This is a genomic window from Altererythrobacter aquiaggeris (assembly GCF_037154015.1).
GTDB classification, from domain to species: domain Bacteria; phylum Pseudomonadota; class Alphaproteobacteria; order Sphingomonadales; family Sphingomonadaceae; genus Aestuarierythrobacter; species Aestuarierythrobacter aquiaggeris.
The window spans coordinates 570185-800870 of record NZ_JBANRL010000001.1; the positions used below are offsets into that span (position 1 = coordinate 570185).

Genomic DNA, 230686 nt, shown 5'->3' on the forward strand with positions numbered 1-230686 from the left:
TTGTTCTGCGCAGCACGGTGACAAAAGGTGCCGCGAGCGGGTTTATTATGGAATTGCCGCGCTACCAGATGCCGCGGCTGCGTGATCTGCTGATCGGCCTGTGGCAGCGCGCATGGGTATTCCTTCGGCGTGCGGGCACGATCATTTTTGCCGCTACAGTCATTTTGTGGGTCCTGCTCACTTTTCCCAAAGCGGACGCAGGTGAAAGCCAGCTTGACGCTTCGATTGCCGGCAAGGTCGCGACCGGACTGGCTGTGGTCGTGGAACCCATCGGATTCAACCGGGAGATCGCGTTGGCGCTCATCCCGGCGATGGCTGCACGCGAGGTGGCCGTATCCGCGCTGGCCACGACTTATGCGGTCGATGCCGATGATGAGGAGGAGGAAGCGTTGGCCCTGTCCGAAAGGCTGGGTGCCCGCTGGAGTTTGCCAACCGCGCTCGCATTTCTCGCATGGTTTGTATTTGCACCGCAGTGCCTTTCGACAATTGCTGTGACACGGCGCGAGACGAACGGTTGGAAATGGCCGATCTTCATGCTGGGTTATCTGTTCGCGATGGCCTATGTATTTGCCGGCATCACTTTCTGGACGGCGACATCACTGGGGCTTTAGCCACAGCAAAACGGGCGGGTCATCTGGCTTCGCAGCGGGTGATTGGCTAGCTTACCGATCAACAGATTCGAGAGGAAATTCCAATGGCGGGCAGCCTGAATAAAGTGATGATTATCGGCAATCTGGGGGCAGACCCGGAAGTGCGCAGCTTTCAGAACGGCGGCAAGGTCTGCAATCTTCGCATCGCGACCAGCGAACAGTGGAAAGACAAGAACAGCGGTGAACGGCAGGAACGCACCGAATGGCACACTGTCGCTATTTTCAGCGAAGGGTTGGTCTCGGTTGCCGAACGTTTTTTGCGGAAGGGCAGCAAAGTCTATGTCGAAGGCCAGTTGCAAACCCGCAAATGGCAGGACCAGTCGGGCAATGACCGTTATTCGACCGAAATCGTTTTGCGCGGCTTCAATGGCACGCTGACGATGCTTGACGGGCCCGGCGGACAAGGCGGTGGCCAGGGCGCCGGGCAAGGTGGAGCCGGCTATCAGAGCGGCGGCGGTTCTGGTGGAGGCCCGGGTGGAGGACAAGGTGGAGGCTGGAACCAGGGCGGCGACAATGCCGGCGGATTGGGCGGAAACGGCGGCGGCAGCAGCATCGGCGACGATCTGGACGATGATATTCCGTTTTAACCGACCACGGGCGGGCTTTGCCTTCTTTGATATGGCCCATGGACAAACGGGACCTGATGACAGGGGGTGGGCGCGGCGCCCACCCCGCGCGCCCTACATTCCGTCAAGACCCTTGCTGACGAGAATATTAACCGAAACCCTGCGGTTTTGCGCTTTGCCCGCCGCAGTATTGTTGTCAGCCAGCGGGTCGGCCTCGGCCATGCCGGTCGGGGTCAGCATACGCCATGGTTTCCAGCGACATTCCTGCTGAAGGAAGTTTACCACCCGGCCGGCGCGCCTTTCGCTGAGAACCTGATTATATTCCTGGCTACCAACCGAATCGGTATAGCCGACGACCAGCAGAAGGGCGTTGTCCATCGCATCGGCCTGTGCTGCCGCGGCACACAGTTCGGTTTCGGCTTGCGGTGATAGTTTCCACTTTCCGGTGTCATAATAAACGTTGGTGGTGCCTTTGATATTGTACTTGTCGATATCACCCACACGGCCGCGTAACGCTTCGGTTGCTGCTGCATTCTGTTCGATCGCAGCACCCTGTTCGGCGAAGCGTTGCGAAGTCCCGTTGCGGATCATTGCAGCGGTTTGGAAATCATCGTTCTTGAACCTGATCTGGCTAGCTACTAATCCGCCACCCCACCGAACGGTTTCGACCGTGACAGGCAAACCGTTTAGCAGCGCATCAGCGTTCAGCACGTCACGCCCAAGCCCGAACAGCCCCTTTTTGGCTCTGATCTGGGTACCCTCGCTGATGCTCACCACAGTGTTGGACCCATCGCTGGTGGTAACCTGCATGGCCTCGCCAGTGCGGGCGGTAATTATGCCTTCGATTTCCGGGCCTGCGGCCAGACCGCTCAGGTCAGCAGGCGGGGTGCCGTACACTGTTGTCATGACTTCGTCGCCGGCAATATTCTGGTCCTGCGCAGCAAGACTGCCCGATACCGGCAAAGCCAGCATCGCCAGCACGATCAGGCCTTTTGACCCTTTGGAAGCGTTGTGCATTATCCTACTCCTTCGTAATTGTCTCGACAGGCCAAGCGCGCCCGAGGTATATACCGGATCGCCGGGTTTGCGGGGTGTCCGGCAGGCAAAAGCCCTGTCTTGTCGTCCGGCAATATACACCAATGGGCGGCATACGTGAACACGGCGGAGCCCCTGCGTGCGCAGTGCCGCCTTGCTCGCAGGTGAACATTCGGCAGGGTTTAGCCGGTTGTGCGGGCGATTTGCGCGAGACTTGCGGTGAACGGTTCAGGCCGCATAGCTCGCCGCCACATCAGTTCGGTTTCAGCGCCGCCAATGCTTCGGCAAATGCTCCGCCGGGCATGGTTTCGTCTTTTATGCCGGCTTTCTTGCGGGCCGTTTCTGCATCGGGGCCGCGTGCAAAAGGATCGATTGCCAGACCCAAACTCTGCGCAACCGCTTCGCCGATATCGACAGTTTCGCCGTCGAAATCCACAACATCGAGGTCGTCTTCGGTGAGCTCGATTTCCTCGTCGGGTGCTACATCGTCAGCCACGCCCTGAACGAAGCGAAGCTCGAGCTTTTCGGATATATGCAAGCGAAAATCCTCGCCCGAAACCGCACAGGGCTGGACAATTTCCGCCTCCACCCGCCCCGAGGCCAGCACTTCACCGTCTTTCGGTGTAAGGGTGAGTGACGCCACAAGACGGTCTATCGCAGTTATTCCGAACCGCTCGGCCAACGCCTGACGTTCTCGCTCGTTTGCAGTTATAGTCTCTGCTCCGTCGCGGATTTTCTGGACCCGGATTGTCCGGCTGAATTCTCCGCCGCTCATTGCCCGGATTTTCCATACTCAATCCGGCCCGCCAGGATTTCTTCGTCGCTGGCCGCATCCAGCGCATGCCACAGCCCGGTAAGTGCTGCGGCCATTCGGCCAGGGTCGGCACCCTCCAGCAAAGTCAGATTGCGTTCCACTGCGCTTGTCATAAGGCTTATTTCACCCGGTTTCAGCGCCGCGCGAAATGCACCCAGCCTTCCGCCGAGCACTGCCATTTGCTTGCCGACATGTTTCCCCACAACAACATCGCCCACGCCGGCTTCACGCATTTGCCCGTCCATATCCTGGACAAACAATTCGGTGAGGTGAACACAAGGCGTGACAAGGTCGGGCGACTTCTCCATTCTCAGCAATGTCAGCGAGTGGACCGCGGTAATCATGTCGAATCGGCCTGCCAGCGTGTCCGCGGCGCCAAACTGCGCGTACCATTTTTCCTTGCGCGCAATTTCGATGACCCGGTGCCAAAGCGGGCGCAAACCCTCGCGCGGGTCGGGTTGCAGGCCAAGAATGCGGGCAATGAAAGACATTGGTCGGAAAATTCCTTTTCATTCGGTAACGCGCGTTCATGCACAATTCAAACCGCGATCCACATCGCAGTGCGTCAGCTGTAGTTGCAAGGGGCCGTGATGCCCCTTAAGGCTTGGCCAATATAGGACGCCAGATGCCGGCCCGCAATTCGGACGGTGCGCGCAAGTTTCGGAGTAGATCAGACCATGCGGTCAATTGGACGGAATTCTGGACATTTTCTTGTCGTCGGTGCGGTTGCGCTCGCGCTGCTAGCCGGCGGTTGCAGTTCGATCAACGATCGGCGCGGTTATATCGTCAGCCCGGCGCTGGTTGATGCCATTCAGCCTGGTATCGATAACCGGCTATCGGTTTCGCAGACGCTTGGCCGGCCCACCTTTACCAGCCAGTACGGAACACAAACCTGGTATTACGTATCCAGCCAGACCGGGCAGAAGCCGTTTACCGCACCAAGTATTATCGGACATTCGGTCCTCAAGGTAGAATTCGACGCTTCAGGCAATGTAACATCTACCGATCGCACCGGAATGGATCTCGTCGCCAAAATCAACCCCGATGGCACCGAAACGCCAACGCTTGGCAGGGAACGTGGTTTTCTGGAAGATCTGTTTGGAAACATCGGTTCGGTCGGCGGGCTTCCTGGTCAGGGCGCCCCTGCTCCCTGACGGTCCCGGCCGTGTAGAGGATGGTTGAAGCAGGAAATCAAACACCCATATCCCGTTTCATGAGCGCATCAGACAATTCGCACGGGCTGGCACCGTGGCACGGCACCACCATCATCGGCGTTAGCAAAGGCGGCAAGACCGTTATTGCGGGTGACGGTCAGGTATCGATGGGCAACACGGTTATGAAACCCAATGCCCGCAAGGTTCGCCGGATCGGCGAAGGCGGTAAAGTTGTTGCCGGTTTTGCAGGTGCGACCGCAGATGCTTTCACACTGTTCGAACGGCTTGAGAAAAAACTGGAACAGCACCGCGGCCAGCTGATGCGCGCCGCTGTCGAAATGGCCAAGGATTGGCGGACCGACAAGTATCTCCGCAATCTTGAGGCGCTGATGATTGTGGCAGACGCTGAAACGCTTCTGGTGCTGACCGGGAACGGTGACGTTCTGGAGCCTGAAGGGGGCGTGGCTGCAATTGGCTCGGGCGGAAATTATGCCCTTTCCGCTGCACGCGCGCTCGATCCGTACGAGGATGATGCCGAAAAGATCGCCCGCCGCGCAATGGCTGTCGCAGCAGAAGTCTGTGTTTTCACAAATGACCGTGTGACGGTCGAGACCGTTTGAGCCCTACATCATGATCGACAATCTAACTCCCAAAGCCATTGTGGCCGCGCTGGATGAACATATCATCGGCCAGCAGGATGCAAAACGCGCTGTCGCGGTTGCGATGCGCAACCGGTGGCGCCGCCAACGCCTTTCCCCTGAATTGCGCGACGAGGTTACGCCCAAAAACATTCTGATGATCGGGCCCACCGGCTGCGGGAAAACCGAGATCAGCCGCCGTCTGGCCAAACTCGCCGAGGCGCCCTTTATCAAGATCGAAGCGACCAAGTTCACCGAGGTCGGCTATGTCGGGCGGGATGTCGAACAGATTGCCCGCGATCTGGCCGAAGAGGCGATCCGCCTGGAGAAAGACCGCCGCCGCGAAGCGGTGCGCGAAGCGGCTTCCGAGGCGGCAATGGACCGGCTGCTGATCGCGCTGGTGGGTGACAATGCGTCGGAGGCGACCCGCGAAAGTTTCCGGCAGCGGATTGTCCAGAACGCCATGAACGACACAGAGGTTGAAATCGAAGTGCAGGACAGCCCTGCAATGTCGATGGATATTCCCGGAATGGGCGGCGCAATGGGCATGATCGACTTGTCCGATATGATGGGCAAGGCGCTGGGCAGGAACAATGCAAAACGCCGCAAGATGAAAGTTCCCGATGCGTGGGACAAGCTGGTTGACGAAGAAGCGGAAAAGCGGATGGACCAGGATGATGTCGCCCGCGTCGCGCTTGCAAATGCCGAGACTAACGGAATTGTATTCCTCGATGAAATTGACAAGATCGCGGTCAGCGATGTGCGCGGCGGATCGGTTAGCCGCGAGGGTGTGCAGCGCGATCTGCTTCCGCTTATCGAAGGCACCACCGTAGCCACCAAATACGGTCCGATGAAGACCGACCACATTCTATTTATCGCAAGCGGCGCGTTTCACGTTGCCAAGCCTTCGGACATGTTACCTGAATTGCAGGGCCGTTTGCCGATCCGGGTGGAATTGCGCGCTCTGACAGAAGCGGACTTCGTTCGCATATTATCCGAAACACGGGCCAATCTTGTGTCGCAATATACCTCGCTGATTGCGACCGAAGACGTCACTCTGACCATTACCGAGGACGCGATTGCGGAAGTTGCCAAGATCGCTGCACAAGTGAACGAAAGTGTCGAGAATATCGGTGCCCGCCGTCTGCAGACCGTGATGGAGAAGCTGCTTGAAGAAATCAGCTTCGAAGCCGAGGAGCATGCTGGCGAGACGATCATCGTCGATGCGGCTTATGTGAAGGAACGCCTGACCGATCTGGCGCAGGACAGCGACCTCAGCAAATACATACTTTGACTTGCGGGCGCGCCGCACGCCGCCCGCTGCCTGTCGAAAATCATCGTTGTTTCATAGAGCTGACAGCAGCACCCCTTGCACACCGCGACAAGGCTTGGTCTAATCCCGCCCATATCAAACCGGAGGGATACCATGCTCAGAACCGTTCTTGCAGCAGGCGCTGCCGCTATCGCGCTGGCCGTGGCCGCGCCGCTGGGCGCTCAGAACAGCGCCAGCCAACCAGCGATTACCCCGCCAGAGATCGAATTTACCGAATGGATGCTGGATAACGGACTGCGCGTCGTCGCGGTTGAGGATGATTCCACCAGTATGGTCACAACTTCGCTGTGGTATGAGATCGGCTCTAAACTTGATCCCGAGGGCCGGTCCGGCTTTGCGCATTTGTTTGAGCATATCGGCAGCCGCAAAACCGAAAATATGCCGTATAACATGATTTACGGGCTGACCGCAGATATCGGCGGGACGCGCAATGCATCCAACAGCGCGGATCGTACCAATTATTTCGAGACTGTTCCCGCGCAATATCTTGAACGGATGTTGTGGACGCATAAGGAACGCATGGCGCTTACGGTTGTCGATGATGACGTTTTCGAAACAGAGCGCGGCGTGGTTAAAGAAGAGCTGCGCCAGCGCGTTCTTGCACCGCCATATGGCAGGTTCCTGCGCTTTGTGCTGCCTGAAAACAGCTACGATGTTCTGCCGCAGCGGCGCCCGGGTATCGGCAGCATTGAAGAACTGGATTCAGCGACACTGGATGATGCCCGGGCGTTCTATCAGGCTTATTACGGTCCCGACACAGCCACGCTGATTGTTGCCGGCAATTTCGATCTGGCAGAATTGCGAATGTTGGTAGACGAATATTTTGCCGATATTCCGCGTCGTCCCGATCCGGTCGAGTTGACAATCAGCACCCGCGAACCGGAGCGGTCCGCCCCGCGTTTCGTAAACGCGACGGCGCCGAATGTACCCTTGCCGTTGGTTGGCGCGTCGTGGAAGCTCCCCGAAGCCGGCCATCCCGATATGGCTGCGCTTGAAATGATGGATACCATCATGTCGCAGGGCGACAACAGCCGTTTGCACGAGGCGTTGATCCGCACGGGCAAAGCGGTCCAGGCACAGCAATATATCAATGAAAGCGAGGAGGGCGGGTTCTTCGCGCAATTCGCTTACATCAATCCCGCTTCCGATCGGGACGAAGTCAGCGCCATTATGGCGGCCGTGCGCGAGGATATGCGGACAAAGCTGGTGAGCGATGCCGAACTTGCCGAAGCGCGCAATGAACTTTTTGCGATGTCTCTTCGCCAGCGGGAAACCGCGCGGGGCCGTGCATTTGAGCTGGGCGAGGCACTGGTTTTAACCGGCGACCCCAAGGCCGCAGACAAGCGGCTTGCCGCGCTTGCGGCTGTCACTGCCGAAGATATCCGCCGCGCCGCGCACAAATATCTGCGGCCCGATGGCCGTGTCGAATTTACTTATCTTCAGGGCGCGGATGATAAGGCTGCCTATGCCAATCCCGCACCGGTTCCTACCTTCCGCAGTTTGCCTGCTGCCACGGGCGAGCCGCGCAAGGTAAATCCCCCCGAAACGCGCGAAGCCCCTCCCGGCCCGGGCGAAACACCATTTGTCGCAACCTCGGACATTACCGAGACGACATTGGCAAACGGCATTCAGGTCGTCGCCGCGCAGACGGGTGATGTCCCGATTGCCACGATGACCGTATTGTTGCCCGGCGGCAGCGCCAGCGATCCGCGCGCCAAAGCCGGGATCGCCGAATTTGCTGCAGCGCTTGCCGACAAAGGCACCAACACGTTGGGCGCGAGAGAGATCGCAGCACGGTTGGAAAGTCTGGGCGCTTCCATGTCCGGCAGGGCCGGGACCGATGGCACCGTTTTCAGCCTGACCGCACCTGTCGCAACGATGGAGGCAGCGGGCGAGGTGCTGGCAGATGTCATCCGGAACGCTGCCTATCCCCAGGACGAATTTCAGCGCGAGCGCACGCGGGCGATCGACAGTTTGCAGGTTTCGCTCAAAGATCCAGGCGCCCTCGCGCGGTATGTCATGCAGCCGGTAATGTACGGCGGCGCGGCTTACGGCACATTGGCTGGGGGCACGCCGGACAGCCTTGCAGAACTGACCGCTGCCGATCTTTTAAAGCACCGCGAAACCTATTGGCATCCGGCACGGACAAAAGTGATCGTGAGCGGAGGAATATCTGCGGGTGATGCAACTGCGCTTGCCAACCGCCTGCTGGGCGGCTGGACGAAGGGCAGCGAACCGGCAGCCGAAATCGCCGATCCTGATGGCGCGGCGCAGCGTGTGCGGACAATTGTCGTCGATATGCCCGAAGCGGGGCAAGCAGCTGTGATCGCTGCAGTGCGCTCCGTCTCGCGCGCAGATGATCGGTATTATCCTCTGATGCTGGCCAATTCGGTGCTGGGGGGAGGATCGAGCGGGCGGTTGTTCGAAGAGGTCCGCACCAAACGCAGCCTGAGCTACGGCGCTTACAGCGCAATGCCTTCGCTGGCGGGTGAAGCTGTCTTGTCGGCTAGCGCGCAGACCAAAAACGAAAGCGCTGCGGATGTCGCAAAGATATTTCTCGATGAATTTGCCCGGCTGGGCGCGCAGCCGCTCGAGGAAGATGCGCTGGAAACGCGGCGCCTGTTCCTTGCCGGTGCTTATGCGCGGTCGCTTGAAACCAGCGCGGGCTTTAACAGCATTGTCGCAGATCTGCTCCAACAAGGGATCGAGCCTGCCGAAGCGGCGCGGCTGGCGCAGCGGCTTTCCGCAGTGAATGCACAAGCTGCGTCTGATGCGGCGACGGCGGTGGTCGATCCGGCGCAGGCAACGCTTATTATTGTCGGCGATTCGAAGCAATTCATCGAAGGCATTCGGAAATTGCGCCCCGGCGTCGAAGTGATTTCGGCCGCTGATCTCGACTTGTCGAACGAGACGCTGCGGCGCGCAATCCAATAGCCGGGTCAGGCGGCTTGCGGGCTTTCGGTCTTTGCCGGAATGCCAGCCCCCGCACGGTCAGCGGCGCCGGTGACACGGTTGAATGTCGCCACATAATCGGGATGCTCGGTCCCCATCAGCTTGTCCCAAAAGGTGAAATAGAAACCGAAATTATGCTTGAAGCTGCCCCCGTGGTGCATGTCGTGATGGGTGGTGGTCGATATCCATTCCAGGACGGGATGGTTCGCCCATCCGCGCGGGTGCAGTTCCAGCCCGGCGTGCGCCATCGCATTACGGGTTATCATGACCGCCAGAAATGTAAAAATCACGCCGCCGGGTGTCGGCACGAGGATCAGCCAGATCGGCATGAATGCGACCATCACAAACGCTTCGCCTATGTCAAAACTGTATGATGTCCACGCAGTCGGAGTAATCGTTTTGTGGTGATGCAAGTGAAATGCCTTGAACAGGCGCGGATGATGCATCGTGCGGTGGGTCCAATAGAAATACGCATCGTGGGCCAGGATGATGGCGGTCAGATAGGCCGCATAGGTGCCCCAGCCATATTCGCCTTGATAGGTCGGCAGATAACCTGCCGTGAACAACCAGATGACAGGCAACATCGCGATGACATAAATCACTACCGTCCGGATTGATGAAGTGAACTCACGTTTGAAATCTGCCCGTGTGGCATCGCGCGTCTGGATTTTCCGGCTCGCCCAGCTGGTCCGGGACAGCAGCCATACCGCACAGGCGACCAGTGATGCCGCAATCATGTAGCGTGAAAAATCCAGCACGAAGATGTGCGGGATTTTCTCTGCCAGAAATGTACCGAGGTCAGGATTATGGTTCAAAGTCGGATCCTCTTGCGCGAATGATATGAACCAAACCGGCAAAACATGGAAGGGCCGCTGATGTATAGCGATTGCTGGCGGGTAGTGATGCGATCCGGTCGGTCAAATCGACAGATCCTCGCTTTCGCTTTGCTGACGGGACCACATTTCCGCGTAAAGTCCGTCTGCGCGAAGGAGTTCGCTGTGGCTGCCCGTTTCTGCCAGCCGCCCGCCTTCAAGCACAAGAATGCGGTCCGCATCGGCAATTGTCGATAGGCGATGCGCGATGCTGAGTGTCGTCCGGTTCGCTGAAACCTTGTGCAAGGTTGCAAGGATGTCCTGCTCGGTTCGGCTGTCGAGCGCACTGGTGGCTTCATCGAGCAGCAGGATGGGGGGGTTCTTCACCAGCGTTCGCGCGATAGCCACCCGCTGTTTTTCGCCGCCGGAAAGTTTCAGCCCTCGCTCGCCCACCTCTGTCTCGAGCCCTTGAGGCAACAGATCGATGAACGGTTGGATGGCCGCGTCGCGGGCTGCCGCCATCACGTCGCTGTCGGTTGAACCGCCGCGGCCATACGCGATGTTGTAACCGATTGAATCGTTGAACAGCACCGTATCCTGCGGAACGATGCCGATCGCCTGACGGACGGTTTCCTGCTGGACCCCGGCCAAGTCCTGACCGTCAATCAATATGCGTCCCGACCACGGATCATAAAACCTGAACAACAGCCGCGCGATGGTGGACTTGCCCGCGCCTGACGGACCGACCAGGGCAATGTGGCCGCCGGCCGGCACTTCGAAAGAAAGGCCGTGAAGAATGGTCCGTTCGGGATCGTATCCAAACACCACATTGTCGAACGTGATTGATGGACGTTTGACAATCAGCGCGGGCGCACCCGGCACGTCTTTGACTTCAATTTCGGTGTCTATAAGCCGGAACATTTCCGCCATGTCGATCAGCCCTTGGCGGATAGTCCGATAGACCCAGCCAAGCATATCGAGCGGGCGAAACAGCTGCATGAGATAGGTATTTACAAACACCAGATCGCCGACTGTCAATTCGCCTTTGCTCCAGCCCCAGACCGTGTACGCCATTGCCCCTGCCATCAGGAGATTGGTGACCAGCGCCTGGACAATATTGAGCAGGCCCAGCGAGTTTTCCGATTTTATCGCAGCTTTAGCATAGGCTTGTGTGGAAGCAGAATACCGATGCTGTTCCCGCGCTTCGGCATTGAAGTATTTCACGGTTTCATAATTCAACAGCGAATCTACCGCGCGAGAATGGGTTTTGCCATCCAGATCGTTCATCTCGGCGCGCAGCTTGGTTCTCCATTCGGTGATCCAGCGTGTCAGCGCGATATAGGACACGACGGTTACAGCAGTTGCAGCAACCAGTTCCCAGCCGAAATTCAGATAGAAAATAATCGCGACCGCAACCAGTTCGAGCAATGTCGGAGCGATATTGAAAAGCAGGAAATACAGCATCGAATCGATGCTTTTCGTGCCCCGTTCTATCGTTCTGGTTACTTCACCCGTCCGGCGGGACAAGTGAAACCGGAGCGACAGATTGTGCAGTTTGCCGAAGACGTCTTCAGCCAGATTGCGCGTCGCTTCCTGACCGACACGTTCGAAAATGACGTTGCGCAGATTATCGAATACGACACCCGAAAACCGGCCCAGTCCGTAAGCGAGCACCAGCGCCAGTGCCACCATGGTCGCTTCGTTGCTGGGTGTGGCCATTGCATCGACCGCGTTCTTGTATGCGAAGGGCAGGGCCAGAATGGTGGCCTTGGTCAGGACCACGAAAAACATCGCAATGATGATCCGCATTCTCAGGTCCGGGCGGTCATCTGGCCAGAGATATGGCAGGAACCGCTTCAAAGTTACCCAGCTTTCGGGATCGGCCAGTTTGGCGGAGGAGATTTGCGAAGGTGTTACAGTGTCAGGGGGCATCGCCACTCCAACTGGGGAGCGGATGGCGGATTGGCAATGATCGGGCTGCAGCCTGCGTCTGGATCAGCGTCCTGCAAGGAACATCAATCGAGAAAGCCCTGGCGTACGGTGCGCGCACCGCGCGGCAAATCAAACAGGATTTGGCGCGATGCAAAATCAATCGCCACCCGGTCAAACAGGCGCAGATCGCGCATGCCCAAAATAAGCGCAGGTTTCTTGGAAAAACCAAGCGAGGCGAAGGGGGGCGCATCGGCGAAAGTGATGGAGACGCCGCGCATATGGACATTACCCATGCTGATCAGTTCCGTCGTGCTGATCCGGCCGGTCATCGTTGCGCCGGTAACATCAGTCATTACCGAATCGGGACCGCGCCTTTGCCGCAACCTGCTTTGCAGCGACAGATTGCCGACGGTCGCCTGCGATCCGGTATCGACGATGACAGCGGTGCGAATACCGTCGATGACCGCATCGGTGATAACCAACTGCCCCAATTTCCGGCGCGCTTTGACGATAATCTCGAACCCGCGGTTCCCACCCAGGGATTTTGCGTCCGATACAGTGAGGGTATTGGTCTTGAAATCCAGTAGCACGCGTTGGTCCTGCAAGCTGTCGAGACCGATAATCCCGTCAGCGCCAACATGCCGAGCGTCGAGTACCGGCGAGGTCAGATTGTCGAAAATGCGGCTGCCTAACACAAGGCCATCGACTTCGACGGTATCGACCACCCGCCGGCTGGCCATGCCAACCAACATTGCCCGCCCGCGCTCTAAAGGACCGAGGCGATCAACCACTCCGCCGGTCACAACGGTCGCTTGCGCGCCGGTATCCACCAGAAAATCGAACGGACCATGCCCCGCGATGCTCACCGGTACAGTCAGGCGCTGGTCGCGACCTTGGGTGGCCTTGATAATGTCTTCGTTGGCGGGAGGGTCGATCGCCTCTGCCGCGTCACCAACCGCGCCTGGTGCCCCGGCAAGAAGCAAAGCAACCGGGGGCCATAATGAGGAAAGAAGCATGAAATACCTTTCCGCACCGGCGGTGACAAAGGTATCCGGCGCTGACGATCAAGGTAACACGGAAGCGTATCAAAACCAAGCTGACGCACGCAATACTGTTATAACGAAGGACGCTTCAGCGCAATTCCATGTCTTCGTTCAACAATATGTCGGGTTGGCGTCGGACAATAAGCGACCATGCTTCGCGCACATAGGCGGGCCAACCGGACCATAAAGACGCCGCGTAACTCACCGCGCCGACACAAACCAGGAATACCAGTTCCAGCGCTGGATGGATAGCTAGTCCGGCATGTTTTGCTAAATAGACGCAAATCGCCATCACCAGGCAGGAAGCGGCCACGGGCCCCAACGCCCCGAGCAAATCGCGTTTGCGAACGCCGATCGCCGGCAATGTCAGCGCCAGAGTGAACAACAGCAGCAAAGGGGCACACACCCACCATGCGTGAACCAACCCCGCCGGCCCGAATTTAACCCCGATGAGGAATGCGGCGGGAAAAAGTAACGCCCCCGCGATGCTGTTAGCTACGTATATACCCGGTCTGCCCAATGCATTTGTCGCTGGCGAACACATAATTTGCAGCGCCATGGCGGGCATGGCGATTGCCAGCCCAGCCGCTATCGGTGCCATCTCCAGCCATTTCTGCCCGAACACTGTGGCTACAAAAGGTTCTGCCGTCAGACTGAATCCGACATAAACCGGGGCAGCGACCAGCATCACGGCCCTGACTGTGCGCAAGAATGCCTGGCCGATCGGCTGTCCCGACTGATGCAATTCCGAATAAGCCGGAAAGGCAACTTCGTTAAGCGGCGGCAGAAAGCGGCCCACAAAAATCAATGTCAGGAACAGTGCTTCGGAATACAGCCCCAGATCATGCGGGCTGAACGCCCGACCGGCGATGAAAATGTCGCTCTGGCTTTGGACTATCCAGAACAATTGGCAAAGAGTCAGCGCGCCGCCAAACGAAATGATGTCCCTCGCACCGCGAAAATCGAACACGGGCCAAACCAGCAACCGCGCCGCAATCGTCATTCCGATGCCGCGTACGGCAAACATCACGATAGGTGCATAGACCAGCGCCCAGACCCCGTAATCATACCATGCCAATGCAAGCGCGGTGATGCCGCCCGCGGCTGCGCAGACGAGATTGACCAGTGCCTGACTGCGGAATTCGATCCTTCTGGCAAGCAGCGCTGTCGGCAAGGCAATGAAAGGCGTCGTCAGGAAAATCGCCGCCTGGATCTGCAGCATATCCTTCACGAGCGGTTGTCCATAATATTCGGCAGCCACGGGCGCCAGAAGGTACTGGCTAACCGCAAGCAATATTGCCGACAGGATCAGCAGGCCAAACACCTGACCGATACGGCGCTCGTTCACCTCTCTTGTTTGGATGAGCGAGGTGGCAAAGCTATAACCGTTGAGGAAATTAAGCGCGACCACGACAACCTGCGTCATTGCAAATAGGCCGTAATCACCTGGCTCCAGCAGGCGGACGACGATCAGCGTGCTGGTCCAGGTGATTATCTGCGCAGCAATTTGGCTACCGAGACGCCAAGCAATCGCGCTGCGTACCCTTCCGCCCAGATCGGCGACAACCCCGGCGTTGATTGTTTCTGCGATGGGCGACATTTTCATAAAGGGCGCGTTAACCGCAAAAGGTTGCTGTTTTCGCAATACGCCTTTGGATTTCTTTCGTTACCTTCCAGGCAATACCTTGTGCCGATGCGAGCCCGACACCGTTTTGGCTTTCAAGCGACGAATCAATAACCCGCCTTTCAGCCAATACGGCGCGGAAAACGGTGACTCGGACTGATTTGAGCGAGAACCGGAAAGCGCGACCACGAAAGACCGCCCGCAAATTCACTCTGAAGCCAACGATTGACGCGGAAGTTTCCCAGAAATCCGCCGATTTTCACATTTTTTGTAATAAAGTTGCAAAAACCCGTTGACCGAATCCGAAGCGCCCCATATATGCCCTCTCACCGAAGCGGAGCAGACGGTTTCAACCGCCCACCTCGCAACGGTCGCCAATATAAACGGACAGCCAGTCCCCCGGAAATTTTTCGGGGAACCCTAGTTGTCCGCTTCTTATGTTGGTCGGCTCTTTGACATTGTTAGTTTAGATGAAGGGACATGTGGGCGACGGCGCCCGGTCCGCGGGCTTTTGGGCTGCGGTAACCGGTTAAATAAGTCGATGCCTTAATGTTTCATATTTGCTCACGCAAGTATGTTTCAGACATGTCCTAATGTATCCATTACATTGACAAGTGCAGGTATCGGCTCCCGAAATTCGGGCTGCCTGGTTTGCGATCTTTCGGCCTTCGGGCAGGAAAATTGTGCCAGTTGGCTCGTGACACAAACTTGAGAGTTTGATCCTGGCTCAGAATGAACGCTGGCGGCATGCCTAACACATGCAAGTCGAACGAAGCCTTCGGGCTTAGTGGCGCACGGGTGCGTAACGCGTGGGAATCTACCTTTAGGTTCGGAATAACAGTTGGAAACGACTGCTAATACCGGATAATGTCTTCGGACCAAAGATTTATCGCCTTTAGATGAGCCCGCGTTAGATTAGCTAGTTGGTAAGGTAAAAGCTTACCAAGGCGACGATCTATAGCTGGTCTGAGAGGATGATCAGCCACACTGGGACTGAGACACGGCCCAGACTCCTACGGGAGGCAGCAGTGGGGAATATTGGACAATGGGCGAAAGCCTGATCCAGCAATGCCGCGTGAGTGATGAAGGCCTTAGGGTTGTAAAGCTCTTTTACCAGGGATGATAATGACAGTACCTGGAGAATAAGCTCCGGCTAACTCCGTGCCAGCAGCCGCGGTAATACGGAGGGAGCTAGCGTTATTCGGAATTACTGGGCGTAAAGCGCGCGTAGGCGGTCTATTAAGTCAGAGGTGAAATCCCGGGGCTCAACCCCGGAACTGCCTTTGAAACTGCTAGACTAGAATATTGGAGAGGTCAGTGGAATTCCGAGTGTAGAGGTGAAATTCGTAGATATTCGGAAGAACACCAGTGGCGAAGGCGACTGACTGGACAATTATTGACGCTGAGGTGCGAAAGCGTGGGGAGCAAACAGGATTAGATACCCTGGTAGTCCACGCCGTAAACGATGATAACTAGCTGCTTGGGCACTTGGTGCTTGGGTGGCGCAGCTAACGCATTAAGTTATCCGCCTGGGGAGTACGGTCGCAAGATTAAAACTCAAAGGAATTGACGGGGGCCTGCACAAGCGGTGGAGCATGTGGTTTAATTCGAAGCAACGCGCAGAACCTTACCAGCGTTTGACATCCTAATCGCGGTTTAGAGAGATCTTTACCTTCAGTTCGGCTGGATTAGTGACAGGTGCTGCATGGCTGTCGTCAGCTCGTGTCGTGAGATGTTGGGTTAAGTCCCGCAACGAGCGCAACCCTCATCCTTAGTTGCCATCATTTAGTTGGGCACTTTAAGGAAACTGCCGGTGATAAGCCGGAGGAAGGTGGGGATGACGTCAAGTCCTCATGGCCCTTACACGCTGGGCTACACACGTGCTACAATGGCGGCTACAGTGGGCAGCTAGTTCGCAAGAACATGCTAATCTCAAAAAGCCGTCTCAGTTCGGATTGTTCTCTGCAACTCGAGAGCATGAAGGCGGAATCGCTAGTAATCGCGGATCAGCATGCCGCGGTGAATACGTTCCCAGGCCTTGTACACACCGCCCGTCACACCATGGGAGTTGGATTCACTCGAAGGCGTTGAGCTAACCTAGTAATAGGAGGCAGGCGACCACAGTGGGTTTAGCGACTGGGGTGAAGTCGTAACAAGGTAGCCGTAGGGGAACCTGCGGCTGGATCACCTCCTTTCTAAGGATTGGTACGAAAGCGTCCGGCTTTGGTCGGAAATGCTTCGCACTTTTTCAAAGAACATTGCCGTCGTCCTCATGTCCCTTCATCACTGGAGATTAACACAGCACTGCTGTGTTATACGCCTGAGCTGGCCCTTCGCCCTGTGCGTCACGCCGTTTCTTAATCGGATCGGTTGGCTAGCACGGTTAATGAGGGCCGGTAGCTCAGTTGGTTAGAGCGCACCCCTGATAAGGGTGAGGTCGCAAGTTCGAATCTTGCTCGGCCCACCATTGCCAATCAGCGTTCAAAACCAATCTGAAGGGGCCTTAGCTCAGCTGGGAGAGCACCTGCTTTGCAAGCAGGGGGTCATCGGTTCGATCCCGATAGGCTCCACCAGATATCGCGCCGGCTTAACAGCCTGGCTGCACGACGTATTACTCCAGAGATGAAGACAACAGATCCGGTCCGGACTTTCAGTTCAGGATTGGTAGTGGGGGATTGCCCCTGCGACTTTGACATTGTGAATGGGTTTTTAAATCGATGCCGTGGAGCATTGTATGGAAATGTGAAAGCTTTCGGGCCTTCGCGTCGATATGCATTGCGACACAAACAAATTACAAATGTAATCTGGCTGAGATTATCGTCCGCATTATTGCTGCAGGTTAGTAGCATGGGTGAGGATCGCCGCTGTCTTATGCAAGCAGTGGGTGGTTTTCGTTCCAGGCCTGTCGTTGATGGTGTGGATTCTCAAGCGTGAGGTAAGAGCATTTGGTGGATGCCTTGGCACATACAGGCGATGAAGGACGTGGCACGCTGCGATAAGCGTCGGGGAGTTGTGAGCAAACTTTGATCCGGCGATTTCCGAATGGGGAAACCCACCTTCACCATTTCTCTCGATTTGCAGTTTACTGTGAATTGAGCGAGGTGGATAAGGTATTACCAAGTTGAATATATAGACTTGGTGAAGCGAACCCGGGGAACTGAAACATCTCAGTACCCGGAGGAAAAGACATCAACCGAGATTCCGTTAGTAGTGGCGAGCGAACGCGGACCAGGCCAATGCCTTTTATTCAACTAGCAAAACACTCTGGAAAGTGTGGCCATAGCGGGTGACAGCCCCGTATGCGAAAGTGATATAAAAGGATTCGAGTAGGGCGGAACACGTGAAATTCTGTCTGAACATGGGGGGACCACCCTCCAAGCCTAAATACTCGTATGTGACCGATAGCGAACAAGTACCGTGAGGGAAAGGTGAAAAGCACCCCGATTAGGGGAGTGAAATAGTACCTGAAACCGAATGCTTACAAGCAGTTGGAGCTCCTTTGGGGAGTGACAGCGTACCTCTTGCATAATGGGTCAGTGACTTAATCTACCATGCAAGCTTAAGCCGTTAGGTGTAGGCGCAGCGAAAGCGAGTCTGAATAGGGCGACTGAGTATGATGGATTAGACCCGAAACCCGGCGATCTAGGCATGACCAGGTTGAAGGTGCAGTAACATGCACTGGAGGACCGAACCGTTTAATGTTGAAAAATTATCGGATGAGTTGTGTTTAGGGGTGAAAGGCCAATCAAGCCGGGAAATAGCTGGTTCTCCGCGAAATCTATTGAGGTAGAGCGTCAGATGATTGCCGTTGGGGGTAGAGCACTGGATGGGCTAGGGCTGCGCGAGTGGTACCAAACCTAACCAAACTCCGAATACCAACGAGACTAGTCTGGCAGACAGACGGCGGGTGCTAAGGTCCGTCGTCAAAAGGGAAACAGCCCTAACCTACAGCTAAGGTCCCCAAGTCATATCTAAGTGGGAAAGCATGTGGGAATCCCAAAACAACCAGGAGGTTGGCTTAGAAGCAGCCATCCTTTAAAGAAAGCGTAACAGCTCACTGGTCTAAATAAGGGTTCCTGCGGCGAAGATGTAACGGGGCTAAAGATATGCACCGAAGCTTAGGGTTCAGAATTTATTCTGAGCGGTAGCGGAGCGTTCCGTAAGCGGATGAAGCCGAAGGGTAACCGACGGTGGACGTATCGGAAGTGCGAATGCTGACATGAGTAGCGATAAAAAGGGTGAGATACCCTTTCGCCGAAAGACCAAGGGTTCCTACGCAATGCTAATCAGCGTAGGGTGAGCCGGCCCCTAAGACGAGCCCGAAGGGGGTAGTCGATGGGAACCACGTTAATATTCGTGGGCCTGCAGATGTGTGACGGATCGTGGAAGTTGTGTGTCCTTATTGGATTGAACATGCAGCCAAGCGGTTCCAGGAAATAGCCTCTGCATATAGACCGTACCCGAAACCGACACAGGTGGTCAGGTAGAGTATACCAAGGCGCTTGAGAGAAGTATCCTGAAGGAACTCGGCAAATTGCCTCCGTACCTTCGGAAGAAGGAGGCCCTCTCACTGGGCAACCAGTGTGGAGGGGGCACAGGCCAGGGGGTAGCGACTGTTTATCAAAAACACAGGACTCTGCTAAGTCGGCTTCAAGACGACGTATAGGGTCTGACGCCTGCCCGGTGCTGGAAGGTTAAGAGGAGGAGTGCAAGCTCCGAATTGAAGCCCCAGTAAACGGCGGCCGTAACTATAACGGTCCTAAGGTAGCGAAATTCCTTGTCGGGTAAGTTCCGACCTGCACGAATGGCGTAACGACTTCCCCACTGTCTCCAGGATATGCTCAGCGAAATTGAATTCTCCGTGAAGATGCGGAGTACCCGCGGTTAGACGGAAAGACCCCGTGCACCTTTACTGCAGCTTCAGAGTGGCATTAGGAAAGAACTGTGTAGAATAGGTGGGAGGCTTTGAAACTTGGGCGCCAGTCCGAGTGGAGCCAACCTGTGAAATACCACCCTGTTCGTTTCTGATGTCTAACTAACTACCGTTATCCGGTAGTAGGACCCTCTGTGGCGGGTAGTTTGACTGGGGCGGTCGCCTCCTAAAGAGTAACGGAGGCGCGCGATGGTAGGCTCAGGACGGTTGGAAACCGTCTGCAAGAGTGCAATGGCATAAGCCTGCCTGACTGCGAGACTGACGAGTCGAGCAGAGACGAAAGTCGGTCATAGTGATCCGGTGGTCCCTCGTGGAAGGGCCATCGCTCAACGGATAAAAGGTACGCCGGGGATAACAGGCTGATGATTCCCAAGAGCTCATATCGACGGAATCGTTTGGCACCTCGATGTCGGCTCATCACATCCTGGGGCTGGAGCAGGTCCCAAGGGTTTGGCTGTTCGCCAATTAAAGTGGTACGTGAGCTGGGTTCAGAACGTCGCGAGACAGTTTGGTCCCTATCTGCCGTGGGCGTCGATATTTGAGAGGAGTTGCCCCTAGTACGAGAGGACCGGGGTGAACATACCTCTGGTGTACCTGTCATTGCGCCAGCAGTGCCGCAGGGTAGCTATGTATGGACGGGATAACCGCTGAAAGCATCTAAGCGGGAAGCCTCCCTCAAGATTAGATATCATCGAACCGTAGTAGACCACTACGTTGATAGGCCGGGTGTGGAAGCGCAGTAATGCGTGTAGCTAACCGGTCCTAATAGTTCTGTTCGCGCTTGTAGAATTCGCATCATCAATGTCAGTCCTGGGCTTCGGTCCTAGATCTGCTGCGATGTCGGACGATACCAGCCAGACGCCCTTTGAATATTGTATCGATTTAAAACCCTTACACGCTGGCCCCATTGCTTGGTGGCTATAGCGTCTGTGACCCACCCGATCCCATCTCGAACTCGGCCGTGAAACCAGACTGCGCCGATGGTACTAACGCTCAAGCGTTGGAAGAGTAGGTCGTCGCCAGGCATTGAAGCCAGCGGGTAAGAGTTATTATAAAACCCATTCATTATGCGAAGGGCCGACCGTAACAGGTCGGCCCTTTTCGCGTCTTTACGGACTTGTTCCCGATAGGCGTGGTAATTTGAGCCGGCGGATCTATGGGATCCGCAACGCTGACCGGCTGGCCGAGCTAACGCGAGGAAAGCCAAGGGTGCGAATGCACCGGTTGGCGCTTGAGGCACAAACGGTGACGCGGGGTGGAGCAGTCCGGTAGCTCGTCAGGCTCATAACCTGAAGGTCGTTGGTTCAAATCCAACCCCCGCAACCAGTTTTCTTCAAAAACCTTCGATTTTTCGCTCTTTGGCTACCGATGGGGTTACTGTGCTTTGTGCTGTCTGCCCTTTAGTCGGATATTTATGGCACGTTATGCCCTTCGGTTTTTTGGCGACCTCACCGAAAAGCTAGATTTATAAGCGCGAAAGTAGCTTTTAATCATGTTCGGCCGGATGCCGCCGGCAACCCGGTTTGCGACGTCTCATTTCTTTGCGAGTTTTGTCAAACTGAACTGCGTCAAGCCAGAGGGGCGGCCCACCTTAAATGGGTCTGGCGTTTTTGGCTTGGTGAACTGGCTACCTGTATAATTCGCTCTTGGGGTTTCGGCTTAGTCCATCTTCCCGCTTGGTTCCGATGCGGCCTGTTTCACCGCGTCCTTCAAAGCGACGTTTCGCGCCACATCAAGATAGGGCAGCCAATCGATGAATTCGGGCTTGAAGTGCGGCTGCACCGCTATCAGCTCACGATAGGCATCGGCGGCTTCATCGGGTCGATCAAGCCCCATAAGTGCGCTGATCTTGGCGACATGCGCCAACCAATAGGCAGAGCGGCGTGACAGGGCGGCATCGGCATGATCCACAGCTTCGCTCAACTGCCGTGCACCAAGATGCGCCATCGCCAGGTCGCCTTCAATATAAAACAGATCGAAGTCGTTGGGGCTAAGCGTTCTTGCGGTTTCAAGCGAATCTATACTCTCGGACCACGCTCCCTTGTGAAGCAATGCGCTGCCTAACTGCGCGTGTGCCATCACCAGGCTCGGATCAAGATCGACTGCGCGGCGCAGCAGGCTTTCAGCCCTCAGCGGCTGTCTGAGCCAGAATTCGGCGATCCCGGCAAGCATATGCCCCCGCGCGTCTTCGTGATCGGCCAGAATGGCCTTTTGTGCGGCCCTGCGTGCTGTCCGGATATCAGCGTCCGAACCCCTTTCCAGCCACAATTGCCTGATTAATAGCCAAGCCTTCTCAATCAGGACATCCGGCGAATTTGGCGCAATAGCCGCTGCCTGATCCAGAAGTTGCGCGGCTTCCTCGATCCCTTCGCTACTGAGCTGTCCGAAATGCCATTTGGCGCGCCACACCAATTCAGCGACGTCGAGATCACCGGCCCGCTTCTGCATCGCTCGGCGCTGTTCATTCTGGTCAATCTGGTGTCCCAGACTTGCGGTTATCGCGGACAAAATCCGCTGCATCGTGTCGGCGTTGCCAAGATCGTCTATTGCGAAATTGTCAGTCCACAGGATTTGTCCGTTTTCTGCATCCGTCATCGTGACAGTCAGAATGTACGGTCCGGAATTGCCCTGAACCTGCCCCTCTACAATGTATCGTGCGCCAAGCGCCGCCCCTATTTCGCGCAGGTCTTTCAGCGAACTGTCGACAGCGAAGCTCGAGTTTTTTGCGATAACCGACATCCACCTGAGCCGTGAGAGGCTGTTGATCAAGCTTTCTGCCAATCCGTGAATTAGAAATTCATTGTCGCCATCGCCCGGGTGGAGCGCCAGAGGCAGCACTGCAATTGCCGGCCTCAGCGCAAAAGGCTCTCGTCCGCTAGCAGATGCTGCCATGCGCTGATCGGATAAATAATCGCCGGGGGGTGCTGCCAGTTTCATGCGCTGTTCGCGCAACCAATCTTCGAACGCCTCCTCGCCAGGAATATCCAGCCCCTCGAGAAAATCCTGACCTGACCGCGGGCCGGGTAGGCGAAGATCGATCTTTACAAGGTCAAGATCCAGCCAGACGCGGTCGCTATCAGCGAAAAGAAGCTCCCAGCTGCCCGCGTTGACCTGCTTGCGCAAATTGGAAAGCTCCCGCCTGAGGCTGGGCCTGGCTTGTTCTGGCGCACGGTCGCACCATAACATCTGCTGCAGCCAGTTGCGGGCTCGTTCACCTTTGCCGGAGGTTGCCAGCATGGCGAGCAAGGCTTGCCCGCGCCTGCTTGTAACGGGAATCCGGACACCGTCTGCGTCGATCAGCGAAAATGGCCCATAAAGCGACATTTCTACTGCAGGCCGCTTTCCAGCAGTTCGGAATCCATCCCCCATCAGCCCTGCTTACCATCACGAATGAAATTGTCTCATGTTTTTCACGATTTCCGGACTCTGGCGGGACGGTCATGCGACTCCCCGTGCCTATCAGACGGGTGTAATGAATATTCCGGCTCATACAACGTCGCTGTTTGATCACGTCTTACTCGAAGTCGAGTCTGGCAGAATTCACGAGGCGACTTTTTTGCTGGCCGGAACTCTTGACGGGATCGTTGCGGCAGGGGGGGATGCCGCAGAGTGGCGAGAGGGTCTGTTACAGCACCCGCTTGCCACTCTCCTGGGCGATTTCGCAAAGGGCGGCGATGCCGTGTCCGAAAACCCGCTTTGCAGGTCAGGCGATGGGACCGATGTGCTTTGTGCATCAATCGCCGACCTAGGGTTTTCGCGTGCGCTCGCCGCCCGACACGATCTGGCGGTCGATGCCATGTGCAAAGCATGGGCGACCGGAAAATCGATCTGGCTGGCTGACGATGCTTCGGAACGGCTGCTTGACCGGATGGGGTGGAGGAATACCGATAATATCGCCTGCAGTTCGGACTTGCTGGCCGTATCGGACCGTGTTTCCTATGACCTCATCGTTGCAATTGGCACCGCACCAGCGCTTGGGTGTGCGGCGCTAGAGGCGCGGCTCCGAGCTCTTTTTTTCTCAACAGCGGCAGGCGGCACTGTGCTTATGGCGAGTTTTGTGCCCGGGCATTCGGGCCATGGCTGGCAAATGATTTGCAATGGCTTGCCACTGCATTGCCAGGACGAACTTACCCTTCGGCGATCGGCAATGACCGCCGGCTTTGAAATCACGCATTTCAGGGATGCCAGCAACAGCCTGGTGTGGGCAATCCTTCGCCGTCCGCTTGATGGTGGCTGTGATGAGTGAAATTCAAGTGCTTCTGGGCAGCGTTGCCGAAGGAAACAGAGGCGCGTTTTCGGTTCTTTACAGGCGGTTGCGGATGCCGATGCTGGCGCACGCGGCCGCGGTGCTTGCCGGCGACATGACTGATGCGGAAGACGCCGTAGAAGAAGCCTTTATCGACATCTGGCAGCAGGCCGGAAAATTTGTCGGTACCGGCAGCGCAATCGGTTGGATACGCCGAATAGTCCGCAACAAGGCGATCAATATTCTGCGCAAGAATAGTGGCCGCGAGATAATCCGGCCCGGGACTTTCTTCAACGCCATCATGGATGAGCGGCGCGATCCGGAGGAGGCGATTTTGCTAAGCGATGAAAGTCGCTGGTTGAAAGCGGTTCTAACCGTCCTCAGTCCCGAGCAACGCGAGGCAGTAAATCTGTGCTATTTCGAGGGGCTTTCTCTTCAGGAAATTTCCGATGTCGTCGACTGCCCGGTGAACACGGTCAAGACGAGGCTGCACTACGCCCGTTCCAAGCTGCAGCGGTGGATGCTCGACACAGCGGACGTATCTCGGTTCGAACATCTGGGAACGCCCCTGAAATGGGAGCGTATGGCCGCCTGCTGAGTTGATCTGCTGCGTTGTGCAAGCGCGCAAACCCGTGCATGGACGGGGCATCACCGTCCGATAACAACCCAAGTGCGACCCCGATGCCCAAGCAAGAATTGCCAGTCTGTGTGGCAGCCCTCTACAAATTCGTACCTGTTCCCGCGCCTGCAGACCTGCGCGATACATTGGCCGCGATATGCAGCCGCGCCAGCGTCAAGGGGACGCTTCTGGTGGCTCCTGAGGGGATCAACGGGACAATCGCCGGCTTTGATCCGGCCATCGCCGATGTGCTCGCGCAAATCCGCTCATTACCGGGTTTAACAGAACTGGAAGCCAAAACCTCGCGCGCTCCTGCGATGCCGTTTTTCCGTATGAAAGTCCGCATCAAACGCGAGATAGTAACGATGGGCCAGCCTGGCATCGACCCCACTGCAAGCGTTGGACGTTACGTTGCGCCGGCAGACTGGAATGCCCTGATATCCGATCCAAACACGATAACCATCGATACGAGGAACGATTACGAGACGGGTGTGGGCACATTCCTGGGTGCGGTTGATCCGGGGCTGAAGACGTTCCGCGATTTCCCGGCATGGTTCCGCAATGAACGCCGCCGGCTGCTGGGTGAAGGAAAGCAGCCAAAGGTTGCAATGTTCTGCACCGGCGGAATTCGCTGCGAGAAATCGACTGCTTTTCTGAAATCCGAAGGTGTCGAGGACGTTTACCACTTGCAAGGCGGCATATTGAAATATCTGGAGCAGATTCCCGAAGCGGAAAGCCTGTGGGAGGGCGAATGCTTCGTTTTTGATCAACGTGTCACTGTGGCGCATGGTCTTAAGCCTGGATCATACGATCTCTGCCATGCCTGCCGCAGACCGCTGAGCGAAAATGACATACTATCACCGCTGTTTGAGACAGGCGTGCAATGCGCCCGTTGCCATGACGAGCGCAGCGAAGAACAGCGTTCGAGGTACCGCGAACGGCAAATGCAGGAGACGCGTGCCGCCGCATTCGGCAAAGATCATATCGGGGCAGTACAGCGCAGCGGAAAATGAGCGAGCGTCCGATCCTGTATAGTTTCCGCCGCTGTCCATATGCGATGCGCGCAAGACTGGCTCTGGCGGTCAGCGGGCAAATTTGCGAATTGCGCGAGGTCAAACTGGCAAACAAGCCGTCTGAAATGATTGAAGCATCGGCCAAGGCAACGGTGCCGGTATTGGTTTTACCTGACGGTGATGTCAAAGACGAAAGCCTTGATATCATGTACTGGGCGCTAAACCGCTGCGATCCGGGGGGCTGGCTCACCCGCGATCTCCCCGAACTGGTCGAAACCAATGACGGCCCGTTCAAACATCATCTCGACCGTTACAAATACGCGCCGCGTCACGATAATGATCCGATTGCTCACCGTTCTGCCTGTCTTGGCTTGCTCCGGCCGCTCGACACGCGGCTCGCAGCGACACCCCATCTGGCTGGAGATGCGATGGGAATTGTCGATGCTGCGATAATGCCGTTCGTCCGGCAGTTTGCCTTCACCGACCGAGACTGGTTCGACAGCGCGCCGATACCGGCTGTCCGCCGCTGGCTCGATCACCATATCTCGTCACAATTGTTCCGTTCGATTATGGAAAAGCGCGTGCCCTGGGTTGCCGGCGGCCCCGTCAGCGTTTTTCCGAAAGCATGAAAAAATCCTGACGCGCTCCGTTCAGACTGCGGCCAACGACCGGTTCCCGTAACGGGGCGATGCAGCGAATCTAGCTGCTTGTGAAAGCGCCCTATTTTCGGGTAGGCACGCTTCACATCCAGGCAGCATCGCAGAAGATAATTGGCGGCCTGCCCACAATTTACGGACCAAATATTTGACCGACGCCGAAAATACACCCGACAGGCTGAACATTGCCGAACGCAAACAGATATTTGCACCCTGGCTGATGGAACCCTTGCGCGAAAACAAGCCGATCTATTTGCGTGTTGCGCTGGCAGCTGTTTTCGTGAACATTTTTGCGCTCGCAACCAGCCTGTTCACCATGGTCGTTTATGACCGGGTGATCCCCAATAACGCGACGGAATCGCTGATCGCCCTGTCTATCGGGCTGGGGATCGTGATTGTTTTCGATTTTCTGCTCAAGCTACTGCGGGCCTATTTCACCGACGTCGCAGGCGCGCGGATCGACCGCGATGTTGGCGGCAATGTCTTTACACAGCTCCTGGAGATACGGCTCGACAAGCGCAAGGGATCGACCGGTGCACTCGCTGGTCTGATGCGCGAGCTTGAGGCTCTGCGCGATTTCTTTGCCAGCGCGACAGTTACGGCAATCGTCGATGTGCCTTTCATCGTTTTGATACTGGTAGTCATCGGATTGATCGGCGGACCCGTCGTGTATGTTCCCATGGCAATGATTCCGCTGGTCTTGTTGGCGGGTTGGCTCACCCATCCGGCGATGGACCGGCTGAGCGCGCGCTCGTTGGGGCAAGGCCTTCAAAAGCAATCCGTGCTGGTCGAAACGATCGGCGGCCTCGAGACGGTAAAAGCGTCGGCGGCAGGCCCAATGCTGGCCCGCCGCTGGCAAGCAGCGATGATGGATCACGCTGGCACGGCGCTGAAACAGCGGCTTACTGCCAATATTGCGCTCACCTTCGCACAAAGCGCGCAGATGATATCCTATGCCGGCGTGGTGATTGTCGGGGTTGGTCTGATCGCCGAGCAGGCGATGTCGTTTGGCGGTTTGATTGCCTGTTCGATATTGGCCGGCCGCGCGGTTGCACCGCTTACGCAGATCGCCTCGCTCTTGTCGCGCCTGAACTCCACGCGCTCAGCATACCGCCAGATCGATAGTTTGATGCAGACCGAAAACGAAACGTCGAACGGCGAGCCGCTGCGGATCAAGGACCTGCGCGGCGAGATCGAATTTGCCAATGTCTCGTTTCGGTATCCCGGTACCGAAGCGCGCGCTCTGGCAGGCGTGTCGTTCAAAATCGAACCGGGTGAGCGGGTCGCGATTATCGGCCGCGTGGGATCCGGCAAGTCGACCATCGCACGCCTGATCATGGGGCTGTACCCGCCTGATGAGGGTAGCGTTATGGCTGATGGTGTGGACATCCGCCAGCTTGACAAGTTGCAGCTGCGGTCTTCCATCGGAGCATCGCTTCAGGAAAGCGTCCTGTTCTCTGGCACGGTGCGTGAAAATATCGTTCTGGGACGTGAAAACGTTGATGACCCCGAATTGTTACGCGTCGCCGAATTGTCCGGCGCCCACACGTTCATGAAACAGCTCGCCAATGGCTATGACCGCCGTCTGGCTGACCGCGGTGAAGGCCTTTCGGGCGGTCAGCGGCAGTCGATTGCGCTGGCCCGGGCACTGGCAGGAAAGCCGCAAATTCTGGTTCTTGACGAACCCAGCAGCCAGATGGACACCGATACAGAAAACTCCGTCCTCAATAATCTGCAGGACGAGGTCGAAGGCAGGACATTGGTCGTCATCACCCACCGCACGCCGTTTCTGCGATTGGTAGACCGGATCGTCGTGATCGATCAGGGCAAAATCGTGGCTGACGGGCAGCGCGAAGATGTGCTGGCCAAAATGCAGCGTGATCCCAAGCAGGTAAATTCCGCAACAGCCGGATTGGTTACTACCGGAGGAAAAAAATGAGCGCGGCTCTCGAAGATCGCCGGTTTGAAGACCGGATGGCGGATATTTCGCCGTCAAAAGCTGCCAATCTGCTGCTGTATGTTATCGCCGCGATCGTCGTCATCTTCATCATTTGGGCAGCCTTTGCCAAGCTTGATGTTGTAGTGCGCGGTCAGGGGCGGGTTGTGCCGTCAGCGCAGTTGCAAGTGGTGTCGAACCTTCAAGGCGGGGTGATCGAACGGATTTTCGTCAAACCGGGGCAAGAGGTTAAGGCCAATGCCCCGCTGATCGAACTCGATGGTACTGAAACTGGCGGCAACCTGTCTGTAAACCAGTCCGAAGCCGGTGCGTTGCGCGCCAAGGTGGCGCGGCTTCAGGCCGAAATTACCGGTCGCAGCCCGGTCTTTCCGGCAGGCGGAAGTGCAGCGTTGCAACAGCAGGTAGCCATCGAGCGGGCATTATATAACAGCCGGCGTTCCACCTTTGCGAGCCAGATGGCAGCCTACCAATCGCGCGTTCAGGGCGCCGAGCGCGCTGTCGCCGAATCGCGCGCCGAGCTGGAGGCGCGTTTGAGCGCAGCGGCAGCAGCGAAGGAGGAGCTTGATCTGATCCGTCCGCTGGTGGCCAAGAAAATCGAACCCGAGATCGAACTTATCCAGGCCCAGAACCGCGCAGATGTTTCGCGTTCGCAAGTGGCCGCGGCGCGCGCAAACATTACCCGCGCGCAAGCCGGTGTGGCCGAAGCCCGCGCCAGTCTGGCGCAGGCCCGGCAAGATTTTCGTAGCGAAGCTGCAGCAGAGTTGGCCGCCGCGCAAAGCGAACTTGTGACCAACCGCCAGTCCACGCCCGCGCTCGAAGAACGTGCGGACCGCACGATGCTGCGCTCGCCAATGGACGGCAAGGTCAACCGCGTACTCAAGACGACAGTCGGCGGAAGCGTTTCACCGGGCGAACCTTTGATCGAGATTGTCCCGAGCGAGGACGCGCTGGTGGTAAAGGCACGGATAAAGCCCGCAGATATCGGCTGGATTGCCATCGGACAGAAGGCCAAGGTGAACATCACTGCTTATGATCCGACCGTTTACGGCGGGCTGCAAGGGCGGGTGTCGGCGATCAGTCCCGACAGTCAACTGGATGAGCGGACCGGAGAGCCTTATTACGAGGTTCAGGTTACGACAAACCGCAATTCGATCGTCGATAATAGCGGCGCGAACCTGCCGATTGGTGCGGGCATGACCGCCGAGGTCAATCTGATTGGCGATAAGCGAACTGTGCTCGACTACATCCTGAGGCCGATTACGCGCCTATCGCAGCGCGCATTCCGCGAGTAATTGCTTAACGCCGCGGCCTGGGCCGCGGGTGGTTGGATGTGTTGCATTGTTGCGCAAATGCCGGCTCGAAGTGGTGCTGGAGCGCCGCCTCTTTGCTGATCACGCGAGGCCGCAATCCATGAGCCGCAAGCTCCAGCGCCCGCGATCAGCGCCATATTGAAAACGGCCAGCACAGCACGCCCCCAACTAAAGAAAGGGCCGCTTCGACATATGTCGAAGCGGCCCTGCCTGTGTTCGGATTGGTTTTGGCGATTAGCCGTAGAATACATCCGTTGCCGCAAGTTCGGCACCGTTGGTGAAAGTTATGCTGAGATCGGCAACGCCGTCCGCATTGAAATCTGCTTCAAGCAGACCTTCACTGATGCTGACGTCGGCGTCCGTAATTCCGAATGCCGAAAGGTCGATCATATCGCTTCCGCTTTCGAAATCGGTGATCGTGTCGTCGCCCCCGTGAAGGAAGATGAAGACATCGTCGCCGCCGTTGCCGGTCAGTGTGTTGTCGACTTCATTGGCGATGATAAGGTCACGATAGTCGGTGCCAATAGCATTCTCGATTGTTGTGCCATAGGCGATCGAGATGTTGTCATACTGTGTCGTGCGCGCACCGGTGTGGCCCCAGTCAGCGTTATTACGAGCCGCGTTGCCGGTCATATAGCTACCCATGACCGCATCGATCGTGCCCTGAGCGACCGGGCTGTAGAAGTTTTCGATGCCATAAGTGTATTCGATTGCATCGTTGCGCGCTTCACGGCCAATCGCGGTGTCTTCAGAGGTAATGTTGCCCTGTCCGGCAGACGAGAAGCCGCCCGCGTTGAGGTTGATCACAACACTTGCTTCGAAACCGGAGAAGTCCAAAGTGTCTATCCCGCCGGCATCATAAATCGACAGATAGGGGTGCTCGTTCGACGTGAAGTCGAACACTTCGCGGCCTGCATTCGAGTTGAAGCCATACGTCGTATCGCCGGTACGCGTCGTCGGATCAGCGCCGTATTTTTGCTGGGCGACATAGATGTCATGCAGCAAAGGTGTTTGCGGGTTGCTGAAGAAGAACGTGCCCCAGTCAACGATACGCGCACCCGTTTCCGACGCATCCCAATAGGACATGATCGAATATTGCTCCGAATCCTGGGCATATTCGGCGCCATTGGCGTAATTAACGCTGAAACCCGGGCCAAAATTATATGCACCCGGATGGCTCAGGCCAATCGCGTGACCCAGTTCATGCGTGATCGTGGTCGCACCATAACCGCCAAAGCTGAGGTCGGCATTGGTGAAGTTACCTTCATAAATAAGGCCTTCGATGTCACCATCATAACCGATGCCGCCCGTCGGGGTGACAAAGAACGTGCCGTCATACTCGCTCTTGGCATCCGCGACGAACACATCACCAAGGTACTTATAGCCGCCCTTTTCGTTAGGGTAATAGGCATAGGCCTGAGCCGGGTCGCGCGAGTTGGCAAACTGGATATCAGCACCGCGCCCGTTCTGTTCACGGAATTCCGGCGCGATAAGGTCGTCCCACAGTCCGATCGATTCGCGCGCGTAAGCCTTCTGCGCTTCGGTAAATGCGGCAACGCCGTTGCCGGCTGAGAAACCGTAATTCGGATTGTTGTAAATGCTGATCAGATCCTGGCCTTCTTTCAGGAAGGTGAAAGTGATCGTATTGTTTCCGGAAATCGAGTGGGCGCGGCCGGAATCAATTTGCTGTTCGACGCGGTCCAGATCGGCAATTTCCTTACCGCGATAGGTGAAACCCAGCCCCGCGAAATCATCAAGGTTGAAGCCGAGCGGTTCGCTGACAGCGTCAACCTCGACAGCAAGAGCCTTGTTGTTTGCGGCCGGTTCACCCGGGCGTTTGGCGTGATCTTCAAACTGCCCGTCATCTTCCAGCAGCGCATCAATCTTACGGGACATATATTTTTCTCCAAAAGTTCCAAGCACGGGATTTCGCGTATTCTTACGCGCAAATTCATGAGTGCATGAGCGGACCTTACGGGAAAATTAACCCATCTCAAGGGCTTGACCGACAAAAAGCGCAAAAAAACTAATTTGCCGTGAATTTGTTCCAAGATTGTGCCGTTGAGGGACACTTTAATGCCGAATCTCCGCAGAACCGCCTGGCCACAGTCTGGCTGATGCGGTCTGACGCGCGATTCGGATTGGTTGCTTGCCCGTTAGCTGCGGTGCCCGTCAGTTGCGGTGCCCGTCAGTTTGGTTTTGGTCCCCGCGCAGGCTTGCTGCCGGGTTTGCCTTTGTAGGGCGGCTTGGTCGGGTTTTTCCGGTTTGGTTTCGATTTGTATTTGCCGCCACCATCTGCACGGGGGCCTCCCCCGGCGGGACCTCCCGCACCGGGACCGCCGCGATATCCGCCGCCGTTGCCCTTGCGGTGATGCGCACCGCCATTCCCTTTGCGATTGGCGCGTGCTTCCACGCGCGGGCCGTCGGCAGACGGCTCGATATTCACGCTGTCTTCGCCGTCTTCCGCGCCTGCAGTGCGCTTCAGCGCGTCAGCGAACTTGTCGGAAATGTTGCGCGGGATCTGGAAAAAAGTTTCTGCCTGTCCAATCCTGATCGCGCCCACTTCGTTGCGGGTGATGTGGCCGCGGCGACATAACAGCGGCAACAGCCAGCGCGGATCGGCGTTTTGTTTTCGGCCAATGTCCATACGGAACCAGACGGTGTCTTCAAAACCGGGGCGGTGGCGGCCTTTTTGCGCATCGCTACGCGCCTCGGGTGTGTTCGCCAGCATTTCTTCGGGCTGCGGCATTTTGGCGCGGTGCGCGCTGACCAGCGCAGCCGCGATATCTTCGGGCGAACGCTCGGCCATCAGACGTTCGGCCAGCTTGCGATCCTCGTCTTCGAATTCGGCTGGTTCAAGCAAGGCCGCCAGCAGCCGCTCACGATCCTGTACGTTGATCTGTTCGCGTGTCGGCGCATCAATCCAGTCGGCATTGATCTTTGCCCCGCGCAGCATGCTTTCGACCCGGCGGCGACGCGGGTAAGGCACGATGATCACGGCGGTGCCCTTCTTGCCGGCGCGGCCTGTCCGGCCCGAACGGTGCTGCAAGGCTTCCGCATCGCGGGGCACTTCTACGTGTATTACAAGGCTCAGAGTGGGCAAGTCGATCCCGCGGGCAGCCACATCGGTTGCCACACACACGCGCGCGCGTCGGTCGCGCATGGCCTGCATGGCCTGGTTGCGTTCCTGCTGCGAATGTTCGCCCGACAAGGCGACGACAGCAAAGCCGCGTTCCTGCAAGGTCGCATGAAGGCGGCGCACATTGTCGCGGGTCGCGCAGAACAGCATCGCTGTTTCGGCCTCGTGAAACCGTAGAAGATTCACCACCGCATTTTCGATTTCGGAAGGCGAGACTGTCACTGCCTGATAGGAAATATCGCCATGCCCGCGGTCGTCACCGACAGTGGAAATACGCAGCGCATTGTTCTGATAGCGCTTCGCCAGCGAAACGATCGATTTGGGCATTGTCGCCGAAAACAGCAATGTACGGCGGACATCACCGGTGGCGTCGAGGATTTCTTCGAGGTCCTCGCGGAAGCCCATGTCGAGCATTTCGTCCGCTTCATCCAGAACGGCTGCTTTCAGTTCGGACAATTCGAGCGCGCCGCGTTCGAGGTGGTCGCGCAAACGGCCCGGCGTCCCGACAACGATATGCGCACCATGGCGCAGGTTGCGGCGTTCCTTGCTGGCATCCATCCCGCCAACGCAGGTAGCGATCCGTGCACCCGCCTTGGCATAAAGCCACGTGAGTTCGCGGCTGACTTGCAGCGCAAGTTCGCGCGTCGGTGCGATAACCAATGCCAGCGGCTTGTCAGCAAACGGCATTTGCCCGTCAGCCTTAAGCAGTTCTGCAGCCATCGCCAGGCCGAATGCCACAGTCTTGCCCGAACCGGTCTGCGCCGATACGACAAGGTCGCGTCCTGCAGCATCTTCCTTCGTCACGGCAGATTGCACTGGTGTCAGCGCTTCATATCCGCGGTTGGTCAGGGCTTCGCCAAGAATCGGCGGTACATTTTCGAAAGTCATCATATTCTCAGGGGTCAGCGATACCGCAGGCGCGATAAGGCGAGGAAAAATCAGAGGTTTTGTGCGGCGGCCCAGCCACTGGCCCAGGCCCATTGGAAATTATATCCGCCCAACCAGCCGGTCACGTCGACGGCTTCGCCGATCACATACATGTTTTGTACCCGTTTGGCTTCCATTGTTTTCGATGAAAGTTCAGCCGTGCTTATTCCGCCTACCGTCACCTCGGCCTTGGCGAAGCCTTCGGTGCCGTTCGGGGTGAATTTCCAGCTGCCCAGCCGTGCGGCTGCATGGTTCAGCGCATCATCGGACAGCCCCTGTATCTGTCCGTCAAGCCCGATCCGTTCCGCCAGAGTGGTTGCCAAACGGTCGGGCAAATATTCCCTCAGCAGCCCGGCAATAGTCGCCCGCGGATGGTCGCGCTTCATTGCAGGCAGCCAATCGCGGCCCAGCGTGGGAAGAAAGTTCAGCCGGACAGCCTCGCCATGCTGCCAATAGGACGACACCTGCAGTATCGCCGGTCCTGACAAACCGCGATGGGTCAGCAGAGCAGCCTCTTTGAACGATGTTGTGCCGGCGCTTGCTATGACCTGCGTGGCAACACCCGAAAGCTCGCGGAACAGCACGTCGTCTCCGCCGAGCGTGAGCGGAACCAGCGCGGGGCGGGGCTCGACCACTTTCAGACCAAACTGCCGCGCAAGATCGTAGGCGTAGCCGGTTGCTCCCATTTTCGGAATAGAAGGTCCGCCGCACGCAATGACGAACGAGCCGGCTGTAAATGTCTCGTCCCCGGTCTTGACGGTGAACGTTTCGTCATCAGCCTGGATAACAGTGTCAATTTCAATGTCGCAGGCTATCGTAACATCACCCTTGGCGCATTCGGCCAGCAACATGTCCACGATTTGCTTTGACGAACCATCACAGAAAAGCTGGCCCAGCGTCTTTTCATGCCATGCTATGTCATAACTTTCGACCAGCGCGAGGAAATCCTGCGCGGTGTACCGGCTCAGCGCCGATTTGGCGAAATGGGGGTTGGCAGAAATATAACGGTCAGGCGAGACATCGAGATTTGTGAAATTGCAGCGCCCGCCGCCCGAGATCAGGATTTTCTTGCCGGGCTTTTCCGCCCGCTCCAGCACCAGAACTTTCTTGCCACGCTGCCCTGCAACCGCTGCGCACATCAGTCCGCCAGCACCGCCGCCCAAGATAATCGCATCATATCTTGCGTTCATGCGGCGACCTTCGCGGCTACATTTTGCTTACTGCCAAACAGATACCAGGCGAGTGCAGCAGCCACGATCCCGCCTGCGACATTTGCAGCAAGTTCTGCCGAATAGATGCCATCGGCGCCCCACGCGGCACGCCCAATCCATGCGATGGGCAGCATGATCAGGAACACCCGTGCGAAACTCTGGCCCAAAGCGAAAACCGAACGGTCCACCGCATTGAACGCGCCGTTGACGACAATCAGCACGCCAAATCCGGCATATCCCCATGCGCTGATTTCGAGATAGCGGGCAAATTGGCGCACTACTGCTGGATCATCCGAGAAAAAGCCCGCAAACCATTCTGCTGTTGTAAACAACAGCAAGGCGACCGCCAGGCCATAGACAAGACAGAAGGCCCCTGCCTGCACCAGAGCGGATCTTGCCCGGCCATACTCCCCGGCGCCCCAGTTCTGGCCAACAATACCGCCAATTGCTGCCGACAATGCAAGCAGCGGCACGACAGCAAAGCTTTGTAGCCGGCCTCCCGCGCCAAACCCTGCGACAGCCGCTTGCCCTTCTGCTGCGACCAATGCGGTCAAAACGGCCAAGCCCATCGGGTTGATCGAATTTGAAAATGCGGCCGGACCCGCAACCCGGCCGATCGCGCGCAAGGATTTGAGCCAGTCAGCCTCTTTCAACTTGGCAGGTTCGAACTGGATTTGTGTTCCGCGAAGCAAATAGAATGCGACAGCGCAGCCCAAGGCCCAGCCCAGCACCGATGCATATGCAGCTCCGGCAATTCCGAACCCATTAAATCCGAAGGCTCCGGTGATCAGCAGCGGATCCAGAATCCAGTTCGCGACCGAATAAGTCAGCGCAATTGCCGATGTCCGCTTTGCTGCGCCCTGACCCCGCAGCACGCCGTTCACGCCCTGGATCGCCAACAACAAAGGCATACCAAATGCAAACGAACGTATATAAGTCAGGATCAGCGGCATCAGTCCATCGTCCGCCTGCATCAGGCGGAACAAGGGTTCGCTCAGCAGAAACAGCAGGAGCCCGGTGAGCAGACCGATCGCTATGGCCAGCGCAATGCCGAAATTGCCGCGCCTTGCCGCTTCGTCCGCATCACCCGAACCAAGGGCTCTGGCGACAACCGAGTTGATCCCGACCGATATTCCCACGCCGAGGCTGATGAGCGCGACGGTTACCGGGAAGATAAATGCAATCGCCGCAAGTGGCATGGCTCCAAGTTGACCGATAAAGTACGCATCGACCAGCCCGACCGACATCATCGCTGCAATGCCGATTATCATCGGTGATGTCTGGGAAATCAGATGGCTGCGGATCGATCCGCGAATTAGCTTTGCGCTGTCGCTCATTGCCGGTTTGCGTAGAGACGCGACGACGGCGGGGCAAAGCAAATCTCGCGCTTCTGCCGGCAAGCGCGCTTGCGGCGGGGCTCAGGCTCGTCCATATCGCCAGCCGACTTGACGGAAAGGCACCCGCAATGCCGGGAATGACAGTAAACCGCCGCCCGGTGCGGTTTGACATCGATCCGGACACGCCCTTGCTTCACGCATTGCGCGATGCAGCCAATCTGACCGGTACGAAATATGGTTGCGGCGACGGCGACTGCGGTTCCTGCATGGTGCTTGTCGATGGCGAGGCACTGCGCAGCTGTCTGATTACCGTCAGCGAGGCTGAGGGGCGTTTCATTACGACAATCGAAGGGCTCAGCCTCGACCGGTCGCATCCGGTCCAGCAGGCTTTGGTCGCAGAACAGGCGATACAGTGCGGATTTTGCACACCCGGCATCGTGATAGCTGCCGCCGCGCTACTGCGGAAAAATTCGTCTCCGTCGAAAGTCGATATCGAGCAGGCCATACCGAATTTGTGCCGCTGCGGCGTGTATCCGCGGCTGGTAGAAGCCATTCAGCGTGCCGGCCGGGTAGCGGCGCGGAGCGAGACAATCAGTGCTGCTCCTGCCCCGGGCATAGACGCCCGCGATGCCGCCCGCGCAGTACCGGCCATGGCGCCGCCGGAAGCTATCGAAGCCAAGTAATCATAAAGACATGCGAAAGCCGACACTTGCGCTGAGCGGCGCGGCTGGCTGGATGTTGTCATCACCATGCGCGCTGGGATAATAATCCGTGTCGAACACATTTTCGACGTTTAATTGGACTGCGATACGGTCAGATATTTCGTAATATGCGGCCAGATCGGCGCGCACATAGCTGGGTAATGTGACGGCGTTGCTGAATGACGTGAATTGCTCTGACTGGTAAACCACGCCTGCCCCGACACCCAATTTGTCGGTGATCGCATATCGGCCCCAGGCCGTGATCTGGTGTTCGGGCAATTGCTGAAGCCGCGAGCCTGCGGCAGCAAAGTCCGTGTCACTGGTTATCGATCCGTCCATATATGCATAACCCAGATTGACTTGCAGCGCTTCGGTGACGCGTCCCGCAAGCTGCAGTTCGGCGCCCTTTGTCCGGCTTGCGCCGGTCAGCAATGTCAGGCCGGTGTTATTGGGATCACTGGCAGTGGTATTGCTGCGATCCAACTGGAAAACCGACGCTGTGAACAACAGGTCTGGCTTGATCGCCCATTTGACGCCGGCTTCGAGCGTTTCGAATTTTTCAGGTGCAAGGTCCCGCGCGGTATTGCTCAAAACCAGGAATTGATCCCCTGACTGCGGCAGGAAACTGGTGGCGAAGCTGCCATAGATCGAAAAGTTTACCGAAGGTTTGAAGACCGCGCCGAAACGGGGGCTCCAGATGCCGTCGTCTCGTGCGGCGTCTGCATTGTTGATGAAATTGCGGGTTTCCAGGTCAAACCTGTCATATCTGACCCCGCCGATCAGCTCCAGCTTGTCGCCGAATTCTAGCTGTTCCTGAAAATATACCGATGTCGTGGACAGCCGGGACCGGGTGTCACGCACCGGTGCGGACAACGAAATAGGCGGGACAAAAATCACATCGTCCAATGCCGCGGTGACGCGGGTGGAGGTCCCGCCAAACACGGCATTTGACCTCCCGTTGAAGGTTTCCTGCGAGGATGCTTCGATACCGGCCATAAATGTGTGCCGGACATTGCCGGACGTTTCGCTCCAGACGAGATTTGCTTGCCCGATCGTATTCTCGCGCCGGGTGAAATCGCGGTAGCCGGACAGTTCGACTGTCGTGCCATCAGTTCCGCGCGGCAGGATGTTGGCGTAAACCTTGTCGTAATCCGCGTATTGTCCGGTCAGATTGATGCTGACAGCATCGTTGAAACGGTGTTCGATCCGCGCGCGCGCTATATGGACCTTGGCACTGGCGGTGTTGAAATCCTGATCGCCGAAAAATGTTTCGTCAAACCCTTCCAGCGGACGGCCATCGAGCGATGGAACGCCGCGATCGGTAACCCGGCTGTCATCGTCATAGGAATAGGTTGCGATAAGCCGGGTATCCGGACTGAGGTCGAAAGCCAAAGTGGGACTGATGCCGAAAAAACGTCCGGAATAAAAATCGCGATGGTTGTCAAATTCCTCGTATGCGGCGTTGACGCGCGCAGCCACATTGGTCCCGATAGGCGCATTGAGATCTGCGGCCAGATCGAAAGCGCCAAATGTGTCAACCGAGGCGGAAAGATCCGCGATTGTATCACCGATCTTGGCAATTTTGCTCACCCGGTTAATCGCTCCGCCGCCGCCGCCGCGACCAAAAATCAGCGCATTGGGCCCTTTCAGGATTTCGATCCGCTCAATATTATAAAGCGACCGGTAATATTGCGCATCATCACGCAGGCCATCCAGATAGAAATCGGCGGTAGTTTCCTGTCCGCGAATAAACACTTCGTCGCGGTGACCCTCGCCGGTTTCCAGACTGATACCGGGAACATATCTCAATGCATCGTTCAACTGGGTGACGCCCTGGTCGTGCAGTTGATCCTGCGTAATAACCGAAATGGATTGAGGAACGTCGATGAGCGGAGTCGGCGTTTTGGTGCCCGATGAACCGTCTTCAATTGTATAGCCGTCGATCCGGCCCACAACCACAATACTTTCGCCGAGATAGTCCCGGTCCCCTTCGCCAACAACAGGCGCGGCATCCGCTGCCAACGCAGGGACGGCATAGAGCAGACTTGCACTGACGAGCAGGGCACTGCGGTGAAGTTTATTTGAAAGCATGAAAATCCCAGTTGCGAGTCGTTATCAACAGTCAGCGCCTGCTATTGCGAAGTATTCGCAATTGCAACACGAAAGGTTGGAAATGCGGCGAGCCGAGGTTAGACAATCACTGGTTAGCCAAAATAGGTCGGTCGCCATCGGAACACCCGCAACCACGCCGCCCGCAAACAGGCCGCAAACAGGCCGCAAACACGCCGCACGCAGACCGGCAAGGTCGGTATAGGACAGAAAATGAAAGCTACGATCTGGCACAATCCCAACTGCAGCAAGTCGAGGCAGGCCTTGACCACTCTCGAGGCGAGGCCGGATATTGACTTGACCGTCGTCCATTACCTGAAACAGCCGCCCACTGCCGAAAAGCTGATCCAGCTATACCGCGATTCCGGTATGTCACCAGCCGGCGGCCTGAGGCTGGCAGGCACCAGGGCGAAGGAAAGCGGCCTGACCGATGCTGACGACGCCGTGATCATCGCTGCGATGGCGGCCGATCCCAAGCTGATCGAGCGGCCTCTGGTCGAAACCGAAAAAGGCGTTCGCCTGTGCCGGCCACCCGAACTGATCCAGCAGATAATGTGATCACGCTAATCCCGGCTTGTCTCCAGCGCAGAATCACGGTCCATACCGTTCCAGCCAAGGATGAACACCAGCGCGCAGAGTCCGATGATTATGCCAAAGCCGACTATGGGATCATGGCCGTATAGCCATACCCCCAACGCGGGTGCCACGATGTAAGCTGCACCGTTCAAAGACGCCACAATCCCGCCAATCTGACCCTGCTCTGCGCGGGTCACGGCAAGCGACGACCCTGCCGTAAAGCCTGGCCGGTAAAGTCCGAACCCCATCGATGCGATCGCAAAACCCAAAGTGATCGTGTGCAGTTCTGCTGCGGTTGCCAGCATGAATACACCAACCATCGACATTGCCATGCCCCAGAGCACCGATGAACGCGGCCCCAATTTCATGACGGGTATCATTCCCCATTGGGCCATCAGAGTTGCCAGTGCGCCGGACATCAGCACCAAACCTATTGGCCCCGTCCCCGCGTCAGGATCGCTGCGCAACCCAAGTCTGTCGAGCACGAGGAAACCGGAAATACCCAGAACCATCGCCTGCGCATGACCGCCCAGCAATCCCGAAATCAGCCAAGGGCGGAGCCTTTTGTCACGCCATGACAGATTGGGAATATCGCCTGGCAAAGCTCCGTCGTCTGGTGCGGGACGTTCAAGAGTGGGCTCGTCATCATCAGTATCGCTACTGTAGCTTTCGCCGCTGTCGCTGCTGCGTGAATTCGAGCTTGCGCTGAAAGGCGCCGCCACAATGTCGCCCCGCGCGGCATAGGTGGGTGTGTCATCTGGCAGCCGAAGCCTGAGCGCAGCCAGAACCAATGCCCCGAACAAGGCAAAAATTATGAACGGCCCTACCAGACCCATCGGGCGAAAGACCAGCAGCGGCGCAAGTGCAGGACCGATTACTGTCCCCAGACCAAAGCTGGAAGCAATCAGGGCCATCGCCTGCGTTCTTTGCGAGCGCGGCGTACGGCTTGCGACATAAGCCTGAACAGCGGGCGGGGCAGCAGACCCGAACCCACCGTAAAGGCTGCGCGCCGCTGCGAACAACAGCAACGTTGCGGTCACGGACAGGTAACCGGAAAGCCCGAGCCACAACAGGAAGCCGCACAGCGCGAGTGAGATGATGAACCCGATCAGGCCCAGCGCCATCATGGATTTACGGCCGCGCCTGTCGCTCCGTTTGGCCCAGATCGGCGCCATAATCACCCACAGCAGTGCCGACCACGTATAGGCGAGCGAAATCCAGACATCGTCCACTTGCAACGCTGTACCGATTGACGGCATCACCGATTGCATCGCGGTGTTACCGGCGGCTGTAACCAGCATAACCATAAACAGCAGCACCATGCGCTCGCGCGAAATCGGTTTGGGTCCGCCGGGCGGCGGCGGCGACGGACTGGTGCCGACTTGGGCGGACGGGGTCGTATTAGCCATAGGCGAAATGCGCTACGCGGCGCTGCTGACGGTTGCAATGGTCAGCCATATTTGCGAACGGCTGCGCTTCCAAGTCGTGACCGGTTTTTCGGAATGCGACGCCAGGGCGCATAAATATTGACATGAATGCAACAGACACGACCAAACCGGTCAGAACCGGAACCTTTCGTCAGCGCGTTTTGGAGGCGCTGGGGCCTTTTGGCGTCTTCTTCGAAGGATTTCTCGAACAACCCAAAATGGTCGGGTCGATCATTCCGTCGTCACGCTTCACAATCCGGAAGATGCTGGCGCCGGTCAAATGGCGCGAATGCAAATTATTTGTCGAATACGGCCCCGGCGTGGGCACCTTCTGCCGCCCGGTGCTTGAACGGCTGCCGCACGATGGCGCTCTGATCGTGATCGATACCAACCCGCTCTATATCGATTACCTCCGCCGGACCATCAGCGACAGTCGGTTCACAGCGGTTTTAGGCTCTGCCGCAGATGTTGAAAAAATTGTCCGTGATCATGGTCACGATTATGCGGATTATGTCTTGTCAGGCTTGCCGTTCTCAACCCTGCCGGACGGTGTAGGCCCCGCAATTGCGGAGGCGACTTACACTATACTGCGACCCGGCGGCGCGTTTCTGGTTTATCAGTTTTCGGCCAGGGCGCGTGATTTCATGGCGCGGCATTTCACGCATATCGAGTCCGGTTTCGAGGTTCTGAATATTCTTCCGTGCCAATTGTTCTGGGGCTGGAAAGACGGCGCTGCCTGATCGACTGCCCCGCCTGATCAACTGCCGCGCCTGAACCATCAAACCTGAGCCTATTCGAAAGTTTCGCTGATCTCTGCCGCTGTTTCGCCCGAAACCTGGCGGTGCATCGAAACCAGAATTCCGCTGAAAAGCATCGCTACAATTGCACCGATTATGCTGTTGGCCAGCGCAAGTCCGAAGGTAGCAGTGCTGCCGGCCGGCATTACCGCGAATATGGCCCCGACAAGCATCATGATAACCATCGAAAGCACCAGATAGGCGATGACGATAAGCATATAAAACCCGAAAATCGCCCACTTGTTCGCCCGTGTCCGTTTCCAGGATTCCGATAATGCGGTGAAGGGATTCATGGTGTTTTCAAGCACAATGATCGGCATTGTCAGCGAGAGGCGTGTCATGACGAATACGATCAGGAAAAATATCGCGAAAACCACGATGATTGCGAAAAACCCTACACCGCCAGTCACTCCGCCACCTGCAGCGCCGAGCGCGGCCAATGTTCCGCCCAGGACAAGCATGACCAACAGCGAGACGACAAGATAGACGATAACAAAAACCAGAAACGCTGCGATGAGGGGCAGCAGTGACTTTACGCCTGCCCCGATTGCCTCGCCAACCGTCGGCCGATGACGGCCCATCAGCGCAATCATCGCCATATAACCCACCGATTGCGCCAAAAATGCAATCAGGCCGACACCGATAAATGTCCCCGCCATACCTTCGAACATAGCAGCCATCTGCTCCGGATCAGTGCCCGGTACCATCAGTTCGCTCAACCCCGGTGTCGTTGACATGAAGATCACCCCCGGGATGATCATGAACACACCGGCAAGCAGTGCGAGCAGCTGGAAATTCGCCTTCACCAGCGAAACCGCCTCTTGCCATGTCCGGCCCATGTCGAAATTCATATTGCCCCTCCGATTGCTTAGTGACTTGATTAGCCAGCATTGCGCGGGCAGGCAATCGCAATGGATATGGATTTGGCAAGTGACATCGAAATCCGGCGCGAAAGCCGGCCGATGGACTATCGCCGCACATTGGACGAGATGATTGCGCGCAACGCCGCCATCCACACCGGCGAGGCGCGCGAGTTGTTGTGGTTGCTTGAACATCCACCGGTTTACACGGCAGGCACCAGTGCAGCACCGGGCGAACTGCTCGATCCCCGGTTCGAAGTGGTCGAGACGGGGCGCGGCGGGCGCTATACCTATCACGGGCCCGGACAGCGCATCGGCTATGTGTTACTTGATTTGTCCCGCCGCTCGAAAGACGTACGCGGTTTCGTTCATGCGCTCGAGGGATGGGTAATCGATACCCTGGCCAGCTTCAGTGTCGATAGCTGGCGCGCAGCGGGCAGGGTGGGGATATGGACCCGCGATGCGGACGGCAGCGAAGCCAAAGTGGGCGCAATCGGTGTGCGGGTCCGCCGATGGGTGACCATGCACGGGTTTTCCGTGAATCTGGCACCGGATTTGTCGCACTTCGGGGGGATTGTCCCCTGCGGTATTGCGCAATACGGGGTTACCAGCCTCGCCAGACTGGGCATCGATGTCGGGCCGGAGGCGTGGGACGAAGCATTGCTTGCAAACGCCCCGCATTTCCTCAAGGCGCTGGAAGGTTCATCGCTTGAAGCAGGATAGATCATGATGCGGAATAAATTATGTGTCGCCGCCTTGCCGGTGATTTTGTTGTCTGCTTGCGGAGACGATCCGGGCGCGGGGGCTGCAGAAGGCGGGACCGCATCGGGCAAAGTCGAAGGCGGCACAATCAGCGATGACATGTTGCCGCTGGGTTCGCTCAAGTCGCGTGCTCCTGCGGTTGAGCCGGTGGCAACCGCTGCAGACGAAGATCCAAATGACGAAGCGGAAACTTCCGGCGATGGTGCAACCGGTGCAACCGGTGCGAGCGGCAGCGCGGAAGATGCTACCGGTGGTGAAGAAGGTGACGCCGAATAGCAACCAGTCACCGGTCAAGGCGCGAAATCTGACACTACATAAGGCGATGGCTGGTGCCTGTGCGGCCCCCTGGCGGGCCAGATCGCTGCATGATGCGTTCTGCTCTGGCCAGATCGCTTCGATCTATTATCCGGCCGCTAACTTCTGCAGTCTCGCCTCCCGAATTTTCGCTGAACGCCGCCACAATCGAACGCGCTTCGCCGCGTTCGTGCTCTGTGACCGAAAAAATCTCGTTCAGGATCGGTATCTGATCGGGATGTGTGGCAATCATGCCTTCAAACCCGTCCTGCCTCGCTGCCTGTGCTTGCGCGGCAAATGTTTCCTCACCGGCATCCTGCGCCAGAGGGCTTTCTATAGGCATGACACCTCTTGCCCTCGCAGCCATCAGCACTTGAGCCCTCACCAGACGCAGCGGTGTCGCCAGGCTACCGGTTTCGTCCGTAACGCGCGTCGCACCAAGCGATTTGGCCAAACTCGCAGCATTCCACCCGAAGCCCGCCAGGCGAGGGTTGGCCCCCGTTGCAAACTCCGCCGTCGTAAAAGCGCTGGCGGCTGTGGAGCCAAGCAATGGCAAAATCCGCACGGCATTATGGGATAGCCCCTCACGCTGCTCGTTTTCGTACAGTTCCGCAGTCAGCGCCTGCAACTGGTCCGGCGCAGAACACCGCGGCAACACGATACCATCGGGGGCGGAATGAAGGACCGCCTGCAGATCATCGCGCCACCAGCGTGATCCAAGCGGACTTATCTGCACCCAGCGTGATTGCTGCTGCTGCGCGATGACCTGTGTGCGGTGCGCTTCCAGCCATTCGCGTGCCCGCGCCCTTGCCCGCGACCGGGTGTCGGGCAAAATCCCCGCGAGGTCGAGGATAACAGCATCGGTCGCCAGCCCCGCAATTTGCGCAAGGCGGTCCTCATCATCCGCAGACACCTGTAACCAAGAACGCATAGGCTGGCATCAAGCGGCCGTAACCGCTTCCTCCTGTTCCAAAGTCGGGTAGTCGATATAACCGGCTGGTCCCGGGAAATACCATGTCTGCGGGACGTTAACATTGGGTGCAAATTCTGCCCCGACTGCAATCCGCCGAGGGAGATCGGGGTTTGAAATAAACGGCCGGCCAAACGATACGGCATCGCACCGGCCATTTTTGACATCGCCTGCCGCGTCTTCGGCCCCGTAATCACTGTTCAGGACCAGCGGACCCGAATAGATCGAACGGATATGTTCATCCTGCTGCGGCACGTCAGTGGCCCCGAACGTTCCGTCGGGACCGGGTTGGCGCAATTCAAGGAAGCCGATCTTGTGCTTCTCAGCCACTTTTGCAGCTTCGCCGAAGATCTCTGCCGGGTTTGGATCGTCTGCCCCCTGCGTGTCTCCATTGGGTGACAATCGTAGCGAAACCCGGTCCGCGCCCCAAACGTCGACCAACTCTGTCAGGACTTCATCGAGAAAACGGGTGCGGTTTTCGGCACTGCCACCATATTCATCGGTCCGCAAATTGGTCGTGCTGCGCAGAAACTGGTCAACCAGATAACCATTGGCGCCGTGCAACTGGACGCCGTCGAATCCGGCGGTTTTGGCGTTGATCGCTGCTGTGCGGTAATCCTGCACGACCCTGGCAATATCAGCGACCGTCAGCGCGCGCGCCTGCTGATGGTCCTGGCGCCCTTGCGGTGTGTGGGCATGGCCCGGCGCAGTCGTTGCGGATGCTGAAACACCCGGTTCACCGTCCAGAAAAACAGGATGCACGATCCGGCCCATATGCCACATTTGCAGGATAATCCGGCCACCTGCGTCATGCACAGCCTTGGTGACACCCTTCCAACCCTGCACCTGCGCTTCGTTCCAGATCCCTGGGGCTGATGGCCAGCCCAGGCCTTCTTTGCTAATGCCTGTCGCCTCGCTGATAATCAGTCCGGCGCTTGCCCGCTGGGCGTAATATTCGGCCATCATGGCATTTGGCACGAAGCCGTCATCCGCACGGCCGCGCGTAAGCGGCGCCATCAGGATGCGGTTGGGTGCTGTGATTGCGCCGAGTTCGAGCGGCTGGAAAAGTGAATCGTGCAAAGTTGGCCCTTTCGGAGATTGGCATTTGTGCAGTCCGAGCTAATGACGGTGCATGGCGAAAGCAACCGGGCCAAAACTTGAAGGCGGCCAACAATCCGTTGTGCGTAATGCTCCACAATGGATGGCGCTTGCCGCGCTGCTTGGCGGAAATGCAGCTTTGGCATTGGGCCCATGGTTTGTCCGGCTGGCAGATACCGGTCCGGTATCGGCGGGGTTCTGGCGGCTGGCGCTGGCAATTCCATTCCTGTTTCTGCTGGCCCGCAGGGAACAGGGCGGTTCGATCCGGATACCGAAAGCGTTTTGGGCAATCACCTTCGGCGCCGGTGCGTTCTTCGCGCTGGATATCGGCAGTTGGCATATCGGGATCGAACAAACGCGGCTGGGAAATGCAACCTTGTTCGGTAATTCGGGTAGTTTGCTGATTATGGCCTGGGGACTGATCGTCCTCCGGCGTCGGCCAACCCTGGCGGAATTCATCGCGGTCGGCGCGGCAATCGCCGGGGCTGCAATACTATTGGGGCGCAGTCTCGATATCGATCCGGCCTATCTGATTGGCGACCTGTTCTGCATTCTCGCCGGATTTCTGTACACGTTCTATATCCTGCTTTTGCAAGGCGCCCGGTCGAAAATGGGCAATTGGACCCTGCTAAGCTGGTCGAGTTTTATTGGCGCGCCGATATTGCTGGCAATGGCAATATTTCTGGGTGAACCGGTGATGCCGACGGTGTGGTGGCCGGTTATTGTGCTGGCTTTGACCAGTCAGATAATCGGTCAGGGGCTTTTGGTGTGGTCGCTAGGTCATTTTCCGCCGCTGATCATAGGGATGGCCTTGTTAACGCAGCCCGCCATCGCCGCATTGGTGGGCTGGCTTCGCTTCGGCGAGGTGCTGGGGCCATTGGACATCATGGGGATGGCACTGGTTGCCGCCGCATTGGCGATTGCGCGAAGCAAGCCGGGCACTGTAATCAGCCCGGCATCGCCTGGACAAAGCTGAGATAGCGCGCTTCGACCATTTCCAGATCCGGGCCGGACAAATGTTCGCGGACCTGCTTGATAAGTTGTTCCCCCTCGCGGGCCAGCAGGATGGAGCGCGACTCGTCATTGATCGGGGCCGCAGCGTTGCGCAACGTATCAAGCATAACCAGCGCCGCATTCGGGCTGGTCGCTACCGCAGTGCGGATATTGCCAAAGCCGCGAGCCAGATAATGTTCAAAATCATCAGGTAGGGGAACGACTGGCGACAATTCGTCCGCGTCCGCACCGGGCACGTGTTTGCGCAAATCCTTTGTGCCGAGGTAGGCGGTTGCCGAGCCAAGCCAGTGCATGGCGGTAATTGCCGTGAACGGATCATTGATCCCCGGCGATAAAGCGCGAAGGGCAATCTCGACCAGCTCGTCGATCAGGAATTGCGGATCCTGTTCGGGTGTCCGCGTTGCGCCCAAGGTGAGCTCGGAACGGATTGCTTCAGCCAGATCGTCGGTGATTTCACCCTCGCACAGTTGGGCCAAGGCCATGCCGGGATGTACGAAATCGCCCGTTCGTACTCCCAGAGCAATCCGGGTCTCGGCAGTTCGCGCACGGTCAGCCAGACCCTTGAAATCGATAATCTGGATATAACCGCTTTCAACCGCGAGCACCGGCTGCCCGGTCGGCGGGGTTTCGGGTTCGGCGCCCTTGTTGGGGTGCGGATAGATTTCGCCGATATCTTCGATCAGCCGGCGTCCAATCCCTTCCAGCACTGTGTTGATCCGGATGCTGGCGGGAATATGATTGAGGAAAAATACCAACACAGCGACCGACAGCGCCATCAGGCCCATGCCCACAAGAAGCGAGAGCTGCGGAACAAATCCCGGCAGCGTCGTCGCCGCTGCATCAGCCGCGCTGGCCGCAACTTCATCCTCTGCACGCACGCTGCGTAAAACCACCAGCGCATAAACAAAGGTGCCGATGAAGGTCGCCAGGCTGAACTGGTTGCCTTTATCCTGCATGAAATTGGTCAATAGCCTGGGGCCATAAGTCCCGCTTGCATAAGCGACTGCGGCGATCGTGATGGAAAAAACCGTAGAAGCAACTCCGATCATCGATCCGGCAATCACTGTCAGGAGGTTGCTGGCCCCGCTGGGGCGCGCCGGGATGAGCCATGCGACATCGTTCAGGAATTCCGCAAAGCCGTTACGGTCGAGCCAGACCATCCATAATGCGAGGGCGGCGGCAATGGCCGAAAACAACGCTGGGTAGAACCAGTAATTGGAATTCAGTTTGGCCCATAGCCAATCGATATGTGCGGTCATGAAAACCTGTCGCGCGCGATGGCCAATGTTTCCCGTTGCCGCACCTCAAGCCCTTCCAAGATCACCCTGACCAACGGTTCCGCCAGCCATTTCCAGCATCTTGTCGAGGCTCTTTTTGGCTCTGAGACGCAGGCTTTCCTCGATTTCGATACGCGGCTCCAGATCGCGCAAGGCGGTGTAGAGTTTTTCCATCGTATTGAGCGCCATATACGGGCAAATATTGCAGTTGCAGTTGCCATCGGCACCAGGTGCACCGATAAAGTTTTTGTTTGGCAGTGCCTTCTCCATCTGGTGGATGATGTGCGGCTCCGTCGCGACGATTAATGTGTCACCGGGGAAGTCTTGTGCAAATTTGAGAATGCCGCTGGTCGAACCGACAAAATCCGCATGATCTACAATATTGGCAGGACATTCGGGATGCGCCGCAACCGGCGCCTCGGGATGCTGCTGCTTCAGTTTGATCAGCTCGGTTTCGCTGAAAGCCTCATGGACGATACAAACGCCAGGCCACAGCAGCATATCGCGGTTGAACTTGCGATTGAGATACCCACCAAGATGCCGGTCCGGGCCAAAAATGATCGGTTGGCTTTCCGGAATTTGCTGAAGGATTGTTTCCGCGCTGGAGCTGGTCACGATGACGTCGCTCAGAGCTTTCACCTCGGTGGAGCAATTGATATACGTGAGCGCAATATGATCGGGCTGAGCCTCGCGGAAGGCGCGGAATTTGTCCGGCGGGCAACTGTCTTCAAGGCTGCAGCCGGCATCCATATCCGGCAACACCACGATTTTTTCCGGGCTGAGTATTTTAGCGGTGTCGGCCATGAATTTCACGCCGCAAAACGCAATGACGTCGGCATCGGTTGCGGCTGCCATCTGGCTCAATTGCAGGCTGTCGCCCACGTAATCGGCAATGTCCTGAATTTCGGGCTTTTGATAATAATGCGCCAGAATTACCGCATTGCGCTCCTTGCGAAGGCGGTCGATCTCGGCGCGCAAATCGGTGCCGGCGGGAAATCTGGTTACAACACTCATTCGGATTCTCTCTCGCCATCAAAGCGGACATTCACGGTAACATCGCCATATCCGGCGATTTGCAAAGGTATAGCAAGATTTTGCCGGATAGCATCTTTCGCTGCCGCACGTGCCAGCGCCAGAACCTCGGGGTTCTTGGCAAATTCGGCAGCCTTGCTTTCGGCTTGGAGCGAATTGTTGCGGCTTAGATCAGTAGAGGCATCGCGCGTCACATATGTGCCCTCGGTATAGACCTTTGACTGCGCTTCATCGAGGTTGGGCTTCGAAATTTTCAACACGGGCAGCGTGACATCGAGCGTTTCTGTATCGGCGGTCCATTTCAGGCGGTCCTCGCCGATGCGGGACAGATCCAGCCGGTATTCCACTGTTGCCGGAATTATCGCAGCCTGGCGGCTCTTCAGGATGTCGATGCCCATCACCCCGCGCGCATCCTCGCTTTCGGCCACCACTTCAAATCGCGAACTGAAGACGGTAAGCGAATTCTGCTTTTCGAATGCCAGCATCGCGCTACCAACCGGGTCACCTTCTTCCTGATAGAAGAATGCGCGCCAGGTCAGCCACGCTACGGCGGCGAGCAGCACGATCACGACCAGCCACGGAACGCCCTGCAGGCGTGCTAGCGACTTTTCTCGGGTAATGGTTGGCTCCGCAGGTTTCGAACCCGCGCCGCCGCCGTGTACTTTCAGATTGTCTGCCATATCTCTCCAGAACGTGTGACTATGCCCCTGCGTTCCAAATCCAGCAAATGGGCCTTTACGCTCATACCGGCGGCAGGGATCAGCCTTTTATCAAGCCCCTTGTACATCAAGGGCACCATTGCAGCGATTGCCCGGGCATCTTCGCCCAGAAGCCGCAAAATCTGGTTTTCGCGCTGGCGGCGATGTCCGATCATGCCGCGCACCAATTGTCGTGGATTTGCAACCGCCGGCCCGTGCGCTGGATAATACACCCGGTCATCGCGGCGGTAAAGTTTGTCGAGGCTCTTCATATAGTCCCCCATATCGCCATCGGGCGGAACGATCACACTGGTCGACCAGCCCATCACATGATCACCCGTGAACAGCGCCCCGCTTTCCTCGACCGAAAAACACAAATGATTGGATGTGTGTCCGGGTGTGTGTACCGCCGTCAGTGTCCAGCCGGTTCCCGTCATACTCTCACCATCCTGCAGGACCCGGTCCGGGGCGTAAGTGGCGTCAAAAGGCGCATCCGAGCGTGGGCCATCGTCCGCGATTACCAGCGGCGCGCACCCCACAACGGGTGCGCCTGTACGCGCCGCCAGAGGCGCAGCAGCAGGTGAATGATCGCGGTGCGTATGGGTGCAGCAGATCGCGGCAATTCGTGACTTGCCCACCGCTGACACGATTGCGTCTATATGCCGGGGGTCGTCCGGTCCCGGATCGATCACTGCCACATCTCCAGCATTGCCCACCAGATAGGTCTGAGTCCCTGTATATGTATAGGGCGATGGATTGGGAGCGAGTACGCGGCGGACCAATGGTTCCGGCGTTTCGACCAGACCTGTGGGCCAAGGTTGGGGCGGGGCCTTCATAGGCCTGATATGGGGATAATGCGCTGCCTTGTCGAGGCAGGCTGCACGCCCTCGCGTCACTGAACCTTGCGATAAGCTGCGGTCCTCGGCATTGTCGCGGGATGAGCAAAGATCTGATCCTCGTCCTTGACGCCGGAACCACCTCGACCCGTGCCATGCTGTTCGGGTTTGACGGAAGCCTGCATAGCGCAAAGCAGGCTGAGCTGGAGCAATTCTACCCAAAGCCCGGCTGGGTAGAACATGATGCGGCCGAAATCTGGGCAGCGACCCTGTCTTGCGCCCAATCGATTGTTGCGGACGCAGGCCACGGAAATATCGCCGCGATAGGAATCACTAACCAGCGCGAGACCGTGGTGGCATGGAGCCGGACGACAGGACAGCCGCTGACCAAAGCCATTGTCTGGCAGGATCGCCGGACTGCACCATTTTGCGAACAATTACGAAATGCCGGGCACGAGGCCGCAGTGCAGAGCAAAACCGGCCTTCGGCTCGACCCCTATTTCAGCGGCACAAAAATGCGCTGGATGCTCGACAACGACGCGGCGGTTCGCGCGGCTGCGGATAGTGGAGATCTGGCATTCGGAACAGTCGAAAGCTGGCTGGTATTCAAGCTGACGGGCGGAAAAAAACACATCACCGATGCCAGCAACGCTAGCCGCACGCTGCTGCTTTCGCTTGATGAGGCAGACTGGAGCAAGCCGCTCTGTGATATTTTGGGAGTGCCGCGCGCCGCTTTGCCGGAAATAGTCGATAATTGCGGTGACTTCGGATCGACCGATAGCGAATTGTTCGGTGCCCCCATCGTCATCACCGGCCTGGCGGGCGACCAGCAATCCGCCACTATCGGTCAGGGCTGCCTGTCGGTGGGTGATTGCAAAGCGACCTTTGGTACGGGCGCTTTCGTTCTTGCCAACAAGGGCACGCAAATCCCGCATTCGAAGCACCGATTGCTCGGTACGGTGCTTTATCAGTTGGACGGGCGGCGCCATTACGCATTGGAAGGGTCGGTTTTTGTTGCCGGCAGCCTGGTGAAGTGGCTGCGCGATTCACTCGGGATAATCGGCAGTGCCGCGGAAACCGAGAAGCTGGCGCGATCGGTAACAAACAGCGGCGAGGTCGTGATTGTCCCCGCCTTGTCCGGTTTGGGAGCGCCGCATTGGCGATCAGAGGCGCGCGGTGTGATCGCGGGGCTCAGTTTCAACAGCGGCAAGGCGCAGATTGCGCGCGCTGCGCTCGAAGCGATGGCGCATCAGACGCATGATCTTGCAAGTGCGTTTGATGCGGATGGTGCGGCATGGACCAGCCTGAAGATCGACGGCGGGATGAGCGCAAACGACTGGATGGCGCAGGATATCGCCGACATCATGAACCTGCCGGTCGAGCGTCCCGATTTTGTCGAAACGACCGCCTTGGGTGCGGCAATGTTAGCCGGGGTCGGCGCGGGAATTTACAGCTCACTCGAAGAAGCGTCCGTCAGAATGCGCGGCGCAGTTAAAGCCTTCAAACCCGTTATGCCCGAACCGGAAAGACGCGACCGTCTTTCGAGATGGGCCAAGGCGTTGGCTGCGGCCTGAATTCAACCGATAGCATGTCCGATCCGTTCATGCAGACGGTGAATGGCTGGCGGGTCCATGATGAATTTCGTGCGCCAAGCTTCGTCCAGTCTGGCAATTCTGGCGTGAAACCGTTCGGTCTTTTCGACCAGCTTGCGAATTTCAGGCGCCAGCCTGACGAGATGTTCGTTTTCCGAAGAGTTATCCGATGGCAATCTGCCATGACGGCGAAGCTGAAACTCGCTAAGATCTCCGGCGAAATATGCCCGCCGGTTCAATAGCCAAGCCAGTACGTGCATCATTCTGGTGGTGGTCCGCAATCCTTCGCATGAATGCGCCACACGGAGCATGTCTTCGGAATCGCCGCCTCCAGCCAGGTTGCCGGATAACTGGAACGACGCGCGCACATCGTCAGCCAAGAGCAGCGCTTCACTGTAAAGCAATTCCACAATCCGTGGATTTATGTCGGTAGGTGAAATCATTTACGCTCTTCGCTACGCCGATCGACCTGACGCTGCCAATACCGCGACCGGATTATTCACAAACCGTTTTATGCCTGTCCCGATTAGGCACGCTTTCAGGCAATTATATCCGGAATCAGATAGTCTTCAAAAACCGAGATCTGATCTTTGATTCCCAACTTCCGTTTTTTCAGGCGCGCAATTTGTAACTGGTCGGTCGATCCCGCCGCCGTCAGTGCATCGATTGCTGCATCCAGATCGCGGTGCTCGCTTCGAAGTGCAGCGAGGCGCTTGCGCATTTCTTCTTCACTCACCGCATGCTCCAGAACCAGATTCGCCAACACTCTATCGCGTAAAACTTCTTATTTGTCGCTTAGCGCAAGCGAGGGGGTTCGCAAGACGGCTTGTTTGTGATTGATTGCAACTTGCCCGGCTCAGCCGTTCAGGCCGAGTCGGTGCGTATCGCCGCAACAGCACAGGAGCATTTGATGGAAACGTCTCACGCAGCCGCCCTTCAGACCAAACATGCCGGTTTGGAAGCCCGCATCCGAGAAGAACAAAAACGGCCGCAACCTAACGAGACAGAAATTCACGCTCTTAAGAAAAAGAAGCTGCGGATCAAGGAAGAGCTCGCCCATATTTAAGCGCTCTCTGCCAGACCTTATTCCTGCATGGCCGCAAATTAACGCTGCCAAGTCATTCCCTTGCAGGGTGATCTGTTCTAGTCGTTTCGCATGACCGCAGCCACCTCCGCACGGACGATCCTCAGCCGCCTTCACGAGGTAATGGCATCGCGCCACCACGCCCAGGGCAAACTAGACCAGGTTGTACAGATTATCGGTGAGGAGCTGGATAGTGAGGTCTGCTCAATCTATCTGCTTCGCGAAGGTGTGCTGGAACTATATGCGACGCGAGGGCTGAACCAGAGCGCCGTGCACGTCACCCGATTGGCAATTGGCGAAGGGCTTACCGGCCAGATAGCTGACCATGTCGAAACGCTCAATCTGGCGGAGGCTGCGGCCCATCCCGACTTTGCGCACCGGCCGGAGACGGGCGAAGATATGTATCATTCCTTTGCCGGCGTGCCGATCGTCAGACGCCAGCGTGCAATCGGTGTGCTCAACGTGCAGCACGCCGACCCGAGAAAGTACGAAGACGTCGAAATAGAAGCTTTGCAGACTGTGGCCATGGTGCTTGCCGAGCTGATTGATAATGCCGGCCTCGTCGATGACGAGGGTAGCGATGCAGCGTCCGGAAAGATGGTGGAATCGCAGAAGCTCGAGGGGTTGGCGCTGGTCAAAGGCCTTGCCAGCGGAACCGCCGTCTATCACCAGCCGCGGATAACCATCGAACATACCGTTGCGGAAGATACCGAAGCGGAACGCCAGCGCGTCTATCTCGCTTTCGACCGGATGCGAGCCCAGATCGAACATATGACCGCACAGGCCGAATTCGGTGTTGGCGGCGAGCATGTCGAGGTTCTCGAAACCTACAAGATGTTCGCTTATGACGAGGGCTGGGGGCGGCGGATCAATGAGGCGATCGACAGCGGTCTGACAGCCGAAGCAGCGATCGAAAGAGTGCAGCAGCATACACGGATGCGGATGCGTGAAATCGGCGATCCGCTCCTGCGTGACAGAATGCATGATCTCGAAGATCTCGCCAACCGTCTGCTACGGATCGTCTCAGGTCAGTTGGGCACGGCAGCGACGAAGGGTCTGCGCGGTGACACTATTCTCATTGCCCGCAATTTAGGGCCGGCTGAACTGCTCGAATATGACAAGCGCCGTTTGAAAGGCGTCATTCTGGAGGAAGGTTCGCTTACCGCACATGTGGTGATCGTGGCTCGGGCAATGGGGATTCCGGTGCTAGGGCAAGTGGGCGGACTGCGCAGCAGTCTGCGTGAGGGCGATCACGTGTTGCTTGATGCGGAACGCGCTTCTGTCACCCTACGTCCCAATCAGACCGTTATCGACACATTCGAAACGCGGTTTGCGAAAAACCGTGAACGGCAGGCAGCATATGCCGCACTTCGCGATGTAGAACCCTTCAGCCGTGATGGTACGCGCATTCACGTGATGATGAATGCCGGTTTGCGCGATGACATGGCGGCTCTCAGCCTGTCGGGTGCTGATGGGATTGGCCTGTTCCGCACCGAATTCCAGTTTCTGGTATCTGCCACGATGCCTTCGCGCGACCGCCAGACACGATTATACCGTGATGTGCTGGACGGGGCTGGATCAAAGCCGGTCATTTTCCGCACGGTGGATATTGGCGGCGATAAGGCGGTGCCGTATCTCAACAGCGAATACACAGCGCGGGAAGAAAATCCGGCGATGGGGTGGCGTGCTTTGCGGCTGTCGCTCGAACGCAGGGGACTGCTGAAGGCACAAGCTCGATCTTTGCTCGAAGCGGCCGCAGGCCGCCAACTCAACGTCATGTTTCCGATGATTTCGGAACCGTGGGAGTTCGATGCCGCCAAAGAAGTCTTCGAAGAACAGATCGCGCATTTGCAGACACAAAGAAAAATGCTGCCGGATTCCATCCGGTACGGTGCGATGCTCGAAGTGCCGTCACTCGCCGAAGTGCTCGATATTCTGATCCCGAAGTTGTCGTTCATCTCGATCGGGACGAATGATCTGACCCAGTTTTTATTCGCCGCCGATCGGGCAAATCCGAAGCTGGCAGAGCGTTATGACTGGCTGAGCCCGGCTATTTTGCGGTTTTTGCGCCGGATCGTCCAGTCCACCATCGGCAGTCAGATCGATGTAACCGTTTGCGGCGAAATGGGCGGTAGGCGGCTTGAAGCACTTGCACTTCTTGGGCTGGGTATTCGCAGGCTATCCATCAGCCCCGCTGCAGTCGGACCGATCAAGGAACTGGTTCGCAAGGTCGATTTGACAGAAATCGGCGATGCGATGAACGGCTGGCTGTTATCGCCGCCGGAAAATATGCGGACAGCGATGCTGGAATGGGCTGAAGAACGCGGGATCGAAACCGACTGACCCGGCGATTTGCACATCTCTCCGCGTGGCGCATGCTTCGTCCCGACTAGCTCTCGGTCCGCCGCACTGTTATCGGCTCATTCAATTGCCTGCTTGACTTAACCTCCCCGCGCATTTCTCATGTACCTCCCTGTGCATGTATCTGACTTTGGAACCGAGATGGCCGATGAAGACGATTTTCGCGAAGAACAGCTGCCCTTGGGCGGAGTAGGCGAGCGTCTGCGCCTCGCCCGAGAGGCCAAAGGCTTAACTGCCGAACAAGTCGCTGCCGAAACCCGCATAAACTCCAGCCATATAGACCTGATTGAAAACGGAAAATTCAAGAAGCTGCCGGGCCGGACATACGCCATCGGATTTTCGCGTAGCTATGCCCGGCTTGTCGGGTTGAACGAGAACGAGATTGCTACCGAGGTCCGCGCGGAACTGGATAATGCGGCGGACGAGGACGGAGGGTCACGTGGCGGCACTTTCGAGCCCGGCGATCCGGGGCGTTCGCCGAGCGCCAAACTCGCATTGTTTTCTGTCTTTGCACTAATCCTGCTGCTTGCGGGCATTTATACATTCTACCGGAGCTACATCAGCCCGGCCGCCGATCTCCCCGCGTTGCAAGACGAGCAGTTGGCTTTGCAGAAAACCCGGCCTGCCAAAGCCGAGCAAGTGCCGGCCGATGGTCTCGCCGTTGGACCGGTGGTGTTCACCTCACTGGAAGATGGGGTCTGGGTTAAATTCTATGATGCCAATGGCAGCCAACTTATGCAAAAACAGATGGCATTGAATGAAACATACACGGTTCCTGCAGACGCCGAAGGCCCGCTTCTATGGACGGGCCGGCCAGACGCGCTGAGCATAACTGTCGGTGGCAAATCCGTGCCCAAACTTGCGGACGACGATGGCATCATGAAGGACATCCCGATAACAGCGGCGGCACTGATCGCGCGCGAAAAAGCCCCAGTGGCAGAGCCTGCCGGAACGCCCGTTGCGGAAGAAAGCCAATAGACTATCCCCCTGCGGGGCATCGCCGATGCTCGACAAGGCGGGAATGCTGCGGCACAAACGCGTTTACCATATTCAGCGAAGGTTCGGTATTTGCCGTTCATCAGCGCAAGCGTAATCTCGGGATGGGAGCTAGAATGAATGCTTAGGTTTGTCGGACGGGCGGGTTTCGGATCATTGGCGGCGCTGGCGGTATTGGCCGGGTCCCCCGCCGTAAGCGCGCAGGATAGCGAGCAGCTTCGCATCCAGAAACTGGAGGCGGAAGTCCGCGCTTTGCAGCGCAAAGTTTTTCCTGGCGGGGCAGGACGATATTTCGAGCCCGAGATCGGCAATTCGCAGAGCGTGCAAGTGCCAATACCAGGCTCGACCAATGCCGTGACGGATATTCTGGTGCGACTTGACGCACTGGAGACACAGCTACAGCGATTGACCTCCCAAACCGAAGAGAACACAAACGGTTTGGGATTGCTTACGGCCCGCCTGACAGCCCTTGAAAGTCCGTCCACCGGCGCGGTAGCGGTGCCCCAAACGGCCCCGCAATCAACCACTCAGGATCCGGTCGTAGCCGCAACGCAGCCGATTCCCGCATCCTCCAGCGAAAATCTGGCAGCCATGACGGGCGGGGCGTCACGCCCCGCGACGGCGGCTGCCACGCCTGTGACAACCGGCCCGACCAGCGCAAGGTTGGCCGCTGTCAGCCAGATAGCCAAGCCTGCAACAGGCGACGCTGCAGATGACGAATATTCTTACGGTTTCCGCCTGTGGGAGGCCGGGTTTTATCCTGAAGCACAGCAGCAATTAAGGCTGTTCCTCGACAAATATCCCAGCCACTGGCGTACAACCTACGGGCGTAACCTGTTGGGCCGTGCGTATCTTGACGACGGGAAGGCGCGCGACGCTGCGCCTTGGTTCCTTCAGAATTATCAATCGGACAAGACAGGCGCGCGCGCCGGAGACAGTCTGCTTTTCCTGGCGCAAACCATGATCGAACTCAAAGACACCAGCCGCGCTTGCATCGCATTATCGGAGTTTGGCGAGACCTATCCAGCGCTTGCCAGCGGCCGCTTGGCCAGTAGCTATCAGGCTAACATCGGCAAAGTTTCCTGCAATTGATACGGCGTTAGAATCCGGTTTGATCGCCCGCTTTCGCTCCGCATTGGAGCGTTGCTGGGACGGTGAGGGGCGCATCGGGCTTGCCGTATCCGGCGGCCCCGACAGCATGGCGATGCTTTGGCTGGCCCATGCGTATATGCCGGACCGGATCGAGGTGGCGACGGTCGATCACGGGTTACGTGCCGAAGCGGCGCAAGAGGCCGCAATGGTCGCACTGTATTGTAAGACGATTGGGATCCCGCACCAAACACTCGCTGTGAAGGTTGCGGGCGGTAATTTGCAAAAAGCCGCGAGGGATGTCCGTTATGCCGCGTTGGACGGCTGGATGGCTGATCGCGGGTTGGCTGTGTTGGCGACAGCACATCATGCCGACGATCAGGCGGAGACATTGTTAATGCGTCTAAACCGGGGCAGCGGTGTCGCGGGGCTGGCCGGTGTACGCGAAGTGGGCAACGTACCGGAAAGCAGCCGGCCGTTGATCCGTCCGCTGCTCGGCTGGCGGCGGGAAGAGTTGGCCTCTGTGTGCAACGCTGCCGGGATCTGCACGACCGATGACCCGTCAAACCGTGATGGTACATTCGACCGTGTGAAAATACGCAATGCTTTGTCAGGCGCAACCTGGCTTGACGTCGAGGCAATTGCAGCAAGTGCAAGCCATTTGGCCGATGCAGATCACGCACTCGATTGGGCGGCGGATATCGAATGGCAGGATTGCATCGAGCGAGGCGGAGAAACGCATATTTACCGACCGACCGCGCCGCGCGCGATCAGACTAAGGGTACTTGGGCGGATTTTTGCGGAATTCGGCAAGACGCCGCGCGGTGCCAGCATCGCGCGTCTGATGGCCGCACTGGAAAATGGTAAGGGCGCCAGCCTGGCCGGTGTGGTCGCCACGTCAAGTCGGGGATTGTGGAATTTCCGCGCCGAGAGCGGGCGACGCAGCGAAGATAACTAAAGGATCGATTCACCGATCGACATCGTTTCGCCCCGTGTAATGATGACTTTGTCACCCCTTTTGGCTGCTGCAAAAACCTTTGCGGCGAATGCATTTGGCGTTCCCACGCAGCCATGGCTGGCATAGCCGTTTTCTACTTGCGAACCATGAATCGCAATCCCGTCCGATGTAAGCCGCAAAGTGTACGGCATCGGGGCGTTATCGTATTTCTCCGAAACGTTATGACGTTCCTTAGAAAGGATCGGGAATGTGCCGAGCGGTGTGGGGTGGTCCTGGGTACCAAGCAGGACCGCCGCCGCACCAATCTCATATCCGCCGCGGAAGACTGAAATAACGCGGGCGTCGAGGTCGACTGTCATCACCAACGGGCCATCAGGCACGCCTTTTTCATCCCAGTGCCACTCGCCATATTTGATCGGGCCGTTGATCGGCAGGATTCGCTTAATGACAAACCGTTCGTCCTTTTCCGGGGAACGGACAGCAGCACCGGGACTGGAGCCGGGTTTCGCCTGGACGACGGGGTCGGATACCATTCCGGGCTGCGGAGACTGTGCAGCGCCCGAACCGGTACCCTCGGCGGGGATCGCTTCGTCCATCGTCAAAACTGGTGCAGCTTTGTTTGCGGTCGGCACATCGCCGGCCACCAAACGTTCCGCTAGGCTTGCGCCGCCAAAAATGATGGCAATCGCGGCGGTCGTTCCACCAATCCATTTGATCATCGGGTCCATGAACTGGATGATGCGCCCAAAGCGCCAAATTTGCCAGCCATCGAAAAACGCCGTCCCTTTGTGGAACGGCGTTATTTCTAAATGTTAACAGGGCCGGATTTTCATCGAGTCCGGCCTAACCGTGCGCGCCGAACTGGTTTGCGATTGCTGCGCTAATTCTCAATGCCAGCTGGTTCGCCTGATCGATGGGATCGATGTATTCGCGGTGCAATGCTGCATATCCTTCTCCGTCGCCATCAGGATAGTCGCTGGGGGCATCCATCGCGAAATCTTCCACGCCCGAAAATCTGGTCGGGAATGCCCGGCGCATCTGGGCCAAGGCATCGTCAATCCGCAAGCTGAAGACCATTTCCAGCACATCTTCGCGGCTGATATCATTGGCCCGGCTAAACGCAGGCATCCCGACAGCTCGCAGGAACATATGCTGGAACAATGCCAGACGCAGCGCCTGCAGCACGCCGATGGCGCGGCGGACATGCTCGCGGTCGTCGAGCGGTTTTTCATCGGGGACCAGAGCAAAAAGGCGGTGCAGCTTTAATGCATCAACACGCAGCCGTGACGCGAGACGGCGAAACACCCCGGTGCGGTCGTCCTTGGTAAGATATTCCGCCAATGCCTCGCACGCATCGGACAAATGGCTTTCGGTCCCGCGATAGGGACGGCTGGCCCAATAGGCGGAATTGAACAATTCGCCATAGGCCGCAACGGTCTTGATACTGGCCAAAGCATTGGATGCGCGGACGAGCCGCATAAGCTGGCGGCCACGCGGCGATTCCTTGAGCAATGCTGCAATATCTTCGTAGTTGCCTTCTGCAGCACTGCCCACACCGGCAATGACATTCACCGGATAGCCAAGCTGCTGGAGCACGGCGTTATGCGGAATTGCCCGAATTTGTCTTAGCGTCATTGCCCGGTCGGCAGCCAGATCGGATTGCCGCCTGGATACCCGGCTGCCTGTTCCATTCAGCATGCCCAGCCCGAAGGCGGTAACTGCCCGCGAATAGGTTCTTGACCGCAAATGCCTGTGCTGGTGCGTCCGAATTGCGCGATAAAAGTCGAGGCTGAGATCGGTGCGGCGGTAAAATTCGTCAACTGGAGCGTCAGTGTCGGTTTCGGCAGGCTTGAGCTGGACTATCCTCGAGAGAGTCGCGAGCGCCAGTTCAGGTGTTGCGAAGAACTGATAACCATCGCCGCCTTGAAAGCTGACCTCGGGTTCGAGATCGATTTCTGCCCGTGCGAACCGGCGGCGCGTCCAGGGCGATAATGGCCATTCGAGGCGGTCGGCAAAGCTGGCGGGATGCGCGCCGCGGCCCATGCTTTCCCCGTGCGTGTTGAATATGAGCGCCGCAACACCGGTCAGGCCGTTGGCCTTCATCGCATCGGCCAAGCGGCCTTGCAGGCGCTCGATAGCGAGGCTGGCGGGGATTTGACCGACAAACCGCCCGGCATCGGAAAAGCCGGTCTGGATGCACACGCGCCCGCGTTTTTCTGCGTATTCGCGGTACGATGGTTCGGCCAATAGCGCATCAAGGAAGCGTCCGCCATGTTCGAGAGCGCTTTCGGTTTCGAACAATGGCGAAACATCGACCTTGTCCTCGATTCCGAATAGTTTGGCAAAATACAGCGATGCCAGGATCGTGGCGGGCTGCTCGCATTCCGCAATCAACATCCGGATCGGTGCATCGGCGTCAATATGTTGCAATATTTGCGCCATCGCCAGAAACTGGCGAATTGCCGTGCTGCTTTCGATCGCCAGCGCGGCGAAATTGGTACGCAGCGGTTGCACCTCATCAAGCATGTGCCTGAGCGTTGCCATTGCGCCGCGGCTGCCAAGATCAAGCGATGCATCGTCATCAATCCGGCGGCGGATACCGTTATGCAGCTGTTTCGCATTGACGCGAAAATGAACCCAGCCAGCGCCGAGCCCGTCTGCGCGCATCGCCGATGTCAGTGTTTTGAGTCCAACCGCCGTGTCCGCGTCACCGCCACGTGCCTCGCTATCAAGTTGGTCAATAATCGGCAAAAGGCTGATCAGCTTGTCCGGATTATCCGCAGTAAGCCGGTTGGCCGCTGCGCTCAGTGCGGCAGGATCGGTCAGGTCTGTCCGAAAGGTTGCGGAATGGCCTGCGGCCTGTTCGCCGGCCGCCCGCAGTTTTTCTATCAGCGGATGATCTGCAATTATCGCTTCCAGACTGTCGGCGTAGCGTTCAACCCGCGCGGCCTTTTCCGCCAGCCTGAAGGCCAGCGACGTGTACCATGCGATGTCTGTTCGCCCGTCCATGTCATATCCGACCCAACTGGCAAATCGTACCGGGGCTGGCGCAAGCGTGTGCCAATCGTCAGGATATTTAGTGCGGGCTGTCCGAAGCACTTCGGTCACGATGGCATCACGGGCGCTGGCTGCATTAGCGATGGCCGACATGGCGCGCTCATGTTCATACTCAAGCGTGATGGCCGGCCTGTCTCCGGGAGCCGCGCAGGACGTATCGTCAATCTCGGCAGCTCGTGATGCCGATGCTGCCACGGCTTGCGACTGAGCATCGGTCATCAGGAAAGTGGGGTGCGCGGTAAAGACGGCGTGTAGCTGCGGGCGCGCCCACTTTTCGCGAAACGCCGCGAAATCACTAGTGTCGCTATTCAGTTCGCCGCGCGACAGGTCTATATTGCTTTGAATCTCAACCGGTTCGACAAGCCGCCTGAGGCGCGTCGCGCGAGATTTCAGCCCGTCGCATTCCAGTTCGGCGACCAAATTCGCCATGTCGGACAAGTCCAGACGCCCTCCTTCAAGTTCTCTGGATAGCTCGAGGCTGAGTTGGAATACGGGGTTGAATATCGGGGTCTCCGCAGTTTGCAGGTGCATTTCCTGCAGGCGGCTGGTCAGGTTTGCCACGGTTTTCATGTTGCGAACGCCGCGGCTTTTCTGGCCGTTTCTGCAACCCCGACATAATCGGATGTCCCGCGCGGTGCGATCCAGCTGCCGCCAACACACAGCACATGGTCCATGCCGAGCCAGTCGGGCGCGGTTTCTGCCGAAATACCACCGGTTGGGCAAAATCGGACCTGACCGAATGGTGCAGCCAGCGCTGCGAGCGCAGGAATCCCGCCGGCGGCGGTCGCAGGGAAAAATTTGAAGTGGGTCAGCCCCAAATCAAGTCCGCGCATGATATCTCCGGCGTTCGCGATGCCCGGCAGAAACGGAACGCCCGTTGCGATAGCAGCCTGGCCCAGCTTGTCGGTCAGACCCGGCGAGACGATAAATTCGCTGCCAGCCTCCAGTGCCTGATCCAATTCGCGCGGATTGGTGACTGTACCGGCACCGACAATCGCACCCTCCACCTCGCGCATCGCCCTGATCACTTCGAGCGCGGCGGGTGTGCGCAAAGTCACTTCGAGAACCCGGAGCCCGCCGCTGACAAGGGCGTGGGCCAGCGGCCGGGCCTGACCGATGTCGTCCACCACCAGAACAGGGATAACCGGTGCTGTGGTCATGATGGCAGCGATATCGGTCATGCGAAGTGTTCCTTGGCGAAAGCAGCGGCGGCGCCGAAGAGGCCCGGCTGGGGATGGATGATCAGTTTGACGGGGATGTCGGACATGAGCCTTTCGAACCGTCCCTTGGCACGGAAACGTTCTGCAAATCCCGATGACAACAGCGTATCACGAATTCGGTAACCTAGCCCTCCGGCGATAACGACCCCGCCAAAGCCGCCTTGGGCCAGCGCAATATCGCCCGCTATGCTACCGAGCGACAGGCAGAACCGGTCAACCGCCGCGCCGGCCAAAGTATCCTGCGAAGACATTCCTCTGGTCCAGATTTCAAGATCGTCTTGGTCGGCGATGGCCCTGCCTTCCATGGCGGCAAGCGTCTGGTAAATGGAGACGATTGCCGGGCCTGCGACAACCCGTTCGACCGATACCCTGTCGTGCCGCTTGCGAAGGCGCGCCAATATGGCATCTTCGATGGAATCCAGCGGGGCGAAATCCATATGGCCTCCTTCGGTGGCCTGAACGCGGTAAGCGCCATTGGGCCCGCGCCAGACATGTGCGACGCCCAGCCCGGTGCCTGGGCCAAGCACAGAGATTGTGCCATCGTCGGTTAGCGGAATGTCTGGACCTGCAAGGTGCATGAAGTGCTGCGGCTCTGCCCGGGCGACCGCGTGACCCACGGCGCCAAAATCATTCACCAGCGCATATCGCGAAACACCGAGCTTTTCCCTGATGCGTGCAGGCCTCAGAATCCACGGGTTGTTGGTGAAGCGGATTACATCGCCGCCGATATGTCCGGCAATTGCAATTGCGACCGCATCGGGCAATTTACCGCCCTGCCGAGACTTGAAATGCTCCCACGCAGTCTGGAAACTGGCATGGTCTTTGGTGTGCAGGGTGTCCGGTTCGCCCAAAGATATTTGGCCATTATCGCCGATCTCAGCGATGGCAAACCGAGCGTGCGTCCCCCCGATATCGACGGTGACAATCTGGGTCACAAACCCGCTCCCGCAAGCACAGCTGAGCCGCCGCGTTCTGCATCATCGGCCCCAGCGCGGAACATCGCGAACAATTCGCGTCCCATACCGGTCGTTTCTTCGGCAGCCGATGCAGGAGAGCGGCCGGTAAGGTCAGCGGTCGTGGCAAGCGTGCCGTCCACCGCGCAAAGCCGCACGATGTCGCCGTCCTGCAAAAAGGACAGCGGGCCGCCGCCAAGCGCTTCGGGCGAACAATGGATCGCCGCGGGTACCCGCCCGCTCGCGCCGGACATACGGCCATCTGTTACAAGCGCAACCTTGTAGCCGCGATCCTGTAAAACGCCCAGCGGTGGGGTTAGCGCGTGGAGTTCGGGCATTCCGTTGGCGCGTGGCCCCTGAAACCGCACCACGACGACCACATCACGGTCAAGTTCGCCCTTTTTGAACGCCTCGGCCACAGCCTGCTGGGTAGAGAACACACGGCACGGTGCCTCCACCGTGTAACGTTCGCGGCCGATCGCACTGGTTTTGAAACAGGCACGACCGAGATTGCCCTGCACCAGCCGCATCCCGCCATCAGCATGAAAAGGATTTGCAACCGTTCGTAGCATGGCGTCGTCAGCACTTGCGCCGATATCGCGCCAAACCAGGCTGTCGCCATCGAGGCCCGGCTCCTTGGCATAGTCGGCCAGACTGCTGCCACCGACGGTCAGTATGTCAGCGTGCGCGAGCCCGTTTTCCAGCAATTCGCCGATGATATATCCAATCCCGCCCGCATTGTGGAAATGGTTCACATCGCCCGGGCCATTAGGATAAACGCTGGCGAGCAGCGGCACTGCACCGGACAGCTCGGAAATATCCGTCCAGTCGATCTGGACACCCGCTGCCCGCGCCATCGCGGGAATGTGGATCGCATGGTTCGTCGAACCGCCGGTGGCGAGCAGGCCAACCGCGGCATTGATGATCGCTTTTTCGTCGACGCAGCGGCCCAGCGGGCGATAATCGCTGCCGCCGTGACCGATAGCCACCACGCGGTGGACAGCTTCCCGGTCCAGAGCCTGACGCAGCTTCGTGCCCGGCTGGATGAAGGCGGCACCGGGCAGGTGCAGCCCCATCAATTCCATCATCATCTGGTTCGAGTTGGCCGTACCGTAAAATGTGCAAGTTCCGGGCGAATGGTAACTTGCGCTTTCACTTTCCAGCAAATCGGCCCGCGTTGCCTTGCCTTCTGCATATAGCTGCCGAACCTGCTGCTTTTGTTTATTGGGAAGGCCGGACGGCATCGGCCCGCTTGGCACAAAGATCGCCGGCAGATGGCCAAACCTTAGCGCACCGATCAGAAGGCCGGGGACGATTTTGTCACAAATACCCAGCATCAACATGCCGTCATACATCGCATGGCTCAGTGCGATACCGGTACTTAGCGCAATAACATCGCGGCTGAACAGCGACAGTTCCATACCATCTTCGCCCTGGGTGACCCCGTCGCACATCGCCGGCGTTGCCCCGGCGACCTGCGCTGTCGCACCAATTTCGCGCGCGTAAACTTTAAGGCGTTCGGGGTATCGGCCGTAGGGCTGATGGGCGGAAAGCATATCGTTGTAGGCAGAGACAATCCCGATGTTTGGTCCGGCCAAGGTTTTCAAAGCCAGCTGGTCAACCTGCGCACCAGCGAAAGCATGGGCCAGATTGCTGCAGCTGACCGAGGAGCGGTCCGGCTGATTTTGCAGTCCGCGTTCAACCGTTTCGATATAGCGCCTTCGCGAATCCCGCGATTTGTCGATGATCCTCTGCGTGACCTTGACAAGAGTTGGGTGCAGTTCATTCATTCCAGGTCACCCCGTCACGTTCAGCCAGTGCGATTGCCGAACTCGGGCCCCAGCTCCCGGCAGTATAGGTTTTTGGCTCCTGCGATTGGTCCGACCATACGGAACGGATAGCGTCGATCCATTCCCACTGCGCCTCCACCTCGTCGCGGCGGACGAATAACGTCTGGTCACCGACCACCAGATCCAGCAACAGCCGCTCATAAGCGATCCGGCGGTGCTTGCCGGAAAAGGCATCAGGCATGGTTATATCGAGCGGAATGCTGCGCAAGCGGATGCCATCACGGTCCAGCCCGGGCACCTTGGCCATCAGGGAAAGGCTGACATTTTCCTCAGGCTGGATGCCGATTACCAGTCTGTTTGGCCTCATCTTCGCGCCTTTTTCGGCAAATATCGAATGCGGGACGCAGCGGAACTGTACAACAATCTCGGTCACACGGCGGGGCAGGCGCTTGCCCGTGCGCAGGTAAAACGGAACACCTTTCCAGCGCCAATTATCGACATGCGCCTTGATCGCGACAAATGTTTCGGTGTCCGAATTCTTGCCAAGTTCATCGTCATACCCCGGCACCGCGCTGCCATTAACCGCGCCGGCGCGATATTGCCCGGTCACAGTTTGTGCGTCTTCGACGGGGCGCAGTGCGCGCAATACCTTCACCTTTTCATCGCGGACGGCAGTTGCATCGAAATTGCCTGGAGGTTCCATTGCAACCAGCGCAAGCAATTGCAGCATATGGTTCTGGACCATATCGCGCAGCGCGCCCGCATCGTCATAAAATGCCACGCGTCCTTCAAGGCCGACAGTTTCAGCAACGGTGATCTGGACATGATCGATATGTGCCGCGTTCCACAACGGTTCGAACATGATGTTCGCAAACCGTAGCGCGAGCAGGTTCTGGACCGTTTCCTTGCCCAGATAGTGATCGATCCGGAAAATGCGGTCCTCGGTGAAGGCCGCAGCGACCGCGTTATTTATTTCGCAGCTTGAAGCCAGATCGGTGCCAAGCGGCTTTTCGAGGCCGATGCGAACCTTGTCACCGGTGAGCCCGCTTTGCTGCAATCCTTCGATCGTGGGTTTGAACAGGCCGGGTGCAGTAGAAAGAAAGATTGCCAAGCCTTCACCTGGCTTGCCGACCTTGTCCGCAAGTTCTTCAAATCCATCGAGCGTGGTGGCGTCGAGTGGCTGGTATCTCAGGCGATTGAGAAATTGCGCCACGCTGCCGCGGCGGTCTGCGGGCATGTATTTCTCGAGCGCTTCCCGGGCTAGATTACGATACCCGGCGTCATCAAATTCGGACCGGGCGGTACCGATAATTCGCAATTCCGGATGGAGAAGTCCGTCTGCTTCGAGTGCGCAAAGCGATGGCAGCAGCATACGCTGAGCCAGGTCACCTGTCGCCCCGAACAGAAGCAAGCGGTCGGCCGTGAAATTCATGCGCGAAACCTTTCAGTCAGACGGGTCTGATTGGAGCGGCTTCAAGGCTATGCGACAGCGCGGCGAATGTCACGGATTGCCGCTCTTAATACGAATGCACAAGTTGTGCGTCAGCTTGTTACAGAAACTTCCTTGTAGATAAGCTCTGCCATTCCGAAGGTTGTCATGAAGCTGACGTCAGCCGCATCTCTCCCGACCCCGATTTTTACCGTTTCATCCGCATCAGCCATTCCGGTCGCATCGACCAATTGCCATGTCCCGCCAACGCCGTCTGAATCGGCGAGAAACACCTCAGCCACCGCATGGAAATCCGGGGGTTCTACACCAGGGGCAAAAACGCTGCAATAGCGTGCTGGAAAACCTGCCGCACGCGCCAGCGTAACCATCACATGGGTGTAGTCGCGGCAGACGCCGCGCCGTTCCACAAAACTGTCAAGTGCTGTGGTTTCAGGGCTTGAACTACCCGGCACATAGGTAAAATGGCTTTCGATCCAGTCGCGCATTGCGGCAATCTTTGCGCCGCCTTCCACGCCGCCAAATTCCGCTTGGACAAAGGGTTGGAACTTGTCGGCCTGACAATAGCGGGAATCGAGCAGATACTGGATCGTTTCACCGGGCAATTCGTGCGGTGCCATGCGTGCCAGAGTGGCGAGATCGGGAATTTTGCGTTCGACCTGCACTTCGGCATCGTAATCAATCGCATATTTGCCATTAATTCTCAGCATCAGGCGATTGCCGATATCGTCCTGCGCCGGAACGCGCACGCAGTGGTCCGACCTGCCCAGTTTTGTTTCGCTGGAAATAATCCGCTGTTCGGGAATTGCCGCAGCTTCAAACTGCAGCATGGTGTCAGTAGGTTCTGACAATTCAAGCGATAATCGGACGGATATTTTTACTGTCATGAGCGGGCAACGGGCGGCGGGCCGCATCGTTTCACGAAATTACGCCGAATAAATCATGGGCATCGGAATCTTCGATGTGGACGTCGACGAAATCTCCAGCCGAAAGCGTTGCAGGCACATTCCGCAGAAAGACATTGCCGTCGATTTCGGGAGCATCGGCCTGGCTACGCCCGGTGGCGCCAACGTCTCCGTCCTCGTCTGCCTCTCCTACGTCATCTATGATAACCGGCAGGATCTTACCGATTTTTGCCGTCAATTTGGCCGCGCTGATCCGTGCAGTAACTTCCATCAGCCGGGCGTAGCGTTCTTCCTTGATGTCTTCGGCGACCGGATTGGGGAGAGCATTGGCCTGTGCGCCTGCAACAGGTTCAAAACGGAACGCGCCCACTCTGTCGAGCTGCGCTTCTTCCAGCCAGTCGATCAGATATTTGAAATCATCTTCGGTTTCGCCGGGGAAGCCGACGACGAAACTGGATCGCACAGCAATTTCAGGACAGATTTCACGCCAGCTTTTCAGTCGTTCCAGCACCTTGGCTTCGTTCGCCGGACGTTTCATTGCCCTGAGGACAGACGGAGATGCGTGTTGGAACGGTATGTCCAGATAGGGGGTCAACAATCCTTCAGCCATCAGCGGGATGACCGCATCGACGTGCGGGTACGGGTAAACATAGTGCAGACGCGTCCACGGGGTCTGGCCTTCAGGTGTCTGCAATTGTCCGAGTTCGCGCGCCAGGTCGGTCATGTGCGCGCGAACTTGGCGGCCCTTCCACGGTTTTGGCTCGTGGCGCGTGTCGACCCCGTAAGCGGAAGTGTCCTGCGAAATGACCAGCAATTCTCTGGTGCCCGCAGCGACGAGCTTTTCTGCCTCGCGCAGCACCGCATCAATCCGCCGACTGGCGAGTTTGCCGCGCAGGTCGGGGATGATGCAGAACGCGCAAGAATGGTTGCAGCCTTCGGAAATTTTCAGATAACTGTAATGGCGCGGTGTCAGTTTGATATCGGGCTGCGGGATCAGATCGACATACGGACCCTGCGAGGGCGGTGCAACCTCGTGGACAGCCTCGACCACATCTTCATATTGGTGGGCGCCGGTTATAGCCAGAACTTGCGGATGCGCAGCGCGAATGGCGTCTGCATCATCACCCATGCACCCGGTGACGATTACCCGGCCGTTTTCAGCAATTGCTTCACCGATTGCTGCAAGGCTTTCTTCCTTGGCGCTATCAAGAAATCCGCAAGTGTTCACCAGAACTACATCGGCACCGGCGTAATCCGGGCTCATCGCATAGCCGTCAGCGCGCAGCCGCGTCAGGATCCGCTCGCTATCAACCAATGCCTTGGGGCAGCCGAGCGAGACCAGGCCGATCTTTTTCTGATCGGGAAGGGTGGTTGTAATATCCGTCATTATGCGGCGCGCCCTACACCCGTTGGCAGCTTTGCGCTATACCGCAGTCGGGCCTGGGTAGTTCGGGGAGAAAATCGGGTGTTCGATGTAAATTGGTTGACGATCGTACTGGGCGCTGCAGCAGGCTTCCTCGTAGGCGGCCTTTGGTACGGCCCGGTCATGGGAAAAAAATGGATGGGCGCGGTCGGGCTGACGGAAGAACAAATCAAACAAGGTAATGTAGGCCTGATTTACGGTCTGACTTTCGCATTTTCGCTGCTCGCAAGCTGGACGCTCGCCCATACCTACGCAAGTTACGCTTATGAAATCGGCTTTTCCGGCAAGGTAATGCTATCCTGGGGTGTTGCTGCGGGGTTCGTCATACCGGCACTGGGAACCAATTATCTGTTTTCCCAGAAGAGCAAAACACTGTTTTTCATCGACGCCGGCTACTGGATGTTGTTTTATCTCGCGATGGGCGCTGTCCACGCCTGGCTAGGCTGAAAATTCAGTCTTGCCCCTCTCCGTCACCGTGTGAATTGCCGTTTGGCGTCGGGACGATTTCAACGATGATATCGCCTGCCTGAAGATTTGTGCAGGCATCTTCCCAGAAGCCGAGTGCTTTTCCCTGGCGGTAAACCCGCAGACCACGCCCGCCGGACTTGAGCTCGGTTATCGAGCCGCCAAACTCTTCTTCGGTAATTTCGCGTTCGACCAGTTGGACGCGGCCCGTGACAGAAGCGAGGTCGGCGAGATATTCGGCAATATGCGCCCCTTTTGCGGAACCGGCGAGCAGTAGGCCGGTAAACCGAACAGGATTGATTACATTGTTTGCGCCGGCTTGGCGGGCAAGCAGTTCATTATCATTAGCGCGTACGACTACGCTGATCGGAACGTCAGGCGCCATGTGGCGCACCGTTAGCACCAGCAGAATCGAAGTATCGTCCCGGCCCGCACTGACCAGCACATTCTTGGCTTTGTCGATACGCACCGCTCTCAGTGTCTGGTCACGTGTGGCGTCTCCCACCATCACGTTGCAGCCCAGCGATTCCGCTTCTGCCAATCGCTCTTCGCTAGGGTCAATCACGACGATGTCGCTGGGGTCTGTGCCGCGTTCTATCAGTTCGCCGACCGCTTCCGACCCGCTGACACCGAAGCCAAGGACGACCAGATGTCCCTCGAGCTGTTCCTGAATGCGGGACATGCGATATTTCTCCCAACTGTGCTTGATAATGAAATTATAGGCGGTGCCCACGAAAATGAAGAACACAGCGAAGCGGATAGGCGTCACGATGACCGCTTCGACCAGCCTGGCGCGGTCACTGATGGGGGCGATATCGCCAAACCCGGTCGTGGTGATAGAAATCATCGTGAAATAGACGACATCGAGAAAGCTGATTTCGCCATCGAGATTGTCGACAAGTCCGCTGCGGTCCCACCAGTGGATCATCACAACGACCGTGATCAGGAAAAGCGCCAGCCCGAGGCGGATGCCCAGATCAGCCCATACCGGGACTTTCAGCCCCCGTCTGAGCGGCTGGAAACCAGAGCCGCGATATGCGCGCGGCACTTTTCGTTTAGGCAACATTCCTTTCGGAGTAGGCATCAAACCCATCAGCCTTCGGTCCGTTTTGGCAATTTGGGAGCCGGATTCACCGGCTTGCCGTGCTTGCGGATTTCAAAGTGCAGTTCGGGCCTCGTGGCAACTCCAGCGTTGCCGGCCAGCCCCAGCCGTTCGCCCGCACGGATCGTCTCGCCTTTTGTTACTGTGATTCTCGACAAATGCCCGTAAGCGGTGTGCCAGCCGCGCCCATGATCGATCACCACCAGGCGGCCAAAGCGGGCCGGTTCAGCGCCGGCGAATATGACAGTGCCGGTCGCTGCCGCGCGAACCATGTCACCCGTCTTAGCTTCGAAATCGATCCCATCGTGCCCCCCGCCTGCGGCCTTTCGTTGGAAACCAGACATAACCCGGCCATCGTGCGGACGCCGGAAATAGGGTTCTTCCGGTGTATCCGGGATCGGAATCGAAGCCATGCGTTCGGCCGAAATGACCGCCGGGATAATCAACTTCTGCCCTGTCCGGATTGCTCCGGTTTCCTTCAATCCATTTGCAATCGATAGCTGGGAAAACGGGACGTGATACTTGCGAGCAATCCCCATCGCAGTCTCGCCGGATCTGACCGTGTGTGTTCGTTGGCGCGGTATGAAAAGTTTCTGGCCCTTTTTCACCGAATAAGGTTCGGTCAGGCCGTTTGCCGCAGCTATCGCCGCCAATGAAACGCCGCTGCGGTTGGCTATCCCGCCGAGCGTTTCACCCGCCTTCACAACGTGTTCGGTTTCCGTCGCCGGATCACCCGCAGCGACCAGCAGAAGCGCAGCCATGGCAATGGCGAGGCGTTTCATGAGGCGTACCTTTCGCTGAGCGAGGCCAGCGATGCCTCGTGCGTCAATTCAGGCCTTAGCGGCGTGACCGCAATGTAACCATCTGCAATCGCTTCCAGATCAGTGCCGTGGTCCGGCGTATGCTCAATCGCGTGGAGCCCGAACCAGTAATATTTCAGCCCGCGCGGATCGCGCCCTTCGACAACCGAACCACGCGAATAATCATGGAAGCCCTGTTTGACTACGCGGACGCCCTTTACGTCCATTGCCGCCCGCGGCGGGAAATTGATATTGACCAGCGAGCGTTCTGCAAAATTCATGTCAAGCAGCGGACGAAGCACTTTCTCGCCCCAAGCGCGGGCTGCGGCAAAATCATCCGGCCCTCCATCGCGGCTGAGAACCTGGCTTAATGCGATCGACCGAATACCCGCAAGCGCGCCTTCCATTGCCGCCGATACTGTGCCCGAATAAGTGATGTCATCGCCCAGATTGGCGCCGCGATTGACGCCCGACAGGATCAGGTCGGGCGGCGCATCGAACACAGTCCTCAACCCCAGCATGACCGCGTCAGTCGGAGTGCCTGTGACAGCAAAGCGTTTTTCGCCTTGCTTGCGCAGCCTGACAGGCTCGTTCAGCGTTAGCGAGTGACCGGCACCCGACTGTTCTTCAGCGGGCGCACAGATCCACACATCGTCGCTGATTGTGCGGGCAATTTCCTCGAGCACTGCGAAGCCCGGCGCATTTATCCCGTCGTCATTGGTGAGCAGAACGCGCATTATACGGCAGGCTCCAGTCTGGTTATTCCGCCCATATAGGGCGCGAGCACATCCGGCACTGTGACGGAACCGTCAGCCTGTTGGTAGTTTTCAATTACTGCAACCAAAGTGCGGCCTACCGCAAGCCCCGATCCATTCAGCGTATGCGGGAAGACAGTCTTTTTTTCGCCCTCGGGCTTGAAGCGCGTATTCATGCGTCGCGCCTGAAAATCGCCAGTGTTGGAGCATGACGAAATCTCTCGGAAGGCATTCTGACCGGGTAGCCACACCTCCAGATCATAGGTCTTGCGAGCGCCAAACCCCATATCGCCCGTGCAAAGCAGCACTTTACGATAGGGCAGGGCCAACGCTACCAGAACACCTTCGGCCGCTCTGGTCATACGCTCATGTTCGGCTTCGCTGTCCTCCGGTTTTACGATGCTGACCAGTTCGACTTTCTCGAACTGGTGTTGCCGGATGAAACCGCGTGTGTCCTTGCCCGCTGAACCGGCTTCGCTGCGAAAGCATTGTGTGAGTGCAGTCATGCGGATGGGTAGCGTGGTCGTGTCCAGAATCTGGTTTTGCGAAGAAGCTGTCAAACTCACTTCGGCGGTCGGGATGAGCCAATGACCGTCGGTTGTCTGAAAGGAATCCTCTGAGAACTTGGGTAATTTGTCGGTGCCATACATGGCCCGGTCCAGCACCAGCACGGGCGGGGCGCATTCGGTATATCCGTTCACGCCCGATTGGCGGTCGAGCATAAATTGTCCGATTGCCCTGTGCAATCGCGCCATCTGGCCACGCAGAAATGTAAATCGGGCACCCGAAAGGCTTGCCCCGGTTTCGAAATCCATACCCAGCGCGGGCCCGATATCTGCGTGCTCCATGGGCGCAAAGTCAAAATTGCGCTTGTCGCCCCAGATCGAGACTTCGACATTGTCAGCCTCATCTTCGCCATCCGGCACGTCATCAGCTGGCAGGTTGGGTAATCGGGCAAGCAAATCGAACAGCCTGGCGCCGATTTCTTTTTCTTCAGCCTCCAGCGCGGGCATCGTCTGCTTTAATTCTGCAACCTCGGCTTTCAGTCTGTCTGCCGTCGCTTTGTCGCCTTTACCCATTGCTGCGCCGATGGCCTTGCTGGCTTCGTTCCGGCGGGCTTGCCCCTCTTGCACCTTCGTAGATAGCGCGCGGTGCGCTGCGTCCAATTCGATGATAGTGGCTGAAATCGGCTCCGTTCCGCGGCGGGAAAGGGCGGCGTCGAACGTTTCGGGGTTGTCCCGGATATATTTGAGGTCGTGCATTGCGCCGAGGCTATGGAATAGTTCGCGCGCAACCTCAAGCAGATGCATCCTTGCCGCCGCAATCAAGCCGTGTTCAAATGCGCCAGTGGCAAATGGCACCGATCCTCCGGCAATCCGCCCCGCAGTGCATTTCGTCAGCTTTCGTGATGATCGTTATTGGAACGCAGTGCTGGTTTGGGGGCGGCCAGATTTTATCCACCCGACATGGGATCGCTACGCTGCCGCGGAGGTTGCTGGCTGCGATACCGTCATTTTCGCAACGGGCGAACATGACCGCAAGCCGCGCAGCTTTTCGACTAACGGACGGCGCGACCGGCGCCAGCGAAATTTCGAGGAACCATCATGACGCCAAGCCGTTCTATCCGCCAAAGGAGATTGAAATGATTGGTAAATTAATCGGCGCTATCGCCGGATCGAAGCTGGCGGAAACGACCAAGGGCCTTGGTGGGCCGTCGGGTGCGGCATTGGGTGTCGGTGCGGCCATGATCGCCAAACGGCTTAGCTTGCCTACGCTCATCGCAGTTACGGCAGGCGGCTATTTCTTCAAGAAGCATCTTGATAAGAAGGATGAGATTTCCAAAACCCCCGACATGCTCGCAACCCGTCAACCACCGGTTGTCGAGCCAAACGCAATTTAAGCTACCGGGTTTGATAATTTGCATAAAAGGCGCGAGCGGCACTTGCCGCTCGCGCCTTTTTTCATCGCTACCAAGTCAGATTAGTTGGAAACCATTCTCATGAACCGTCCGATCAATCCGGCGTCCGACTGGTCGATTGCCACCGGTTCTGCCGGACATTCAAGGCAATAGGCCTGCATACCCCGACCTCCAAGCAACCGTTCAAGATCACTTGCTAAAGTATTCGTCAACGCCTGCTGACGCTTGGCGATCAGGCCGAATATATCATTTCCGACCCGCGCTTCGGCATCATCTCCGGTCATCATCTGACGCAGCAGAGAATCGAACATAGGCACATCGCCGCCCAAAAATCTGGCGTGCCAGTCTCCCTCTGCCAGATTGGCCTGTGATGCTGCCCAGACTAGCGCATCATTCAGCCCGCCATATTGATCGACCAAGCCAAGCTGGCGCGCAGTTCCGCCGTCCCAGACACGGCCCTGCGCAACTGCATCGACTTGTGCGGTTGTCATATTGCGGCTTTTTGAAACTCGCGTGAGGAAATCATTGTATCCGTCCTCGACCGTGCTTTGCAGGATGGCGTCAACTTCGGGCGTAAAGCCGGTCAGCAAATCAGGCTGTCCGGACAATGGCGTGGTGCGAACGCCGTCACCATTTACGCCCCATTCTGCCAAGGCATCCTCGAAAGTCGGGATGACTGCAAAAATGCCGATCGATCCGGTAACCGTTTCGGGCTCGGCGAATATCCGGTCGGCAGGTGTCGCCACCCAGTAGCCGCCGCTTGCTGCGACATTGGCCATCGAGACGACAACCGGGATTTTTTTGTCTTTGTGACGCATGATCGCCCGGCGGATTTCTTCGCTTGCAAACACCGATCCGCCCGGCGAATTGACCCGGACCACCAATGCAGCCAGATCATCGCCTAGCGCATCGTCGAGCAATTCGGCTATCCGGTCGCCCCCTGCAGTGCCGGGTCCGGCGTCACCGTCAACGATTTCGCCGTCGATGGTGATAACTCCGATCGCTTTGCCTGGTGTGACCGGTACATTGTCAGCCAGCCAGGTATCCAGTTCGGTATTTGCATAGGCACCCGGCGTATCATCCCAGCTATCCTTGCCCGCAAGTTCGGTTACCCGGTCTCCAAATTCGATGCGCGTGCCAAGCTTGTCCACCAGGCCAGCTGCCAGCGCAGCAGTCCCCAGATCGCCCTTGCTTGCCGCGACCCAGTCTGCCGGTGTTTTTGTCACGAGATCCAGCTTGGCTGCAGGGCGGGCTTTCTTCACGTTGGCCTGCCACTCTTCCCACAATGCACCATAAAGAGCCTCGTAATTTTCCCGCGCAGGCTGCGACATGTCGTTGCGGCCATAAGGTTCGACCGCAGATTTGTAAGTGCCGACCTTATAGACGCGGGCATTGATCTTCAGGCGATCAAGCAAAGCCCCGTAATACAAGCGTTCCCCGCCTGGCCCCGCGATGATCACCCCACCTAGCGGGTCGGCCCAGACTTCGGTCGCATGTGCGGCGAGCATCATTGAATCGTCGGTATAAGCCGTGGCCCATACCAGCACAGGTTTATCGGCTTTGCGCACCCGGTCGAGCGCCTCGCCTATTTCCGTGAGATGCACCTGGCCGCCGCCAAGGAACAGGTTGAGGTCGAGCACCACCGCTTTGATCCGGTCATCGGTAGCCGCACGCTCGAGCGCATGGACCAGATCTCGCGCCTGAAATTCACCCGGTGGGACAGTTCCTGAAAGCAACGCTCCAAGTGCATCGATCTGCGATTTTTCCTCGACAACAGAACCTTTCAGTTCGAGCAGAAGCGCGCCGTCGCGAACCTGGCCGGGATTAGGTCGGGACGTAAGGATACCGAACAGAAGCGTGAAAAAAAGCAGCAGGAATATCAGGCTCAGCCCGTCTTTTATGCCGACCAGAAGCCGCCATACCTTGCCCGCAAACGCCATGCCTAGTTTCCTTGCCCGAAAATGCCTGTTTCAACCTAGTTAGGGATGCGGGCGCCCTAGCGCCAGATGAATCCGCTTGAGCCGCCGACATCACTCGACTAAGGGCATCGCTTTAATGACATCGACGCAAACTCCATCGCAATCCGGCCGTTATCCAGCGGGGGGAGAGGCCTTCCCGCACCGCGACTTGCTGGGAATTGCCCAGTTGGAGCGTCATGAAATCCTGTTCCTGCTCGATGAAGCTGAACAATGGGTCGAGCTTAACCGCCAGCCATCCAAACACGCCGACGAACTGGCTGGGCTCACAATCATCAATGCGTTCTTTGAAAATTCGACCCGCACACTGCTTAGTTTTGAGATCGCGGGCAAGCGATTGGGCGCGGATGTCGTCAATATGCATGCCGCGCAGTCGTCAGTCAAAAAAGGTGAAACGCTGATCGACACTGCCATCACGCTCAATGCAATGCGGGCCGATGCAATCGTAATCCGGCATGGCAGTTCCGGGGCGGTAGCGCTGATTGCAGACAAGGTCGATTGTCCGGTGCTCAATGCCGGTGACGGGCAGCATGAACACCCGACGCAAGGTTTGCTCGATGCCTTGGCGCTCCGTCACGCGCTGAGGCAGCGCGGGGAGTCCGCAGAGGACTTCACCGGTCTCAAGATTACGATTTGCGGCGACATTCTGCATAGCCGTGTGGCGCGGTCCAACATCCTGTGCCTGACAGCGCTGGGCGCACAGGTGACTTGCTGCGCGCCTCCCGGCCTGATGCCGCAAGGGATCGACGCGATGGGCGTTGTGGCCACACACACATTCGCAGCTGCCATTGCGGGCGCGGAAGTTGTCATGATGCTACGGCTTCAGACCGAACGGATGGAGGGCCAATTCATTCCGTCTGCCCGCGAATACCATCATCTTTACGGCCTGACACAGAAGCGACTGGCTTTGGCATCTGATGATGCGCTGGTTATGCACCCCGGGCCGATGAATCGCGGGGTGGAAATCGATAGCGAAGTGGCCGACATGATCGGGCGTTCGATCATTACGCGGCAAGTGGAGATGGGCGTTGCGCTGCGGATGGCGTGTCTTGATGTGCTCACCAGACGCGGACGCGGCATAGCCGGTTGGTCCAGTGCAGGACCAAAGGGGAAGTGAGCATGAGGCAGGCGTCCCCGCTGATTATTACCGGAGGCAGGCTGATAACCCCTGACGGGGTCAAGGAAGGCGCGCTGCGGTTGGATGGCGGACTGATCGCTGCGCTCGGCGATGTGGCACCGCAAGCAGACGACGAAATTTTCGATGCGAAGGGCGCTTTTATCGCGCCGGGCATCGTCGATGTCGGTGTGTTCAGCATCGATAAGGCTGCTTGCCATTTCGGCGGGATTACACGCGCCGCGCTGATGCCCGACCAGTCGCCGCCACTCGATTACCGGGCGCGCATCCAATATGCAGCCTATAGCGGTAAACCCGATCTATGGGTCCATCCGCTGGCTGCGGCAACGCGCGGTCTTAAGGGGCGCGAACTGGCCGAAATCGCGATGATGAAGGATGCAGGAGCGCGCGCCGTTGCGACCGGCCGCAAATGGGTCGGCGATAGCGGCCTGATGCTGCGTCTGCTGCGCTATGCCGCCATGCTGGATATGGTCGTGATTACGCACGCAGAAGACGCCGCAATCGTTGGTGATGCAGCAGCCACTGCGGGTGAAATGGCAACCCGGCTGGGATTGCCTGCGGCTCCTGCGGAAGCCGAGGCGCTGGCGGTCAGCCGCGATATAGCACTGGCAGAGATGACTGGCGCGCGGGTGCATTTCCGGCAGATAACCACGGCTGCGGCACTTGATTTGGTCCGGGCAGGAAAGCTGCGGGGGATCAATATTACCGCTGGTGTCACGCCCGCCCATTTCATGTTATCCGATCTTGCGACCGCAAATTTCCGCACTTTTGCGCGCCTATCGCCTCCGCTCAGGAATGATGGCGACCGTAAGGCAGTGATCGAAGCCATCGGAGACGGGACAATTGACGTGATTGCATCGGGGCACGATCCGCGCGGCCCCGAAGACAAACGCCTGCCCTTCGGCGATGCTGAACCCGGTATGGCGGGCGCTGAAACTTTGCTGACAATGACGCTGACGCTGGTGCGCGACGGTGTGATCGATATTGGCCGCGCATTCGAGCTGTTGGCGACCAACCCTGCCACGCTGCTTGGCGTTCCGGCCGGAGCATTGGCTCCGGGTTTCGAAGCCGACATCGCCTTGGTCGATCCTGAAAAACCGTGGATCGTGGATTCGCGCAAAATGACTGCCAGCGCGGGAAACACACCGTTCGATGGCCAACCCGTACAGGGCAGGGCCACCGCGCTGTTCAAGGGCGGGGTCAGGATCTCGATCTGATCTCTAAGGCAAAAACCTCCAACCGGTTTGCGGAAGGAGCCTTTTTTCGTTCGAACAGCTTGCGGCTTAGCGCCGCGCCATCCGGATGCCGCTGTCGACAGCGCCCGCCATCGGACGCCCTTCTGCCCAGGCGTAGCAGCCATGACCCTGACCTTTAACGGTCGAACACATCGAATTTGCAGCGCGCTTGCCAAAACCGGCTGCGGACACGCGCCAATAGGTCTTGCCGCGGACGATGGCTTTGCTGATGACCATATCGTGCTGCGATAATTGGGGATAGCGCTTGGCATAAATACCCCAAGCGCGTTTTGCACCGCGCTCGCTGGCGAATGAGCCAAGCTGGACCAGATGATCACCGCTTGCGGTGGTATCTGAACCATCTGCGACACGGCTTCGCTCTGCCGCTACGGTAGCACCAAGGCGTGCCGGCGCGGTCTGGACGGCTGCACTGTTGACGAATCTGACAGTGTCCATCAACACAGCTGCAGGACTGGCTCCCGATGGCGCAGGGGTATCAAACGCATCTTCGAACGTTTCGGGCGTGGCAATTGCCTGAGCCGGATATTCGCTTACCGCTGCTACAGGGACGGGCACTTCACGTACGGGTATAGCCGCGTCAGCGACAAAGCCGACATCACTTGTCGGCGGCAATTCACCGGCAGGCTGTGCGAAGGCATAGCTACCGCCTGTTACCGGTGCGGCGCCAGCGACCTGCGGCTGGGAGTATGCAGCCGCTTCGACCGCCATCTGTTCTGCCGAAGGTGTATTGACGAGCGCCAATTGCAAGGGTTGCCCGCTATCGGTGATGATCGGCGCGCTGAGCAATCCTGCTACGCGTTTTTGAAAATCCTCCGGCTTGGCCATCTGTGCCCACTGGCTGATTCGCGCATCGAGCTGGTCGGCCGGAACGTCTTCAGCGGCCATAAGCCTGGCGGCCCGCCAATTTCCTTGGAGCGCATAGGCATACGCCAGATTCTGACGAACTTTGGGAGTATTTTCGCCGCCACGAAGGGCGTTGGCGAGCACCTGGACACCGCGATCCGGCTCACCCGACAGAGCAAGAGCCAGCCCGAGATCGGCAGCGGCAATATCAGCCTGCCAATCGTCGAGCACTGCAATTGATTTTGCGTAATCGCCGGTAGCGGCTTTGGCGAGGGCAAAGCTGAGAGCGGTGCGGGCACCAGTATCGCCCAGCGACATCGCATCATCGAAACTTGTTGCAGCAGATTCGAACCTGCCAGCTTCCAGATAGGCAGCTCCCAGCATGGCGCGGAACGCTGCGTTGCGCGGATCGCCCAGAACAGCAGCCTCGGCATGCTGGATTGCTTGCGATGTCGCGCCCTTGGCAAGCGCATGTTCTGCCTTGCTGGCTGAAGCAGCCGACTGCGGTGCAGCATTAGTCGTGCAGCCGCTCAAGGCCGAAGTGGCCAGAGCGGTGGTGAGCGCAAGGCCCATCAATTTCGAACGTTTAGCGGTCTGGGTCATTTAATTTTCCCCTTCGAAAAATCCATTTCAACTGCGTCTCATTTGATCGGCCAGAGCCGACAGGTCAGGTATTTCGCCTAACAACCTGTCGAGCGCTTCGGTCACCAGCTGCTGCGCGCTTTTGCCCTTGATCGTGCTTGCCAGCTTGAGTTTCAGGTGCCGATCGGCGTCGAGCCGCAATGTGAATGCAGCCCGTCTGCCCCGCGACAGTGCAGAGCGGCGCGGCCGCTGCGGTGCCGGTGCATTATCTTCGTTGGCTGCAAACGTGGTCATCTCGGCGAACCTTCGCGCAATAACGTCCTGTTGCTTTAATATTTCGGGCCGCAGAGCCTTCGCCGTTTCCTCGTCCTGAATGCGGACCAGTTCTTCGACTTGGGGATTGGCTGGTTCGGGCGTCAGGGCCAGCACCCCGGCGACCGGCTGATGCTCCTCTTCCCCCATGTCGTTCCAGCCGAGATCTTCGAGGTTGGCGGCGTTATCGCGCGTAGCCGGGCCGTCGAATGCAGCCAGCGAGCTGGCCAGTTGTGGGCGCATCGCCGGTTTGGCTCCGCCCTTGCGGGCGAGCAGCGTCGGGCTGAGCGACGCGAAGGCATTATTATCGCTCATGGTGGTGTCCCGCGTCCCTGTGTTCACTGTGCTACCCGGCGGCCAAAGCCACCGACGGGACGCTGATGCGTGCCCTGGATTTGCTGGACGCTGCCGGGCGCAGCGAAGACTGTGCGGCGGAAATTCTTTTCAAGCCGGTCGGAAACGTAATTCCACAGTGCAGTCACCTCCTGCGCGCTACGGCCATCAGGATCGACTTCCATGACAGTTCGCCCGTCAATCATCGAAGCAGCAAAGTCGGTGCGGTGGTGCAGCGTAATCGGCGCCACTGTACCATGCTGGGAAAGTGCAACAGCAGCTTCCGATGTGATCTTTGCTTTGGGGGTCGCCGCATTGACTACGAAAATCAGTGGTTTGCCGGCCCGGTCACACAGATCGACTGTCGCACCCACGGCACGAAGATCGTGCGGGCTGGGACGCGTCGGAACGACAATAAGTTCAGCGACTGCAATTACCGACTGGATTGCCAGGGTGATAGCGGGCGGCGTATCGATGACTGCAAGTTTGAAACCCTGCTGCCGCAAGGTTGCCAGATCATGGGCGAGACGAGCTACGGTGGTTTGGGCAAATGCAGGATATTCCGCTTCGCGTTCATTCCACCAGTCGGCCAGCGACCCTTGTGGATCGATATCGATTAGTACGACCGGTCCGGCGCCAGCGCGCTGTGCCTGTACTGCGAGGTGTCCGGACAAGGTCGTTTTGCCCGATCCACCCTTCTGTGATGCCATTGCCAGAACCCGCAAGGTCTGATCCCCCTGATTAATTCCGCCGATCTCATCAAACGGCAGTTCAAAAGGTGAAATCGCAGAACGCCCCTAATTTTAAGTTAACGTCCAAATAGGGTAAGGGTGGTTTGATGAGGTTGTTCAGTGCGCGGGAAGGCGGAATTTCACACGGAAACCCTTTCCTAACGGCTTGTTCACTATAGGCATACGGGACAATGCGACCGGATAGCAGGGACCGCGAAATGATGAATTCAACACGACACCGTATAAGCAAAGTATTTCTGGCATCAGCGGCGCTGGCATTTTCGGCGCCAGCAATGGCTGATGTGAAAGCGGGCGTGCAGGCCTGGAGCGCGGGCAATTATCCAGCGGCAGTTGCTGAATGGCAGGGCCCGGCAGCACAGGGTGACGCTGATGCGCAGTTCAATATGGCGCAGGCTTACCGGCTTGGACGCGGCGTATCCCCCGATCCCGCCAAGGCAGAAGAATATTATGCTAAGGCTGCTGCCCAGGGGCACATCAAGGCTGCCGACAGTTACGGACTTCTGCTGTTTCAGGACGGACGACGCGGGCAGGCGCTGCCATACGTGCAAGCAGCGGCACTGCGCGGTGATCCCCGCGCGCAGTATCTTGTAGGTGTCGCACATTTCAACGGCGATCTGGTGGAAAAGGATTGGGTAAGGGCATACGCATTGCTGAGTGCTGCCAACGCAACCGGACTGGCGCAGGCTGTGCCGGCTCTGAAACAAATGGACGAATATATTCCGCTGGACCAGCGCCAACAGGGCGTTGCCTTGGCAGCGGTTCTACGTACGCAAGCCGATGCGACGCGCGCCCGGCAGCTTGCGGCAGCTGATCTTGGCAGCAGTCCGCCTGGCGCGGCTCCGGTCGCGGTGACTGCCTCAACGGCTCCGGCTGTGACCGCGCCGTTGCCAAATTCCGCCGCGCGGGTGCCGACACCCATTGTGGCTGCAAACGTAGCCCCTTCGGAAACGGTATCTTCGTCGATCGCAGAAGCGCGGGCAGCTGTTGCAGAGGCTGCGCGGGTAACCGGCACCCATAGCCCCGCTACCGCAGGTGCGGATTTCGCCCGGCCGCAAGCGGCTGGCGCAACACATCCGGACCAGTTCCCTGCTATCACCCCGTCAGCGCGCGTAGTTGCCAAACCAGCGGAGGGCCCATGGCGTGTCCAGCTGGGGGCATTCGGTGTGAAATCAAACGCCACAACGCTGTGGGAGCGGTTATCGCTGCACCCGGAATTGGCGGGCAAAACGCGTCTGCTCGTACCAGCCGGGCGCGTGACCAAATTGCTGGCCGGTGGTTTCGCCTCGCGCGCAGAGGCGGCCGGTGCGTGTTCTGCACTGAAGCGTTCCGGACAGGAATGTATCGTAACCCGCTAATATCCAGTGCGGTGACGACTAACGGTGGAGATCCCTCGACCGGCGTACTTGCCGTTCAGGCTGTCTTGCTTCACTAAGACAGCCTATTGATGGGGGAATTCGATGGTTGATGCGACACAGGAACAGGTTGCTGCATTGGAGAATGCCGAACTGGCAGCGACACCTGACCAGCCGGTCAAGAGCGATCACCGCATCGTCAGTCTGGATTTCATCCGCGGTATCGCGGTTCTGGGGATCCTGTTTGCGAATATCACTGCATTCGGTCAGCCGTTCATGGCCTATTTCTGGCCGCAAGCCCTGACGGGCGGATATACGCAAACTGACAGCGCCGTCTGGGTATTCCAGATGATCTTCATCGATTACAAATTCCGGATCATGTTCACGCTTCTGTTCGGCGCAGGAATTTACCTATTCATGGAGCGGGCGTGGTCACGGGGTTCCTCGCGGTGGTTGCAATTCAGGCGGCTTGTGGCTCTCGCAGTTTTTGGCCTGATCCATTATTTTCTTATCTGGCGCGGCGATATTTTGACCGTCTATGCGCTATGGGGCATCATCGCGCTGTCGATGATGAAATGGAAAGCCAAGACACAACTCATCACGGGGATCGCTGTGTACATCATCGGTTCGCTACTGATGCTTGGTATGATGGGGGGTAATTACCTCGCCGCAGTCAATCCGGATGTAGCCGCCCAGTTGCCGCCCGAGGCGCGAGAGCAGATTGCTGCCGCACCAGCTGAAATTCTGGAGGATTCGAGGGCAGATACGGCATTGTTCACTGGCGATAGTTATTCCGCGATCGTTGCGGACACGATCGAAAACGAAACCGGGCAATTGGTTCAGGAACTGATCTTTGTCGGTTTGACCGAAACACTCGCGCTAATTCTGATGGGTATGGCGCTGTATCGCTACGGGTTCTTCAACGGCACGCTCGATCCGGTAAAAATGAAACGTTGGGGCTGGACCGGTGTGATCGGCGGAATGCTGTTTACTGCCCCGATCGCATTATGGACTGCCGCCTCCGGTTTCCCGTTTTTTCAGGTCATGTTCGCTTTCCAGGGCCTGTTGGGCCTGCCAGCCATATTCATGTCGATCGGCCTGATGGCGCTGTTTGCTTTATGGGCGCCAACTGCGACACAAACGGCTTTGGGACAGCGATTTGTTGCGGCCGGCCGAATGGCATTTACCAATTACCTTGGCACTTCGATTATTCTGCTGCCCGTCTTTCATGGATGGGGCCTTGGCCTGTTTGGCGAGTTGCACCGTCTCGAACTGTTCGGCGTTGTTTTGGCAGTCTGGGTCCTGATGCTGCTGTGGTCCAAATGGTGGCTCGACCGCTTCCGTTATGGTCCGCTGGAATGGCTATGGCGGTGCATGACTTATCTCAAGGTCTTTCCGCTGAAACGCTGAACCAGAGTTACTTTCTGGTCGGGGCGTACGGGTTCTTTGCGCTCTTGAGCACGACGCGGACAGGGACACTATCGAAGCCTAGCTGCTTGCGAATCCCGTTTACCAGATATCGTTCATAGCTTGTGGGAAGCATATCGAGCCGCGATCCGAACACGACGAAGCGTGGCGGCCTGGTGCTCGACTGGGTAATATAGCGCAGCTTTATACGCTTGCCCTTGGGGGCAGGCGGCGGGTTGGCTTCCAGCGCATCATCGAACCACCGATTGAGCGCCGCAGTGGGAACACGTTTTGACCAGCTTTCGCGCAATTTGAACGCGGCGGACAGCATCGGGTCGAGCCCTTTGCCGGTTTTGGCCGAGACAGCAAACAGCGGAACGCCGCGAACCTGTGCCAGCCCGTCCTCCAATGCGGCACGGACACCGTTGAACAGGCCGCTCGGGTCTTCGGCGATGTCCCATTTGTTGATCGCGATCATCAACGCACGACCTTCTTCGAGCGCGTGGGCAGCGATCTTGAGATCCTGCGATTCCAGACCTTGCGTCGCATCCAGCAGCAGCACGACAACCTCGGCAAAATCCACTGCATGACGCGCATCGGCTACAGCCAACCGTTCGAGCTTTTCCGTGACCTTTGCCTTTTTACGCATACCTGCCGTGTCGATCAGCCGGATTTCGCGTAATTCTCCATTGTCCGGATCTGTCCACAACCAGTCCACGGCAATCGAATCGCGCGTGATCCCCGCTTCGGGACCTGTAAGCAAACGGTCCTCGCCGAGCAGTCGGTTGATCAGCGTCGATTTTCCGGCATTCGGGCGGCCAACGATGGCCAGCTTCAGCGGACCGGAGGCGACGACATCGCCATGCTCGTCACGGTCAATGAATTCGGGCGGGGCTTCGACCGGACCATCCGGCTCGAGAATAGGACGCAGTGCCTCGAACAGTTCAACTGTCCCTTCTCCATGCTCTGCCGAAAATGGCACCGGCTCTCCCAAGCCGAGAGAATAGCTTTCCAGAATACCGCTTTCGCCGGCTTTGCCTTCAGCCTTGTTGGCGACAACGATCACCGGAACGCTCTGTTCGCGCAGCCAGCGGGCAATTTCTTCATCAAGTGGGGTAAGCCCGAGCCGCGAATCGAAAACGAACAGAGCGGCAGCGGCGCCGATAATCGACACTTCGGTTTGTTTGCGCATCCGTCCGGGCAGCGTCTCGGCATCTTCGTCTTCCCACCCGGCAGTATCAACCAGAGTGAACTCCATGCCGAGTATATCCGCATCGCCCATCCGGCGGTCACGTGTTACGCCGGGCTGATCGTCCACGAGAGCAAGTTTTTTGCCAACGAGACGGTTGAACATCGTGCTCTTGCCGACGTTGGGGCGCCCGACAATGACGACTTCTGGTTTGCTATAGGTGGCCATATCGCGTCGCAGTTGGGCTCTGGCGGTCAAATTGGCAAGTCTGGCATGATGGACGCCCTGTTTTCGCGGCCAACCATTTTACCGTTAATAACCATTAACCATAATTCGCAGCCGCGTGTGAACCGTCCTGCTTCATACCCCCTGAACCATGATCAAGACATTGGCCAACATCTCGTTTCTGGGCGCTATCGCAATGATACCGTCTGTCGCCGCCGCAGAACAGCCCGCCGACCTGCAAGACGACACGAACATTCGGCAGGGCGCGGAATTGCCGGCATATCTGCAGTGCGTTCCTTATGCCCGCCAGGTTTCTGGAATTCGGATATTTGGTGATGCACATACCTGGTGGGATCAGGCAGACGGGCGGTTTGCACGCGGAAATAAACCCAAGGTAGGCGCGGTAATGTCTTTTCGTCCCAACCGCGCAATGGAGCTTGGCCACGTGGCAGCTGTAAGCCAAATCGTCGATCAGCGGACGGTTCTGCTGCGACACTCCAACTGGTCGCCAATAAACGGGCGCCGCGGTCAGATAGAAGACGATGTTCGTGCAGTCGATGTATCTGCCGATAATGATTGGAGCGCGGTACGCGTGTGGTATCATCCGCTGCAGGCACTGGGCCGGACGGCGTGGCCGGTAAACGGCTTTATCTATGCACAGAATCCCCGGCAGATGTCTGTAAGCCCGGTGCAGCTAGCGATAGCTACGCCCGCGAAGGCACAAAGCTCGCAGGCTTTTTTGATCGCCTTTTCCGGGATGGCAAAGCCAGCAGGTATTCAGCGTACTGCGGCAGTCCGGCAAACTACGCGAGCCAAACCTGATAGCCGCCGTGATCCGATAGCCGAAGCTATCGCGCGGTATTAGGCAGGATTATTTTTTGGCGACGGGCGGACTGTCACCCAGATCTTCGAACCAGGCTTCGACCGGGCCGCTGAGCTTGAGCGTTAGCGGGCGGCCCTTGCGGTCCAGCGTCTTTCCTGCCTGAACGCGGATCCACCCTTCGGAGATGCAATATTCCTCGATATCGGTGCGCTGGCGCTCCTTGAACCTGATCGCGACACCGCGCTGCAAGACTTCCTGATCGAAGTGCGGGCTGCGCGGGTCTATCGCCAAATGGTCAGGCGGTGTATCGGCAGAGACATCAGCCTGTACCGTTTCGTTGGTTTGTTCGGTTTCGTCGCTCATAACGCTGCCAGTAGGGCTGCTTGCACTGCATCGCAAGACGGCATCGGTGCGATTTGATAGTTCGCCGCGCTTGCCCTTTGCCGCCACCCCCGATAAAGGCGCGCGACTGTTCGCGAAGGCGCTGAGCATGCGGGCGTGGCGGAATTGGTAGACGCGCTGGTTTTAGGTACCAGTATCTTACGATGTGGGGGTTCGAGTCCCTTCGCCCGCACCATTCAGCACATGTCAAATGTTTGTGCTGCTATCCAGTAGCCACGCAGCGCAAGTTAGGTTTTTGAAGAAGGCAATTAGTTCGAACCATGAAGCACACCGAGACCACAAACGAGGGCCTCAAGCGCGCCTATAAACTGGCGATCCCGGCAACGGAGATTGACGCTCGTATCGAAAGCGAAATCAAGAAGGTTGCGCCGCGGATGAACATGCCCGGCTTCCGTCCGGGCAAGGTTCCTGCCAATCTGGTTCGCAAGATGCATGGCGAACAGATGCATGCACAGGCCTTGAATGATACGATTCGCGAATCGGTTGATCATGTAATGGCTACCGAAAAATTGCGTCCTGCGATGCAGCCCAAGATCGAACTTGGTGAAGATTACGAGCAAGGCAAGGATGCCGAAGTCTCGCTGGAGCTCGAAATCCTTCCTGAAATCAGCACGCCGGACACCAAGGGACTGAAGCTGGAAAAGCTGGTTGTTCCGGTAACCGACAAGCAGGTCGATGAAGCGGTTGAAAATTTTGCCAAAAATCAGAAGAACTTCAGCGACGCGCCGAAAGGCCGCAAGGCGAAAGACGGTGACCAGCTGATTATCGACTTTCTTGGCAAGCTGGATGGCACACCTTTCGAAGGCGGCAAGGCAGAGGGCGCACCGCTCGAATTGGGGAGCGGGCAATTCATTCCCGGTTTCGAAGAACAGCTTGTCGGCGCGAAATCCGGTGATGAAAAAGTCATCAACGTGACTTTCCCTGCCGATTATCAGGCCAAACATCTGGCCGGCAAAGACGTCACTTTCGACATCACCGTCCAGGCTGTGAAAGTTGCGGGTGACGTCAAGATCGATGACGAATTTGCCAAGGGTCTGGGCCTCGACAGTCTGGACAAGTTGAAAGAATTACTGCGCGGTCAGCTGGAGCAGGAAACTGCCGGCATGACCCGCACAGCGATGAAGCGTTCGCTGCTTGATCATCTGGCCGGAAGTCACGACTTTGAAGTGCCGGAAGGCATGGTTGACGCCGAATTTGACCAGATTTGGCAGCAGCTGCAACAGGAAGCCTCGCGCGAGGAAGATCCGGCCGCTGCTCTGAAGGAAGTCGAAGCTGAAAAGGACGATTATCGCAACATCGCCGAACGCCGCGTGCGCCTCGGCCTGTTGTTATCGGAAATTGGTCAACAGGCCGGTGTGGAAGTGTCGCAGCAGGAAATGCAGATGCTTATGCAGCAGGCGGCCCAGCAATATCCCGCAGATCAACGCGAGCAGTTTTTCCAGTTCGTGCAGAACGAGCCGATGGCCGCTGCGCAGATCCGCGCACCGCTTTACGAGGATAAGGTCGTCGATCATCTGTTCGAAACGGCCGACGTAAAAGAACGCGAGGTTACCCGCGACGAACTGCAAGCGGCGATCGAGGCTGAAGACACCGCGCCCGCCCAGAAGAAAAAGGCTCCGGCCACGAAGAAAGCTCCCGCAAAGAAAGCCACTTCGACAAAAGCTGACGAAAAGCCTGTTGCCAAAAAAGCGCCCGGCAAGAAAGCGGCTGCAACCAAGGCGGATGAAGCTTCGGCCATGAAGCCTCCAGCCAAGAAGTCTGCAGCCAAGAAGCCTGCAGCCAAGAAGGCTTCGCCAAAAAAGGCTTCGGAAAAGAAAAAATAAGCGGGAATTTTCGATAGCTGCTGGCGGCCTGTTTCTCCACCGGGAGACAGGCCGTCAGCTGTTTGTGGCGCGATCTTCAGGTCTGTGGGGCGCCAATTCCGCGCTCTCGCCCTTGTGAATGTGGGCACCGACGTGTTCGACGCTGTTCATGACGCGGACGGTGGTTACTCCGTGGATGACAATCGAAGCCACGATCGCAAAACTTACTACGACCCAAAGCGTGTCGATATCGCTGAAAGCCCCGTGGTTCTGCGCGTAAGCGAGATAGTAAAGCGACCCCATTCCGCGAATTCCCAGAAATGCGATCGCTGCTTTCCCGTGCCATGGCAAATTGCAATTCAGTTCAGCGAGAATGCCGCCAAGCGGCCGGATGGCGACGATAAGCAGCATTCCCACCGCTGCTTCGCGCCAACCCAGGCCATCCAGAATACCGCCCGCCAAAAGTCCCCCGAATGCAAACAGGACAGCAACAAGAACGATTTTTTCGATCTGGTCGATAAAGTGGTGCGCCATCTTGTGATAGCGGTTGCGGTTTTCCTGCTGCCGGGCCGTGACCGCTCCAACAAATACAGCGATAAATCCGTATCCTTCGATGAGCTCGGTCAATCCGTAGGCGAGTAACAGGGTACCCAGCACGATGAGTCCTTCGCTTGTGGAATACAGCTGCTGCTGACTATTGTCCCGATCTGCTTTTTTACCCTCTGCCATTCTTTCGAACACGTACCAGGCACCGATTCGCCCGATCACAACGCCCATGAATATCCCTGCGGAAATGCGCCAGATGACATCCACCGCGAACCATTCAAGCGTCCATACACCAAGTCCGCTCATGCCGGCGGCTGCGATCGCCAGATAAGTGAAGGGGAAGGCCAGACCATCGTTCAGCCCTGCTTCCACCGTCAGGCTGAAGCGGACATCGTGACGCTCATTATCCCCTGGCGGCCCTACCTGAACGCTTCGGGCCAAGACCGGATCGGTGGGTGCCAGCGCCGCGCCCAGCAGCAATGCACTGGCAGGTGCAAGGCCAAGCACCCACCAGCCAAGCAGGCCGACCAGTACAATGGTTAAGGGCATTGTAATGGCCAGCAGCGGCCAGATCTGGCGCCAATTGGCCCAGGTCACTGGGCGATCGATCGCGATGCCTGCTGCGGCCAGCGAAACGATAACGATGAATTCGGTAATATACTCGAAAGCAACAGTGTCTGCTCCGTCAGACACCGGGTTCAGGACAGGCAGCCCCAGGGGCAATGAAAAAAGCGCCCACCCCGCAGCGACATAGACGATCGGCAGGGAAAGGAAGCTCTTGCGCGAAAGCCAGCTTTCCAGCCCGACAGCAGCGACCAAGCCAAGACCGAAAATCACAAAAAGTACGATACGTGGATCCATCAGAGGTGGTTAAACACCGCATCCGAAGGGGGTCAATGACTGCGCCCCTAATTCGTGCCGCTAGAAACTTCCGGACACGCTGAACCTGACGATCCTGCCGAATTTCAAACCTCCTTTTTCCGTGAAGGCTATGGAAGATGTATCGCGCAGGCCGGCGAACACCACTCGGCGATAATCTAGATCTGCATTCAGCAGATTGCTCGCGTTGATATTCACCTTCATGCCGAAAATATTCTTGTGCTCCACAAATAACGAGGCAAAAAGCGGGCCTTCGTTCTCCTGCGCGAACTCGGTCAATCGATAACCAGGCCCGCGTTTCGAATGATACAAATCCCCGCCGTAAGCCCAGCTGCTTTTCGGAATATCGTGCCGGTAGCCAAGAAATAACTCGCGGTGCTGGATATTGCTGAGCGGGCGCTGGACACCGTCCAGCGGATCGGCAACTGACGACTCCTGAAATTCGATCGACAGATCCACCCTGGCCCCTTTCATTCCCAGCGGCCCTAGTTCGATGGTGGTGTCGAATTCTACGCCATGCCGCCAGGCGCTGTCGATATTGCCCGGTGATTGGCCGCCGCCCGCAATGGGAATGATTTCGACCAGGTCCGATATTTGCCTGTCAAACAGGCGCAGGGTGGCCGAACCCCATTTGCCTACCGCTTTTTTGATTTCCAGATCGGTATTCCAGCTCTGTTCCGGGACGAGATCGGAATTGCCGGCATCGGCGATATCATCGTTCACTTGCACGCTTGCCAGAAAACTGCCGAAGCCGAGTTGGCCCACCGCACGCTCGACCTGAAATGACACATCCAGCCCCTTTTTGGCCGCCCATGCGAGATTCGCCGACCCTTTGGGACGCCAGAAACTCCTTTCCACATCAGACTGGCCGGACTGTTTCAATGTAGAGTATTCTGCCCCGGCAATCAGCTGCAAGGTTAAATTCTTCGCAAGCGGACGGCCATAACTTATCGCACCATTGTAGCGGTCTTCAGTCACTCCGGCAGTGTTGTCCGCAAATTCGATCTCGGAAAAGTCGCCCGCCGTACCGAGTTCGAAGAGCGCAGCTACCCGATCTAACCGGTTAAATGCGGCTTCACCCGATATTTGCCAGTCTGCAACGCCCCAAGCCCAATTAAACTCCGCCCGGGCAATGCGTTCGATCTCCTCGCTGTTAGCGGAAAATCTGCTTCCGGACGGTTCATCTGCGCCGAAATAGCTTTCATTGACCGTATCTACAAAATCGTCTTTATCGCCCCGCTGAAGCGCGACAAGTTTCAACCTGCCCGGTCCTGCGCCAAACTCGATATCCCCGCCCAGTTCATACTCCGGATCGCTGTTTTCAAATGTACGGATGCGGTCCCGGTCGAGCGTAGCGACCCCGCCGGTAAGTTCGCGTGACCGCTGTGTGGATTTCCCGCTTTGGTAGCTCGCGTTGAGATTGCCCGCCAATTCGCCCCGGGTCCACTTCAGACTGCCTGTCATCTTGGGAGAATCGCGGTTTGCCCGATTGCTGAAATCCTGAAGCTCGATCGGCTGCCCTGCGCCGTCGGTGACTCTAATCAGACCGTCTGCACCACCGCGAAAGCCGCGGTGCGCTATCGAAGCAGTATATTCCAGATTTCCTGTTGCACCGGAGACTGACGCTTCTGCGCGGCCAAAATAGTTCGCATTTGTCAGCGGGCGCACTTCACCGGACCATTCGAACTGGCCAGACACATTGCTGACGTCCACGATCAGGTTGGCCACTTGCCCCGTGAGCCCGGGAATTTTTAGGGTCGCGCCGTCAACCAACTCGATTCGAATGACATCGCCGGCAGAAATGCGCGAAACCTGCGCGCTCGTGCTTTCGCTCTTCCCAGACAGCCGCTTGCTATTCACCAGTACATTGGTGGAAGCCTGACCAAGACCGCGCCCCTCACTGTCGCCACGCACCTCGAATCCCGGAATACGGCGAAGCATGTCGAGCGCGTTGCGGGGCGCGAACTGCGCGAAATAATCAGGCTGGAAAACGCGAGAATCGGCAGGGGGCCCTGCTGGAATTGCCGCATCGCCTGCGAATCCGGCGGGTCCGGCTGCTGGCGTCTCTGACGATACGCCTTGCGCAAATGCAGCACCAGATGACGCACCAAGCAAGACCAGAATCGTAGCGGTGCCAATTTCAATCCCGGATCTGCGCAAAGTTACTCTCCCAATGCCACAAGGCAGGATTGGGGACCCGCGCCGGACAAGCGGGAATGTCTAAATCCGTCCGCAGATGTCGCCGATACTGTTAATCGACCAAGCGCAATATCTGGAGGTTGGGTGACAGCAACTGCGCGGATCGGGCACGTTCGTAAGCCGCACCGGCCTGCAAGATGCTATGATCTTTCCATTTTGCACCCAAGAACGAAAGCCCGACCGGTAACCCTTCTACAGATCCCATCGGGACTGTCAGATGCGGGTAGCCCGCAATTGCCGCCAGATTGCCCGCACCGATGCTGCCTGGGTAGTTGTCGCCGTAAACCAGGTCGATCGGCCATGCAGGGCCAGTTGTGGGCGCAACCAGAAAATCTACCCTATTTTCGGCAAGGAGCTTGTCGATCCCGTCTGTTCCGGCCAATCGGAGGCTGTTACTTCGCGCCGCGAGATAAGCCTCGCGGTCCGTGGTCTGTTCGGAAAGCAGAAAAATTTCCTGCCCGAAGAAGCGCATTTCCTCGCCGGGATTGGCCGCGTTGAACTCAATAACGTCGGCGAGCGACCTGACAGGTATATCGGCGGGCGAAGCGGCAAGATATTTGCCAAGATCTTCGCGCAATTCATATAGCAGGACGGTGTATTCGTCGCGGCCCATTGCTTCGCTCGGTTCATATTCGACCTCGACGATTTTCGCGCCCGCAGCGCGCATATCTGCGATCGCCTGCTCAAAAATACGAATGACATCAGCGCGCTCGCCGGCCTGCTTGCGCAATACCCCAATTCGCTTGCCGCCGAGTGAGGCGGAGGCCAATCCGGTCGTAAAATCGGTCATGCGCGTGTCCGCTTCGGCAGTTGCCGGATCCAACGGGTCGCTGCCTGCAATGGCATTCAGGAGCATGGCCGCATCTCTTACGCTGCGGGTCATCGGACCGGCAGTGTCCTGACTATGACTGATCGGGACAACATGCGTCCGGCTGACCATGCCAACCGTTGGTTTAAACCCGACAATTCCGTTTACGGAAGCTGGGCAAGTGATCGAGCCATCCGTTTCGGTGCCGATTGCCGCCCAGGACAGACCAGCCGCGACGGCCGCCCCGCTTCCTGATGAAGAGCCACAGGGATTGCGGTCCAATGCGTGCGGATTCTTCGTTTGCCCGCCAACGGCGCTCCAGCCGCTGGTTGAATTGGTGGAGCGGATATTGGCCCATTCGCTGAGGTTGGTTTTCCCCAGAACAACCCCGCCGTTCGCGCGCATCCGCTCAATCAGCGGGGCATCGCGGCGCGTGTTGTTACCGGCCAGAGAAAGGCTTCCGGCAGTTGTGGGCAGTTCGCGCGTTTCAATATTATCCTTCACCAGAACAGTGCGGCCGGCAAGCGGCAAGCCGGACGCCGCAGCTGCACGTGTCTGGGCCGCCACCTGAGGGTTTAATGAAATTACAGCGTTCAGACGCGGACCGGCATCGTCAATTTCCGCAATCCGCTGGCGATAGTACAGCGCGCGCGCTTCACCGCCGATATCTTCATCGCCTATTGCGATTCCCGGGTTGGTGGTTTGCAGATCCTGTTGCACGCAAGCAGAGGTCGAAATCGCGATTATAACGAGCGAGGCAAGGACCGGTTTTTTCATTATTCATGTCTGGCGCGCCCGGACCGGCAGCGCAACCCGGTTACCAATTTAAACCCATCCTATGGCGCCCGCCTGTAAATGCCGTCAACCAGGAACGCTGTGAATAGCCGGCACGGCCGTGCGCAGGGATTGAAACGGATAAGGGGGTTAATGCACTTGAACATCACCGGGTGAGAGCCGACATAGCGTCTCGACACATCAAACGAGGTTTTTCATGATCAATCTGTTCGGCTCTGACGGCCCAGAAGCATATGGCTCGCAGGGCCAGTTCACAACTGATGCTGCCACTGGCGCATTAGTCCCCATGGTGGTTGAGCAAACAAGCCGCGGAGAACGCAGCTTCGATATTTTCAGCCGCCTGCTTCGCGAACGCATTGTTTTTGTAACCGGGCAGGTGGAAGACGGGATGGCTTCGCTAATCACCGCACAGCTGTTGTTTCTTGAAAGCGAAAATCCTTCCAAGCCGATCAGCATGTATATCAATTCACCCGGCGGCGTTGTGACGGCTGGCATGGCAATCCACGATACGATGCAATATATCAAACCGAGGGTTTCGACGGTTTGCATGGGTCAGGCCGCTTCGATGGGCAGTTTCCTGCTGGCTGCCGGCGAACCAGGCATGCGAGTCGCGTTGCCCAACTCGCGGATCATGATCCACCAGCCATCTGGCGGAGCGCGCGGGATGGCTTCCGATATTGAAATTCAGGCCCGCGAGATATTGCGGATAAAGAAAAGCATGAACGATCTGTATGTCAAATATACCGGCAAGAGCCTGAAAGACATTGAAAAGGCTATGGACCGGGACACATTCCTGGAAGCCGACGAAGCCATGAAATTCGGGATTGTCGACAAAGTGTTTGAAACACGGCCGGAAAATGAAGTCACCGAACAGGACGAAGAGAAAGGCTCGGGCGGCGCGCCAGAGTGATTTGTTTCTAGACACATGGATTGGGCGGGGCGGTGCATTTTGGTAACCACCCCGCTTCAGCGGGTATCAATCGAACAGGGGCTACGCATGGCTGGATGGCAGCCAAAATAGTTAGCGCCGTTGATTAATCATTAGGCTGGGTTACAGTCGACCAATCCGCGCGGTAAATTTCCAGCGGATTCGGGATATACGGGATATGACGAAGTTGAGCGGAACCGATTCTAAAAGCACATTATACTGCAGCTTCTGCGGTAAGTCTCAGCATGAGGTGCGCAAACTCATTGCCGGGCCAACCGTGTTCATCTGTGATGAATGCGTAGAATTGTGCAACGATATCATTCGCGAGGAAACCAAGGCCGGTATCGCGGGCAAGAAGGAAGGCGACGTGCCTTCGCCGCGCGATATTTTCGCGACGCTGAACGATTATGTCATCGGTCAGGACCGCGCCAAACGCGTCCTGTCTGTTGCGGTTCACAATCATTACAAACGCCTGAAGCACGCCGGTAAATCGGGTGATGTCGAACTGGCCAAATCGAATATCCTGCTCGTCGGCCCGACCGGCTGCGGCAAGACACTGCTGGCCCAGACGCTGGCGCGCACTTTCGATGTACCGTTCACGATGGCTGATGCCACAACGCTGACCGAAGCGGGTTACGTGGGTGAAGATGTCGAGAATATCATTCTCAAGCTGCTTCAGTCGAGCGACTATAATGTCGACAAGGCGCAGCACGGCATCGTCTATATCGATGAGATCGACAAGATCACCCGCAAGTCCGAAAATCCGTCAATCACACGCGATGTATCGGGCGAAGGCGTACAGCAGGCTCTGCTTAAACTTATGGAAGGCACGACCGCCTCCGTACCGCCGCAAGGCGGGCGCAAACATCCGCAACAGGAATTTCTGCAAGTCGATACGACGAATATCCTGTTCATATGCGGCGGCGCCTTTGCCGGGCTTGAGAAAATCATTGCTGACCGCCTGCAAAAACGCAGCATCGGTTTTGGCGCACATGTCGCTGATCCAACCAAGGCCCGCATCGGCGAACTGCTGGAAAAGTGCGAGCCTGAAGATCTGCTCAAATTCGGTCTGATTCCTGAGTTTGTCGGCCGGTTGCCGGTTATCGCCACACTTCGCGATCTCGATATCGATGCGCTGGTCGAGATTTTGTCCGAACCTAAAAATGCATTGGCAAAACAGTATCAGAAGCTGTTCGAACTGGAAGATGTCGAACTGACTTTCACGCAGGACGCGCTTGAAACGATCGCTCAAAAGGCGATCGCCCGCAAAACCGGTGCTCGCGGCCTGCGCTCGATCGTGGAAGGTATCTTGCTCGACACCATGTTCGATCTGCCGACCATGGAAGGCGTGACGGAGGTCGTCGTTGACAAGGATGTTGTGGAGGGCCGCAAGGAACCTGTCCGCGTGATGGAATCCAAGAAGAAGAAGAAAGACAAGGCCGCCTAGCCGGTCGGGCGTAAGCTTTAGCTGCCATCGGCTGCGAGTCGTTCGGACACACTCCCAACGCGATAGCCGCGCTGTTTCAACCCCGTCGGGAGTATTGGCAATGCGTCGCGCGACGTCTGGCTGCGGCCGTACATGGGATGGTGCAGTATGATCGCGCCGGGATGCACACGCCTTGGGATGTCATCGGTGTAAGCCTTTGGGTCGGTGAATCGCTCCGGCTGGTCTTCCACGTCCCACATGATCGTCTGGTATCACTTCTAGTGGCAGTCCGATGAGCTGCCTTCCAAAAAGGGCCGGAACAGTCTGCTTTCGCTTCCAGCATTGACACCTTCTGGGGTGGGCCCTTCATCAAATGAAAGTGCAATAATTTTCTCTTGCGTGGCGACACTGCACGTAACGTTGCCAATCATTTGAAGACAGCGGGCCTTGAAATTTGGTTCGCTGCTACAGCGAGAACGACACCGCCGACGCAGATTACGGTAGCTTGTATCGTCAACTTTTTGAGCATCTGGAGCTCCGCAATTTTTATTTCGTGTTTGCCCTTGGTAGCTATGAATTGGAAATAAAAACCCGCCCGGCATTTCTGCCGAACGGGTTCTGTCCGCTCCCGCAAATGGGGGAAAACCGGGAGCGCGGAACCAGACCCTCTTTGAGCGGTCCGGAAACAGTTAAGGTACGCAATCAACCGGGAAGAAACACACCGTCCGTGACGTGAATTACGCCGTTTGAAACGCGCACGTCGGCTTGCGTTACAGCAGCAGTGCCGCCGGACGCATCGGTGATAACGATGGTGTCACCCGATATGCGCGCGGTCAGCTTTTCGCCCGCAATGGTATCGATAGTTGCGCTGCCACCGCCCTTGCGGATCAGCTGCGTCAGCCTTTGCGAACCGATATTTCCGGCAACTGCGTGATACGTCAGGATTGTGGTGAGTGCGCCTTTGTTCTCGTCGCGCAACAAAGTTTCGACCGTACCTTCAGGCAATTTGGCGAATGCTGTGTCTGTAGGAGCGAATACTGTGAATGGCCCCGGGCTCGAAAGCGTATCCGCCAGGCCCGCAGCGACAACTGCGGCGACCAGCGTATTGTGGACACCTGTACCTTGAGCAGCGGTTACGATCGTTGGCGCATTGCGGGTGTGATTGTGATCATGATGGTCAGCCAGAGCAGGGCTACCGGAAATCAGTGCGCCGCTCCCAATTGTTGCAGCGGCAACGAGGATAAGTGCTTTGAACTTTGGCATCGTAATCTCCTTTGACTGCAAGATGTCTCGGCTTGCATGGAGAGTTACGGAGCGTACCGGGTAAAAGACGCAAAAAAATTCAGATTTTTTGCAAAGTACCAGAAGCGACCACCGGACCGGCGTTGCCGCTGCTTGGCGCACCGCCCAATGGTTCCCGTGTCAGGACAAGGCCCGAGCCATCGGCAAGAGTTTTTGCAAGTGCAGGTTCGACCGTTATCCTGCGTTCGAAGCCTGCCTCTACTACACCGAGCGACCGTGTCCCCCCTTCGTCATCGACTACCCACAGTTCATGATCATGCACACCGTCGGCGGTCAGACCGCTGGCTGAAATGAGCAGTTGCGATTGGTCGGGCAGAAATGTCACCCCAAGGCGCAGAGGGGTGTCGCCAATTGCAATTGACGCCACCAGTGGCGCTTCTACGCCAGAAGAGGCAGATGGTGTCGGCGCCGTTACGGGAAATGCGAACAGGGCTATCGCGATTGCGGCGGCTGCAGCCAGGCTGCTTGCCAGCTGCCACGTGCGGACCCGCTTGCGCAGGGCCACAATTTCGGCACTTTCGCGCGGCTTGGCCATCGCGCTCTCGATACGGGGCCATAAGTCCGGCCCCGGCTCAAGTTCGGAAATTTCGTCGAGCAAGGGCGCGAGACGCATTTCCCAAAGCGCGACTTGGTCTGCGAAAGACTGATCGCTGGCAAGCAATCGGCGTGCTTCCATTGCTTCCTCGGCGACAAGAAGGCCAAGTGCCTGTTCAGCGGCGAGGCGGCTGCGATCATTCATTGTGCGTCTGATCCTAAACACTTTGCCAGTGCGGCAAGACCCCGGCGAACCCAGCTCTTCATCGTGCCTAGCGGCACTCCGCGAGCCTCGGCCAGTTCTTTGTAAGTGACACCGTCAAAGAAAGCGCTTCGGATTGCTGCTTGCTGGCGTTCCTCGAGCTTGCCCAGGCACAAATGGATTTGGCCCTCCGTTTGCTTTTGCTCGATGACATTGTCCGCCAGCGGTGTGTCGTCCTCCACACCGAGTGCTGCATCCGCGGGAAGCGCGCCGCGAACCGGCTTGCGTTTGCGTAACCGATCAATAGCCCGGTTGCGGGCAAAGGTGGCGAGCCAGCTAATCGGGCTCGCTCGCGCGGGGTCATACCGATCTGCCCGCTCCCAAAGACCGAGATAGACATCTTGCAAAGCATCCTCCGCTTCCCCCCTGTCGTTCAAGATACGGAAACAGATGCCGAATAGTTTCGCCGATGTAGCCGAATAAATATCCTTCAGCGCTTTACGGTCACCGCCAGCCAAGCGCGCCATATCAGCGCTCAGTTGCGCTCGTGCTTGTGTAGCGGCACTATCTCTTGGTGGTTTGGAGACCATTGCGCCAACCTTACCGAATTGCGTTCAGCCCGTCACCTACAGTTGCGCAAATGGTGCCAAGCAAGCATGATTGGACGATGAGGTTTACACCGGTCCAGTCATCACTGAACGTATTGCAGGGCATTCCCGGAGCGAAGTCACTGGCCCGCATATTGCGGCTGGCAGCCAACGCCGATTTTCGCGCAGTGGAGCAACTGCGACGCGACCGTGATCAGCGATTGCTGCAACCTTTCCCGACTACAGCAGAAAACCGGTATCCCGCGCTGTTTGATGCTGTCGCACAGCTTCTGGCGGACAATCCTGAGCCCCGAGTGTTATCGTTCGGCTGCTCGTCCGGCGAGGAAGTTCGCGCGGTTCGAAACCGTTTGCCGTCTGCCAGAATAATTGGCGTCGATATAAACCCGCGCATGATCAAAATGGCCCGCCGCCGCGATCCTGAGGGAGACTACCGCTTGTCAGCGCGGCCGCCCAGTCACGGCGCATTCGATGCCATTTTCGCCATGGCGGTGTTCAGGCACGGCGATCTCGAGGCGTCCAGGCCCCAGAACTGTGCGTCGATCCTTTCATTCAAGCAATTTTCCGAAGGGGTTTCTGCGTTGGATGATGTGATGGTCAGTGGGGGCTATCTGGCTATCGGCAACGCGCATTTTCGGTTTGCAGATACTGCGACCGCCAGATTGTACGATGTGGTTCCCCTCGAATCCGCGCAACCCGCGCCTGACCTTGTTTATGGACCCGATAACGAACGATTGACGGAAGTTGCCGACAACCAGTTATTGTTTCGCAAGGTTCGCGCCTAAACCTTTGCTGCATCTTCCAGCACACAGTTTTCGCAGTCCTGTTCGATCTGGATCGTCGCATGACCGATATGGTGGCTATGCTCCAGTTCGTGGGCCACCTCGTGCAAAAATTTGTCGCCCGGATGTCCCTGCGGCATCACCAGATGGGCCGTAAATGCAGTTTCGGTCGTGCTCATAGGCCAGATATGAAGATCATGCACCCGCTCTACGCCGGGCAGATTTGTCAGATAGGTACGAACCGCGCTCTCATCGATATTATCCGGTACACCAAGCAGGCCCATTTTAATGCTGTCTTTGGCAAGCCCCCAAGTGCCCCAGGCGATCAGCGCGACAATGATGAGGCTGGTAACGGGGTCGATCCACAGCGCTCCTGTTAACAAAATCAAGGCGCCCGCCACAACTACGCCGAGCGATACGAGCGCATCGGCAGCCATATGCAGAAATGCACCGCGGATGTTGAGATCATCCTTGCGTCCCTTCAGGAAAAGTAGCGCAGTCGCCGTGTTGATCACGATGCCAATTCCGGCAACCAGCATCACTGTGCCTCCTTCCACCGGCTGCGGGTCGGAAAGCCTGCGAATAGTCTCGACCAGGATTACCCCCAAGGCGATGAGTAGCGTCGCAGCGTTGGCGATCGCCGCGAGAATGGTGGAGCTTTTGAGACCGTAGGTGAATCGTTCGCTTGGTTTGCGCCTGGCCAGAATGCTTGCGCCCCATGCAAGCAGCAGACTCAATACGTCCGAAAGATTGTGCCCCGCGTCCGCGACCAGCGCCATCGACCCGGATAAAAATCCGTAGGTGGCCTCGACAATGACAAATGCAATGTTCAACAGCACGCCGATCGCAAAGGCGCGGCTGAAATCAGCCGGTGCGTGCGAATGGTCGTGTGAATGTGCGCCGCTCATGATCTAATCGTACACGCACATATCCAGGCCGTCTCGCCTGACAACACTGATACGGGCGGCGATGGAATTGCCGTGACGGCGCAGCCAGCCCGTGGGATTGGCAACCGAGCGCTTTTTGGGGAGCGGCAAAGCGGCAGCCATCCGGCCTGCTTCGGTCGGCGTCAGTTTGCCGGCAGAATGCTGGAAGTAACGCTGCGCCCCGGCTTCGGCGCCATAGGTACCGATGCCGGTTTCAGCGACGTTCAGATAAACCTCCATGATCCGGCGCTTTGTCCAGAGGTTTTCGATCAGAAAGGTGAACCAGGCCTCCAGGCCTTTACGGAAATAACCGCCGCCTTGCCACAGGAATACGTTTTTGGCTGTCTGCTGGCTGATGGTCGAGCCCCCACGGATTCGGCCACCCTTGGCATTTTTTTCCATCGCTTTGAGGATTGCCTCACGGTCAAAACCGTCATGGGTACAGAACTTGGAATCCTCTGCCGCGATCACGGCGCGAACCAGATTACGATCGATATCGGAGAGCGGCTCCCAATCCTTGGTGATACTCTCGCCGTCCATCAGCATCGTCGCGGTTACCGGCACGGGTACAAACCGGAATGCGATGACCAGCGCTATGCTGAGGAGCACGAACCAGATTACGATTTTTGCAGCAAACCAAAGGATACGGATCATGCGCGGCTCATATCCTGTGTTCAACCAAAAGAGAAACCCTCCCCGCTCGATTGAGCGGGGAGGGATATATTCTCAAATCCTAGCTTTTAAACAGCAGAGGGCGTGAACCGTTCGCCGGCGATTGTTTTCATCGCCTTTTGGAGTTTTTCAAACGCGCGCACTTCGATCTGGCGAATACGCTCGCGACTTACATCGTAAACTTGCGACAACTGCTCAAGTGTTTGCGGATTTTCTGTCAGCCGGCGTTCGGTGAGGATGTGCTGTTCCCGCTCGTTAAGCGATTCCATTGCTTCACCCAGCATTTCGTGGCGAACCGATGCCTCCTCGGCATCCGCGACGGTTTTGTCCTGAAGCGGACGATCGTCAGTCAGCCAATCCTGCCACTGCCCGGCCCCATCTTCATCGCCGCGCATCTGCACGTTGAGCGACGCATCGCCGCCCATCATCATACGGCGGTTCATGTTGATAACTTCCTGCTCGGGCACACCGAGGTCGGTCGCGATCCGTGTCACATCGTCAGGATGCAGGTCGGAATCTTCATAAGCCTCAAGCTGTTTTTTCATCCGTCTAAGGTTGAAGAACAGTTTCTTCTGCGCCGCGGTCGTACCCATTTTAACGAGCGACCAGCTACGGAGGATAAATTCCTGCATGCTCGCCTTGATCCACCACATCGCGTAAGTGGCAAGGCGGAAGCCCCGATCAGGTTCGAATTTCTTCACGCCCTGCATCAGCCCTACATTTCCTTCGGAAATCAGATCGCTGACAGGCAGGCCATAGCCGCGATAGCCCATCGCAATCTTTGCCACGAGCCGCAAATGCGACGTGACAAGCTGCGCAGCGGCTTCCGGATCTTCGTGTTCGGCATACCGTTTGGCGAGCATGTATTCCTGCTCGGGCTTCAGCATCGGATATTTTTTGATTTCGGTCAGATAGCGGTTGAGGCTCTGCTCTCCGCTAAGGGCGGGGACCGAAAGTTTCTTCTTCGTAGTCATGTTTTCCCAAACCTTTCATTGTCTGCCAAGCGGCGCGGACCCCTGATGGGCATCCGTCATTGCTGGCCACGGCTTCATTATAGGGGCGTTGGCCTCGCGCACCAAGTGCATTTCATCGATTCAAACCATCGGTTTGGTCGATGAGTTCCTGCATATCTGCGGGTAATTCGGCGGATAGTTCGATCCGGTTACCAAATACCGGGTGATCAAAGCCGAGATCAGCAGCATGGAGGGCCTGGCGATGAAAGCCAATCCGGTCGAGAATCGGTTTCAATGCTGATTGGTTACGCCCGTACATCTGGTCCCCTACTAGGGGATGACCGATTGACGACATATGAACCCTGATCTGGTGCGTTCTGCCCGTTTCCAGACGGCATTCGATAAGTGAAGAATTTTCGAGCCTTTTTAACGTCTTATAATGTGTGATAGCATGTTTGCCGCGCGCAGAACTTTCATCGAGCACGGCCATCTTCTTACGGTTGCGATCAGAGCGCCCTATTCGCGCGTCGATCGTCGCTGCGGGGGGTATCGGATATCCGCTTGCGACGGCCAGATACCGCCGCGAAATCGAGTGGTCAGCAAACTGCGACGCAAGCCCTTCATGCGCGGCAGTAGTTTTTGCTGCCACCAGTAAACCGGAAGTATCCTTATCAATCCGGTGCACTATTCCGGGACGGGCAACCCCGCCAATGCCCGATAGCTGACCCTTGCAATGATACAGCAAAGCATTGACCAACGTGCCGGTGTAATTTCCGGCGGCTGGGTGGACGACCATTCCGGCAGGTTTATTGACGACGATAAGATGACCGTCCTCAAATACGACATCCAGCGGGATGTCTTCGGGTTGCGCCTCGGCAGGCGTGGGGGCGGGCAGCGTAATGACGAAGCCTGCGCCAGCTTGCACCTTTGCGGAAGGGCTGGATATGGTGGTTTTACCGACCGTTATCGCGCCTTGGGCGATTAGTGCCTTGATCCGCTCACGGGACAGATTTGTCGCCTCGGCCAGCGCTTTGTCCATGCGGCCCGAGACAGATACCGTTCCGTGAATGACATCGGCTGTTCGCATGTTATGGGAATGGGCGATGCAATTGGCGGTTACAAGAGAAGTTCTCGAATTCATCGAGCGAGAAGCGGGTCTGGCCCTACCTGATGAATGCTGCGGAATTCTCACAGGAAACGGCCGTTCCGTAACCGGCGCAATAGCCGCGCGTAATGTGCACGCGAGCCCTGCCAACCATTTCGAGCTGGAACCGCAAGCGCTTATAGACGCGCACCGTGCTGCACGCTCCGGTGGCCCCGCCGTTCTCGGTTATTATCACTCTCATCCCAATGGCTTGGCAAGGCCGTCAAAGATCGATCAGGCAGAAGCATTTGGTGACGGAAAAATATGGGCGGTAATCGCCAAGAGCGAGGTAACATTCTGGCTCGATGATCCTGTCGGGTTTTCCGCGCTTTCATACTCCGCCACAGACGGGTAGGGACAATCAGACATTTCTAATCACGACCGGATGAAATCGCATGAATACTGCATCTCACGAACTTGCCAGCATGCTCTGTTCGCGGCTTTGCCATGATCTGCTTAGCCCGGTCGGGGCGCTCAACAACGGGCTGGAATTGTTGGCGGACGAGCAGGACCCTGAAATGCGCAAGCGCTGGTTCGAGCTTCTCGAGCAGAGCGCGAAGGCATCGGCGGACAAGCTCAAGTTCTTCCGCCTGGCCTTCGGTGCCGCCGGCGGATTTGGCGAAATGGTACCGGTCGAAGAAGCCCAGAGCGTGGTCAATGCGCTGGTAGGCGCAAACGAGCGGGTCGAAGTGCGATGGGCGCTTACTGCAGCCAAATTGCCGAAGCCGGCAATCAAGACGATGCTCAATCTTGCCTCGATTGCGCTTGATTCTCTACTGCGGGGCGGCACACTCGATATCGGTGCCGAATTGCTCGACCAATCGAGCGAGATTGTCGTTCGCGCCACGGGCGACCGTATCGCGTTTGACGATTCTATCGGGAAGGCCCTGCAAGGAACGCTTCCGAAAGATGAATTGAGCAGCCGGACCGCGCCTGCACATATGCTTTATCTCGTGGCGGAAGATCTGGGCGGTGGTTTGCAGTACAAGCTGGATGATAATTCGCTCGTTTTGGGCGCCGTGCTGCCTCGCGATTCCACAGGGATGATCGGCTAAGCAATATGGATGACGAACTGGTCCACCGCTACGAAGCATCACCCAATTATAATGACCGCGCACTGCCGATTTCGATGGTGGTGCTGCATTATACCGACATGGAAAGCGCCGACGACGCGCTGGCGCGGATGTGCGACGAACAATCGCAAGTCAGCGCGCATTATCTGATCAGCCGAACCGGCGAGGTCATCCAAATGGTCGATGAAAGCAAACGCGCCTGGCATGCAGGGATGAGTTTCTGGCGCGGCCACAAGGATATCAATTCGGCGAGCATCGGTATCGAGCTTGATAATGACGGCGTGCAATTCGGCTACAAACCTTTCCCGCGTGAACAGATGGAAGCGCTGATCCCGCTGCTCGCGCGGATCGTGCAGGAGCACGACATTCCGCGCACCAATGTTGTCGGCCATTCCGACGTTGCGCCGGCGCGCAAGGTCGATCCTGGTGAACTGTTCGATTGGGAATGGCTGGCAAAGCTCGGGCTGGCGATCAAGCGGCCCGACATTCCCTTGGGTGATCCGTTCGAGAATGACGGCGCTTTTTATCTCGCTCTTGAACGGTACGGTTATGACATCACCGATGGTCACAAGGCGGTAGAAGCGTTCCAGCGGCGCTGGAGGCCGTCGCTGATCAATGGCCAGATCGACGGACAAATTCGTGCAATGCTGTTCCATCTGCTCTTGGAACGTGACCGCGGAGACGCTAGGTAAGAACTGCACCGGGAGGCTGGGCAGCCGCGTCAGGGTTTACCCTGCCGAGGAAAGTCCGGGCTCCATGAAACGAGGGTGGCGGGTAACGCCCGCCGGCATCCGCGCCCCCCGGGATACGGAAGCAAGGGAAAGTGCCACAGAGAGCAAACCGCCTGCTTTATGCAGGTAAGGGTGAAAGGGTGCGGTAAGAGCGCACCGCGCGGCCGGCAACGGCAGCGGCATGGCAAACCCCACCCGGAGCAAGGCCGAATAGGGGCGGCGTGCTGATGGCTCAGGCCTGATGCAGGGTGTTTCACCCGTGACCGCCCGGGTTGGCTGCTTGAGCGCGGGAGCAATCCCGCGCCTAGATGAATGGCTGCCTCCGCACGGCAGGTGCCGTAAGGCATACCGCGGGCGGTACAGAACCCGGCTTACAGGCTTCCCGGTGCAAAATTGGAACGAAGTATGTGCCGCTCCATTGGGCTGGTATGGAAAGCGCCCTCAGACACCCTCGTAGCGATGCGCAGCGCATTGCAATCATCATTGCGGTATTTATCCAGATCGGTGCGACATTCCTTCCGGCAATGGGATTTGGCGAACAGATCGGCGAACGCTCGGACGCGGTGCGAACCCTAATTACACCGGCGGGCTGGGCATTTTCGATCTGGGGTCCGTTGTTTATCGGCACGATCCTGTTCGCGATTTATCAATTTCTGCCTCATCAGAGGAAAAATGCTCTGCTTGACCGGATCGGGTGGTTTGCAGCGGGCGCATTTCTGGGTAATGGCCTGTGGGCGGTATGGACGCAGTTCAACGATCTGAACGCTGTTTCCGCCATCATTATCGCTGCTTCATTAGTTTGCCTGCTGACAATACTGCGCCGGCTGGTCGCACTCGACCGCCCCTTTACCAGCGGCGAACGCTGGTTGATCGTTTTGCCATTGAGTGCGCTGGCTGCGTGGCTGACTGCAGCCACCATCGTGAATATTGCCGCAACCTTGACCTACTACGGGGTCGGCGGGGGGGCAACGCACCCAGCGCTTGCCGCCGGCATCATTGTAGTTGGCGGTGCGATTGCTGCGCTGGCTGTTGCGCGCAGCAAAGGTAATCCCTGGTATGCCGCGGTCTTTTTATGGGCGCTGCTGGCGATCTATTTCCAAGGCGGCCAGCGGGCGGTATTTGTCGCATATGCAGCCATTTTTTCAGGGGTATTGGTCGGCTCGATAACCATTGCCCGGCTGGCGTTGGTGGAAAATCGCAAGAAGTGGTTTGGCTGATGCCGATTTATGCGCGCCCGATACTCGTATATTCGAACCCTGCTGCTTGAAGCTCTTCCGGATCATACACATTGCGCAGATCGACAAGGACGGGTGACCGGGCCAGTTGCTTGACCCGTTTAAGGTCGAGCGCGCGAAATTCGTTCCATTCGGTGACCAGCACAATTGCATCAGCGCCGGTGACTGCCGTGTAGGGATCGCCTGCCATTTTCACCTCCGGCAACAACGGGCGCGCCTGCTCCATCCCCTCCGGGTCAAATGCGACGACTTTCACCCCGGCATCCTGCAATGTCTGCGCCACCCCTAATGCCGGACTGTCCCGCATATCGTCCGTACCCGGCTTGAAGGTCAGGCCGAGCATTCCCACCGTCTTGCCGCGCGCCGCGTCTGGGCCGCCAAGCGCGTCGATAACTTTGCGCCCCATAGCCGGTTTGCGGCTGTCGTTAACTTTTACAACCGCTTCCACGATGCGAACCGGGCTGCCGTAATCCTCGGCTGTTTTGAGCAGAGCCAGTGTATCTTTGGGAAAGCAGCTGCCGCCGTAGCCGGGCCCGGCGTGAAGGAATTTTGGACCGATGCGAGCATCCATCCCGATGCCGCGCGAAACGTCCTGGACATTGGCGCCCACCTTTTCGCACAGATCAGCCATTTCGTTGATGAAGGTAATCTTCGTCGCCAGAAAAGCGTTCGCGGCATATTTTATCAGTTCCGCGCTACGGCGGCTGGTAAACAGTATCGGGCTCTCGTTCAAATACAACGGTCGGTACACTTCACGCATGATATCTTTGCCAAAATCGTCGTCAGTCCCGATCACGATCCGGTCTGGCCGCTTGAAGTCGTCAATCGCTGCACCTTCGCGCAAAAATTCGGGGTTGGAGACGACAACGAACCGCGCATTGGTTGCGCTATCCTGAATAATGCGTTCGACTTCGTCACCGGTTCCGACCGGAACTGTCGATTTCGTCACAATCACAGCGTCATTCGATAAATTTGCACCGATCTCGCGTGCGACGGCATAAACGAATGACAAGTCGGCATGGCCATCACCGCGGCGCGACGGGGTGCCTACAGCAATAAAAATAGCGCTCGCCCCTGCTGTTGCTGAAGCAAGATCGGTTGAAAACGAGAGGCGCCCGGCCTTTACATTGCTCGATACCAAAGCCTCCAGGCCGGGTTCGTAGATTGGCATGATACCGCTATGCAGTGCATCAATCTTGGATTGATCCTTGTCGATACAGACAACGTCATGTCCAAAGTCGGCAAAGCAAGCTCCCGAAACCAGACCAACGTAGCCAGAGCCGACCATTGCGATTTTCACTAGCCGAATGCCTTTTGTTTGATTTTGATGCCCGCAACATCATCGCGCGCCGTCAGATACCGCCTGGTGGAGCCTTCCAGAACCAAAGCGGTGAGGCGGCCATTACAATATGCGCCGGTATCGATCCCGATCCGGTTGCCGCAATCTTCGACCTTATCGGATATCGTATGTCCATGGACGACCACATGGGAATGCGGCTCCCTGTATGACAAAAACGGTTCACGAATCCATAACATATCTTTGCGCTTCTGCGCATTTGGCGCCACGTCGGGAGCGATTCCGGCATGCACAAACAGATAGTCGCCGATGACGATAAGTTCCTCAAACCCTTTCAGGAATGCGATATCCGCTTCGGGTACGGCGTCCCGGTAAATCGTGAGCAGTTCTTCCATCGAGGCGCTGTTATAATCCTTCTTTTTGACACCGTAAGAAAGGATGGTTTCACGGCCGCCATGACGGATAAATTGCCTAAGTGTCTCTTTCTTCTCGAGCGCACCGAGGAACATCTCTTCATGATTGCCGGCTAGAATCCGGACATTGCGCTGCTGTTGCCAATCGCGCGCACGGGCAATCACCCCGGCGCTGTCCGGGCCGCGATCAACCAGATCACCCAAAAGAATCACGGTCGAAATTGCCTTGCCTGCGCTGGCATCATCATCTTCGACAGCGTCGATCAGCGCATCGAGCAGATCCAGACGTCCATGAATATCGCCGATTGCATAGACCCGATGACCTTCGGGTATTGATGCAACCGGACGGCGTTTCTTACGCAACATATCTTTGACAGGTTTGAACATGAGTTTTTGCGGATATCCTTGGTATGCGCACTGCGCGCATAGTCGGCGCCGCGTTAGCCGACAAGTTTTTACGGTGGGATGAACAGCGCTGTGGTGCAAATAATCCACACATTGTTCTCCATCGGACACAGACGAGATTAGAGTCTTGTGCAATGCAGCATGATAGTGCAATATTCTTTCAGATTCGGATAGGTTCACACATTAAAACGATGTGATCACCGGGTTTGCAGGTGGGACGAAGCGCCAATCCTAAACAAGGAATTCTCATGCTTACGTCCACTCGCAGCTTTTCAGCTGCATCCGCATTTTCTTTGGCTTCGGCTTTCGCTGTGCTGGCAACGCCAGCTTTGGCTCAAGATACAGATATTCCAAGCGACATCGAAGTGTCCGGCAACGTAGCAGTTGTCACTGATTACCGTTTTCGCGGTGTTTCGCTGTCAGCAGGTGACCCGGCAGTTCAGGGCGGCATCGATGTTGTTCACTCCAGCGGCTTTTATGTCGGAACCTGGGGCTCATCGATCGACGGGGGCCCGCTTTACGGCGAGTTGGAGCTGGATTTGTACGGCGGTTGGAGCGGTGATGTTGCAGAGGGCGTGACGCTCGACGTCGGTGTCCTTTACTACGCCTATCCTGCGAATGACTTCGGTCCTGCCGAATATTATGAACCCTATGCTTCGATTGCTACGCAATTCGGTCCACTCGCGGCAAAACTTGGCGTGGCATATGCGCCTGACCAGCAATCGCTCGGCGACCAGGACAATCTGTACGTTTACACCGATTTTGAAGTCGGGCTTCCAACCACACCGATAACCCTCAGCGCGCATGTCGGGTACACCGATGGCGTGCTGGCACCCGATCTTCTGGGCGGCGGCACGGATGATAGCGGATTTGATTATTCGATTGGTGCAAGTGCGACAGTTCTGGGGGGGCTTGGAATTGGTGTACAGTACATTGCCACCGATGGGGTGAGCGTCAACGGCCTCACCGATGATGCTGTTGTCGGGACACTGTCCTTCAGTTTCTGATCGCTGACATCAAGCTGAAGGGGGCTGCGCTATCATGGTAGCGCAGCCCCCTTTTTTATGGTCAACGGGATAAAAATAATTCCGGCCAGAGGATGCCAACGATGACAAAGTTTCTTCATGCGATGATCCGGGTTTCTGACCCCGAGGCAACTGTCGCCTTTTTCAACCTGATCGGTCTGGAAGAAGTCCGCCGGTCCGAAGTGCAACAGGGTCGTTTCACGCTGATCTTCCTGGCTGCTCCCGGCCAAGCGGATATTGCCGAAGTGGAGTTGACGTATAACTGGCCGCCCGAAGACGGCAGTGAACCGGAAAAGTACACCTTCGGGCGGAATTTTGGCCATCTCGCTTATCGGGTCGATAATATTTACGAAACCTGCCGACGGTTAATGGATGCCGGGGTGATTATTAACAGACCTCCTCGTGACGGGCACATGGCATTTATACGTTCGCCTGACGGCATTTCCGTTGAACTGCTGCAAGACGGCAACTTGCCGCCTCAAGAACCTTGGGCAAGCATGGAAAATACCGGAGAATGGTGAAGCGGGGTAACCGCCTGTAATGCCTCAGGCGTCGCTGGCATCCTTGAATTCTTCAGGGTGCGTGGTTGTCATCCTCAAGATTGCATAACCCAAAACCGCCGATACAAAAGATCCCATCAGAATGCCGATCTTCGCCTCGTCGATCAACTCTCGGTAATCCGGGAAGGCCAGTTCGCCAATAAATAGCGACATGGTGAAACCGATCCCGCAAAGGACGGAAATACCCCATATTTCAGGCCAACTGGCGTTTTCGGGGCGTTTTGCAAATCCGATTTTATCGGCAATCCAGATACAGGAGAAAATCCCGATTTGTTTGCCAAATACGAGACCGGCAGCGATAGCCATCGGTAGCGAAGCGAACACCCCTGCCATGCCCAACCCGCCGAGTTCGACACCGGCATTCGCGAAACCGAATACGGGAACGATCAAATAGGCACTCCACGGAGCAAGACCGTGCTCGAGCTTTTCCAGCATCCGTGTGCCGTCACGCCGTTTGAGTGGAATTGTAAAGGCGGCCACCACGCCCGCGATCGTTGCATGCACGCCGGAGTTGAGCACCGCAAACCACAGACAAATAGCAAACAGGATATAAATCCAGATATTGTCCACTTTCATCCGGTTCAGTCCGATCAGAACCCCAAGAATGACAAGCGATACGACAAGCCACATCAGTTTGATGTTCGCGGTGTAAAATACCGCAATTATCATTACCGCACCGATATCATCAACTATTGCAACGGTAAGCAGGAACAGCCGCAAAGATCTGGGTACGCGGTCACCCAGCAGGCCCAGCACGCCCATCGCGAAGGCGATATCTGTGGCCGCGGGTATCGCCCAGCCGCGAACCGCCGGATATTCGGTTCCGGCAACCATGAGAAACACCAGAGCCGGTGCTGCCATGCCCGCAATGGCCGCGATTGCCGGCAACCGGCGCTGTTCGGGCGTCGATAGCTGGCCCACCATCAATTCACGTTTTACTTCCAATCCAACGACGAAGAAAAATATCGCCATCAACCCGTCATTGATCCAGAGATGGAGTGTATCAAGCTTGAAATCCCAGCCGAATTTTCCGTGAAACAATTCATGGTATTCGTAAGCCAGCGGTGAATTTGCGGCCACCATTGCGGCCGCCGCCACTAAAATCAGCAGGATGCCAGCCGAAGCGTCACCAACGAAAAGGGCACGGACGGGCGCTATCGCAACACGAAGAATTTTTGGAGTAGCCATATTCTATTCCTTTTTCGCAATTGTCTGCCCGTTGCAAGTGTTCATCCGGTTCGATACACCGCCAATAAGTCGCAAGAGGAATTTCAAAGGTGTCGCTAGGCGGATTCTCGCCATTGGAGATGCTGGGTCTGGTCCAGCACGAGTTGCTTCTGTTTGCGGCGGTGTTTTTTGTTATCGGCGCGGTCGACGAATTTGCGGTCGATTTATGCTGGATTTGGCTCAAGTTGACCGGCCGCGTCAGAACCACGCGTCTCCCCGCCGATTTTGCCGAAAATACACAGCTGATGGGCGTATGCGCCGTGTTCATTCCCGCTTGGCAAGAACACGGGGTAATCGGCACGACAGTGTCCCATGCGCTGGCCGTTTGGGCCCAGCCCGAACTCCGACTTTATGTCGGGTGTTATCGTAACGATACACAGACGATTGCTGCCGTTATCAAGGCTGGCGGCGGCGATACGAGGCTGCGGATCGTTATTCATGACAAGGCCGGTCCGACTACCAAGGCAGATTGCCTCAATCGGCTTTATCGCGCCTTATGTGATGACGAGGCCCGATCCGGCGAGCGCGCGCATATGGTGGTAATGCATGATGCCGAAGATATGGTCGATCCGGTTGGCCTGCCGTTACTTGACAGGGCGACACGGGTTGCAGACCTCGTCCAGCTACCCGTATTGCCGATCCCGCAGGGCCGCTCAAGGTGGATTGGCAGCCATTACTGCGAGGAATTTGCCGAAGCGCACGCCAAAGGGATGGTCGTAAGGGACGCTATCGGTGCTGCGATCCCTTCAGCCGGAGTTGGCTGCGCTATGGCAAGATCGATATTGGATCGTCTTGCAGCCGACGGCGCAGGGGACATGCCATTTGCTGCTGAGTGTCTTACGGAAGATTACGAGCTTGGCCTCCGCATTGCAGAACTTGGCGGGACGACGCGGTTCATTCGGGTGCGTTCGGCAGATGGCCGCCTGATCGCAACGCGCGCCTGTTTCCCCCATCAGTTGGGCGCAGCGGTGCGCCAGAAGACCCGCTGGGTGCTGGGCATCGCGTTTCAGGGTTGGGACCGGCTGGGGTGGAAAGGGGGCGTGGCCGACTTCTGGATGCGGGTGCGTGACCGGCGTGGACCGTTTACCGCTATTGTTTTGGCATCCGCCTATTTGCTGCTGGTGCTCAGCACAGTTGGGTGGGCGGCTAATCTCGCGGGGATGGGACAACCGATTGCGATTTCACCGCTCCTCGAAATGTTGTTGATCATCAATTTTGCCAGCTTTGCATGGCGCGCCGCCGCGCGCTTCTCGTTTGCCGCAAACGAATATGGGCTGGTAGAGGGGCTTCGCGCGGTCTTCCGGATACCGATAACAAATATCATTGCAATTATGGCCGGGCGGCGCGCGCTCGTGGCCTATTTCCTGTCACTTCGCGGGGCAGTGCAAGTTTGGGACAAGACTACCCATGACGCCCACCCCGCACTCGAATACTTGGACAAGCCTGTTTTAGCCGAGGCTTCCGCATGAGGGCGGCAGCGGTTCAATCGAGGCGACGAGGGCAGCCGCTGCTAATCCTGATGTTGCTGGTCGCCGGTTGGAGTGCGGCGAGGATAGCGATGTGGGAATCCCCCTTTCCGGCCATTCGAGCGCTTGCCGAAACGGCAATTCCCGATCTGGTTGCCGCAGCGCCCGCTGACGCCGCAGCCGGCTTGCGCACAGAGGTCGAGCCGGAGCCGACCCTTGTATCTCGCCGGAAAGCTGCCGGATCATATGCACTGCCCGCGGGCACTGAGCACACTGATCGTAACAATCTGATCAGCCCGCCCGGACGCGTCGATGTGTTTCGCGTGGGCACGTCGCCTACGTTGGCGGCCGGCAACCAGCTACTTTGGCTGGCTGCCATGACGACCCTGCCGATGGCTCCAGAAACCGCCGCTTTGATTGGTCGGAAATCTGATCCGCAAATTGATGCAAATCTGAACAGCAGCGTTCCGACCGGAACGGTGTCGCGGTGGGGTATGGACGGATGGATATTTTTCCGGGCCAACCACGTCGCCAGCCCTTTGCTGGGGGCAAGTCCAGCGGCATACGGGTCAAGCCAATTTGGTGCGGTTGTGCGTTACCGGATTGCCCAAAACAGTCCCCGCGCACCGCAAGCGTATGTGCGCACCACATCGGCAATCAATATCAGACAACGCGAAGTTGCTGCCGGGCTATCGGCAAGGCCTGTCGCTTCGGTGCCGTTGCGCCTTGCAGGTGAAATCCGGCTCTCTGATAATGGGGCGGGTACGGAAACCCGACCAGCGGTCTTTGCACATAGTGAACTGCCGGCGATAAATCTGCCGTTAGGTTTGCGCGCGGAAGGATACGCCCAGGGTGGTTATGTCGGCGGACGTTTCGCCACTGCATTCATAGATGGCCAAGCAGTGGCAACGCGCCAATTGGCCGACTTCGATCTCGGCTCCATCCGGGCCGGAGCCGGAGTGTGGGCAGGCGCCCAGCGAGGGGCCGCTCGTATCGATGCCGGACCAACTGCCGGCATGGATGTTAGGGTTGGAGCGGCAACTGCGCGAATTTCAGTCGACTACCGTGTAAAGATAGCCGGCAACGCCGAACCCGAATCCGGCGTGGCAGTCACTCTTGCCACCGGATATTGATCGGTCTGCGCATTACCATGCCGCTTTGATGTAGCGCGCTGCTCGGCTAGGCGTGACGTGATGGACGTCTATCTCCCAATCGCGAATCTGTCAGTCAACGGGCTGGTCATTGTCGCGTTGGGCGGGATCACCGGGATTTTGTCCGGACTGTTCGGGGTAGGCGGCGGTTTCTTGACCACGCCGTTGCTTATATTTTACGGCATTCCGCCGACAGTCGCCGCTGCCTCAGCCACTACGCAGGTAACCGGAGCGAGCGTATCTGGCGCTATCGCGCATCACAAACGTAACGGTGTCGATGCGAAGATCGGGCTCGTCATGGTTGCAGGGGGGACGATTGGCGCATTGATCGGAGCGGTACTTTTCCGGTTCTTCCAGTCGCTGGGCCAGATCGATGTGATGATCAGCATACTTTATGTCGTGATGCTGGGCACGATCGGTACACTGATGGGCCGTGAAGCGTTGCAATCGATCAATGCCGTCAAAAGCGGCGGCAAGCCCCGCGCGATGCGACGCCGCCATCACCCGCTGGTTGCCGCCCTTCCGTATCGCTGGCGGTTTTACAGCTCGGGCCTTTACATCAGTCCGATTGCGCCGCTCTTGCTGGGTGTTGTCGTCGGAATTCTGACCATGTTAATGGGCGTGGGCGGAGGTTTTATCCTGGTACCTGCGATGCTGTACATTCTTGGCATGAGCGCCAATGTGGTTGTGGGCACATCGCTGTTTCAAATTCTGTTTGTGACCATGGTTACGACCATGATGCATGCGCTGACAACCAAGGCAGTCGATATCGTACTGGCGGGCCTGTTGCTGCTGGGTTCCGTCATGGGGGCACAGGTCGGTTCGAAACTGGCGCTCAAAGCGAAGCCCGAAATGCTCCGGCTGGTGCTGGCGGCGATTGTGCTGGCCGTTGCGCTGCGGATGGCATTCGGGCTTGGAGTGCAGCCGAGCGAGATTTTTACGGTGAGCCCGATATGATCCGGCTTTTCGCCCTGATGGCCCTGGCTTTTGCGTTGATTGGCGCGCGCGATCCGATTTTGGTGCCCGAAGTGTCGCAGCACGAAGTGCAGGTCAGGCAGGGGTTCACAGGAACCGAACTATTGCTGTTCGGCGCAGTGCTCGATCCCGATGGCCGGGCTGGCCGGGATTATGACATTGTCGTGGTTCTAAAGGGACCCGCAGAACCGATACGGGTACGAGAGAAGAAAAAAGTTGCCGGAATGTGGATTAACGCAGACAGCACCGCATTCCGTTCCGCACCATCATTTTTTGCAGTGGTTTCTTCGCGTCCGGTACCCGAAATTGTTGATGAGAAAACAGCTGCAATTTACGAATTGGGCCTCGACTTCGTCCAATTGTCGCCGACAGGCGAAATAGACCCGGAAGAACAGCTGAAATTCTCCGAAGGTTTGACCGGGATGCGCGCGCGTGCAGGCCTTTACAAAGAGGAATTTGGCGGGGTTCAGATCAGCGAGCAGGTGCTCTATCAGGCCCGCATTTCGCTGCCGTCCAATGTGCAGACCGGAACCTACACCGCTGAAACATTTGCCATTACCCGCGGCCGCGTCATCGCATCAGCGGTATCCGAAATAGAAGTGCGTAAAGTCGGCTTTGACGCTTTGGTGGAAGTCTTCGCAGAAAAACAGAGCCTGTTTTACGGATTGCTCGCGGTCGCCCTCTCGGTTCTGATGGGCTGGATGGCGGGCCGCCTGTTCGCGATGGTCTAGCGGTCCGATCCGTTGACCCGATCTTAACCCTACCGCGGCTAGTAGTCGAAGTAAGGATTTTGCGAGGTTTAAGCGAACATATGACCGATATGGGAAAACAGTCTTTCCAGACATTCGACCCTGCTCAGGAACCCGGGGCCATTTCGCTCAACGAAGAAAGCGCGTTTGCGGAATCCGCCGGCAGCATCAACGGAAAGCAGCCGATCGGTGTGGTGCTGGAAATTTCAGGTTCGGGATCGCAAATCGCACTCGATCTTCAACGTCTCAACGAATGTATGGAGGATGCTGATCCGTCGATAGCTTTGGCCGGTCAGGTCGGTAGCCAGATCAAGATCCGGGTAGGCAACAACTGGCTGCTGGCAAACGTCCGCAATCAGAAGCAGGACCGCCGCGAGGGCGGCGGCGTGCTCGCCAATATTGATTTCCTTGGCGAAGGACAGGAAGAAAAGCTCACCGGAAAAATCCACAGTTTCCGGCGCGGTGTAACCCGTTACCCCGTCCCCGGTGCGATGATTTTTCCTGCCACGACCGAAGACCTCAAGCAGATCTATGCCAGCGACGGGCGGGCGAACGTGCAAATCGGCACGGTCTATCCCACCAAAGATATTCGGGCAGGCCTGTACATTGATGCCATGCTCGGCAAACACTTCGCGCTGCTGGGTTCGACCGGTACCGGTAAATCAACCAGTGCCGCATTGATTTTGCACAGGATCTGTCAGGCAGCGCCCGAAGGCCACATTGTGATGATCGACCCGCACGGGGAATATTCGGCGGCCTTCAAAACCACCGGAATGATTTTTGACGTCGGCAATCTTGCGATGCCCTATTGGCTGATGAACTTCGAAGAACATTGTGAAATTATGCTGACATCTTCGGGTAATGACCGTCAGGAAGACTCAGAAATTCTTTCCCGCTGTCTGTTGGCTGCACGCTTCAAGAACCGTCTGGCGGAAGGCATGGGTAAGATTACCGTCGATTCGCCGATCCCCTATCTGTTGTCTGATCTCACGACCGAAATCATGAATCAGATGGGGAAGCTGGACAAGGCAACCAGCAGTGCACCATTCATGCGGATCCGTAGTAAGATCGAGGAGCTGAAAAGTGATCCGCGCTATCAATTCATGTTCTCGGGAATGCTGGTTGGCGACACCATGTCCGAGTTCATTTCAAAGATTTTCCGGCTGCCAAGTGCCGGAAAACCAATTTCGATAATCGACGTGTCCGGCGTTCCGTCGGATATTACTTCGACTGTCGTTGCTGTGCTGAGCCGATTGGTTTTCGATTATGCCATCTGGAGCCGTGAAGAAAAAACGCGCCCGATCCTGCTCGTTTGCGAGGAGGCGCACCGCTATGTCCCGAACGAGAAAAACTCCGACGATTCTTCCGTCGGCCGAATTCTCAGCCGTATCGCCAAGGAAGGCCGCAAATACGGGATTTCGCTCGGATTGATCACGCAGAGGCCCTCGGACCTCGCCGAAGGTGTGTTGTCGCAGTGCGGCACAATCCTTTCGATGCGGCTCAACAACGACCGTGACCAGGCATTTGTCCGCAGCGCCATGCCGGAGGGTGCCCGCGGGTTCCTCGATTCAATTCCGGCGCTTCGTAACCGCGAGGTTATAATCTGCGGCGAGGGTGTCTCGATACCCATCAGGGTAAGTTTCGACACTCTGGAAGAATCCAAGCGTCCGGCATCGGAAGATCCCAGCTTCACCGAATTGTGGAGAGAGAGCGGCGGTGAAGAAGAGGCCGTTGCGCGAACCGTTCAAAGGTGGCGCGCGCAAGGGCGTTGATTACGTGCCCCGCGTGTCCCCGAACAAGTGGATATGCAAGCGATCGCTAAGTTGGAAACCGTGCTGCAAGCACTCACCAACCAGCCATTTTTCCCTGGCGCGCAGAGCTTCGCTGTCGGTGCCCTCGGGCATCAGGAACACCTGCGATCTGGGTATAGCGTGTTCTGACACCAGGTCCGCGACTTCAGCCACATCCGCCGGTCGAGCGACTACGAATTTGAAAAAGGCGCGCGGTTCGGCAGCGTAATGCTCCAGCCGTTCGGCGATCAGCGCCAATTCGGCCGGGTTGCCGCTATGGGCCAGTTTCGGGCTGACATTATATTGGTCAATCCGGATATCGAGGCGGGATGGAGCGCTGGTGGTCCCGTTGGTTTCGACTTCCACCGTCATGTCGGGCAGCAACTCCAGCAGCGCGGCGAGGCCGGGGGCCTGCAATAGCGGTTCCCCTCCGGTTATGATTAGTCGCCGTTGGCCCAGATCGGTGATCCGGCGGGCCACATCTGCTTCGTCCAACGTTACCTGATTGGCTTTTCGGTCAAATGTTTCGGTGCTGCGATGCGGGCGATTGTCGCCTTCAAAGTGCCACGTATAGGCAGTGTCACACCACACGCAGGCCAGGTTGCAGCGCGACAGGCGGATGAAGGTGCAGGGCGCCCCAGCCGAGGGGCCTTCGCCCTGTACCGAGGCGAAGATTTCCGGCTCACCGGGCGTGGTGGTGGCGAGGGTCAAAGCCATCAGCCGCCGGTCCCGACATCTTCTATGCCGGCCTCGATGGTCCCTACCGCCAGAGCGACGCCTCGACCGAATGCTTCGGGGGCAGAAAGTTCGATCTCGAAATAACCGCCCACATAGGCTGAAATCGCCTCGAATTCCGTCGCGCTAGCGGTTAAATCCTTGGCCGCCATCGCCTCGACAATGCGCGCTGCCCATTTCGGCCAGTCACGGTAAAGGTTGGCCAACACAGCTACCGCGCCTTGCTGATCTTCTTCGCAAGCAGACACGGACACCAGATGGCCGTGCCAGTCCCCCTCGGCGACCAATCCGGACATACCGGGCTTGGCCATCAGGTTGAACCCGGGAGGTCCCTTGGCGTCAGCCATGCATCACCCGAGCCGTTGCAATGCCGCCATCAGCCGCTCCGCTTCAGCAGAATGATGCGCAAAATCAGTCTTTGCCTTTTCGACCGCCTCGGGCTTGGCCCGTTCGACGAAATTCGCATTGCCGAGCCGCCCTTCGAGCGATTTGGCTTCCTTCGATGAGGCCTCCAAGGCTTTGGCCAGCCGGGACTTTTCGGCTTCGATATCGACCAAGCCGCCGAGCGGCACTACGAAAATATCTGCGCCCACGCCGATCTGCATCGCTGCGCCGCCGGGGGCCGGGTTGAAGTGAACCGCGCTGATCCGGGCGATCCGTTCGATAGCTGGCTGGCTGCCCGCGATCACCGTTTTTGCGGCGGCCGATGGCGCGGCCAGATAGGCTTCCAGCTTCGCTCCGGGCGGAATGCCCAATTCGTTCTTTGCTCCGCGCATGGCTCTGGTCAGCGCGATCAGCCATTCGACTTCGGCCTTGGCCTCGGCATCCACCGATGCGCCCGGTTCGGGCCATTTGGCAGTGATTAGCGGGTAATGCGCGCGGTCGCCCCCGATTTGACCTTGGGCGTGCCACAATTCTTCGGTGATGAACGGCATGAAGGGGTGGAGCATGACCAGAATCTGGTCGAGCACCCATCCGGCCACCGCCTTGGTTTCCTCGTCAAAGTTGCCTTTGATCAGTTCGATGTACCAGTCGCAGAAATTGTCCCACACGAAGTGATAGATCGCGTTTGCCGCCGCATCGAAGCGCAGATCGGCCAGCGCCTTGTCCAGTGCCGCCAGCGTTTCGACGACCTCACCGATGATCCAGCGATTAACCGCGCCGGTGGCCACGGGGGCCTCCAGCGTGGTCGATGCGCCGATGCCGTTGGACTGGCAGAACCGCGCCGCATTCCACAGCTTGGTCGCAAAGTTGCGGTAACCCTCGACGCGGCTGTTATCCATTTTGATGTCGCGGCCCTGGCTTTCCATCGCGGCCATGAAGAACCGCAGCGCGTCCGCACCATACTGGTCGATCAGGCCTAGCGGATCGACGACGTTGCCCTTGGACTTGGACATTTTCGCGCCGTCTGCCGCACGCACCAGCCCGTGCAGATACAGCCGCGGCCACGGGTTCCGACCGGTCAGATGGCTACCCATCATCATCATCCGGGCATCCCAGAAGAACAGGATATCGAACCCGGAAATCAGCAGGTTGTTGGGATAATGCTGCTTGAACAGTTCGGCGTTTTCGTCCGGCCAACCGAGTGTCGCAAAAGGCCATAGTGCGGAGGAAAACCAGGTGTCGAGAACGTCTTCATCTCGATAGATCGGAATCGAGCCAGAAAGTCCGATCCCTTCTGATATAAGATACTTGGGAACATCTGATCTAGGAGGAAATCCGGCCGCGTCGCTTGCGTTCGCAGAAACATAAATTTTGTCGCGGTTAACGCCGTAATATGTAGCCGCGAGTGCCTTCGCTTCTTCTTCGGTTTCGGCTACAAAGCTAGGCTTTTCAATTCCTGAAATTTCCTGATGAACAACTTCTAATCCATCTTCAGTTTTCCTCGGCCCATACCAGGCCGGTATCTGGTGCCCCCACCAAAGCTGGCGCGATACACACCACGGCTGGATATTCTCCATCCAGTTGAAAAAGGTCTTCTCCCAGCTTTTCGGGACGATTTCGACTCCGCCACTACGAACAGCTTCAATCGGCTTTTTCGCCAAAGTCTCGGCATCGACATACCATTGATCGGTCAGCCACGGTTCGATCACCACGCCGCCGCGGTCGCCGAATGGCGTGGCGATTGTGCGCGGTTCGGCGTCCAGTTCGACCTCTTCGCCTTTTTTCGTTTTGGTTAAGTGCGGGATCAGCAAGCCTGCTTCCTTCAGCCGCCGGATTACCAGTTCGCGCGCGCCATCCACGCCGTCACGTTTGAAACGGTGCAGGCCGAGAAATTCTTCAGGCACCAGCTTGTCTGCGGTCTGGCAAACATTTGCCTCACCATCGAGCACATTGAGCATGTCGCCCGGCGCAAAGCCCGCGCGTTTTCCGACATCGAAATCGTTAAAATCATGACCCGGGGTAATCTTGACCGCGCCGCTGCCCAATTCAGGATCGGCGTGTTCGTCGGCCACAATAGGCACGCGGCGACCCGTAAGCGGCAGCACCACATATTTTCCGACAACGCTGGCATAACGCGCATCGTCCGGATGCACGGCAACCGCCATATCGGCGAGCATGGTCTCGGGCCGCGTGGTCGCAACCTGGATGAAATCGCGCCCGTCGCCGAGCTTGACGCCGTCTTCCAGCGGATATTTGAAGTGCCAGAAACTGCCTTTCAGGTCCTGCGTTTCAACCTCCAGATCGCTGATCGCGGTTTTCAGTTTCGGATCCCAGTTTACCAGCCGTTTGTCACGGTAGATCAGGCCCTGTTCGTGCAGTTTCACGAAAACCTTTGACACAGCATCGCTGAAATGCGGGTCCATAGTGAACTGCTCGCGGCTCCAGTCCATCGAACAGCCGAGGCGGCGCAGCTGGTTGGTTATCTCCCCGCCGCTTTCCTCTTTCCATTCCCAGACTTTCTCGATGAAATCCTCGCGCGAATAATTGGTGCGTTTGTCCTGCCGTGCCTCCATCTGACGCTCGACCACCATCTGTGTGGCAATCCCGGCATGATCTGTACCTACGACCCACAGCGCATCCTTGCCACGCATGCGTTCGTATCGGATCATGATATCCTGAAGCGTGTTATCCAGCGCATGGCCGATGTGCAGGCTGCCCGTTACATTCGGCGGCGGATTGACGATAGTGAACGGCTCCGCATCGGGGCGGACGGGACGATAAAGCCCTTCCGTCTCCCAGTGAAGGCGCCATTTTGCTTCGATTGAAGCGGGATCGAATGTGGTATCAAGATTGCCTGTCATATCGTCTGCGCCTTTGCCAGCGAGGCGGTGCGCGTGCAAGCGCCGCCACGTAAGGCCTCATGCAATTTGTCGGTAAGTGCTTGTAGCGTGCCGGATTTGCCCGCATAGACGACTGATGCATCCGGGGGCCGAATATTCACTGGACGAAACCGCCGACGGCGGACCCAGGCTGGTATTCTCCGGTCCCCTGCTGCTGTCTACGGTTGGCGAAATTGCGCATGATATCCGCAATTTGGCTGGGCCATTGTCGCAAATCGACATCAGCGGCGTAACCGACATCGATACGGTCGGCGCATGGACAGCCTCCGATATCGCGGCCCGGCATGATGCCGTGATAATTGGCGCAGACAGCCGTGCCGAACGATTGATCGAAGCGGTCAAATCGTCGCGTAACGAGGCGCCAATCCGGCCCGCGCGAACGCCCGTGATCGAACGCGTTCCCCTGGCCGTGGGCGAACGGCTTACAAACTGGTGGTGGGGCTTTCGCAATCTTCTGGGATTCCTCGGCAGCATCATAGTCGCGATTGGCGTGACATTCCGTCATCCCCGGCGGTTCCGCGGGAAGGCATTTGTGCGCCAGATGGAACTGGTGGGCGTATCGTCGCTGGGCATTATCGGGCTGATGAGTTTTCTTATCGGGATTGTGATATCGCAGCAGGGCGCGGTGCAACTTGCCGCTTTCGGGGCAGAGGCGCTGACGGTGAATTTGACCGGGCGCATCTCGCTGCGCGAACTTGGCGTCCTGATGACTGCGATCATGGTGGCGGGCCGGTCCGGTTCTGCATTCGCCGCACAGATCGGCACGATGAAACTGACCGAAGAAGTTGATGCGATGAGAACCATCGGCATTTCTCCGATCGAGGCGCTGGTCCTGCCGCGGATTTTTGCATCGACGGTGATGATGGTCTTGCTCGGGGCATATTCTGCGGGGATGGCGATCGTTGGCGGCGCGTTCATTTCCGACTTGATGTTGGGCATCCCGTTTTTCACTTTTCTAGCCAGAATTCAGGAAGTTGTTCCGACCTATGATTTATGGGTCGGGCTGCTGAAAGCGCCGGTTTTCGGCCTTATCGTGGGTATTGCCGGTTGTTACCAGGGGATGCAGGTGAAGGATAATTCCGAACAGGTCGGCAAACGCACCACAGCAGCCGTGGTGCAGGCGATCTTCATGGTTATCGTGCTCGACGCCTTCTTTGCAGTTTTTTTCACGGAGCTTGGCTGGGCATGACCGAAGAAGGGCACGTCAGGCACACAAAAGGGCAGCGGTTCCGTGACGAACATCCTATTGTCGTACGCGGACTGACCAATCGTTTTGGCTCGCAGGTAGTGCATGAGGACCTTTCACTTGATGTGAAGCGCGGCGAAATTTTGGGCGTAGTTGGCGGGTCGGGGACAGGAAAATCTGTCCTGATGCGCTCGATAATCGGTCTTCAGCAGCCGACCGCCGGCGATATCGATGTTTTCGGAAGGTCGATGACCGATGCGGAACCTGACGAAGAAATCGGTGTTCGCAACCGCTGGGGCGTGCTTTTTCAGGGCGGCGCACTTTTTTCGACTCTTACGGTCGGCGAGAATGTCGAGGTGCCGATACGCCAGTTCTTTCCCGAAATTGACGATGACTTGCGGCGCGAGATTGCCAAATACAAAGTCATCATGTCCGGCCTGCCGGAAGAAGCCACAGCGAAGTTTCCGTCCGAACTGTCGGGCGGGATGCGCAAACGCGCCGGTTTGGCACGGGCGTTGGCGCTGGACCCGGAATTGCTGTTTCTTGATGAGCCGACCGCCGGGCTCGACCCGGTCGGTGCTGCCAAATTTGATCAGCTGACGCGTGAATTGCAGGAAACGCTCGGCCTGACCGTATTTTTGATCACGCATGATCTCGATACATTGTATGAAATTTGTGACCGGGTGGCAGTCCTCGCTGACAGACAGGTAATCGCGGTTGGCACGATCCCGGAACTTCTGGCGCTCGATCACCCGTGGATCCAGGAATATTTCAACGGCCCGCGCGGCCGCGCAGCGAAGGCAAGTCAGGACCGCGACGAGGTTCGCAAGGCAGGGATCCGGGCCGCTGATGCGAGCAAGACATTGGACAAGCCCCCCAAGGCGGGGGCATAAGGACGTAAGTCATGGAAACACGTGCAAATCATGTTTGGGTGGGGGCGGTCACATTGGTGCTGCTTGCGGGGCTGGCCGCCTTTATCATCTGGCTCGCCCGCCTGAACGAGGGCGAGCAGAACGAATATGACGTGTTCTTCAAACAATCTGTCGATGGGCTGGCAACCGGTTCGCAGGTAACCTTTGCCGGTGTTCCCGCGGGTCAGGTCAAGCAGATTGCGCTCTGGCCGACTGATCCCGATTTTGTTCGGGTGCGTCTGAAAATCAACGAAGATATTCCGATCCTTGTCGGTACGACTGCAACTATCCAGGGCAGCTTTACCGGCGTCTCCACCATCCAGCTCGACGGTGCGGTCAAAGGCGCCCAGCCCATTACGTGCGGGTCCGGCGATATTCGCAGAAGTTGCCCGGAGGGTGTGCCCGTCATCCCGCCAAAGCCAGGCGGGCTTGGGGAAATATTGTCCAACGCGCCGCTTTTGCTCGAACGGCTGGCTACGCTGACAGAGCGGTTGTCGCTGGTATTGTCAGACGATAACCAGAATTCGATCGCGGGCATCTTGCGCAATACCAATGCGATGAGCGCAAATCTGGCCGAAGCGACGCCGCAAGTTAAGAATACCATGGCCGAGTTGCAGCTGACTTTGCGCGAATCCGCCGAAGCGCTTGATGCGTTTGAAAAAGTGATGGGCTCCACCGACCAGTTGCTTAACAAGGAAGGTGCATCGCTGGCCACGGAACTCAGGGGAACGCTGAAATCGGCTGATGCGGCCGCCAGGGCGCTGGAAACCACCCTGACTGATGTGCGTCCCGCCACGCGCCAACTTGCGGAAAGCACATTGCCGGCAGCGGAAGCCACTTTGCGCGATTTGCGTGCGACGAGCAAGGCGTTGCGCAGCGTCACGGAAAGTATCGAATCGCAGGGCGCCGGCTCCCTGATTAGCGGGCAGAAGTTGCCCGATTACAAGCCTTGAGGTCCCAGATCATGAACCGCACCCTATCCCGTATTTCTGCCATCGCACTGCTGACCGCACTTGGCGGATGTGTAAGCCTTGGCGGCGCTGATGTGCCGGAAAATCTGCTGACGTTGACCCCTACAAACGCGCTTCCGGCCGGCGCAACCGCTTCGGGAACGATGGCCAACGCCATCGCAATCATCGAACCCAATGCGCCCCAGCGTCTGGATGTAACGCGGGTGCCGGTTCAGGTGACAGATGCAAAAATCGCATATCTGGAAGATGCGGTCTGGGTCGAAAAACCTGCGAAACTGTTCCGGCGTTTGCTGTCAGAAACAATCGCGGCACGGGGCAACCGGCTGGTGATCGACGGTGCCGACCCCGATCTGCCGGCGCAGACGAGGCTTTATGGCACCATGCTCGACATGGGCTACGACGTGCAGACTTCGTCGGTTGTGGTGCGGTATGAAGCCATTCGCGAATTTACCACTGGCGAGATCCAGACGCGGCGCTTTGAAAGCATTGTTCCAGGCATCCCCGCAACCGCAGCGGGGGTGGGACCGGCGCTTAATCAGGCGGCCAATGACGTCGCTGGCCAGATTGCCGACTGGGTGGGGTAGCGCCGATCAGACCCGGGCTTTAGCCAGCGCTGCAAAGCGCACCGCGGCGGTGAAATTGCTTAGCCGTTCGGCCCTGAGTTTCGCGGCCTGTTCATCTTTGCCCCATTGTTCGACCTGCCAATCTTCCTCCAGATTGGCGAGCGCCCATAACGCTTCCGCATCGGCACCATCATCAAGTGCGGCCAGTCCTATGCAAAGTGATGCAGCTAATGATGCGGCAGTCGTCAGTGCAGCCAACGCAAAGTCATCCAGACCTGACAAATGGCGCTTCAGGTTCGCGATAGCGGCTTCGGGCTGCGGCCTGTGCATGAGCCCACTGGTTCGCTCCATCCTGAGACCGTAACTCTCCTCAAACGCGGCCAATACCGGATCCCAGCGCTCAGTCTGCCGCCGGTAAAGCGCGTCGTCGGGGTCCGCACGGTAGCACAGCGTGTCGGTCTCGGCATATTCGAGCAATTTCGCGATTGCCGTTTCGCGGTCTGCTGCGACGATATCGATTGCATAGTCGGATGCATCTCGCAGGGTCAGTCCTCGCGGATCAATTTCGTCACCCTGAATATTCCATTCGGCGGCCATCGCTTCTGCCAGAGCGCGAGCGACGACAATCTGGGCAGCACCGTTGGCGGTTTTGACCGCGCGGCCATCAAGTTCAACCTGCCACCCACCATTTGCATTGCAGACTGCCGCGGATTTGTAGAACCGTTTCATTCCGGCGGGCTCCGCCATCGGCGCGACAGAAATACAGGTAGGATCAGAAATGCGAACAATCCGAGAAACAGCAAACCGTATCCAAGCCCAGGAGGCCAACCGAGACTTCCTGCTACCGTGGCCAGGCCCAAAGCAGCCATCACAGCGCCCGCTATTCTCGCAAAAATTATCACGAAAAATCGGCGCTTTGCGGGGCCGTCATCTGCCGGATTGTTCATCGGGAATCCTTTGTCATGGCCGATAGCTGACTGCCAATCTGGGCGGCATCATCAACGACACAGGTCGCGCCTGCATCGAGCAGTTCATGGGGCGGATGGTAGCCCCACGAAACACCTATCGATCTGACGCGCGCAGCAACGCCGGCCATGATGTCGAAGCTGGTATCGCCAATCATGATGGTATCGCGCCGCTCCGCCTGCGCATCTGCCATGGCTTTATTCAGCATGGCGGGATGAGGTTTCGAGGGGTGCCGGTCTGCCGTTTGTAGGCTGCAAAATAGGTCTGATATCCCGTGTCCGGCAAGGCAGGCTTGCAACCCGCGATCCGATTTGCCCGTCGCAACGGCCAGCGCCCAGCCATCGGCGTGCAAAGCGCGCAGAACCTGTTCGATCCCTTCAAACAGCGGCTCGTGCAAGCGCCCCGCCATGCGGCTGTCGCGGAAGGATTGCTTGTAAGCGTCCACGATCGCTTCCTGAACGGCTGCAGTGAAGTGCGGCGACAGATGACGCACCGCTTGCGGCAGGCTGAGACCGACGATGCGCCGGATTTCGGTGCGCGAAGGGGCTTGTTCGTTTACCTCGGCAAAGGCTGCTTCCATTGCATCGCACACTGCGGCTTGCCCATCGACAAGTGTCCCGTCGCAATCGAATATGGCCAGCCGTACCGTCACGGCGCCAATGTTCGCATCATTTGTGCTATACCGGGGCTGCCTGACGCCTCAAGACCCTTGATAACGTTGGCGCGGTCTGTCGCCGACTGTTTCTGATTGAGCTTGAAGGTCGGTCGCCATGCCTGAATCTCCAGTTCGAAACCGATTATCGCAGACAGCATTTTCCGAAACACGCCTTCATCCATCTTTTCGCGGGACCATGGTATGCCGCCCTGAATCCGGGCTTCCTGTCGTGATGAAAGGTTGTCGAGCAAAGCGATTAGCCCCTCCTGATCCATTCTTCGTACCCGGCCTTCGAGTTCCAGCGCCACATAATTCCACGTCGGAGCCTGGCTCTGGTCCGAATACCAGCGTGGGCTCACATAACCATCGGGTCCGTTTACCGTAACAAGCGCAGTGGCGCCCGTCAGATGTTTGGCCAACGCATTTCCGCGCGCAATATGGAATCGCACAGTCCCGTCACCGGTGGAAATCAGCGGCGTGTGCGCGACACGGGGCCCGTCCGGAGTAGCGGCAAATACCATGCCAAAGCCCACTTCCCCGATCAGCGCCTCGTGCAGTGCGCGGTCATCGTTCCAGTACGCTGGATTGGGATGCATTAAGCGCGGGCTCCCTTGCCTTTGCCTCCGCGCGGGTTGGTTCCGCCGGGCCCGCTTTTCTTGGGGCGTGGTCGGGGCTTGGCCCCTTTTCGGGGAGTTTTGGGAGCGTTATGTGCGGGGCGCGGTCCGGTTTCGGACTTCGTATCGCCGCCGCGGCGCTTGCGTTCGCCGCGCTTGTCTTTGCGAACCTGCTTGGCATGCTGTTTGCCCGCCTGCTTTTGTTCGGTTTTGGTCGGCGGGGGCGGCGTGTCATCGACAAACACCCCGTCCGCCTCGTTAAAGCCCAACTGTTCCATGCTTTGCGCAAAATGTTCGGGTAAAGGTGCTTGAATATCCAGCGGCGTGCCGTCGGGATGTTCAATAATCAACTGGCGGGCATGAAGGTGCATCTTGCGACTGATAGTGCCGGTCAGAAAAGCGTCTTTTCCGCCATATTTTCCATCTCCTACGATCGGATGGCCGATCGCCGCCATATGCACCCGCAACTGATGGGTGCGGCCGGTGAGCGGCTGCAATTCGACCCAGCTGGTGCTGTTTCCCGCACGTTCGATTACGCGGTACCGTGTCTTGGCACTCTGGCCGCCCTTTTCATCGACGTGCATTTTCTCACCGCCGGTGCCCGGCTGTTTTGAAAGCGGGAGATCGATCAAGCCATCATGGATATCGGGAACCCCGACAACCAGCGCCCAATAGATCTTGCGTGCCGTACGACCGGAAAATCGCCGCGAAAAAAACGCGGCGCTTCCCGGTGTAGCCGCAACCAGAAGCACGCCGCTGGTATCCTTATCGAGCCGGTGGACCAGCCGAGGGCGAGGGCCCTTGCCGGTGACGTAGGCGTCCAGTAGACCGTCCACATGATGCTTGGTACCGGTGCCGCCCTGTGTCGCAAGACCCGGGGGTTTGTTAATTACAATCGCGGCCCGATCCCGGTGGATCGCCATTGCGTCGGCTTCGTCCAGTTGTGCGTCAGTCAGTTCCGGCCGGTCTATCGGACCGCTTTTGCTTTCCAACCCGCCCGGCGGGACGCGCAGCACCTGACCCGCGGCCAGCCTGTCTTCCGGCTTTGCGCGGCTGCCATCGATCCGCAGCTGACCGGTGCGTGCCCAGCGTGATACGGTTGCAAAACCGATCTGGGGTAGATTGCGTTTGAACCAGCGGTCCAGCCTAATGCCATCGTCATCGGGGCCGACAGTGAATTGGCGAACTGAATCGGTCATGCGAGGGGGCTCATGCGAAAATCCTCATGGCGATCAGGCCAAGGTAAAGGGCGGTCAACCCGGCGAAAAGTGAAATGCCGACGTAAGTGACCGCAAGAGCGGGTTGTCCGCGTTCAATCAGCAGCATCATTTCCAGGCTGAATGCCGCAAATGTGGTGAAGCCCCCTAGCAGGCCGACACCGATGAGCAAGCGAAGATGCTCGTTCGCTGCTGCGCCGTGTTTGGCCAACCAGCCTGCCAGCATCCCCATGGCCAGACTTCCCAGCACATTGACGGCCAGTGTGGCCCAGGGAAATGCGACCATCGTCGCCGGGCCGAACCAATGCGCCATCGCGCGTCCCAGCTGGTGACGAAGAACTGCACCCGTGCCGCCTCCAAGGCCGACAATCAGGGCAGCTGTGAAAGTGGGCGTTAAGGATGGGGCGGCGCTCATGATTTGCCGGTCTATACATCGGGACGCTATCAGGGAAGCACAGAGCGTACCAACCGGCCATGCATTCGTTAGACACCATCGCGAAACCCTTGCCATTCTCGGCCGATTCGCATATGTGGGTCGCAATTCGTGTCGTCTCCCTCGGGTTTCGACGCGCTTTTCTTTTGTATTTCAGGGTATTTTGCCCGCATTTTCGCGGCAAGTTCTCGTTTGGATTTGAGGTATTCGACTTTATGCAGATCATGGTTCGCGATAACAATGTTGATCAGGCTCTCCGTGCGCTCAAGAAGAAGTTGCAGCGTGAAGGCGTGTACCGCGAGATGAAACTGCGTCGTCATTACGAAAAGCCCAGCGAGAAGCGCGCACGTGAAAAGGCCGCTGCTGTGCGCCGCGCTCGGAAAATGGAACGCAAACGGATGGAACGCGACGGCATTTAAGCCCCGCATCACTGCGCAGCGGGGTTATCTCATGCTTGCGCAGACCAGTTTCATAAGCCATCAGGGCGCGGAGAAATCTGCGCCCTTTTGTTTACTGTCCATGAGCGCAGCATCAATTGCAGGATATGCCTAAATGACCGAAGTTACCCGCGTTCCGTTACACCCGATTACTAAAGGCTCGCTCACCAAATTATGGTTGGGCGTTATTGTGGCGATCTTACTCGGTGCGGGCATTGCCTGGGCTTCGGCGCCGAAAGGCGTTTCGCTGGACACGATCCGCGAAGGCAGCGGGTCAGCCGCCAAGGAAGGCGATGTGCTGTTCATCAATTATGTCGGCAAACTGACCGACGGGACCGAATTCGACCGTTCGCAGCCATTGCCCATACCGCCCGGTATTTTGCCTGATGGAACCCCGTTCGTGCTTGAAGAGGGGCAAACTATCCCCGGCTTCTACGAGGGTTTGAAACAGGTTAGAAAAGGCGGGAAATACGAACTCTATATCCCTTCGGATATGGGATACGGGGCTGAACCACAGCCCGGTTCGCCAATTCCGCCCAATGCAGATCTGATTTTCGAGATCGAGGTGAACGATATTCTTGCGCGCGGAGATGCCGATCGCCGGATGGCTGCGCTGCAGCAAATGATGGCCCAACAACAAGGTGCGGCAGGCGCTGCGGAGCCGGCTGCACCACAAGGCCAGTAGCCGGACATTCGTAGCGGATAAAACCGATGGCAGAATCCGCTGACAGTCCGTTGAACAGTAACCGCGATGCGGGTGACTGGCTGTCGAGGCCATGGTTGCTTGCTGTGGGTTTCGCGTTTGTCGGATTCGCGATACATCTGCTGACGGACAATGGCGGCGACGCTGTGCCCTGGCGCATGGCACTGGTCGCATTTGCGTTGTTCGGGGGATTGTCAGCCGCGCTCACGACCAAGCGCGACTGGCTGGTGGAACCGGCTATCTTTGCAGTCATGGTCGGCGCGATCATGGGCGGACTGACATGGCGGGCGGTGCGCTACGCAGAAGTTTTGCCGGATGAGCAATTCGGCCTCGCCGCAGGCCTCCTCGCCACGATCATCGCGGTGCCATTGTTCCAGGCGGGCTTCCACCGCCGCCGCATGGCGACTGATTATAGCGACACGCATTACCATGTCTGGACTAACGCCATCAGCGGGGCTGGCGCTCTAGCGTTTGTCGGACTGTCATGGCTAGTCGCGACATTGCTGGCCGAGTTGTTCCAGCTCATCGAAATCAATCTGCCAAGAGATCTGCTGGACGAAGAATGGTTCGGCTGGATGTTTAGCGGCGCGGCGTTCGGCGCAGGACTTGGCGTGCTACGCAACCAGTCGAAGATACTCGGCACGCTGCAATCGGTCGTGATGCTGGTCTTTTCGATCCTCGCGGTCCCGCTCGCGGCGGCTTTGGTGCTGTTCCTGTTCGCCGTGCTGATTTCCGGTCCCGAGGTTTTGTGGCGCGCGACCGATAGTGCAACGCCGTTCCTGCTGACCTTTGCGGCGGGATCATTTGTCCTGGTGAATGCGGTCGTTCGCAACAATGATAATGAAGCATCGCAGTCTCGCCTGCTGCAGATTGCCGCGGCGGCGCTGGCCGCAATTATCCTGCCTTTGTCAATACTTGCCGCAGCATCCATGGGGACCCGCATCGCGCAGCACGGCCTTTCGCCTGAACGCATTTGGGCGCTGGTCGCCATCGCGCTCGCGTGTTTTTACGGAGTGGCCTATCTCGCCGCGCTGATCCGTGGCCGCAAGGCAGGCTGGCGGACACAAATTCGCAAGTCGAACATGATCACTGCGGTTGCGACTTGCCTGGTGGCGCTGCTGCTGGCGCTACCCATTTTTGACTTCTCTGCTATCTCTGCGCGTGATCAGGTTGCGCGGCTGAAAACCGGCGACGTTGCGGCGCAGGATTTTGATTTTCATGCATTGCGCTGGGATTTTGGCGAGCCGGGACGAAACGCGCTGGCGGATCTGATCAAAAACGGCAAGCCCGAGGTCGTGAAGCTCGCAAAGGAAGCAAACGAACGGGATTCCCGCCCTTCACAGCGAAATCCGGAAGAGGTGGAGCAAAGCAGAGCTAACCTCCGGATGGTCACGGACGATGCGGAGGTTCGTACCAAGTTTGAAAGTTATTTGCTTTCCAATCCTTGGCTTTGCGACAGCCCCTGCATCTTGATCGAGGTCGACGATAACCGCGACGATCTACGTCTTTTCAAGCTGGTTTCCACCAATCGGGTCGATCCGCTATTTATCGATAAACAGGGCAAGTTTGACATTGATCGGCGACGTGACTGGACCGAAGGTAAGGTCACGGTCGAAGCAGGTTCGAAAATTGAGACGCGCCCATACACCGGCCGCCGGATCTACGTGGACGGCAAGCCGGTTGGCGCACCGTTCGATTAGGGGTTCGATTAAGCGGCTTTTCACTAGCAAACCCGCTTGAAGGCCCCGGCATTGGCGGCTAACGCAACGCCATGTCTGTCGATAAAGAAACCGTCACCAGAATCGCCTCGCTGGCGCGCATTTCGATGAGCGAAGCCGAGGTTGAGGCGCTTGTGCCAGAACTCAACAATATCCTTGGCTGGGTGGAGCAATTGGGCGAGGTGGATGTCACCGGCGTCGAAGCGACGACTTCGGTCATTCCCAACAAACAGCGCCTGCGCGATGATGTGGTGGATGCCGATCCGCTGACGGGCGGCGGCGTGCGCGACAAGGTTCTGGCCAACGCGCCCAATGCCGAACACGGCTTCTTCGCTGTGCCCAAGGTGATTGAATAATGATCGAAGTTACCAGCGATCTCACAACGTTAGGCGTTGCTGCAATCCGTGACGGGGTAAAAGCGGGCGATTTCACGTCGCGCGAAGTGACCGAGGCTTTCAATGCCAATGTTGCCGCCGCAACGCAGCTTAACGCTTTTATTGTCGAGACACCCGAAATCGCGCTGAAAGCAGCTGATTTGGTCGATGCGGCACGCGCGGCGGGCAAGGATCTGGGCAAAATGGGCGGCGTGCCCATCGGAATGAAGGATTTGTTCTGCACGCGCGGTGTGCAGACAACCGCTGGCAGCCACATCCTCGAAGGTTTCGTGCCCGAATATGAAAGCACCGTGAGCCACAATTTGTGGTCCGCTGGTGCAGTGATGCTCGGCAAGCTGAACCTTGACCAGTTCGCCATGGGATCGAGCAACGAAACCAGCTATTTCGGCAATGTCATCAATCCGTGGCGGCGCACTGATGCCAAAGAATTGGGGCTCAACGCTGCGCTTGCACCCGGCGGTTCTTCGGGTGGTTCGTCAACTGCGGTTGCGGCGCGGCTCGCACCAGCCGCCACCGGCACTGACACAGGAGGCTCGATCCGCCAGCCTGCAGCCTTCACCGGCATTACAGGCGTAAAACCGACTTATGGCCGTTGTAGCCGCTGGGGTGTAGTCGCCTTTGCCAGCTCGCTCGATCAGGCAGGACCGATGGCCCGCGACACGCGCGACTGCGCGATCATGCTTGAGGCGATGGCGGGTTTCGATCCGAAGGATTCGACCAGCCTCGATATGCCTGTGCCCGATTGGGAGGCTGCGCTCAGCGGCGATCTGAAGGGCAAGAAAGTCGGCATCCCGCGTGAATACCGCATGGATGGTATGGATGCGGAGATCGAAGCCAGTTGGGCGCAGGGCAAGGCGTGGCTGCGCGATGCGGGCGCTGAAATCATCGATATCAGCCTGCCGCACACCAAATATGCGCTGCCCGCTTATTACATCATCGCCCCGGCAGAAGCCTCGAGCAACCTCGCCCGCTATGACGGGCTGCGTTACGGCCTGCGCGAACTGCCAGAAGGCGCTGGCTTGCAGGACATGTATGCCGCCAGCCGCGCCGCTGGTTTCGGTCCCGAAGTAAAACGCCGCATCATGATCGGCACCTATGTGCTCAGTGCGGGCTTCTACGATGCCTATTACACGCAGGCGCAAAAGGTTCGCACGCTGATCAGCCGCGATTTCGAAAATGCATTTCAGGAATGCGACGTGATCCTCGCCCCGACCTGCCCCAGCGCAGCTTTCGGGCTTGGCGACAAGTCGAGCGATCCGCTGGCGATGTATCTGAACGATGTGTTCGCCGTGCCAGCGAGTATGGCGGGGCTGCCAGCAATGTCAGTGCCCGCTGGCCTGAACTCGCAAGGGTTGCCGCTCGGCCTGCAGATCATCGGCAAGGCCTTTGACGAGCAGGGCGTAATGAACGCTGGTCTGGCGATTGAAGAGCGGGCGGGCTTTGACGCTACGCCGGAGAAGTGGTGGGCATGAGCAATTACCGTATTCGAGGCGCAACGGGCGAGTGGGAGGTCGTGATCGGCCTTGAGGTCCATGCGCAGGTCACTTCGCAGGCCAAGCTGTTTTCCGGCGCCAGCACCGAATTCGGGGCCGAGCCGAATACGCAGGTCAGCCTCGTCGATGCGGCGATGCCGGGTATGCTGCCGGTGCCGAACCGCGAGTGCATCCGTCAGGCGGTGCGCACGGGCATGGCGATCGAAGCGCAGATCAACAAATGGTCGCGCTTCGACCGCAAGAACTACTTCTACGCCGATTTGCCGCAGGGCTACCAGATTTCGCAGCTGTACCATCCGATTGTGGGCGAAGGTAAACTGCTGATTGAACAGGATGAAAAGGGCGGTATTCCCGAAGACAAGATCATCGGGATCGAGCGGATTCATGTTGAACAGGACGCGGGCAAGCTGATGCATGACCAGCACCCGACGATGTCCTATGTCGATCTGAACCGCAGCGGTGTTGCGCTGATGGAAATCGTTTCCATGCCCGATATGACCTCGCCCGCGGAAGCAGGCGCTTATGTCCGCAAGTTGCGCTCGATCCTGCGCTATGTCGGATCGTGCGACGGCAATATGGAGCAAGGCTCCATGCGCGCGGACGTCAACGTATCGGTCCGCAAGGTCGGAGATACTGAACTTGGCACACGAACAGAGACGAAGAACGTCAATTCCGTCCGCTTTGTGATGGCGGTGATCGAGGGTGAGGCGCGCCGTCAGGTCGATTTGATCGAAGAAGGCGGTACGGTGGTCCAGGAAACGCGCCTCTACGATCCCGACAAAAATGAAACACGGTCCATGCGCTCCAAGGAAGATGCGCATGATTATCGTTACTTCCCAGATCCGGATTTGCTGCCGCTCGACCTCGACGATGAGTTTCTGGAGGAATGCCGCGCGAGCCTGCCCGAACTGCCCGATGCCAAGCGTGCGCGCTATACGGGCAAGCTGGGCATGAATGATTACAACGCGGCGCAACTGACGCTGGAGGTTGAAACTTTCGCGCGGTTTGAAATGCTGCTGGCTGAAACTGCCAGGCTGCTGGGCAAAAGCGAAGCCGATGTTGCCACGCAGGTTGCCAACTGGACACTGTCGGTCGCGCCGGGCGTGATTAAATCGCTCGGCGACGAAGCCAAGCTGGAATATGCCACCGCCGGAGCACAGGCAGTGATCCTGAAGCTGGTTGAAAGCGGCGAAGTTTCCGGCAGCCAGTCCAAGGAAATCTACGAAATCGTTCTGAAAACTGGCCGCGCGCCGGACGAAATTGCCGAAACCGAAGGGCTGAAACAGCAAAGCGACACCGGCGCCATTGAAGCCGAGATCGACAAGGTCATCGCCGCCAATCAGGACAAGGTCGCCGAGTATCAGGGCGGCAAGGACAAGCTCTTCGGCTTCTTTGTGGGGCAGACCATGAAGGCGATGCAGGGCAAGGCCAATCCGCAAGTGGTAAACGAGCTACTGAAGTCCAAGCTGGGCTGAATAAACCTAGTTGATGACTGGCGCCGGCTGGCGGGCAACTTCCGGATCTGCAGCTTTGATCAGATCTTCGACCACGGGCGCCTGGGCAGGGAAGCGGACGAACATCATGATCAGCGCAAAGACTGCAAACACGACTGCCACCGCGAAATACATCAGCTCCGGGCTTCCTGCCGCGTCCGTTGCCGCGGCAATCGAATTTCCCACCGGACGTCCGACATTGGAAGCCGCCATATACAGGGTGAATTGGGTCGCAGCAACGCGCGGGTCGCACAACCGCATGGCGATAGGAATGAACGCAACGGCTAACATTGTAACAAAGAATTCCAATTGCCAAAAATAGGCAGTGAGCAGCGCGGCATTGTCCCAATATTCGCGGGAAAGGCCAAAACCGAGCGCGAGCAAACCAACCAGAACACACATTATCAATGCGGCGCGCTGTGCGCCGATTTTGGCAACAGCCCATCCTCCCACGACCAATGCAAACACGCCGACGAACAGTTGGGCAGTAGATATGGTGTTGGTATATTCCGTCTGTGACCAACCGCCGATGCCTGTAGCAAGCCCGGGGTGATACGCTTCACCGACACCGGCCGGCAAAGAGCGAAACAGAAAGATCACCATCGCCGCCAGACTTAGCGGAGCAACCATCGCCTTGAAACTACCTGCCAGAAGCGGCTTCCAGGCTTCAACCTGCAGGGCAACATTGTGCGGGTGTGCCTTGCCTTTGCTCCATGGAAAACGGCCTTCGCCCTCGCGCTCCCGCATGGCGATACCGTAGATCAGCACACAGGTTACTGCGGCCGCAGCGGCCAGATAGCCCGCGACAGTACCATACGCTGCGATCAGTTGCCCTGCGGCAAAAGTGGTTGCAGATATGCCCAACACTTGTCCGCCGAACATGATGCCGGATGCCTTTGCACGCTCGTCTTCAGGCATGATGTCCACAGCCAGCCCGTCGATCGACACATCCTGGAATGCCGTCCCCGAATTGGCGAGAAACCCGAGGATCGATAATAGCCAGATCTCACTCGGTCCTGGTGACAGGACCGCCGCAAACAGAAGCATGGCGACAATCGTGGCTTGCGCGCCGATGATCCAGATACGCCTGCGTCCCATTGGCAAATAGGTGTACCGATCCATCACGAAACCGACGAAGAATTTGAGTGTCCATGGCAAAATCGAAGCGCCCACCACGCCCGCAACAGCGGTGGTAGAGGCACCGTTCGCCGCCAACCATGCCGGGATCGCGTAGAAGAACAGCCCGATAGGTAAACCTTGCGTAAAATAGAATAAAAACACCGTCAGCAGTCGCAGTTTGCTGCTCTTTTCCAGTACTAACATCGCTTGCCCCCACAGCCACCTTGGCCGTTGATGGACGTTAAGACCTATAAAGGCAAATGTTTGTCGGTTAAGCGGAGTATTTATTGTTTACCCACCGACAAATACACCGTGTGTAAGTGGCCGGTCGAAGCCGACCACAAACAAGACTTAACTTGCTGCCACCGAATTATTTTCTCACAAAAAAGGGGCGCCGGAATCGCTCCCAGCGCCCCATACTGTTTCGATTTTAATGCTTAGCTCGCGCGGTGTCCGGTCATTGCCATCTTGCCGAAAGCACCAGCATTTACTTCGCCCGTCAGCGCGTCGCCATCAACGGTGGCTTCGCCTTCGAGTTTCATTGGCATCGGCACCGTCATGTTCATGGTCCAAGTCAGCTTGTTGCCGTCAATCTTGCCATCTTCCAGTTCCATGGAGCCCATGGCGCCCTGATTGGTGCCGGTGAAAGTCGTGCCGTCATCGCTGGGTACGATGGTGACGGTGCTCTTCTGGTCGCCCATCGGGCTTTTGGTTACGCAATCATAAGTTCCTGCTACGGACATTTCTTTCTCCTTTGCAAATTCGCGGCCCTTCTAAGCCGCCAGCTATTCGCTGTCACCTGAACTAACGTATTCGACCGGGAGGTTGATCCCGGAAAGTTGCGGTTCGATGACCGATCGGTCGCCGACAATGACATACGTCAACTGGTCTGGACGTAGGAACCGGGTCGCATTGGTGTTGAGCGCCGTAGCGTCGAGGCCCCGATATACTGCCGCCAGTGTGGTATAATAATTATCCGGCCGCCCCAGATTCCAGTTGTCGATGATAGCGCGTAAAACCTGTGCATTTGTTTCGAACCGGTTTGGCAGACCGCGGATATTGCCATCAGTCACGCGCTGGAGCTCTTCCTGACCGACCGGGCGGGAGGCCGGGAACGCGGTCATTTCTTCCTGCAACAGTTTGATGGCGTCTCCCGTTCTGTCCGACTGGACGGGCGCGGCCAACGTAAAGCTGCGCCGACCGGCAGGTGCGGTGATCCCGCTATATACGCCGTAACTCCAACCTTTTTCTTCACGCAGATTGGAGTTGAGCCGCGACAGGAAGCCGCCGCCAAGCACTTCGTTGGCCAATTCCAGCGCTTCGTAACCGGCCGCGCCGCCTGTCAGCGGCAAGACCCGTCCCGCGACAATAACCGATTGTGGTGAATTGGGACGATCAAGCACCACAATCCGCGGTTCGGGTGCGGGAATTGCGGCATCGAGCGGTTTAACGGGCACCGCCATCCGGTTATCAGCCCATTTGCCAAACGCCTGTTCGAGCAGTGGCAGCAGATCATCCATCGCGGCATCGCCCACAACTGTAAGACGCGCGGTGCTGGGCCGCAGCCACTTCCGGTGTGTTGCGGCAAGGTTTTCTGGCGTCATGGCCGACAATGCCGCCTGATTGCCGAGGCCATCGGCCGGCTGACCATAGGGCGTGCCTTCACCGAACAAGATCGGCGCCAGCGAGCGAGTGGCAAGCGCCTGCGGTGATGCAAGCACTTGGCTCAGCCGCGCTAGGCGTTGACCTTTGACCCGTTCAACATCTTCGGCTGCAAAGCGCGGATTGCGCGTAATGTCAGCCATTAATGCCAGAGACGGCGCCAGATTGGCTGACAGTGCGGATAGCTGGATGCTTGTGCTATCGAGCGAAGCACCAGTCGTTACAGACGCCCCAAGTCTTTCCTGCTCTTCGGCAATCTGGATTGCACCGCGCGTGGTGGTGCCTTCTTCCAATAATGCCAACATGAATGCCTGCGTACCGGGTGTGTCCAGAGCATCCGCCGCGATCCCGGCATCGAACTGCAAATTCACGAGAACCGTGGGAACTGCTGTCCGCCGCGCCAGCGCGACCTCAATGCCATTCGACAACGTGGCCCGCTCGATTGCGGGAAATTCCAGATCGGCCACATCAGCCACGGGCGGGAAATCACGCTTTGGTCCGGTCGCCAATTCAGGTGCTGGGGCTTTGGTATCGGGGGCCGGTGGTGCCATTGCGGCCTCGTCGCCCCAGCCGCCCATCACATCCCCGTTTTCGGTTCGTTCGCCTGGCACAATCGCAAGGCTGAATGCCGGACGCGAGAGCCAGCGTTGCATGGCGGCCTGGACACCCGCAGGAGTAACAGCGGCATAGCGCTGCAAATCTGTCTTATACTGGTCGGCGCTGCCAGTGTAGAGCAGCCCTTCGGCCAGCTGCATACCTTTGCCGCCAAACCCGCCAACCCGTTCAAGCTGGCCAATTTGATTGGAAACAGCCTGCGTCGCTGCGCGGCGGACCTCGTCCTGTGTCGGCCCCTCGGCAAGCATTTGGGCTATAAGCGCATCCAGCCGCGCTTCGGCCTGCGCGCGGTCGACGCCCGGTTTGATGTCCATTTGCGCAAACAAGATGGAGTTTTGCTCTTCCTGAAAGGTCGCTGCACTGACCGCGACTGCCAATTGCTCGTCGCGGACAAGGACATTGTCCAGCCGGGACGAAGCAAGGCCGCCCAGAACGCTCATACCAGCCGCGAGCGGCACTGCATCGGCGTGAGTCATTTCAGGGCCCGTCCAGGCGCGGAAAATCCGCGTAACCGGCACCTGATCGGTCATTTCGCGGCTGACAGGCGCAGCAAGTGTCACCGGCGGAGCGGGTTGCTGCTCCACTTTCGGGCCGCGCGGGATTGCCCCGAACCAGCGTTCAACCATGGGGCGTGCGGTTGCCGCATCGATATCGCCCGCAAGTGCCAGAACAACATTGTTCGGGGCGTAATTGTCGCGAAACCAATTGCGGACATCGGGGATACTTGCTGCATCGAGATCTGCCATCGAGCCGATTGTCGAGTGCCGATAGGGATGCCCGACCGGGAATAACCCATCCTGCAACGCGTAAAATGTAAGACCATAAGGCTGATTATCGCCCTGGCGTTTCTCGTTCTGCACAACGCCGCGCTGCTTATCGAGCTTTTCCTGCGTAACCGCACCCAGCAAATGACCCATCCGGTCACTTTCCATGAACAAGGCCAGATCAAGCGCGCCGGTAGGCACCGTCTCGACATAATTCGTCCGGTCGGCGCTGGTACTGCCGTTGGTGCTGGTCGAACCCGCAGCTTCCAGCGGCTTGTCGAAATTCGGCACATTCTCGCTGCCCCCGAACATCAGATGTTCGAACAAATGGGCAAATCCCGTCTTGCCGCGCGGTTCGTGCTTCGCACCGACGCGGTAATAAACCGTAACGCCCACGATCGGGGATTTACGGTCGGTATGCACGATTGTCGTCAGGCCGTTATCAAGCGTGAAGGTTTCGTAGGGGATGTCCACTTCGCTTATCAGATCGGTTAGCGGTGCAGGCTGTGCCGTGGCGGTGACGGGTTCGCCCACCGCCGATGACACGGGTTCGACCTGGCTGACCGAACACGCAGCGAGCATTAGCGACAAAGCGGATGTAGCAATCAGTCGGCGCATCGATTTCCCCGTAAATTGGCGTTTGGCAGGTTTGATTGTAGCAGAATTCAGTTGCTTGACACCGTGTATCGTCGAACTGCATTTTTTAGCGCATCAGCACGCGTAAAATGGACAGGTTTCAATTTGTGCTGCGCGAAAAGCGCCGCCTGGTCAGAGTAATGCCTGCTACCCGGTCTGGTAATGGCCTGGCCATATGGCTGAATCGATTCCGAGCTTACCGGCTTTCCCGGTGTCCATTCGACAAACTGGATGAAACTGTCGCCGTGCCGGACAGCCAGCCGCCCGTCCTCCTGTATATCCCAGAGCGTTGACGCGCGCAGAGTATCGCTACCACCATCCAGCGGCAAATCGACATCACCCTGTTGCAGACGCAGAATTTCACCTTGCGGAATGTCAAGCCGGCCAAAGTTATCCATCAGATGATCGACAGAATTTTGCAGCAGTTCGCGCATGTCGGGATCGGGCTGGTTGGAATAGCGCGTACCCATCATTTCGCGGATAGTAAGCAGTGCCAGCGCATCGCCGCGTCCGATTCCGTCAGCAGAGTAATCCCAAGACCCCAATAACTGCTGGGCCAGCTTCAGCTCGGGATCGTCATCAACATCAAGCGCGGCAATACCAGCGAATAGATCAGCGATATAATCAATCCGTTCGTAACCGGTATCATATTTGATCCGTTCCAGTTCTTCGCGGCCGATCGGATTTGTTGCCGACATCAGCTTGTGCGCGCGCCATGCGCGGTTGGTCATCGTCAGTTCAACGCCCAGCTCAGGCTCCACGCTATCGGGCGACAAGTCGCTTTCACCCGCCGCGTAAAACGGCATATTATTGGCATTGTACAGAAAGCCGGACGACGGGTTGATGTATTTCGGCTTCTTTTCGAATGGCGCGAGACCTTGCCAGATATTGGCCGAAATATTGCCTTTGAGCACGCCGCGCCAGTCGTAGCCTTTGGGCCGGTCCGGTATCGACGCATTGTAAACATAGGCAATGTTGCCATCCTTGTCGGCATAAATGAAATTGGTCGACGGGATTTCCTGGCGTTCCATTACTTCCAGCCATTCTTCCAGATTTTGCGTTTTGCCGATCCGGTAATAGGCATCCAGTTGGCCAAGCGATTCCATTCCGCCATAGCGAAATGCGAAATAGCCATTATCGTTTTTGATAACCGGCCCATGTTCGCTGCGATACACTGTGCGGGGCACCGGTACGACCAGCGGACCGAATCGAACCTTCAGCCAGAAACGTTTTTTCTCCAATGGCTTCCACTTGCCGTCCATCTGGTAACGGGTGCCGTCAGCATTCACGGTCAACTCGTAAACATCGACCATGTCGGGACGGTTGACGGTGTTGGTCCAGCCCAGATTGGCATTATGGCCAAGGAAAATATACGGGCTGCCAGGGAAAGTCGCGCCGGTAAAATGCCAACCTTCGCCGCTCTCGACGGTTGCTTCGTACCACGCCACGCCGCCGCGCCATGGCTGGTGACTGTTGGATACCAGCCGGGTCACTCCATCGCCCGACCGTTCGGGCGCGATTGCGAAAGCGTTCGAGCCCGACATCGCCCCGTCATCACCCATCGCAAGCGGAGCGGGTTTTTCGGGCGACAGATCAAGTTTCGGGCCAAATTCCGGATTACGCTCTGTACCCTCGACCAACGGGCCCAAGGTGTTGTTAAGACCAAAAAAGAACGGTTGGCGCAGGACAAAGCCGGTGGCGATATCCTCGCCATTAACGGGAAACAGGCTAGCTAGGGTAAGCTCTCCAGGATTAGCTTCGGCATAATCATTCAGCCCGGCAGCATAGGCTTCCAACACGGCGCGCGTGTCGGCTGGCAATTTGGGGTATTCGCGGCGGGCTGTCTCGCGCGACCCCAGCAGAACCAGCGCGAAATCGATAGCGGCGCCATCCTGGCCCGCGATGACTCCGTACCGCCCGCGGGTCATCGACACGACTTCCTGCAGCGTATCGAAATCATCTTCGGCATGAGCGCGGGCCAGACCGTAAGCAACATCGACGTCACGCTGGCCCGAGATATGCGGCACACCGAATTGATCCCGCAAAATTTCCGCCTTGTAGGCTAGTGCAGGCGCTGGCTGGGCGTTTGCTGCGGTGGCGGTGAAAGGTTCCCATACCATCAAGGCGATCAAGACCGCGGCAATCAGGCCCAGGAATCCTAGCCCGATAATCTTCAACACGCCCATCGACAATTCTCCCGAGCCCGTCCAGCATTCTGCGGATCGGGTTGCACAAGGCAACTTTTCTACACAGTTTGTTCGCAATTTGAAGGGGTTCGAAGTGTCTTCGGCGATTTTATGCCCGCGGTACTATGGTTTGGCGAACCCGACCCCTATATGTTGGTAACACACCCGGGGATGTGCCAAGCTGGCAGGCACTTGTGTTGCAGACGCGCAACACTATCTGGATCGGGTAACAGCTTGAGGGAAACCCCATGAATCTCGAAAAATTTACTGATCGCGCGAAAGGATTCCTCCAGTCGGCGCAGACAGTTGCAATCCGCAATTCACATCAGCGGATCGGGCCCGAACATCTGTTGAAGGCGCTGCTCGAGGATGAAGAAGGTATGGCGGCCGGACTGGTGGCGCGCGCAGGCGGTGATCCAAAACAGGCCGAGAGTGGCGCGGATACCGCGCTGGCCAAGATCGCATCGGTGACAGGCGGGGGTGCGCAAGCCACACCGGGGCTCGACAATGATGCGGTCCGGGTGCTTGATCAGGCAGAACAAATTGCCGAAAAAGCGGGCGACAGCTTTGTCACCGTAGAACGTTTATTGGTTGCGTTGGCACTCGCGACTACGACTGCTGCAGGGCAGGCGCTGAAATCTGCCGGTGTTGATCCCAAGGCACTTAACGCCGCGATCAACGAACTTCGCAATGGCCGTACCGCCGACAGTGCCAGTGCCGAAAATGCCTATGATGCGATGAAGAAATATGCGCGAGACCTGACCGAGGCCGCGCGAGAGGGCAAACTCGACCCGGTCATTGGCAGGGACGAGGAAATTCGCCGGACAATTCAGATTCTTGCCCGGCGCACGAAAAATAATCCCGCGCTGATCGGTGAACCGGGCGTGGGCAAGACCGCCATCGCCGAAGGCTTGGCCTTGCGCATTGCAAACGGCGATGTGCCTGACAGCCTGAAGGGCCGTACTCTCATGTCGCTCGACATGGGGTCATTGATAGCAGGTGCAAAATACCGCGGTGAATTCGAGGAACGGCTCAAGGCGGTGCTTGATGAAGTCAAAGGCAGCGATGGCCAGATTATCCTGTTCATTGACGAAATGCACACGCTCATCGGCGCGGGCGCATCAGAGGGTTCGATGGATGCGAGCAATTTGCTCAAGCCCGCATTGTCGCGCGGCGAGTTGCATACGATCGGTGCCACCACGCTCGACGAATATCAGAAATATGTTGAAAAAGACCCCGCGCTGCAGCGGCGTTTCCAACCGGTACTAATCGAAGAACCGACGGTTGAAGATACAATTTCGATTCTGCGCGGCCTGAAAGAGAAATACGAGTTGCATCACGGCGTACGGATTACCGACGGTGCAATTGTATCGGCCGCGACGCTGTCCAATCGTTACATCGCCAACCGCTTTCTACCCGATAAGGCGATTGACCTGATGGACGAGGCTGCCAGCCGAATTCGGATGGAGGTGGAATCGAAGCCCGAGGAGATCGAGGGCCTTGATCGCCGGATCATCCAGCTCAAGATCGAAGAGTCCGCATTGGCAAAGGAGACCGATCAGGCATCGAGAGACCGATTGAAAACGCTGCGGGAAGAACTCGCCAATCTAGAGGAGCAATCTTCTGCGCTGACTACGCGTTGGCAGGGCGAGCGCGACAAGATCGCCGCCGAAAGCAAGATCAAGGAACAGCTCGACCATGCCCGGTTGGAACTTGAGCAGGCGGAGCGCGCGGGCGACCTCGCGAAAGCCGGGGAACTTTCTTACGGAACGATCCCCGCGCTCGAGAAAAAACTTGTCGAAGCAGAAGGTCATAATGAAAACGCTTTGTTGCGCGAAGAAGTGACCGAAGACGATATCGCCGGCGTTGTCAGCCGCTGGACCGGCGTGCCGGTTGACCGGATGTTGGCTGGCGAACGCGAGAAACTGCTTAAGATGGAGCAGGTAATCGGCAAACGGGTCATCGGTCAGGCAGAAGCTGTGAACGCGGTTTCGAAGGCTGTCAGGCGCGCGCGAGCCGGTTTGCAGGACCCCAACCGTCCGCTTGGCAGTTTCCTGTTCCTGGGCCCCACCGGTGTCGGCAAGACGGAGCTGACCAAGGCGCTCGCCGAATTTCTGTTCGACGATGATAGCGCAATGGTGCGTATCGACATGAGCGAATTCATGGAAAAGCATGCCGTCGCACGCCTGATCGGTGCGCCTCCGGGCTATGTTGGCTATGACGAAGGTGGAGTGCTGACCGAAGCCGTACGCCGCCGTCCCTATCAGGTTGTCCTGTTTGACGAGGTGGAGAAAGCGCACAGCGACGTCTTCAACGTCTTATTGCAGGTTCTCGACGATGGACGTCTGACCGACGGGCAGGGCAGAGTGGTCGATTTTGCGAACACGCTGATCATCCTGACGTCAAATCTTGGCAGTCAATTTCTGAGCCAGCTTGAGGATGGGCAGAAGGTTGCTGATGTCGAACCGCAGGTCATGGATGTTGTCCGCGGACATTTCCGTCCTGAATTCCTTAACCGGCTGGATGAGATCATCCTGTTCCACCGGCTGGCGCAGGAACATATGGCACCGATTGTCGAGATACAGGTCACACGCGTCCAGAAATTGCTCAAGGATCGGAAGATCAAACTCGACCTGACCGATGCTGCAAAGCGATGGTTGGGCAGGGTTGGCTACGACCCGGTTTATGGGGCGAGGCCGCTCAAGCGCGCAGTACAACGCTACGTACAGGATCCCCTTGCTGAAAAATTGCTTGCCGGAGAAGTCCCTGACGGATCAAGCGTGGCGATCGATGAAGGTGACGGCGCCTTGAAATTTGAGGTCAGCACCAAGAACTAATGATGCGCTAAGCTGGATAAAGCGTTTCGACAGGATCGGCAAATTGGCGAAATCATGTCGCTGCTGATGCCGACGGCAATCCATCAACACCTACCACTGGTTGACAGGGAGCCGGACGGGAATTTGCGCTCGCTCCGCCCGCGGCTGTCCGGGATAGCGATCTGTAAATTTTCTAACGCCAATTGGCGGGACGGAAACCGACCCACGTTTACGAAGGACACAAAAAAGGGAGGCGGCCCGAAGGTCGCCTCCCGATTTTTGTACCAGTTCTAATCGAGGATTAGAAGCTGACGTCGATGCCCAAGCGTACCGAACGTGGTGCCTGGAAGCCTGAAGGAAGACCGTAGTCTGGATCAGGATTGACACTTGTTGGTTCGCCGGCCGCGTTCTGACCGGTGATGTCGAGATCACCAGTTTCAATACGCTGCGAGATTGCCTGCGAATTGAACAGATTGAAGACATCGGCCCGGAACGTGATCGTCTGGCCTGTGCCAGTTTCGATGTTGTAACGTGCGGATACGTCAAACCGCGTTTCCCAATCGGTCCGGAAGCCGGTGCCGCGCTGGAATGGCTGAAGGCCACAATAACGCGATGCCGCACCGTAAAGGTTACCGGTGATGTCGGTTGGGTGGAAACCGAAGCAGCTGAGTGGACGTGGTGAGGAAACAGATGCGTTACCACCAAGCGTTAGCTTGTCGCCCAGTGCAACAGCACCAAACAGTTTCATCCGGTGACGACGGTGGTTTGGCAGCAGACCATCGGCAAAATCGGTAAATCCGATAACGTCGAAATCCTGCGTGATACCGGCATCTGCCTGACCGAAGTCTGACTGGACGTAACCTTCGGTGTTACCCTTGGATTCGGACCATGTGTACGAACCACCAAGGCGCCAGTTACCATCCCACTTGCGGTCGAACGTGAATTCAACAGCGTCATAGGTCCGGGTAACTTCTGGCAAACCAAGGTCTTCAGCAGTGAACGAAACAACCTGACCGTCGAGTGCGTCGGCAGGGTTACCTGCACGGCCGCCACCAAGAAGTGCAACAGTCATCGGGCCGCCAACGTTGAACGTTACGTACTGATGGAAGCCATTCCAGATGTTATCGCAATCTGCGCGGCTGAAGCCCTGAGCGACACAGTAGTTGCCTGCTGCAAAGTCGATCGAGGCATCTTCTGCTGTCCGGTCAAGAACGCGGTGGATGTAGGAAAGACCCACTGTCCAGTCGCCGAGATTCTGCTCGTAGCCGATGATGTATTCAGACTGCTTGGTAGCCTTCAGATCGGAAGCGAAGAACTGCTCCGAACCAGGAACCGTGCCGTCACCCGTCACACGGCAGGTGTTACCACCGGCACCGCGAGGCGAGAGAGCGAACGGGCAGGCAAGTCCATAACGACTATCTTGTGCCGCTGTGATCTGCGCACCGGTTGTCGCCGGCAGGCCATTCGCATCGAAACCGTCGAAGGTATAACGCTCACGGAAGAAGACTTCTGCACCAGCGCCGCGGAAGGCGGTATTACTGGCAACGGGCAGGAAGTACTGACCGAAGAAGCCGTAGATGCGAGCGGACTGATCATCGAACAACTTGTATTCAATGCCGACACGCGGTGCATAGTTTTCGTCGAGACGCAGGAACGGCGAACCGTCAGCCTTGTCCACGCCGAAGTCATCACGACGAACGCCAAGGTTCAGCGTCAGACGGTCTGTAACATTCCATTCGTCCTGAATGTAGAACGCTTTGTTCTTTGATTCGAATGAACCACCGCTGTTGAAGTAGATCAGATCGACCACGGTGCCGGGGCCAGCTGCAGTGTTACCCGGGAAGATAATGAATTCATAACCGGCGCCGCCGGTTCCGAAGTCATACGCAGCTTGCGTGATCTGGCCGTTTCCGAGAAGGAAGTCGCCACCATTACGGATCGTGGTACGAGACAAGGTGTTGATTTCCTGGTCATAACCGAAACGAATGTGGTGTTCGCCAAATGCCGTGAAATACAGATCGGCATCAGCACGGAAGAACTCACGCTCCGTCTCGTACGGGAAGGTCAGGCTGCTGGAGCGCTGAGGACCGTAGTTACCACCATCCGAAACGCCGCCAATTGTACGACCCGAAAAGTTGCGTGCAAGTGGAAGGTTCGAACCGAGGATAGTCGTGTCGAAGCGATCTTTCATCTTACCGTAAGCTGCCGAAACAGTCAGGAAGTCGGTCAAGGTACCGGTGTACTTGCCAACGTAGCTTATGCCGCCGAAGTTTGCGTCGCGAAGCGGCGTGAAGGTGCCGATCTGAACGCCGGTTGGTGTTTCGGTGTAGGAAGCTTCGGAGATGTTGCTCTGACGTTCGGTGTCGAAGATCGTGAATTCGAAGTGGTGATTGTCGAGCGGATACGCGTCAACCTTCACACCCCAGAATGGATCGTCGCCAATCGATTGGGTGACCGTGTTGTTTGCACGGTTAACTGTCGTGAACTTGTCTTCGCGGAACTCGACGAGACCGTAAACGAACAGACGGTCGCGAATGATTGGTCCGCCAAGCTCGACGATAGCCGAGTAGCTGTCTGATTCTTCGGCTGCACGGTTCGTGATCGGGCCGCCAAGGCCGTTACGGATTTGGTCTTCGCCGTATGACTGAAGGAAATCAGGTTGCCAGTTCAGGTGAACGGCGCCGCCCCAGTCGTTCGTACCGGCTTTGGTAACCGAGTTAACGACACCGCCGGTTGCGCGACCGAATTCAGCCGGATATCCGCCAGTTTTCGCCTCGACACTGCGAAGAAATTCAAACGGCACACGTGCCGAACCGAGGTAGTTATCGAAGTTGGTCAGGTTGAGGCCGTTTACGTAGTAAGCGTTCTCGGCAACCGACGAACCGCCGATCGAAGCAAGATTACCGAAAGCCGAGTCGCCCTGGGTTGTACCAGGAGCAAGCAGAACGACCGATGTAAGGTCGCGGCTGATTGGAACGGTTTTAACCAGATCTTCCAGATCGACGGTCAGGCCCTGCGTGCTGCCTTCGAAGTCATTGGCGATTTGCGCGCCGGTAACAACGATGACATCTGCGCCGACCGAAGCGAGTTCGATGTTGAGCGAGTTGGTCGAACCGGCCAGGACGGTAACGCCTTCAGCGCGGTAGCCGACTTCGCCGCCATTGGCGATTTCAACATTGTAGTCGCCGGTCGGCAGCGAGCTGAAACGGAAGTTGCCGTTCGCGCCGGTTGTCGCGGTGCGGGTAAAGCCCTGCGATTGCGATACGACGGTTACGGTTGCGCCGGAAACGGCAGCGCCGCTGGCGTCGGTTACGGTGCCGGTGATGGCGCCCGATGTGTAGTCCTGCGCAGCGGCAGGTGTGATCGCTACGGTTGAAGCGGCGACGCCGGCTCCGACCATGGCCAACACACGAAGCGCACTACCAGCTCCAAGCATTTGCTTGCGGAAGTTGTTGCTATTCATTGCAGTCCCTTTTTTCCAAAGAATTCGGATCGGCGAACCGACCCGCGCATGCCCCGCTTGCCCAAAGGCACCGGCCACCTTTACGGACGGACGGGGAATAGCACCCGATTAGCGATGGCAGTTCACGATGCAAAGGATTTGACCGCGCCAGACAGATTCGGATTGTCTGTGTGACAATTTGGTAACAACAAATTGCGGCGCCCTCATTCCGGTTTCATCGATGACCGGATGGTGTGTAAAAACGGCTGATTTCAGCAGCGTTTTCCATTTCACAGAACTTTGCGGCAAATTGGAAGGCAGTCTTCGACGGCAAATTTACAGGAGATTCCTTGACCCGGAACCAGCCCGACTTTAATCGCACGGTTAAATTCGATCTTGCGTTCGGAGAACATTTTTATGGTTCATGCCTATATTGTCGATTCAGTCAGGACAGCAGGGGGCCGCCGCGGCGGAAGGCTTTCGGGTGTGCATCCGGTCGATCTCGCGGCCGCGACGCTTGATGCTGTTGTGGAACGGACGGGCATAGACCCGGGCAAAATCGACGATGTGATCATGGGCTGCGTCACGCAGGCTGGCGAACAATCGATGCAGGTAGGGCGCAACGCCGTGCTGGCTTCGAGGCATCTGCCGCAGTCGACACCTGCAGTTACCATCGACCGCCAATGCGGATCATCCCAGCAGGCGATCCAGTTCGCCGCGCAGGCGATTATGTCGGGGACGCAGGACGCGGTAATCGCAGCGGGAATCGAGAGCATGTCGCGCGTCCCGATGGGAACCAGCGCCACCTTCCATATGAAGGAAGGCATGGGGAATTATAAATCGCCCGGCCTGGAACAGAAATATCCCGGGATCATGTGGTCGCAATTTATGGGCGCAGAGATGATTGTCGGTAAGCATGGCTTTACCAAGGACGATCTGGACCGCTTTGCGCTGGGTAGCCATGAAAAAGCCATTGCCGCGACCAAAGCGGGGGCGTTCGACAAGGAAATTGTCCCGATCCGCATTGAAACTGCCGATGGCGATGAACTGCATCTGGTCGATGAAGGTATTCGTTTCGACGCCACGCTGGAAAGTATCTCCAGCGTAAAGCTGCTCAGCGAGCAGGGTACGATTACGGCCGCCAGCGCCAGTCAGATCTGCGATGGTTCCAGCGCTGCCCTGATTGTGTCGGAAGCGGTTTTAAAAGAACAAAACCTTACCCCTCTGGCCCGCATCCATAATCTGACGGTTACAGCAGGCGATCCGGTAATCATGCTGGAAGAACCGTTGTTTGCCACGAACCGCGCTCTGAAGCGCGCAGGCTTGTCGATCGAAGACATCGACCTGTACGAAGTGAACGAGGCGTTTGCACCTGTGCCATTGGCCTGGCTCAAGCACACAGGTGCTGATCCGGATAAACTCAACGTGAACGGCGGAGCGATTGCTCTGGGCCATCCACTTGGCGCATCAGGCACCAAACTGATGTCCACGCTAATCTACGCGCTTCACGCGCGCGGAAAGAAATATGGCCTACAAACGATGTGTGAGGGCGGCGGCGTTGCCAACGTCACCATCATCGAGGCGCTCTGATTTAAACAGCATTCAAACAAGGAAATAGTTATGAAACTCGACAGTTCAGTATCCGCTGTTGTCACCGGCGGGGCCTCCGGCCTTGGCGAAGCCACTGCCCGCGCGCTTGCAGCTTACGGCGTAAAGGTCGCGATTTTCGACCTCCAGGAAGAAAAGGGTGAAGCGGTCGCCAAAGACATCGGCGGAATATTCTGCGAAGTGAACGTGACCGAAGACGCCAGCGTCGATGCCGGTTTTGCAAAGGCGCGCGAGGCGCATGGTCAGGAAAGCGTCCTGGTGAATTGTGCGGGCGTGGGTAACGCGATGAAAACCGCCAGCCGGTCCAAGACCGATGGCTCGATCAAGCACTTCCCGCTCGATGCGTTCAATTTCATCATCCAGATCAATCTGGTCGGCACTTTCCGGTGCATCGCCAAGTCAGCGGCCGGGATGTTGACTTTGGATGCCGGTGAAGACGGTTTGCGTGGCGCTATCGTCAACACAGCGTCGGTCGCGGCAGAAGACGGCCAGATGGGACAAGCGGCCTATTCGGCATCGAAAGGCGGCATCGTCGGTATGACTCTTCCGATTGCCCGCGATTTGATGAGCGAAGGCATCCGGGTCAACACGATCCTTCCAGGCATCTTCAATACCCCGCTGATGAATGCAGCGCCGCCGCAGGTCAAAGAGGCGCTTGCTGCGTCGGTTCCGTTCCCGAAACGTCTCGGCAATCCAGACGAATACGCCCATCTTGCCATGACCATGATCCAGAACGATTATTTCAACGGCGAGGATGTGCGGCTTGATGGCGCGATCCGGATGGCGCCGCGCTAGGTAAAAAATCAGGGACAGGAGAGCGTGATGGCGGCATTCGAGCAGATCAAATATGAAGTGACCGGCAAGGTCGCGACCATCACGCTCGACCGGCCTGAGAAGATGAACGCGTATACCCGTTACATGATGGGTGAGATGATCCGGGCGATGGATGAAGCCGACGCGGACGATAATGTTCGGGCGATCATATTCACCGGTTCGGGCGACCGGGCATTTTGTGCGGGGGCTGACCTTACGCCGGAAACCGGGGACCGTCCGTTTGCCAGCACGGTAGAAGTGGATGACCTGTCCGACGACGTCGTCAGGGACGGCGGCGGCAGATTGACGTTGCGCTTGTTCCAGTCCCCAAAGCCGTTGATTTCAGCCTGTAACGGCGTGGCGGTGGGGGTTGGCGCAACCATGCAGCTGGCAATGGATATGCGGTTGGCATCGGACAATGCGCGATACGGCTTCGTGTTTGCCAGACGAGGGATAGTGCCAGAGGCTTGCTCCAGCTGGTTCCTGCCAAAGATCGTCGGTATTTCGCAGGCGCTGGAATGGTGCATGACGGGGCGGATTTTCGACGCGCAGGAGGCGTTTGACGGCGGGTTGGTACGCTCGGTGCATCCTCAGAGCGAGTTGATGGATGCAGCCATGGCTCTGGCGCATGAAATTTCCGAAAACACGTCAGCGGTTTCGGTGGCGATGACGCGCGCGATGCTATGGCGGCTCTCGCCCGCGGATCATCCCATGAAAGCGCACCGGATAGACAGCCGGTCGATCTATCGGCTGTCGCGCGGTGCCGATGCGAAGGAAGGTGTGCAGAGTTTTCTTGAAAAGCGCACACCGCAGTTCCCCGGCAAGGTCAGTCAGGATATGCCCGATTTCTATCCCTGGTGGGACGAGCCCGATTTTGAGTAAAGCGAAGTTTCAATGAGCAAAGCTGCACCAGATGCACCGCCCGGTGCCCGCGAGGCGCTGCTCGACACCGCATCAAAGATTATGCGCGACGGCGACACGGTCGATATTTCGCTATCCGAACTTTCGTTGCGATCGGGCCTGAACTCCGCGCTGGTAAAGTATTACTTCGGCAACAAGGCCGGGCTCATGACCGCACTGCTCGACCGCGATATGGAAGCAATCATCCAGTCGGTTGGCGCATTGATGCGCAAGGATATGGACCCCGAGCAACGGCTCAGGCGGCATATTGGCGCAGTTGTCGATACGTATTACGCAACGCCGTATCTCAACCGGCTGTTGATGCGGCTGGTGCGCGAAAGCGACCATAACGAAGCCGAAAGGATCGCGGAAAATTATCTTGTTCCCCTTAACAGGGCTTACGAACAGCTCATCAAGGAAGGGCTGGAAGCAGGCGTTTTTCGCGAAGTCGATCCGCAGCTTTTTTACTTTACGGTTACCGGCGCGGCCGACAGGTTTTTTAGCGCGAGGCTGGTTTTGAAACACTGTTTCGGGCGCGATACGCTCACAGAAAAATTGCGTGATCGTTATCGTGAACATGTGACGGAATTTGTGATGGCTGGATTAAAGGCAGATCAATGACGGATGGTTGGCATATCGGAGTAATTGGCGGGTCTGGCCTGTATGATGTGGGCCAGTTGGACGATATGCAGCAGATCGACGTCGAATCGTCGTTCGGCAAGCCATCCGGCCGGGTCACAACCGGCAGCCTCAACGGTGTGCGGTTCACCTTCCTGCCGCGGCACGGGGAAGGGCACGTAACCGGCCCTGCACAAATAAATTACCGCGCCAATATCGATGTGCTGAAACGCTGCGGTGTCACGGATGTGCTCGCGGTGTCGGCAATCGGTTCGCTGATCGAAGCGCTGGAACCAGGCCATTTCGCTGCGGTTACTCAGTTTATCGACCAGACCAAAAGCCGCCCGGCCAGTTTTTTCGGTGATGGGGTTGTTGCTCATGTCTCCATGGCTGATCCGACTTGCGAACGGCTGACTGCACTGGTGTCGGCTGCTGCGGCGAAGGCCGGTGCACAGGTTCACGCGGGGGGATGTTACGTGGCGATCGAAGGCCCACAATTTTCAACCCGTGCAGAAAGCCAGCTGTACCGCGAATTTGGCGGCCATGTTATCGGGATGACGGGGATGCCTGAAGCGCGTTTGGCGCGCGAGGCTGAACTTCCCTATGCCCTGCTGGGGATGATCACCGATTACGACTGCTGGCGCTATAACGAACCGGGCGCCTCGATGGAGGAAGTGTTCAGGGTAATGCGGTCGAGCGCCGATCTGGCGCGGGCCATGCTGGTCAAACTGGCGGAAAGTTTGCCCGAAACGCGCGAGGCATCGCCGATTGACACTACATTGGACGGGGCCATAGCAACCGCCCGGGATTTGCGTGATCCGGAACTGGTTGCGCGGCTTGATGCGGTGGCCGGACGCGCGCTTTCTCAATCCTGAAGGTGTGCAAAGATGCTTGCCAAGCCCGGTCGGCAAGTTAGGGATTGCCAATGCCAATGCCAATGTCAAAACCTGACAACCAGACCCGTCTGGATGATTTCCTGCCCTATTTGCTTTCGGTAACTTCGAACGCGGTCAGCAACCGTATAGCAGCGGAATATTTCTCCCGCTTTGGCCTGAAGATCACCGAATGGCGGATCATGGCCGTGTTGGGCGATAAAGACAGCGCGACGCAGCGCGAATTGACCGACCTGACCCTGATGGACAAGGTCGCCGTTAACCGCGCTTGCAAATCGTTGGAAGACCAATCGCTGGCCAGCCGCATTCCAAATGAAAACGACGGTCGTTCGCATCACCTCGAACTGACCGGGGAAGGCCGCGCGATGCACAGCGAAATCATGCCGCTGGCACTGGACATGGAAAGCCGGCTTTTCTCTGCGCTCAGCGATACTGAACAGACGCAGTTCAAAGCGCTTCTGGCGCGCATAAAAAAACAGGCGGGCGAATTCACCAGCAACAGCTGACAGAACTCGCCCACCTTGTTTCAGGCGGAACCTGCGTTCGCTTTTTTACTGGCCCGGTTTGGCCGCGAAAGCATCGCTGATCGAACAGGCCGCGGGACCCAGGATCACGATAAAGAGCACCGGCAGGATAAACAGGATCAATGGAATGGTCATAATGGCCGGAAGGCGTGCGGCCTTTTCTTCGGCGCGCATCATCCGTTCGTTACGGAATTCGGCCGATAATACGCGCAACGCAGATGCCAGCGGCGTACCATACCGCTCTGTCTGGATCATGGTTGTCACCACACCTTTTACAGCGTCGAGATTGACGCGGTACGCAAGGTTGGAAAAGGCGATCTTGCGCTCTGTCAGAAATGACAATTCAATCGCGGTTAGCGCAAATTCGTCGCCCAGTTCGGGATATGCCCGGCCCAGTTCCTTTGCCACGCGGTTGAATGCGGCATCAACGGTCAGACCGGCCTCTGCGCAGATGACGAGCAGGTCGAGTGCGTCAGGCAAACCTTTGCGAATTTCATTGGTTCGTTTGGTTGCCTTGTTTTTAAGGTAGATTTCCGGGCCCTTGTAACCCAGTCCGACCATGACGGCGAAGCCCATGAACCGTTTGAAATTGCCCCATTCGGGGAAGAAGTCAGAAACATAGAATACCAGAAAGCCCAGAAGTCCGAGGACAATTGGCAGAACCAGCCGCGCAAAAATGACCAGCACGGCCAGTTCCCTGTTGCGATAGCCGGCCCATGCGACCTTTTGCTGGATCAGGTCGATCTGGCTCTGTTGCAGAACTTTGAGGCCTGACAGCGTGTCCTTCACCTTGTCGGTCGTGCGCGTTTTGCGAACCAGACTGGCACGTTTTTTCGCGCTGGATGTCACAATACCTGCCTTCAGCTCGTCGCGCCGCTCGTTCAGAGCTTTCACGCGGCTTGCCATAGGGTCGCGAACCGTGATCGCAGCGTAAATGGCAGCGAGTACTGCAAGCGCGGCGATGCCAACCAGAATTGTGCCGATAAAGACGACGTCGAATCCGAGCAGCGTGGGGCCGGGCGGTTGATTAATCATGATAAGTGCCTGTCCTCGCTTAAATTTCGAAACTGACCATTTTGGCCATGATGAATGCGCCGAGCGACATCCACACCATCCCGCCCAAGCCCGTGACAATCAGGCGATCATCTTCAAAGAAGCCGCCGACATATTCGGGGTTGATCCACCAGATCATGCCAAAAACAATGAATGGAAGCGAACCGACGATGTAGGCAGATGCCTTCGATTCCGAACTCATGGCGCGGATCTTCAGCTTCATTTGCGACCGTTTCCGCAACACATCCGCCAGGTTGGACAACGTCTCAGCCAGGTTGCCGCCCGTCTCGCGTTGTATGGCCAGCGTGATTACGAAGAAGTTGAATTCGGGAATCCCAAGCCTGTCCGCCGTTTCCTGAAGCGATTCGTCCATGGTCCGACCGATTTTGATACGCTGGACGATGCCTTTGAATTCTTCGCCAACCGGCCCGTCGATTTCGGTCGAAACAATTCCGAGCGTCTCGGTCACGGGAAGGCCGGAGCGGAGTCCGCGCACGAGCAGTTCGATGGCATCGGGAAATTTCGCGTTGAATTTGTTTGTCCGCCGATTCATTGCCATGTTGACGACAAAGTGGGGAATACCGGCGCCAAATACGGCGCCAACGCCGAGGGACAGCAATGCCGCGCCAGAACGCATGTACATAATGATGGTGAAGGCCAGCATTATGCCAAGCGAAGCGTAGAGATACTGTGTCAGCGTCCAGCCTTTTCCTGTACGGTCCAGCCGTATGGCAAGCGCTTCGGCGCGCGATCCCGACCCGGCAACCGCACGCATTTTGGGTTTGCGCGATGCGATGGCTTTCTTCAGCTGCGATTCAACCTTCGTATCCGTGCTTTCGGAATGGCGATAGCGCATCTGCTGCAGCCTGCGCTGGCCTTCCTTGCCGGCAGATGGACCCGCGAACGCAGTGTAACCAAGGACCATGATGGCCATCAGTCCGCCTGCGATCAGCAATAGCTGTAAAATCGTCATGCCTTGGGTCTCGCTCTTTCTGGCCTGGCTGAACGCTGGGATGAATGGGCAGGGTGCCGGCCATCATGCCGGCACCCTGCCAAGTTCATCAGGCGTCAGCAGGTGCCTTTTCCTTCTTCGCAAGCAGCGACTTCAGATCGAAGCTGCCAAGCAGCGACTTCTTCTGTGGCTGGTTGCCCTCGTCATCTTCGACCGAAACACCGATGACAGCTTGGGCAATTTTCTTGATTTCACCACCGGCCTTGGATGACCGGTTGGCATCGGCGAATGTCTGACCCAGCTTTGCAGCATTGGATGCAGCCTTGACGTCATAAGGGACGGTGAAGTCGATCTTGCGCTCGATCGAAGCCTCGAAATCGGACTTGCTGATTTCGGTGCTGCCGGATTGAACCTTGTTCGCAACGATCACCGGTTTTGCATGCGGAGCATTTGTCCTGAGCCATGCAAGAATGCGGATCGTGTCACGGGCAGAAGCCAGCGTCATTTCCGTGGCCAGTATCACGACATTCACATCGTTGAGCAGATGCGGGAAATTGATCAGCATATTGCGCGGCATATCGATAACGGTCATTTCGAATGCCTGGCGAAATTCCTCCTCAAGTTGGAGAAATGCGGAACCATCGGTCATTAGTGGTGCATTGATGGGCGCCTCTGCCGACAGAATGGCCAGATTGTCATTCGCACGGATCATCGCACGTTCGATAAACAGGCCGTCAATCCGGCTTGGGTTGTCGATTGCATCGGTCAGGCCCCGGCCCGGCTCCAGATCAAGCGACAATGCGCCCGTTCCGAAGTGGACGTCGAGATCCAGCAATGCGGTCGGCATCGCGTGGTCAGTGCTGAACAGCCATGCCAGCGAAGTGGCGAGCGTGGATGCACCCACGCCTCCGCGGGTTCCCACGACTGCTGTCGATATGTGTTTCTTGACAGTCGATTGATCGCTCGACTTAGGAGCGGCAAATACTGCCTGCGCCTGCGTCAAAGCGTCACGAATCTGACCGGCCGCGAGCGGTTTGAGCAGATAATCGTGAATGCCGCTCGACAACAGATCGCGGTACAGGCGTACGTCATTCACCTGGCCGACGGCAATAACCACCGTTCCGGGTTCGCAGACTTCTGCCAGCGCGTTGATGTCGTTCAACGGATCGCCGCTTTCGGACAGATCAACCATCAGAATATTCGGGCTCGCGCTGACTGACAAGGATTGCACGGCGTTGCGCAGGCCGCCTTTGTTGCATTTTTCCGGCTGCCAGCCCATTTCGATGGCGACCGGGCGCAAAACGTCCAGTGCTGCTTCATCACAAATATAGGCTGCGAACGGATCGCGGTTTCCGGTCGAACCGGGTTTCCAAGGAGCATTCATGGCTTAGCTTCCCTCGCTGGAGCTGGTTTGTTTCAGGCCGCCCTGACCGGTCGGTGCCTGCTGGCGATAGGTGTCGATTGCTTTGGTCGAAGTCATTATGACTGTTTCTCCGGTACCCTCTGCACCCTTGAGAAGGTGCTCGGGATCGGCGACCATTGCGGCCATGTTGCCATTGATGGCGCAGCCATATCCGGGATAGGTCGCATTGCCGTAGTTCAGGTCGGATTTGGCATCCCAGTTAGGGCAATTAGGTACAGACGCGCTCGACCGGGTAACAACGACGCGGGAGTAGCCCGGATCGACAAAGCCCTGCGTCACCGGGGCGCCTTCGCTGATCAGCAAACCATGGCGCGACGCGATTGCCTGGACAACTTCGCGCGTTGCGCTGCTGGCCATGGGGTCATCGATTGCAATCCGGTCACCGTAGCCAAGGTCCATGGCTTCGAACCAGCCGGCAAGCCGGCGCTGTTCGGTCACCGAAAGCCCGCCTGCTCCCGACTGCAGATCAAGGGTGTAATTTGTCCGCGTGACAACCGGCTGGTTGACGCTTTCGATACCCCGTTCGGTCGGCGACTGCGCGCAGGCACCCAGGGCCAGGCCCAGAGAAATTGCGAACGCGGTCGCGGCTTTACGTTTAATAGCGATCATCGTGGTCACCTTTCCCATTAAAAGCTGAAGCCGGGCGTGGCTGATTTGGCCGAAGCCGTGCGATCTTTTTTGCCGTCCTTGGCGGCAGCGCGGCGATCGCTTTTGCTTCCTTGTGCGGGAAGCATGGCAGCGGGATCGATCCGGCTAACCGACGGCGGCGGCGCATCTGCGGGCGCAGCCGTTGGTTTGGGCCGGTCGCCGCCAGTGATGCCGTCATTTTCCTTGAAGCCGAACAGACGTTCTGCCTCGTTGGGTGACTGGTATCCATCGGTCGGCAATTTGATGTCGTTGGCATTGACCGGTTTGACCAGATAAGGCGTAACCACAATTACCAGCTCGGTTTCGCCCTTGCGGAACGAGGTCGAGCGGAACAGATTGCCAAGGATCGGCACATCACCAAGGCCCGGGGCCTTGTCGATGGTGTTCTGCGCATTGTTGGACATCAGGCCGGCAATCATGAAACTTTGACCCGAGCCAAGTTCTACCGTCGTTTCGGCGCGGCGGATCGTCAGGGCGGGGATCTGGAACCCGTTGAGCGTCACAGCACCCTGGCTCGAAAGCTCGGATACTTCTGGACGCACGCGGATCGAAATCCGGCCATTGGCCAGAACTGTCGGCGTGTAAGCCAGGCTGACACCGTATTTCCGGTATTCGATTGCCGTTGTGCCAAGCCCCTGACTGATCGGGATCGGGAATTCGCCGCCGGCAAGGAAGTCGGCAGTTTCGCCCGAAAGAGCGGTCAGGTTAGGTTGTGAAAGCGTGGTGACCAGACCAACCCGTTCAGCAAGATCGAAAGCGCTGGCCACATCCATGCCGAACAGCTTGCCCGCAGCACTCAGTGCTGTCTGGGCGGCGTTGCGGGTAAAGTCGTATTGCGCGCCGCCAACGACGAACTTTCCGGTAACCGGATCGAACGGAAGGCTGACCGACCCGGGAGGCAGGCCAAGCTGGGCCGACGCATCTAGTTGGGGCAGATTGCCGGTATCGATATCGCTGATATTCACGAAATCGCGGCCGGTCTGGACGCCGAAAGTGAAGCCGCCGCTTTGATCGCGCGTGGCAAGGTTGGAACCAATTTCGCGAACCAGCGAACGGCTGACCTCGGCAAAGCGGACTTGCAGGTTGACCTGCAAAGGCGTGGCTGTTTTCAGGCGGCTGATTACGTTTGCGTCGCCGCCCACGAATGCGGACACCAGTCGTTCGGCCTCAGCTGCGTCCTCAGGTGCAGAAACCGTTCCGGTCAGCAAAACAGTGTTTGTTCCCATGGTGGAAACCGATACTTGTGCGCCGGGCATGGCCAGGGCGAGCATTTGATCCACGCTGTCGAGGTTTGATCCCACACGAATGTTGGCTGACCAGATAATATCGCCAGCAGCATTGCTGGCATAGACAGTTGTTTCACCGCCGGCCTTGCCGAAAACGTACAACTGCCGCTGTGATTTCACCTGAACATCGGCAACCGCTTCGTTGGCGACGAAAATGTCGGCCATCGAACCAGGCACAGTGACAAGTTGACCGCGACCGATCGACAGGACGAGATCCTGATTAGGGCTGCGAATTGACTGCGCGTTGGCTGCATCGGTTGGAAGACCGGCGAGCGGCGCTATCGCGATGCTGGCGAGCAGCGTGGTTGCAAACAGGCGTTTCATTGACTTGCCCCTCTGGGTCTTGCTGGCAATCTTGCCGGTAACTTGGGCGAAGATGGTCATCTCAGTTCCTTCCCACGCTGACTTCGGTGGTCTGTTTGCCGCGGGTCACACGGACCATCGGTCCGCGGCTGACAGGCGGTGCACTGACAGTTGCCGGTGCACCGATTGCAGCGGGCATGGCGGTGACCACCTGCGCCTCGGGTTGTTTGTTCGCAGGGATAGTGCTGCGCTGGAAACGCGACACATCACCGCCTGTTACATAAGTCGAACGCGCATCATTCGGGCGCGACATCGCGGCCTGCAGAATGGCTTCTTCCTCTTCCTTGGTGGCACCTTCCGGAACGTTTACCTCGCCAGCGGCGATTGCACGTTCCAGTTCAACCTGGCTGTCAGCGAGCGAACGAAGCGACAGACTGAGTGTACCGATTGTCTGGGCTACGGCGATTTTTTCAGCGATGCGCGGCGTTGCTTCCAGCGTAACCGTGCGGAAGGCGCGGACCACGGTTTTGCCGTTGACGACTTCCTGTTCGGTGGATTGGTCGGTTGCCAGGACGCGCAAATTGCGCAGCACGGTTTCCGACGCCTTGAGCGATTTGTCGCCTTCACCCTTGACCGTCTGGGTCAGGACGAGATCGATCCGGTCACCCGGGAAGACAAAGCCGGCAACGCCGGTCTTGGCAGATACCGGGACAGTGACGGCGCGCATGCCCGGGCCGAGTGCCGCGGCCAGAAATCCCCGGTCGCCGGGGCGAACAAGCGAGCCGTGCGTGATCGGCTCGCCGGCAGTAATCTGATGACGAACGACTGTGCCCATCAGTTTGGACATATCGGCTTCACCATCGACGAAATAGGCATCCTGGACCATTTCTTCCGGCCATTGCTGGAAGCTGATCGAGTCAGCGGTGATGATTGTGCCGATTGGCAGGGCACGCTGCGCTACAAGGACTTTGGGCCCCTGCGGTGTCGCTGCCGCCTCCACTTGCGGAGCGGATGCTCCTGCGAACATACTCCGGGCGGCCATGGCCGTACCGATCGCAATGATCAGCGCCCCCAGCAGTAATACCAGCTTTTTCCTGTCCATGGCCGTAAAGCCCCCTCAAGTTCTTCGGCCCCTTGCCGAAATTGGATTGATGCTCCGTCTAGGAGCAAAGTGGTTAAGATCGGGTTCACCCCAATGTCGCGGCACCTGCCGTTGCGATGGGAAGATAGTGAAAACCAAGCACCCAGAAGCCCCCGGCTGCGATTGCCACACCGTACGGGATGGCGACCTTGTCGCGCTGGCGGCGGGCGATATGGTATCCGCCGATAACAATCGTCAGAACGCCGCCCACCAGCGCCATCACCATCAGAAGTGTAAGAAATGAACTGGGAGAAACCCACAGTGCGAGCGCAGTCAGCAGCTTGACATCTCCGCCGCCCATGGCGCCGAATGCGAATAATGTCGCAAAAACTGCGAAGGCGAGCACGGCAACGCCAAGCTGCATCGCAATTTCAGGCCAAAGCGAAAACCCGCTGGCCCACCAGAAGAGAGGCGCGCCCACGGCAATAGAAAGGTTGAGCCAATTATCGATCTGGCGCCGCTGGATATCGGTGATTGCCGCAATCAGCAGCGCAATTGCCAATGCGATAAGCAGTCCGTATTGGAAATATTCAACCAGCATTTTGGCCCCCAAGTGTCCCTTGGAAAGCAGTGCTACAGGTCATGGCTTACCAAATAGTAACCAACGGCAGGAGGATCGTATTAGCCAAACAGGAGAAGCTCATACTAACCCTATTGACCGGAGAACGATTCCGGAGGGCGTGAGCGAAAGCATGTGGCGTGCCGAGGATGGGCACCAGATCCGGCGTATCGACTGGCCGCAGCGCACTGAAGATGTGCGCGGGTCGTTGTTATTTTTTCCTGGCCGCGGGGATAATTACGAAAAATATCTGGAATCGCTCGAAGAATGGTCACGGCTTGGTTGGCGTGTCACAGCGGCTGACTGGCGCGGCCAGGCAGGATCGGGCAGGCTTGGCGATGATCCGGTGACCGGACATATCGACGATTTCGAAACCTGGCTGCGCGATCTCGGCGCACTTTGGAAGCTGTGGAAGTCTGAACGTTCCGGGCCGCATGTTTTAGCAGGCCATTCGATGGGTGGTCATCTCGTTCTGCGCGGATTGGCTGAAAAATACGTCGATCCCGACGCGCTCGTGCTGTCTGCACCCATGCTCGGGTTTATCGGCAAAATCCCGCTTTCGGTCATGCATGGCGGATCCCGTCTCTTGGCGAAGGTCAAGGGAGCGACCACCCCGGCATGGAAATGGAGCGAAAAACCCGGTGAAGTACCAGCCGGGAGGCAGGATCTGCTGACGCATGACGATGATCGCTATGCTGACGAGTTGTTCTGGCGGAAAGAGCGCGCTGAACTGGTTATGGGACCGGGCAGCTGGGGCTGGGTGGAAAGGTCCTATGCCTCGACCAGAGCATTGTTTGTCGGCGGTCTGCTTGAATCGGTCAAAACTCCGGTGCTGATTGTCGCCACGACAAACGACAAGCTGGTTGCGTTTGACGCTATCACCGATGCCGCAGCCCGTTTGCCAAACAGCGAAGTGCTGCGGTTTGGCGAGGAAGCGCATCATGAAATATTACGAGAGGTCGATGCGGTTCGTACTCGCGCGATGGAGGGAATAACGCGTTTTCTCGACCGGGTCGCGCCTCCCCAAGCCTGATCGATGAGCAAATATTTCGACATCGCGATTGTCGGCGCGGGGATCGCCGGATCGTCTCTGGCCGCGGAACTTGCAAGGCAGGGCTCGCTTGTGGTGCTCGAGGGGGAAAGCGCGCCGGGCTACCATTCGACGGGGCGTTCGGCTGCTTTCTGGGAAGAATGTTACGGCGGACCGGAGATCGTTCCGTTGACGCTGGCTTCGGGCGAATATCTGCGCGATGGCGGTTTTCTTACCGAGCGCGGCGCGCTTTACGCAGGGCGCGATGAGGATGCCGGTAAGCTGGATGAATTCATGGCACGCTTTGAAAACAGCGGTGCGCAGCTGGAACGTATTGATAGAGCACGGCTGGCTGCCATTTTGCCTGGCGTTAAGCCCGCCTGGACCGATGCGATCTGGGAACCAGCTTGCGCAGATATTGATGTCGCGGCTCTACACGCCCATTTTCTTTCGCGCGCAACACGCGGCGGGGCGGTAATCCAGACCAATGCGCGGCTTGTGTCGGCAGCGCAACGGACCGGCGGATGGGACCTGACCTGTGTGGATGGCAGCCGGTTTGCTGCGGGTATTCTGGTCAATGCAGCAGGGGCCTGGGCGGATCAGGTTGCTGCGATGGCAGGTGTGAAACCTGTCGGAATTACGCCTTATTTGCGTACTGTGGCCCAATTGCGAACCGATCCTGCCCCCGATCCCGCACAGCCGCTGGTGCTGGATATTTCAGGGCGGTTCTATTTCAAGCCGGAAAGTGGCCGCGTGTGGTTGTCGCCGCACGATGAAGAACCTTCACCCCCTTGTGATGTTGCTGCAGGCGAGCTCGGCGTTGCGACTGCCATCGCGCAATTCGAAAAAGTGGTTGATTGGCGGATTGAGGCAGTGGAGCGCAAATGGGCGGGGTTGCGCAGTTTTGCCCCAGACAGAATGCCGGTGTTTGGCTTCGATCCGGATGTGAGCGGGTTCTTCTGGTTTGCCGGTCAGGGCGGTTTCGGCATCCAGACATCTCCCGCTGCTGCTGCGGGCGCATATGAATTGCTTACGGGCGATCAACTGACCGGGCGAACTTCGGGTGTCGATATGGCCCGCTATTCTCCTGCCCGATTCATGTCGTAACTCTAGCCAGAGGCCGCCTGTTTGTTACAGTGACGGTCTTTCTGTCATTTAATGAGGAGAACCATCCATGGCGCACCATTTCAAGATCAAGAAAAACAAGGCCGGCGAATTCGTGGCCTATTTCATGTACAATACGGAAACTGTCTTCTGGACAGAAGGCTATGCCAGCAAATCAGGCGCGATCAATGCCATTGAATCGGTCAAGAAAAACGGACCGGACGCGCCTACTACAGACGAAAGCTAGCACTATTCATCTTCGGCAGCGACGCGCGCTGCCTCGTCCGCCGCATCGCTGGCCAGAATATCTGCTCGTTCATTTTCGGGGTGGCCGTTATGTCCTTTGACCCAGTGCCATTCTATCTCGTGCCGCGCAGCCGCTTCGATCAGGTCGTGCCATAAATCCGTATTGCGAACCGGTTTTTTCGCAGCAGTCTTCCAGCCGCGTTTCTGCCAGCCAACGACCCAGCGGGTCATCCCGTCGAGGACATATTTGCTGTCGGAATAGAGATCGACCCTGCATGGCTCGATCAGCGCATTCAACGCCGCTACGGCCGCCAACAATTCCATCCGGTTGTTGGTTGTCTCCGGATCGCCGCCCGATAATTCTTTTTCGTGGCGGCCCATGCGCAAGATCGCGCCCCAGCCTCCGGGCCCTGGATTTCCCTTGCAGGAACCGTCCGTATATATTTCCACATGTTTCATATCAGGCGAACGCTTTAGATCCCAATTGCGAATATTGCGATAACCGGTGCACGAATTCCATCGGATCCTTGCGCGACACCATGGCATCGTCCGGGATTTCGAGCCAGTCACTGCTACGCGAAGCAATAAATCTCAAACAGGCCCCCTGCGCCAGCAATGGCAAGCTTTGGTGTTCCTCGGCAGTTAAGGTGCGGACGGATTCGTACCCGGCAATCATGGCTTTCGAGACATCGGGATCGAATTGCGTACCATCCCTGCCAAAACACCATGCAGCATGGGTAACCGCAAGATCGTAAGCTGCAGCGCCGGTACAGGCGAAGTAAAAATCGATGATTCCCGAAACCTCGTCGTCCAGCATCAGCACATTGTCCGGAAACAGATCGGAATGGATGATGGTTTGGGGCAGGGCGCCGGGCCAGCGGGCCTGCACATCGCGCGCTTTCCCAATCATGTCGGGCAACAGCGCATCGATGCCAGCCAGCTTTTCCGCGCCGCAGTTTTCCAGCGTCGTCACCCATTCGGCAGGTCCCAATGAATTGCTGCGCGACTGCCCGAAATCCGCTGCCGCGATGTGCATTTGCGCCAATGCGCAGCCGACAGCGCGCGCTTGCGAAGGGTTTGGCTGATCAGGGGAAATTCCCGGCAAAAACTCGATCAGCGCAACCGCTTTCCCGCCGACAAGGCGGGATGCTGAACCTTCACGGTCGTGAATTGTCCGCGGAACCGGGCAATTTGCTTCGGCGAGGTGATCGAGCAGGCCGAGAAAGAACGGCAAATCATGCAGATCGATGCGGCGTTCGTACATCGTCAGTATATACCGGCCCGAACCGGTTTCGATCAGCCAGTTGCTATTCGATACGCCTTCGGCAATTCCCTTGGCCGAGCGCAGCGTACCGACGTCGTAATGAGCAATCAGTTTGGCCAGTTCCACGGCACCAAGATGGGTATAAACCGCCAAGAGCGGGCTTCAATCGACGAGCTGGCGAGGCAGTTTAAAAACCATTTTTTCCTCTGTGGTCACTAACGTGCGCTCGTTGACCGTCCGGAATTCAGCCAACCGGTCAACAACTTCGCGCACCAGTGTCTCGGGCGCGGATGCCCCTGCGGTCAAACCGACCGTGCCGACACCTTCAAGCCACGCAGGATCGACATCAGCGCCTCTTTGCACCAGTTTTGCAGGTGTGCCGCAACGTTCGGCAACCTCGACCAGCCGCACAGAATTGGATGAGTTGGTTGCGCCGATCACCAATACCAGATCGCAGCTTGGCGCAATGTCCTTCACGGCTGCTTGCCGGTTCGAGGTCGCGTAGCAAATATCTTCCGCTTTGGGACCGACAATCTGCGGGTAGCGTTGTTTGAGAGCTTCGACGATCCGCCCGGTATCATCGACCGAGAGCGTTGTCTGCGTCAGAAATGCCAACGCATCGTCCTGTGTAAAGGCGAGCGTGGAGACGTCTTCTTCGGTTTCCACCAGCGTCATTGCGCCGTCGGGCACTTGCCCGAATGTGCCGATGACTTCGGGATGCCCCTTGTGGCCGATAAAAATGATGTGCCGGTTGGCTTCGATCTGGCGCTCCGCCTGCCGGTGTACCTTGCTTACCAGCGGACAAGTGGCGTCAAGGTATTCAAGCCCGCGCCGCTGCGCCTCGTCAGGAACGGATTTGGGCACGCCGTGCGCGCTGAAAACGACATGCGCGTCATCCGGAACCTCGTCCAGTTCCTCGACGAAGATCGCCCCCTTTTCGCGCAGACCATCCACGACATATTTGTTGTGCACAATCTCGTGCCGCACATACACCGGCGCCCCGTAGAGCTCCAGCGATCGCTCGACTATCTCGATCGCCCGGTCCACGCCGGCACAAAAACCGCGAGGAGCGGCGATCAGTAGAGTGATAGCGGGCTTTTGCGTGCCGCGATTCGTGTCTTGCAAGGGGGCGTTCATAACCGTGCCTCTAGCGCTTTGCTGCGGGCCAAGCTAGGGCTTCGCGCCAAGCAGTTTCAAGTCGAGGACCTACCCCATGAATGCTCCCCTCCGTATTGCCTCTTCAATGGCACTGGTCACGATGTTGGCCGCTTGCAGTGGCTCCGGCGACATTGTCGTTGATGAAGGGGTCGGGATTACGGCGCTCCGCACGGTTTGTCCGGCTGTCGGCGTTCCCGACTATACGGGCGATATCACGACTTTCCGCGGCGGCGATACGACTGCCGCCGCGATCGATGTCAGTGCGGCATTGACCAATGTTCGCAGCACCTGCGACGATACCGGTGCCAAGATTTACACCAATGCGACATTCGACGTGCTTGCGCGGCGGACCGACACCCGCGGCGCCCGCCGGGTCGAACTGCCGTTCTTCTCCACCGTACTGCGCGGCAACACGGCGGTTGTCAGCAAACGCATCGGAACCGTGGTAATCGACTTTGCCGATGGCCAGGAACGCGCACAGGGCAGCGGAACCGCTGGCGCTTTCGTTGACCGTGAAGCATCCACCCTGCCTGACGAGATCCGCCGCGAAATCACGCGCAAGCGCGAGGCCGGAGATGAGGATGCCGCGCTGGATCCCTTGTCCAAACCGGAAGTGCGGGCCGCACTTTCGCGGGCAACGTTCGAAGTTTTGGTCGGTTTCCAGCTTAACGAACAGCAATTCGCCTACAACGTTACGCGGTAAGGCGCTTTTCTAGCTGGCGCAAAGAGGGTAGGCGCGCGCCATGTCTGAAAATCTTCCCTTGCACGCCGCTTTTGCGGTTCACGTCAACGATGCGCTCGACCGGCTTGAGGCGGCCGGAATCCTGCCCGCCGCGACAATGCGGACCAATGTTGCTGTAGAACCGCCGCGTGACCCCTCGCATGGCGATTTGTCCACCAACGCCGCGATGGTTCTGGCCAAACCGGCAAAGAGCAATCCGCGCGCACTGGCTGAAGCGCTGGTGGCCGAGCTTTGCAAAATACCGACCATTGAAAGCGCCGAAATTGCTGGCCCCGGGTTCATCAATATGCGCCTTGCCGAAAGTGCATGGCGCGATGAAATCCGTGTCATCGCGGCGCAGGGTTCCGATTATGGCCGTTCGGCTATTGGCGGCGGTTCCACGGTCAATGTCGAATATGTATCGACCAACCCCACCGGCCCGATGCACATGGGGCATTGCCGCGGTGCCGTGGTCGGTGATGCGTTAGCCAGCCTGTTAGAATATGCCGGGCACAAGGTCATCCGCGAATATTACGTCAATGACGCAGGCGGTCAGGTCGATGTGCTCGCGCGGTCGGCCCATTTGAGGTACCGCGAAGCGTTGGGCGACGATATTGGCGCCATACCCGAAGGGCTTTATCCGGGCGAGTATCTGGTCAGCGTCGGGCAATCGCTTGCGAGTGAATTCGGCGACCGGTTCAAGGATGAGGCAGAACCCGACTGGCTGCCCATTTTCCGCGCCCATTCAGTCGATGCGATGATGACGATGATCAAGTCCGATCTCGCTCTGCTCGGCATCCATCACGATGTGTTTTCGTCAGAGGCAGCGTTGCAAGCGGCTGGCAAGCCCGAAGCCGCAGAGGCCTGGCTCCGGCAGCACGATCTTGTCTATGACGGCGTGCTCGAAGCGCCCAAAGGCAAGACGCCGCCAGAAGACTGGGAACCTGTGGAGTTGCCGCTGTTCCGTTCGACCAAATTCGGTGACGATCAGGATCGCCCGATCAAAAAGAGCGACGGCAAGTGGACGTATTTCGGCGCCGATCTCGCATATCATATGCAGAAGGCCGAGACAGCGGATGCACTGATCGACATCTGGGGAGCCGATCATGCCGGCACGGTGAAGCGTATCAAAGCTGCAGTTGCCGCGCTTGCACAAGGTGAAGGCAAGTCGATCCCGTTCGATGTGAAGCTGGTCCAGATGGTCCAGTTGATGCGTGACGGCGAACCGCTCAAAATGTCCAAACGCTCGGGCAATTTCGTCACTTTGGCCGAAACTGTCGAAGAAGTCGGTAAAGATGTCGTGCGCTTCACCATGCTGACGCGCAAGCCTGAAGCGCAGATGGAATTTGATTTCGCCAAAGTCGTCGAAACCTCCAAGGATAACCCCGTATTCTATGTCCAATACGCCCACGCGCGCATTTCATCGACCTTGCGAAAGGCGGCAGCAGAAGGGCTGAAGCCTGATGCAGACGGTGTCGATTTACTCGGCAGCGCGGAATTGGCGATGGTGCACCAGGCGGCCCAGTTCCCGCGGATCGTCGAAGCCGCCGCCGCGGCCCGCGAACCGCACCGGATCGCGTTCTTTCTCTATGAACTGGCAGGCGCGCTTCATACGTACTGGAACGCCGGGAATGACGACCCTGAAAAACGGTTCATTCTGGCACATAATCCCGCGCTTACGGGTGGAAGGCTTTTCCTCGCGTCGCAAATCGGGCAGGTTATCCGCAATGGTCTCGCGCTGATGGGCGTGGAGGCGGTCGAGGAGCTTTGAGTATGATGGCGATGGATCCGCGCGAAATCGACGAGAACGGTAATCCGGTTGAACCGGATACGGAAGACTACGTCGAAGAATTTGAAACGGATCCGGACCCGGGGGCAGACCAGTTGAACCTCGCGGAGGAAGACGAAAGTCTGCCGTGGCTGGAATCGTCCGATTACGAAGATGAAAATGACGGTGTCGGCGCGGGCCGGATGGTTGCGTTCACCGCTCTTGGACTGGCGGCGCTGGCGCTGCTGATTTGGGGGATCTGGTGGGCCAGTAACCGCCAGCAGGCATCGGATATACCCGCAGACGGCAGCACCATCGCGGCCCCTGAAGGTGATTATAAGGAAAAGCCTGACAATCCCGGCGGCAAACAGTTCGAGGGAACCGGCGATAGCAGTTTCGCCCGCGGCGAGGGTCAGACGCGCGAGGGCCGCCTGGCCGAAAAGGCTGTGGCAAAGCCCAGCATCGATGCGGCCACTCCTGGCAACACCGGCGCTTCGGCGGGCACAGCGGGTGCCAAGCCTTCCCCCGCGGCAACAAGCGGCGGCTATGTCGTGCAGGTCGCCGCATTGTCCACAAAGGCGGCAGCTGAAAGGGGCTGGACGGATCTGACCGGCCGGACCGACACCCTTAAAGGCCAGAAATATCAGATCGTGGAAGGCCAGTCCGATATTGGCAAAGTGTTCCGCGTGCAGGTTGTCGCCGGCAACAAGGCTGCGGCTGATCGCATTTGCGCGGGTCTGAAATCGGATGGTCTTCCCTGTACAGTCAAGAAGAACTGATTTTTGCACATATGCGGGGCGCGCGCGCCTTGCGAACCCCCCGCAATGCTGCGATTTAAGCTGGATATGACGCCAGCGATATTCGGAATTGCCGGACCGGCCCTGTCCGCGGACGAGCGGGACTTCTTCCGTGACGCCCGGCCAGCCGGCTACATTTTGTTTGGCCGCAACTGCGAAACGCGCGAGCAATTGCGCGCATTGACGGATTCGCTGCGCAACTTGCATGGCTGCGACAGATTATTGATATCGATCGATCAGGAAGGTGGCAGGGTAGCGCGGATGCGGCCTCCCGAATGGTCGCAATTTCCCGCCGGCGAAATATTCGATAACTTATACCAAATTGCACCCGCTTCCGCGATCGAAGCGGCGCGAGTGAATTCGGAAGCCATGGGCCTTGAACTGGCAGAAGCGGGCATCACCGTCGATTACCATGCCCCTTTTGACGTGCGCCGCCCGGAAACGGACGCTGCAATTGGCGACCGGGCTCTGGGCAGCACGCCCATGCAGGTCGCCGCCTTGGGGCGCGCAGTGCTCGACGGTTTAGCCAGATCCGGGGTAATCGGATGTCTCAAACATATGCCCGGGCACGGACGCGCGACTGCCGATAGCCATTATGATTTGCCAGTGGTTGACGCCAGTGCAGCGGATCTGGAAGCCGACATCGAACCATTCCGGGCATTGTCAGGTGCGGCAATCGGGATGAGCGCGCATATCCGCTACACGGCGTGGGACGCCGATAATCCCGCAACCCTGTCACCCTTTGTCATTGACGAGATAATTCGCGGGAAGATCGGATTCGATGGCTTGCTGCTGACCGACGATATCGACATGCAGGCGTTAAACGGGACAGTGCCGGAACGCGCTGTTCTCGCGCTCGCGGCAGGCTGCGACATCGTCCTCAATTGCTGGGCTAAGATAGCGGACATGGAAGGCATCGTACGCAGCTGTCCGCAAATCAGCGCGCGCGCGCGCGAACGCCTGGATGCCGCGATGAACAGTGTGTCAGCGGCGGAGCCTAGCGACATTGGCGAATTGTTGGCCAAGCGCGATGCGCTGCTGGCGGCCGCTGGAGTGTCAGCTTGACCGACACGGGGCTCCTGTTCGCGAAGGGGGGGGGAGACAATTCCGGCTGGGCAGGTCCGGCGAAAGCAGAAAGCGAAAGCACCTCGCTTTATCTCGAGCTTGACGGTTGGGAAGGGCCGCTTGATCTGCTGCTCGATCTCGCGCGGCGACAAAAAGTCGATTTGCGGTCAATTTCGATATTGGAGCTGGTCGATCAATATCTCGTATATATCGACCGTGCCGGCGCGTTGAAGCTGGAGCTTGCTGCCGATTATCTGGTGATGGCGGCGTGGCTCGCGTTCCTTAAATCGTCGCTGCTTTTGCCAAGGGACGAACAAGAACAACCGGGCCCGGAAGAGCTTGCCCTGCGCCTCCAGCTACGGCTCGCCAGATTGGGCGCGATGCGCGAGGCGGCAGCACGTCTGATGGGCCGCAACCGTCAGGGGCGGGACGTGTTCGTGCGCGGCGCACCCGAAGGGCTGCGAATCGATCGCAAACACTTGTGGCAATGCGAATGGTTCGACGTGATACAGGCTTACAGCCAGGTCAATGCGCGCACGGCGCCGGCCATACACATGGTCCGCGAACGGCCGGTCATGACGTTGGACAGCGCTTTGGAAAGAGTGTCCGCAATGCTCGGCGTTACGCTGGACTGGATGAACATCGTAGAATTCTTGCCGCCCCATGCCGCACCCGGTCTGCGTAAATCGGCACTGGCATCCAGCTTTGTCGCGGCTTTGGAACTTGCCCGGACCGGCAAGGCAGAGCTTGCTCAAGACACTATTTTTGGCGAGCTCAGGCTGCGGCGGATACCCGCATGAACGAGCTTGAACGAGCCGTCGAAGCCACCTTGTTTGCATCCAGCGAGCCAATGGCGGTGGACACGCTCGCGAGGCACCTGGGCGATGCCGACGCCAGCGCGGTTCGCGGGGCGCTGGCAAAGTTGGCCGATACGTATTCGCAGCGCGGTATCAACCTGGTTGAACGCGGCAAACGCTGGCATTTTGAAACGGCCAGCGATCTTGCACATCTGTTGCGGCGCGAACAGGATCAGGTCCGCCGATTGTCACGCGCCGGAACCGAAGTGCTGGCAATTATCGCGTATCACGAACCGGTCAGCCGCGCCGAAATCGAATCCATCCGCGGTGTGCAAACGGCAAAAGGCACGCTGGATATTCTGCTTGAGGCTGGCTGGGTGCGTGTCGCCGGACGCCGCGAAGTTCCCGGAAGACCCGTCGTCTATGCCACTACACCGGAATTTCTCGATCATTTCGGACTTCAATCACGGCGTGATTTGCCCGGTATCGAAGAATTGAAAGCTGCCGGATTGCTGGATCCTGTCGATAATGCCTATGACGATATGATTGGAGCAGACGACAGCGAATTTTCGGGTGTGGAGGCTGACGCACAGGTTGGCCAGACAGGCGCGGCAAAAGAAAACAACATCTGAAATCGCAGTTCGCTGGCAATGATCACGCGAACCACCTATATTGCGATAGAACTCTAGTGAAAGAGAATTGAGCCATGGGACTGAGTGTCTGGCAATTGCTGATCGTCGCCGTTGTTATTCTGGTCTTGTTCGGTCGCGGCAAGATTTCGGAAATGATGGGTGAATTCGGTAAAGGTATCAAGAGCTTCAAAAGCGGGATGGCTGAAGAGGCCGATGAAAAGCCTGTCGATCCCGCGGCCCGTCTGGAAGGTCCGGCACCCCCCGCGAGCGCAAAGAACGATACCAAAAGCACCCATCGCACTGACTGACGAACCAAGAGCCGCACCGCGCCATGTTTGATATCGGTGCCTCCGAATTATTGCTGCTGGTGGTGGTCGCGGTGCTGGTGATCGGGCCAAAAGATATGCCTCTCGCCCTGCGAACTGCAGGCAAGTGGATGGGCAAGATACGCCGGGTTTCCGGACACTTTCGCGCCGGCATCGATACCATGATCCGCGAGGCGGAAATGGAAGAGCACGAGCAAAAGTGGAAAGAACGCAACGCCAAGATAATGGCGCAAACACCGGCGGGCGAAATGGGACCTTTGCCTGACGACGTCTGGGATCCCGAACCCTCCGCCAGCACCGGTGCCGAAGGAGCAGTTGTCCCGCAAGAAGATGGTCAGGCAGACCTGCATGAAAGTGACGATCGCCAGTCGCGCGCCGGAAATGCCGATGAACCGCCGCTTCCTTTCGGCAAGCCGGACTAGGGGGCCGGGCAATAAATCATGGCATTCAGCATCAAGGATATAGATGACAGTCAGGCGCCGTTGCTCGATCACCTGATCGAATTGCGCGGGCGGCTGGTGCGGGCTGTGCTGGCTCTGCTCGTTGCCTTTGGCGTGTGCCTGTATTTTGCTGACGAGATCTTCGGATATCTTGTCAGACCGCTGACCGCTGCATTCCCGCAAGGGGAGGGGCGGTTGGTCTATACCAAGCTCTACGAAGCGTTCTTCGTGGAGGTCAAGGTGGCATTATTTGCCGGTTTTTTTCTGAGCTTCCCGATCATCGCAAACCAGCTTTGGGCGTTCGTCGCCCCGGGTATGTATGCAAAGGAAAAAAAGGCTTTCCTGCCTTTCCTGATCGCCACTCCGATCCTTTTCACGCTCGGCGCTTCATTGGCGTATTTTGTTGTGATGCCCACTGCATTCCGGTGGTTTCTGGGGTTTGAAGGCGACCGCGGCGGGCTCAATATGGAGGCGCTGCCGGCCACGGGTGATTATCTGTCGCTAGTCATGCAGTTCATTTTGGCGTTTGGAATCAGTTTCCTGCTTCCCGTTCTGCTGCTCCTGCTCAACCGCGCGGGGATCGTGACGCGCAGTCAATTGCTGGCTGCGCGGCGATATATCATAGTCGCCATTGTTGCCGTGGCGGCCATTATCACCCCGCCTGACGTGATTTCGCAAGTCATGCTCGCGATACCGATCATGTTGCTGTTCGAAGGTTCGCTTGCGCTGATGTGGTTCAGCGATCGCAAGAAAGCGAAATCCGCCGTGCAGTCCGGCGTTGAAGGCGACGAAACGCTTTAACAAGGTGTGCTGGCAAGCGATGTACGCGCCATGCTTTCAAACGGGATTTGCTGCAGACAAAAAAACGGGGCCATTTGGCCCCGCTTTCCAATTCAATCTGTCAAAAAGCGATTATGTGCTGACAGGCGTATCGTCATCGTTACCGGCGGCGACGATGATGCCGGCGATAATCGCTGCAGCAGCGAGAACGGCGAGGATAATTCCGCTGCCGCCTTCGAGGTTGCTCTTTTCAGCAGCCGGTGCCGAAGTACGATCTGAGTTAGCAGCCTGAGCCACTACTGGTGTAGCAATCAAGCTGAGTGCAGCAGCTGCTGCAGCCATGTTACGAATAGTCATTTTTGTCTCCTATTAGGACAACGCTTCAAAAACTTGGGAGTGCAATATGCGAAGGAGCCGATCGTTTCAACCCCTAAAGTGCTGGCATCGCGCTCAATTCAGGGGAAAAAATCGAACACCGCAGAAGCGTATCCCATTAACAACAGTAGGATTTCGCTTCAGCGCAATTCTTTCAAATCAATCAGGCGCTGGCAGGCTCATCATCGTCATCGTCGGCGATAATGAAAATTCCGGCGGCAATCGCGGCAACCGCCAGGGCCAGTAGCAGGAGGTTGTTGTTATTACCCCCCATTTCGCTGGCGGCACTTACCGGGGCTGCTGCACGTTGTGCGTCTGCAGCTTGTGCGACTGCCGGCAAAGCTGCAAGGCCAAGTGCAGCGATCGATGCAGTGAATTTAGAAAACATCATAATTCTTCTCCAGTGCCGCCAAGTTGCGAGTTGTCTGTACGCAAACCGGCAAGGTTTTTTCAAAGCATAACTTCTGGTAGCTTCATTGCAGGCAATTAAGTCGCTTTAGTTACGGACAGGTTAAATTGCACAGCCGGTGAGGCCCACAATCCATAACCGTGTCGCCTTAACGGGCATCGAGGTTCAAATGTTCCGATAAATGCGAAAATTCCTTGCGTCCGGCGATCCAGGTTTCAAGCACCCTCGTCTCGCGCAGATCAGCGGGTGACACCATCAGCGGATCGCGGTCCACAAATATAAAATCGGCCCACTCGCCCACCACAAGCCGCCCGAAACGCCCCTCGGCAAAGCCTGCAAAAGCGGCCCCCGCCGTATAGGCTTCCAAGGCCGCTTCGCGCGATACAGCTTCTTGCGGATACCATCCGCCATATGGCTGGCCATCGGCGTCCGTCCGGGTCGCCGCCGCTGCCAGACCTGCGAATGGATCAAGCTGTTCGACAGGTGCGTCAGTGCCAAAGGCCAGCCTTGCACCCGCGTCACTGATGCTCCGCCAGGCATAGGCACCCACCAGCCGCTGCGGATCAAGCCGCGCTTCTGCCATCGTCCTGTCAGAGGTTTGGTGAACCGGCTGCATCGATGCGATGATGCCAAACTTGCCGAACCTGGCGATGTCAGCCGGATCGACGATCTGCGCGTGTTCGATCCGCCACCGCCGGTCGCCGTTATATGTTTCCGACATTTCTTCGATAGCATTCAGCAGGTCGGCATTGGCCGCATCACCAATTGCGTGGACTGCCACCTGGAATTTATCGAGCGCGGCGCGGCTCATCATGTTGCGCAGTTGCACCGGACCCGTAACGGCCAGCCCGCGCTGTCCGGGTGCGTCGGCATAGTCCGCTTTCAATGCCGCGCCGCGTGAACCCAGCGCGCCATCGACATACAGTTTTACTCCATTGAGCCGCAGCCGGTCGCCATAGAGCCATGGTGTCGGGCCGGGGCCGCCGATCAGTGTCATTTGATCGGTGCCCGCCGCATAGGACATTATCCGCACGCGCAAACCGCCAAGGTCACCCGCACGGCGGAATGCCTGCCAGTCAAATATGTCTGTTCCCATGTCGGACATCGCCGTGACGCCATTTTTCAGCAACAGTTCCTGCGCTTTGCCCAGCGCTAAGTCATAATCTTCAGGCCGGCGTGCAGGTTGCTTGCTCGCGACCAGCCCCATAGCCTCGTCAACCAACACTCCGGAGGGCGCCTGCGATCCGGCAAGGCGTTCGATTCGCCCGCCAGCAGGGTCTTTGGTTGCGGCAACGACACCGCCTGCCTGCAAGGCCAAAGTATTGGCCCAGCCGGCATGTCCATCCACCCGGCGCAGCCATACCGGCCGGTCAGAAACAATGCCGTCAAGTTCTGCGGCTGTCGGGAACCGGCCAAGGCCCCAGACTTCCTGATTCCAGCCATTGCCGACAATCCAGGGCAGGTTCGGATTGGCTGCCGCATATTCGCCGATCATCGCCTGCGCTTCCGCGAGCGATCGGGTCCCCGAAAGATCAAGTGCCATCGCGCCAAACCCGATGCCCATAATATGCGCATGAGCATCGATCATGCCCGGCAGCATTACTTTTCCGCCGCCATCCAGCCGGAAATCTACCTTGTCAGGCGCTTTCTCGCGCCCATGCAGAACCTGTTTGATGCGGCCATCATCATCGAGGACCAGACCTGTAAAACGATCGATCTCGCCATTTTCGTCAATCGTGATACCCTGGATATTGTCGATATGCGTATCGGCGATAGCGGGCGCGGTTATTGCCGCTGCCGATATGGCCAAGGCTACTTTAATACCGAAATGTCTCAAATAGTTTCCCCTTTTGGCAGTCGTTTGATCAGCGCGCTGGTATCTTGCCGTCCACTGCCGGCTCTCTGCAACTCGGCGTAAAAGCTATCGACCATCTGCGTAACAGGGCTTTCGAGCCCCAGCCTGTCAGCCTCTGCCAGCGCATATTTCAAATCCTTGCGCATCCAGTCGATAGCAAAGCCGAAATCGAACTTGTCATCAACCATTGTCGGCCAGCGATTTTCCATTTGCCAGCTTTGCGCGGCGCCGCCTGAAATGGCCTCGAAAACCTTGTCGGTGTCCAGACCAGCCGCTTGCGATAATCGGATCGCTTCGCTCAAGCCGCCCAGAACGCCGGCAATGCACATTTGATTGGCCATCTTCGCCGTCTGGCCGGCGCCCGCACTGCCAACGTGCACGATGCGCGCGCCGTAAGCCGCCATGACCGGCTGCGCTCTGGCCATGGCTTTGGCGCTTCCGCCGCACATGATAGCCAGCTTCCCAGCCTCCGCCCCGGCCTGTCCGCCTGACACGGGCGCGTCTATCGCACCGATTCCGCGGCGGTCAGCCTCGAGTTCAACCCTACGCGCCATATCGGCAGATACGGTCGTGTGATCGATGATCAGCGCGCCTTCGTGCATGGCAGACAAAGCCCCGCGATCAGCCAGCAATACCTGTTCGGCATCCTGATCGTTACCGACACAGCTGATAACGATATCGGCGTTTCGGGCCGCCGATGCCGGTGCCGCGGCAATCGACGCGGTCAGCCCATCGCTCGACATTTTCGCCAGCCATTGTTGGGCACGCTCCGCTGTCCGGTTGTAAGCCGTCACCTGATAGCCGGCGCGAACCAGATGACCGGCCATCGGGGCGCCCATTACGCCAAGCCCCAGGAAGGCGATCTTGTCAGATTTGGACATAGATTGCTTGGTTAGGGCCAATTCGGGCCAAAGCAAGCCGCCAGCCGGCAATTTAGTTTCACATCATCCAGCCGTTGCTTTACCGGCTGACCTATGAATGAAGAAAATACCGGCCTGTCCGCCCAAGAGGCGTTGACCATCGAACATGTCCGGGCCGCGGCCGAGCGGATCAAAGGGGCGGTCGTCCGCACTCCAACACTGCACAGCCAGACACTGTCCTCGATAACCGGCGCGGAAATCTGGCTCAAGTTCGAAAATTTGCAGTTTACAGCAGCTTATAAAGAGCGCGGCGCTCTCAACGCGCTCACCATGATGGACAAGGACAAGCGTGAACGCGGCGTTATTGCCGCATCGGCGGGAAACCACGCCCAAGGGCTAAGCTATCACGGAACCCGGCTGGGCGTACCCGTCACCATCGTAATGCCGCGCACCACGCCCAGCGTAAAAATTATGCAGACCGAAAGCGTCGGCGGCAAAGTCGTGCTGGAAGGCGAGACTTTCGACGATGCCTATGCCCATGCCCGCAAACTTGAAAAAGAACTGTCGCTGACCTTTGTGCATCCCTTCGATGATCCCGACGTGGCGGCCGGCGCGGGAACCGTCGCGCTCGAGATGCTGGAAGATGTTCCCGGGCTGGACACGCTGGTTATCCCGATTGGCGGCGGGGGGCTGATGTCGGGCTGCGGCACGGCTGCCAGAGGTATCGACCCGGAAATCGGGCTGGTCGGGGTCGAGGCCAGACTGTTTCCGTCGATGTATTCACGGCTGAACGGTGAAGATCTGCCATGCGGCGGCGATACGTTGGCCGAAGGCATCGCGGTGAAGGAGCCGGGCACATTCACTTCCGAAGTGATCGAGCGACTGGTGGATGAAATCGTGCTGGTGGACGAACCCGCGCTGGAAAAGGCGGTATCACTGCTGCTGCAGATCGAGAAAACCGTAGTCGAAGGCGCCGGTGCGGCCGGGCTGGCGGCGGTTCTGGCCAATCCGGGGAAATTCACTGGCAAGAAACTGGGCATTGTCCTGTGCGGCGGGAATATCGATGCCCGTCTGCTGGCCAACGTATTGCTGCGCGATCTGGCCCGTTCCGGGCGACTCGCCCGCTTGCGTATCACGCTTCAGGATCGGCCGGGTGCCTTGTTCAAAGTGATGAAGGAGTTTGATGCGCATGACGTGAATATCGTTGAAATTTATCATCAACGAATTTTTACGACTCTGCCCGCGAAAGGTTTGATCACCGATATAGAATGTGAAGCGCGCGATGCAGATCAGCTAAATCAACTGGTCAAGGCATTGAGAGAAAACAATTATAAGGTAAGTCTGGTCGAATTGAACTAGTTACTGCCGGCCACCGGACGCCGGTTCAACTGTGCAAAGTAAGGCCTGCTTAAGCATGTATTGTGGTTAAAGGCCTTTCACCAACCCGCTCGGCAATGCATAATCGCTTGATAACAGCCTGGTCGGCATGAATTTGCTGCCCCGAACAAGGATTTTGCCCCAGCCGTGACGGCCCCAGTACGCTTTCCTAGGTTTTTTGTGACGAGTCCGGCGCCTTGTCCGTATCTCCCTGAACGGGAGGAACGGAAAGTCTTCACCGAACTGAAGGGCCCGCACGCCGATGCGCTCAATGATGCATTGGGCCGGATCGGCTTCCGGCGTAGCCAGACCGTCGCGTATCGCCCCAGCTGTATTGGCTGTCAGGCCTGTATTTCCGTGCGCGTGGCTGCGAAGGAATTCATGCCTTCTGCCACCCAGCGCAAGAATATGCGCCGGAACATGGATCTTATCACAACCGAATGCCGCCCCTGGGCAACCGATGAACAATTCGAACTGCTGCAGAAATATCTTGGCGTGCGCCATCCCGGCGGCGGCATGACGTCGATGGATGAAATTGATTTTGCGGATATGGTGGAACATACGCCGGTATCCAGTTATGTGATCGAATATAGAGAACCTTCTGATGGGGAAGTGCCTGGCCGGCTTGTCGGTGCGTGCCTGACTGATCGGCAGGGTGACGGGTTGTCGATGATCTACAGTTTCTATGACCCGGAACATTCGGAACGATCGGGTTTAGGCAATTACATTATTCTGGACCATCTCCGCCGTTCGGCAGAACAGGACCTGTCCTATGTCTATCTGGGATATTGGGTCGAAGGCTCTGCCCGGATGCAATACAAGGTCCGTTATCGCCCGCTTGAAAAGCTCGGCCCTGACGGCTGGCAGCGTATGTCGGCAGACGAGCAGGGCGCACTTATCGCCCGCGCCACTGCGCCGCGTACCAGATCGGTCACGCAGCCTGACGGTAGCGCCAAGGACGGGGTGCCCGGCGGGCAGCAGCAATACAGGCTTGCCGACTAAGCTTTCGTTCAAAGCATCGTTGCGCTTCACCGCCGCGATGGCGGCGGCCGCAATATTGTGGCCGGAAAAATCGTTTGCACAGGATATCGATGCGCCCGCTAGTCTGGAAGATCTGATTCCGGACAGCGCTGTCGAAAACCCGGAGGACTGGGCAAATGACGGGGTCGGCCAACCTGCACCAGGCGAAGCGGAAAGCGAGATTCCGGACGAACTGGAAGCGGAATCGCCGCTGGCAGAACTGCCCGACATTGCTTTGCCATGGCCGGACGAGATAGATCTGCCGCAGCTGGCTCCGCTGGAGCCGGACGAGCAGGTTGAATATGCAGCGATAGAAAGTGAGCTGCTGGCACCTTTGCCCGGGGCCGATCTGGCGCGCATTTCCAGCGAGCTTGTGCTGGCATTTCCCGGCACCACCGAGGCATTCCCGATCAGGGATGAATTTGTCGGACGGTTCAATTCTCTGTCCGCCATCGAAGAACTTTCGAGCGGCGATGCCAATCTGGCGCTGCTCGGGGCAAGGGCGCGCAGCGATCAGGCGTTGCTGCAGCGTTTGCTGCAGATATACGGCTATTACGACAGTCAGGTCATCCGCACGATTGGCGGAGCCGCGCCCGGCGAAAATCAGACCGCCGGAAGAGCGGAGGTTCGGTTCGATATATTGCCCGGAGCGCGTTACCGGTTCGGCGCGGTCGATCTGGGCAATCTCGACCTTGCACCTGACTATGCCGCCTTGCGGCAGGCGTTCGAAATCCGGCCGGGCGATCCCTTGTCCAGTGATGCAATCGTCACCGAACGGTATGATCTGGATCTCGCGCTGGGGGAGACCGGCTACGCATTTGCGACAATCGAAGAACCTGAACTTTTGATCGACCACGCCCGGTTGGAGGGGGATCTGACCCTGAAGGTCGCGCCCGGCGGAAAATATCTGTTCGGTGAAGTCATTTCCAGCGATCCCGAATTCCTGTCAGGCCAGCATCTGGGCACAATCGCGCGGTTTGAACGGGGCGATGTCTTCAAGCGTAGTCTGTCGCTCGATCTGCGCCGGGCGATAACCGCGACGGGCCTGGTGTCCGGGGTTACACTCACCCCGCGCGAAGTCACGCCGCCAACCGGCGACCAGCCCGGCGTGGTGTCACTCGATGCCGAAATTACCCGCGCCCCGGTGCGCACGATTGCCGGCGCAATCGGTTACGGTTCGGAAGAAGGGTTCCGGCTGGAAGCGAGCTGGGAACACCGGAACTTCTTCCCCCCCGAAGGCGCGCTGAAGTTTCGCGGGATTGCGGGGACGAGGGAACAGCTCGCCGGGATTACCTTCCGCCGCAACAACCTCGGCGGCCGCGACCGGATTTTGAATGCAGACCTTTACGCCTCGACAATCGACAGCGATGCTTTCGACGCCCGAACGGCCGCAGCCGTTGTAAGTTACGGGCGGGCTTCCACGCTGTTGTTTCAAAAACCGCTGAGCTGGAGCATCGGGGCAGAAGCTGTCGCGTCGAGCGAACGGCCGCAAGACATTGGCGGTGTGCGGCAGGACCGCAGCACCTATTTCGTTTTCGCTTTGCCCTTTTCGGCCCTGATCGACACATCGGATGAACTGCTTGACCCGTCATCCGGCTTCAGGTTGGGCGGAAGGGTCTCGCCCGAAATTTCGCGCACCGGCGGGACCGAAAGTTTTTATCTCCGCAGTCAGATCGATGGCACTTACTATCAAAGTATCGGCCGCTCCAAAACCCTGGCAGCCCGCTTCCGGCTGGCTGCAATACCCGGCACGGATATCAACAACATCGCCCCTTCAAGGCGGCTATATGCGGGCGGCGGCGGTTCTGTTCGCGGTTACGGATACCAGGCCATCGGGCCGCGGGACACAATCGGTGAACCGGCTGGCGGGCGCAGCCTGTTTGAACTTTCTGCCGAAGCGCGCATTCGCACGGGCTTGTTTGATGGTGCCGTATCGATCGTGCCGTTTATCGATGCCGGCTCGGTTGGCCGGCGCAGCTTCCCCGATCTGGACGTGGTGAAAGTCGGGGTGGGGGTCGGGATGCGGTACCACACCGGGTTCGGGCCGATCCGCATCGATGTCGGCGTGCCGCTCAATCCCGAGCCGGGCGATAGTCCGGTGGCGGTGTATGTCGGGCTGGGTCAGGCTTTCTGATGGCCGACTTGCCGCCAGTAGACCCGAAGGAGCAGAGCGAACCGGCAAAGGTTGTTGGCGGAAGAAAATGGCGGGCCGGCAAGTGGGTCCTACGCGTGTTGACCGGATTGGTTTTGCTGGCCGGTATCGCGTTTGCAATATTGAACAGCCCGATCGGTCAACGCTTCGTCACCGACCAGATTGCCAAGGCGGCGCCCGCTTCGGGCCTGCGTATTGCAATCGGCAGGATCGACGGGGATTTGTACGGCGCCGCGACGCTGCATGATGTCACTTTGTCCGATCCGAAGGGACCGTTCCTGACAATCCCGAGGGTGGAACTGGACTGGCGGCCATTCAACTGGTTCACCAGCGGGCTCGATGTGCGAAAACTTGTTACTCATCGCGGAACCTTGTTGCGGCTTCCCGAACTCGAGCCGGGCGATCCCGACGCCCCTGTTCTGCCGGATTTCGACATTCGGATCGACAAGCTGGAAGTCCGTAATCTGAAACTGGCTGCCGGTGTGGCCGGCAAACAGGCCCAGCTGCTTAACCTGTCGGGCAAAACCGACATTCGTGACGGGCGGGTTTATGCCAGGGCCAATGCCCGGCTGGGCGATCAGGACCGCCTTTTTGCCCTGATCGATGCTGAACCGGATGCCGACAAGTTTGACCTGAAACTTGATTACCGGGCCCCGGCTGGCGGTGCGCTGGCGACAATGATCGGCACACCGGATGGATATCGCGCGCGGGTTTTCGGGGATGGCAGCTGGACCAGTTGGGACGGCGGCATTTTCGTGACCCGTAGCAAGCAACGCTTTGCTTCGCTCGCGCTTGCCAATCGCAGCGGGTTATATTCGGTTGTCGGACAGGCCTATCCTGGAAAAACGCTGTCAGGCGTGGCCGGTAAATTGGCGGGCGAAACAATCTCCGTCGCGGCCAACGGCACATTTGCACAAAGTGTCCTTGACGGAAATCTGGAGATGGTCAGCGCGGCGATGCGGCTGAAAGGTGCCGGCACCGCAGACCTTGCCAACAACGCATTCGGCGATTTCACATTCAAGGCTGTGTTGACCGATCCTGCAGCGTTCGGGCCGGCCCTGACGCTCGGTAATACCAGTCTTTCCGGGACTCTGGATGGAAAGTTTCGCAATCTGAAAGTTGTTCACCAATTGGCAATCGGGAATCTCGTGGCCGGAAACTGGCGGATTTCGGACATTACCCAGCAGGGGACCGCAACATTTGACGGGCTCCGCTGGGCCATTCCGCTCAATACCGGGATTGCGAAACTGGTGACGGGCAACGGGATTGCCGATCCGCTGCTTGCAAACGGTACATTGGGTGGCAGAATTGTTTATACTGGCGGACGGCTGTTGTCGGATAATCTTGCAGTCCGGTTCCCTACGGCAAACGCGACGCTGGCATTAAACGGAGATATCGGACGGGGCGCATATGCTTTGGCCGGCCCGCTTACAGTCAAGGGATTGCGGCTTGATGATTTGGGTACGGTCAACGCAGCCGCGAAAATACGCTTCAGCGTAGCCACCGGCGTCCCGTGGACATTGCGGGCCAATTTCAGTGGTCGGATGCCGACGGTAACCAATGCGACACTGGCAAATCTTGCGGGCAATAATATAACCTTCCGCGGCGGGACTACGCTGGGCGGCGGGCGAAGCCTGGCGTTCAACGACCTGCGGGTTGATGCCAGCAAGCTTTCGCTGAACGTCGATGGCCACATTGCCAAAGGTTCGACCACCGTGGCAGGTAACGGCAAGCATATCGATTATGGCCGCTTTACGGTCGAAGGCGAATTGGCCCGCGACGGACCCCGCGCCGTGTTGGTGTTTGCCAGCCCGTTGCCCGCAGCAGGGCTGGTGGATGTGCGGGTGGCGCTTTCGCCCATTGAAAACGGTTTCGCGGTCGAAACAAGCGGCAACTCCCTGCTCGGTACATTTGATGGCAATTTGAAGCTGTTCGCGCCGGCAAATGGTCCGACAAGGGTGTCGATCGCGCGGTTGAGTGTGTGGAAGACCGACGTTACCGGCGATGTGACCCTGCGTGATGCCGGTGCCAGCGGGACCCTTGCTCTGGCCGGCGGCGGTCTGGACGGAACAATCGATTTCTCGCCGCAGTCGGGCGGTCAGGCTTTCGACGTCAGTTTATTGGCCAGCCGCGCCAGTTTTGGCGGCAATACGCCGCTATCGATTGCCAGCGGACGCATCCAGGCCCGGGGATTACTGGTCGGTGGCAACAGCACGATTGACGGCGAAGCGTTTGCACAGGGCGTCAGTTACGGAAAAATCTTCATCGGCAGGCTGGCAGCACGCACGAAATTGCAAAACGGGCGCGGCGACTTTACTGCCTCATTGGCGGGGCGCAGGGGCAGTCGCTTCAATCTGCAATTGCAAGGCAATGTCGCCCCGGAGCGGGTTGCCGTGGCAGCCAGAGGCGATTTCGCCGGTCGGCCTGTAGTGATGCCGCGCAGGGCCGTGCTGGTGCGGCAGGATGACGGCGGATGGTTGCTGCGCCAGACACAGATTTCCTATGGTGACGGTATCGCGATTGCCGAAGGACGATTTGGCGGCACCCGGGCTGGCGAACTAAATCTGAAATTGGCGGATATGCCATTGTCACTGGCAGATATCCTGGTCGCAGATGCGGGGCTGGGCGGTACGGTGTCCGGACTTGTCGATTTCCGCACGAACGCCAGCGGTATCCCGGTTGGCGAGGCGCGGGTCCAGATCGCCAACCTGACCCGTTCGGGACTGGTGTTATCGTCCCGTCCGGTTGATGTGTCACTTGTATCGCGGCTTGCGCCAGATCGCCTGGCAGCCCGCGCGGTCATCAATGAGGGCGGCAAACGGCTCGGGCGTTTCCAAGCAACCATTACCGGACTTGCGCCTGGCGGCGCCTTGATCGACCGGCTTGATGCCGGAAACCTGTTTGCCCAGTTGCGTTATGCCGGGCCGGCCGACGCGCTTTGGCGGCTGGCGGCGATCGGTGCTTTTGACCTGACAGGGCCGGTAAATGTGGCGGCGGATATTCGCGGCACATTACGGTCGCCAAGCGTTCGCGGTTCGTTGGCGAGCAACAATTTGCGCTTGCAAAGTTCGCTGTCGGGAACCGATATCTCCAAAATCAGGGCACGCGGAACATTTGCCGGGTCGGTCCTGCGGCTGACCGGCTTTTCCGGCCAAGCCCCCAATGGCGGGAAGGTCAGCGGAAGCGGGACAGTCGATCTGGCCGGACTGGGGCCGCGCGGCCCGAAAATCGATTTGCGGGCAGCAGCAAGCAATGCCCGGCTGCTGGACGGAAAGGGCATCAGCGCCACGATCAGCGGCCCGTTACGCATTGTCTCGAATGGCATCGGGGGAACGATTGCAGGGCGGGTCAGGATAAACCAGGCCGCCTGGAAGCTGGGTACAGCGGAAGAAACCACCAAACTGCCCAATATCAGAACACGCGAGGTCAATACGCCGCTGGATGTCCAGAGCCGCAGCACTGCCCGGCAGCCATGGCGTTATCTGATCGACGCCAGGGGACCCGGCCGTATTGATGTCGATGGTTTGGGTTTGGACAGTGAATGGGGCGCCAACATCGTCTTGCGCGGAACCACCGATGACCCGCGCATCGGCGGTGAAGCCAATGTCGTGCGCGGGTCGTACAATTTTGCAGGCACGCGGTTTGAATTGACCCGCGGCATCATCGATTTCGACGAAACCGTGCCGGTTGATCCCCGGCTCGACATTCTTGCCGTTTCCGAGCCAACGGGACTGGATGTTCAGGTGGCTGTAACCGGCAGCGCGCGGACGCCCGAAATTGCGTTCAGTTCCGTCCCGTCGCTGCCGGAGGAAGAACTTCTTGCGCGTTTGTTGTTCGGCGGATCGATCACATCGCTATCGGCAACCGATGCGGTCCAGTTGGGGGCTGCTCTGGCATCGTTACAGGGCGGTGCAGGTATCGACCCGATCAACAGCCTGCGAACAGCCATCGGGCTGGACCGGCTCAGGATCGTCGGTGCCGATCCCGCGCTCGACCGCGGAACCGGCATTGCTCTGGGCAAAAATTTCGGGCGCAGGTTCTACGCTGAAATCATCACCGATGGACGCGGTTACAGTGCTACCGAACTCGAATTCCGGATTACCGGCTGGCTATCGCTATTGGCCAGTGCATCGACCATCGGCCGCGAGCGCGCGGAATTCGAAGTCAGCAAGGATTATTAGGCGGCCGGCGCATCCAGTACGGCTAGATCCTTCAGCAATCCGTCGATCGGGATAGCGACACCATTTGCGGCTTCCATCGAAGTGCCCGAAAGGCGGGCTGATTTGCCATCCGCGCTGGTGGCGACAATATCCTCCCCATCGCGCGAGAATGTCAGAATTCCGCCATCCATGGTCGCCATTTCAATCGATTTGGTATCGCCCGACAAGGCAGTTTTTATCGTTTCCAAGGTCATGTAACCCGGAACGATATGACCGCGAAGCATGGCCACCACAGCAGGCCGGTTTTCGGCGGACGACAGGTTCTCCTGCACCCCCTCCATACCTTCGAATGCGGCATCTTCCGGCGCGAAAATAGTATAGTTGCCCACCCCGTCAAAAACGGGCGCCAGTTCTGTATCGGACAGCGTACGCGCAACCAGCGTGATGTCGCTTGCCCTGGATAATAGCCCTGCCAGGTTATCGTCCGTGACACTGTTTGCTTGCGTGCCCGGTTCTGACGAACAGGCGGATAGCGGGATTATGGCCGCGGCGAGAGAGGCTGCAAGCAGCCGTTTCGTGAAAGTCATCGGGCTTTCTCCGTAAATATCGAAAAGGTTAGATCAACAGTTCAATGGCTGCCGCCACAAGGCGCGTTTCGGGATCAATTCGGTAAACATAGCCATCGCTGTATCGGTAGTTGCCTTCCGGCCCATCACGATAACGGTCCTGATAGGATCTCGGCACATTATATGCGTCATAGCCGCGCGGTGCAGGCTGGCCGATTGCAAATTCGTTACCTGTAAGAAGGGCGGCAACGGATGTTATCGCTGCAGTCTCGGGATTGATCCGGTAAATGACATCATCGGCATAGCGATAGCTGTTACGGTCGCCCAGACCGAAATAATTTTCATAGTAATCGGGTACACGCTGCGGCGCATAATAATCAGGCCATTGATTACCGATTGATAGCGCGCCGCCTAGCAGGGGTATGAACCCGCCTATGCCGCCGCCAGAGCCGAGCCGGACCAGAAATCCGTCGTCATAGAAATACCGTCCATCGCGGCGTTCGTTGAAGCCAAAGAAATCCGGTGAGAAAGACCGCTTCTTGGCGAGGCCGGGCGGGGTGCAGCCGTTCTGTTTCTTTGCCAGTCCTGGCGGGCACCCGTCAAAAACGCGCGTGTCCCTGCGTGTGTCAAAGATGCCGTAACGGTCGCCGCTGCGGATATCGACCCTGAGATCATCCCGGTCGTACCGTTCACCCTTGTCTTTGATTTTGTCCTTGATTTTGCCGTTGCCGGTCTTCGCGCCGCGATCAGCGTACTTGTCAACGCGAACATCGGCGCGCTCAAAACCGGCACTGTTGCTGCGTACGGAGCGTTCATTGCCGCGTTGCTTCTGGCCGTCCTGCTCCCGTGATTGCTGTTTCTGGCTGTTCCCGCGCTTTTCAGCCTTGTCGGGCCCTTTTTCACCGCCGCGAGCTTTTTCGCTTCGTTCGGGGCGATCCTTGCCGCCAGAGTTGCCTTTGTCATTACCGTTGCCATTCTGGGCCAAAGCCGGTGCAGCGAAAACGGCGATCGCTGCGATGCTTGTCATAAAACGACGCATTTCAAATCTCCTATTGCTTACGAACGGCGAAGTGTGGGCGATGGTTCCGCGGTTTTGGACTATATTCTCCCCCTCAGACCAGTGACTTGTAAAGACTGGCTTCCGCGCTGCGCCTTCGTGCCAGGCCTTTCAGCACTTGGCCCGATGCCCTGTTCCAGCGGGCAAATTGCGCGGCTGCACCATCATAATCCTGTGTCAAATGCCTGCGCGTCAGCGTTGCGCGGGCAATGGCCCCCGTATTGTAATGAAAGGATACCAGGGCATCGAACTGCGCCTGCGATGTCGGCGTGCTGCCGATCGCCTGTGTAACCTCGCGAGCGTATTTTTTCAGGTCCGCCGCAAGACGGGCGTCGCATTCTTCCTGCGTCCAGACGGTTTCAGGGCCAATTTCGCGTCCGGTAGCGCCCCAGCCGATTGTCCATGGTTCGGCGCCGCTGGCGGGATCGGGATAGGCCTCGACCAACCCGTCAGCCCGTTTGCTGGCGCAGCCTTCGAACCGTTTGATAAGGGCGATACCTTGCGCGCTGACAGCACGGCCCTCATTCGCCGCGACAGCCGCGCAGCGGGAAGCGTCACCCGCATCGCAATCCAGCGCCATATCGAGGCGTTCGACTTCGCTCTGGTGGAAACCCCGACCAAGCATCTGGCGGATAACTTCGAACACCGCTTTACGCGGCTGAAAGCTCATCGCGGCACCTGCAAATCGCAGGCGCGCTCTGCATTGGCGGCGCGCCGGTTTTCCTGGATTTGCTGGACGGCACAGGACATGAAATATCTGCGTCCTTCCATTTCTTCGTCCTTGGCCAACTGCCATTTCGCCAGTCCGTCAACGTTGAATTCGATGGCGGATAGCCGCTGTTCGATATCGGCCAGAGAGTTTCGGATCGCGGTATTGTTGCGCTCGGTCGGAATGTCGGCATTCAGTGCCAGATTGCCGCTGCTGGTCAGCGCAGCTATGACCACTCCGGTCACGATAAGCGCGTCCTTGTATTTTGCGGTAAATTCGCCGAGCAGGCCGGAAGAAGCGTTGTTCATCGCCGCACCCCACTGGATAATTCAGGATTTTTCATCAGTCACCTCGGGTTGGATTCGAGGTGATGCAACTAGACAGCAAAAGACCGTGTAGGAAAATAGTTTCTGATCGGCGGGCAGGATCCTGGAGCGTCCAGAAGGCGCGAACAAGCCGGGACCGGTTCGAAAAAATCGCTGCCAAACCACGGAAAAGGGGGCGCCCGGATCGCTCCGGACGCCCCCCTCGGTGATCAGCGGACCGTAATCAGGCCGCCATGCACAATCAAGCGCTGTAATACATATCGAACTCGGCAGCCGATGGTGTCGTATCGACACGCAACACTTCTTCCCATTTCAATTCGGCATAGGCATCGATCTGTTCCTTGGAGAACACGTTGCCCTGCAGCAGGAATTCGTGATCGTCTTCGAGAGCTTCGAGTGCTTCACGCAGCGAACCACATACGGTCGGCACATCGGCAAGTTCGGCCGGCGGCAGATCATAAAGGTTTTTGTCCATCGCTTCGCCCGGATGGATCTTGTTCTTGATCCCGTCGAGGCCGGCCATCAGCAGCGCGGCATAACACAGATACGGGTTGGCCATTGCGTCAGGGAAACGGAATTCGACGCGTTTGGATTTATCGCCTGCCCCGTACGGGATACGGCATGAAGCAGAGCGGTTGCGGGCCGAATAAGCCAGCAATACGGGCGCTTCGAAACCGGGGACCAGACGTTTGTAGCTGTTGGTGGTCGGATTGGTGAAAGCGTTCAGCGCCTTGGCGTGTTTGATGACCCCGCCGATATAATACAGGCAATTGTCGGACAGTCCGGCATAACCGTTTCCGGCGAAGGTCGGCTTGCCGTTTTCCCAGATCGACATGTGCGTGTGCATACCGCTGCCATTATCGTCCTTGATCGGCTTGGGCATGAACGTCGCGGTCTTGCCGTAAGCGTGGGCAACCTGATGGACGACGTATTTGTAAACCTGCATCCGGTCGGCCGTTTCCACAAGCGTTCCGAACGTCAGACCCAGTTCGTGCTGCGCTGCGGCCACTTCGTGGTGATGCTTGTCGCAAGGCAGACCCATTTCGATCATGGTGGCGACCATTTCGCCGCGAATATCGACCGCACTGTCAACCGGTGCAACCGGGAAGTAACCGCCTTTTGCGCGAGGGCGGTGAGCCAGATTTCCGCCCTCATATTCCCGGCCCGTGTTGGTCGGCAGCTCGATATCGTCGATCCGGTAGCCTGATGCGGCGTAACCATCTTCGAAGCGCACATCGTCAAACATGAAAAACTCGGCTTCCGGGCCGACATAGATCGTATCGCCGACACCAACCGACTTGAGAAATTCTTCTGCGCGTTTTGCGGTCGAGCGCGGATCGCGGCTGTAGAGTTCACCCGTCGATGGTTCGACAATGTCACAGCAAATGATCAGCATCGGCGTGGCGCTGAAGGGATCGACATACACCGCATCGAGATCAGGCTTGAGGATCATGTCGGATTCGTTGATCGTTTTCCAACCGGCGATGGACGATCCGTCGAACATCAGACCATCTTCGAATTCGTCTTCGCCCATGATATTGGCCACCATGGTCAGGTGCTGCCATTTACCTTTCGGGTCGGTGAAACGAAGATCGACCCATTCGATTTCTTCGTCCTTGATGCGTTTGATTAGGTCTTTTGCATTCGACATGTCGGTAATATCCCTTGGATGTAAGTGGATTGAACAATTGCCCGTGCAGGCATGGACTAGATAGCGTCGTCGTTTTTCTCACCGGTACGGATACGCATGGCGCTTTCGATGTTGGTCACGAAAATCTTGCCGTCGCCGATGCGTCCGGTTTGCGCGGCGGCGGCGATCGCTTCGACCACACGTTCCGCGATGCCTTCCTGTACAACGACTTCGAGTTTTACCTTGGGCAGGAAGTCCACGACATATTCCGCCCCGCGATACAGTTCCGTGTGCCCCTTCTGGCGGCCAAACCCCTTGGCTTCGGTAACGGTGATGCCCGAAACGCCAATTTCGTGAAGCGATTCCTTCACTTCATCCAGTTTGAATGGCTTGATGATGGCTTCGATTTTTTTCACGTTTGACTGGCCCCTCACACACACGGCCGGACCTATTGCGCCCGACGCGCCGGTGCGCTGTCTGACTTAGATCCGGCGTTTCATTTTTGCCTACGGCAAATAGTATTCAAGTCTCGTGCCAAGCTGGCGGAAACTAGCAATTTCGCCATAAACTGCCGCTAGCCACAATCAATCGGCGTCGGCCGAACTTGCGGCTGCCCTATCGTTAGGCAGCATCCTGCCCGATTATTGGGCAGTAAGCGTGAGACCTGCTGTCTCGTCAAGCCCCAGCATCAGATTTAGCGACTGGACTGCGGCCCCGCTCGCACCCTTGCCCAAATTGTCCAGCACCGCGACCAGCACCGCTTGTCTGCCATCCGCGCTGCCCAGCACGTGCAGACGCATCCCGTCCCACGCACCGGTTTCTTCGCAAAGCAGGATTTCGCCGTCATCGGGCGCATCACCCACGGTGATGACGCGTGATCCCATGTAAAACTGCGCAAGCGCGCTCCGCATTGCACCGGCATCGGCGGTGGTTTCATCCAGCGCGACGGGTATTTGCACGACCATCCCGCGGTGGGCACGAATGACGGCAGGCATGAAAATCGGACATTGCGTCAACCCTGCGTGGACCTTCATTTCGCCAAGATGTTTGTGGTCTAGCGTCAGGCCGTAGCCGCGCCAGCCAATCGCGCGGTCCTGTGCAAACCGTTCGATCAGGGCCTTGCCGCCGCCAGAATATCCCGAAACCGCGCTGATCGCATAGGTCCGGTCAGCCGGCAGCATTCCGGCCTTGACCAGTGGTGCGACCAACGCGAGAAAACCCGTCGGATAGCAGCCCGGATTGCTGACCCGCTTTGCCGCGGCGACGACATCTCGGCCGATAATTTCGGGAAATCCGTATGTCCAACCGTCATGTGTCCGGTGCGCGGTGGATGCGTCGATGATGCGGGTGGCGGGATTGGCTATCAGACCGACAGCCTCGATCGCAGCGTCATCCGGCAGGCACAGAATTGCGACATCAGCATCGTTCAATGCCGATCGCCGTGCATTGGTGTTTTTGCGGTCAGCCTGGGAAAGCGTGATCAACTCAAATTCGCCGCGCTGCGACAGCCTGTCTGCAATTTCGAGACCGGTCGTGCCAGCACCGCCGTCAATGAAGATGCTGAACGTCACTCGAAATCGCCGAGCTGCTCCAGCCTGACCCAGCCTGACGGACCTTCGGCGCCCAACGCGCCCCATCCCCAGCTGCCTTCTATGTCGAGCAATTCGAAGATGGTGCCCGCTGCCAATTGTGTAACCACGGGGCTGCCCGTGTCCGGCTTGATTTGCAATAGTGCACCGCCTTCAGCAATGACACGGGGCTGAGGGACGGCATAGTGGGGTACGAAATATCGTCCCGCGAGCCCGATATGCGCAAGGTCGCCGCGAATGGCGAGCGTGCCGGGCACAGGGCGTGACTGCGGGCCAGACAACACCAGCGGGCCTTTTGGCGCGTCGTAAGAAGTGTTGTCAGTCACGAAAAGCTGTTTTCCCCATTGATCTGCGGGCCACCTGTAGCGGGTAAAAGTTGGCAGCACGTTACGCGCAAATGCGCTTTAGGCGTCACCGTAACGCGATTGCAACATATGCCACGCGGCACGCAGGCCCAATGCTTCGCCGCCGGTTGGCCGGCCAGGTTTTGCAAAAGGCCGCCAGGCGAACGTATCGAAATGCGTCCAATCAATACCTTCGCCGACAAACCGGTCCAGAAACAGGCCTGCAACGCTGGCCCCCGCATAGGGATTGGACTGTGCATTGTTGGTATCGGCAATGTCGGATTTGAGATATTCACGGTAACTTTCCGGCAGCGGCAGCCGCCACACGTCATCATCAGTGGCGAGGCCGGCATCGACAAATGCCCGCGCCGTATCGTCGTTGCGGCACATCATCGCCACCAGATCGGGCCCCAGCGCAACGCGCGCTGCACCGGTCAAGGTTGCAAAATCGATCATGAGATCGGGCTTGTCCTCGCTCGCGCGGGTGAGCGCATCACCCAAAATCAAGCGGCCTTCTGCATCGGTGTTACCGATTTCCACGGTGATACCCTGGCGGCTTTTCAGCACATCACCGGGGCGGAATGCGTTTGATGAAATGGCGTTTTCGACAGCAGGCACCAGCAGATGGAGCCGCACCTTCAGGCCTGCACCCATGACCAGTCCGGCCAGTGCGAGCGCGTGTGCGGCACCGCCCATATCTTTCTTCATCAGTTTCATTCCGGCAGCCGATTTGACATCGAGACCGCCCGAATCGAAACACACACCCTTGCCGACAATCGCCAGCTTGGGATGTTTTTCATCACCCCATTCCAGGCGCAGCATTCGCGGCGCGTGATGGCGGCTGGCCGCACGGCCAACCGCGTGGACCATCGGATATTCCTGCTCCAGCGCATCGCCTTTGGTGACGGTCAGTTCCGCCCGGTAAGTCTTTGCGAGCGCTTCCGCTTCCGCCTCGAGCGCAGCAGGACCCATGTCTTCGGCTGGGGTGTTCACAAGGTCGCGGACCTTTGCGACTGCGGCTGCTTCGGCAATGGCCGGTTCGACGGATTTCGCTTCTTTGGTCAGCAATATTCGCGGTCCGACCGTGTCATCTTCGCTGAGGTAGCGGTCGAACCTGTATTGTGCGGTTTGCCAGCCCAGTTTTGCCGGGCCGGGTTCGCCCGAGGCAAGGCGGTATGTCCCGGCGGGCAGAACTTCGCCAAGTTTTGCCAGGCACCAGCTGGATAACTCCGCCGGATTGGCGACGCCGCCAACGGCAAACCAGCCATCCCCGTCGGGAACGATGGCGGTCTGATAGCCTGATCCGTCAAACCTTTGTGCATCGAGCGCGGCGCGCTGACCGGACGACAGGGTTTTGGCCCATGCAGCAAATCCCTCCTTGTCGATCAAGTGGATGGATACCGCATCCTGGCCGCGGTCTGGTTCGATCATTGCGTGTTTTTTACTCATCAGGGCCCTTTGCCCCAGACGAGCCGGTTGCGCGAGGGGCAAAGTGAATTTACCGGCGATGCAGTCCTGTCTCGCATTTTCGCACAATCATCGCTACATGCCGGGGCATGATGGATTATCAGACAGTCACAGACGGCGAGACAGTGCTGCGCGACGGCACGATCAAATTGCACGGGGCCGAAGGGTTTGACGGAATGCGCAGGGCGGGCAAACTTGCCGCCAGCATTCTCGACCACCTTGTCGATGTTGTGAAACCGGGCGTTTCGACCGCCGCGATCGACGACATCGTGCGCCAGATGATGCTGGATGGCGGCGCGGTTCCCGCAACGCTGGGGTACCGTGGTTACACGCACAGTTGCTGTATTTCGATCAACCATGTGATCTGCCACGGCATTCCGTCGGACAAGCAACTCAAAGACGGCGATATCGTGAACATCGATGTCACGCCGCTGCTGGATGGCTGGCACGGTGATACCAGCCGGATGTATCTGGTGGGCGATGTATCGTTGAAGGCAAGGCGGCTGGTCGAAGTCACGCACAAATGCCTGATGCTGGGTATCGAGAAAGCGCAGCCCGGTGCACGGCTGGGCGATGTCGGCGCGGCGATCCAGGAATATGCCGAAAGTTTCCGTTACGGTGTGGTGCGCGAATTTTGCGGCCACGGCCTGGGCCGCTTGTTCCACGATGCGCCCGAGGTTGTTCACGCCGCCCGCGCCGGAACCGGCCCCGAACTGCGCCCGGGTATGTTCTTCACCATCGAACCCATGATCAACACCGGCAAGCCGCATGTGAAACTTTTGCGCGACGGCTGGACCGCGGTGACGCGTGACAAATCGCTCAGTGCACAGTTCGAACATTCGATCGGTATCACCGAAACGGGCAACGAGATTTTCACGCTGAGCGAAAAGGGTCTGCACCGGCCCGGGTTCGACTAACCTTCGCGCGCTGCCCTGATCGCCGCACCTGCGGCAAACGGGGCGATAGCCATCAGCAACAGACTGAACGCGCCGGCCAGTGCGATGCCGCTGTAATTTGCGGTTTCGAGACTGCCCGCGCCGAACACCAGGATCGGCACGGCGAGCGGGATGACCATCATCCCGGCCAGCGCCGTACTGGCGCGGAAACTGGCCGTAAGCGCCGCAATCACCAATCCGATTGCAGCAAGGCCGGGTGTGCCGGCCAGCAATCCCAGCAGCAGAAAATGCAGGGTCGGCCCATTAAGCCCGAGCAAGGCTGCGGCCGGAAACGCTGCCAGGATCAGCGGCGGGCCAAAGCCGAGCCAATGGGCAAACAGCCGCGATGCCATTGCCGCCTCGTCGGAAATTCCGCGCAGGAAAAACTGGTCGAACACCCCGTTTTCAAGATCCGGCGCAACCAGACGGTCAAGCGGCAGCAGCGCGGCGAGCAGCGCGGCAATCCATGCGGTGCCGCCGCCCGTGCGGGCAAGCAGCGCCGGCTCCGGCCCGACAGCGAAGGGGTAAAGCATCGCCACGGCCAGAAAGAACAGCACCGGCAGCACGCTGCCCCCGCGCTTGCCGCCCGGCATCAGCACGGCAACATCGCGTTTGAATATTTGCCACAGCGCGCCGGTCATGATGCAAATCCGGTCAGGTCCAGCCGCTGCATATTCTCGAGCGCAAACGGCTGGTGCGAAGCGATCACGGCAATACCGCCCGCCATGCAGTGATCGGCCACAAGTCTTTCGACGATCGCGACCGCATCCGTGTCGAGGCCGTTGAGCGGTTCGTCGAGCAACCAGACAGGTGCCCGCTGTGCAGCCATCCGCGCAATCGCGGCGCGCTTTCGCTGGCCGGTGGACAGGAAGCGGACGGGCACGTCCATCAATTCGCCCAGCCCAAACGTTGCGCTATCTGCGGGACTTCCATCCACCTTGTTCCAAAAGGCCAGCGCCCCGCCAAGCGTGCGATATTCGTCAAGCGCGGCATGATCGTCGAGCAATGCGGTCCCGCCGGCACGCTGAACCGCCCCCTCATAGGGGCGTAGCAATCCGCCAAGAATACGGATCAGGCTGGATTTGCCGATCCCGTTGGGGCCCGCGATATGCAGCGCATGGCCGCCCACCAGCGCAAGATCCACGCCCGCAAACAGCAACCGGTCGCCGCGGCGGCAGGCGATTTTGCTGGCGGTGAGAGTGCAGGCTTGCATGGCGCAAGCGGTTAGGCGAAAGCGTGGCGGCTAACAAGGAGAGCGCAATGTCTATCGAAAAGCTGAGTGATGCCGAGCGTGACGCGATGCTGGCAGAATATCCCGGCTGGACCCTGCGCGGCGATGCTGTGGCTATCGAGCGCAAGTTTGAATTTTCCGATTTCAGCGAAGCCTTTGCCTTCATGACCCGCGTCGCGCTTCTGGCTGAAAGCCAGGATCACCATCCCGAATGGTTCAACGTCTATAACCGTGTGGACATTACGCTGACCACGCATGATGCGGGCGGCCTGTCGGCGCGCGACGCGGCGATGGTCAAATCAATCGAGGCGCTGCTTTAACGCGGTCAATCGTCAAGCGGGCCCTGCGTGCTGCGAATTTGCTTGCGCAGCCGCCCGGGCATCCAGCGTGCCGCAAAGGCCAGGCTTTTTGCAGTCTTGCCGACAGGTGTATGCAACTTATCGCCGTGAACTGCATTCCAGGCCGCTTCGGCCACTTCGGCGACCGGGGTTATTTCCAGACCGCTTGCCTTCACCCGCTCGCGCACGCCGCTGTTGGTATGCGCGTTGATCGAGAGATCCAGCAGCGGTGTGTCGATGAAACTGGGCATCAGCGAACGCACCTTGATGCCGTCGGCCAGCCATTCCGCATCAAGCGATTCCGTAACCGCGCGAACACCGAATTTCGTCGCGCAATATACTGAACCGCCCGGCGAACCATAGATACCAGCGGCGCTGGCGGTGTTGAGCAGGCACGATCCCGGTGCGGTCTTTCGAAGGTGCGGATAGACCGCTTGCGCGCCAAACATCACGCCTTTCAGATTTATGTCGAGGCAGCGCTCGATTTCCTCGGGTGAGTTTTCGGCGAGTGGCCCGCCGATGGGAATTCCGGCGTTATTCGCCATCACATCGATCCGGCCGCCAGCTGCGGTCGAGAAAGCGTCCAGTGCCTTTTCCCATGCGGCGCGGTCGCGGACGTCGAATTTGTGCGAATAATGGTATCCGCCGGGCAGCAGGCCTTCGGTTTCCTTCATGCCGGCCGCGTCAATATCACCCAGCCCGATGAACCAGCCGCGTTCGCCGAAATACCGGGCAATTGCGCGGCCGATGCCGGAGCCGCCGCCAGTGATGAAAATTGCCTTGCGGTCCGTCATGATATTCCGATCCAAAAGAAAAGCCGCGCGCAGGACTAGCTGCGCGCGGCCTTGATGTCAGTAGCTGAGTTTGCCTGAGAATTCAGCCTCCGGTCGCTTCGCGAAGTCCCTGCACGAAGTCCGCGCCCTCGATGATCTGTGCGGTCGAATTCTTGACCGTGTTGCCAATCGGTTCCGCACGTCCGCCAAGACAGGTTGCGAGAAAGTTTTCGGTCACAGCGTTAAAGGCGATGTTATTGGCCGGTTTGGCAAAGCCATGCCCTTCGTCGGGATAAAGCACGTAAGTCACCGGAATGCCCTTGGCTTTCATGGCTTCGACAATCTGGTCGCTCTCTGCCTGGTTGACGCGGGGATCGTTGGCACCCTGACCGATCAGCAGCGGTTTGGTGATCTTGTCGGCGCTGTTAAGCGGGCTGCGCTCCTTCAGCATCGCAAGGCCTTCAGGCGTATTGGGATTACCCATCCGTTCGTGGAATTGCGCGATCATCGGCTCCCAATATGGCGGGATCGTCGCGAGCAATGTCTCGAGGTTGGACGGGCCGACGATATCCACACCGCAGGCAAATTCTTCGGGCGTGAAGGTCAGGCCAGCCAGCGTGGCATATCCGCCATAAGACCCGCCCATAATCGCGACCTTGTCATCCATGGTCACACCCGATGCCACGGCATAATTCACCGCATCGATCAGATCGTCGTGCATCTTTTTGCCCCATTCGAGGTCACCGGCAGAGATGAACTCCTTGCCAAAACCTGTCGAGCCGCGGAAGTTCACACTCATGACGGCATAACCGCGATTGGCGAGCCATTGGTGATATGGGTTAAAGCCATATCCATCGCGTGCCCATGGGCCGCCGTGGACCAGCAGAACCATCGGCACCGGCGCATCGGGCACGCCGTCGGCATTGCTGTCGCTGCCCGGCGGAAGCGTCAGATAGCTGGGCAGGGTCAGGCCGTCCCGGCTCTTGATTTCAAGCCCGTACATCGGCTGGAGCGGGGCACCCTCCAGATCAGGCCGCGTCATGTAAAAATCGCTCAGCGTGCGGGCCTTGCGGTCATAAAGATAGACCTTGCCCGGGGTGGTGAGCGGATCGTTCCAGACCACCCATTTGTCGTCGGCCTTGGTGCGTGACGATACGCCAAAGTCGCCTTCGAACTTGCTGTCGAGCCAATCGAGCGACGCTTTCACCTCGGGATCGGTCGCGGTCCATTCGGTGCGCAAATAGGTGATGCTGGTGGCTTCGATTTCGCCGGTCACCGGATCGGACATGGCGCCGCCGATATCGGCCTTGTCGCTTTGAGCCAGAACGGTTTTCTTGCCGGTTGCAACATCTTCGGCAATCAGCGCGGCCGTGTTCCGGCCGCGGCTGTCGATCCAGTACATGGTTTTGCCGTCACTGGTAAATCCGGCGGGCTGGGTGGTCAGCGAATCTGCCAGACCCGTGCTTTCCGAAGCCTCGTCGGCAACGACACCATCGGTAATTTTGTAGAAATCCATGCCGCCGGCCGGATTGGGCTTCAGCGCCATCCTCAGGTTTAACAGATCGTCGGCGAGAAATCCGGCGAAACCATCATTCTGCATTACAAGTTTCAGCTGTCCCGTTGTCAGGTCGAGCAGATGGACATCGTGCAGGCGCGGATCACGGTTGTTTACGCCAACCAGCATTTTATCGGGATAGGCAATTGACGTTCCGACAACCTGCACCCGCGTATTTTCGAACGGCGTAAGCGTGCGCTCCTCGCCGCTGGCAATATCGATGCCGTAAAGCAGGAAGTTCTCGTCGCCGCCCTTGTCCTGGACATAAAGCAGGTTTTTGGAATCGCCGGACCAGAAATACTGCCGGATCGGCCGGTCGGTTGCGTCTGTCATAACCTTGGCCGAACCAAGGTCGTCAGCCGGCGCAAGCCAGACATTCATCACATCGTCCTGCGGGGCCAGCCAGCTTACCCATTTGCCATCGGGGCTGAGCTTTCCGGAAGATCGGGTGGGGTTACCGAAAAGGACTTCACGCGGGATAAGTGCCGCTTGTGCCGCGGGCGTTGAAGTCACGTTATTGCTTGCTGTCATGGCACCTTCGTTTGTCGAATATGTTGAACACCCTGCGGTCAGACCTGCTGCAAGTGCAGCAAGCGCAACAGAGCGAAAGATTTTTGCGGAAACTGGCATAATTCATCCTCCCCTATGGCTGTGTTATCAGCGCAATACACATATCGTTATGAGATGGCAAGATTATGACATCAGGGCACTTTGTCAAAGCGCAGGATTGTCATAAGCGTGCCAGGTCAGGATGGCGACCGAACCGCGGTGCGGCGACCACGCCTGCGCCAGCGTGCGGGCCTCGTTCTCGGACGGACGTTCAGGCAGGCCCAGCATCGTATGCAGAGCAGCCTGCACCGCCAGATCGCCGGCTGGCCAGATATCCGCGCGCCCTTCTGCAAACAGCAGATAGATTTCGGCAGACCACCGGCCGATGCCCTTGATCCGCGTAAGTTGTTGGACCGCGTCCTCATCACTTTGCGGCAAGTTGTCGATGTCCAATTCGTCATCGACCACCAGTTCGCATAATGACCGGGCATAACCTTGCTTCTGGCGCGACAGGCCGCAGCCGCGCAGGGCGTCGAAATCTGCATCCAGCAAGTCCTGCGGCGGTATATCTTCGCCCAGCAGACCTTCCAGCTTGTTCCAGACCGATGCTGCCGAGGCTACGCTGACCTGTTGCCCCACGATGGTGCGCAGCAAGGTGCGATAGCCGGTCGGGCGGATGCGCGGTTCGGGATAACCGACCCGCTCGATCACCGCGGCGAACTTCGGCTCGATTTTGACGACAGCATCCAGCCCGTCGCGGATTTGCTGCTTGCTCAGCGCCATAAATGTCTTTCTCCCGGCAAAATGTCTGCCTTGCCAAACCCGGAACGCAGTGCTTAACAGCCCGCCGAACAGGCCGATAGGGCCGACCAAAAGGAATTGCGCACCATGCCCAGATTAGTCGTCACCAACCGCGAAGGTGTCGAAACCGAAGTCGAGGTCGAAGACGGTCTGACCGTGATGGAAGCAATCCGCGACAACGGCTTCGACGAATTGCTGGCGCTGTGCGGCGGCTGCTGTTCCTGCGCCACGTGCCATGTTCTGATTGATCCGGCTTTCTCCGACAAACTGCCCGCGATGACGGAAGACGAAGACGATCTGCTGGAAAGCAGCGACCACCGCGGCGCCACCTCGCGGCTGGGTTGCCAGGTTCCTTTCACGGCAGAACTTGACGGTTTGAAGGTGACGATTGCGCCGGAAGACTGAATTGTCGGCGTGATAGGCCAATTGCGTTGCGATAATCGCGGCCGGGTCCTATTTCGCGCACTATGAACACTTTGACTGCCAATACTCTCGATCTGATCGGCAACACGCCGCTCGTGCGGCTGAATGGCCCGAGCGAGGCAGCCGGCTGCGATATTTTCGGAAAGTGCGAATTTGCCAATCCCGGCGCATCGGTGAAAGACCGCGCTGCGCTGTATATCGTGCGCGACGCGGAAGAGCAGGGAATGCTGAAACCGGGCGGCACGATTGTCGAAGGCACGGCCGGCAACACCGGGATTGGCCTTGCGCTTGTCGCCAATGCCCTGGGCTACAAGACGATCATCGTGATGCCCGAGACACAAAGCCGCGAGAAAATGGATACGCTTCGCGCGCTGGGCGCGGAGTTGGTGCTGGTGCCAGCTGCGCCGTTTTCCAATCCGGGCCATTTCGTCCACACATCCCGCCGTCTGGCGGATGAAACGGAAGGGGCGATCTGGGCAAACCAGTTTGACAACACAGCCAACCGCAAGGCCCACATAGAAGGCACCGCAGCAGAACTGTGGGAGCAGATGGACGGGCGAATTGACGGCTTTACCTGTGCCGCCGGAACCGGCGGAACGATTGCAGGTGTGGGCATGGGTCTGAAAGAGAAAGACGAAAAGGTCCAGATTGCCCTGACCGACCCGCACGGCGCAGCGCTCTATTCCTATTACGCCTGCGGTGAACTGGCCAGCGAGGGAAATTCGGTGGCGGAAGGCATCGGCCAGGGCCGGATCACCGCCAATCTGGAAGGCGCGCCAATCGATACCCAGTTCCGGATTTCCGATGAGGAAGGCCTTGAATGGGTCGCGCGGCTGCTTCGCGAGGAAGGGCTATGTCTTGGCTTGTCGTCCGGCATCAATGTCGCGGGCGCGGTCGCGCTAGGCAAACAGCTGATAAGCCAAGGTTACCAGCAGCCGCGCGTCGCGACCATTCTTTGCGATACAGGGTTCAGATATCTATCCTCGCTATATAATGCGCAATGGCTGAAGGCGAAGGGCTTGCCCGTTTTCGAATGGCTGGAAACCGCCAACGATTGACTAGCCCGCACTATCGATTAGCTTTGGAGCATGTCTGACATCTTTGATATCAAGCGATCCGGTCAGGATAGCGAACCTGTCAATCCTGTGGCCGCCTCGGCTACCCTGGGCGGTACGCGTGCGCAGACGGTGCAACGCTTGCAAGTCGGGCTGGTCGGTTTGGCAACCATGGTCCTGCTTGTCGGGCTCGCCAGCATAATCAATGACCGGGCATCCGAAAGCGAGGCCGCTCGCGTGCCCGAAGCGAGTGCGACTATGGCGCCCAGTGCGATAGAATCTCCGAAAAGCGATCCGCTTGTCGATGCCGGCGTAGTGCCGGATTTACCGCTGGTCGAATCCGGCGAGACACCCGACACACAGGGGCCAGTCCTGCCCGAACAGGGCAAGAATGTTGTCCCGGACTAGCATATCGGGCGTAACGGGACTGTGCGCAATTCTGGTCGGCGTCGCTGCATTGACGGCGTGCGCCGGTCCCCATGAGCGCCGCAATCTCGGGCTGTTCTCTACCTTGCCGATCTATTGGGGCGAGGTCGCCTCAATCGACGATATGCTCGCACCCGCCGAGGAGCCGCACTGGGCGAAAACGAGTTTGGCCAAAGAATTTGATCTGGTGCCGCTCGATGCGCTGATTGCAGAGGGCGAGGATTCCGGCTCGTTGCAGCAGTTTGGCCATCTCATTCTGGCGCAGCCCAGAGCGCTGTCGGCGGCGGAGAATGTCGCGTTGGACAATTGGGTGCGCCGCGGCGGGAAAGTGCTGATTTTTGCGGACCCCATGCTGACGCGCCACTCGCGTTTTTCGATCGGCGACCGCCGGAGGGCACAGGATGTCGTGATGTTATCACCCATCTTGCGCCGGTGGGGGCTGGAGCTGCAATTCGATGACAGCGAACAGGAAGGCGAGCGAAACTCGCCGATTGATGGCATCGCGGTTCCGCTCAACCTTGCCGGCAGTTTTGCGCTCTCAGCCGTGTCGCAGGATGCGCCGTCGCAGTGCGCTTTGTCCGCAGATAATGTTCTGGCCGAGTGCCGCATCGGTGATGGCCGTGCAGTCATTCTCGCAGACGCTGCGGTGCTCGAGGTGCATGGTCAGGACGAGAACCGCCTGCGCGCTGTCGCGCTGGAAAAACTTGTCGAAAAAGCGTTCGACTCGCTTTGAGGCAAATATACGGGAATACGCGGGAAAGGGTCCGCAACCTGATACTTGCCAGCGATTAAATCCCATGATTTCAGTATGGCGCGGCAGGCTGTCAAAGCCAGATTCAGGAGATATACGCCGAATGCGCGAGAAAGAAATTGAGTAAATTTATATAGTTACCGAAGTTACCCGCAATTTCCCGCACTTTTCCCTTCCAAACAAGCCCCCTGAAGGTTAATACCCTATCCATTGAACAGGTTTTCTGTGCTGCGCTTCGATTTTGTCGGGGCGAGCCGGTTGCGGGTGTCCGCTTCCGGTCGCGCGGAAGTCATGTTTGCAGAGCGGAAGGCAGCTCTGGCGGGGATAAGGTTGAGGGATTGGTCGAAGTGGCGGGAGCACTTCATAGCGGATATAACGGGCAGGCCTTTTCGCCGCAGGGCGATAAGGGCCGGTTTGTTTTACCACCAAACTTTCGCAAGGCTGTCAAAGCCTCGAGCGAAGGCCGCGTGCTGTGCCTGGCCAAGCATGACCGTTGGACCTGCCTGACGGGTTTCGGGCTCAGCCGCAAAATCGAACTCGACGCAGAGTTGGACCGCGAAGAAAACCAGGCGCTTGCGCTGGGCCAACATTATGATCGCGACCTGCATGCCATCAGCAAGTTCGGTTTTAACGAGTTGCCGTTTGATGACAGTGGCCGTTTTACGATGCCCGACCATCTCGCCGAACTCGGCAAAATCGGTGACCAGCTGTATTTTCAGGGTGCGGGCCGTTTCTTCACCATCTGGAACCCGGCCGAACTTCAGCGGATGGGCAATGGGTTGGAGAGCGCGCAGGTTGCCTGCGCCAAACTCGTCGCCGAATTCGAAGCGAAGCGGAATTGAGCATGGCCAAGGCCCCCCATATTCCGGTTTTGCTGGGCGAAGTAATCGAGGCTTTGGCACCGCAGCCAGGTGACGTTATCGTGGATGCGACTTTCGGTGCCGGCGGATACAGCCGCGGACTGCTGGATGCAGGAGCGACCGTACACGCATTTGACCGCGATCCCGATGCAATCGCTGCGGCGCAAGGGTGGAGCGAAATTTCCGGAGTTCCGCCGCGTTTGATCCTGCATGAGCGGCGTTTTTCTGAAATGGTGTCGGCACTGCGCGAAGCAGGCGTCGCACATGTTGACGGTATTACGATGGATGTCGGCGTGTCGTCGATGCAGCTTGATCAACCTGAGCGCGGGTTCGCGTTCTCCACTAGCGGGCCGCTCGATATGCGCATGAGCCGCGATGGCGAGAGCGCCGCAGATTTTCTCAATGCAGCGGACGAAGACGATATTGCAAACGTGCTTTACCAATACGGCGAGGAACGCCAGTCGCGCCGTGTCGCCCGCGCGATCGTGGCCGCCCGCCCGCTGGAAACAACCGGCGATCTGGCCCGTGTGGTTCGCAAGGCGCTGGGGCATCATCCCGGCGCACCCAAAGATCCTGCGACCCGCAGTTTTCAGGCTGTGCGCATCCATGTGAATGCGGAATTGGCAGAGCTTGAAGCAGGGCTCGAAGCCGCTGAAGAGCTGCTGCGCCCCGGCGGCCGCCTGGCAGTCGTAAGTTTTCACAGTCTTGAAGACCGGATCGTAAAGCGCTTCCTTCGATCCGCAGCCCGTGCCAGCGCCCCCACTTCGCGCCACATGCCTGCCGGCAATGTCGGGCCCGACCCGGTGTTCGCCAAAGTATCGAAAGCTATCCGACCTTCGGATTCCGAGACATCGCGCAACCCGCGCGCACGTTCGGCGACCTTGCGCCACGCTATCCGCACACAGGCGCCGGCACGGCAGGTGGCGGCATGATCGTCAGCGGATCACGTTTGCGCCAGATCGGCTGGGCCGCTGTGTTTGCGGTGTGTCTCGCCGCCTTTACGATGCTGACATTCAGGGTGAATGCGCTCAAGGCTGATGTGCAACATGCCGAGCGCCAGATCGTTCGGCTGGAACGCGCCAAAACCTTGCTTGAAACCGAATTTCAGACCCGCGCCAATCAGCAACAGCTTGCGGACTGGAATGAGGTGGAATTCGGTTACCGTGCGCCAGAGGCCGGCCAATATCTCGAAGGCGAAAGACAACTTGCCAGCCTTGGCGAGCCGCGGCTCGCCGATGCTCCGTCTCCCATCCGTGTCGCGCATAAGGCAGCGCCAAAGGGATTACAGATAATTGCGATGGTCTCGCCCATGACGGGCACTGCAAACGGCGATGGCGAACCGAAGAAAAGCGAGCGCGGAAAACGCAAACTGGATCTGGCCGAACGGCTGGCGATGGTGGATTTGTTGCCCGAAGTGCCAGATACGTCAAACATCGCCACCGAGACCGGCGAATGACCGCGATGGCAGTTAGCACGGCGCTCGCAACCGGCCGTGTCCAGCTGGTTGACATTCGCCGCAGCTCGCTCGGCGTGGCGCGGTTGCGCGTCTTGTGGGTGCTGGGCATTTTTTCGATCGTCGCATTCATGGCTCTGGTCCGGATCGCATTTCTTGGCATGGATGACCGGGCGTCGGGCCCATCAAGCCTCGAAGAACAGCTGCTGCCGCCGCGCGGCGAAATTAACGATCGTAACGGAGTTCCTCTGGCCCGGGCGTTCCCCGCATATGCATTGTGGTATGATCCGGGCAATCTTTCGGGCGACCAACCGCTGGTCAAACCGGCCCGTCAGGTCGCAACCGAGCTGGCGGCGATCTTTCCTGATATCGACATCGACGAAATGGAGGAAAAGCTGCTGGCCGGTCGGCCGGGCTATCTTCGTCGCCGCGTGTTGCCCGAAGATGCCAACCGTATTCAGGAAATCGGCGAGCTCGCTTTGGAAGTCCCTCAGGAAACCGATCGCCATTATCCGCAAGGTAAAATGGCAGCCCATGTTCTGGGATACGTGAATTCCGCCGATCAGGGAAAAATCGGCATGGAGTCGGTTCTGCAGGAGCGCCTGACAGATCCCGCAACCCGCGGTGTTCCGACCAGCCTGAGCATCGACGTACGGGTGCAGGGCGCGCTCGAAGATGAGCTTCGCCAGGGGATGCTTTCCACCAATGCGGTGGGCGCAGCAGGCATCGTTCTTGATGTCGATAGCGGCGAAGTCCTGGCGCTTGCCTCGCTTCCCGAATTTGATCCCAACAAGATTGATCAGGCCGGTGTCGATAATATGTTCAACCGCGTGACCAACCAGGTCTATGAATTGGGTTCAACATTCAAACCGTTAACCGTCGCTGCCGCTATTGACGCAGGCACGATCCGCGATTTCAGCCGTCCCTATCAAGCGAGCCGGCCTGTGGAACTGGGCGGCTTCAAGATTCGCGACAGCCATACCATTGCGCCTTATCTGAACGCTCCGCAGTCGCTGATCCACAGCTCCAATATTGTCACGGCGCAGATAGCGGACGAACTGGGCCCCGTGAAATTGCGCCAATACATGATCGATCTGGGGATGAACGAGCGCCCATACATCGAATTGCCAGCCAAGGGTTTTCCAATCTGGCCCGCAGGCAAATGGCCCCGCCTTCGCAACATGACTATCGGCTATGGCCACGGCATCGCGGTGACCCCGTTGCATTTGGCGAGCGCATATGCCGCGATGGTGAATGGCGGCATCTGGCGTCCGGCAACACTGCACAAACTCCAGCCCGGCACGATCCCCAAGGGGCGGCGAGTATTCAAGGCGAGCACTAGTGCGCGCATGAACCAGTTGATGCGGATGATTGCAGTTTATGGCACGGGCAAGAATGCAGACGCACCGGGTTTCCGGGTTGGCGGGAAGACCGGCAGCGCGGAAAAACCCGGCAATGGCGGGTACAAGCGCAGCACTCTCGTCTCGACCTTTGCTGCCGCGTTCCCGATGGACCGGCCCCGCTTCGTCATCATCGCGATGCTTGACGAACCGAAAGGGACAACGGCCAGCAGTTTCCAGCGTACGGCAGCATGGAATGCCGCACCTGTCGTGGGCCGTCTGGTGCCGCGGATCGGCCCGCTGCTGGGCGTTATGCCCGACGAAACCCGCGATATCGATCTCAGCGATCTTGAACCGCTTGTCGGCGGGAAGAACTGATGCGGCTGGGACAATTGATCGCCGCTGCGGGCTTGCAATCAAGCGTTGGCGCGACGTTGCAATACGATGATCAGGTTACGGGCTTTGCCATTGATAACCGCAAAGTCGCACCCGGAACGGTTTTCGGCGCATTTCAGGGGTCGGTGGTTAACGGTGAAGACTTTATCCCGGCGGCCATCAAAGCTGGCGCAATCGCTGTCGTCGCAAGAACCGGCGCCGCCGTGGAAGGCGCCGCTCACATAGCATCCGATCAGCCGCGCCGGGCATTTGCGGCGTTGGCGGCAAAGTTCTTTACCCCGGTGCCGGAGACCGTCGTCGCAATCACCGGCACCAACGGTAAAACGTCATGCGCCGAAATGACACGTCAGCTGTGGCGGATGTCGGGCGAGCGGGCCGCTTCAATCGGGACATTGGGTGTAACCACACCGGACGAAAGCATTTCAACTGGTTTGACAACCCCGGATATCGTTACGTTTCTGTCGAATATGAGCGGTCTTGCGCGCGAAGGTGTGACGCATGTCGCCTACGAGGCGTCGAGCCATGGACTTTCGCAATTTCGCAACGAAGGTCTGTCGGTAAAAGCTGGCGCGTTTACCAACTTCAGCCGGGATCATCTCGATTATCACGCTGATATGGAAGACTATTTCGCCGCCAAGATGCGCCTGTTCGATGAAGTCGTGATGAAAGGTGGCTCGGCCGTCATATGGACGGGCGACGAATGGACCGACCGCGCTGTTCAGCACGCGAAGGAGCGCGGCCTGGCCGTTTTCACAGTCGGTGAAAACGGTACCGGCATCCGCCTGATCGGGCGCACGCCAACCCGCCTTGGCCAAACGCTGGTCATCGAACATGACGGGCGCGAGCGGACACTGAACTTGCCGCTAATCGGTGCTTATCAGGCTGCAAATGCACTCGTCTCGGCAGGTCTGGTGCTAACGACAGGCGGTTCTGCCGAGACTGTATTCGACGGCGTATCCCGCCTTTCTCCGGTACGTGGCAGGTTGGAGCGCGCAGCAATTACACGCTCGGGCGCTCCTGTTTACGTGGATTATGCCCATACCGCAGATGCGCTCGCGGCTGCAATCGAAGCACTCCGGCCCCATGTTGCCGGTCGGCTGATGGTGGTTTTCGGGGCAGGCGGAGACCGCGATCAGGGTAAGCGGGCCGACATGGGCGCGGTTGCCTGTGCCAACGCCGATCTGGTCATCGTAACCGACGACAATCCGCGCAGCGAAGATCCCGCAGCAATCCGCGCAGCAATTCTGCAAGGCGCGGTTGGCGCGTCCGAGGTTGCAGGCCGCCGCGAAGCAATCATGGCTGCCATATCGCAGGCAGGCAGTGAAGATATCGTGTTGGTCGCGGGCAAGGGCCATGAACAGGGCCAAATTTTCGGCGCCGGCAACGCTATGCGAATATTGCCCTTCGATGATGTAACCGTAGCGCGCGAATGCGCTGCTCCAAGCGAACCCAGAACCGTGAACGGGGAATCCTGATGGCGTCACATCCCGCATTACTGCAGTGGCCCCGCGAGCGCGGTAACCGGGCAAAGCGGGCCTTGTGGGATGCCGCAGCGCTGGCCGACGCAATGGCTGGCTGCGCCAGCGAAGAATTCCAGGTCTCAGGTGTAGAAATCGACAGCCGTGACGTGCGGCCGGGTGACCTGTTTTTCGCTCTCAAGGGCGATGCGATGGACGGCCATGTCTTTCTGGAGAAGGCTTTTGCTGCGGGTGCGGCGGCGGCCGTTGTAGATCGTCCCATACCGCAGCCGCATATTCTCGTCGGCGACACATTTCTAGCGCTCGAGGCGCTGGCGTCCGCGTCACGTGACCGCAGCGCCGCAAAGCGTATCGGTGTGACCGGATCGGTCGGAAAAACGGGTGTGAAAGAAGCTCTGTTTGCAGCGCTCGATCGCAGCTCCAGCGGACAATCACACCGCTCGGTGAAAAGTTACAACAACCATGTCGGGGTCCCGCTCAGCCTGGCGCGGATGCCCGCGGGCAGTAAATACGGCATTTTCGAGATGGGTATGAACCATGCGGGCGAGATTGCCGATCTAACCGCGCAGGTCCGGCCAGATGTTGCCGTGATAGTGACAATCGCGCCAGCGCATATCGAAAATCTCGGTAGCGAGGAGGCGATTGCCGATGCCAAGGCCGAGATCTTCGGCGGTTTGAGGCCCGGCGGTACAGCCGTCATTCCGGCGGATAGCCCGCATTTTGCGCGCTTGCGCGATGCTGCGCGCAAATTGAATGCCAAGGTTGTATCATTCGGCCGATCCAGCGATGCCGATGTGCGTTTGCTTGATGCGATCCCATCGGCAAATGGCGGTTCGCTGGTCACAGCGGAGCTTGGCAAACACCGGCTGTGTTATTCCGTCGCCGAACCCGGAGAGCACTGGATAGCGAACTCGCTGGCCGTCATCGCCGCCGTCAGAGCGGTTGGCGGCGATCTGGGTGCAGCGGGACTGTCACTTGCCGAAATGGGCGGACTGAAGGGGCGGGGTGCGCGGCACAAGATTTCTGCAATTAGCGGTAAGGCTTTGCTCATCGACGAAAGTTACAATGCCAATCCCGCTTCCATGCGCGCAACATTGCAGCAACTGGGTCAAACCCCAGCCACACGCCGCGTCGCCGTACTTGGTTCCATGAAAGAGCTGGGCGACTTTGCTGACGGTTTTCACAGCCAGTTGAGCGAGCCGGTGATCGCAGCCAGAACCGATTTCGTCGTTCTGGTCGGCGACGAAATGCGCGCTTTGGCCAATGCCTTGTCACGTGAACTGGGGAAAGGCGCGGACCATACGCTTGGCATAGTGCCGGCATTCGCGCATTGCGCCTCTCCTGGAGAGGCAATTTCCGCCCTCGAGGAGTATGGTATTACATCCGGTGACGCGATCCTCGTAAAAGGTTCCAATTCGGTCGGCCTGGGCCGGTTGGTCGATCACTTTGTAAACCGGGAAGGCTGATGCTTTATCTAATCGCACAATGGCTGGAATTCGAGGGATTGTTCAACCTCGTGCGCTACCAGACGTTCCGGGCCGGTGCGACATTGATGACGGCGCTGTTTATCGGCCTGATGATCGGCCCGCGGTTCATCGAAATGCTGCGGGTACGCCAGGGTAAGGGGCAACCCATTCGCGATGACGGGCCGCAGAGCCACCTTGCGAAACGCGGCACGCCCACGATGGGCGGGTTGATGATCCTGATTTCGCTGATCGTGGCGTCATTGATCTGGATGGATTTGACGAGCCCGTTTTATTGGGCGTGTCTGGCTGTTACTGCCGGCTTCGGACTGATCGGTTTTCTAGACGATTACGACAAGGTTTCAACCGGAAGCCACAAGGGCGTTTCGGGCAAAGTCCGGCTGCTGCTTGAGTTTATCGTCGCCGGCATCGCCTCGTACATCATCGTCAGCCAGATCAATACCAACCTGTACGTTCCCTTCGTTTCGGGCGTATCCATTCCGCTCGGCCCGTTTTATTACGTCTTTGCCGCGACCGTGATTGTCGGGTTCGGCAATGCGGTCAATCTTACCGACGGGCTGGACGGATTGGCCACGATGCCGGTCATTATTGCAGCCGGTACATTTGCCCTGATCGTCTATTTGGTGGGGCGCGTCGATTACTCCGAATATCTCGGAATTCCTCATGTGCCGGGCGCAGGCGAGCTGGCGATATTCTGCGCCGCAATAATCGGCGGCGGTCTGGCATTTCTGTGGTTCAACGCGCCGCCAGCTGCCGTTTTCATGGGCGACACAGGCAGTCTGGCGCTAGGCGGCGCGCTTGGCGCAGTAGCCGTTGCTGCACATCACGAAATTGTATTACTGATCGTGGGCGGCCTGTTTGTAGCAGAAACGGCCAGCGTCATTATCCAGGTCTTCTGGTTCAAACGCACTGGCAAACGCATATTCCGGATGGCGCCAATCCATCATCACTTCGAACAGAAGGGTTGGGCTGAAAGCACGGTGGTGATCCGGTTCTGGATCGTATCGATCATTCTGGCATTGGCCGGTCTGGCAACGTTGAAGCTGCGGTGATCATATCGACCGCCTTTGCCGGCAAGAAATATGCCGTTCTCGGTCTCGCCCGATCAGGGCTGACGGCGGTTGCGACATTGCTGGCATCGGGCGCTGAAGTCGCGGCATGGGACCGCGAGCCGCAGGCCCGCGGATCACTGGACAACCGGGTGGAAGTGCTTGACCCGCTTACTGCAGATCTAACGGGTTATGACGGGATTGTCGTTTCGCCCGGTGTTCCGCTTAACTCTCATCCCATCACCGGTGTGGCGGCAAAATTCGGTGTGCCTATCATTGGTGATATCGAGCTTTTCTCCCAAGCAAGGGCAACCTTGCCGCCGCACAGGGTAGTGGGAATTACCGGAACAAACGGTAAATCGACGACGACAGCACTGGTGCATCATCTGCTCACCGAAGCCGGCATCACTTCGCGCATGGCGGGAAATATCGGCGCGCCGATACTTGGCGAACAGCCGCTCTCCAAGGGCGGTGTCTATGTCCTCGAACTGTCGAGTTACCAGATAGATCTCACACAGTCTCTGGCCTGCGAGGTTGCACTGCTTCTGAACATTACGCCCGATCACCTCGACCGGTATGATAGTTTTGAAGATTATGCTTTTTCGAAAGGCCGACTGTTTGCAATGCAGGCGTCTGGGCAGGTGGCCCTCTTTGGCTGTGATGATGCGCCGACCAACGCAATAAAGTCGGCGGCGTCGCTGCGCCGCCCGCAAGACCGGATCGTGTGCATTGATACCCGGTCGATATCGGATGCCCAGGGTGAATGGTTATCACTTCAGGGGCCGCATAATCTGCAAAACGCAGCAGCAGCAATCGGCATAGTGGAGGCTTTGGGTGTTACGCGCGCTCAATGGTCACCCGGAATGGCCAGTTTTCGCGGTCTTCCGCACCGGATGGAACGCGTGGCCGAAGCGGGCGGGGTCCTGTTTGTAAATGATAGCAAGGCAACCAACCCCGCTTCGACCGCACCTGCGCTCGCTGCTTTTCGGCCAAATCCTGACCCGCGCATCCACTGGATAGTCGGGGGATTACCCAAAAGCGAAGATTTGTCCGAATGTGAGGAATACATCGGCAATGTCGCGGCCGCATATACAATCGGTGAGGCTGGGGCGATGTTCGCCAATCTGCTTTGCGAGCGGACCCATGTCGAACGGTGCGAAATGATGGGCGAGGCTGTCAGCCGAGCGATCGCCGCTGCAAAACCCGGAGATGTGATCCTGTTGTCGCCAGCTTGCGCAAGTTTCGACCAGTTTCGCGATTACGAAAAGCGCGGGGATCACTTTCGCGAAGTAGTCGGCGAACTGACGGGTATGGTGACGCAGCCTCCGGCGGGTGACCTAAAGGGAAAAACCGCGGCATGAACATGGCGCAGCCCTATATTCCCCGTGGTGGACGCCCAGCAAAGGAGGTGGACCGCTATCGGCGCAATTTCAGGAATGAAATTCGTGTCTGGTGGCGCGAGGTTGACCGGGTTCTTCTCGCGGTCATCGGGGCACTGGTTGCAATCGGTATCGCGGCAGTGGCCGCTGCATCGCCGGCCAGTGCGGGGAGACTGTCGACCAGCGAGACAACTCTGCCGGATCTATATTTCTATTGGGCACATTTACGGTGGCTGTTTGTCGGGCTGCCGGTGATGATCGGCGTGTCTTTCCTCAGCCGTGATCACGCCCGCCAGACCGGCATAATTCTTGGTCTGGCGATGTTGATCGCGTTAATGCTCGTCCCCTTGATCGGGCATGAGGTAAACGGCGCCAGACGCTGGCTCAAGTTCGGTCTGACCATGCAGCCGTCCGAATTTCTCAAACCCGCATTCGCCATTGTGCTGGCGTGGATTATCAGCTGGCGGATGCGGGATCCGAAACTTCCTGTCATTCCGATAGCAACGAGCGTCATGGCGCTTGTTGCGGGGCTGCTGATGCTCCAGCCAAACCTGGGCGACACGATATTGTTTGCCGGTGTCTGGTTTGTCCTCGTGTTGCTGTCGGGTATTTCGATGCAGCGTATCGGAGCGCTGGCCGCCGCGGGAACCGCGCTGCTGACGTTGACTTATCTCCTGTACGATAACGCCAGATATCGCATCGACAGCTTCTTTGCCGGGGGCACGGCATACGATCAGGTCGATCTTGCCGAAAAAACGCTTCTGGCTGGCGGCTGGACGGGTACCGGCTTCTGGATGGGGCTTCAGAAATCAAGACTGCCTGAAGCACATACAGACTACATTTTTTCGGTCGTCGGCGAGGAGTTCGGCCTTATCTGGTGCGCGATAATACTCGCATTATATCTCGGGATGGTTGCGAGGGTGCTATCGCGCCTGGTGGACGAAGATAATCTGTTTGCAATGCTGGCAGCCGCCGGATTGGTCACGCAAATATCCGGGCAGGCATTCATCAACATTCTGGTCAACCTGCAACTTTTCCCGTCAAAGGGTATGACTTTGCCGCTGATAAGCTATGGCGGATCCTCGACGATTGCAGTCTGCCTTGCCATAGGGCTGCTACTGGCAATCACCAGGCGAAATCCCTTCCTGACCCGGGAGAACGAGGGGCTGGGCGCGGTTTTTGCAAACAGGAGTGCGCGCACATGAGTGCTGCGTCGAAACATTTTGTTCTCGCAGCAGGCGGGACAGGGGGGCATTTGCTTCCCGCGTTTGCATTGGCGGCGGAACTTGACCGGCGCGGGCATCATGTTGCGCTTGTGACTGACGAACGGGGGGCTGCAATCCCCGGCAAGCCCGAATTTTTGCCAGCGCACGTTTTGCCTGCCGGCAGGTTCGGCAAAAATCCGCTGAAATGGATTGGCGGATTGCGTTCGGTTCTCGCAGGCCGGCAAATGGCGTTGCGCCTTTTGGACAGTTTCGAGCCTACCGCGGTCGTCGGATTTGGCGGCTACCCTTCGCTCCCGACCTTGCTGGCTGCCACTTCGGCTGAAATTCCAAGTGTGCTGCATGAACAGAACGCCGTGCTGGGCCGGGTCAACCGCCTTCTGGCCAGCCGGGTCCAGGCCATTGCAACGGCCTATCCTGCCATCGACCGTCTCAAAGCCAAATTCAAGCCCAAGGTAGTGCTGGTGGGAAACCCGGTCCGGCCCGAAGTCCTCTCACTGCGCGACGAACCCTTTCCACCTTTTACCGAAGACGGCTTGTTGCGCGTGTTGGTGACCGGCGGCAGCCAGGGCGCAAGTGTTCTGTCGGAAGTGGTACCCGACGGCCTGTCAATGTTGCCGCCCGCGCTGCGCGCGCGGCTGCAGGTGACGCAGCAATGCCGGGCCGAGGATCTGGATGCAGTGCGCGAGCGTTATGCAGCCCATGACATACCAGCGGAACTGGGGACATATTTCGAAAATATGGCCACAAGACTGGCCGATGCGCATCTGTTCATCGGGCGGGCAGGCGCCTCGACCATTGCCGAACTGACCGCAGTCGGCCGCCCGGCAATCTTGGTTCCTTTGGCGATTGCCACCGACGATCACCAGACTGCCAACACGCGCGAGATTGTGAAGTCCGGTGGTGCCCGGGCCATTCCGCAAGCCAGGTTTCAGGCCAAGGAACTGGCCAAGCAAATCCAGGCGATGGCGCAGCACCCCGGAACATTGGCGACGGCAGCGCATGCCGCATGGAATTGCGGCCGGCCTGACGCTGCAAAAGATCTGGCCGATCTGGTCGAAAGCTTTGGCGGTAGCGAGCTGATGGATGTGATACGGGTTGGCGAAAACAACGCGAGGGGTGCATCCCAAGGCATACCGGCAGGGCAGGGCGCCGCGCGGGACTATCAGCTGTGAAGGGCGTTGGCACCGACATCGGGACGATTCATTTTGTCGGTATCGGCGGGATCGGGATGTCCGGCATCGCGGAAGTGATGCATAATCTGGGATACAGCGTCCAAGGCAGCGATCTGACAGAGGGGCCTTCGGTTGAACGACTGCGTTCGCGGGGGATTGAGGTCAGCATTGGCCATGATGCCGACAATCTTGCCGATGCCGCAGTTTGCGTGATTTCGACCGCTGTGCGCCGCACGAATCCCGAAGTGGCCGCCGCAATCGAAAAGCGGGTTCCTGTGGTGCGGCGCGCTGAAATGCTGGCCGAACTGATGCGTCTGAAGCGCACTGTTGCGGTGGCAGGAACGCACGGAAAAACGACCACCACAAGCATGATTGCCGCGGTTCTTGACGCCGGCGGGATCGACCCGACAGTAATCAATGGCGGCATCATCAATCGCTATGGTTCGAACGCCCGCATCGGCGACGGCGAGTGGATGGTTGTGGAAGCGGACGAGAGTGACGGGAGTTTCCTGCGTCTCGACGGAGAGATCGCGGTCGTTACCAATATCGATCCAGAACATCTCGATCACTATGGTGATTTCGAAGCGGTAAAGCGTGCGTTTGTCGAATTTATCGAGAATGTACCGTTCTACGGTGCCGCCATCCTGTGTATCGATCATCCCGAAGTTCAGAGGCTGATTCCCAAAATACGCGACCGGAAAGTCGTCACATACGGTTTCTCCGCCCAGGCAGACATTCGCGGCGAGAACATTCGTCCCAGCGCAGGTGGCAATGTGTTCGACATCGCCATCCGTGACCGCGAGGGACGCCTGAAAAAGATAAGAAATGTCTCGTTGCCCATGCCGGGCCGTCATAACGTCCAGAACGCGATTGCAGCGATTGCCGTCGCACTGGAAATGGGCTGCGACACAAAAACAATTTGCAACGGGTTTGAACATTTCGACGGTGTGAAGCGCCGTTTCACAAGGGTCGGGGAAGTCGCTGGTGCGATCATTATAGACGATTACGCGCATCACCCCGTTGAAATTCAGGCAGTGCTTTCGGCGGCGAGGGAGGCAACGACAAACCGTGTCATTGCGGTGATGCAACCGCACCGTTTCACGCGGCTTCGCGACTTGATGTCCGACTTTCAGGGTGCCTTCAACGATGCAGACATTGTTCATGTGATGCCGGTCTATGTCGCCGGGGAGGATCCGATCGAGGGCGTCAATGCAGAGGCACTGGTTGCAGGCCTGAAGGCGCGCGGTCATCGTTCTGCTACGGCGGTAGCTAATCCTGGCGAGCTCGCCGCTTCGCTGGCTGGTGAAGTGCAATCAGGCGACATGGTCGTTTGTCTGGGTGCCGGGGATATAACGAAGGTCGCAGCCGGTCTGGCTGACGCGGTCGGCGCGGAAATGGCGAAGTGATGAACCATGGTCAGCCCGACGATTGGTCGGTGAATGACGATGGTATGGCGCCGTCTTCCGCGCTTGAGGAATGGCCGGTCAAACCATTGGGCGTCACCGGTATCCGGGGCAAACTGACTGCTCATGCTCCATTGGCGAAACTGGTCTGGTTCAAAACCGGCGGTAACGCCGATTGGCTGTTCGAACCGGCCGATCTGGAGGATTTGAAAAGCTTCCTCGAACAAGTCAACGGCAGCCAGCCGGTGATGGGACTGGGGCTTGGTTCAAATCTGATCATCCGGGATGGCGGCGTTCCCGGCGTGGTCATCCGGCTGGGTAAGCCTTTTGCAAAAGCTGAAGATATTGGCGGCAATGTGATGCAATGCGGGGGCGGGGCGAGCGGAATTCTGGTTTCGTCCAACGCGCGCGATGCAGGTATTGCGGGATTGGAATTTTTGCGCGGGATACCCGGCACGGTCGGCGGTTTTGTCCGCATGAACGGCGGGGCCTATGGGCGGGAAGTGGCAGACATACTCCGCGATTGCGATGTGGTCTTGCCGGACGGGACGTGCATCAATCTGCCTGTCTGCGATCTGAAATATGCATACCGCCATTCTGCGCTGCTTGATGGTGCGATCGTCGTTTCCGCAAGGTTCAAGGGCGTACCGGGAGAACCGGCAGTTATCGGTGCTGAAATGGACCGTATTGCAGCGGCGCGTGAACAGTCGCAGCCGCTGCGAACGCGAACAGGTGGATCGACCTTTAAAAATCCGGCAGGGGCAAAAGCATGGCAACTGGTCGATGCTGCAGGATGCCGCGGGCTGATGATTGGCGGTGCTCAGGTCAGCGAGAAACACGCTAATTTTCTGATAAACAAAAATGATGCAACCAGCGCGGATATCGAAGCGTTGGGTGAAGAAGTGCGCCGCCGTGTCAAGCAAAGCGAAGGTGTCGATCTGGAGTGGGAAATCAAACGGGTAGGGCGTCCATGACCCAATTGCCGAAACTTCATGTTCTCGTGCTGATGGGCGGGTGGGCGAACGAGCGTTCCGTTTCGTTGATGAGCGGAAACGGTGTTGCCGATGCTCTGGAGAAGCGCGGGCATACTGTTACACGGCTCGACATGGACCGCCGCGTTGCAGCGCATATTGCCGCCGCAAAGCCCGATGTGGTATTTAACGCCTTGCACGGCGTTCCTGGCGAGGACGGGACAGTTCAGGGTATGCTGGATCTGATGGGCATACCCTATACGCATTCCGGCTTGGCCACTTCGGTGATCGCGATCGATAAAGAGCTTACCAAACAGGCACTGGTGCCAGCTGGCATTCCGATGCCGGGCGGGCGGATTGTCGATAGTGCGACACTCCACGAACGTGATCCGTTGCCGCGTCCCTATGTGCTTAAACCCGTCAATGAAGGTTCGAGCGTCGGCGTCGCCATCGTAACGGACGAGAGTAATTTTGGTAATCCGATCCGAAGCGATGCGGCAGGGCCATGGCAGCAGTTTGGCAAACTTCTGGCCGAACCGTTCATTCGGGGGCGCGAGCTGACCACTGCCGTGATTGGCGACCGGGCGCTGGCTGTCACCGAACTCAAGCCCAAATCAGGCTTTTATGATTTTGATGCAAAATATACCGATGGGATGACGGAGCATATTTGTCCGGCAGATATTCCGGAGGCGATTGGGAAGCTGTGCCTGGAATATGCGGTGAAGGCACACCGCGTGCTTGGTTGCAAGGGCACCAGCCGGACAGATTTCCGGTGGGATGACACACTGGGCGAGGCTGGACTTTTTGTCCTCGAGACCAACACGCAACCCGGAATGACCCCGCTCAGCCTGGTACCCGAACAAGCGAAATATTGCGGGATGGAATATGGTGATCTGGTCGAGGAAATTTTAGCGGAAGCGCTAAAAGATCATGCGGCAAAAGTCGGCGGAGGGCCGCAGACATGAGCACGACCATCAAGCGGAAAAGCAAGGGCGTGCGCCGTTCGGCAGCAGCAAAAGGCCGGGCGAACACAGCACGCAGAGCACGCGCAACAACAGGATCGGCACTCGATAGTGTGATGGCCGTGCTGCCCTTCACCGAAGAACAATTGCACAGGATATTTCTGGCGGTAATCCTTGGCGGGGCCGTCGCACTCGCGTGGTTCGTAGCGAGCCTGGCGGGAGTGCCGGCGATGGCGGAACGGCAAATTGCAACGCTTGCCTCGGATGCCGGATTTGAAGTGCGCACTGTGCAAATCCGCGGTGTCGAGCGGATGAACGAGCTAAAGGTATATGAGCGCGTCTTGGGATTGCAGGACCGCGCCATGCCGCTGGTCGATCTGACCGATGTGCGCGAAAATCTGCTTGAGCTCAGCTGGGTCAAGGATGCCCGCGTTTCGCGGCAATTACCCACTACGCTGGTAGTCGATATTGTCGAACGCGTGCCGCACGCGGTACTTAAAAAGCCTGATCGCCTCATGCTCATCGATGCCGAAGGTAACGAACTTGAACCGATCTCGATTGCCAATGCAAAAGGACGCTTGCTGGTAACCGGGCCCGGCGCGCAGCGGCAGGTTGCCGCCTTGGGCGCATTGCTGGATGCCGCGCCCGCTCTCAAGCCGCAGGTAACCGAAGCCGAGTGGGTGGGAAACCGGCGATGGAATCTGAAATTCGGCACCGGACAGGTCCTGGCATTGCCGCAGGGCGAGGAAACTTCATCTACTGCTCTGATATCGTTTGCCAGGCTCGACGGGGTAAACCGTCTGCTGGGAGGAAAAGTGGCGACATTCGACATGCGCGCGCCTGAACGCATCTACATGAGGATCCCAGGCCGGGCTCAGGAAATTCTTGATGCCAAGGGGTCTGCACAGGAATGAGCACGCCGCGCATCTCCCGCGTTTTCGGCGCCATCAACATCGGTTCTTTTCGGATCTCGGCGATGATTACCGGTATCTCCGAAACGGGAGAGATGGTGGTTCTGGGTTCAGGCCACCGTGCCGCGCAGGGCATCCGGCGCGGCTATGTCACCGATATGGCGGCAGCCACATACGCCATACGTGATGCTATCGAGCGGGCGGAAAAAATCGCCGGAACCAGCGTGTCGAGCGTCTGGATCGGCGCATCGGGAGCTGGATTGGCCAGTGATGTCGCCAAAGTCGAAATAGATATCGGCGGCAGACGGATCGAGGAAGACGATATCGAGCATCTCCTGCTCAGCGCGCGCGATACGATCCAGCCCGACGGCCGCATAGTTCTTCATGCCCAACCAGCGCATTACACGCTAGATGGTGCACATGGCGTGGCCAACCCAAAAGGCCTCCACGCAGAACGCTTGGGCGTTCACATCCATGTCATGATGGCCGACGGTGCGCCGCTGCGAAATCTCACCGAAGCGGTTGAAAGCGCCCATCTCGAAGTGGAGGCCGTTGTCGCATCGCCAATTGCGGCGGGCTACGCGTGCCTCAGTCCCGAGGAACGCGAACTTGGCGTCGCAATGATTGAATTTGGCGCAGAGGTCACCAACGTCAGCGTCTATGCCGGCGGGATGCTTCTGGGCCTGACAGCTATTCCCCTCGGCTCTGCCGACATGACGGATGCAATCGCTTCCGCGTTCGGAATTCGCCGTTTTCAGGCGGAGCGGCTCAAATGTGTTGCCGGAAGCGCCATCGCCAGTCCGACAGACCACCGCGAAATGATACCCGTCAATGGCCCGGGCGAAGAGGGGCCGAGCGAACTTGCCCGCCACGCGGACGAAAAAAACCGGATTCCACGGGCCGAGCTGGTATCGGTCATCACGGAACAGCTCGGCCGTTTGACGGACGAAGTGAACAAATCGCTTAAAGCTATGGGTTTTGCCGGAAATCGCGGACAGCAAGTCGTGCTGACAGGCGGCGGGGCGGAATTGGCCGGCCTTGCAGATTTTGTTCAAGGGGCACTTGGCCGGCCGGTACGGATCGGCAAACCGCCAACCCTTCGCGGATTGCCCGAAGCCCACGCAAATCCAGGGTTCGCTACGCTTGCAGGACTGTGCCTTTACGCCGCAGCCGACCCGATCGACATTCGATCAATCGAATCGAACCGGCAGATATCGACAAGCTATTCGGGGTTTGGTCTGGTCAATCGTTTGGTCGCCGCAGCCAGAGAATACTTTTGATGCAGCCCCGTTTACAGCCGCTTTTGTGATGAAGCGCACTGTGGATAAGGGTGAATACGCTTTGCACCGCTGAATCGCTTTGTGCCAAAGTGGAAAAGATAAATGAAGACGCATCTCGCAAGGCGAGAAAGGGACAGAAAATGAGTATCAATATCGGCCCGCCAGCCTCTGAAGAGCTCCGCCCGAAAATCATGGTAGTCGGCGTCGGTGGCGCTGGCGGAAATGCGATCGCCAACATGATCGATGCGGGTATCGAAGGTGTCGATTTCGTCGTGGCGAATACGGACGCACAGGCGCTAAACATTTCTTCGGCTGCAGAGCGCATCCAGCTTGGCCCTGAAATCACCGGCGGTTTGGGTGCCGGCGCCCGCCCCGAAGTGGGCAAGGCGGCTGCCGAAGAAACGGTGAAAGAGATTGAGGCGGCGCTTGAGGGCGTCAATATGTGCTTTATCGCCGCAGGCATGGGCGGCGGCACGGGCACTGGTGCCGCGCCGGTCATAGCCGAAGTCGCCCGGCGCATGGGCGTCCTGACCGTTGGCGTGGTGACCAAGCCGTTTCTGTTTGAAGGTACACGCCGGATGCGCGCGGCCGAAGCGGGTATCGACGAGCTTCAGGAACAAGTCGATACTCTGATCGTGATTCCCAACCAGAATCTGTTTCTGGTGGCCAAGGCAGATACCACTTTCAAACAGGCATTCGAACTGGCTGACGAGGTTCTGCAGCAGGGTGTGCGTTCGATTACCGATCTGATGGTCATGCCCGGCTTGATCAATCTCGATTTCGCCGATGTGCGCTCTGTCATGAGCGAAATGGGCAAGGCAATGATGGGCACAGGCGAAGGTGAAGGCGAAAACCGCGCGCTTGAGGCAGCTGAACGGGCCATTGCAAATCCGCTGCTCGACGGTGTTTCGATGCAGGGCGCCAAGGGTGTCATCATCTCGATTATCGGCGGCGAAGACATGAAGCTGCTGGAAGTTGACGAAGCGGCGAACCACATCCGCGAACTGGTCGATGAAGACGCCAATATTATCTGGGGCTCTGCATTTAATCCCGACCTTGACGGGCGGATACGCGTGTCGGTTGTGGCGACCGGGATCGACGGGGGAGCCGCGCCGCAACATCGGAGCGCGACGCAGGCATTCTCGCTAGGCGGTAATCGTGCACCAAAGCGGCCGGTGCTTGAATTGCCGGACGATAGTGAAGCCGAAAATTCAGATGATACTTTCGAACTTACCGAAACATCTGACGCAGACCCAGCGCCGGTTTTGGCCGAGCCGCAGTCTTATGAGCTTGAAACAGGTGCCGGCCTGCCAAAACCTGCAGCAGATGACGGGCAAAGCCAGTTTGATGTCGAAGGCGGTTATTCATCCGGCGCGGATACGCCGGACACTGATGGCGGCGATGACGATGCACCGGCCATGGGTCTGGGCCTGTCGCCGCTTGAACCTGGTGATAACCGGGAGGAAGATGACGATGATGGTGCCCCTGCAGGCGAAGGCGCAGACGAGCTTTTGCTGAATGCTGACCGGTTGGCAGAGGCCGACGAACCTTTTCAATCGGGGATCGGCGGGCGACGTCGCGGTCTGGTGGCCAAGGGCGAGGCAACCGGCGGCGGGGTCGATGAGTTTGAGCCCGATGGCGCCGGTTTGCCGGCAGATCCGGAACCTGCTCGCGCTCCCGTACCAGCACCGAAGGCGGCTGTGGCAGCTGAAAGCGGTGCCGGAAGCACCTTGTTCGAGCGTATGGCCAACCTTTCTCGTGGTTCGTCCAGTGACGACGACGATGACGATGACGATGATGACGGTTCAGCGCTCAGCATCCCGCGTTTTCTGGGGCGCCAGAACAATCAATAGCCGTTAGGTGCCTGTTCAGGCAGGTTCCGGCAGCTGTATAGAATGTCTGGAATGATAATCACTGACACGGCTGTTTTTCGCCGGAGGGTCGCGTCGTTTGCATTTGCGGCAATCGTTGCTGCGTCTCTCCCGGCAGTTGCTGTTGCACAGACTTCAATTGAGGTGGTGCAGCCGCTCCCGCCCGAGGGTGTCGATGAACTGAACCGCGCGCTCGGCCGTTTGGCCCGAAATTCAAGTGACGTCTCGGCTCTGGTCGATGCGGGCACCGCTGCGCTTAAACTTGACGATACAGATGCGGCGATCGGTTTTTTTGGGCGCGCCAATGAATTGTCGCCCGGTAATGCGCGCGTGAAGATTGGGCTTGCCGGCGCGTATGTTCGCCGTGAAAGCCCGCTTCAGGCACTCCAGTTGTTCGATGAAGCCGAAAGAGCCGGGGTGTCGTCCATCGCGCTCGCCGGGGATCGGGGTCTGGCCTATGATCTGGTCGGCGATACCGGGCGGGCGCAGATCTATTACAGGCAAGCGCTGGCTGCCCAGGCTGACGGTGCAATTTCGCGGAGGCTGGCAATCAGCCAGGCGATTGCGGGCGACCGCGCAGCTTTTGAAGCGACTTTGCTGCCACAATTGCAGACACAGGACCTTGCTGCCTTTCGCACCCGTAGCTTCGGCTTGGCAATTTTGGGCGATGACGAGGAAGCGATCGACATCGCCCAAGCAGTCATGCCGCGCACATTGTCGCGGCGGATTACTCCGTATCTGCGGTATATGAAGCAGCTCACTCCGGCCCAGCAGGCAGCCGCCGCGCATTTCGGCAATTTTCCGATGACCGCGAGAATTGGCAGGGATGATCCCCGGATTGCGGGATATTCGCCGCCAGCTGACTTGCCCAAATTGCCTGGCCGGCAGATGACTGATACTGATCTTACGCCCCAAGGTGCGCCGCTTGGCCCGCGCTCGAGCGAACGTGTTGCCGTTACTTCCACGCGCACCGGGACTGTAATTGCGGCGCGTCCATCGCCGCCGCCTCCGGGTGCGGGTCCGGCACTTGCAGCGGCAGTCGCTTCGCAGACCAGCGCTCCGGCAGGTCAATTGCCGGCGGTTGTGGTCAGCGAAGTGCCGGGGCCAAGCGTTTCAGTGGCCGCCAATATAACTGCATCGCCCGCTGCACCGGCCACTGCGTTACCTAAAGCCTCTGGTGACGCGGCCGAGGCAGTGCTCGTTCCAGCTCCAATTCAGGCCGAAACGCCGGCCAGTGTCGAGGCAGCATTCGCGGGATTCAAACTGCCAACAGCCACGGCAACGGCACCAAGCGGGGGGATAGATATCACCCGGATCACTCCGCCGCGTGAAGTGAAAGTCGAGGAGCGCAAACCGAGCGTGCCCGACAAGCCCGCCGTCCCAAGCAGAATCTGGGTGCAGGTGGCCACAGGGCAGGATCGCAATGCGTTGAAGTTTGACTGGCGCAAATTTTCGCGCAAAGCGCCCGAGCAATTGGCAAGCCGCAAAGCGTATATTGCCAGCTGGAACCAGACCAACCGACTTGTAACAGGGCCATTCGATTCAATTCGCGAGGCCCGGGCAATGGTAACCGTGCTCGGTGCCCAAGATATTGACTCCTTCATCTTCACGAGTGCCGAAGGCGAGCAGGTGGATCCGCTGCCTTAAGCGGACAAGCGCAATCTTTTGCACAGGGTTTGAACAGGCGAATTGGGTTATGCCCCGCCGTATCGACCCGCAACATTGCTTGCGATACCGGTAGAGGCCCATCCAGCAGGTCCAGGCAAATGGCAGGAATTTGGTGATGAGATCGGGCATACGGCAGATCAAGACAGACGACGACGCAGCGCCCGTGGATATGCTGGCGACTTTGTTCGAAGCCCGCGGCTGGCCATGCGAATTCATCAACGACGATGAAATTTCCGGCGAGATACAAGGAAGCTGGGCGACCTACCAACTGCGCTGTATCTGGCGCCGTGAAGATCACGTGTTGCAACTGCTCTGCCTCCCCGATGTCCGCGTTCCTGACAGTAAACGCGCGCCGATGGTCGAACTGCTGGCATTGGTGAACGAACAATTATGGCTTGGTCATTTCGATATCTGGTCGAGTGGCAGCGTGTTGCTCTACCGGCATGGTCTGATGCTGGGGCAGGACGGGCTGATGGGAGTGGACCAGGCGCAATCGATTGTCGAAATGGCGATCGAGGAATGTGACCGCTTTTATCCGGCTTTCCAGTTTGTGATGTGGGGTGACAAGCAACCTGCCGAAGCGTTGGATAGTGCGCTGGTCGATGCCGCCGGCGAAGCGTGACAGCGGCGTTTTCCCGCACTTGAGCGTGCGCCCGAGCCAGCCTATCTTCCGGCTATGAACAAATTTGACGAGACGCTGCTGATCGCAGGGTGCGGCAATATGGGCGGCGCCATGCTGGCTGGCTGGCTGGCTGGCGGAATGCCTGCTGGCCAGATTACAATTATGGACCGTTCGCGCGCTGACAACCATGATGGATTGCGTATTTTGCGAAATTTGCCCGAAGGCGAAACGTTTGATTACATTTTGCTCGGCTTCAAACCGCATCAGCTGGCAGGCCTGGCACCGGACGTGGCGCACTGCGCCCATGAGGGCACCATTATCCTGTCGATGCTCGCTGGCGTCGAAAGCGATGTCTTGGACAGCGCATTTCCAAATTCAAAGGCCAACGTGCGTGTGATGCCAAACCTTGCCGCTGCGCTGGGCAAATCGCCAATCGCGCTTGGACCAGCCGAAAGAATGCCATCTGGCCTGCGAACCGTGATCGACAGGTTGATGGCACCGCTCGGTTTTGCGGAATGGATTGCCGAAAGCGACTTTGATCTGGTTACCGCGCTGGCCGGATCGGGCCCGGCGTTTGTCTACCGCTTTATCGATGCGATGGCCGCCGGCGCTGCAGGATTGGGGCTACCGCGCGAGCAGGCAGACCGGCTGGCCCTGGCGATGGTGGACGGCGCGGCATCGCTTGCGGCCCGATCCGAACATTCTCCAGCCGGGCTTGCACGCAGCGTCGCCAGCCCCGGCGGGGTCACGCAAAAGGGTCTTGATGTCATGGACGCAGATGGCCGGATGCAGAAACTTGCTTTTGACGTCTTGAAGGCTGCGCGTGACCGTAGCGCGCAAATGGCTGAAGACACGAAAGAAATTGGTTAACGCAAGGCCTTCCGGTTTTCTCCGGTTTTACTTGAAAAACCACTCGTTAGGCCCGATATTGGTCAGGAACCGGCCCGTTAGCGCGGCCGGCAACGTAAGTTAGGGAATAAAATGGCTGATTGGAACGATCCACAGCGGACCCGTCCGGGCTTCGGTTCGGCTCCGGGCCTAGATAGTCAGGTTGCCGAAGGCACGACTTTCGACGCCGGGCTTCGCAAGCATATGCTGTCGATTTACAACTACATGGCGTCGGGCATCTTGTTGACCGGCGTGGTTGCCTTGATGTTTGCTCGTTCAGGAATGGCTGCGACCGTTCTTGGCGGCGGCGGTCTGATGAGCTGGGTTATCATGCTCGCGCCGCTGGGCTTTGTCTTCGCGATGAGCTTCGGACGGAACAAATTCAGCACCCCGACACTGCAGGCAATGTTTTGGGGTTTCGCAATTGCGATGGGGCTTTCGCTCTCGTCGATTTTTCTGGTCTATACCGGCGAATCTATCGCGGCGACTTTCTTCGCGACGGCGGGCGCTTTCGCGGGCCTTAGCCTTTATGGATACACCACCAAGAAGGATTTGTCCGGCATGGGCACTTTCCTGATTATGGGTGTCGTTGGCCTGTTTATCGCGATGATCCTCAATATGTTCCTCCAGTCGAGCGGACTTTCACTGGCCATCAGCGCGATCGGAGTGCTGATTTTTGCCGGATTGACCGCTTACGATACACAGCGGCTGAAGACTGAATATCAACACCTCCGCGGGACAGAGTTTGCAGGCAAGGCAATCATTCTTGGCGCGCTCAGCCTCTACCTCGATTTCATCAATATGTTCCTGTTTCTGCTACGCTTCATGGGCAACCGCGAATAATCAGGTTCGGTTAACCGCAAACAGGAATCGGTCTATCGTGCCCGGGGTGCCAAATGCATTCCGGGCATTTTCTTTGTCGGCTTTAGGCTTTAAGAACGCGGCTTAATCTCGAGGAAAGGTCGAAGCGCGCAAGGTGCTTCCATCTTGAGGAGGACCGATCCGCAATGTTTCCTGTCAAAGTCACCACTATCCGGGCTGCTGCCGTCGCTGGTTCGCTCGCTTTTCTGGCCGCATGCGCGACCCCGCCGCCTCCGCCCCCTCCTCCACCACCGCCACCGCCGCCGCCACCGGTCGTAATTCCGGCAAGGCCTCTGCCACCGGTCGGCGCGTCACCCAACATGAATGTTCCCGTACTCGGGCCTGATGGTGTCCGCCGGACGGTCAACGCCAACCTCACCCCGATGCAGGTTACTTGGAATACGCGGTCCGCGCTCAATGTCGCGGCGCTTAATTGCCTGCGCCCAGAACATGCTGCAATTCTTCCAAACTACACGACTTTCCTGAAAACACACTCGGCCCAGCTGTCCGCGGCAAACCGCGATGTAACCCGCGAATTTCGCGATCAGCATGGTGCCGGCTACAGGGATATACAGGACGGTTATATGACGCAGGTCTATAATTACTTCGCCTTGCCGCCCGCGCAGGCGGCATTTTGCGATGCGGCCTTGAAGGTAAGTAATGAAGCCGCTCTGACTGCGAAGGGTGATCTGCATCCATTCGCTGCCCGTAATCTTCCGCTTCTCGAAAGCGTATTTGACGATTTTTACAGGGCATTTGAACTGTATAAGGTCGATGTCGCGGCGTGGGACGCCCAGTATGGAACTCCTGTCTACGGTGTTCCGACTTACGGCGTGCAGCCAGTGGGTGATGGCGGGCGGACATATGTGTCTGCGCCGTATTCCGCTCCGACCACAAGCGCGCCGTCATCTTCCCCGCCGGTAAATATGGTCAGTATTCCGGTGGTTGAGGCTACGGATGGAAGTTCGACCGGTATCCCGGTCGATGACCCGAATGCTGGTGATCAGGCTTCGGTCATCAGCGGTCCGGTCGTTCAGGCAATTCCGGGACAGATTTTGCCTGTGAGTGGTCCTGTCATACAACAATTGCCCGGTCAGGTCGTTTCTGATGCTGGCATGCGGACTGGACAGAGCGAGCAGGACGCCAATGGGCCGGTACCGGTCGATTCGATTTCCAATCCCGCACCCGCAGTCTCCGGCCCGGTTATTCAACCGCTGCCGGAAAACGACGGGGCGGAATAACCACGCGGGGTTCGCGAAAGGCGCCGCAAAAGACTCGTATCGCAGCCGCGCAATCCCTATGTGCGGCGGATGCATTTTCTTGATCAGGCAAAGATATATCTTAAATCCGGCGGTGGCGGCCCCGGGGGCGTAAGCTTCCGGCGCGAGAAATACGTCGAATATGGCGGGCCTGACGGGGGTAATGGCGGTGACGGCGGGGATATCATTTTTGAAGCCGTGGCCGGTCTGAATACGCTGATCGACTTCCGTTATACCCAGCATTTCAAGGCGCCGCGCGGAATGCACGGTATGGGTAAAGACCGCACCGGAGCAGGTGCCAGCGACCTTGTTATCAAGGTGCCGGTCGGCACCCAGGTGCTTGATGAAGACAAGGAAACGATCATCGCCGATTTCACCGAAATCGGCCAGCGCGTCACATTGCTTGAAGGCGGGATGGGCGGGCGAGGAAACGCGTCGTACAAGTCGAGCACAAATCGCGCACCGCGCCAGCATCAGCCGGGAACGCCCGGTGAAGAATTGTGGGTTTGGTTGCGGCTAAAACTGTTGGCCGACGTCGGACTTGTTGGGCTTCCCAACGCCGGAAAATCGACTTTCATCAACGCGGTCAGCAATGCGCAGGCGAAAGTGGGGGACTACGCCTTTACCACGCTGATCCCCAAGCTCGGCGTTGTCCGTCATAAACAGCGTGAGTTTGTTATTGCCGACATTCCGGGGCTGATAGAGGGCGCAGCGGAAGGGGCCGGTATCGGCGATCGTTTTCTCGGTCATATCGAACGGTGCCGGGTTTTGATCCATCTGGTCGACATATCCGGTGAAGATCCGGCCGCAGCTATGAAAATTGTCGAGGACGAACTGGCTGCGTATGGTCAGGGTCTCGAAGACAAGCCGCGGCTGGTGGTTTTGAACAAGATCGATCTGGCCGATGATGAATTGGCAGAAGCCTTTGCCAAGGAATTGCTCAATGCAGGTGCCGACGAAGTTTTCGCAATTTCGGGCGCGACCGGGCAAGGTATCGGCCAATTGCTCGACGCCGTGCTTGGCTACCTGCCCGATCGGACTTCGACCGAACATCCGCAGGGCGAGATCGAAGTCGAAGAAAATGCCGGTGAGTGGTCACCGATTTAAGCCGGTTTTCCGGATTGCAACGAGGCGGTTCCAAAGAATGAACACCGCCGCTAACCTGCACCCATGACCCCGATCGATAGCCTTGCCGATTTATCGGACGCATCCGCATGTCCGCTAATGGTGCTGAAGGTTGGATCAGCGATCCTCGTCGGGCAGGACGGCGAACCACGGCGCGCATGGCTTGCATCGCTGGCCCGCGACATCGCTGCGGCTCGAAGCCGCGGCCAGAACGTCATCGTCGTCAGTTCCGGGGCAATCGCGCTTGGCGCTGCGCGTCTCGGCATGAAGAAGCGCGGGCGGGCAAGTTTGCCCGACGCGCAGGCGGCCGCCGCCGTCGGCCAGATTGCATTGGCGAGCCTGTGGTCGGATGCGCTGGGCAAGGAAGGTTTTAACGCCGCCCAATTGCTGGTGACGCTGGACGATCTCGAAGACCGCCGGCGTTACTTGAACGCTGCGGCAACGCTGGGCCGGCTGCTATCGGCGGGTGCAGTCCCCGTGGTAAACGAGAATGACAGTGTCGCCACGGAAGAGATCCGCTTTGGCGATAATGACCGCCTGGCTGCGCGCGTAGCCCAGGCGGCGGGGGCAAGCGCGGTAATATTGCTTTCGGATGTCGATGGCCTGTTCGACCGTGATCCGGCTGACGGGAAGGCGACTTTGGTACCGGTCATAACAAAGATCAGCCCCGATCTTCGGGCGGGGGCCGGGCGCACTTCGAAATCTGGCGTCGGCACAGGCGGTATGGCTTCAAAGCTCGAAGCGGCCGACATCGCGCAACGCGCAGGAATTGCGCTGGCGATCATCAACGGCACCCATGACAGACCGCTTTCACACGCGCTTGCAAATTGCAGGGGTAGTCTGTTCCTGCCGCTACGCAGCGAAGCCGCCAGGCGCAGCTGGCTCGGCGGCCGTCTGCAATTGGCCGGCACATTGACCGTGGATGCAGGGTGTGTTGCCGCATTACGGGACGGAGCCAGTTTGCTGGCAACAGGCATAATTGCTGCGGAGGGAATATTCGAACGCGGCGATGTCGTGGCCGTCCGCGACGAATTGGGGCAAATTGCCAAGGGTCTGGTCGAATATTCCTCCGCTGAATGTCGCCAGATACTGGGCCGAAAGACCTCCGATCAAGCAGACTTGCTCGGTTATTCTCCGCGCTCGGCAGTCATTCACCGCGACCATCTGGTGCTTGTATGACCATTGCAATTACCGGTGGTACCGGCTTTGTCGGACAGTCTTTGATCGATCTGGCAAAGGATCGGGGTTTCGCACTGCGCTCGCTTGCCCGCAAAGTGCCGGTGGGAAGTGACGGGGTTGACTGGATTGCTGGTGATCTGCGCGACAAGACCGCGCTGCAGCGCCTTGCAAAGGGTGCGCAGGCGGTCATCCATATCGCCGGACAGGTGCGGGCGGTCGATCCGGCAGAGTTTGAGGAAAGCAATGTCAAAGGCACGCTGAACGTCGTCGAGGCGGCGCTCGAGGCGGGGGTTTCACGGTTCGTGTTTGTGTCGTCGCTCGCTGCACGCGAACCGCATTTGTCCGCCTATGGGGCATCCAAAAAACGTGCAGAAAAGCTGGTGATGGCCAGCGGGCTGGATTGGTCAATCGTGCGCCCGCCGGCAGTGTACGGACCGCGCGATAGCGAGATGCTGGACATGTTCAAGGCTGCAAAATTCGGTGTCGTACCCATGCCGCCCGAAGGCCGTGCATCGTTAATCCATGTGGACGATCTGGCGGCGCTGCTTGCGGCCTTGGTCGATCCCAATGAAGACGCGACCCGGATGATATTTGAACCGGACGACGGACGCGAAAACGGGTGGAGCCACCGTGAATTGGCCAAGGCAATCGGTTGGGCCGTTGGACGGCGCCCTTTCGTTCCGCATTTGCCCCGGCGCGTGCTGAAATTTGCTGCCAGACTGGACGGCCTGATACGTCAAAGCGGTGCCAAATTGACAGCCGACCGGGTTGGCTATCTGATGCATCCTGACTGGACGGTCAGCAAGCTGAATGCTGTGCCGAGCGGAATCTGGCGTCCCGCCATCGCAACCCGCGCAGGCCTCAAGTCCACTGCCCAATGGTACCGCAAGGCAGGGTGGCTCTAGACACTTCTTTGCAATTACAAAGATTGCGCCCTAGTTTCGCTGCGGGGTCGCGATTCGCCACTATGGCATCTCAAGTAATCACGAAGGATCTGGCATGAAGAAATTTCTCCTCATCTCGGCGGTAGCTGCGCTTGCAGCCTGCTCTCCCGCCGAAACGACCACCGAAGCCGATACCCCTGTTGCAACGGCTGAACCGGCCGCACCGACCGCGACGACCGCTGCGGATGGCGGTCCAAGCACCGGGACATACAAGATCACACGCGCTGATGGCACGGTAATAATGGAGGAGATTCGCGCCGACGGGACGTGGACCGGCACTTCGGAAGGCGAGGAACCCACGACCGGCACCTGGGAGCAAAAATCGCCCGAATTGTTCTGTTCAACGGATGACGAAGCGGGGGCTGTCCAGAAGTGTTATACCGAATCAATCGATGAAAACGGTGTCTGGACATCGGTGGATCCCGACGGTGGCGAAGTCTCGACCGTCGAGCGCGTCGAGGCTTAACCTGTAACCGAGCGGGCGCTGCGGATTCCAGTCTGCGGCGCCCAATGGTCCGCCTTACAGAAACGGTTCGTAGCCGGGCGGCAAATCGCCGTCATCGCCAAGCGGGGTGTGAATACCGCATTCGGATTTGTCCCAACCCTTCCACCGGCCAGCGCGGGGGTCTTCGCCTGCAGCAACCTTGCTGGTGCATGGCGAACAGCCGATCGAGGGATAACCTTCCGAAACCAACGGGTGCCGCGGCAGATCGTGCTTGTCAAAAAAGGCAGCGATATCGTGCTTGACCCAATCGATCAGAGGATTGATCTTGAGCCGGCCATGTCCATCACTGGTATCAACTTCGAAGCGGGGCAGCGCAGCGCGGCCATCGGACTGGAAGGCCTTGCGCCCGG

Annotated in this window: 207 protein-coding genes, 4 tRNA genes, 3 rRNA genes and 1 other RNA gene (2 of these 215 cut by a window edge); 119 read left to right on the plus strand and 96 right to left on the minus strand. The window is 57.9% G+C overall.

Annotation, left to right across the window (positions count from 1 at the left end):
* Both feoB and ssb read left to right on the plus strand, forming a co-directional pair.
* On the plus strand, positions 1-611 hold the final stretch of the coding sequence (gene feoB, locus WFP06_RS02755) for a ferrous iron transporter B (protein WP_336985722.1). It extends 1240 nt beyond the left edge of the window; the window shows 611 of its 1851 coding nt (coding positions 1241-1851); the start codon falls outside the window, past its left edge; it ends in the stop codon at positions 609-611.
* An 83-nt stretch (positions 612-694) separates the two neighbouring features.
* Positions 695-1237, plus strand: a complete 543-nt coding sequence (ssb, locus tag WFP06_RS02760) for a single-stranded DNA-binding protein (RefSeq protein ID WP_336985723.1) — start codon at positions 695-697, stop codon at positions 1235-1237.
* 93 nt (positions 1238-1330) lie between these two features.
* On the opposite strand, the gene WFP06_RS02765 is transcribed toward ssb, so the two are convergent.
* The 3 genes from WFP06_RS02765 to WFP06_RS02775 all read right to left on the minus strand — a co-directional run bounded on the left by WFP06_RS02765 (position 1331) and on the right by WFP06_RS02775 (position 3556).
* On the minus strand, positions 1331-2233 hold the full coding sequence (locus WFP06_RS02765; RefSeq protein WP_336985724.1) for an OmpA family protein: 903 nt from the start codon (positions 2231-2233) through the stop codon (positions 1331-1333).
* Positions 2234-2504: 271 nt separating this feature from the next.
* On the minus strand, positions 2505-3026 hold the full coding sequence (locus tag WFP06_RS02770) for a YceD family protein (protein WP_336985725.1): 522 nt from the start codon (positions 3024-3026) through the stop codon (positions 2505-2507).
* Complete coding sequence (locus WFP06_RS02775) at positions 3023-3556, minus strand: ubiquinol-cytochrome C chaperone family protein (RefSeq protein ID WP_336985726.1); 534 nt, start codon at positions 3554-3556, stop codon at positions 3023-3025. The genes WFP06_RS02770 and WFP06_RS02775 overlap by 4 nt, the downstream gene beginning before the upstream one ends.
* 186 nt (positions 3557-3742) lie before the next feature.
* Here WFP06_RS02775 and WFP06_RS02780 point away from each other — a divergent pair, with 186 nt between their 5' ends.
* The 4 genes from WFP06_RS02780 to WFP06_RS02795 all read left to right on the plus strand — a co-directional run bounded on the left by WFP06_RS02780 (position 3743) and on the right by WFP06_RS02795 (position 9124).
* Positions 3743-4219, plus strand: coding sequence for an outer membrane protein assembly factor BamE (locus WFP06_RS02780; RefSeq protein ID WP_336985727.1), 477 nt, complete (start codon positions 3743-3745; stop codon positions 4217-4219).
* Between the two features lie 59 nt (positions 4220-4278).
* On the plus strand, positions 4279-4839 hold the full coding sequence (gene hslV, locus WFP06_RS02785; protein WP_336985728.1) for an ATP-dependent protease subunit HslV: 561 nt from the start codon (positions 4279-4281) through the stop codon (positions 4837-4839).
* Positions 4840-4849: 10 nt separating this feature from the next.
* Positions 4850-6151, plus strand: a complete 1302-nt coding sequence (gene hslU, locus WFP06_RS02790) for an ATP-dependent protease ATPase subunit HslU (protein WP_336985729.1) — start codon at positions 4850-4852, stop codon at positions 6149-6151.
* A 132-nt stretch (positions 6152-6283) separates the two neighbouring features.
* Entirely contained in the window at positions 6284-9124 is a 2841-nt protein-coding gene (locus tag WFP06_RS02795; protein WP_336985730.1) for a M16 family metallopeptidase, read from the plus strand.
* 5 nt (positions 9125-9129) lie between these two features.
* Here WFP06_RS02795 and WFP06_RS02800 read toward each other — a convergent pair whose 3' ends face one another.
* From WFP06_RS02800 to WFP06_RS02815, 4 genes are all read right to left on the minus strand, one after another.
* Positions 9130-9957 (minus strand): sterol desaturase family protein, encoded by an 828-nt coding sequence (locus tag WFP06_RS02800; protein ID WP_336985731.1) that lies wholly within the window; start codon positions 9955-9957, stop codon positions 9130-9132.
* 102 nt (positions 9958-10059) lie between these two features.
* Entirely contained in the window at positions 10060-11886 is a 1827-nt protein-coding gene (locus WFP06_RS02805) for an ABCB family ABC transporter ATP-binding protein/permease (RefSeq protein ID WP_336985732.1), read from the minus strand.
* Positions 11887-11969: 83 nt separating this feature from the next.
* On the minus strand, positions 11970-12902 hold the full coding sequence (locus tag WFP06_RS02810; protein WP_336985733.1) for a retroviral-like aspartic protease family protein: 933 nt from the start codon (positions 12900-12902) through the stop codon (positions 11970-11972).
* Between the two features lie 115 nt (positions 12903-13017).
* On the minus strand, positions 13018-14535 hold the full coding sequence (locus WFP06_RS02815; protein WP_336985734.1) for a lipopolysaccharide biosynthesis protein: 1518 nt from the start codon (positions 14533-14535) through the stop codon (positions 13018-13020).
* A gap of 722 nt (positions 14536-15257) precedes the next feature.
* Here WFP06_RS02815 and WFP06_RS02820 point away from each other — a divergent pair.
* The 6 genes from WFP06_RS02820 (at position 15258) to WFP06_RS02845 (ending at position 20812) form a co-directional block, all read left to right on the plus strand.
* Positions 15258-16748 (plus strand): 16S ribosomal RNA (locus WFP06_RS02820).
* 195 nt (positions 16749-16943) lie between these two features.
* Positions 16944-17020, plus strand: a tRNA-Ile gene (locus WFP06_RS02825).
* A gap of 30 nt (positions 17021-17050) precedes the next feature.
* Positions 17051-17126, plus strand: a tRNA-Ala gene (locus WFP06_RS02830).
* A gap of 352 nt (positions 17127-17478) precedes the next feature.
* A 23S ribosomal RNA gene (locus WFP06_RS02835) occupies positions 17479-20272 on the plus strand.
* A gap of 124 nt (positions 20273-20396) precedes the next feature.
* Positions 20397-20511, plus strand: a 5S ribosomal RNA gene (gene rrf, locus WFP06_RS02840).
* Together the 16S, 23S and 5S rRNA genes with 3 tRNA genes alongside form the textbook arrangement of a ribosomal RNA operon.
* 224 nt (positions 20512-20735) lie before the next feature.
* A tRNA-Met gene (locus WFP06_RS02845) sits at positions 20736-20812 on the plus strand.
* A 333-nt stretch (positions 20813-21145) separates the two neighbouring features.
* On the opposite strand, the gene WFP06_RS02850 is transcribed toward WFP06_RS02845, so the two are convergent.
* Complete coding sequence (locus tag WFP06_RS02850; protein ID WP_336985735.1) at positions 21146-22855, minus strand: tetratricopeptide repeat protein; 1710 nt, start codon at positions 22853-22855, stop codon at positions 21146-21148.
* Between the two features lie 103 nt (positions 22856-22958).
* Between WFP06_RS02850 and WFP06_RS02855 the strand changes: the two genes are divergently transcribed.
* The 6 genes from WFP06_RS02855 (at position 22959) to WFP06_RS02880 (ending at position 29269) form a co-directional block, all read left to right on the plus strand.
* Entirely contained in the window at positions 22959-23732 is a 774-nt protein-coding gene (locus WFP06_RS02855; RefSeq protein WP_336985736.1) for a hypothetical protein, read from the plus strand.
* Positions 23725-24330 (plus strand): RNA polymerase sigma factor, encoded by a 606-nt coding sequence (locus WFP06_RS02860; RefSeq protein ID WP_336985737.1) that lies wholly within the window; start codon positions 23725-23727, stop codon positions 24328-24330. Before WFP06_RS02855 ends, WFP06_RS02860 begins: the two co-directional genes overlap by 8 nt.
* 38 nt (positions 24331-24368) lie before the next feature.
* Positions 24369-25364, plus strand: a complete 996-nt coding sequence (gene trhO / locus WFP06_RS02865; protein WP_336985738.1) for an oxygen-dependent tRNA uridine(34) hydroxylase TrhO — start codon at positions 24369-24371, stop codon at positions 25362-25364.
* A complete protein-coding gene (locus WFP06_RS02870; RefSeq protein WP_336985739.1) occupies positions 25361-25993 on the plus strand; it encodes a glutathione S-transferase in 633 nt (210 codons plus the stop codon). Before trhO ends, WFP06_RS02870 begins: the two co-directional genes overlap by 4 nt.
* 175 nt (positions 25994-26168) lie before the next feature.
* Positions 26169-27959 (plus strand): type I secretion system permease/ATPase, encoded by a 1791-nt coding sequence (locus WFP06_RS02875; protein ID WP_336985740.1) that lies wholly within the window; start codon positions 26169-26171, stop codon positions 27957-27959.
* Positions 27956-29269 (plus strand): HlyD family type I secretion periplasmic adaptor subunit, encoded by a 1314-nt coding sequence (locus WFP06_RS02880; protein WP_336985741.1) that lies wholly within the window; start codon positions 27956-27958, stop codon positions 29267-29269. Before WFP06_RS02875 ends, WFP06_RS02880 begins: the two co-directional genes overlap by 4 nt.
* Before the next feature lie 252 nt (positions 29270-29521).
* On the opposite strand, the gene WFP06_RS02885 is transcribed toward WFP06_RS02880, so the two are convergent.
* The 4 genes from WFP06_RS02885 to WFP06_RS02900 all read right to left on the minus strand — a co-directional run bounded on the left by WFP06_RS02885 (position 29522) and on the right by WFP06_RS02900 (position 35901).
* A complete protein-coding gene (locus WFP06_RS02885) occupies positions 29522-31183 on the minus strand; it encodes a M10 family metallopeptidase C-terminal domain-containing protein (RefSeq protein WP_336985742.1) in 1662 nt (553 codons plus the stop codon).
* A 292-nt stretch (positions 31184-31475) separates the two neighbouring features.
* The gene (locus WFP06_RS02890; RefSeq protein WP_336987611.1) at positions 31476-33314 is read right to left on the minus strand and encodes a DEAD/DEAH box helicase; all 1839 of its coding nucleotides are present in this window, start codon (positions 33312-33314) and stop codon (positions 31476-31478) included.
* A gap of 50 nt (positions 33315-33364) precedes the next feature.
* Positions 33365-34543 carry a BaiN/RdsA family NAD(P)/FAD-dependent oxidoreductase gene (locus tag WFP06_RS02895; protein WP_336985743.1) on the minus strand — a complete coding sequence of 393 codons (1179 nt, stop codon included), beginning with the start codon at positions 34541-34543 and terminating at the stop codon, positions 33365-33367.
* Entirely contained in the window at positions 34540-35901 is a 1362-nt protein-coding gene (locus tag WFP06_RS02900) for an MATE family efflux transporter (RefSeq protein WP_336985744.1), read from the minus strand. The genes WFP06_RS02895 and WFP06_RS02900 overlap by 4 nt, the downstream gene beginning before the upstream one ends.
* Positions 35902-36029: 128 nt before the next feature.
* On the opposite strand from WFP06_RS02900, the gene WFP06_RS02905 reads away from it, so the two are divergent.
* On the plus strand, positions 36030-36584 hold the full coding sequence (locus WFP06_RS02905; RefSeq protein ID WP_336985745.1) for a (2Fe-2S)-binding protein: 555 nt from the start codon (positions 36030-36032) through the stop codon (positions 36582-36584).
* Here the strand turns inward: WFP06_RS02905 and WFP06_RS02910 are convergent, their stop codons facing one another.
* Positions 36585-38693 carry a TonB-dependent receptor gene (locus WFP06_RS02910; protein WP_336985746.1) on the minus strand — a complete coding sequence of 703 codons (2109 nt, stop codon included), beginning with the start codon at positions 38691-38693 and terminating at the stop codon, positions 36585-36587.
* A 231-nt stretch (positions 38694-38924) separates the two neighbouring features.
* On the opposite strand from WFP06_RS02910, the gene WFP06_RS02915 reads away from it, so the two are divergent.
* Entirely contained in the window at positions 38925-39269 is a 345-nt protein-coding gene (locus WFP06_RS02915; RefSeq protein ID WP_336985747.1) for an arsenate reductase family protein, read from the plus strand.
* 5 nt (positions 39270-39274) lie between these two features.
* On the opposite strand, the gene WFP06_RS02920 is transcribed toward WFP06_RS02915, so the two are convergent.
* Positions 39275-40696, minus strand: a complete 1422-nt coding sequence (locus tag WFP06_RS02920) for an MFS transporter (RefSeq protein WP_336985748.1) — start codon at positions 40694-40696, stop codon at positions 39275-39277.
* Positions 40697-40818: 122 nt separating this feature from the next.
* Here WFP06_RS02920 and WFP06_RS02925 point away from each other — a divergent pair, with 122 nt between their 5' ends.
* Positions 40819-41454, plus strand: a complete 636-nt coding sequence (locus WFP06_RS02925) for a class I SAM-dependent methyltransferase (protein ID WP_336985749.1) — start codon at positions 40819-40821, stop codon at positions 41452-41454.
* Between the two features lie 50 nt (positions 41455-41504).
* Here the strand turns inward: WFP06_RS02925 and WFP06_RS02930 are convergent, their stop codons facing one another.
* Positions 41505-42362: a glycerophosphoryl diester phosphodiesterase membrane domain-containing protein gene (locus tag WFP06_RS02930; RefSeq protein WP_336985750.1), complete on the minus strand. Its 858-nt coding sequence runs from the start codon at positions 42360-42362 to the stop codon at positions 41505-41507.
* Between the two features lie 60 nt (positions 42363-42422).
* On the opposite strand from WFP06_RS02930, the gene lipB reads away from it, so the two are divergent.
* Entirely contained in the window at positions 42423-43094 is a 672-nt protein-coding gene (lipB, locus tag WFP06_RS02935; protein WP_336985751.1) for a lipoyl(octanoyl) transferase LipB, read from the plus strand.
* A 3-nt stretch (positions 43095-43097) separates the two neighbouring features.
* Positions 43098-43409: a hypothetical protein gene (locus tag WFP06_RS02940; protein ID WP_336985752.1), complete on the plus strand. Its 312-nt coding sequence runs from the start codon at positions 43098-43100 to the stop codon at positions 43407-43409.
* A gap of 34 nt (positions 43410-43443) precedes the next feature.
* On the opposite strand, the gene WFP06_RS02945 is transcribed toward WFP06_RS02940, so the two are convergent.
* Both WFP06_RS02945 and WFP06_RS02950 read right to left on the minus strand, forming a co-directional pair.
* Positions 43444-44358, minus strand: a complete 915-nt coding sequence (locus WFP06_RS02945) for an HpcH/HpaI aldolase/citrate lyase family protein (protein ID WP_336985753.1) — start codon at positions 44356-44358, stop codon at positions 43444-43446.
* Between the two features lie 9 nt (positions 44359-44367).
* Positions 44368-45477 (minus strand): alkene reductase, encoded by a 1110-nt coding sequence (locus WFP06_RS02950; protein ID WP_336985754.1) that lies wholly within the window; start codon positions 45475-45477, stop codon positions 44368-44370.
* Between the two features lie 52 nt (positions 45478-45529).
* On the opposite strand from WFP06_RS02950, the gene WFP06_RS02955 reads away from it, so the two are divergent.
* Positions 45530-46471 (plus strand): DMT family transporter, encoded by a 942-nt coding sequence (locus tag WFP06_RS02955; protein WP_336985755.1) that lies wholly within the window; start codon positions 45530-45532, stop codon positions 46469-46471.
* Here the strand turns inward: WFP06_RS02955 and WFP06_RS02960 are convergent.
* Genes WFP06_RS02960 through WFP06_RS02975 form a run of 4 tightly spaced genes read right to left on the minus strand, consistent with a single transcriptional unit; the run spans position 46443 to position 50352 of the window.
* Complete coding sequence (locus WFP06_RS02960; RefSeq protein ID WP_336985756.1) at positions 46443-47768, minus strand: DUF2254 domain-containing protein; 1326 nt, start codon at positions 47766-47768, stop codon at positions 46443-46445. The two genes, WFP06_RS02955 and WFP06_RS02960, sit on opposite strands and share 29 nt — an antisense overlap.
* 45 nt (positions 47769-47813) lie before the next feature.
* Positions 47814-48800, minus strand: a complete 987-nt coding sequence (nadA, locus tag WFP06_RS02965; protein ID WP_336985757.1) for a quinolinate synthase NadA — start codon at positions 48798-48800, stop codon at positions 47814-47816.
* Complete coding sequence (locus WFP06_RS02970; protein ID WP_336985758.1) at positions 48797-49498, minus strand: DUF4230 domain-containing protein; 702 nt, start codon at positions 49496-49498, stop codon at positions 48797-48799. The genes nadA and WFP06_RS02970 overlap by 4 nt, the downstream gene beginning before the upstream one ends.
* A complete protein-coding gene (locus WFP06_RS02975; RefSeq protein WP_336985759.1) occupies positions 49483-50352 on the minus strand; it encodes an MBL fold metallo-hydrolase in 870 nt (289 codons plus the stop codon). The genes WFP06_RS02970 and WFP06_RS02975 overlap by 16 nt, the downstream gene beginning before the upstream one ends.
* Before the next feature lie 101 nt (positions 50353-50453).
* Between WFP06_RS02975 and glpK the strand changes: the two genes are divergently transcribed.
* Positions 50454-51926 carry a glycerol kinase GlpK gene (gene glpK / locus WFP06_RS02980; RefSeq protein WP_336985760.1) on the plus strand — a complete coding sequence of 491 codons (1473 nt, stop codon included), beginning with the start codon at positions 50454-50456 and terminating at the stop codon, positions 51924-51926.
* A 2-nt stretch (positions 51927-51928) separates the two neighbouring features.
* On the opposite strand, the gene WFP06_RS02985 is transcribed toward glpK, so the two are convergent.
* Both WFP06_RS02985 and WFP06_RS02990 read right to left on the minus strand, forming a co-directional pair.
* Positions 51929-52387 (minus strand): DUF1465 family protein, encoded by a 459-nt coding sequence (locus tag WFP06_RS02985; protein WP_336985761.1) that lies wholly within the window; start codon positions 52385-52387, stop codon positions 51929-51931.
* 95 nt (positions 52388-52482) lie between these two features.
* Positions 52483-52680 (minus strand): YdcH family protein, encoded by a 198-nt coding sequence (locus tag WFP06_RS02990; protein WP_336987612.1) that lies wholly within the window; start codon positions 52678-52680, stop codon positions 52483-52485.
* A gap of 96 nt (positions 52681-52776) precedes the next feature.
* On the opposite strand from WFP06_RS02990, the gene WFP06_RS02995 reads away from it, so the two are divergent.
* From WFP06_RS02995 to tilS, 5 genes are all read left to right on the plus strand, one after another.
* Entirely contained in the window at positions 52777-53010 is a 234-nt protein-coding gene (locus WFP06_RS02995) for a YdcH family protein (RefSeq protein WP_336987613.1), read from the plus strand.
* Positions 53011-53100: 90 nt separating this feature from the next.
* Positions 53101-55371 (plus strand): phosphoenolpyruvate--protein phosphotransferase, encoded by a 2271-nt coding sequence (ptsP, locus tag WFP06_RS03000; protein WP_336985762.1) that lies wholly within the window; start codon positions 53101-53103, stop codon positions 55369-55371.
* A gap of 120 nt (positions 55372-55491) precedes the next feature.
* Positions 55492-56367, plus strand: coding sequence for a helix-turn-helix domain-containing protein (locus WFP06_RS03005; protein ID WP_336985763.1), 876 nt, complete (start codon positions 55492-55494; stop codon positions 56365-56367).
* Positions 56368-56505: 138 nt separating this feature from the next.
* Positions 56506-57477 carry a tetratricopeptide repeat protein gene (locus WFP06_RS03010; protein WP_336985764.1) on the plus strand — a complete coding sequence of 324 codons (972 nt, stop codon included), beginning with the start codon at positions 56506-56508 and terminating at the stop codon, positions 57475-57477.
* Between the two features lie 19 nt (positions 57478-57496).
* On the plus strand, positions 57497-58432 hold the full coding sequence (gene tilS / locus WFP06_RS03015) for a tRNA lysidine(34) synthetase TilS (protein WP_336985765.1): 936 nt from the start codon (positions 57497-57499) through the stop codon (positions 58430-58432).
* On the opposite strand, the gene WFP06_RS03020 is transcribed toward tilS, so the two are convergent.
* The 8 genes from WFP06_RS03020 to rimO form a co-directional block, all read right to left on the minus strand.
* Complete coding sequence (locus WFP06_RS03020) at positions 58429-59160, minus strand: L,D-transpeptidase family protein (protein WP_336985766.1); 732 nt, start codon at positions 59158-59160, stop codon at positions 58429-58431. The genes tilS and WFP06_RS03020 overlap by 4 nt on opposite strands.
* Before the next feature lie 115 nt (positions 59161-59275).
* The gene (locus tag WFP06_RS03025) at positions 59276-62059 is read right to left on the minus strand and encodes a phosphoenolpyruvate carboxylase (RefSeq protein WP_336985767.1); all 2784 of its coding nucleotides are present in this window, start codon (positions 62057-62059) and stop codon (positions 59276-59278) included.
* Positions 62056-62670, minus strand: coding sequence for a bifunctional 4-hydroxy-2-oxoglutarate aldolase/2-dehydro-3-deoxy-phosphogluconate aldolase (gene eda / locus WFP06_RS03030; protein ID WP_336985768.1), 615 nt, complete (start codon positions 62668-62670; stop codon positions 62056-62058). The genes WFP06_RS03025 and eda overlap by 4 nt, the downstream gene beginning before the upstream one ends.
* Complete coding sequence (gene glk / locus WFP06_RS03035) at positions 62667-63644, minus strand: glucokinase (RefSeq protein ID WP_336985769.1); 978 nt, start codon at positions 63642-63644, stop codon at positions 62667-62669. The genes eda and glk overlap by 4 nt, the downstream gene beginning before the upstream one ends.
* The gene (gene edd / locus WFP06_RS03040) at positions 63641-65452 is read right to left on the minus strand and encodes a phosphogluconate dehydratase (RefSeq protein ID WP_336985770.1); all 1812 of its coding nucleotides are present in this window, start codon (positions 65450-65452) and stop codon (positions 63641-63643) included. The genes glk and edd overlap by 4 nt, the downstream gene beginning before the upstream one ends.
* Entirely contained in the window at positions 65445-66884 is a 1440-nt protein-coding gene (zwf, locus tag WFP06_RS03045) for a glucose-6-phosphate dehydrogenase (protein ID WP_336985771.1), read from the minus strand. Before zwf ends, edd begins: the two co-directional genes overlap by 8 nt.
* A 110-nt stretch (positions 66885-66994) precedes the next feature.
* Positions 66995-67729: a transglutaminase-like domain-containing protein gene (locus WFP06_RS03050; RefSeq protein WP_336985772.1), complete on the minus strand. Its 735-nt coding sequence runs from the start codon at positions 67727-67729 to the stop codon at positions 66995-66997.
* Between the two features lie 88 nt (positions 67730-67817).
* On the minus strand, positions 67818-69191 hold the full coding sequence (gene rimO, locus WFP06_RS03055) for a 30S ribosomal protein S12 methylthiotransferase RimO (RefSeq protein WP_336985773.1): 1374 nt from the start codon (positions 69189-69191) through the stop codon (positions 67818-67820).
* 78 nt (positions 69192-69269) lie between these two features.
* On the opposite strand from rimO, the gene WFP06_RS03060 reads away from it, so the two are divergent.
* On the plus strand, positions 69270-69674 hold the full coding sequence (locus tag WFP06_RS03060) for a DUF1761 domain-containing protein (protein ID WP_336985774.1): 405 nt from the start codon (positions 69270-69272) through the stop codon (positions 69672-69674).
* Between the two features lie 4 nt (positions 69675-69678).
* On the opposite strand, the gene WFP06_RS03065 is transcribed toward WFP06_RS03060, so the two are convergent.
* From WFP06_RS03065 to serS, 4 genes are read right to left on the minus strand one after another with little or no spacing between them, the layout of a single operon-like run.
* Positions 69679-70758, minus strand: a complete 1080-nt coding sequence (locus WFP06_RS03065; protein WP_336987614.1) for a potassium channel family protein — start codon at positions 70756-70758, stop codon at positions 69679-69681.
* A 26-nt stretch (positions 70759-70784) separates the two neighbouring features.
* Positions 70785-71576, minus strand: a complete 792-nt coding sequence (locus tag WFP06_RS03070; protein WP_336985775.1) for a M23 family metallopeptidase — start codon at positions 71574-71576, stop codon at positions 70785-70787.
* Positions 71573-72331: a 5'/3'-nucleotidase SurE gene (surE, locus tag WFP06_RS03075; RefSeq protein ID WP_336985776.1), complete on the minus strand. Its 759-nt coding sequence runs from the start codon at positions 72329-72331 to the stop codon at positions 71573-71575. Before surE ends, WFP06_RS03070 begins: the two co-directional genes overlap by 4 nt.
* On the minus strand, positions 72331-73611 hold the full coding sequence (gene serS / locus WFP06_RS03080) for a serine--tRNA ligase (RefSeq protein ID WP_336985777.1): 1281 nt from the start codon (positions 73609-73611) through the stop codon (positions 72331-72333). Before serS ends, surE begins: the two co-directional genes overlap by 1 nt.
* An 85-nt stretch (positions 73612-73696) precedes the next feature.
* On the opposite strand from serS, the gene WFP06_RS03085 reads away from it, so the two are divergent.
* Together WFP06_RS03085 and WFP06_RS03090 are read left to right on the plus strand one after the other, a co-directional pair.
* Positions 73697-73957 (plus strand): hypothetical protein, encoded by a 261-nt coding sequence (locus tag WFP06_RS03085; protein WP_336985778.1) that lies wholly within the window; start codon positions 73697-73699, stop codon positions 73955-73957.
* Positions 73958-73991: 34 nt separating this feature from the next.
* Positions 73992-74249, plus strand: coding sequence for a hypothetical protein (locus tag WFP06_RS03090; protein ID WP_336985779.1), 258 nt, complete (start codon positions 73992-73994; stop codon positions 74247-74249).
* A gap of 80 nt (positions 74250-74329) precedes the next feature.
* On the opposite strand, the gene sppA is transcribed toward WFP06_RS03090, so the two are convergent.
* The gene (gene sppA, locus WFP06_RS03095) at positions 74330-76207 is read right to left on the minus strand and encodes a signal peptide peptidase SppA (RefSeq protein ID WP_336985780.1); all 1878 of its coding nucleotides are present in this window, start codon (positions 76205-76207) and stop codon (positions 74330-74332) included.
* Positions 76208-76322: 115 nt separating this feature from the next.
* On the opposite strand from sppA, the gene WFP06_RS03100 reads away from it, so the two are divergent.
* Together WFP06_RS03100 and WFP06_RS03105 are read left to right on the plus strand one after the other, a co-directional pair.
* A complete protein-coding gene (locus tag WFP06_RS03100) occupies positions 76323-77360 on the plus strand; it encodes an aspartate carbamoyltransferase catalytic subunit (protein WP_336985781.1) in 1038 nt (345 codons plus the stop codon).
* Between the two features lie 2 nt (positions 77361-77362).
* Positions 77363-78595, plus strand: a complete 1233-nt coding sequence (locus tag WFP06_RS03105; RefSeq protein WP_336985782.1) for a dihydroorotase — start codon at positions 77363-77365, stop codon at positions 78593-78595.
* 66 nt (positions 78596-78661) lie between these two features.
* Here WFP06_RS03105 and WFP06_RS03110 read toward each other — a convergent pair whose 3' ends face one another.
* From WFP06_RS03110 to WFP06_RS03120, 3 genes are read right to left on the minus strand one after another with little or no spacing between them, the layout of a single operon-like run.
* Positions 78662-80080, minus strand: a complete 1419-nt coding sequence (locus WFP06_RS03110; protein ID WP_336985783.1) for an SPOR domain-containing protein — start codon at positions 80078-80080, stop codon at positions 78662-78664.
* Positions 80081-80107: 27 nt separating this feature from the next.
* On the minus strand, positions 80108-80686 hold the full coding sequence (locus WFP06_RS03115; protein WP_336985784.1) for a hypothetical protein: 579 nt from the start codon (positions 80684-80686) through the stop codon (positions 80108-80110).
* Between the two features lie 23 nt (positions 80687-80709).
* A complete protein-coding gene (locus WFP06_RS03120) occupies positions 80710-81414 on the minus strand; it encodes a ParA family protein (RefSeq protein ID WP_336985785.1) in 705 nt (234 codons plus the stop codon).
* Between the two features lie 314 nt (positions 81415-81728).
* Here WFP06_RS03120 and WFP06_RS03125 point away from each other — a divergent pair, with 314 nt between their 5' ends.
* Both WFP06_RS03125 and WFP06_RS03130 read left to right on the plus strand, forming a co-directional pair.
* The gene (locus WFP06_RS03125) at positions 81729-82811 is read left to right on the plus strand and encodes an SPOR domain-containing protein (RefSeq protein WP_336985786.1); all 1083 of its coding nucleotides are present in this window, start codon (positions 81729-81731) and stop codon (positions 82809-82811) included.
* Between the two features lie 102 nt (positions 82812-82913).
* Positions 82914-84218, plus strand: coding sequence for a DUF418 domain-containing protein (locus WFP06_RS03130; RefSeq protein WP_336985787.1), 1305 nt, complete (start codon positions 82914-82916; stop codon positions 84216-84218).
* A 7-nt stretch (positions 84219-84225) separates the two neighbouring features.
* On the opposite strand, the gene der is transcribed toward WFP06_RS03130, so the two are convergent.
* Positions 84226-85632: a ribosome biogenesis GTPase Der gene (gene der / locus WFP06_RS03135; RefSeq protein ID WP_336985788.1), complete on the minus strand. Its 1407-nt coding sequence runs from the start codon at positions 85630-85632 to the stop codon at positions 84226-84228.
* Positions 85633-85780: 148 nt separating this feature from the next.
* Here der and WFP06_RS03140 point away from each other — a divergent pair, with 148 nt between their 5' ends.
* On the plus strand, positions 85781-86494 hold the full coding sequence (locus WFP06_RS03140; RefSeq protein WP_336985789.1) for a CHAP domain-containing protein: 714 nt from the start codon (positions 85781-85783) through the stop codon (positions 86492-86494).
* 6 nt (positions 86495-86500) lie between these two features.
* Here WFP06_RS03140 and WFP06_RS03145 read toward each other — a convergent pair whose 3' ends face one another.
* Complete coding sequence (locus WFP06_RS03145; RefSeq protein WP_336985790.1) at positions 86501-86815, minus strand: DUF3297 family protein; 315 nt, start codon at positions 86813-86815, stop codon at positions 86501-86503.
* Between the two features lie 129 nt (positions 86816-86944).
* Here WFP06_RS03145 and WFP06_RS03150 point away from each other — a divergent pair.
* Positions 86945-87029, plus strand: a tRNA-Leu gene (locus tag WFP06_RS03150).
* Positions 87030-87114: 85 nt separating this feature from the next.
* The gene (gene tig, locus WFP06_RS03155; RefSeq protein WP_336985791.1) at positions 87115-88677 is read left to right on the plus strand and encodes a trigger factor; all 1563 of its coding nucleotides are present in this window, start codon (positions 87115-87117) and stop codon (positions 88675-88677) included.
* A gap of 54 nt (positions 88678-88731) precedes the next feature.
* On the opposite strand, the gene WFP06_RS03160 is transcribed toward tig, so the two are convergent.
* From WFP06_RS03160 to WFP06_RS03170, 3 genes are all read right to left on the minus strand, one after another.
* Positions 88732-90063 carry a cation:proton antiporter gene (locus WFP06_RS03160; RefSeq protein WP_336985792.1) on the minus strand — a complete coding sequence of 444 codons (1332 nt, stop codon included), beginning with the start codon at positions 90061-90063 and terminating at the stop codon, positions 88732-88734.
* Positions 90064-90123: 60 nt separating this feature from the next.
* Positions 90124-92241, minus strand: coding sequence for a TonB-dependent receptor plug domain-containing protein (locus tag WFP06_RS03165; RefSeq protein ID WP_336985793.1), 2118 nt, complete (start codon positions 92239-92241; stop codon positions 90124-90126).
* A gap of 91 nt (positions 92242-92332) precedes the next feature.
* Positions 92333-93865 (minus strand): amidase, encoded by a 1533-nt coding sequence (locus WFP06_RS03170; RefSeq protein ID WP_336985794.1) that lies wholly within the window; start codon positions 93863-93865, stop codon positions 92333-92335.
* A gap of 214 nt (positions 93866-94079) precedes the next feature.
* On the opposite strand from WFP06_RS03170, the gene WFP06_RS03175 reads away from it, so the two are divergent.
* Positions 94080-94793 carry an ATP-dependent Clp protease proteolytic subunit gene (locus WFP06_RS03175; RefSeq protein ID WP_336985795.1) on the plus strand — a complete coding sequence of 238 codons (714 nt, stop codon included), beginning with the start codon at positions 94080-94082 and terminating at the stop codon, positions 94791-94793.
* Between the two features lie 196 nt (positions 94794-94989).
* Positions 94990-96258, plus strand: coding sequence for an ATP-dependent Clp protease ATP-binding subunit ClpX (gene clpX, locus WFP06_RS03180; RefSeq protein ID WP_336985796.1), 1269 nt, complete (start codon positions 94990-94992; stop codon positions 96256-96258).
* A gap of 681 nt (positions 96259-96939) precedes the next feature.
* On the opposite strand, the gene WFP06_RS03185 is transcribed toward clpX, so the two are convergent.
* From WFP06_RS03185 to WFP06_RS03195, 3 genes are all read right to left on the minus strand, one after another.
* Positions 96940-97500 carry a fasciclin domain-containing protein gene (locus WFP06_RS03185; RefSeq protein ID WP_336985797.1) on the minus strand — a complete coding sequence of 187 codons (561 nt, stop codon included), beginning with the start codon at positions 97498-97500 and terminating at the stop codon, positions 96940-96942.
* Between the two features lie 79 nt (positions 97501-97579).
* Entirely contained in the window at positions 97580-98278 is a 699-nt protein-coding gene (locus WFP06_RS03190) for an anti-sigma factor (protein ID WP_336985798.1), read from the minus strand.
* Positions 98275-98802 carry a sigma-70 family RNA polymerase sigma factor gene (locus WFP06_RS03195; RefSeq protein ID WP_336985799.1) on the minus strand — a complete coding sequence of 176 codons (528 nt, stop codon included), beginning with the start codon at positions 98800-98802 and terminating at the stop codon, positions 98275-98277. Before WFP06_RS03195 ends, WFP06_RS03190 begins: the two co-directional genes overlap by 4 nt.
* A 140-nt stretch (positions 98803-98942) precedes the next feature.
* Here WFP06_RS03195 and WFP06_RS03200 point away from each other — a divergent pair, with 140 nt between their 5' ends.
* Positions 98943-99665: a methyltransferase domain-containing protein gene (locus WFP06_RS03200; RefSeq protein ID WP_336985800.1), complete on the plus strand. Its 723-nt coding sequence runs from the start codon at positions 98943-98945 to the stop codon at positions 99663-99665.
* Here WFP06_RS03200 and WFP06_RS03205 read toward each other — a convergent pair.
* The 4 genes from WFP06_RS03205 to WFP06_RS03220 all read right to left on the minus strand — a co-directional run bounded on the left by WFP06_RS03205 (position 99662) and on the right by WFP06_RS03220 (position 103300).
* Positions 99662-100570, minus strand: coding sequence for a cation diffusion facilitator family transporter (locus tag WFP06_RS03205; protein ID WP_336985801.1), 909 nt, complete (start codon positions 100568-100570; stop codon positions 99662-99664). The genes WFP06_RS03200 and WFP06_RS03205 overlap by 4 nt on opposite strands.
* 3 nt (positions 100571-100573) lie before the next feature.
* The gene (mtgA, locus tag WFP06_RS03210; protein WP_336985802.1) at positions 100574-101242 is read right to left on the minus strand and encodes a monofunctional biosynthetic peptidoglycan transglycosylase; all 669 of its coding nucleotides are present in this window, start codon (positions 101240-101242) and stop codon (positions 100574-100576) included.
* Between the two features lie 86 nt (positions 101243-101328).
* Positions 101329-102234, minus strand: a complete 906-nt coding sequence (gene rpoH / locus WFP06_RS03215) for an RNA polymerase sigma factor RpoH (RefSeq protein WP_336985803.1) — start codon at positions 102232-102234, stop codon at positions 101329-101331.
* Between the two features lie 112 nt (positions 102235-102346).
* Positions 102347-103300 carry an RluA family pseudouridine synthase gene (locus WFP06_RS03220; protein ID WP_336985804.1) on the minus strand — a complete coding sequence of 318 codons (954 nt, stop codon included), beginning with the start codon at positions 103298-103300 and terminating at the stop codon, positions 102347-102349.
* Between WFP06_RS03220 and WFP06_RS03225 the strand changes: the two genes are divergently transcribed.
* From WFP06_RS03225 to WFP06_RS03245, 5 genes are all read left to right on the plus strand, one after another.
* Complete coding sequence (locus WFP06_RS03225; protein WP_336985805.1) at positions 103281-103712, plus strand: M67 family metallopeptidase; 432 nt, start codon at positions 103281-103283, stop codon at positions 103710-103712. The two genes, WFP06_RS03220 and WFP06_RS03225, sit on opposite strands and share 20 nt — an antisense overlap.
* 40 nt (positions 103713-103752) lie before the next feature.
* On the plus strand, positions 103753-104412 hold the full coding sequence (locus WFP06_RS03230) for a histidine phosphotransferase family protein (protein WP_336985806.1): 660 nt from the start codon (positions 103753-103755) through the stop codon (positions 104410-104412).
* Between the two features lie 5 nt (positions 104413-104417).
* Positions 104418-105122, plus strand: coding sequence for an N-acetylmuramoyl-L-alanine amidase (locus WFP06_RS03235; RefSeq protein ID WP_336985807.1), 705 nt, complete (start codon positions 104418-104420; stop codon positions 105120-105122).
* 8 nt (positions 105123-105130) lie between these two features.
* An RNA gene (gene rnpB, locus WFP06_RS03240) (RNase P RNA component class A) lies at positions 105131-105551 on the plus strand.
* Positions 105552-105589: 38 nt separating this feature from the next.
* Positions 105590-106378, plus strand: coding sequence for a hypothetical protein (locus WFP06_RS03245; protein WP_336985808.1), 789 nt, complete (start codon positions 105590-105592; stop codon positions 106376-106378).
* Positions 106379-106385: 7 nt separating this feature from the next.
* On the opposite strand, the gene WFP06_RS03250 is transcribed toward WFP06_RS03245, so the two are convergent.
* A complete protein-coding gene (locus WFP06_RS03250) occupies positions 106386-107696 on the minus strand; it encodes a UDP-glucose dehydrogenase family protein (RefSeq protein ID WP_336985809.1) in 1311 nt (436 codons plus the stop codon).
* Positions 107696-108493, minus strand: a complete 798-nt coding sequence (locus tag WFP06_RS03255; protein ID WP_336985810.1) for a metallophosphoesterase family protein — start codon at positions 108491-108493, stop codon at positions 107696-107698. The genes WFP06_RS03250 and WFP06_RS03255 overlap by 1 nt, the downstream gene beginning before the upstream one ends.
* 266 nt (positions 108494-108759) lie before the next feature.
* Between WFP06_RS03255 and WFP06_RS03260 the strand changes: the two genes are divergently transcribed.
* Entirely contained in the window at positions 108760-109518 is a 759-nt protein-coding gene (locus tag WFP06_RS03260; RefSeq protein ID WP_336985811.1) for a TorF family putative porin, read from the plus strand.
* Between the two features lie 101 nt (positions 109519-109619).
* Positions 109620-110057, plus strand: coding sequence for a VOC family protein (locus tag WFP06_RS03265; protein WP_336985812.1), 438 nt, complete (start codon positions 109620-109622; stop codon positions 110055-110057).
* A gap of 24 nt (positions 110058-110081) precedes the next feature.
* On the opposite strand, the gene nhaA is transcribed toward WFP06_RS03265, so the two are convergent.
* Positions 110082-111284, minus strand: coding sequence for a Na+/H+ antiporter NhaA (nhaA, locus tag WFP06_RS03270; RefSeq protein ID WP_336985813.1), 1203 nt, complete (start codon positions 111282-111284; stop codon positions 110082-110084).
* 89 nt (positions 111285-111373) lie between these two features.
* On the opposite strand from nhaA, the gene WFP06_RS03275 reads away from it, so the two are divergent.
* The 5 genes from WFP06_RS03275 (at position 111374) to WFP06_RS03295 (ending at position 117436) form a co-directional block, all read left to right on the plus strand.
* A complete protein-coding gene (locus WFP06_RS03275; RefSeq protein WP_336985814.1) occupies positions 111374-112792 on the plus strand; it encodes a glycosyl transferase family protein in 1419 nt (472 codons plus the stop codon).
* Positions 112793-112881: 89 nt separating this feature from the next.
* Positions 112882-113922, plus strand: a complete 1041-nt coding sequence (locus tag WFP06_RS03280; protein WP_336985815.1) for a hypothetical protein — start codon at positions 112882-112884, stop codon at positions 113920-113922.
* A 60-nt stretch (positions 113923-113982) separates the two neighbouring features.
* Positions 113983-114897 carry a sulfite exporter TauE/SafE family protein gene (locus WFP06_RS03285; RefSeq protein WP_336985816.1) on the plus strand — a complete coding sequence of 305 codons (915 nt, stop codon included), beginning with the start codon at positions 113983-113985 and terminating at the stop codon, positions 114895-114897.
* Positions 114894-115646, plus strand: a complete 753-nt coding sequence (locus WFP06_RS03290) for a TIGR02186 family protein (RefSeq protein WP_336985817.1) — start codon at positions 114894-114896, stop codon at positions 115644-115646. The genes WFP06_RS03285 and WFP06_RS03290 overlap by 4 nt, the downstream gene beginning before the upstream one ends.
* A gap of 80 nt (positions 115647-115726) precedes the next feature.
* Entirely contained in the window at positions 115727-117436 is a 1710-nt protein-coding gene (locus WFP06_RS03295; RefSeq protein ID WP_336985818.1) for an ATP-binding protein, read from the plus strand.
* Here the strand turns inward: WFP06_RS03295 and WFP06_RS03300 are convergent, their stop codons facing one another.
* From WFP06_RS03300 to WFP06_RS03310, 3 genes are read right to left on the minus strand one after another with little or no spacing between them, the layout of a single operon-like run.
* A complete protein-coding gene (locus tag WFP06_RS03300; protein WP_336985819.1) occupies positions 117437-118171 on the minus strand; it encodes a 7-carboxy-7-deazaguanine synthase QueE in 735 nt (244 codons plus the stop codon).
* The gene (locus WFP06_RS03305) at positions 118171-118536 is read right to left on the minus strand and encodes a hypothetical protein (RefSeq protein ID WP_336985820.1); all 366 of its coding nucleotides are present in this window, start codon (positions 118534-118536) and stop codon (positions 118171-118173) included. The genes WFP06_RS03300 and WFP06_RS03305 overlap by 1 nt, the downstream gene beginning before the upstream one ends.
* A gap of 3 nt (positions 118537-118539) precedes the next feature.
* The gene (locus WFP06_RS03310; RefSeq protein WP_336985821.1) at positions 118540-121434 is read right to left on the minus strand and encodes a valine--tRNA ligase; all 2895 of its coding nucleotides are present in this window, start codon (positions 121432-121434) and stop codon (positions 118540-118542) included.
* A gap of 115 nt (positions 121435-121549) precedes the next feature.
* Here WFP06_RS03310 and WFP06_RS03315 point away from each other — a divergent pair, with 115 nt between their 5' ends.
* Genes WFP06_RS03315 through WFP06_RS03330 form a run of 4 tightly spaced genes read left to right on the plus strand, consistent with a single transcriptional unit; the run spans position 121550 to position 125125 of the window.
* Positions 121550-122662: an MlaE family ABC transporter permease gene (locus WFP06_RS03315; RefSeq protein WP_336985822.1), complete on the plus strand. Its 1113-nt coding sequence runs from the start codon at positions 121550-121552 to the stop codon at positions 122660-122662.
* A complete protein-coding gene (locus WFP06_RS03320) occupies positions 122659-123552 on the plus strand; it encodes an ABC transporter ATP-binding protein (protein ID WP_336985823.1) in 894 nt (297 codons plus the stop codon). Before WFP06_RS03315 ends, WFP06_RS03320 begins: the two co-directional genes overlap by 4 nt.
* A gap of 11 nt (positions 123553-123563) precedes the next feature.
* Positions 123564-124523: an MlaD family protein gene (locus WFP06_RS03325; protein ID WP_336985824.1), complete on the plus strand. Its 960-nt coding sequence runs from the start codon at positions 123564-123566 to the stop codon at positions 124521-124523.
* Positions 124524-124534: 11 nt separating this feature from the next.
* Entirely contained in the window at positions 124535-125125 is a 591-nt protein-coding gene (locus WFP06_RS03330) for an ABC-type transport auxiliary lipoprotein family protein (RefSeq protein ID WP_336985825.1), read from the plus strand.
* Between the two features lie 6 nt (positions 125126-125131).
* Here the strand turns inward: WFP06_RS03330 and WFP06_RS03335 are convergent, their stop codons facing one another.
* The 5 genes from WFP06_RS03335 to crcB all read right to left on the minus strand — a co-directional run bounded on the left by WFP06_RS03335 (position 125132) and on the right by crcB (position 128971).
* The gene (locus WFP06_RS03335) at positions 125132-125833 is read right to left on the minus strand and encodes an ATP12 family protein (RefSeq protein WP_336985826.1); all 702 of its coding nucleotides are present in this window, start codon (positions 125831-125833) and stop codon (positions 125132-125134) included.
* A 214-nt stretch (positions 125834-126047) separates the two neighbouring features.
* Complete coding sequence (locus WFP06_RS03340) at positions 126048-126722, minus strand: HAD-IA family hydrolase (protein ID WP_336985827.1); 675 nt, start codon at positions 126720-126722, stop codon at positions 126048-126050.
* Positions 126719-127321: an FMN-binding negative transcriptional regulator gene (locus WFP06_RS03345; RefSeq protein WP_336985828.1), complete on the minus strand. Its 603-nt coding sequence runs from the start codon at positions 127319-127321 to the stop codon at positions 126719-126721. The genes WFP06_RS03340 and WFP06_RS03345 overlap by 4 nt, the downstream gene beginning before the upstream one ends.
* Positions 127321-128538, minus strand: coding sequence for an RluA family pseudouridine synthase (locus WFP06_RS03350; protein ID WP_336985829.1), 1218 nt, complete (start codon positions 128536-128538; stop codon positions 127321-127323). Before WFP06_RS03350 ends, WFP06_RS03345 begins: the two co-directional genes overlap by 1 nt.
* Positions 128539-128548: 10 nt before the next feature.
* A complete protein-coding gene (gene crcB, locus WFP06_RS03355; protein WP_336985830.1) occupies positions 128549-128971 on the minus strand; it encodes a fluoride efflux transporter CrcB in 423 nt (140 codons plus the stop codon).
* A gap of 233 nt (positions 128972-129204) precedes the next feature.
* On the opposite strand from crcB, the gene rpsU reads away from it, so the two are divergent.
* The 6 genes from rpsU (at position 129205) to gatB (ending at position 135210) form a co-directional block, all read left to right on the plus strand.
* Positions 129205-129408 (plus strand): 30S ribosomal protein S21, encoded by a 204-nt coding sequence (gene rpsU / locus WFP06_RS03360; RefSeq protein ID WP_336985831.1) that lies wholly within the window; start codon positions 129205-129207, stop codon positions 129406-129408.
* 133 nt (positions 129409-129541) lie between these two features.
* Entirely contained in the window at positions 129542-130111 is a 570-nt protein-coding gene (locus WFP06_RS03365; protein WP_336985832.1) for an FKBP-type peptidyl-prolyl cis-trans isomerase, read from the plus strand.
* A gap of 26 nt (positions 130112-130137) precedes the next feature.
* Complete coding sequence (locus tag WFP06_RS03370; RefSeq protein WP_336985833.1) at positions 130138-131829, plus strand: DUF4153 domain-containing protein; 1692 nt, start codon at positions 130138-130140, stop codon at positions 131827-131829.
* Between the two features lie 71 nt (positions 131830-131900).
* Entirely contained in the window at positions 131901-132203 is a 303-nt protein-coding gene (gatC, locus tag WFP06_RS03375) for an Asp-tRNA(Asn)/Glu-tRNA(Gln) amidotransferase subunit GatC (protein WP_336985834.1), read from the plus strand.
* On the plus strand, positions 132203-133714 hold the full coding sequence (gene gatA, locus WFP06_RS03380) for an Asp-tRNA(Asn)/Glu-tRNA(Gln) amidotransferase subunit GatA (RefSeq protein ID WP_336985835.1): 1512 nt from the start codon (positions 132203-132205) through the stop codon (positions 133712-133714). Before gatC ends, gatA begins: the two co-directional genes overlap by 1 nt.
* The gene (gene gatB, locus WFP06_RS03385; protein WP_336985836.1) at positions 133711-135210 is read left to right on the plus strand and encodes an Asp-tRNA(Asn)/Glu-tRNA(Gln) amidotransferase subunit GatB; all 1500 of its coding nucleotides are present in this window, start codon (positions 133711-133713) and stop codon (positions 135208-135210) included. The genes gatA and gatB overlap by 4 nt, the downstream gene beginning before the upstream one ends.
* Positions 135211-135216: 6 nt before the next feature.
* Here the strand turns inward: gatB and WFP06_RS03390 are convergent, their stop codons facing one another.
* The 4 genes from WFP06_RS03390 to WFP06_RS03405 form a co-directional block, all read right to left on the minus strand.
* Positions 135217-136551, minus strand: a complete 1335-nt coding sequence (locus WFP06_RS03390) for an MFS transporter (protein ID WP_336985837.1) — start codon at positions 136549-136551, stop codon at positions 135217-135219.
* A gap of 233 nt (positions 136552-136784) precedes the next feature.
* The gene (locus tag WFP06_RS03395; protein ID WP_336985838.1) at positions 136785-137090 is read right to left on the minus strand and encodes a hypothetical protein; all 306 of its coding nucleotides are present in this window, start codon (positions 137088-137090) and stop codon (positions 136785-136787) included.
* 42 nt (positions 137091-137132) lie between these two features.
* Positions 137133-140006 (minus strand): M16 family metallopeptidase, encoded by a 2874-nt coding sequence (locus tag WFP06_RS03400; RefSeq protein ID WP_336985839.1) that lies wholly within the window; start codon positions 140004-140006, stop codon positions 137133-137135.
* A gap of 47 nt (positions 140007-140053) precedes the next feature.
* Positions 140054-142210, minus strand: coding sequence for a penicillin acylase family protein (locus WFP06_RS03405; RefSeq protein ID WP_336985840.1), 2157 nt, complete (start codon positions 142208-142210; stop codon positions 140054-140056).
* Positions 142211-142458: 248 nt separating this feature from the next.
* Here WFP06_RS03405 and clpB point away from each other — a divergent pair, with 248 nt between their 5' ends.
* Complete coding sequence (gene clpB / locus WFP06_RS03410; RefSeq protein ID WP_336985841.1) at positions 142459-145047, plus strand: ATP-dependent chaperone ClpB; 2589 nt, start codon at positions 142459-142461, stop codon at positions 145045-145047.
* A 280-nt stretch (positions 145048-145327) separates the two neighbouring features.
* Here clpB and WFP06_RS03415 read toward each other — a convergent pair whose 3' ends face one another.
* Entirely contained in the window at positions 145328-148489 is a 3162-nt protein-coding gene (locus WFP06_RS03415; RefSeq protein ID WP_336985842.1) for a TonB-dependent receptor, read from the minus strand.
* A 396-nt stretch (positions 148490-148885) separates the two neighbouring features.
* On the opposite strand from WFP06_RS03415, the gene WFP06_RS03420 reads away from it, so the two are divergent.
* The 6 genes from WFP06_RS03420 (at position 148886) to WFP06_RS03445 (ending at position 153806) form a co-directional block, all read left to right on the plus strand.
* Complete coding sequence (locus tag WFP06_RS03420) at positions 148886-150058, plus strand: acetyl-CoA C-acetyltransferase (protein ID WP_336985843.1); 1173 nt, start codon at positions 148886-148888, stop codon at positions 150056-150058.
* 30 nt (positions 150059-150088) lie between these two features.
* Positions 150089-150871 (plus strand): SDR family NAD(P)-dependent oxidoreductase, encoded by a 783-nt coding sequence (locus tag WFP06_RS03425; protein WP_336985844.1) that lies wholly within the window; start codon positions 150089-150091, stop codon positions 150869-150871.
* Positions 150872-150898: 27 nt separating this feature from the next.
* Positions 150899-151771, plus strand: a complete 873-nt coding sequence (locus tag WFP06_RS03430) for a crotonase/enoyl-CoA hydratase family protein (RefSeq protein WP_336985845.1) — start codon at positions 150899-150901, stop codon at positions 151769-151771.
* Between the two features lie 12 nt (positions 151772-151783).
* Positions 151784-152410, plus strand: a complete 627-nt coding sequence (locus WFP06_RS03435; RefSeq protein WP_336985846.1) for a TetR family transcriptional regulator — start codon at positions 151784-151786, stop codon at positions 152408-152410.
* Positions 152407-153282 carry a phosphorylase family protein gene (locus WFP06_RS03440; RefSeq protein WP_336985847.1) on the plus strand — a complete coding sequence of 292 codons (876 nt, stop codon included), beginning with the start codon at positions 152407-152409 and terminating at the stop codon, positions 153280-153282. Before WFP06_RS03435 ends, WFP06_RS03440 begins: the two co-directional genes overlap by 4 nt.
* A 62-nt stretch (positions 153283-153344) precedes the next feature.
* Positions 153345-153806: a MarR family winged helix-turn-helix transcriptional regulator gene (locus WFP06_RS03445; protein ID WP_336985848.1), complete on the plus strand. Its 462-nt coding sequence runs from the start codon at positions 153345-153347 to the stop codon at positions 153804-153806.
* A gap of 45 nt (positions 153807-153851) precedes the next feature.
* On the opposite strand, the gene WFP06_RS03450 is transcribed toward WFP06_RS03445, so the two are convergent.
* The 7 genes from WFP06_RS03450 to WFP06_RS03480 all read right to left on the minus strand — a co-directional run bounded on the left by WFP06_RS03450 (position 153852) and on the right by WFP06_RS03480 (position 161171).
* A complete protein-coding gene (locus tag WFP06_RS03450; RefSeq protein WP_336985849.1) occupies positions 153852-154859 on the minus strand; it encodes a type II secretion system F family protein in 1008 nt (335 codons plus the stop codon).
* Positions 154860-154878: 19 nt separating this feature from the next.
* Entirely contained in the window at positions 154879-155850 is a 972-nt protein-coding gene (locus WFP06_RS03455; RefSeq protein ID WP_336985850.1) for a type II secretion system F family protein, read from the minus strand.
* Positions 155851-155938: 88 nt separating this feature from the next.
* Positions 155939-157213 (minus strand): pilus assembly protein CpaE, encoded by a 1275-nt coding sequence (locus WFP06_RS03460; protein WP_336985851.1) that lies wholly within the window; start codon positions 157211-157213, stop codon positions 155939-155941.
* 3 nt (positions 157214-157216) lie between these two features.
* Complete coding sequence (locus WFP06_RS03465) at positions 157217-157861, minus strand: CpaD family pilus assembly protein (protein ID WP_336985852.1); 645 nt, start codon at positions 157859-157861, stop codon at positions 157217-157219.
* A gap of 17 nt (positions 157862-157878) precedes the next feature.
* Entirely contained in the window at positions 157879-159570 is a 1692-nt protein-coding gene (locus WFP06_RS03470) for a type II and III secretion system protein family protein (RefSeq protein WP_419716212.1), read from the minus strand.
* A 1-nt stretch (position 159571) separates the two neighbouring features.
* The gene (gene cpaB / locus WFP06_RS03475; RefSeq protein WP_336985853.1) at positions 159572-160591 is read right to left on the minus strand and encodes a Flp pilus assembly protein CpaB; all 1020 of its coding nucleotides are present in this window, start codon (positions 160589-160591) and stop codon (positions 159572-159574) included.
* Between the two features lie 85 nt (positions 160592-160676).
* Positions 160677-161171, minus strand: a complete 495-nt coding sequence (locus WFP06_RS03480; protein WP_336985854.1) for an A24 family peptidase — start codon at positions 161169-161171, stop codon at positions 160677-160679.
* 151 nt (positions 161172-161322) lie between these two features.
* On the opposite strand from WFP06_RS03480, the gene WFP06_RS03485 reads away from it, so the two are divergent.
* The 3 genes from WFP06_RS03485 (at position 161323) to WFP06_RS03495 (ending at position 163570) form a co-directional block, all read left to right on the plus strand.
* Positions 161323-162222, plus strand: a complete 900-nt coding sequence (locus tag WFP06_RS03485) for an alpha/beta hydrolase (protein ID WP_336985855.1) — start codon at positions 161323-161325, stop codon at positions 162220-162222.
* Between the two features lie 3 nt (positions 162223-162225).
* Positions 162226-163326, plus strand: a complete 1101-nt coding sequence (locus WFP06_RS03490) for an NAD(P)/FAD-dependent oxidoreductase (RefSeq protein ID WP_336985856.1) — start codon at positions 162226-162228, stop codon at positions 163324-163326.
* Positions 163327-163393: 67 nt separating this feature from the next.
* On the plus strand, positions 163394-163570 hold the full coding sequence (locus WFP06_RS03495; protein WP_336985857.1) for a YegP family protein: 177 nt from the start codon (positions 163394-163396) through the stop codon (positions 163568-163570).
* Between the two features lie 2 nt (positions 163571-163572).
* Here the strand turns inward: WFP06_RS03495 and rnhA are convergent, their stop codons facing one another.
* The 3 genes from rnhA to ispH are packed head-to-tail and all read right to left on the minus strand — an operon-like array spanning position 163573 to position 165970.
* On the minus strand, positions 163573-164028 hold the full coding sequence (gene rnhA / locus WFP06_RS03500; RefSeq protein WP_336985858.1) for a ribonuclease HI: 456 nt from the start codon (positions 164026-164028) through the stop codon (positions 163573-163575).
* A gap of 1 nt (position 164029) precedes the next feature.
* Entirely contained in the window at positions 164030-164986 is a 957-nt protein-coding gene (locus WFP06_RS03505; protein WP_336985859.1) for a homoserine kinase, read from the minus strand.
* Positions 164987-164995: 9 nt separating this feature from the next.
* Positions 164996-165970, minus strand: a complete 975-nt coding sequence (gene ispH / locus WFP06_RS03510) for a 4-hydroxy-3-methylbut-2-enyl diphosphate reductase (protein WP_336985860.1) — start codon at positions 165968-165970, stop codon at positions 164996-164998.
* A 76-nt stretch (positions 165971-166046) separates the two neighbouring features.
* Here ispH and WFP06_RS03515 point away from each other — a divergent pair, with 76 nt between their 5' ends.
* From WFP06_RS03515 to tatC, 9 genes are all read left to right on the plus strand, one after another.
* Positions 166047-166694 carry a hypothetical protein gene (locus WFP06_RS03515; protein ID WP_336985861.1) on the plus strand — a complete coding sequence of 216 codons (648 nt, stop codon included), beginning with the start codon at positions 166047-166049 and terminating at the stop codon, positions 166692-166694.
* 40 nt (positions 166695-166734) lie between these two features.
* On the plus strand, positions 166735-168483 hold the full coding sequence (gene argS / locus WFP06_RS03520) for an arginine--tRNA ligase (RefSeq protein WP_336985862.1): 1749 nt from the start codon (positions 166735-166737) through the stop codon (positions 168481-168483).
* Positions 168484-168485: 2 nt separating this feature from the next.
* The gene (locus tag WFP06_RS03525; protein ID WP_336985863.1) at positions 168486-169259 is read left to right on the plus strand and encodes an SPOR domain-containing protein; all 774 of its coding nucleotides are present in this window, start codon (positions 168486-168488) and stop codon (positions 169257-169259) included.
* 66 nt (positions 169260-169325) lie between these two features.
* Complete coding sequence (nagZ, locus tag WFP06_RS03530) at positions 169326-170342, plus strand: beta-N-acetylhexosaminidase (RefSeq protein ID WP_336987616.1); 1017 nt, start codon at positions 169326-169328, stop codon at positions 170340-170342.
* Positions 170339-171142, plus strand: coding sequence for a segregation and condensation protein A (locus WFP06_RS03535; RefSeq protein WP_336985864.1), 804 nt, complete (start codon positions 170339-170341; stop codon positions 171140-171142). The genes nagZ and WFP06_RS03535 overlap by 4 nt, the downstream gene beginning before the upstream one ends.
* A complete protein-coding gene (scpB, locus tag WFP06_RS03540) occupies positions 171139-171771 on the plus strand; it encodes an SMC-Scp complex subunit ScpB (RefSeq protein WP_336985865.1) in 633 nt (210 codons plus the stop codon). Before WFP06_RS03535 ends, scpB begins: the two co-directional genes overlap by 4 nt.
* A gap of 74 nt (positions 171772-171845) precedes the next feature.
* Positions 171846-172079, plus strand: coding sequence for a twin-arginine translocase TatA/TatE family subunit (gene tatA / locus WFP06_RS03545; protein ID WP_336985866.1), 234 nt, complete (start codon positions 171846-171848; stop codon positions 172077-172079).
* A 23-nt stretch (positions 172080-172102) separates the two neighbouring features.
* Positions 172103-172519: a Sec-independent protein translocase protein TatB gene (tatB, locus tag WFP06_RS03550; protein WP_336985867.1), complete on the plus strand. Its 417-nt coding sequence runs from the start codon at positions 172103-172105 to the stop codon at positions 172517-172519.
* Positions 172520-172537: 18 nt separating this feature from the next.
* Positions 172538-173338, plus strand: a complete 801-nt coding sequence (tatC, locus tag WFP06_RS03555; RefSeq protein WP_336985868.1) for a twin-arginine translocase subunit TatC — start codon at positions 172538-172540, stop codon at positions 173336-173338.
* Between the two features lie 111 nt (positions 173339-173449).
* Here the strand turns inward: tatC and WFP06_RS03560 are convergent, their stop codons facing one another.
* The 4 genes from WFP06_RS03560 to WFP06_RS03575 form a co-directional block, all read right to left on the minus strand.
* Complete coding sequence (locus WFP06_RS03560) at positions 173450-173674, minus strand: hypothetical protein (protein ID WP_336985869.1); 225 nt, start codon at positions 173672-173674, stop codon at positions 173450-173452.
* A 181-nt stretch (positions 173675-173855) separates the two neighbouring features.
* On the minus strand, positions 173856-174083 hold the full coding sequence (locus tag WFP06_RS03565) for a hypothetical protein (protein ID WP_336985870.1): 228 nt from the start codon (positions 174081-174083) through the stop codon (positions 173856-173858).
* 166 nt (positions 174084-174249) lie between these two features.
* A complete protein-coding gene (locus tag WFP06_RS03570; protein ID WP_336985871.1) occupies positions 174250-175911 on the minus strand; it encodes an amidohydrolase in 1662 nt (553 codons plus the stop codon).
* Positions 175912-175934: 23 nt separating this feature from the next.
* Positions 175935-176858 carry an NAD(P)-dependent oxidoreductase gene (locus WFP06_RS03575; protein WP_336985872.1) on the minus strand — a complete coding sequence of 308 codons (924 nt, stop codon included), beginning with the start codon at positions 176856-176858 and terminating at the stop codon, positions 175935-175937.
* A gap of 72 nt (positions 176859-176930) precedes the next feature.
* Here WFP06_RS03575 and WFP06_RS03580 point away from each other — a divergent pair, with 72 nt between their 5' ends.
* The 4 genes from WFP06_RS03580 (at position 176931) to WFP06_RS03595 (ending at position 185546) form a co-directional block, all read left to right on the plus strand.
* Entirely contained in the window at positions 176931-178175 is a 1245-nt protein-coding gene (locus WFP06_RS03580; RefSeq protein ID WP_336985873.1) for a threonine ammonia-lyase, read from the plus strand.
* Between the two features lie 165 nt (positions 178176-178340).
* Entirely contained in the window at positions 178341-179195 is an 855-nt protein-coding gene (locus WFP06_RS03585) for an arginyltransferase (RefSeq protein ID WP_336985874.1), read from the plus strand.
* Positions 179196-179232: 37 nt separating this feature from the next.
* Positions 179233-181347 carry an autotransporter assembly complex protein TamA gene (locus WFP06_RS03590; protein ID WP_336985875.1) on the plus strand — a complete coding sequence of 705 codons (2115 nt, stop codon included), beginning with the start codon at positions 179233-179235 and terminating at the stop codon, positions 181345-181347.
* Complete coding sequence (locus WFP06_RS03595; protein WP_336985876.1) at positions 181347-185546, plus strand: translocation/assembly module TamB domain-containing protein; 4200 nt, start codon at positions 181347-181349, stop codon at positions 185544-185546. Before WFP06_RS03590 ends, WFP06_RS03595 begins: the two co-directional genes overlap by 1 nt.
* Here the strand turns inward: WFP06_RS03595 and WFP06_RS03600 are convergent.
* The 9 genes from WFP06_RS03600 to WFP06_RS03640 form a co-directional block, all read right to left on the minus strand.
* Positions 185543-186112 (minus strand): fasciclin domain-containing protein, encoded by a 570-nt coding sequence (locus WFP06_RS03600; protein ID WP_336985877.1) that lies wholly within the window; start codon positions 186110-186112, stop codon positions 185543-185545. The two genes, WFP06_RS03595 and WFP06_RS03600, sit on opposite strands and share 4 nt — an antisense overlap.
* Positions 186113-186140: 28 nt before the next feature.
* On the minus strand, positions 186141-187130 hold the full coding sequence (locus WFP06_RS03605) for a hypothetical protein (protein WP_336985878.1): 990 nt from the start codon (positions 187128-187130) through the stop codon (positions 186141-186143).
* A 73-nt stretch (positions 187131-187203) separates the two neighbouring features.
* A complete protein-coding gene (locus tag WFP06_RS03610) occupies positions 187204-187818 on the minus strand; it encodes a lysozyme (RefSeq protein ID WP_336985879.1) in 615 nt (204 codons plus the stop codon).
* Positions 187815-188165: a hypothetical protein gene (locus WFP06_RS03615; protein WP_336985880.1), complete on the minus strand. Its 351-nt coding sequence runs from the start codon at positions 188163-188165 to the stop codon at positions 187815-187817. Before WFP06_RS03615 ends, WFP06_RS03610 begins: the two co-directional genes overlap by 4 nt.
* Before the next feature lie 259 nt (positions 188166-188424).
* Positions 188425-189834, minus strand: coding sequence for a type I glutamate--ammonia ligase (glnA, locus tag WFP06_RS03620; protein WP_336985881.1), 1410 nt, complete (start codon positions 189832-189834; stop codon positions 188425-188427).
* Positions 189835-189890: 56 nt separating this feature from the next.
* The gene (locus WFP06_RS03625) at positions 189891-190229 is read right to left on the minus strand and encodes a P-II family nitrogen regulator (RefSeq protein WP_336985882.1); all 339 of its coding nucleotides are present in this window, start codon (positions 190227-190229) and stop codon (positions 189891-189893) included.
* Between the two features lie 225 nt (positions 190230-190454).
* Positions 190455-191384, minus strand: coding sequence for an N-acetyl-gamma-glutamyl-phosphate reductase (gene argC, locus WFP06_RS03630; RefSeq protein WP_336985883.1), 930 nt, complete (start codon positions 191382-191384; stop codon positions 190455-190457).
* The gene (locus WFP06_RS03635) at positions 191381-191728 is read right to left on the minus strand and encodes a hypothetical protein (protein ID WP_336985884.1); all 348 of its coding nucleotides are present in this window, start codon (positions 191726-191728) and stop codon (positions 191381-191383) included. Before WFP06_RS03635 ends, argC begins: the two co-directional genes overlap by 4 nt.
* A 78-nt stretch (positions 191729-191806) precedes the next feature.
* A complete protein-coding gene (locus WFP06_RS03640) occupies positions 191807-193195 on the minus strand; it encodes a leucyl aminopeptidase family protein (RefSeq protein ID WP_336985885.1) in 1389 nt (462 codons plus the stop codon).
* Between the two features lie 107 nt (positions 193196-193302).
* Between WFP06_RS03640 and map the strand changes: the two genes are divergently transcribed.
* On the plus strand, positions 193303-194130 hold the full coding sequence (gene map, locus WFP06_RS03645) for a type I methionyl aminopeptidase (RefSeq protein WP_336985886.1): 828 nt from the start codon (positions 193303-193305) through the stop codon (positions 194128-194130).
* On the opposite strand, the gene WFP06_RS03650 is transcribed toward map, so the two are convergent.
* Positions 194127-194789, minus strand: coding sequence for a heme exporter protein CcmB (locus WFP06_RS03650; RefSeq protein ID WP_336985887.1), 663 nt, complete (start codon positions 194787-194789; stop codon positions 194127-194129). The two genes, map and WFP06_RS03650, sit on opposite strands and share 4 nt — an antisense overlap.
* Positions 194786-195361, minus strand: a complete 576-nt coding sequence (gene ccmA / locus WFP06_RS03655; RefSeq protein WP_336985888.1) for a heme ABC exporter ATP-binding protein CcmA — start codon at positions 195359-195361, stop codon at positions 194786-194788. Before ccmA ends, WFP06_RS03650 begins: the two co-directional genes overlap by 4 nt.
* Before the next feature lie 47 nt (positions 195362-195408).
* On the opposite strand from ccmA, the gene WFP06_RS03660 reads away from it, so the two are divergent.
* On the plus strand, positions 195409-195699 hold the full coding sequence (locus tag WFP06_RS03660) for a 4a-hydroxytetrahydrobiopterin dehydratase (protein ID WP_336985889.1): 291 nt from the start codon (positions 195409-195411) through the stop codon (positions 195697-195699).
* Between the two features lie 5 nt (positions 195700-195704).
* Here WFP06_RS03660 and WFP06_RS03665 read toward each other — a convergent pair whose 3' ends face one another.
* From WFP06_RS03665 to WFP06_RS03675, 3 genes are all read right to left on the minus strand, one after another.
* On the minus strand, positions 195705-196511 hold the full coding sequence (locus WFP06_RS03665) for an SDR family oxidoreductase (RefSeq protein ID WP_336985890.1): 807 nt from the start codon (positions 196509-196511) through the stop codon (positions 195705-195707).
* An 82-nt stretch (positions 196512-196593) separates the two neighbouring features.
* Positions 196594-198675, minus strand: a complete 2082-nt coding sequence (locus WFP06_RS03670) for an alpha/beta hydrolase family protein (RefSeq protein WP_336985891.1) — start codon at positions 198673-198675, stop codon at positions 196594-196596.
* 84 nt (positions 198676-198759) lie between these two features.
* Positions 198760-199377 (minus strand): DNA-3-methyladenine glycosylase family protein, encoded by a 618-nt coding sequence (locus WFP06_RS03675; RefSeq protein WP_336985892.1) that lies wholly within the window; start codon positions 199375-199377, stop codon positions 198760-198762.
* A gap of 105 nt (positions 199378-199482) precedes the next feature.
* On the opposite strand from WFP06_RS03675, the gene WFP06_RS03680 reads away from it, so the two are divergent.
* The 29 genes from WFP06_RS03680 to WFP06_RS03820 all read left to right on the plus strand — a co-directional run bounded on the left by WFP06_RS03680 (position 199483) and on the right by WFP06_RS03820 (position 230297).
* Positions 199483-199800 (plus strand): 2Fe-2S iron-sulfur cluster-binding family protein, encoded by a 318-nt coding sequence (locus WFP06_RS03680; RefSeq protein ID WP_336985893.1) that lies wholly within the window; start codon positions 199483-199485, stop codon positions 199798-199800.
* A gap of 62 nt (positions 199801-199862) precedes the next feature.
* Entirely contained in the window at positions 199863-200876 is a 1014-nt protein-coding gene (locus WFP06_RS03685; RefSeq protein ID WP_336985894.1) for a cysteine synthase A, read from the plus strand.
* A gap of 30 nt (positions 200877-200906) precedes the next feature.
* Positions 200907-201281: a hypothetical protein gene (locus WFP06_RS03690; protein WP_336985895.1), complete on the plus strand. Its 375-nt coding sequence runs from the start codon at positions 200907-200909 to the stop codon at positions 201279-201281.
* A complete protein-coding gene (locus tag WFP06_RS03695) occupies positions 201265-202032 on the plus strand; it encodes a Gldg family protein (RefSeq protein ID WP_336985896.1) in 768 nt (255 codons plus the stop codon). The genes WFP06_RS03690 and WFP06_RS03695 overlap by 17 nt, the downstream gene beginning before the upstream one ends.
* Positions 202033-202397: 365 nt before the next feature.
* Positions 202398-202892: a division/cell wall cluster transcriptional repressor MraZ gene (locus WFP06_RS03700; protein ID WP_336985897.1), complete on the plus strand. Its 495-nt coding sequence runs from the start codon at positions 202398-202400 to the stop codon at positions 202890-202892.
* Positions 202893-202894: 2 nt separating this feature from the next.
* Positions 202895-203842 (plus strand): 16S rRNA (cytosine(1402)-N(4))-methyltransferase RsmH, encoded by a 948-nt coding sequence (rsmH, locus tag WFP06_RS03705; RefSeq protein WP_336985898.1) that lies wholly within the window; start codon positions 202895-202897, stop codon positions 203840-203842.
* On the plus strand, positions 203839-204366 hold the full coding sequence (locus WFP06_RS03710) for a hypothetical protein (protein WP_336985899.1): 528 nt from the start codon (positions 203839-203841) through the stop codon (positions 204364-204366). The genes rsmH and WFP06_RS03710 overlap by 4 nt, the downstream gene beginning before the upstream one ends.
* Positions 204363-206081 (plus strand): peptidoglycan D,D-transpeptidase FtsI family protein, encoded by a 1719-nt coding sequence (locus WFP06_RS03715; RefSeq protein WP_336985900.1) that lies wholly within the window; start codon positions 204363-204365, stop codon positions 206079-206081. The genes WFP06_RS03710 and WFP06_RS03715 overlap by 4 nt, the downstream gene beginning before the upstream one ends.
* A complete protein-coding gene (locus WFP06_RS03720) occupies positions 206081-207574 on the plus strand; it encodes a UDP-N-acetylmuramoyl-L-alanyl-D-glutamate--2,6-diaminopimelate ligase (RefSeq protein WP_336985901.1) in 1494 nt (497 codons plus the stop codon). The genes WFP06_RS03715 and WFP06_RS03720 overlap by 1 nt, the downstream gene beginning before the upstream one ends.
* Complete coding sequence (locus WFP06_RS03725; RefSeq protein WP_336985902.1) at positions 207574-209043, plus strand: UDP-N-acetylmuramoyl-tripeptide--D-alanyl-D-alanine ligase; 1470 nt, start codon at positions 207574-207576, stop codon at positions 209041-209043. The genes WFP06_RS03720 and WFP06_RS03725 overlap by 1 nt, the downstream gene beginning before the upstream one ends.
* On the plus strand, positions 209043-210113 hold the full coding sequence (gene mraY, locus WFP06_RS03730; protein ID WP_336985903.1) for a phospho-N-acetylmuramoyl-pentapeptide-transferase: 1071 nt from the start codon (positions 209043-209045) through the stop codon (positions 210111-210113). Before WFP06_RS03725 ends, mraY begins: the two co-directional genes overlap by 1 nt.
* On the plus strand, positions 210110-211471 hold the full coding sequence (gene murD / locus WFP06_RS03735; RefSeq protein ID WP_336985904.1) for a UDP-N-acetylmuramoyl-L-alanine--D-glutamate ligase: 1362 nt from the start codon (positions 210110-210112) through the stop codon (positions 211469-211471). Before mraY ends, murD begins: the two co-directional genes overlap by 4 nt.
* Before the next feature lie 2 nt (positions 211472-211473).
* Positions 211474-212694: an FtsW/RodA/SpoVE family cell cycle protein gene (locus tag WFP06_RS03740; protein ID WP_336987617.1), complete on the plus strand. Its 1221-nt coding sequence runs from the start codon at positions 211474-211476 to the stop codon at positions 212692-212694.
* The gene (murG, locus tag WFP06_RS03745) at positions 212691-213887 is read left to right on the plus strand and encodes an undecaprenyldiphospho-muramoylpentapeptide beta-N-acetylglucosaminyltransferase (RefSeq protein ID WP_336985905.1); all 1197 of its coding nucleotides are present in this window, start codon (positions 212691-212693) and stop codon (positions 213885-213887) included. The genes WFP06_RS03740 and murG overlap by 4 nt, the downstream gene beginning before the upstream one ends.
* Positions 213884-215293, plus strand: coding sequence for a UDP-N-acetylmuramate--L-alanine ligase (gene murC, locus WFP06_RS03750; protein ID WP_336985906.1), 1410 nt, complete (start codon positions 213884-213886; stop codon positions 215291-215293). Before murG ends, murC begins: the two co-directional genes overlap by 4 nt.
* A gap of 44 nt (positions 215294-215337) precedes the next feature.
* Positions 215338-216264, plus strand: coding sequence for a UDP-N-acetylmuramate dehydrogenase (gene murB, locus WFP06_RS03755; RefSeq protein ID WP_336987618.1), 927 nt, complete (start codon positions 215338-215340; stop codon positions 216262-216264).
* Complete coding sequence (locus WFP06_RS03760; RefSeq protein WP_336985907.1) at positions 216261-217226, plus strand: D-alanine--D-alanine ligase; 966 nt, start codon at positions 216261-216263, stop codon at positions 217224-217226. Before murB ends, WFP06_RS03760 begins: the two co-directional genes overlap by 4 nt.
* The gene (locus WFP06_RS03765) at positions 217223-218137 is read left to right on the plus strand and encodes a cell division protein FtsQ/DivIB (RefSeq protein ID WP_336985908.1); all 915 of its coding nucleotides are present in this window, start codon (positions 217223-217225) and stop codon (positions 218135-218137) included. The genes WFP06_RS03760 and WFP06_RS03765 overlap by 4 nt, the downstream gene beginning before the upstream one ends.
* Positions 218134-219414, plus strand: coding sequence for a cell division protein FtsA (ftsA, locus tag WFP06_RS03770; RefSeq protein ID WP_336985909.1), 1281 nt, complete (start codon positions 218134-218136; stop codon positions 219412-219414). The genes WFP06_RS03765 and ftsA overlap by 4 nt, the downstream gene beginning before the upstream one ends.
* Before the next feature lie 140 nt (positions 219415-219554).
* Positions 219555-221267: a cell division protein FtsZ gene (gene ftsZ / locus WFP06_RS03775; RefSeq protein WP_336985910.1), complete on the plus strand. Its 1713-nt coding sequence runs from the start codon at positions 219555-219557 to the stop codon at positions 221265-221267.
* A 162-nt stretch (positions 221268-221429) separates the two neighbouring features.
* The gene (locus WFP06_RS03780) at positions 221430-222932 is read left to right on the plus strand and encodes a tetratricopeptide repeat protein (protein WP_336985911.1); all 1503 of its coding nucleotides are present in this window, start codon (positions 221430-221432) and stop codon (positions 222930-222932) included.
* 136 nt (positions 222933-223068) lie between these two features.
* Positions 223069-223575, plus strand: a complete 507-nt coding sequence (locus WFP06_RS03785) for a type III secretion system chaperone family protein (protein ID WP_336985912.1) — start codon at positions 223069-223071, stop codon at positions 223573-223575.
* A gap of 54 nt (positions 223576-223629) precedes the next feature.
* On the plus strand, positions 223630-224445 hold the full coding sequence (locus tag WFP06_RS03790) for a pyrroline-5-carboxylate reductase family protein (protein ID WP_336985913.1): 816 nt from the start codon (positions 223630-223632) through the stop codon (positions 224443-224445).
* 111 nt (positions 224446-224556) lie between these two features.
* Positions 224557-225306 (plus strand): Bax inhibitor-1/YccA family protein, encoded by a 750-nt coding sequence (locus WFP06_RS03795; RefSeq protein ID WP_336985914.1) that lies wholly within the window; start codon positions 224557-224559, stop codon positions 225304-225306.
* 338 nt (positions 225307-225644) lie between these two features.
* A complete protein-coding gene (locus tag WFP06_RS03800) occupies positions 225645-226565 on the plus strand; it encodes a hypothetical protein (RefSeq protein ID WP_336985915.1) in 921 nt (306 codons plus the stop codon).
* A 69-nt stretch (positions 226566-226634) separates the two neighbouring features.
* Positions 226635-227690: a GTPase ObgE gene (gene obgE / locus WFP06_RS03805; RefSeq protein ID WP_336985916.1), complete on the plus strand. Its 1056-nt coding sequence runs from the start codon at positions 226635-226637 to the stop codon at positions 227688-227690.
* A 63-nt stretch (positions 227691-227753) separates the two neighbouring features.
* Positions 227754-228887 (plus strand): glutamate 5-kinase, encoded by a 1134-nt coding sequence (gene proB / locus WFP06_RS03810; protein ID WP_336985917.1) that lies wholly within the window; start codon positions 227754-227756, stop codon positions 228885-228887.
* The gene (locus WFP06_RS03815; RefSeq protein ID WP_336985918.1) at positions 228884-229792 is read left to right on the plus strand and encodes an NAD-dependent epimerase/dehydratase family protein; all 909 of its coding nucleotides are present in this window, start codon (positions 228884-228886) and stop codon (positions 229790-229792) included. The genes proB and WFP06_RS03815 overlap by 4 nt, the downstream gene beginning before the upstream one ends.
* Positions 229793-229886: 94 nt before the next feature.
* Positions 229887-230297 (plus strand): hypothetical protein, encoded by a 411-nt coding sequence (locus tag WFP06_RS03820; protein ID WP_336985919.1) that lies wholly within the window; start codon positions 229887-229889, stop codon positions 230295-230297.
* Between the two features lie 54 nt (positions 230298-230351).
* Here WFP06_RS03820 and WFP06_RS03825 read toward each other — a convergent pair whose 3' ends face one another.
* A protein-coding gene (locus WFP06_RS03825; RefSeq protein WP_336985920.1) for a phosphoadenylyl-sulfate reductase crosses the window boundary here: on the minus strand, positions 230352-230686 show its 3' portion. It continues 454 nt past the right edge of the window; the window shows 335 of its 789 coding nt (coding positions 455-789); its start codon lies off the right edge, out of view; the stop codon is at positions 230352-230354.

Excerpts from the sequence above, each read along its gene's own strand:
- WFP06_RS03070 (WP_336985775.1), bottom strand. The coding sequence starts at position 71,576 with ATGAAACGCCTCGCCATTGCCATGGCTGCGCTTCTGCTGGTCGCTGCG.
- WFP06_RS03290 (WP_336985817.1), top strand. The coding sequence starts at position 114,894 with ATGATCCGGCTTTTCGCCCTGATGGCCCTGGCTTTTGCGTTGATTGGC.
- WFP06_RS02870 (WP_336985739.1), top strand. The coding sequence starts at position 25,361 with ATGAGCGAGCGTCCGATCCTGTATAGTTTCCGCCGCTGTCCATATGCG.
- WFP06_RS02795 (WP_336985730.1), top strand. The coding sequence starts at position 6,284 with ATGCTCAGAACCGTTCTTGCAGCAGGCGCTGCCGCTATCGCGCTGGCC.
- WFP06_RS02905 (WP_336985745.1), top strand. The coding sequence starts at position 36,030 with ATGCCGGGAATGACAGTAAACCGCCGCCCGGTGCGGTTTGACATCGAT.
- WFP06_RS03580 (WP_336985873.1), top strand. The coding sequence starts at position 176,931 with ATGAATGAAGAAAATACCGGCCTGTCCGCCCAAGAGGCGTTGACCATC.
- WFP06_RS02770 (WP_336985725.1), bottom strand. The coding sequence starts at position 3,026 with ATGAGCGGCGGAGAATTCAGCCGGACAATCCGGGTCCAGAAAATCCGC.
- WFP06_RS03760 (WP_336985907.1), top strand. The coding sequence starts at position 216,261 with ATGACCCAATTGCCGAAACTTCATGTTCTCGTGCTGATGGGCGGGTGG.
- WFP06_RS02890 (WP_336987611.1), bottom strand. The coding sequence starts at position 33,314 with ATGACTTTCGAAAATGTACCGCCGATTCTTGGCGAAGCCCTGACCAAC.
- lipB (WP_336985751.1), top strand. The coding sequence starts at position 42,423 with ATGGATATGGATTTGGCAAGTGACATCGAAATCCGGCGCGAAAGCCGG.
- WFP06_RS03605 (WP_336985878.1), bottom strand. The coding sequence starts at position 187,130 with ATGCGTCGTTTTATGACAAGCATCGCAGCGATCGCCGTTTTCGCTGCA.
- WFP06_RS02930 (WP_336985750.1), bottom strand. The coding sequence starts at position 42,362 with ATGAATTTCGACATGGGCCGGACATGGCAAGAGGCGGTTTCGCTGGTG.
- murB (WP_336987618.1), top strand. The coding sequence starts at position 215,338 with ATGGCGCCGTCTTCCGCGCTTGAGGAATGGCCGGTCAAACCATTGGGC.
- WFP06_RS03300 (WP_336985819.1), bottom strand. The coding sequence starts at position 118,171 with ATGGCTTTGACCCTCGCCACCACCACGCCCGGTGAGCCGGAAATCTTC.
- WFP06_RS03310 (WP_336985821.1), bottom strand. The coding sequence starts at position 121,434 with ATGACAGGCAATCTTGATACCACATTCGATCCCGCTTCAATCGAAGCA.
- WFP06_RS03305 (WP_336985820.1), bottom strand. The coding sequence starts at position 118,536 with ATGGCTGACGCCAAGGGACCTCCCGGGTTCAACCTGATGGCCAAGCCC.
- ccmA (WP_336985888.1), bottom strand. The coding sequence starts at position 195,361 with ATGCAAGCCTGCACTCTCACCGCCAGCAAAATCGCCTGCCGCCGCGGC.
- WFP06_RS03140 (WP_336985789.1), top strand. The coding sequence starts at position 85,781 with ATGATCAAGACATTGGCCAACATCTCGTTTCTGGGCGCTATCGCAATG.
- eda (WP_336985768.1), bottom strand. The coding sequence starts at position 62,670 with ATGACCGATATCGCTGCCATCATGACCACAGCACCGGTTATCCCTGTT.
- WFP06_RS03490 (WP_336985856.1), top strand. The coding sequence starts at position 162,226 with ATGAGCAAATATTTCGACATCGCGATTGTCGGCGCGGGGATCGCCGGA.
- WFP06_RS03435 (WP_336985846.1), top strand. The coding sequence starts at position 151,784 with ATGAGCAAAGCTGCACCAGATGCACCGCCCGGTGCCCGCGAGGCGCTG.
- WFP06_RS03295 (WP_336985818.1), top strand. The coding sequence starts at position 115,727 with ATGACCGATATGGGAAAACAGTCTTTCCAGACATTCGACCCTGCTCAG.
- WFP06_RS02775 (WP_336985726.1), bottom strand. The coding sequence starts at position 3,556 with ATGTCTTTCATTGCCCGCATTCTTGGCCTGCAACCCGACCCGCGCGAG.
- WFP06_RS03765 (WP_336985908.1), top strand. The coding sequence starts at position 217,223 with ATGAGCACGACCATCAAGCGGAAAAGCAAGGGCGTGCGCCGTTCGGCA.
- WFP06_RS03205 (WP_336985801.1), bottom strand. The coding sequence starts at position 100,570 with ATGAGCGGCGCACATTCACACGACCATTCGCACGCACCGGCTGATTTC.
- WFP06_RS03740 (WP_336987617.1), top strand. The coding sequence starts at position 211,474 with ATGGCGCAGCCCTATATTCCCCGTGGTGGACGCCCAGCAAAGGAGGTG.
- WFP06_RS03245 (WP_336985808.1), top strand. The coding sequence starts at position 105,590 with ATGGAAAGCGCCCTCAGACACCCTCGTAGCGATGCGCAGCGCATTGCA.
- WFP06_RS03120 (WP_336985785.1), bottom strand. The coding sequence starts at position 81,414 with ATGGCATCACAGAAGGGTGGATCGGGCAAAACGACCTTGTCCGGACAC.
- WFP06_RS03115 (WP_336985784.1), bottom strand. The coding sequence starts at position 80,686 with ATGAGCGATAATAATGCCTTCGCGTCGCTCAGCCCGACGCTGCTCGCC.
- WFP06_RS03145 (WP_336985790.1), bottom strand. The coding sequence starts at position 86,815 with ATGAGCGACGAAACCGAACAAACCAACGAAACGGTACAGGCTGATGTC.
- WFP06_RS03685 (WP_336985894.1), top strand. The coding sequence starts at position 199,863 with ATGAACACTTTGACTGCCAATACTCTCGATCTGATCGGCAACACGCCG.
- WFP06_RS03590 (WP_336985875.1), top strand. The coding sequence starts at position 179,233 with ATGGCGGCGGCCGCAATATTGTGGCCGGAAAAATCGTTTGCACAGGAT.
- rpsU (WP_336985831.1), top strand. The coding sequence starts at position 129,205 with ATGCAGATCATGGTTCGCGATAACAATGTTGATCAGGCTCTCCGTGCG.
- WFP06_RS03595 (WP_336985876.1), top strand. The coding sequence starts at position 181,347 with ATGGCCGACTTGCCGCCAGTAGACCCGAAGGAGCAGAGCGAACCGGCA.
- edd (WP_336985770.1), bottom strand. The coding sequence starts at position 65,452 with ATGAATGAACTGCACCCAACTCTTGTCAAGGTCACGCAGAGGATCATC.
- clpB (WP_336985841.1), top strand. The coding sequence starts at position 142,459 with ATGAATCTCGAAAAATTTACTGATCGCGCGAAAGGATTCCTCCAGTCG.
- WFP06_RS03430 (WP_336985845.1), top strand. The coding sequence starts at position 150,899 with ATGGCGGCATTCGAGCAGATCAAATATGAAGTGACCGGCAAGGTCGCG.
- serS (WP_336985777.1), bottom strand. The coding sequence starts at position 73,611 with ATGCACGACCTCAAATATATCCGGGACAACCCCGAAACGTTCGACGCC.
- crcB (WP_336985830.1), bottom strand. The coding sequence starts at position 128,971 with ATGAGCGCCGCCCCATCCTTAACGCCCACTTTCACAGCTGCCCTGATT.
- tatB (WP_336985867.1), top strand. The coding sequence starts at position 172,103 with ATGTTTGATATCGGTGCCTCCGAATTATTGCTGCTGGTGGTGGTCGCG.
- WFP06_RS03345 (WP_336985828.1), bottom strand. The coding sequence starts at position 127,321 with ATGCATCCCAATCCAGCGTACTGGAACGATGACCGCGCACTGCACGAG.
- WFP06_RS03465 (WP_336985852.1), bottom strand. The coding sequence starts at position 157,861 with ATGATCGCTATTAAACGTAAAGCCGCGACCGCGTTCGCAATTTCTCTG.
- WFP06_RS03100 (WP_336985781.1), top strand. The coding sequence starts at position 76,323 with ATGACATCGACGCAAACTCCATCGCAATCCGGCCGTTATCCAGCGGGG.
- zwf (WP_336985771.1), bottom strand. The coding sequence starts at position 66,884 with ATGAATTTCACGGCCGACCGCTTGCTTCTGTTCGGGGCGACAGGTGAC.
- WFP06_RS03785 (WP_336985912.1), top strand. The coding sequence starts at position 223,069 with ATGAGATCGGGCATACGGCAGATCAAGACAGACGACGACGCAGCGCCC.
- nhaA (WP_336985813.1), bottom strand. The coding sequence starts at position 111,284 with ATGGCTACTCCAAAAATTCTTCGTGTTGCGATAGCGCCCGTCCGTGCC.
- WFP06_RS03405 (WP_336985840.1), bottom strand. The coding sequence starts at position 142,210 with ATGGGCGTGTTGAAGATTATCGGGCTAGGATTCCTGGGCCTGATTGCC.
- sppA (WP_336985780.1), bottom strand. The coding sequence starts at position 76,207 with ATGGCGTTTGCGGGCAAGGTATGGCGGCTTCTGGTCGGCATAAAAGAC.
- WFP06_RS03720 (WP_336985901.1), top strand. The coding sequence starts at position 206,081 with ATGCGGCTGGGACAATTGATCGCCGCTGCGGGCTTGCAATCAAGCGTT.
- WFP06_RS03325 (WP_336985824.1), top strand. The coding sequence starts at position 123,564 with ATGGAAACACGTGCAAATCATGTTTGGGTGGGGGCGGTCACATTGGTG.
- hslV (WP_336985728.1), top strand. The coding sequence starts at position 4,279 with ATGAGCGCATCAGACAATTCGCACGGGCTGGCACCGTGGCACGGCACC.
- tatA (WP_336985866.1), top strand. The coding sequence starts at position 171,846 with ATGGGACTGAGTGTCTGGCAATTGCTGATCGTCGCCGTTGTTATTCTG.
- WFP06_RS03615 (WP_336985880.1), bottom strand. The coding sequence starts at position 188,165 with ATGAACAACGCTTCTTCCGGCCTGCTCGGCGAATTTACCGCAAAATAC.
- WFP06_RS03455 (WP_336985850.1), bottom strand. The coding sequence starts at position 155,850 with ATGACGATTTTACAGCTATTGCTGATCGCAGGCGGACTGATGGCCATC.
- WFP06_RS02810 (WP_336985733.1), bottom strand. The coding sequence starts at position 12,902 with ATGCTTCTTTCCTCATTATGGCCCCCGGTTGCTTTGCTTCTTGCCGGG.
- WFP06_RS03050 (WP_336985772.1), bottom strand. The coding sequence starts at position 67,729 with ATGCTGCAGTTTGAAGCTGCGGCAATTCCCGAACAGCGGATTATTTCC.
- rsmH (WP_336985898.1), top strand. The coding sequence starts at position 202,895 with ATGGCCAAGGCCCCCCATATTCCGGTTTTGCTGGGCGAAGTAATCGAG.
- ispH (WP_336985860.1), bottom strand. The coding sequence starts at position 165,970 with ATGAACGCCCCCTTGCAAGACACGAATCGCGGCACGCAAAAGCCCGCT.
- WFP06_RS02970 (WP_336985758.1), bottom strand. The coding sequence starts at position 49,498 with ATGGCAGACAATCTGAAAGTACACGGCGGCGGCGCGGGTTCGAAACCT.
- gatB (WP_336985836.1), top strand. The coding sequence starts at position 133,711 with ATGAGCAATTACCGTATTCGAGGCGCAACGGGCGAGTGGGAGGTCGTG.
- WFP06_RS03565 (WP_336985870.1), bottom strand. The coding sequence starts at position 174,083 with ATGATGTTTTCTAAATTCACTGCATCGATCGCTGCACTTGGCCTTGCA.
- WFP06_RS03130 (WP_336985787.1), top strand. The coding sequence starts at position 82,914 with ATGGTTGATGCGACACAGGAACAGGTTGCTGCATTGGAGAATGCCGAA.
- WFP06_RS03815 (WP_336985918.1), top strand. The coding sequence starts at position 228,884 with ATGACCATTGCAATTACCGGTGGTACCGGCTTTGTCGGACAGTCTTTG.
- glpK (WP_336985760.1), top strand. The coding sequence starts at position 50,454 with ATGAGCAAAGATCTGATCCTCGTCCTTGACGCCGGAACCACCTCGACC.
- argS (WP_336985862.1), top strand. The coding sequence starts at position 166,735 with ATGTCTGAAAATCTTCCCTTGCACGCCGCTTTTGCGGTTCACGTCAAC.
- WFP06_RS02850 (WP_336985735.1), bottom strand. The coding sequence starts at position 22,855 with ATGGGGGATGGATTCCGAACTGCTGGAAAGCGGCCTGCAGTAGAAATG.
- der (WP_336985788.1), bottom strand. The coding sequence starts at position 85,632 with ATGGCCACCTATAGCAAACCAGAAGTCGTCATTGTCGGGCGCCCCAAC.
- WFP06_RS03560 (WP_336985869.1), bottom strand. The coding sequence starts at position 173,674 with ATGACTATTCGTAACATGGCTGCAGCAGCTGCTGCACTCAGCTTGATT.
- WFP06_RS02925 (WP_336985749.1), top strand. The coding sequence starts at position 40,819 with ATGAATGCAACAGACACGACCAAACCGGTCAGAACCGGAACCTTTCGT.
- WFP06_RS03365 (WP_336985832.1), top strand. The coding sequence starts at position 129,542 with ATGACCGAAGTTACCCGCGTTCCGTTACACCCGATTACTAAAGGCTCG.
- WFP06_RS03795 (WP_336985914.1), top strand. The coding sequence starts at position 224,557 with ATGGCTGATTGGAACGATCCACAGCGGACCCGTCCGGGCTTCGGTTCG.
- WFP06_RS02860 (WP_336985737.1), top strand. The coding sequence starts at position 23,725 with ATGAGTGAAATTCAAGTGCTTCTGGGCAGCGTTGCCGAAGGAAACAGA.
- WFP06_RS03460 (WP_336985851.1), bottom strand. The coding sequence starts at position 157,213 with ATGAATGCTCCTTGGAAACCCGGTTCGACCGGAAACCGCGATCCGTTC.
- WFP06_RS03425 (WP_336985844.1), top strand. The coding sequence starts at position 150,089 with ATGAAACTCGACAGTTCAGTATCCGCTGTTGTCACCGGCGGGGCCTCC.
- WFP06_RS03125 (WP_336985786.1), top strand. The coding sequence starts at position 81,729 with ATGGCTGATGTGAAAGCGGGCGTGCAGGCCTGGAGCGCGGGCAATTAT.
- WFP06_RS03600 (WP_336985877.1), bottom strand. The coding sequence starts at position 186,112 with ATGACTTTCACGAAACGGCTGCTTGCAGCCTCTCTCGCCGCGGCCATA.
- murG (WP_336985905.1), top strand. The coding sequence starts at position 212,691 with ATGAGTGCTGCGTCGAAACATTTTGTTCTCGCAGCAGGCGGGACAGGG.
- WFP06_RS02955 (WP_336985755.1), top strand. The coding sequence starts at position 45,530 with ATGGCGAAAGCAACCGGGCCAAAACTTGAAGGCGGCCAACAATCCGTT.
- WFP06_RS03515 (WP_336985861.1), top strand. The coding sequence starts at position 166,047 with ATGAATGCTCCCCTCCGTATTGCCTCTTCAATGGCACTGGTCACGATG.
- ftsZ (WP_336985910.1), top strand. The coding sequence starts at position 219,555 with ATGAGTATCAATATCGGCCCGCCAGCCTCTGAAGAGCTCCGCCCGAAA.
- clpX (WP_336985796.1), top strand. The coding sequence starts at position 94,990 with ATGACGAAGTTGAGCGGAACCGATTCTAAAAGCACATTATACTGCAGC.
- WFP06_RS03020 (WP_336985766.1), bottom strand. The coding sequence starts at position 59,160 with ATGGACCCGATGATCAAATGGATTGGTGGAACGACCGCCGCGATTGCC.
- surE (WP_336985776.1), bottom strand. The coding sequence starts at position 72,331 with ATGCGCGTTCTGCTCACCAATGACGACGGGATAAATGCGCCGGGCTTC.
- WFP06_RS03665 (WP_336985890.1), bottom strand. The coding sequence starts at position 196,511 with ATGACGGACCGCAAGGCAATTTTCATCACTGGCGGCGGCTCCGGCATC.
- WFP06_RS03680 (WP_336985893.1), top strand. The coding sequence starts at position 199,483 with ATGCCCAGATTAGTCGTCACCAACCGCGAAGGTGTCGAAACCGAAGTC.
- WFP06_RS03670 (WP_336985891.1), bottom strand. The coding sequence starts at position 198,675 with ATGCCAGTTTCCGCAAAAATCTTTCGCTCTGTTGCGCTTGCTGCACTT.
- ptsP (WP_336985762.1), top strand. The coding sequence starts at position 53,101 with ATGACCGCAGCCACCTCCGCACGGACGATCCTCAGCCGCCTTCACGAG.
- WFP06_RS03175 (WP_336985795.1), top strand. The coding sequence starts at position 94,080 with ATGATCAATCTGTTCGGCTCTGACGGCCCAGAAGCATATGGCTCGCAG.
- WFP06_RS02900 (WP_336985744.1), bottom strand. The coding sequence starts at position 35,901 with ATGAGCGACAGCGCAAAGCTAATTCGCGGATCGATCCGCAGCCATCTG.
- WFP06_RS03400 (WP_336985839.1), bottom strand. The coding sequence starts at position 140,006 with ATGCGCCGACTGATTGCTACATCCGCTTTGTCGCTAATGCTCGCTGCG.
- WFP06_RS02880 (WP_336985741.1), top strand. The coding sequence starts at position 27,956 with ATGAGCGCGGCTCTCGAAGATCGCCGGTTTGAAGACCGGATGGCGGAT.
- WFP06_RS03335 (WP_336985826.1), bottom strand. The coding sequence starts at position 125,833 with ATGAAACGGTTCTACAAATCCGCGGCAGTCTGCAATGCAAATGGTGGG.
- WFP06_RS03480 (WP_336985854.1), bottom strand. The coding sequence starts at position 161,171 with ATGCTGGTTGAATATTTCCAATACGGACTGCTTATCGCATTGGCAATT.
- WFP06_RS03370 (WP_336985833.1), top strand. The coding sequence starts at position 130,138 with ATGGCAGAATCCGCTGACAGTCCGTTGAACAGTAACCGCGATGCGGGT.
- mtgA (WP_336985802.1), bottom strand. The coding sequence starts at position 101,242 with ATGATCCGTATCCTTTGGTTTGCTGCAAAAATCGTAATCTGGTTCGTG.
- cpaB (WP_336985853.1), bottom strand. The coding sequence starts at position 160,591 with ATGGACAGGAAAAAGCTGGTATTACTGCTGGGGGCGCTGATCATTGCG.
- WFP06_RS03350 (WP_336985829.1), bottom strand. The coding sequence starts at position 128,538 with ATGACCGATTCAGTTCGCCAATTCACTGTCGGCCCCGATGACGATGGC.
- WFP06_RS03790 (WP_336985913.1), top strand. The coding sequence starts at position 223,630 with ATGAACAAATTTGACGAGACGCTGCTGATCGCAGGGTGCGGCAATATG.
- WFP06_RS03315 (WP_336985822.1), top strand. The coding sequence starts at position 121,550 with ATGCATCCGGGGGCCGAATATTCACTGGACGAAACCGCCGACGGCGGA.
- mraY (WP_336985903.1), top strand. The coding sequence starts at position 209,043 with ATGCTTTATCTAATCGCACAATGGCTGGAATTCGAGGGATTGTTCAAC.
- WFP06_RS03110 (WP_336985783.1), bottom strand. The coding sequence starts at position 80,080 with ATGACCCAGACCGCTAAACGTTCGAAATTGATGGGCCTTGCGCTCACC.
- WFP06_RS03420 (WP_336985843.1), top strand. The coding sequence starts at position 148,886 with ATGGTTCATGCCTATATTGTCGATTCAGTCAGGACAGCAGGGGGCCGC.
- nadA (WP_336985757.1), bottom strand. The coding sequence starts at position 48,800 with ATGAGTGTTGTAACCAGATTTCCCGCCGGCACCGATTTGCGCGCCGAG.
- glnA (WP_336985881.1), bottom strand. The coding sequence starts at position 189,834 with ATGTCGAATGCAAAAGACCTAATCAAACGCATCAAGGACGAAGAAATC.
- WFP06_RS03690 (WP_336985895.1), top strand. The coding sequence starts at position 200,907 with ATGTCTGACATCTTTGATATCAAGCGATCCGGTCAGGATAGCGAACCT.
- WFP06_RS03395 (WP_336985838.1), bottom strand. The coding sequence starts at position 137,090 with ATGTCCGTAGCAGGAACTTATGATTGCGTAACCAAAAGCCCGATGGGC.
- WFP06_RS03440 (WP_336985847.1), top strand. The coding sequence starts at position 152,407 with ATGACGGATGGTTGGCATATCGGAGTAATTGGCGGGTCTGGCCTGTAT.
- WFP06_RS03695 (WP_336985896.1), top strand. The coding sequence starts at position 201,265 with ATGTTGTCCCGGACTAGCATATCGGGCGTAACGGGACTGTGCGCAATT.
- obgE (WP_336985916.1), top strand. The coding sequence starts at position 226,635 with ATGCATTTTCTTGATCAGGCAAAGATATATCTTAAATCCGGCGGTGGC.
- nagZ (WP_336987616.1), top strand. The coding sequence starts at position 169,326 with ATGACGCCAGCGATATTCGGAATTGCCGGACCGGCCCTGTCCGCGGAC.
- WFP06_RS03330 (WP_336985825.1), top strand. The coding sequence starts at position 124,535 with ATGAACCGCACCCTATCCCGTATTTCTGCCATCGCACTGCTGACCGCA.
- WFP06_RS02960 (WP_336985756.1), bottom strand. The coding sequence starts at position 47,768 with ATGACCGCACATATCGATTGGCTATGGGCCAAACTGAATTCCAATTAC.
- WFP06_RS02940 (WP_336985752.1), top strand. The coding sequence starts at position 43,098 with ATGATGCGGAATAAATTATGTGTCGCCGCCTTGCCGGTGATTTTGTTG.
- scpB (WP_336985865.1), top strand. The coding sequence starts at position 171,139 with ATGAACGAGCTTGAACGAGCCGTCGAAGCCACCTTGTTTGCATCCAGC.
- WFP06_RS03170 (WP_336985794.1), bottom strand. The coding sequence starts at position 93,865 with ATGAAAAAACCGGTCCTTGCCTCGCTCGTTATAATCGCGATTTCGACC.
- rpoH (WP_336985803.1), bottom strand. The coding sequence starts at position 102,234 with ATGACTACGAAGAAGAAACTTTCGGTCCCCGCCCTTAGCGGAGAGCAG.
- WFP06_RS03640 (WP_336985885.1), bottom strand. The coding sequence starts at position 193,195 with ATGAGTAAAAAACACGCAATGATCGAACCAGACCGCGGCCAGGATGCG.
- WFP06_RS03710 (WP_336985899.1), top strand. The coding sequence starts at position 203,839 with ATGATCGTCAGCGGATCACGTTTGCGCCAGATCGGCTGGGCCGCTGTG.
- WFP06_RS02910 (WP_336985746.1), bottom strand. The coding sequence starts at position 38,693 with ATGCTTTCAAATAAACTTCACCGCAGTGCCCTGCTCGTCAGTGCAAGT.
- WFP06_RS03225 (WP_336985805.1), top strand. The coding sequence starts at position 103,281 with ATGACATCGGCTGTTCGCATGTTATGGGAATGGGCGATGCAATTGGCG.
- WFP06_RS03105 (WP_336985782.1), top strand. The coding sequence starts at position 77,363 with ATGAGGCAGGCGTCCCCGCTGATTATTACCGGAGGCAGGCTGATAACC.
- WFP06_RS02780 (WP_336985727.1), top strand. The coding sequence starts at position 3,743 with ATGCGGTCAATTGGACGGAATTCTGGACATTTTCTTGTCGTCGGTGCG.
- WFP06_RS03725 (WP_336985902.1), top strand. The coding sequence starts at position 207,574 with ATGGCGTCACATCCCGCATTACTGCAGTGGCCCCGCGAGCGCGGTAAC.
- WFP06_RS03715 (WP_336985900.1), top strand. The coding sequence starts at position 204,363 with ATGACCGCGATGGCAGTTAGCACGGCGCTCGCAACCGGCCGTGTCCAG.
- WFP06_RS03495 (WP_336985857.1), top strand. The coding sequence starts at position 163,394 with ATGGCGCACCATTTCAAGATCAAGAAAAACAAGGCCGGCGAATTCGTG.
- ssb (WP_336985723.1), top strand. The coding sequence starts at position 695 with ATGGCGGGCAGCCTGAATAAAGTGATGATTATCGGCAATCTGGGGGCA.
- hslU (WP_336985729.1), top strand. The coding sequence starts at position 4,850 with ATGATCGACAATCTAACTCCCAAAGCCATTGTGGCCGCGCTGGATGAA.
- WFP06_RS03450 (WP_336985849.1), bottom strand. The coding sequence starts at position 154,859 with ATGATTAATCAACCGCCCGGCCCCACGCTGCTCGGATTCGACGTCGTC.
- gatC (WP_336985834.1), top strand. The coding sequence starts at position 131,901 with ATGTCTGTCGATAAAGAAACCGTCACCAGAATCGCCTCGCTGGCGCGC.
- WFP06_RS03285 (WP_336985816.1), top strand. The coding sequence starts at position 113,983 with ATGGACGTCTATCTCCCAATCGCGAATCTGTCAGTCAACGGGCTGGTC.
- WFP06_RS03610 (WP_336985879.1), bottom strand. The coding sequence starts at position 187,818 with ATGAGCTTTCAGCCGCGTAAAGCGGTGTTCGAAGTTATCCGCCAGATG.
- WFP06_RS02895 (WP_336985743.1), bottom strand. The coding sequence starts at position 34,543 with ATGAACGCAAGATATGATGCGATTATCTTGGGCGGCGGTGCTGGCGGA.
- rimO (WP_336985773.1), bottom strand. The coding sequence starts at position 69,191 with ATGACGGATATTACAACCACCCTTCCCGATCAGAAAAAGATCGGCCTG.
- WFP06_RS03470 (WP_419716212.1), bottom strand. The coding sequence starts at position 159,570 with ATGACCATCTTCGCCCAAGTTACCGGCAAGATTGCCAGCAAGACCCAG.
- WFP06_RS02975 (WP_336985759.1), bottom strand. The coding sequence starts at position 50,352 with ATGAAGGCCCCGCCCCAACCTTGGCCCACAGGTCTGGTCGAAACGCCG.
- tatC (WP_336985868.1), top strand. The coding sequence starts at position 172,538 with ATGGCATTCAGCATCAAGGATATAGATGACAGTCAGGCGCCGTTGCTC.
- WFP06_RS03200 (WP_336985800.1), top strand. The coding sequence starts at position 98,943 with ATGAGGTTTACACCGGTCCAGTCATCACTGAACGTATTGCAGGGCATT.
- WFP06_RS03090 (WP_336985779.1), top strand. The coding sequence starts at position 73,992 with ATGATTGGTAAATTAATCGGCGCTATCGCCGGATCGAAGCTGGCGGAA.
- WFP06_RS03160 (WP_336985792.1), bottom strand. The coding sequence starts at position 90,063 with ATGGATCCACGTATCGTACTTTTTGTGATTTTCGGTCTTGGCTTGGTC.
- WFP06_RS03800 (WP_336985915.1), top strand. The coding sequence starts at position 225,645 with ATGAATGTTCCCGTACTCGGGCCTGATGGTGTCCGCCGGACGGTCAAC.
- map (WP_336985886.1), top strand. The coding sequence starts at position 193,303 with ATGATGGATTATCAGACAGTCACAGACGGCGAGACAGTGCTGCGCGAC.
- WFP06_RS03190 (WP_336985798.1), bottom strand. The coding sequence starts at position 98,278 with ATGAATGATCGCAGCCGCCTCGCCGCTGAACAGGCACTTGGCCTTCTT.
- WFP06_RS03675 (WP_336985892.1), bottom strand. The coding sequence starts at position 199,377 with ATGGCGCTGAGCAAGCAGCAAATCCGCGACGGGCTGGATGCTGTCGTC.
- WFP06_RS02915 (WP_336985747.1), top strand. The coding sequence starts at position 38,925 with ATGAAAGCTACGATCTGGCACAATCCCAACTGCAGCAAGTCGAGGCAG.
- WFP06_RS02815 (WP_336985734.1), bottom strand. The coding sequence starts at position 14,535 with ATGAAAATGTCGCCCATCGCAGAAACAATCAACGCCGGGGTTGTCGCC.
- WFP06_RS03025 (WP_336985767.1), bottom strand. The coding sequence starts at position 62,059 with ATGAAAACCGTGGCAAACCTGACCAGCCGCCTGCAGGAAATGCACCTG.
- proB (WP_336985917.1), top strand. The coding sequence starts at position 227,754 with ATGACCCCGATCGATAGCCTTGCCGATTTATCGGACGCATCCGCATGT.
- WFP06_RS03485 (WP_336985855.1), top strand. The coding sequence starts at position 161,323 with ATGTGGCGTGCCGAGGATGGGCACCAGATCCGGCGTATCGACTGGCCG.
- WFP06_RS03260 (WP_336985811.1), top strand. The coding sequence starts at position 108,760 with ATGCTTACGTCCACTCGCAGCTTTTCAGCTGCATCCGCATTTTCTTTG.
- WFP06_RS03390 (WP_336985837.1), bottom strand. The coding sequence starts at position 136,551 with ATGTTAGTACTGGAAAAGAGCAGCAAACTGCGACTGCTGACGGTGTTT.
- ftsA (WP_336985909.1), top strand. The coding sequence starts at position 218,134 with ATGAGCACGCCGCGCATCTCCCGCGTTTTCGGCGCCATCAACATCGGT.
- WFP06_RS02765 (WP_336985724.1), bottom strand. The coding sequence starts at position 2,233 with ATGCACAACGCTTCCAAAGGGTCAAAAGGCCTGATCGTGCTGGCGATG.
- WFP06_RS03065 (WP_336987614.1), bottom strand. The coding sequence starts at position 70,758 with ATGTTGCCTAAACGAAAAGTGCCGCGCGCATATCGCGGCTCTGGTTTC.
- WFP06_RS03235 (WP_336985807.1), top strand. The coding sequence starts at position 104,418 with ATGGATGACGAACTGGTCCACCGCTACGAAGCATCACCCAATTATAAT.
- WFP06_RS03220 (WP_336985804.1), bottom strand. The coding sequence starts at position 103,300 with ATGCGAACAGCCGATGTCATTCACGGAACGGTATCTGTCTCGGGCCGC.
- WFP06_RS02985 (WP_336985761.1), bottom strand. The coding sequence starts at position 52,387 with ATGATTTCACCTACCGACATAAATCCACGGATTGTGGAATTGCTTTAC.
- WFP06_RS03280 (WP_336985815.1), top strand. The coding sequence starts at position 112,882 with ATGTGGGAATCCCCCTTTCCGGCCATTCGAGCGCTTGCCGAAACGGCA.
- WFP06_RS03005 (WP_336985763.1), top strand. The coding sequence starts at position 55,492 with ATGTACCTCCCTGTGCATGTATCTGACTTTGGAACCGAGATGGCCGAT.
- WFP06_RS03010 (WP_336985764.1), top strand. The coding sequence starts at position 56,506 with ATGCTTAGGTTTGTCGGACGGGCGGGTTTCGGATCATTGGCGGCGCTG.
- WFP06_RS03255 (WP_336985810.1), bottom strand. The coding sequence starts at position 108,493 with ATGTTCAAACCTGTCAAAGATATGTTGCGTAAGAAACGCCGTCCGGTT.
- WFP06_RS03650 (WP_336985887.1), bottom strand. The coding sequence starts at position 194,789 with ATGACCGGCGCGCTGTGGCAAATATTCAAACGCGATGTTGCCGTGCTG.
- WFP06_RS03820 (WP_336985919.1), top strand. The coding sequence starts at position 229,887 with ATGAAGAAATTTCTCCTCATCTCGGCGGTAGCTGCGCTTGCAGCCTGC.
- WFP06_RS03660 (WP_336985889.1), top strand. The coding sequence starts at position 195,409 with ATGTCTATCGAAAAGCTGAGTGATGCCGAGCGTGACGCGATGCTGGCA.
- WFP06_RS02885 (WP_336985742.1), bottom strand. The coding sequence starts at position 31,183 with ATGTCCCGTAAGATTGATGCGCTGCTGGAAGATGACGGGCAGTTTGAA.
- WFP06_RS03265 (WP_336985812.1), top strand. The coding sequence starts at position 109,620 with ATGACAAAGTTTCTTCATGCGATGATCCGGGTTTCTGACCCCGAGGCA.
- WFP06_RS02805 (WP_336985732.1), bottom strand. The coding sequence starts at position 11,886 with ATGCCCCCTGACACTGTAACACCTTCGCAAATCTCCTCCGCCAAACTG.
- WFP06_RS03185 (WP_336985797.1), bottom strand. The coding sequence starts at position 97,500 with ATGCCAAAGTTCAAAGCACTTATCCTCGTTGCCGCTGCAACAATTGGG.
- WFP06_RS03525 (WP_336985863.1), top strand. The coding sequence starts at position 168,486 with ATGATGGCGATGGATCCGCGCGAAATCGACGAGAACGGTAATCCGGTT.
- WFP06_RS03415 (WP_336985842.1), bottom strand. The coding sequence starts at position 148,489 with ATGAATAGCAACAACTTCCGCAAGCAAATGCTTGGAGCTGGTAGTGCG.
- WFP06_RS02945 (WP_336985753.1), bottom strand. The coding sequence starts at position 44,358 with ATGCGTTCTTGGTTACAGGTGTCTGCGGATGATGAGGACCGCCTTGCG.
- rnhA (WP_336985858.1), bottom strand. The coding sequence starts at position 164,028 with ATGAAACATGTGGAAATATATACGGACGGTTCCTGCAAGGGAAATCCA.
- WFP06_RS02920 (WP_336985748.1), bottom strand. The coding sequence starts at position 40,696 with ATGGCTAATACGACCCCGTCCGCCCAAGTCGGCACCAGTCCGTCGCCG.
- WFP06_RS03230 (WP_336985806.1), top strand. The coding sequence starts at position 103,753 with ATGAATACTGCATCTCACGAACTTGCCAGCATGCTCTGTTCGCGGCTT.
- tig (WP_336985791.1), top strand. The coding sequence starts at position 87,115 with ATGAAGCACACCGAGACCACAAACGAGGGCCTCAAGCGCGCCTATAAA.
- WFP06_RS02855 (WP_336985736.1), top strand. The coding sequence starts at position 22,959 with ATGAATATTCCGGCTCATACAACGTCGCTGTTTGATCACGTCTTACTC.
- WFP06_RS03195 (WP_336985799.1), bottom strand. The coding sequence starts at position 98,802 with ATGGCGCGCTTGGCTGGCGGTGACCGTAAAGCGCTGAAGGATATTTAT.
- WFP06_RS03445 (WP_336985848.1), top strand. The coding sequence starts at position 153,345 with ATGTCAAAACCTGACAACCAGACCCGTCTGGATGATTTCCTGCCCTAT.
- gatA (WP_336985835.1), top strand. The coding sequence starts at position 132,203 with ATGATCGAAGTTACCAGCGATCTCACAACGTTAGGCGTTGCTGCAATC.
- trhO (WP_336985738.1), top strand. The coding sequence starts at position 24,369 with ATGGACGGGGCATCACCGTCCGATAACAACCCAAGTGCGACCCCGATG.
- WFP06_RS03320 (WP_336985823.1), top strand. The coding sequence starts at position 122,659 with ATGACCGAAGAAGGGCACGTCAGGCACACAAAAGGGCAGCGGTTCCGT.